We start from the raw sequence: 230,686 nt of genomic DNA, 5'->3' as shown, positions 1-230,686 counted from the left end.
CGCCACATGCAGGCCCATGGCGCGGGCGTACTGTACGGCCACATGGCCCAGGCCGCCGATACCGGAGATGGCCACCCACTGGCCGGGGCGCGCGCCGGTGACCTTGAGGCCTTTATAGACCGTGACACCCGCGCAGAGGATCGGCGCGATCTCGGCGAAGCCGACGTTCTTCGGCAGCACGCCCACGTAGTTGGGGTCGGCGAGCACGTACTCGGCATAGCCGCCGTTCACCGAGTAGCCGGTGTTCTGCTGGCCCTCGCAGAGGGTTTCCCAGCCGGTCAGGCAGTGTTCGCAGCAGCCGCAGGCGGTGTACAGCCAGGGCACGCCGACGCGGTCGCCTTCCTTGACCCGGGTGACCCCGGCGCCCACCGCCGCCACGTAGCCGACGCCTTCGTGGCCGGGGATGAAGGGCAGGGCGGGCTTCACCGGCCAGTCGCCCTCGGCGGCGTGCAGGTCGGTGTGGCAGACGCCCGAGGCTTCGATTTTCACCAGGATCTGGCCGGTGCCGGGCAGCGGCACCTTCACCTCTTCGATCCGCAGCGGTTCGCCGAAGGCATGGACGACGGCGGCTTTCATGGTCTGGTTCATGGCATGCACCTCCTGAAAAAGGAGCCTGGAGTGTGCACCCGTACGCTCGCCCGACCCTTGCTCCAGGGCAATTTCCGGGCGCCTTGGCAAGCCGCTGGACGGACGGTAGGCAAGGCCGGGCTTTGCGTTATACTGCGCGGCCTTCGGCCGGCAGCGCACGCCGGCCCACATCGCAGACAAGCCACGCCATATGCGTGGCTTGTTGGTTTTTCGACTCTTGATGAGGCACGACGATGAGCGCACTGGTAGGCGTGATCATGGGCTCCAAATCCGATTGGAGCACCCTCAGCCACACCGCCGAGATGCTGGAAAAGCTGGGCATCCCCTTCGAGGTGAAGGTGGTTTCCGCGCACCGCACTCCGGACCTGCTGTTCCAGTACGCCGATGAGGCCGAGGCCCGTGGCATCCAGGTGATCATCGCCGGTGCCGGCGGCGCCGCCCACCTGCCGGGCATGTGCGCGGCCAAGACCCACCTGCCGGTGCTCGGCGTGCCGGTGCAGTCGTCCATGCTCTCGGGCGTCGACTCGCTGCTCTCCATCGTGCAGATGCCGGCGGGCATCCCGGTCGCCACCCTGGCCATCGGTAAGGCCGGTGCGGTGAATGCCGCCCTGCTGGCTGCCAGCATCCTCGGCCACCAGCACCCGCAGTACCACGCGGCGCTGAAGGCCTTCCGCGACGAGCAGACCCGCTCGGTGCTCGACAACCCGGACCCGCGTGAGGCCTGACAGATGAAGATCGGCGTGATCGGCGGCGGCCAGCTCGGCCGCATGATGGCCCTGGCGGGCACCCCGCTGGGCATGGACTTCGCCTTCCTCGACCCGGCCCCGGACGCGTGCGCCCAGGCCCTTGGTGAACACATCCGCGCCGACTACGGCGACCAGGACCACCTGCGCCAGCTGGCCGATGAAGTGGACCTGGTGACCTTCGAGTTCGAGAGCGTGCCGGCCGAGACCGTGGCCTTCCTCTCCCAGTTCGTGCCGGTCTATCCCTCGGCCGACGCCCTGCGCATCGCCCGTGACCGCTGGTTCGAGAAGTCGATGTTCAAGGAGCTGGGCATCCCCACCCCCGAGTTCGCCGACATCCAGTCCCAGGCCGACCTGGACGCCGCCGTGGCCGCCATCGGCCTGCCGGCGGTGATGAAGACCCGCACCCTGGGCTATGACGGCAAGGGCCAGAAGGTCCTGCGCAAGCCCGAGGACGTGACCGGCGCCTTCGCCGAGCTGGGCAGCGTGCCCTGCATCCTCGAAGGCTTCGTGCCCTTCACCGGCGAAGTGTCCCTGGTGGCGGTGCGTGCCCGTGACGGCGAGACGCGCTTCTACCCGCTGGTGCACAACACCCACGACAACGGCATCCTGCGCCTGTCCATCGCCAGCACCGACCATCCGCTGCAGGCCCTGGCCGAGGATTACGTCGGTCGCGTGCTGCAGAAGCTGGACTACGTCGGCGTGCTGGCCTTCGAGTTCTTCGAGGTGGACGGCGGCCTGAAGGCCAACGAAATCGCCCCGCGCGTGCACAACTCCGGGCACTGGACCATCGAAGGCGCCGAGTGCAGCCAGTTCGAGAACCACCTGCGTGCCGTCGCCGGCCTGCCCCTGGGCTCCACCGCCAAGCTGGGGGAGAGCGCCATGCTCAACTTCATCGGCGAAGTGCCGGCCGTGGACCAGGTGATCGCCGTCGCCGACTGTCACCTGCACCATTACGGCAAGGCGTTCAAGGCCGGGCGCAAGGTCGGCCATGCCACCCTGCGCTGCGCTGATCGCGCCACCCTCGATCGGCAGATCGCCGCGGTCGAGGCACTGATCGCCGGCTGAACCCCTGCCGCTGCGCTCAGTCTGAAAAAGGGCGTGTCCACGGACACGCCCTTTTTTCATTCAGGAGTAAATGCCATGGGGCTCATCGGAACCATCTTCATCGGCCTGATCGTCGGTCTGGTCGCGCGCTTCCTCAAACCCGGCGACGACAGCATGGGCTGGATCTGGACCATCCTGCTGGGCATTGGCGGCTCCGTCGCCGCGACCTATGGCGGTCAGGCCCTGGGCATCTACCAGGCTGGCGAAGGCGCGGGCTTCATCGGTGCGGTGGTGGGCGCCATCGTGCTGCTGGTGATCTACGGCCTGATCAAGAAGAACGACTGAGGGCTGGGAACCGGAAGCGGGCGCCGCAGCGGCAACGCAGTCAGTTTTTCAACAGCCTGCTAGTCTTGGCGCCTGTTTCTTTACGTGAGTCCTCTTCGATGCGCCGTGCCCTGCTTCTCTCCCTGCTGCTGTGCAGCACCCTGGTCCATGCCCGGCTGGACATGCCGGAAACCGATTGGCTGGAATTGATGCCCGCCGAGGACCGCAAGGCCCTGGAGGAGATGCCGGAAATCAGCCACGACACCCCGGAAGCGGACGGTACCTTCAACAACAAGGGCGGCCTCAAGCAGCAGGACAAGGACCTGCCGGCGGTGATGTATTCGGCGAAGACGGTGGCCAAGCTCAATGGCCAGAAGATCCGCATCGGCGGCTACCCGGTACCGCTGGAGACCGACGCCAAGGGGCGCGGCACGCTGTTCTTCCTGGTTCCCTACCCGGGCGCCTGCATCCACGTACCGCCGCCGCCGCCGAACCAGATCGTGCTGGTGCGCTACCCCAAGGGCATCGCCCTCGACGATATCTACACCCCGCTCTGGGTCACCGGCACCCTCAAGGTGGAGCAGGTCAGCAACGACCTGGCCGATGCCGCCTACGCGCTGGATGCGGGCGAGGTGCGGGTCGTGGAGGATGAGGACATCCAGTAAGGCGGCGTTCGGGCGGCGCGCCCCGCCAATGCCGAGTCGCGGCATCGCAATGTGCCGCGTTTGGCTCCGCCTGGTGGAGGTAGAAAGCGACCTCCACCCTACACAGCGGTCATGTCCGAGCCTAGGTAGGGGCGACTTTAGTCGCCAAGCGCTTCGCTCCACAGGCTGACGCCCATGCTGTGGCGGGCGCCCGGTTGCAGCAGCAGGCTGTCGTCGAGCACCCGGGCGGTTTCGATGCAGAGCATGCGCTGCCAGGCGTCGTCGGCGAACTGGGAGAGGCGGGCGGCCTTGTCGATCCAGGGGTTCCACACCACCGCCGAGGCCGAGTCGCTGGCTTCGATCAGCACCCGGCGGCGCCAGGCGTCATCGCGGATGGCCAGGCGTGCCGGGGTGCCGAGGTAGATGCGGTCGGTCTCGCCGCCGAAGGTCACCTCGCCCACCTGCTGGCGGCGTTCCCAGCCTTCCAGGGTTTCGATGTAGTCGCAGCCGTCCAGGCCTTCCACCCGCACCTGGCGGATGTCGCTGACGGCGAAGTAGCTGTGCAGCGCCTGGCTCAGGGCCAGGGGCGCGTCACCGCGATTGCGGGTTTCCAGGGTCAGTTGCAGGCGCTGGCCCAGGCGGATTTCCAGGCGCAGCTCGGCGTCGCCCTTCCAGCCGGGCAGTGGTGTGCGACGGCTGTCCCAGGACAGCACCAGGCGTGCCATGCCATCCAGGGCTTCCACCCCTTCCAGTTCCCAGTCGAGGCTGCGTACGCCGCCATGGGCCGGCGCTGCGCCATCGCCCTGGTAGTGGGCCTGGATCGCCTCGGGGTTGCGCTGCAGGTCACCGAACCAGGGCCAGCACACCGGCACGCCGCCGCGCACCGATTGGCCGCGCTGGAAGGCCGCCTGCTCGCTGAGCCAGATCAGCGGCTCCTCGCCGTTGCGCTGGTAGCTGAGCACCTGGGCGCCCTGCTGTGCCACCAGCAGTTCCGCATCGGCGGTGCGCAGGCGCCAGCAGGGCAGTTGATCCATGTCGATCCGCTCGATCTGCGGAACCTTGCTTTCGCTGTTCATCCGGGTGCTCCTGGGCCTTTTGCTGCTTGCCGTCTGCATTGGGCAGGGGCGGGCCGGCGGGGTTCCCCCGAAACCGGCGAATGCATGAAGCGTACAAGGGGGAGGGGGCGTTCGCGCGAGCGCTCGCCCCTCGGGACGGGGCTCAGCCGCGGCGCGGCGGAACCGGGCGGGTGCGACCGCTGCCGTCGATGGCGACGAAGACGAAGACCGCTTCGGTGACCTTGCGCCATTCGCTGGAGAGCGGGTCGTCGCTCCATACCTCGACCAGCATCTGGATCGAGCTGCGGCCGATTTCCAGTGCCTGGGTATAGAAGGAGAGCTGGGCGCCCACGGCGACCGGGACGAGGAACGCCATGCGGTCGATGGCGACGGTGGCGACGCGGCCCCCGGCGACCTTGTTGGCCATGGCGGTGCCGGCGAGGTCCATCTGCGAGACCAGCCAGCCGCCGTAGATGTCGCCGAAGCCGTTGGTTTCGCGGGGAAGTGCGGTGATCTGCAAGGCCAGGTCGCCTTGGGGAGTCAGGTTTTCTTCTTCTTCGATCTCGATCATGCCTGGGGTGCCTCTGCCCCTGTGCTGCTTTGGATGGCGTCTATGGACGGGGAAGGGCAAGGTGCCCTGCAAAATTCCCCCTGCGCCCGCCGACCCACTGCATGTCGCCCGCGCGCAACAGCGCGCAGTATATAGCTCGCCGCGACGGGCGACGACCGCCGGGTTTCGCTTTTGACCACCCATACGTCAGAGATTGTGTGCGCTCGGCGGCTTTTTGCTATTTTGCGGACCGACCCGCCGCCAACGCAGCGGCGGGGCACGCCCTGCCTGCACTGACAAGAGATCACCCATGTCCACCGTTCTCGCCTCCGAGGCTCCCGCGCGGCCACTGACCCGCAGCGACTACAAGACCCTGTCCCTGTCCGCCCTGGGCGGCGCCCTCGAGTTCTACGACTTCATCATCTTCGTGTTCTTCGCGGCGGTGGTGGGCAAGCTGTTCTTCCCCGCCGAGATGCCCGAATGGCTGCGCCAGATGCAGACCTTCGGCATCTTCGCGGCCGGTTACCTGGCGCGGCCCCTGGGCGGCATCGTCATGGCGCACTTCGGCGACCTGCTGGGGCGCAAGCGCATGTTCACCCTGAGCATCTTCCTGATGGCGGTGCCGACGCTGATCATGGGCCTGCTGCCCACCTACGAGCAGATCGGCATCCTGGCGCCCTTGGCCCTGCTGCTGCTGCGGGTGATCCAGGGCGCGGCCATCGGTGGCGAGGTGCCCGGCGCCTGGGTGTTCGTCGCCGAGCACGTGCCGGAGCGGTACATCGGCTACGCCTGCGGCACCCTGACCTCGGGCCTGACCTTCGGCATCCTGCTGGGTTCGCTGATGGCGACCTTGATCAACAGCATCTATACCCCGGCCGAGGTGCAGGACTGGGCCTGGCGCATCCCCTTCCTGGTGGGCGGCGTGTTCGGCCTGTTCTCCGTCTACCTGCGCCGCTGGCTGCACGAGACGCCGGTGTTCGCCGAGCTGCAGCAGCGCAAGGCACTGGCCGAGGAGGTGCCGCTCAAGGCGGTGCTGCGCGAGCACCGGGGCGCCATCGCCATCAGCATGCTGCTGACCTGGGTGCTGTCGGCCGGCATCGTGGTCGTCATCCTGATGACTCCCACCGTGCTGCAGACCGTGTACGGCTTCGCGGCGGCCACGGCGCTCAAGGCCAACAGCCTGGCCATCGTCTGCCTGACGGTCGGCTGCATCGCTTCGGGCGCCATCGCCGACCGCTTCGGCGCGGGCCGTACCTTCCTGGTCGGTGGGCTGCTGCTGGCAGCCAGCTCCTGGACCTTCTACACCAGCCTCCAGGCGCACCCGGACTGGCTGTTCCCGCTCTACGCGCTGACCGGTCTGTTCGTCGGCACCATCGGTGCCGTGCCCTATGTGATGGTCAAGGCCTTCCCGCCGGTGGTGCGTTTCTCCGGCCTGTCGTTCTCCTACAACCTGGCCTACGCCATCTTCGGCGGCCTGACGCCGATGATCGTCTCGCTGCTGATGAAGTGGGACCCGCTGGGCCCGGCTTACTACGTGGCGGCCCTGTGCGGGTTGGCGGTGTTCATTGGTCTGTACCTGATCGGCAAGAAGCGCTGATCGGCTCCATCCCAGTGGGGAGCTCCGCAGTGATGGGTTTCGCGGAGCTCTACCCATCCTACGGTGCTTTTGCTCACTTGACGGTCGAGGTCACGCGCCAGACCTTGTTGCCGACGTCGTCGGTCACCAGCAGGGCGCCGCGGGCGTCGAGCATCACGTCCACCGGGCGGCCCAGGGCGTTGCCGTCCTCGTCGAGGAAGCCGGTGAGCACGTCCACCGGTTCGCCATTGGGCTTGCCGCCCTTGAAGGGCACGAAGATCACCTTGTAGCCGCTGTGCGGCTTGCGGTTCCACGAGCCGTGCTGGCCGACGAATAGGCCGTTCTGGAAGTCCGGCAGGGCGCCGCCCTTGCCGAAGGCGATGCCGAGGGACGCGGTGTGCGGGCCCAGGGCGTAGTCGGGCACCAGGGCCTTGGCGACCATGTCCGGGTTGGCCGGCTGCACGCGCTCGTCGACGTGCTGGCCGTAGTAGCTCCAGGGCCAGCCGTAGAAGCCGCCGTCCTTCACCGAGGTGATGTAGTCGGGCACCAGGTCGCTGCCGATCTCGTCGCGTTCGTTCACCGCCGTCCACAGCGTGCCGGTCTCGGGCTCCCAGGCCAGGCCGTTGGGGTTGCGCAGGCCGCTGGCGAACAGGCGCTTGCTGCCGCTGGCGCGGTCCACTTCCCAGATCGCCGCGCGACCTTCTTCCATCTCCAGGCCGTTCTCGCCGACGTTGCTGTTGGAGCCGACGGTGACATACAGCTTGCTACCGTCGCGGCTGGCGATGACGTTCTTGGTCCAGTGGTGGTTGATGCCTGCCGGCAGGTCGGTGACCTTCTGCGGCGTGGCCTCGATGCGCGTCTGGCCTTCCTCGTAGGGCACGCGCACCAGGGCGTCGGCGTTGGCGATATAGAAGTCGCCACCCACCAGGGCCATGCCGAAGGGCGAGTGGAGGTTCTCCAGGAAGGGCGTCTTCAGGTCGGCCACGCCGTCGCCGTCGGTGTCGCGCAGCAGGGTGATGCGGTCGGCGCTGGGGGTGCGGGCGCCGGCCTTCTCCATGACCTTGCCGGCGATCCAGCCCTTGAGGCTGAAGCCTTCGCCGGACGCCGGGGCGTTGCTCTCGGCCACCAGCACATCGCCGTTGGGCAGCAGGTAGAGCCAGCGCGGGTGGTCCAGACCAGTGGCGAAGGCCTTCACCTCGGTACCGGCGGTGGCGGTTGGCTGGCCGTCTTCGGCCCAGCCCTTGGCCGGGGCGACGTTCACCGTGGGCAGCAGGGTCTTGTTCGGCGGCGGCAGCGTCGGGTTGGCGCCGGTGCCGTCGCTCACCTCCAGGCTGGCCTTGTCGCCGCAGGCCGAGCAGGCGGCGACGAGGACCGCCAGGGGCATCAGTCGTAGGGGGTGCATGGGCGTTCTCCTGAGGGGTGCGGGCTCATTCAAGCAGAGTTGGACAGCCATGATGGCCATTCATCCAATTGTCATATTCGGTTCATAGAGTGTTCATACGGCCTGCAGATACTGGCCCCCGATTCATCCAACCCGATCCTTTGCTAGGAGCAAGGCATGAAACTGAAGCGTTTGATGGCGGCCCTGACTTTCGTCGCCGCCGGCGTTGCGACCGCCAGCGCGGTTGCCGCTGTCGACCCGTCCATCCCGTCCTACACCAAGACCACTGGCGTATCCGGCAACCTCTCCAGCGTTGGTTCGGACACCCTGGCCAACCTGATGACTCTGTGGGCTGAAGCCTACAAGCGTGAATACCCGAACGTGAACATCCAGATCCAGGCCGCCGGTTCTTCCACCGCGCCGCCGGCTCTGACCGAAGGCACCGCCAACCTGGGCCCGATGAGCCGCAAGATGAAGGACGTCGAGCTGCAGGCCTTCGAACAGAAGTACGGCTACAAGCCGACCGCTGTTCCGGTTGCCGTCGACGCCCTGGCGATCTTCGTGCACAAGGACAACCCCATCAAAGGCCTGACCATGCAGCAGGTTGACGCCATCTTCTCCGCCAACCGCCTGTGCGGTGGCAAGAGCGACGTCAAGACCTGGGGCGACCTGGGCGTGACCGGTGACCTGGCTGCCAAGCCGGTTCAGCTGTTCGGCCGTAACTCGGTATCCGGCACCTACGGCTACTTCAAGGAAGAAGCCCTGTGCAAAGGCGACTTCAAGGCCAACGTCAACGAGCAGCCGGGTTCGGCTTCCGTCGTCCAGTCCATCAGCCAGTCCCTCAACGGCATCGGCTACTCGGGCATCGGCTACAAGACTTCCAGCGTGAAGACCGTAGCCCTGGCCAAGAAAGAAGGCGGCGAGTTCGTTGAAGACAACGAGCAGAACGCCCTGAACGGCACCTACCCGCTGTCCCGCTTCCTCTACGTTTACGTCAACAAGGCCCCGAACAAGCCTCTGGCCCCGCTGGAAGCCGAGTTCGTGAAGCTGGTCCTGTCGCAACAAGGCCAGCAGGTCGTGGTGAAGGATGGCTACATCCCGCTGCCGGCCAAGGTCGCTGAAAAAGCACTGAAGGATCTGGGCCTGTAATCCAGGACAGATGAAGGGGGCGGTCGCTTAGCAGACCGCCCCGCAAGGACGCGACGATGGCGGGAGACCCCCGCCATGGAGGCCCGCCCCCGGCACCATGCCCAGGGTGGGCCTCGTTGCGTCACCTCGCTGTAATCTTTCTGTCATACGAAGGCTTTAGGGTGTGCCCATGAATGATCTGGCCAGTTCCCCCATGACCTCGACGAATCCCCCCGCGCGCATCGATTTCAACACGCCGGCGCTGCAGCGCAAGCGCCGCATCCGTGCGTTGAAAGATAACCTGACCCGCTGGTACGTACTGGTGGGCGGCCTGGCCGTTCTCGCGGCCATTACCCTGATCTTCTTCTACCTCGCCTACGTGGTGCTGCCCCTGTTCCAGGGTGCCGAGCTGACCGCGAAGAAGGTGCAGAGCCCTGCCTGGCTCCAGCAGGACGCCGGCAAGCCGCTGCTGCTGACCATCGAGGAGCAGAACCAGGTCGGCATGCGTGTTTCCGACAAGGGTGAAGCGGTCTTCTTCTCCACCAAGGACGGCGCCGAACTCAAGCGCAGCCAACTGCCCCTGCCGGCTGGCGTCAGCGTCGCCTCCATCGGCCAGGACCAGCCCGGCAGCCCGCTGGTGGCCCTGGGCCTGAGCAACGGCCAGGTGCTGCTGTTCAAGCACAGCTACGTGGTGACCTACCCGGACAACAAACGGGTGATCACCCCGCAGATCGACTTCCCCTACGGCGACAAGCCCCTGGTACTGAACCAGGCCGGCGGCGCCCTGGAGCATGTGGCGGTCAGCCACAACGACGAGACCCTTTTGCTGGCCGGTTCCACCGGTAACCAGCTGCACGTGCAGGAGCTGGTCAGCGAAGAGAACATGATGACCGGCGAGACCACCGTCGAGCAGAACGCCATCGACCTGCCGCAGATGACCGAGCCGATCAAGGCGATCTACGTCGACCCGCGCCTGCAATGGCTTTACGTGGTCAACGGCCGCGCCCAGGTAGACGTCTTCAGCCTGCACGAGAAGAGCCTCAACGGCCGTTACAAGCTGTTCGAGGAAGGCGATCGCGAAGTCTCCGCCAGCGGCCTGCTGCTGGGCGGCATCTCGCTGATGATCGGTGACTCCAAGGGCGACGTGAGCCAGTGGTTCATGGTCCGTGGTGCCGACGGCGAAGCCCGGCTGACCCACATCCGCAGCTTCCAGCTGGGCAAGGCACCGGTGGTGCAGATCGCCCCCGAAGAGCGCCGCAAGGGCTTCCTGGCTCTGGATGCCAGCGGCAAGCTCGGCGTCTTCCACAGCACCGCCGAGCGCACCCTGCTGATCGAACAGGTCACCGACGGCGCCGGCCTGATGGCCTTCTCGCCCCGCGCCAACCGCGTGATAGTCGAGGAGGGCGGCCAGCTGCTGCCCTTCAGCCTGCGCAACCCGCACCCGGAAGTCTCCTGGAGCGCGCTGTGGGGCAAGGTCTGGTACGAAAGCTACGACGCACCCAAATACGTCTGGCAATCCACCGCCGCCAACACTGATTTCGAACCCAAGCTGAGCCTGGCACCGCTGACCTTCGGCACCCTCAAGGCCGCCTTCTACGCCATGCTGCTGGCCGCTCCGCTGGCCATCGCCGCCGCCATCTACACCGCGTACTTCATGGCCCCGACCATGCGTCGCAAGGTGAAGCCGGTGATCGAGCTGATGGAAGCGCTGCCGACGGTGATCCTCGGCTTCTTCGCCGGCCTGTTCCTGGCGCCCTACGTCGAAGGCCACCTGCCGGGCATCTTCAGCCTGCTGTTGCTGACGCCGATCGGCATCCTGCTCGCCGGCTTCCTCTGGAGCCGCCTGCCGGAGTCGATCCGCCTGCGCGTGCCGGACGGTTTCGAAGCGGCGATCCTGATCCCCGTGGTGCTGCTGGTGGGCTGGTTCGCCCTGGGTATGAGCCCGCTGCTGGAAGCCTGGTTCTTCGGTGGCGACATGCGCCTGTGGATCAGCAATGACCTGGGCATCACCTACGACCAGCGCAACGCCCTGATCGTCGGCCTGGCCATGGGCTTCGCGGTGATCCCGAACATCTTCTCCATCGCCGAAGACGCGATCTTCAGCGTGCCGCGAAGCCTCACCTACGGTTCCCTGGCCCTGGGCGCCACGCCCTGGCAGACCCTGACCCGCGTAGTGATCCTCACCGCCAGCCCGGGCATCTTCTCGGCGCTGATGATCGGCCTCGGCCGTGCAGTGGGCGAGACCATGATCGTGCTGATGGCCACCGGCAACACCCCGGTGATGGAAGTGAACATCTTCGAAGGCATGCGCACCCTGGCAGCCAACGTCGCGGTGGAAATGCCGGAGTCCGAAGTGGGTGGCTCGCACTACCGCGTGCTGTTCCTCGCGGCCCTGGTGCTACTGATGTTCACCTTCGTGATGAACACCCTGGCAGAGCTGATCCGTCAGCGCCTGCGCAAGAAATACGCCTCGCTTTAAGGTGGAGAATTCCGTGAAACAGGTTTCCCTCAAATACTGGTTCAAGAGCGGCGCGCCAGGTGTGTGGATGAGCGGTGGCGCCGTGTCCATCGCCGTCATCATGACCATCGGCCTGCTGTCGGTGATCGCCGTACGCGGTCTCGGCCACTTCTGGCCGGCCGACCTGATCGAAGCCCAGTACAGCGTGCCGGGCCAGGCGCCCAAGGCGCTGATCGGCGAAGCGGTGCAGATCGAGGAAGTGTCCCGCGCGCGCCTCAAGGGTGCCGGCCTGCCGGTGCCCGAAGAAGGCCCCGAGTTCATGACCCGCGAGCTGCTCAAGGTGGGCAACCGCGAGGTCTACGGCAGCGACTTCACCTGGGTGGTGGGCGAATGGTTGCAAGACCAGAAGAAGCCCGCCGAGTTGATCGCCATGGAGCGCCGCGAGTGGGGCAACTTCTACGGCCGCCTGGTGAGCGTCAAGGAGAACGGCCAGGTCGTCGCCGAGGGCGAGGCCGCCATGGCCGAGCTGCAGAAGCGCCTGAAGCGTGTCGATGACCTCTACGCCCAGCTCTACAAGCTGGAGAAGAAGGACATCGGCGCCATCAACCATGGCCTCGAACGCCTGCGCCTGGATGGCCGCAAGTTGGAGCTGGACGGCAAGCTGGACGCCGCCGCCCAGGCCGACCTGGCTGCCGCGCGTGCCGAGCTGGACGCCCGCTACAAGGGCCTCGAAGCCCAGTTGGGCGGCTTGCACGAAGCCTTCAACCGCGACAGCGTGGTGGTTCGCGAAGCCGGTGGCCAGGAGCAGGAAATCACCCTAGGCAAGATCGTGCATGCCTACCAGCCCAACGCCATGGGTGTGTTCCAGAAGATCGGCTTCTACTTCGCCAAGCTGTGGGAGTTCCTGGCGGACGACCCCCGTGAGGCCAACACCGAAGGCGGTATCTTCCCGGCCATCTTCGGCACCGTGATGATGACCCTGATCATGGCCGTGATCGTCACCCCCTTCGGTGTGGTGGCGGCCATCTACCTGCGCGAATACGCCAAGCAGGGCGTGCTCACCCGCATCATCCGCATCGCCGTGAACAACCTGGCCGGTGTGCCGGCCATCGTCTACGGCGTGTTCGGCCTGGGCTTCTTCGTCTACGTGCTGGGTGGTTCCATCGACCGCCTGTTCTTCCCTGAAGCCGCCCCGGCGCCGACCTTCGGCACCCCGGGCCTGCTCTGGGCCTCGCTGACCCTGGCCATCCTCGCGGTGCCGGTGGTGATCGTGGCCACCGAGGAAGGCCTGGCGCGGATTCCCCGCGCGGTACGCGAGGGCTCCCTGGCCCTGGGCGCGACCAAGGCCGAGACCCTGTGGAAGATTGTCCTGCCGATGGCCAGCCCGGCCATGATGACCGGCCTGATCCTCGCCGTGGCCCGCGCCGCCGGTGAAGTGGCGCCGCTGATGCTGGTGGGCGTGGTCAAGCTGGCCCCGAGCCTGCCGGTGGATGGCAACTACCCCTACCTGCACCTCGACCAGAAGATCATGCACCTGGGCTTCCACATCTACGACGTCGGCTTCCAGAGCCCCAACGTAGAGGCCGCCCGCCCGCTGGTGTACGCCACCGCGCTGCTGCTGGTGCTGGTGATCGCGCTGCTGAACCTCTCGGCCGTCGCCATCCGCAACCACCTGCGCGAGAAGTACAAGGCGCTGGACAACTGAGTTAGCCCCGAGCGGCGTGCCACACGCCGCTCCGCTTGAAACTTGAAGCTTGTAGCCAGGCGCTACGAACGGAGTGAAATCATGCAACACGAAAGCCATAGCCACGGCGTCAACATTTCCGCCCTCGGCCGCAGCAAGCAGAGCCTGAGCCTGGCCGAGGAAACCGTTGCCCTCGAAGTGCCCGGCCTCAACCTGTACTACGGCGAGAAGCAGGCCCTGTACGACGTGCAGATGAACATCCCGAAACAGCGCGTGACCGCCTTCATCGGGCCGTCCGGCTGCGGCAAGTCCACGCTGCTGCGCTGCTTCAACCGCATGAACGACCTGGTGGATGGCTGCCGCGTCGATGGCGAGATCCGCCTCGACGGCAACAACATCTACCGCAAGGGCGAGGAAGTGGCCGAGCTGCGCCGCCGCGTCGGCATGGTGTTCCAGAAGCCCAACCCCTTCCCCAAGAGCATCTACGAGAACGTCGTCTACGGCCTGCGCATCCAGGGCATCAACAAGAAGCGCGTGCTCGACGAAGCCGTTGAATGGGCCCTCAAGGGCGCGGCGCTGTGGGAGGAGGTCAAGGACCGCCTGCACGAATCCGCCCTCGGCCTCTCCGGCGGCCAGCAGCAGCGTCTGGTCATCGCCCGCACCATCGCGGTCGAACCCGAAGTGCTGCTGCTCGACGAACCCTGCTCGGCCCTGGACCCGATCTCCACCCTCAAGGTGGAAGAGCTGATCTACGAGCTGAAGAGCAAGTACACCATCGTCATCGTCACCCACAACATGCAGCAGGCCGCGCGCGTCTCCGACTACACGGCGTTCATGTACATGGGCAAGCTGATCGAATTCGGCGATACCGATACCCTGTTCACCAACCCGGCCAAGAAGCAGACCGAGGACTACATCACCGGTCGCTATGGCTAGTCGCACAGGCGCCAGCTTGAAGCGGGAAGCTTGAAGCTGGAGGTTGTAAGACGGGCACCGATTAACAGGCTTCAAGCTTCTGGCTTCAAGCTTCCAGCTTTCGCGGAGCGAACATGATCGACAAAGACAGCCTCACCCATCACATCTCCCAGCAGTTCAACGCCGAACTGGAGGACGTGCGCAGCCACCTCCTGGCGATGGGCGGCCTGGTGGAGAAACAGGTCAACGACGCCGTCACCGCGCTGATCGACGCCGATTCGGGCCTGGCCCAGCAGGTGCGCGAGATCGACGACCAGATCAACCAGATGGAGCGCAACATCGACGAGGAGTGCGTACGCATCCTCGCCCGTCGCCAGCCGGCGGCCTCCGACCTGCGCCTGATCATCAGCATCTCCAAGTCGGTGATCGACCTGGAGCGCATCGGCGACGAGTCCTCGAAGATCGCCCGCCGCGCCATCCAGCTCTGCGAAGAAGGCGTGTCGCCGCGCGGCTACGTCGAAGTCCGCCACATCGGCGACCAGGTGCGTCGCATGGTGCAGGAGTCGCTGGACGCCTTCGCCCGCTTCGATGCCGACCTGGCCCTGTCCGTGGCCCAGTACGACAAGACCATCGACCGCGAGTACAAGACCGCCCTGCGCGAGCTGGTCACCTACATGATGGAAGACCCGCGCGCCATCAGCCGCGTGCTCAACATCATCTGGGCCCTGCGTTCCCTGGAGCGCATCGGCGACCACGCACGCAACATCGCCGAGCTGGTGATCTACCTGGTGCGCGGTACCGACGTCCGCCACATGGGCCTGGCGCGCATGCAGGAAGAAGTGAAGGGCACTGCCAACAAGGGTGGCGACACCCCCGCCAGCTGATCCGCCCCGCTTCAGGAAAACGCCCGGCCATGCCGGGCGTTTTCGTGGGTGGCTCCAACCACCCTCCTCACCTTCTCCATCCCCACCGTAGGAGCGAGCTCTGCTCGCGAAGCGTCGCCCGCTCGGTGGCGCCCCATGCCTCACCTTTGTGGGCGCGGATTCATTTGAACGTGGGCAGCCAAGCCTTTGGGACGGTGGTCATGAATCATCGACTCTGCCTGTGGCGATTCGAACTGAGCACTCGACAGGATGAATGCGTGTTGTAGGGTGCATCACCGACGGGGGCCCAACCACAGCTCATTGGCACGGCCTCGCGTAGGGTGGAGTGCGCGACGTGTTCGTGCTCCGCGAGCCTCACGAAACCCGTGCCTTTCAATGCCCCGGCACCATCCCGGAAACCACCTTTCACCCGAAAGGGTGCGCGATGTCGCATTCAGTTTGGCAAAGCGCTATCAGCCGAGGCTATGCTTACGCCCGTTCTCTGAGGAGTGGTCGATGAGCAAGGTGACAGTGCTGGTAGTGGACGATGCGTCCTTCATTCGCGATCTGGTGAAGAAGGGGCTGCGCGATCACTTCCCCGGCATCCAGATCGAAGAAGCGATCAACGGGCGCAAGGCCCAGCAGATGCTGGCGCGTTCGGCCGTCGACCTGATCCTCTGCGATTGGGAGATGCCGGAGATGTCCGGCCTCGAGCTGCTCACCTGGTGCCGCTCCCAGGACACGCTGAAGACCACGCCCTTCGTCATGGTCACCAGCCGTGGCGACAAGGAGAACGTGGTGCAGGCCATCCAGGCCGGCGTCTCCGACTACATCGGCAAGCCCTTCTCCAACGACCAGCTGGTGACCAAGGTGAAGAAGCAGCTGGCCCGCGCCGGCAAGCTCGAAGCCCTGGCCGCCGGCGCGCCGCCGAAGATGCTCAGCAGCGGCGGCTTCGCCAATGATTCCCTGGCCGCCCTCACCGGCGGCAAGGCCGAGGTGGTCAAGCCCGCCGCGGCACCCAAGGCTGCTGCCAAGCCGGCTGCACCGACCCCGTCGGCCAAGGCCGCCGGCCAGGCGCCAGGTGGTCGTGGCCAGGCGCAGCTGCGCCTGCCCAGCGGCGTGCTCTCCTGCGTGATCAAGACCATCAGCCTCAAGGACGCCCATCTGGTGGTGAAGCGCGGCGAGCCGCTGCCCCAGGTGCTGGAAAGCGCCGTGCTCGACCTGGAGCAGGGCGAAGGCGGCGAGGTGGCGCGCCTCAACGGCTACCTGCACTCGGTGGCGGCCCTGGAGCCCAAGCCCGATAGCGAATGGCTGCAACTGACCTTCCGCTTCGTCGACCGCGACCCGCAGAAGCTCGACTACCTCTCGCGCCTGATCGCCCGTGGCTCGGCGCAGAAACATTTCGTACCCGGCGCCTGAGCCAACCCCGTCACAGCCCGACGGCCGGCGCCTCGCGTGGTGCCGGCGGCGCTGCTAGGCTTGCCAGCTCCGGGATACCCATAACCACTAGATCCATGCAGTCATGCTAGGGCGCATTCTTCTTCTCTGCGGTTCGCTGGCGGCAGCCCTGCCGGCGTGCGCGCTGACCATCTACAAGTACACCGATGCCAACGGCGTGGTCACCTACACCGACAAGGCCGTCGCGGGCGCGCAGGTGTTCGTTTTCCGTGATCGCATGGTCGAGCGCCTGGACCTCTCGGTGAAGCTGGAAACCCAGAAGCACGATGCCGGCGAAACCCTGCTGGTGCGCAACGACCTCTACGCGCCGGTGGAAGTGGAGCTGAGCCTGAGCAACGTCAGCAACGCCGTGGGCGCGCCGGACAAGCCCATCCGCTGGGTGCTGCCACCGCGCAGCAAGATCCGCCTCGCCACCCTGGCCCCGGCCGACTCCAGCAAGGCCATGCGCTACAAGCCGCGCCTGCGCTACGCCCTGGGTGACCCGCGGCAGCAGCCTTCGCTCTACAACTACCCGCTGCCCTGGCTCGGTGGCCCGTTCCGCCTCACCCAGGGTGCCAACGGCCAGTACAGCCACTTCACCCCCAAGGGCCGTTACGCCCAGGACGTGGCCATGCCCGAAGGCACGCCCATCGTCGCCGCCCGCCCGGGCATGGTGGTGAAGATCGAAAACCAGCAGAGCGGCCGGGGCAACAACCCCTCCGGCAACTTCGTGCGCATCCTCCACAACGACGGCACCATGGGCGTCTACCTGCACCTGATGCGTGGCTCGGTGAAGGTCCAGGAAGGCCAGCGCGTGGCCATCGGCGAGCAGATCGGCCGTTCCGGCAACACCGGCAACAGTACCGGCCCGCACCTGCACTTCGTCATCCAGCGCAACGTCGGCCTGGCGCTGGAATCCATCCCCTTCAAGTTCGCCCAGCCGGTGGACAGCCTGCCCAACTTCGCCGTCGGCGGCGACGACTAGCGCGCGAAATAGCGCCCCGGCGTCACCCCGAAGTGACGCCGGAACATGGCGATGAACGCACTGACATTGTCATAGCCCAGCTCCAGCGCCACCCGCGTCACCGCATCGCCCGCCGCCAGGCGCTCCAGGGCCCGCAGCAGGCGTGCGCGCTGGCGCCACTGGCCGAAGGCGAAGCCCGTCTCCTCGACGAAGCGCCGGGCCAGGGTCCGGGACGAGACCCCCGCCCACTGCGCCCAGGCCTCCAGGCTGCGGTTGTCCGCCAGCTCATCGGCCAGTGCCTGGCAGATGCGCCGCAGGCGCGGGTCCGTCGGCAGAGGCAGGCCGAAGGGTTCTTCCGGCAGGCCCAGCAGCTCGTCGAGGATCACCCCGGCGATACGCAGCTGCCGTTCATCCAGCGGCCCCTCGCCCCAGTCCGTCGCACGCCGCACCGCCTCCCGCAGCAGGCCCGAGGTGGCGATGATCCGGGGCGCCTGCGGCAGTGCCCGGCACACCTGCGGCGCCACATAGACGCTCCAGCCATCGAAGGGCCCGTGGGAACGCAGGGCATGCTCGCAACCCGGCGGCACCCACACCGCATGGGTGGCCGGCACCACCCAATGGCTGTCGGCCGCCGTCACCGACAGCAGGCCCTGCCCGGCGCCGAGCAGCTGGCCACGGGCGTGGGAGTGGAGGGCGGTCTGGCGTTCGAGGGGGCTGTGCTGCCACACCGCGACCAGCAGCGGGCCGCCATCGGCCTGGGCGAGGGAGGGTGAAACCAGGGGCTGCGACATTGGCAATTTCACGTTATCGATCGGCATGGATAAGGCAGTTTAGCCAAATCCCCGGCCGCAAAATGGGCCCTCATCCACAGGAGGACACCGCCATGCGTGCCGAAGACCTGCTTCCCGACCATCTCGACCACCGTGACTTCAACGGCACCCGCGTGCGCAAGGGCACAGTGGGCGCCTTTCTGATCAACGCCCGGTGCTGGTGCGACCCGGCCACCCCGGCGCAGCAGCGCGCCGCTGCCGAACGGGAGGTGCTGGCCGCCCTGCCGGCGCTGCAGGCGCTGGGGCTGTTCGAGCTGCTGCAGGTGCGCGACCCGGCCCTGCGGGCTTTGTGCGGGCAATCATGAGTCGTGCATGACGGGGATTGCGCAGCGGCGCGGATCGGCCTAGGATTCGCGCCTTCTTCTCCCCTCAACCGACAGCAAAAGGAGGTCCATCATGCAAACACTGATCACCCTTTGCAGGTCGCGCCTGGCTTAAATCGCTTCTTCCGTCCTTCTTCGCGACGGTTCCGCACTGCCCGACCCAGACCTGCCAAATCCAAGCATTTTTCGTTTCAACCCATTTGGATTGGACTATGGGCACTTGCATTCGCAATTTGTCCGACGGCATCACCCTGATCGCCGCGGACGACACCTGGATCGAAGGAAAAGCGATCCAGCAACTTGAAACCACCGCCCGCCTGCCGGGCATGCAACGGGTGGCCGGCATGCCGGACCTGCACCCGGGGCGCGGCTACCCGGTGGGCGCCGCGTTCTTCTCCAGCGGCCGCTTCTACCCAGCGCTGGTGGGCAACGACATCGGCTGCGGCATGGCCTTCTGGCGCACCGACATTCCGGTCGCCAAGCTGCACCTCGACAAGCTGGAGAAGCGCCTGGGCTCCCTCGACGCACCGCTGGACGACAGCTGGCAGGAGGCGATCGCCGCCTTCGGCCTGCCGCCCTGCGGGCACGAGCGCTCCCTGGGCACCATCGGCGGCGGCAACCACTTCGCCGAGCTGCAGCAGCTCGACGAAGCCTATGACGACGAGGCCCTGGTGGCCCTGGGCGTCGATCGCAAGCACCTGCTCCTGCTGGTGCACAGCGGCTCCCGTGGCCTGGGCGAAGCCATCCTGCGCGAGCAGGTGGACCGCTTCAGCCACGCCGGCCTGGAAGCCGGCAGCGCCGAGGCCGAGCACTACCTGGCCCGCCACGACGGCGCCCTGCGCTTCGCCGAGGCCAACCGGCAACTGATCGCCCGACGCATGCTGGAACGCCTGCGTGCCGACGGCGAGCAACTGCTGGACGTGAACCACAACCTCGTCTCCGCCGCGACCATCGGCGGCGTCGGCGGCTGGCTGCACCGCAAGGGCGCCACGCCGGCGGACCAGGGCGTGATGGTCATCCCCGGCTCCCGGGGCGACTACAGCTACCTGGTGGCACCGGTGGCCGACGAGCGCAGCCTGCTCTCGCTGGCCCACGGCGCCGGGCGCAAATGGATGCGCAGCGAGTGCAAGGACCGCCTCGCCAAGCGCTACAGCATGGAACAACTGGAACGCACCGCCCTGGGTAGCCGGGTGATCTGCGCCGACCGCGCGCTGATCTACGAGGAAGCGCCGGAAGCCTACAAGGCCATCGACTCGGTGGTCGGCGCCCTGCGCGAGGCCGGCCTGGTGCGGGTGCTGGCGCGGCTCAAGCCGGTGCTCACCTACAAGACCAAGGGAGGCTGCTGCTGATGATCCTCCTGCAACTCTCGGCGGCCCAGGGGCCGGACGAATGCGCCCTGGCGGTGGCCAAGGCGCTGCACCGGCTGCTGGACGAAGCCGCCATGCTGGATGTGCAGGCCCAGGTGCTGGAGCGGGAGGAGGGCGCCCGTCGCGGCACGCTCGCCTCCGTGCTGCTGGCCCTGGACGGCGCGCGTGCGGACGAGCTGGCCGGGCACTGGGAAGGCTCCCTGCAATGGACCTGCCCCAGCCCCTACCGGCCCAACCACGGGCGCAAGAACTGGTTCTTCGGCGGTGCGCGGTTCGCCGCGCCACCGGCCAGCCTGGAAGGTGAGATCCGCTTCGAAGCCCTGCGCTCCTCGGGCCCGGGCGGCCAGCACGTCAACACCACCGACTCGGCGGTGCGCGCCACCCACCTGGCCAGCGGCATCAGCGTCAAGGTGCAGAGCGAGCGCAGCCAGCACGCCAACAAGCGCCTGGCCACGCTGCTCATCGGCCAGCGCCTGGCACAACGCGCCGAACAGGCCGACGACGCCCTGCGCGCCGAGCGGCGCCTGTTCCACCACCGCGTGGAGCGGGGCAACCCGGTGCGTTGCTTCCGAGGCGAGCGCTTCGAGCCGGTGTGAGCCGGCTTTCACCCACCCACAAAAAAACGGGGCCATTCGGCCCCGTTCTTCATTTCAGCTGGCGATGACGCCCGGGCTTATTCCCCGGGGATGTCCTTGCGCAGCTTGACCGGGTCTTCCTTGCGCTTGCGCGCGGTGCGCATGCGGATGTTCAGGGCTTCCACGGCCAGGGAGAAGGCCATGGCGAAGTAGACGTAGCCCTTCGGCACGTGGACTTCGAACGACTCGGCGATGAGCACGGTACCGACCACCACGAGGAACGACAGGGCCAGCATCTTCAGGCTCGGGTGCATGTCGATGAAGTCGCTGATGGTGCCGGCGGCGGCCATCATCACCAGCACGGCGACGACGATGGCGGCGACCATCACCGGCACGTGGGAAACCATGCCCACGGCGGTGATCACCGAGTCCAGGGAGAACACGATGTCGATGATGGCGATCTGGATGATGGTGCCGATGAAGTTGCGCGCGGCGCCACCGGCCTGCGGCTGCTCGGTTTCATCCTCGCCTTCGAGGCTGTGGTACATCTCGGTGCTGCTCTTCCACAACAGGAACAGGCCACCGAAGAACAGGATCAGGTCGCGCCCCGAGATGCCCTGGTCGAAGACGTGGAACAGGTCGGCGGTGAGCCGCATGATCCAAGTGATCGACAGCAGCAGCAGGATGCGTGTGACCATCGCCAGCGCCAGGCCGAAGAAGCGGGTGCGCGCCTGCATGTGCGGCGGCATGCGGCCCACGAGGATGGCGATCATGATGATGTTGTCGATGCCCAGGACGATCTCCAGGGCAGTCAGGGTGAAGAAGGCGACCCAGATTTCCGGGCTGGTCAGCCATTCCATGATGCGGTTTCCTCGTGCGTTGCTGCGTTCAGGGGGTTGGAGCACGACGAAGCCGGAATCTGCGCGAGGGCATTTCCGGCTTCGGCGAGGGCGCGTCGCCTGCGGTTCAGTGTGTACCGAACAGCGGGAACACGCCGAGTGATAGTGCGGCGAGCAGGATACACAGACAGATCATCACCGCCCACTTCAATGTGAAGCGCTGGTGGTCGCCGAATTCGATCTTCGCCAGACCCACCAGCAGGTAGGTGGAGGGCACCAGCGGACTGAGCAGGTGCACCGGCTGGCCTACGATGGAGGCCCGCGCCATCTCCACCGGGCTGATGCCGTAATGGCCCGCCGCTTCGGTGAGAACCGGCAACACGCCGTAATAAAAAGCGTCGTTGGACATGAAGAAGGTGAAGGGCATGCTCACCAGCGCGGTGATCACCGCCATGTACGGCCCGAGGGACGGCGGGATCACCGCCAGCAGGCTCTTGGACATCGCCTCCACCATGCCGGTGCCGGAGAGGATGCCGGTGAAGATGCCCGCGGCGAAGATCAGCCCCACCACCGCCAGCACGTTGCCGGCATGGGCCGCGACGCGCTCCTTCTGCTGCTGCAGACAGGGGTAGTTGATGATCATGGCGATGCTGAAGGCGATCATGAACAGCACCGGCAGCGGCAGCAGGCCGGCGATCAGCGTCACCATCAGCGTGGCCGTCAGCGCCGCATTCACCCACAGCAGTTTCGGCCGGCGCGCTTCCGGGTACTGGGAAACGCTGATCTCGTCGTGGCTGATCTGTTCGTCCGGCAGTTGCAGCACGCCGAGGCGGGCCCGCTCACGCTTGCCATAGACCCAGGCCAGGGCGAACAGCGCTACGGCGCCGGCGACCATGGCCGGGATCATCGGCACGAAGATGTCCGACGGGTCCACGTGCAGGGCGCTGGCGGCGCGGGCGGTGGGGCCGCCCCAGGGGGTCATGTTCATGATGCCGCCGGCGAGGATGATCAGCCCCGCCATGATCAGCGGGCTCATGCCCAGGCGGCTGTAGAGCGGCAGCAGGGCGGCCACGCAGATCATGTAGGTGGTGGCGCCGTCACCGTCGAGGGAGACGATCAGCGCCAGGGCGGCGGTGCCCACCGAGACCTTCAGCGGGTCGCCCTTGACCACCCGCAGGATGGCGCGCACGGCGGGGTCGAACAGCCCGGAGTCGATCATCAGGGCGAAGTAGAGGATGGCGAACATCAGCATCACGCCGGTGGGGGCGAGCTTGCCGATGCCCTCCAGCATCATCGGGCCGATGCCGGCCGCGAAGCCGCTGAGCAGGGCGAAGACGATGGGGACGATGATCAGCGCGATCAGCGCGGACAGGCGCTTGGTCATGATCAGGTACATGAAGGTCATGACCATGGCGAAGCCAAGGAAGGTCAGCATGGGAATCTCCGGACGAGGGGCGACGAGGGCGGGGCGGGTTCAGCGCGCGGGTCGGGTACGGAGAGGAGGCGGAACGAGGCCGTGAAGGCGGCAGGAGCGGAACATGGCAATCACCCATCTTGTTGTTGTCGGGGTTGCCGGGCGGAGCGGATGCAGCGCCCGGCGGCCGGTCTTTGCCGGCAGTGGGGCGATGCTAAGGGGCGAAGCTTTCAGCCAGCTTTCGCAGCGAACGGGTGGTGAACGTGCGGCGAATTCCGGACGGGCGGCGCTCAGAGCGGGTGGGCGAGTATCGCCTCGGCCAATTCCTGGTCGCTGTACCGGGCCAGCTCCTCGCGCTGGCGCAGCACCTGCAGCGCACCTTCCAGCTGGGCGCCACGGATGGCCCCGTCACTGGCGAGAAAGCTCGCCGCATCGTCACGCGCCAGGGCCAGCTTGGGCTCGCCGCCACCCATGGAGCGCACGCTCAGGGTGGTGGTGAAGAAGGGCGACAGCGTGAGGATCGCCCCATAGGTCGAACCCAGCAGAAGCGGGTCCTCCTGCTCGATGTCCGCCAGCACCGGCTGGACCGCAAGGCAGGGCAGCAGCCCCAGGAGCCAGCGGGCCCTCATGCCAGGGCCTGCAGCAGGGCCAGCACCAGCAGCAGGGTCGCCCCGGACAGCAGCGTCTGCAGGGTGATGATCCCTGCCATCAGGTGGCCGTCGCCGCCCAGCTGGCGGGTCAGCACATAGGCGGTGGGCGCCGTGGGCAGGGCGAAGAACAGCACCAGGATGCTGCTCTCCATCGCCGGCAGGCCGAGCAGGTGCGCCACGGCGAAGGCCAGGGCGGGCATGGCCAGCAGGCGGATCGCGCAGTTCCAGCCCAGGGCCGGCAGCTCGCCGCTCAGCTCGCGGGGTTGCAGGGCCGCGCCGACGCAGAGCAGGCCCAGGGGCAGGCTGGCCACCGCGAACAGGTTGAGCAGGCGGTCGATGCCGCCACCCAGGCCGAGGCCGGCGAGGTTGTAGGCGGCGCCGGCGAGGCAGGCGAGGATCAGCGGGTTCCTGGCGATCGGCAGCAGCAGGCCCTTGGCGCTGACGCCGCGCTCGGCGGTGAGCGACCACACCGACAGCAGGTTCACCGTGGGCACCATCAACGCCAGCATCAGCGCGGCGATGGCCAGGCCCTCCTTGCCGAACAGGCTGCCGATGGCCGCCAGCCCCAAGTAGGTGTTGAAGCGCAGCACGCCCTGGGTGATGGCGCCGAAGCGCGCCGCCGGCCAGCCCAGCACCCGCTTGGCCAGCAGCAAGGCCACCCAGGCAATGCCCAGGCCCAGCAGCACCGCCAGGGCCAGGCGCGGCAGCGCGGGGTTGTCCAGCGGCGCCGTGGCCAGGCTGCTGAACAGCAGGGCGGGGAAGAGGATGAAGTAGTTGAGGCGTTCGGCGGCAGGCCAGAAGGCATCCCCGGGGAAGCCCTTCAGGCGCAGCACGTAGCCGCCGACTATCAGGGCGAACAGGGGCCAGAGGGCCTCTAGCAATGGGATCACAGCGACGTCCGGTGGTCCGGTTGGAGAGGCGGCCATCTTGTGCAAGGCGGCGCCCGTGCGCAAGCCGACCATTGGCCGAGGTGCATTTCAGCGTCTAGGTTTTCTCACTGCACAGGAGGATGTACCCATGACCCAGGTCCATATGGGCGGCTGCCATTGCGGGCGGCTGCGCTACCGCTTCGACGCCCCGCTCACCGATATCGCCCACTGCCATTGCTCGGACTGCCGGCGCACCAGCGGCGGCATCGTCACCACCTGGATCACCGTGCCCCTGGCGTCCTTCACCTGGACCCGTGGCGAACCAGCGGAATACCACTCCTCCCCCGGCTGCTCGCGGTACTTCTGCAGCGGCTGTGGCTGCCTGCTCGGCCTCTTCACCCAGCAGGCCCCGGACACCATGGATGTGACCACCGCGACGATGGACGACGTGGCCCAGGCCCTGCCGGACCGGCACATCTGGGTGCGCAGCCGCCTGCCCTGGCTGCACCTGGACCCGAGCCTGCCGGAGGAGCAGGAGGAGACCCTGTAGCCGGCCCATGCCGCCCCTGTGGCTAAACAATGGGATCACAGAACAGTCGGGCTGAGCGGATACAAAGCCGCCGTAGACGCTTTGCGCTCGGTGGGAAGTCCCTCATCGCATTCACCATCGCGGTGATGGGTATCGCTTCGCTCAACCCATCCTACGGTGCTGCCATCCGTCACGGCAGCGCCTGCGTAGGGCGGGTGAAACCCGCGAAGGTTCTGTGTGCGGGACGCCGGGTTGCACCCGACCTACGGGGCTCATGCCACGGCGTGGCGGCAATACGTAGGGTGGGTAGAGCGCAGCGAAACCCACTCGGCCTGCGCCTTGATCGTAGATCGGGTGGGCTTCAGCCCACCGGTGGGGCCGGGCGTGGGGCAAGGCCGTCAGGGCAATTCGATGCCGCCGGTGTCCTTGTGCAGCTGGCGCAGGTGGGCACTGAGCTGGTCGAGGTTGAGTTGCACGGCGTCCAGCTCGGCGAGGATGCGCGGGTCGATGAGCTGGTGCAGCTCGCGGTCGAGATCATCGGTGAGGCCACGCAGCTTCAGCTGGCGGCTGCTGCTCTCGGCTTCCAGGCGCTGCCATTCGCTGGTCTGGGGCAGGCCGTAGCCACCTTCGAGCATGTCCGCCGGGCGGCTGAGGAAGCCGCTGTTGGCGAGGATCTGCTCCAGGGTGCCGCCGGCCTTGGAGAACTCGGCGTTGCCGAGCGTCTCGCGGCTGTCGAGGTAGCGCCGCTTGAGCTCGTCCTGGGCCAGCAGCATCTGCTTGCGCATGGCGGCCTGCTCCAGCAGCAGCAGGGCGGCGCTGGCGCGCAGGTCGGCGTTGGCGATCCAGGGGCGGCGCTGGTCGCCGGGCAGGTCGAGCCAGGTTTCCACGTCGGCTTGCGGCAGCTTCAGGCGCTCGCGGGCAATGCTGAACATGGCCTGGTAGCGGTCGCGGAAGGAGTCGAAGCGGTAGCCCAGACGCAGGGCTTCCCTGGGGTCGCGCAGCGGTTCCGGGTCGGCCACGCCGCGCCCTTCCAGCAGGGCCAGCAGGCCGTTGGGCATGATGCTGTCGAGGTCGCTCAGGCGCGGGTCGTCGGTGCCGCTGCGTAGCAGCTTGAGGGTTTCCACCGCGCAGTTGTTGGAGAGGAACCAGTAGTCGCCGTCGTAGCTCCAGTGCATCTCGGCGGCGCGCTCCACCAGTTGCTGCACCTGCTCGCGGTCGAGCTTGAGCGGCACCGAGGCGAGGCTGCGCATTTCCACCTTGGTGTATTCGTCGATCACCTGGGACAGCGGCAGCACGAACAGGCGCGAGGGGTAGGCGCCGGTGAGGCCGTCCCAGCTGGAAAGCTGCACGTCGCCGACGAAGGCGCGGTAGGACAGCACCAGGTGCTGGTCGAGGTCGAGGCGGCAGTCGGGTCCACGGGGCCGGCCGGGGGCGCAGATGACCAGGCGCAGCATGCTGTGGCCCCAGCGGCTGACCCAGTTGTCGTTGGCCTCGGCGAACAGGTAATCCACCTCATAGACCCGCTCGGGGTCGAGGCGGCCCAGGGGCTGGCGGCCGAAGTCGCGCCCGGCGTTGAGGTAGGCCAGGTCCTTGCCGCACTCGGCCTGCTGCGCCGGGGCCCAGCCGAAGTGCTGGCGCAGGTAGCGGTACAGCGCCGGGCGGCGGCAGGCGAAGGCGGGGTCGAGGAGGAAGTACTCCATGTTCACCGCGACGAATTCGCGCGGGTTGCTCAGTTCGTAGAAGACCCCCGGGCTGCGCGCGGCCTGGTGGTTCCTCCGCTTCGCGTGCGCCCCGGCGACCGACCTGTTGCGGCCAGCCGGCGAGGTCGAGCAGGCGCGGGTCGTCGCTGAGGCTGAAGCGGCGCGCCACCTGTCCCCGGCATTCGCCACGCTGGCCCACCAGGCCGGTGCTGCTGGCCGCCAGGCCGCAGCGGAACTGCTGGCTGCGCTCGGCCGCGGTGCGCCAGCGGGCGCGGTCATAGAGGTGGGTGAGTTCGTGGAGCACGGTGGCCAGCAGTTCGCGGCGCACGGTGCCGTGGGGGCGGTTGGTTTTCTCGGTGGCGGCGCTGCCATCGGCCAGGGCCGGCAGCAGGGCGCGGTTGAGGTCGAGGGCGTCGATACGGGTGGCGCGGCCGTAGGCGTTGTCGGGCAGGTCATCGGCCCAGGTGACCTCGACGCGGCGGTCGAGGCGCTGGATGAAGCTCGGCGGCAGGGCGGCGAGGGCTTCATCCAGCAACTGTTGGCTGGCCTGGCGCTGGGGCGCGCTCAGGCCGTCACTGTTCAGGTCCAGTCGCAGGTCGGCCCGAACTGTTGCGCTCGCCACTATCCCCGCGAGGCAAAGCCAGCGCAGGACAGTGGGCAGGCGTGCGCTCAAGTTGGCGATCAGAGGGCGAGGATGGCCTGGGCCAGGGCTTCGTCGCTGGCGTCGCGGGCCTCCGGCAGGCGCTCGCGCAGGGTGCTGAAGGCGGCTTCCAGCTGCACGCCACGGATGTTGCCGGAGCTGGCGACGAAACTGGCGGCGTCGTCACGGGCCTCGCGGACCACCTTCATGTCGCGGACCGAGGTGGTGGTGTCGGAGGTGAAGTCGATGCTGCGGCCGAAGGCGCGGACGATGATATTGCTGGTGGCAACCAGGGTCTGTGCCTGGACGGCGCCGGCAACGAGGGTGAGGGCGGTGGCGGCGGCAATCAGCGTGCGACGCATGGGGTCTCTCCGAAGGTGAAAACTGTACGGGTCATTGGACGAAAAACCCCGGGCGCAGTTCCAACCGAGCGAAGCGGCGCAAAGGGCTGCCGGGCCAGGGGCGCGGCGGGCGCCAAGGCTAGCGGAATGCGGGGTTCAGGGCCAGGGGCCGGCAGGCGCAGGGCGCGCCTGCCGGGAGGGGCGTCACAGGGCGAGGATGGCTTCGGCCAGTTGCAGGTCGCTGGCCAGCAGCTGCGGCTGGGCGCTGCGGATGTGCACGAGGGCGGCTTCGAGGCGTGCGCCACGGATGTCGCCGGAGCTGGCGACGAAGCTGGCGGCGTCGTCGCGGGCGGCCAGCACGAGCTTGTCGTCACGCAGGGAGGACGTGACATCCGAGGTGGCATCCATGGTGGCGCCGACGGCACCGACCACGGCATCAGTGGTGACCACGAAGCTGGTGGCCGAGGCGCTGGTGGCCAGGGCCAGCAGGGTGGCCGCGCCAAGCAGGCGGGAAAGGGACATGGGGATAACTCCTGTACGGGACGAAGGGCACCGCACGCGCGGCGCCCCATGGCGTGAAGCCTAGCGAAGCGGCAGGGGCCCTTCCAGTACTGGCGAAAAGCCCCCGTGCCCGACGGCTTGCTTGCCTAGCGCCAGAAGGGCTTGTCCAGTTCCTGGCTGCGGTCGCACTCGCTGAGCCCGATATCCGCCAACTGTTGTGCGTTCAACTGTGCCAGTTGATGGCGGGTGCGCAGGTTGCGCTGCCACTCGGCGATGCGGGCGAACAGGCGGATGGCCAGCGGGGTGCGCTGCCGGGGGGAGTCGGCGGGGGCAGGGGAAACGAAGCTGCGTTCCATGGCGGTCTTCCTTCCCGCTCCAGGGCGGGTTCGGGTTATGGGAGACCATATTGGCGTGCGGGTGCGCCGCGCGGCAGAGACAGCAAGGCGCAATTGTATTGGGTCAGTGGTTGCGGGGCGGCAACTGTATCGGCCTTATTGCGTCGGGCTGTTCCGTTCGCTTTTCGCGGCCCTGAAAAAACGAAACCCGCCGGCAATACCTCTGCGGCGGGTTCTGTCAGGTGTTGCAGTGCGGCTGGCGCCGCTTCGGGCTTAGCGCCAGAAGGGCTTGTTCAGCTCCAGTTCGCGCTGCGCCTCGCTGATGCCGGCGTCGGCCAGCAGGCGGGAGTCGAGCATCGCGAGCTGATGGCGGCTGGAGATACGACGTTGCCACATCAGCAGGGTGGAGATGACGCGCAGCGGCCAGGCGGCTTTGACGGTCGATTCGGTGTTGAAGATCAGGTCGGAACTGAGGGTACGTTCCATGGTGGCGCTTCCTTCCCGCTTGTGGCGGGGCTAGAGGGGTTTGTCTGGTGCCTATTTTCTGTCCAGAACAAACGACCCTGTAGTCACAGCTGATTGAAATTGTACGGGTAGTACTGAGCAAGCTAACTAACTGTGCTGGCAATATTTCGGTCAGCTGTAATGGTGTCCCGTTGAAACCCTCGGCAAAAGACTAGAAACCGCAGTTTTAACTGCCGAAGTGAACTTCGGCAGGGTTTGTCAGCAGTACAGTTGGCTTTTCACCGCAAGCTGTTTTTTGACCTGTATGTCAGTAAAAAGCCTGCTGTACCGGTGCTCAGCTGGCGAGCATGCGCCCGGTTTCTTCCAGGTTGATGTGCCAGCCCATGGCTTCGCGCAGCAGGTGGGGGGTGTGGCCGCCCTTGGCGCAGGCGCGCTCGAAGTAGTCCCCCAGCGCGGCGCGGAAATCAGGGTGCACACAGTTGTCGATGATCACCCGGGCGCGCTCGCGGGGCGCCAGGCCGCGCAGGTCGGCCAGGCCCTGTTCGGTGACGAGGATGTCGACGTCGTGCTCGGTGTGGTCCACGTGGCTGACCATGGGCACCACGCTGGAGATGGCGCCGCCCTTGGCGATGGACTTGGTGACGAAGATCGCCAGGTGGGCGTTGCGGGCGAAGTCCCCCGAGCCGCCGATCCCGTTCATCATCTTCGTGCCGCCGACGTGGGTGGAGTTGACGTTGCCGTAGAGGTCGAACTCCAGGGCAGTGTTGATGCCGATGATGCCCAGGCGGCGCACCACTTCGGGGTGGTTGGATATCTCCTGCGGGCGCAGCACGAGCTTGTCCTTGTAGCGCTCGAGGTTGCCGAAGACGTCGGCGTTGCGGCGCGCGGAGAGGGTGATGGAGCTGCCGGAGGCGAAGCTGAGCTTGCCGGCGTCGATCAGGTCGAAGGTGGAGTCCTGCAGCACCTCGGAGTACATGCTGAGGTCCTGGAAGGGTGAGTCGATCAGCCCGCACATCACGGCGTTGGCGATGCTGCCGATGCCGGCCTGCAGGGGCGCCAGGCTGTTGGACAGGCGCCCGGCCTCGACCTCGCGTCCGAAGAAGGCGATCAGGTGGTCGGCGATGGCCTGGGTTTCGGCATCCGGCGGCAGCACGGTGGAGAGCGAGTCGGGCTGCTCGGTGAAGACGATGGCGGCGATCTTCTCCGGCGGGATTGGGATGGCCGTGGCGCCGATGCGGTCGTCCACGCGGGTCAGCGGGATCGGCGTGCGGGTCGGCCGGTAGGTGGGGATATAGATGTCGTGCAGGCCTTCGAGGTTGGTGTCGTGGGCCAGGTTGATTTCGACGATCACCCGCTTGGCGAAGATGGCGAAGCTGGCCGAGTTGCCCACCGAGGTGGTGGGCACGATGTGGCCTTCCTCGGTGATGGCCACGGCTTCGATCACGGCGATGTCGGGCAGCTTGAGCTGGTGGTTGCGCAACTGCTCGACGGTTTCCGACAGGTGCTGGTCGATGAACATGACGCTGCCGTCGTTGATCGCCTTGCGCAGGGTGCTGTCCACCTGGAAGGGCATGCGCCGGGCCAGCACCCCGGCTTCGGTGAGCTGCTTGTCGAGGTCGTTGCCCAGGCTCGCCCCGGTCATCAGGGTGATCTGCAGCGGCTGCTGCTTGGCGCGCTCGGCCAGCGCGCGCGGCACGGCCTTGGCCTCGCCGGCGCGGGTGAAGCCGCTCATGCCGATGGTCATGCCGTCTTCGATGAGGGATGCGGCATCGGCCGCACTCATTACCTTGCCCAGCAGCGAGGGCAGGCGTACGCGATCAGGGTGCATGGGGGAACCTCGGGCAACGGGGGAGACGAGCCGCGCAGTCTAGGGGCTCCGGGGGCCGGCGCCTTCTATACCAAGGTCGAAGAGCGCGCGCATGAATGGAGGGTACGAAAGGAGGTAGGAGCGAATTCATTCGCGATTCGGCACGGCTTGGCGATGGGTTTCGCTTCGCTCTACCCATCCTACGGTGTGGTCTCTTGCTCCTTGGGGCTCATAAAAGAAAACCCCGGCGCGTGGCCGGGGTTTTCGGTGGTGCGGGGCAGGGGTCAGTCCACCGCCTTGACCATGTCTTCGATGACTTTCTTGGCGTCGCCGAAGACCATCATGGTCTTGTCGAGGTAGAACAGTTCGTTGTCCAGGCCGGCGTAGCCGCTGGCCATCGAGCGCTTGTTGACGATCACTGTCTTGGCTTTGTAGGCCTCGAGGATCGGCATGCCGGCGATCGGCGACTTCGGATCGTTCTTCGCAGCCGGGTTGACCACGTCGTTGGCGCCGAGCACCAGAACCACGTCGGCCTGGCCGAACTCGGAGTTGATGTCTTCCATCTCGAACACCTGCTCGTAAGGCACTTCGGCCTCGGCCAGCAGGACGTTCATGTGGCCCGGCATACGGCCGGCAACCGGGTGGATCGCGTACTTCACGGTCACGCCGCGGTGGGTCAGCTTCTCGGCCAGTTCCATCAGCGCGTGCTGGGCACGGGCCACCGCCAGGCCGTAGCCGGGGACGATGATGACGGTGTCGGCGTTGGTCAGCAGGAAGGCGGCGTCGTCGCTCGAACCGGATTTCACCGGGCGGGCTTCCTGGGCGCCAGCCGGGCCGGCCGCTTCTGCCGCACCGCCGAAACCACCGAGGATGACGTTGAAGAACGAGCGGTTCATCGCTTTGCACATGATGTACGAGAGGATGGCACCGGACGAACCCACCAGCGAGCCGGCGATGATCAGCATCGAGTTGTTCAGCGAGAAGCCGATACCGGCCGCCGCCCAGCCCGAGTAGCTGTTGAGCATCGACACCACGACCGGCATGTCGGCACCGCCGATCGGGATGATGATCAGTACGCCGATGACGAAGGACAGGGCCACCAGCAGGGCGAAGGCACGGATGTCACCGGTGAGGGTGAAGTACAGGCCCAGGCCGATGATGGCCAGGCCGACCACCAGGTTGACCAGGTGCTGGCCCTTGAACTGGACCGGTGCGCCCTGGAACAGGCGGAACTTGTACTTGCCCGAGAGCTTGCCGAAGGCGATCACCGAGCCGGAGAAGGTGATGGCACCGATGGCTGCACCGAGGAACAGCTCCAGGCGGTTACCGGCCGGGATCGCATCACCCAGGGCGGCAACGATGCCCAGGGATTGCGGCTCGATGACGGCGGCGATGGCGATGAACACGGCGGCCAGGCCGATCATGCTGTGCATGAAGGCGACCAGCTCCGGCATCTTGGTCATTTCAACGCGCTTGGCCATGATCGAGCCGGCGGTGCCGCCGACCAGCAGGCCGACGATGACGTAGCCGATGCCCTGGGTGGCGAGCTCGGCGCCCAGCTTCCAGATCAGGCCGATGGTGGTGAGCACGGCGATGGCCATGCCGATCATGCCGAACAGGTTGCCGCGACGGGACGTGGTCGGGTGCGACAGGCCTTTCAGTGCCTGGATGAAGCACACCGAGGCGACGAGGTAGAGAACAGTGATCAGGTTCATGCTCATGGTCAGTGCTTCTCCGCCGACGCCTTGGGCGCTTTCTTCTTGAACATTTCCAGCATGCGTCGGGTAACCAGGAAGCCACCGAAGACGTTGACCGCGGCCAGGGCCACGGCCAGGGTGCCCATTGCCTTGCCCAGCGGGGTGACGGTGAGGGCGGCAGCCAGCATGGCGCCGACGATCACGATCGCCGAGATGGCGTTGGTCACGGCCATCAGCGGGGTGTGCAGGGCGGGGGTGACGTTCCAGACCACGTGGTAGCCGACGTAGATCGCCAGCACGAAGATGATCAGGTTGTAGATGCCGTCAGAAATCATATCCATGTCCGCTGCCCCTTAGCCGTTGGTGCGGACGACTTGCCCGTCGCGGCACATCAGGCACGCGGCGACGATGTCGTCTTCGAGGTTGACGTGGAACTGGCCGCCTTGTCGAGGACCAGCTTGAGGAAGTCCAGCAGGTTGCGCGCATAGAGGGCCGAAGCGTCCGCCGGCACCAGGGCCGCGAGGTTGCTGTAGCCGACGATGGTGACGCCGTGCTTGACCACGACCTGCTCGGCCTCGGTCAGCGGGCAGTTGCCGCCTTGTGCCGCTGCCAGGTCGATGACCACGGAGCCCGGCTTCATTTCGGCGACGGTCGCCTCGTGCAGCAGGGTCGGTGCCTTGCGGCCCGGGATCAGTGCGGTGGTGATGACGATGTCGGCCTGCTTGGCGCGCTCGTGCACCGCCTTGGCCTGGCGTTCCATCCAGGAGGCCGGCATCGGGCGGGCGTAACCGCCAACGCCCTGGGCGCATTCGCGCTCTTCGTCGGTCTCGAAGGGAACGTCGACGAACTTGGCGCCGAGGGATTCGATCTGCTCTTTCACTGCGGGGCGTACGTCGGACGCCTCGATCACCGCACCCAGGCGCTTGGCCGTGGCGATGGCCTGCAGGCCGGCGACGCCGGCACCGAGGATGAGGATGCGCGCGGCCTTAACGGTACCGGCGGCGGTCATCAGCATCGGCATGAAGCGCGGGTAGTGGTGCGCGGCCAGCAGTACGGACTTGTAGCCGGCGATGTTGGCCTGGGACGACAGCACGTCGAGGCTCTGGGCGCGGGAGGTGCGCGGCGCCGCTTCGAGGGCGAAGGCGGTGATGCCGCGGGCATTCATGCGCGCGATGGTCTCGTTGCTGAACGGGTTGAGCATGCCGACCAGCACGGTGCCGGCCTTCATGAGGGCCAGTTCGGCGTCGGACGGGGCCACGACCTTCAGCACCAGGTCGGCGCCGAAGGCGGCGGCGTCGCTGCCGATGGTGGCGCCGACGGCTTCATAGGCCGCGTCGGTGATGCTGGCGCTGACGCCGGCACCGCTCTGGACGGTGACCTGATGGCCTTGGCCGATCAGTTTCTTGATGGTCTCGGGAGTCGCGGCTACCCGCGTTTCACCGGCCAGGGTTTCGAGAGGAACACCGATGTGCACGTAAATTCTCCTGCGTGATCGTTGTGATTGACCAGCGCACTACGTTGGCGCTCTGGCGGGGGCGGATCAGCACAAAACCGCTGGTGCACAGGGTGTGAACCGGCGGGCGCGGCATTTTGCAGGCGAACCGCGAGTGCTTCAAGGAGTTCTGAAGCTAAACGCGGCAGTAACTACAAGTCACCAATTGACCGGTGAAACGGCCATTTGATTCAAAGCACCGCCCGGACTGGCTGCGAAGCCTATCCGGAGGCCCTGTGGGCGGGAAATGACATCCCTGACATGAATGGCTGTCCATCAGGCCATGCCGGACCCACTGGGGAGGCCGCGACATCCTGCCGTTATTGGCGGCGCGACTGTTAGTCAGCGTTTTTTATAGTTGCCATAAGTGTCTGGAAAACGGGGCTTCTGTAGCTTTGATGAATATTTGACTACAGGGTCAAATATTCTCGAAAGGCCCATTCCAGAGGGGTATGTACAGGTAGGGCGGGTGCGCCCTGTGGTGGATTGTCGCGGGTGGGCCTCAAACCAGCAGGCCGAGGCTCTTGGCGCGCATCACCGCCTGGGTGCGGCGCTTCACGCCGAGCTTGCTGTTGATCTTCTTGGTGTGGGTTTTCACCGTGTTCACCGAGATGAACAGGTAGCTGCCGATCTCCTGGTTGGAGAAGCCTTCGGCGAGCAGTTGCAGCACCGAGCGTTCGCGCTGGCTGAGCAGGTTGCTGTTGTCGGTCTCGCCCGCCACGCCGGGGCGCCCGGTGGGGCTGCCGGCGGCCGGCCATTCCTGCAGCAGGCCCTGCATGCCGAGGCTCGCGGCCTGTTGTCGGGAATCGCGCTCCAGGTTGGCGGAGTCTTCGAGACCGAGCCAGCGCGCCGCTTCGGCCAGGGCCAGGCCCACTTCACAGGCCAGCGGCCGGAACTGGAGGAATTCGCAGCGCTGCAGCAGCGGGCGCAGCATGGCCTCGGCCTGTTCGGCGCGACCTTCCGCGAGGTGTACACGGGCCAGCAGGAGCAGGTTGCGCAGCGGCAGGGTGGGGTAGTCCAGCGGTGGCATCCAGGGGCTTTCGCCTTCGAAGTAGCGCTGGATGCGCAGGCCCACGGGTTCGACGCGATCCCAGCGTTGCTGGCGGCCGAGCACGCGCATGCTCTGCAGGCTGAGCACGCCGTTGAAGGACAGCCGCCAGACCTGGCGGCAATGCATCTCCCGCTCGGCATCGCGCAGGTGGACGAAGGCCTGGTCGAACTCGCCGCGCCGCGAGCAGAGCTCGGCCAGCCCGAGGTAGCCGTGCAGGGCGAAGGGGTCGGCGCATTCCAGGGCTTGTGCCAGGCCGATGCGCAGCTCGGCTTCGCCTTCGTCGAGGCGGCCGTGGATGAGGTGCAGCTCGCCCTGGATCAGGTGCAGGCGGCCGAGCAGCAGGCCATCCACCGCCTTGCGCTGGCCGATCAGGGCGAAACTCCGGGTCACCAGCCCCTGGGCGCGGGCGAATTCGCCGCGCAGCAGCAGCAGGCGCGTGCGGTCGAGGTTGATCAGGGTTTCGAACAGCAGGCTGCCCTGGCGGCGGGCGATTTCCAGGGCGTCGTGCAGGCACACCGGGGCGAGGTCGGGTTGGCCGCTGGCCATGGCGATGCGGGCGAGGGCGGAGTGGCACAGCAGGATGGGCATCCAGTCCCGTTCGGGCAGGTGCTCCAGGGCTTGCTGGCAGTGCAGGGTGGCGTCCTGCCCGGGGCGGCCGCGCAGGGCGCCGAGCACGCCGTGCAGGGCCTGCCAGTTGGCCAGCAGCTTGCGGTTGCGGCGGGCGTCGGCCTGGGGCAGGAAGCGGCCGAGCTTGTGGATGCAGTCCTCGGCTTCGTCCAGGCGCCAGGCCAGCAGCAGGGCCCAGGCGTTGAGGGTGAGCAGGCGCGGCGTGCTTTCCAGCAGCAGGGCGGGGAGGCGGCCGCGCCAGGCCAGCAGGTGGGCGAGGTGCTGTTCGCCGGTGAGCCATTCCTGGCCCAGGTGCTCCAGGTAGTTGGCGGCGACTTCCGGTTGCCCGGCGCAGAGCGCTTGCTCGATGGCGTCTTCCACCTGGCCGGCGGCGATGAATACCCGGCAGGCGGCCAGGTGCAGGTGCGCGGCGGCGGTGGCGGAGATGCGGTTGCGCAGGACCTTGGCCACGGCCGGGAGTACCCGGTACCAGTGACCGTCGTCGTCCAGCGGCATGAAGAAGGCCTGGCGGGCGAGCAGGCGCGAGAACAGGTCGGCGCCGTCGCTTTCTTCCCACAGCTGGCGGCACAGGTCGGCGGAGACCTTGGGCAGGTGGACCAGGGCGAACAGGCAGCGGGCTCTCTTCCTCACCCAGGCGGGCGAGGAGTTCGTGGTCGAGGTATTCCTTGAGCCAGCAGTGGGTGGTGGCTGCCGCGTTGCCGGCGTGGGGGTGGTTGCGGCTGGACAGTTGCAGGCGGGTGCCGGCGCACCAGCCTTCGCTTTCTTCCCAGAGCTCCTGGCGCTGGGCTTCGCTGGCCTGGGGGGCGAGCTGGTCGACCAGGCGCTCCAGTTCGTCACGGGTGAGGGCGAGCTGGGTGGCGTCGAGCTCCTGCAGCTCGCCGGCCAGCAACAGCCGCGGCAGGTTCCAGTCCGGCCGCTGGCGGGCGCTGACCAGCAGCTGCAGGTTGGGCAGGGCGCGGGCGAGGAGCTGGTCGATGCAGGCGTCGAGCTCGGCGGGCGGCTGGCTGGGGTAGTCGTCGAGCACCAGCCAGAGGGGCTGGTTGCCGCCGTCCAGCAGTTGCAGCAGGGCCAGTGGCGCGGGTTGGTCGGGCACCGGGCGCTGCAGGGCGGTGGCGATCTGCGCGACCAGTTGTTGGGGTTGCAGCGCCTGGCCGGCGAGGTTGAGCCAGAGCACCTGGCCCGGGTCACGCAGGCCCAGCAGCAGTTCGCTGAACAGCACGCTTTTACCGAAGCCGGCCGGGGCGCAGAGCAGGCGCAGGCGGCTCTGTTCGGCGAGCAGGCGTTCGGTGAGCCGGTGGCGCGGCACGTGGGCCGGCGGCAGGCGCGGGATGCTGGGGTGGGGGGCGCGAACGGACGGAACGCCGGAGCTGCTGCGGGGCATGGCGGTTCTCGCGGATGTTGTTGTTATGGGATGAACCGTGGTCATTGAGACTAGACCCAAGGCGGCCACAGTTGAAGCGCTATGGCCGGGAATGATTGTGCGCCATAACGCAACCCCGGAACGCACGCGCCCCGGACAGGCCGGGGCGCGTTTGCAGCGGTTGGAGCGTGGGTTGGATCAGCGGATGCCGGCGTTGCGCAGGGCGGCCGGGGTGTAGTCGGCGCCGCTGGCCTTGAAGCCGAATTCGGTGCCGTGTTTCTCCTCGTTCTTCAGGCCCAGAGCGATGTAGCGGCCGGCGATGATGTCGTACAGGGCTTCCAGGGTGTAGCCGGAGACCTGCTGGCCGTAGTGGTACTCGGCGTGGCCTTCGCCGACGCGCCAGAGCTGGCCGCGACCGTCGTAGTGATCCACCAGGGCGACCTGCCAGCTGTCTTCATCGATGTACATGTGGCGCTTGGCGTAGATGTGGCGTTCGCCGGATTTCAGCGTGGCCTCGACTTCCCAGACGCGGTGCAGCTCGTAGCGGGTCAGGTCCTGGTTGATGTGGCCGGCCTGGACGATGTCCTTGTACTTGAGCGAGGTGGAGTCGAGCTTGTAGCTGTTGTAGGGGATGTACATCTCCTTCTTGCCGATGAGCTTCCAGTCGTAGCGGTCGGGCGCGCCGGAGAACATGTCGAAGTTGTCGGCGGTGCGCATGCCGTCGGCGGCGGTGCCGGGGCCGTCATAGGCGACCTGGGGCGCGCGGCGCACGCGGCGCTGGCCGGCGTTGTAGATCCACGCCAGGCGCGGCTCCTTGACCTGGTCGATGGTCTCGTGGACGAGCAGCACGTTGCCCGCCAGGCGCGAGGGCGCGAGGACCCGCTGCTTGAAGTAGAGGAGGATGTTGGCGGCCTTGTCCTGGTCGAGGTCGGTCATGTCGCCGGGGAAGGCGACTTCGTCCTGGAACTGCACCGGGGAGAAGGAGCCGTTGGTTTGCGGGGTGACCTGCACCACCAGGCGCCGGGCGTTGCCGCCGCGGTAGCGGGTGATGTGGTTCCACAGCACCTGGACGCCGTCCTTGGGAATGGGGAAGGCGTAGTAGTGGCTGGCGGCGAAGTTGGAGAGGCCGTTGCCGCCATCCACCGGCTGGGTGTTGACCGCGCTCTGCTTGGCGGCGGCGTAGATGGCCTCTGGCGCGGCGGCGGTGCGGTGGGTGGTGTAGACCGGGATCTTGTAGGTCTCGGGGTAGCGCTTGAACATCGCCAGTTGGCCTTCGGAGAGCTTGTCCTTGTACTGCGCGGCGTTGGCGGCGGTGATGGTGAAGAGCGGCTTCTCGCTGGCGAAGGGGTCGGCGAGGAAGCCATTGGCGTCGATCGGCGCGGCGTTCCTGGGCAGGCCACCGGTCCACTCGGGGATGCTGCCGTCAGCGTTGCCGGCCTTCTCGGCGCCCAGCGGGGTGAGGCTGGTGCCGAGCTTGGCCGCTTCGTCGGGCGATACCGCGGCCATCACGGTGGCGGCCAGCAGGCTGAGGGCCAGCACACCGCCTTGCAGGATTCTTGTGGTTCTCATTGTGCGAGTCCTATGCGGTCGTTGATCAGAAGTTCAGGCCGAAACTGAGGGCGATGAAGTCGCGGTCAGTGGTGGTGTTGTAGTGGCCGCCGAAGAAGTCGGTGTAGCTGAGGCTGGCGGTGTAGGTGTTCTGGTATTCGGCGTTGAGGCCGAGGCTGATGGCCTTGCTGCCTTCGTTGAAGTTGGGGCCGTAGCCGTCGACGTCATGGGACCAGGCGACGCTGGGGGTTAGGTTGATGCCGGCGAAGACGTTGCTGTAGTCCAGGGCGGCGCGGGCGCGGTAGCCCCAGGAGCTGCTGGTGTAGAAGCCCTTGTCGTTGCACTCGCGTTGCGCCGGGCTGGTGGCGGTGAGCGCCAGGCAGGTGGCTGCCGAGGAGAGCTGGCCGGGGCCGTAGATCGGGTCGCGGCCGTAGCGCAGCTCGCCCATGTCGTCGTCGAGGCCGCCGATGTGGTTGTAACCGACCTCGGCCACCAGGGTGAGGCGGCTGGCGCCCATGACCTGGTCGACGAACTGGGTGGCGGTGACCTGGGCCTGGGTGACGGGCTTGCGCTCGTAGCCGTGGAGGATGGCGCCGGCGGTGTTGCTGCCGTGGCCGCTTTCGAAGATCGGCGAGGAGGGCACGGCCAGGGCGGCGAAGGACAGGTCGGTGCTGTTGAGCTGCAGCGGCATGTTGGGGCGGAAGCTCAGCTCACCGGCGACCGAGGTGCCTTCGATGTTGGTCTGGAAGCTGACGCCGTAGAGGCGGATGTCCTCGGGGTATTCGATGAAGTAGCGGGCGCCCGGGGCGCCGGGGATCACTGCCAGGCTCGGGGTGGTGGTGCGGATGGTGCTGAAGATCGGGCCACGGCTGTGGTAGTTCATCGCATAGGCGCCGAACTCGGTGTCGTTGAACTCCGGGACGAACCAGCGCATGGCGACGCCGAACTGGCCGCTGTCGCGGGCGTCCTTGTCGCCGGCGCGGGGGATGTAGAGGGTGGCGCCGGTGTTGGGCGAGACGCCGGGCGGCAGGTCCGGGCCGTTGACGATCAGGCGGTCGGCGCAGCCATCGGCGACCACGTCGGCGGTGGAGAAGAAGGTGCCGCAGTTGTCGGCTACCGTCTGGTCCCATTCCAGCTGGTAGAAGGCTTCCAGCGAGAGGCTGTCGGTCAGGCTCTGGGACAGGTAGATCATGTTGACCGGGATGAGGCCTTCCTTGATCTCGGCGCCGGGACGGCGGAAGGCGGCGGCGTCGATGGGGTTGATGCTGTTGATCGAGTTGCCGATGAAGGTGCTCTCGCCCCAGCTGACCACCTGCTTGCCCACGCGCACGCTGCCGGGCAGGTCGCCCAGGTTGTAGTTGTGGTAGATGAAGGCGTCGAGGATCTGCGCGCCGGAGGATTTGGCGCCCTCTTTGCGGTTGTGGTCGTCGATGTCGTAGAACTCGCGGTGCTCGTCCTTCAGCTCGAAGTCGTACCAGTACTTGCCGCGGATGAAGACGCCGGTGTCGCCGTACTTCAGCTCGAGGTCGTGGATGCCCTTGAAGATCTTCGAGAAGGTTTCGCCCTTCTTGAAGTTCAGGCGGCCGTCATCGGAGGTGCGCGACAGCGCTTCGCCCCCGCTGGCGACGGAGATGAATTCCGGGTCCGGCGCGCGGGTGCCCCAGCTCGCGCCGACGGACAGCGACGAGTCGAACTGCGCTTCTATTTCCCCGATGTTGAAGGTGATGGCGAAGGCGGGGGCGGTGCACCCCAGTGCCACGGCGGCGGCCAGCGCGTGCGGCCGGAAGATTCCGCGCATTGTTCTTGTTGTCATGCGGCTCTCCAGTGAAGGATGAAGGAGGCCTCATGCTAATCAGCCGAAAGTCTGCCCATAACTGCCTGAACGGGCGATTTCGCCTATCACCCGGGTGGGTGATGCCATCGCCCAGGCGGGGCTTTGCGGGGGCTTTTCAGGGTGCGGGCGCCGGCGTGGGATGACCTGGCGGGGGGCGCTGCTACTTTGCGTGACAGTGCCGGGGGCTGGCGTCTCAGTCCTGCCCGGCCTGCTGGCGATAGAGGCGCGCGGCTTCCACCAGCCAGTCGCGGAAGGCGCCGAGGGCGGCGGACTCGACCTTGCGCTCGGGGATGATCAGGTAATAGGCCTTGTCGCTGCGGAAGCTGTGGTCCAGGGCGGTGACCAGGCTGCCGTCGGCCAGCTCGCGCTGGATCAGGAAGGGCGGGATGAGGGCGATGCCCATCTCGTGGGTGGCCGCCTGGGCGAGCATGGAGAACAGTTCGTAGCGCGGGCCGCTCATGTCGCGGGCGACGTTGAGGCCGAGGGAGCCGAACCATTGGCGCCACGCATAGGGGCGGGTGGTTTGCTGCAGCAGCGGCAGCCGGGCGATCTCGCTGGCGCTGAGCCGCTCGCGGTCCTCCAGCAGGCGCGGGCTGCATACCGGCACCGAGAGTTCGTGCATGAGGAAGTGGGATTCGGTGCCGGACCAGTCGGCGTCGCCGAAGTAGAGCGCGGCGTCGAAGGCGGTGTCGGCGAAGAGGAAGGGGCGGGTACGGTTGGTGAGGTTGACCGTCACTTCCGGGTGAAGGCGCTGGAAGTCGGCCAGCCGGGGGACCAGCCACTGGGTGCCGAAGGTGGGCACCACGGCCAGCTCGATGGCCATGGCGCCCTGCTGGCCCATCACGGCGAGGGTGTCGCGTTCCACGGCATCCAGCTGGGTGGCGATGCGCCGGGAGTAGGCGAGGCCGGCTTCGGTGAGCTTCACGCCACGGCGCGAGCGGCGGAACAGCTCCAGGCCGAGGAATTCTTCCAGCCCGCCGATCTGCCGGCAGACCGCGCTCTGGGTGAGGGCCAGTTCTTCGGCGGCCTTGGTGAAGCTTTGGTGCCGCGCGGCGGACTCGAAGGCGATCAGGGCGCTGGTGCTGGGGATCTTGCGACGCATGCTGTACCTCTGCCTCACAATTGAGCGGCTTAAATGGCGGTCATGGCGGTTTCGGAGTGAGAAATTAGCACAAGAGGGTGCGAAATCCTCGTTTGCCCCTCTCGCCCAGCACTGTCTAGGATGAATGCATACGACAAGACGGGCGCGACCCGTTCCGCATCCACCGCTTACCGAGGATTCCTCCATGGCTGCCAAAGCTGCTTTCAACTGGATCGACCCGCTGATGCTGGACCAGCAACTGACGGAAGAAGAGCGCATGGTGCGCGACAGCGCCGAGCAGTTCGCCCAGGACAAGCTGGCCCCCCGCGTGCTGGAAGCCTTCCGTCATGAGAAAACCGACGCGGCGATCTTCCGCGAGATGGGTGATGTCGGCCTGCTGGGCGCGACCATCCCGGAGGCGTACGGCGGCAGCGGCCTGAACTACGTGTGCTACGGCCTGATCGCCCGCGAGGTGGAGCGTGTCGATTCCGGCTACCGCTCGATGATGAGCGTGCAGTCGTCCCTGGTGATGGTGCCGATCAACGAGTTTGGCAGCGAGGCGCAGAAGCAGAAGTACCTGCCCAAGCTGGCCAGCGGCGAGTGGATCGGCTGCTTCGGCCTGACCGAGCCGAACCACGGTTCCGACCCGGGTTCGATGATCACCCGTGCGCGCAAGGTGGACGGTGGCTATCGCCTCAGCGGCAGCAAGATGTGGATCACCAACAGCCCGATCGCCGATGTCTTCGTGGTCTGGGGCAAGGACGACGCCGGCGATATCCGTGGCTTCGTGCTGGAGAAGGGCTGGGAAGGCCTGAGCGCTCCGGCCATCCACGGCAAGGTGGGCCTGCGGGCGTCCATCACCGGTGAGATCGTGATGGATAACGTGTTCGTACCGGAAGAGAACATCTTCCCCGAGGTGCGTGGCCTGAAGGGGCCGTTCACCTGCCTGAACTCCGCTCGCTATGGCATCTCCTGGGGTGCCCTGGGCGCTGCCGAGTTCTGCTGGCACACCGCGCGCCAATATGTGCTGGACCGCCACCAGTTCGGCCGCCCGCTGGCCGCCAACCAGCTGATCCAGAAGAAGCTGGCCGATATGCAGACCGAGATCACCCTGGCCCTGCAGGGTTGCCTGCGCCTGGGTCGTATGAAGGACGAGGGCACCGCCGCCGTGGAGATCACCTCCATCATGAAGCGCAACAGCTGCGGCAAGGCGCTGGACATCGCCCGCCTGGCCCGCGACATGCTGGGTGGCAACGGCATCTCCGACGAGTTCGGCATTGCCCGTCACCTGGTGAACCTGGAAGTGGTGAACACCTACGAGGGCACCCATGACGTGCACGCGCTGATCCTCGGTCGCGCGCAGACCGGCATCCAGGCGTTCTTCTGATCCATGGCCTGCCACTCCTTCTATATATAGAGGGAGTGGTGCCTGCCTCTACTTCCTCCTTCAGGTGATTCCATGGCCGGTGCCCTTTCGCATATCCGCGTGCTCGATCTCTCCCGCGTACTGGCTGGCCCCTGGGCCGGGCAGATACTCGCCGACCTGGGCGCCGAGGTGATCAAGGTGGAACGGCCGGGCGCGGGGGATGACACCCGTTCCTGGGGGCCGCCCTACCTGAAGGACGCCGATGGCCGGGATACCAGCGAGGCGGCTTACTTCCTCTCCGCCAACCGCAACAAGCAATCGGTGACCATCGACTTCACCCAGGCCGAAGGGCAGGCGCTGGTGCGCAAGCTGGCGGCGGAGTCGGACATCCTCATCGAGAACTTCAAGGTGGGTGGGCTGGCCGCTTATGGGCTGGACTATGAATCGCTGAAGGCGATCAATCTGCGCCTCATCTATTGCTCCATCACCGGCTTCGGCCAGTTCGGGCCTTACGCCAAGCGTGCGGGCTACGACTTCATGATCCAGGGGCTCGGCGGGCTGATGAGCCTGACCGGGCGCTCGGATGTGGAGGAGGGTGCCGGGCCGGTGAAAGTGGGGGTGGCGCTGACCGATATCCTCACCGGGCTGTATTCCTCTGTCGCCATCCTCGCTGCATTGACCGCACGGGAGACGACCGGGCGTGGTCAGCACATCGACATGGCGTTGTTGGACGTGCAGGTAGCCTGCCTGGCCAACCAGGCGATGAACTTCCTCACCACGGGCAATGCGCCGCGTCGGTTGGGGAATGCGCACCCCAATATCGTCCCGTATCAGGACTTCCCCACCGCAGACGGGGATTTCATCCTCACCGTTGGCAACGATGGGCAGTTCCGCAAGTTCTGCGAGGTAGCCGGCCACCGGGAGTGGGCTGACGACTCGCGTTTTTCTTCCAACAAGGCGCGGGTGGCGAACCGGGCCGAGCTGATTCCGCTGATCCGCCAGGCCACTGTGTTCAAGACCACGGCCGAATGGGTGGTGGCGCTGGAGGAGGTTGGCGTGCCCTGTGGGCCGATCAACGACCTGGCGGCAGTGTTCGAGGATCCGCAGGTGCTGGCCCGTGGCTTGAAGGTGGAGCTGCCGCACGCGCTGTCGGGGCTGGTTGCCCAGGTGGCGAGCCCGCTGCGGTTGTCCGACACCCCTGTGGAATACCGCCTCGCGCCGCCGCGCTTGGGCGAACACACTGATGAAGTGCTCGCGCGGGTACTGGGGCTGGACGGCGGCGCTATCGCTACGCTGCGCGACAAGCAGGTTATCTGACCCTTCCTATATAGAGAGGGAAAGGGTGATTCCTGACCGTTTGAACAAAAGATTCAGCTTTTTTCAAAATGGGGGTTTACACCCATCCTCGCTCATGTAGAATGCGCGCCTCGCTGAAGCGGAACGCTCCGCTGAAGCGAGTAAGTTGTTGAAACGAAAAGAAATTTTCAAAAAACAACTTGACGCGGTGTCGGGGTGATGTAGAATACGCCCCTCGCTGAAGAAGACGAAGTCAACTGAAGCGCTAAGTTGTTGAGTAGAAAGAAAAAAATTCTTCGAAAAACAGCTTGACAGATAGAAAGGCTGCTGTAGAATGCGCGGCCTCGGTTGAGACGAAAGACTTAATCGAAATTGCTCTTTAACAATTTGAATCAAGCAATTCGTGTGGGTGCTTGTGATGTAAGACTGGTAGTCGACTGATTATCAGCAACACAAGTAACACTCGTGAATTCGAGAGTTTATTTGCGATTGCTGAGCCAGGTTTAGGGTTTTCTCAAAACCCAAGCAGTATTGAACTGAAGAGTTTGATCATGGCTCAGATTGAACGCTGGCGGCAGGCCTAACACATGCAAGTCGAGCGGATGAGTGGAGCTTGCTCCATGATTCAGCGGCGGACGGGTGAGTAATGCCTAGGAATCTGCCTGGTAGTGGGGGACAACGTTTCGAAAGGAACGCTAATACCGCATACGTCCTACGGGAGAAAGCAGGGGACCTTCGGGCCTTGCGCTATCAGATGAGCCTAGGTCGGATTAGCTAGTTGGTGAGGTAAAGGCTCACCAAGGCGACGATCCGTAACTGGTCTGAGAGGATGATCAGTCACACTGGAACTGAGACACGGTCCAGACTCCTACGGGAGGCAGCAGTGGGGAATATTGGACAATGGGCGAAAGCCTGATCCAGCCATGCCGCGTGTGTGAAGAAGGTCTTCGGATTGTAAAGCACTTTAAGTTGGGAGGAAGGGCAGTAAGTTAATACCTTGCTGTTTTGACGTTACCGACAGAATAAGCACCGGCTAACTTCGTGCCAGCAGCCGCGGTAATACGAAGGGTGCAAGCGTTAATCGGAATTACTGGGCGTAAAGCGCGCGTAGGTGGTTCAGCAAGTTGGATGTGAAAGCCCCGGGCTCAACCTGGGAACTGCATCCAAAACTACTGAGCTAGAGTACGGTAGAGGGTGGTGGAATTTCCTGTGTAGCGGTGAAATGCGTAGATATAGGAAGGAACACCAGTGGCGAAGGCGACCACCTGGACTGATACTGACACTGAGGTGCGAAAGCGTGGGGAGCAAACAGGATTAGATACCCTGGTAGTCCACGCCGTAAACGATGTCGACTAGCCGTTGGGATCCTTGAGATCTTAGTGGCGAAGCTAACGCGATAAGTCGACCGCCTGGGGAGTACGGCCGCAAGGTTAAAACTCAAATGAATTGACGGGGGCCCGCACAAGCGGTGGAGCATGTGGTTTAATTCGAAGCAACGCGAAGAACCTTACCTGGCCTTGACATGCTGAGAACTTTCCAGAGATGGATTGGTGCCTTCGGGAACTCAGACACAGGTGCTGCATGGCTGTCGTCAGCTCGTGTCGTGAGATGTTGGGTTAAGTCCCGTAACGAGCGCAACCCTTGTCCTTAGTTACCAGCACGTTATGGTGGGCACTCTAAGGAGACTGCCGGTGACAAACCGGAGGAAGGTGGGGATGACGTCAAGTCATCATGGCCCTTACGGCCAGGGCTACACACGTGCTACAATGGTCGGTACAAAGGGTTGCCAAACCGCGAGGTGGAGCTAATCCCATAAAACCGATCGTAGTCCGGATCGCAGTCTGCAACTCGACTGCGTGAAGTCGGAATCGCTAGTAATCGTGAATCAGAATGTCACGGTGAATACGTTCCCGGGCCTTGTACACACCGCCCGTCACACCATGGGAGTGGGTTGCTCCAGAAGTAGCTAGTCTAACCGCAAGGGGGACGGTTACCACGGAGTGATTCATGACTGGGGTGAAGTCGTAACAAGGTAGCCGTAGGGGAACCTGCGGCTGGATCACCTCCTTAATCGAAGACATCAGCTTCTTCATAAGCTCCCACACGAATTGCTTGATTCACTTGCGAAAAGCGATTGGGTTGTTAGACCCGAGAGTAAGACGATTGGGTCTGTAGCTCAGTTGGTTAGAGCGCACCCCTGATAAGGGTGAGGTCGGCAGTTCGAATCTGCCCAGACCCACCAATTGTCATGGGCGTGGCAGGTCTTCGAGGGGCCATAGCTCAGCTGGGAGAGCGCCTGCTTTGCACGCAGGAGGTCAGGAGTTCGATCCTCCTTGGCTCCACCATCCACTCTGATAATCGCTGAAAGCTCAGAAATGAGTGCCTTGAGAATGGCATTGATTTCTGGTCTTTGCGCCAGAACTGTTCTTTAAAAATTTGGGTATGTGATAGAAGTAGACTGAATAATCTCTTTCACTGGTGATTATTCAAGTCAAGGTAAAATTTGCGAGTTCAAGCGCGAATTTTCGGCGAATGTCGTCTTCACGTTAGAGACAATAACCAGATTGCTTGGGGTTATATGGTCAAGTGAAGAAGCGCATACGGTGGATGCCTTGGCAGTCAGAGGCGATGAAAGACGTGGTAGCCTGCGATAAGCTTCGGGGAGTCGGCAAACAGACTTTGATCCGGAGATCTCTGAATGGGGGAACCCAGCCATCATAAGATGGTTATCTTGTACTGAATACATAGGTGCAAGAGGCGAACCAGGGGAACTGAAACATCTAAGTACCCTGAGGAAAAGAAATCAACCGAGATTCCCTTAGTAGTGGCGAGCGAACGGGGACTAGCCCTTAAGTGGCTTTGAGATTAGCGGAACGCTCTGGAAAGTGCGGCCATAGTGGGTGATAGCCCTGTACGCGAAAATCTCTTAGTCATGAAATCGAGTAGGACGGGGCACGAGAAACCTTGTCTGAATATGGGGGGACCATCCTCCAAGGCTAAATACTACTGACTGACCGATAGTGAACCAGTACCGTGAGGGAAAGGCGAAAAGAACCCCGGAGAGGGGAGTGAAATAGAACCTGAAACCGTATGCGTACAAGCAGTGGGAGCCCACTTTGTTGGGTGACTGCGTACCTTTTGTATAATGGGTCAGCGACTTATTTTCAGTGGCGAGCTTAACCGAATAGGGGAGGCGTAGCGAAAGCGAGTCTTAATAGGGCGTCTAGTCGCTGGGAATAGACCCGAAACCGGGCGATCTATCCATGGGCAGGTTGAAGGTTAGGTAACACTGACTGGAGGACCGAACCGACTACCGTTGAAAAGTTAGCGGATGACCTGTGGATCGGAGTGAAAGGCTAATCAAGCTCGGAGATAGCTGGTTCTCCTCGAAAGCTATTTAGGTAGCGCCTCATGTATCACTGTAGGGGGTAGAGCACTGTTTCGGCTAGGGGGTCATCCCGACTTACCAAACCGATGCAAACTCCGAATACCTACAAGTGCCGAGCATGGGAGACACACGGCGGGTGCTAACGTCCGTCGTGAAAAGGGAAACAACCCAGACCGTCAGCTAAGGTCCCAAAGTTATGGTTAAGTGGGAAACGATGTGGGAAGGCTTAGACAGCTAGGAGGTTGGCTTAGAAGCAGCCACCCTTTAAAGAAAGCGTAATAGCTCACTAGTCGAGTCGGCCTGCGCGGAAGATGTAACGGGGCTCAAACCATACACCGAAGCTACGGGTATCACGTAAGTGATGCGGTAGAGGAGCGTTCTGTAAGCCTGTGAAGGTGAGTTGAGAAGCTTGCTGGAGGTATCAGAAGTGCGAATGCTGACATGAGTAACGACAATGCGAGTGAAAAACTCGCACGCCGAAAGACCAAGGGTTCCTGCGCAACGTTAATCGACGCAGGGTTAGTCGGTCCCTAAGGCGAGGCTGAAGAGCGTAGTCGATGGGAAACAGGTTAATATTCCTGTACTTCTAGTTACTGCGATGGAGGGACGGAGAAGGCTAGGCCAGCTTGGCGTTGGTTGTCCAAGTTTAAGGTGGTAGGCAGAGTGCTTAGGTAAATCCGGGCGCTTAATGCCGAGAACTGATGACGAGTCGTCTTTTAGACGATGAAGTGGTTGATGCCATGCTTCCAGGAAAAGCTTCTAAGCTTCAGGTAACTAGGAACCGTACCCCAAACCGACACAGGTGGTTGGGTAGAGAATACCAAGGCGCTTGAGAGAACTCGGGTGAAGGAACTAGGCAAAATGGCACCGTAACTTCGGGAGAAGGTGCGCCGGTGAGGGTGAAGGACTTGCTCCGTAAGCCCATGCCGGTCGAAGATACCAGGCCGCTGCGACTGTTTATTAAAAACACAGCACTCTGCAAACACGAAAGTGGACGTATAGGGTGTGACGCCTGCCCGGTGCCGGAAGGTTAATTGATGGGGTTAGCGCAAGCGAAGCTCTTGATCGAAGCCCCGGTAAACGGCGGCCGTAACTATAACGGTCCTAAGGTAGCGAAATTCCTTGTCGGGTAAGTTCCGACCTGCACGAATGGCGTAACGATGGCGGCGCTGTCTCCACCCGAGACTCAGTGAAATTGAAATCGCTGTGAAGATGCAGTGTATCCGCGGCTAGACGGAAAGACCCCGTGAACCTTTACTGTAGCTTTGCACTGGACTTTGAGCCTGCTTGTGTAGGATAGGTGGGAGGCTTTGAAGCGTGGACGCCAGTCTGCGTGGAGCCATCCTTGAAATACCACCCTGGCATGCTTGAGGTTCTAACTCTGGTCCGTTATCCGGATCGAGGACAGTGTATGGTGGGCAGTTTGACTGGGGCGGTCTCCTCCTAAAGAGTAACGGAGGAGTACGAAGGTGCGCTCAGACCGGTCGGAAATCGGTCGTAGAGTATAAAGGCAAAAGCGCGCTTGACTGCGAGACAGACACGTCGAGCAGGTACGAAAGTAGGTCTTAGTGATCCGGTGGTTCTGTATGGAAGGGCCATCGCTCAACGGATAAAAGGTACTCCGGGGATAACAGGCTGATACCGCCCAAGAGTTCATATCGACGGCGGTGTTTGGCACCTCGATGTCGGCTCATCACATCCTGGGGCTGAAGCCGGTCCCAAGGGTATGGCTGTTCGCCATTTAAAGTGGTACGCGAGCTGGGTTTAGAACGTCGTGAGACAGTTCGGTCCCTATCTGCCGTGGACGTTTGAGATTTGAGAGGGGCTGCTCCTAGTACGAGAGGACCGGAGTGGACGAACCTCTGGTGTTCCGGTTGTCACGCCAGTGGCATTGCCGGGTAGCTACGTTCGGAAGAGATAACCGCTGAAAGCATCTAAGCGGGAAACTCGCCTCAAGATGAGATCTCACTGGAGCCTTGAGCTCCCTAAAGGGCCGTCGAAGACTACGACGTTGATAGGTTGGGTGTGTAAGCGCTGTGAGGCGTTGAGCTAACCAATACTAATTGCCCGTGAGGCTTGACCATATAACACCCAAACAATCTGACGATTGTTGTTATAAGGTGAAGTCGACTTAGCCGAAAATTGGCGAGAACTTGCAAAGCCTTATCACATACCCATTCGGGGTCGCGTCTCAGACGATACCCCAACCGAATTGCTTGACGACCATAGAGCGTTGGAACCACCTGATCCCATCCCGAACTCAGTAGTGAAACGATGCATCGCCGATGGTAGTGTGGAGTTTCTCCATGTGAGAGTAGGTCATCGTCAAGCACCTATACCAAACCCCCGATCTTCGCAAGAAGGTCGGGGGTTTGACTTTGCGCGGCAGAAAAGTTGGTGCGGCGATATAAAGCCCTGACAGCGCGGACGGCCCAAGAATGGAGGCCAAGGTGCAATAGCACGGCTTGCCAGGGCGACTTGTAGGGGCGACTTTAGTCGCCAAGCAGCCCGAAGGGCTGCCATGCCTATGAGCCTGGCTGCAGCCGATCCCGTTATGTCCGCTGAGTCGAAGAGCCCCCGGAATGAAGTCCGGGCTACATCCGGTCTACGCCCGACTACACAGGCGATGCAATCGACAGGATCTGCACACAACAAAAAGGCCACCCAAGGGTGGCCTTTTGTATTTGCGCAGGAGAAGAGTCAGTCGCCGCGGTACTCGCAGCCACTGGTGCAAGTCTCATGGATGCGTATGCGGCTGAGCTCGGGAAGCAATGGCTTGAGCTGCTGCCAGATCCACTTGGCGAGCACTTCGCTGGTGGGGTTCTCCAGGCCGGGGATGTCATGCCTTGGCTGCCGGCGCGCCCAGGTCCAGGCTCGGTTCCCATGCGCTTGCGCGAAGCCCTTATACCCCTGCCGGCACCCCGGCATGCCGAAGAGCCTCAACGGCTGCCCAACAAAAAGCCACCCGCAGGTGGCTTTATGAACCGTCAATCCCTGCTACTGCGGCGGTAGTGGTACGGATTTGATCTTCAGCTCCTTCTCCGCGCTGTTGACGCGTTCCGGCAGCGTGGGCACTCCCTTGGCGATGTCCTGGTCGGCGTAGCGCAGCTGGCGTTCCCGGATGAAGTTGTACTTGCCTTCAGTCAGTTGGTCAGCGTGTTCGAAGTCGTTGATGATGGTGGGCTTGATGAACACCATCAGGTTCTTCTTGCTCACTTCCTTGCGGTCACTGCGGAACAGTTGGCCAATGATGGGGATCTTGCCGAGGAAGGGCACCTTGTCGCCCGAGTCCCGTACCTCATCCGAGATGAGCCCGCCCAACACCAGGGTCATGTTGTCCTTGATCAGTACCCGCGTTTCCACCGAGCGCTTGTTGGTCACGATGTCGGCCGCGCTGGTGTCGTTGGTGACGCTGGAGATCTCCTGGTAGACGTTCAGGGTCACCGAGTCTCCCTCGTTGATCTGCGGCTTGATCTTCAGGGTGATACCCACGTCCTGGCGCTCGATGGTCTGGAACGGGTTGGTGGACGGGTTCGAAGCGCTGGTCGAGCTCCCGGTAACGAAGGGCACGTTCTGGCCGACCACGATCTTGCCTTCCTCGTTGTCGAGGGTGACCAGGTTGGGCGTCGACAGGATGTTCATCGAGTCATCGGTGGACAGCGTGCGGATCAGCGCCCTCAGCGAACCGTTGCTGTAGAAGCCCAGGCTCAGCCCGGCATCCAGCTTGGGAGGCGTGCCACCGGGGAAGGTATCGACCGTATTGCCCTTGAGCGAAGACTTGAAGCCGCCGTAGAAACCGTCACCGCCGATGGCGCCATCCGAGGTCTTCCACTGCACGCCCAGTTCGTTGACCTTGCTGTCCGAGACCTCGACTATCACCGCCTCCACCAGCACCTGCGCTCGGCGGATGTCCAGCCGCTGCACCACGCCTTCCACGGTCTTCATGATCGCCGGCGGCGCACTGATCACCAGGGCATTGGTGGTGTCGTTGGCCTGGATGGAAATCTCCGCCCCGCTGATGCCCACATCCTTGTCCTGCTTCTGCAGGCTGGTGGCCACGTTCTGCAGGATCTGCGCGACTTCCGAAGCCTTCAGGTAATGCAGGTAGATCACCTGGGTGTCGCGGATGATGTTCCCCGGGCGATCCAGGTTGGCGAGTACATCGCGCAACTGCTGGCGTTTGCTCGGGTCACCTGAGATCAGGATGCTGTTGGTGCGCTCGTCCACCGAGACGCTCATCTTGCTCGAACCCTCGGCGCCGCCACCCTGGGGCACCAAGGTACCGAGCATGCTGGACAGCTCCTTGGCATTGGCGAACTTCAGCGGGATCACATCGATCTCGAACTGGCCGGCGCGGTCGATCTCCGAGATCAGCTTCAGCAGCTGGCTGATGTTCGACGCCCGGTCGGAAATGATCAGCGCATTGCTATCGGGGTACGCCGCCAGGTGCCCCACCTGCGGCACCATCGGCCGCAGGATGTTCACCAACTGCGTCGCCGGCACGTGCTGCGTGCGGATCACCCGCACCACCTGCTGGTCATCGTTCAGCTTGTCGTCGTCCACCAGCGGCACGCCGCTCTGCTTGGCGTTCGCGTCGGGAATCACCTTCACCGCGCTGTCCGACTCGATGGCGGAGAAGCCGTGTACCTGCAGCACCGAGAGAAACACCCGGTAGGCCTCTTCCGGCTTCATCGACTCGTTGGAAATGACCGTCACCTTGCCGGTCACCCGTGGGTCGATGATGAAGTTCTTGCCGGTCGTCTTGGCGATCCACTCGATGAAGGAGCGGATGTTGGTGTCCTGCATGTTGATCTTCACATCGCTGGACGCCGCAGGCGCCTCGGCCGCTACCGGTTTTTCATCGGCGTGGGCAAGGGTGAAGGGGAAGAGCAGGCACAGGCTGAGCAATAGGCACGACGGGGCTCTGGTGGACACTTCCATTACTCGACTACTTGTTCTGCGCGAGTTTGCGCTGAATGTATTGCTGATAAGCGGTGGGCACACCCTGGCTCGCAGGTACCGGCTCCGCCACGGCGGGCAGCGAGCTGGCCAGGGTGTCGGTCACCGGTTCGATGTTCTGGGCAACGGGCATGGGCGTCGGGCTTTCCGGCGCGGGACTGGCCCCTGGTATATCGCCATAGCCGCGGAAGGTGATCTGTTCCAGCTTGCCGTTGCGCTTCAGCGTGATCCGGTGGCTCTCGATGCGCTGCACGGCAATGCCGGGGCGGACTTCCTCCCCGGGCTTGAGAATGAGGGTGCGATCGCCGTCTTCCAGGATCGCCGTGCTCTGTTCGGCCGGGACCACGAAGAAAATCGCCGAAACCTGCAGGTCCAGGTTGCTTTCAGGCAGCTTCTCCAGCGCCTCGGCGGCCACGGATTCGGCATCGGCGCTGGAGCCGAACAAACCGAGCAGGCCTTTGCCGAGTTGCGTCGGGCCATCCTGCGGGCCGGGCTCGTTCGCCTCGGTGGGCGCGAGTACTGGCGGTTGCAGGGCCGCTCGAAGCTGCAGGCCTTGCCACACGAGGGCGGCGAGCACGAAGAGGAAACACAGGGAGAGCGCCGACAGCTTGACTGAGCGAATGCCCGCGAGCCGGGTCAGCGTGTGGAGGATGGTGGCCATGGACTCTTCCCTGTAATGGCGCGGCAATACTATCGGTTGCTCAAACAGGTGCAAAGCCGGGTCAGGACGGGTGGTGGCACATGATGGCGTTCTTTGATGTCGATCACGTTCCCCACCGTTTATGCCCGTTCGGCATTTGTATCTGTCTTGAAATAAGATTTTTCCGTGTATAGCATTCTGCCATTGGAAAGGCTAAGGCTATCGACGTCCTACGCCTTTATAAGCAAAGTAAATGGAACTTTCCCCAAGATGCTGCAAGGATGCCGCCATACAGGGTTTCGCCGGGTGCTCGCTGCGCTTATCGCGCTAGCAGCCCCTGAAGCCTTTGCATCCGAAATAGACATCCGCACCGCCTCCGCCCTCGGTTCCTCCGGCAACGCCGCCGACTACGTTCTCTCCATCGACGACTGCCGCGACCTCGCTGAAGTCAGCGTGTCCGCCACCGGCAAGCGCTTCCTGCCTACCGACGCCGCCCGCGACATCGATTCCAGCGTCGCCTGCTCGTTCAGCTTCCGCCTCGAAGGCACCGACGTCCTGCAGCCCGCCGTCAAGGTGGTTTTCGCCGATGGCCGCATCCAGGACTACAGCGAAACCTTCCAGCAGGAAAACGTCGCCCCGCAGCTGGAACTCGCCCAGCTGGCCATCGAAAACCAGGACGGCAACCAATACCTGGTCGCCAGCTTCGACGCCCAGGACGACATCGACCTCAGCTACCTCAGCCTCTCCCTCACCGGCCTGCGCGCGTCCGATCTGCGCGCCGCCGGCGGCGTGGTCAGCCAGGCCGAGCGCCGCGCCTTCCTGCGCATGCCCGAAGCGCTCCGCGTCTTCCCCAAGGTGGATGGCCAGCAGCGCTACACCCTGCGCCAGCGCCTGGATGCTCCCCTCAGCGCCGAGGAAGTGGCGCGTAACGCCCTGGTCATGGTCCAGGCCGTCGCCGTCGATGCCTCCGGCAACCAGAGCAGCTTCTCCGACATCCGCTTCATCGGCGACAGCGTCGAAGAAGCCGCCCGCTCCATCGCCGTGCACCCCGACCGCCTGGTGTTCAGCGATGCCCTGCAGTCGGCCCGCCTGATTCCCGAGGTCGATTTCGAATTCCGCGGGCCGACCCCCCTGGCTGGCCTGGGCAACGGCATCAGCTACCGCTCTTCCAATCCGGACGCGGTCTGGGTCAGCGCCGAAGGCGTTGTCTATCCATTACAAGAGACCGCCGCCGAGGCGGTCTTTGTTTATGTGAGCTACCCCGGCCTGCCGGAAGTCAGCCTGCCGGTGAAGGTCGACTACAGCCGCCGCCTCACCGCCTTGCGCTTCGAAGGCCAGGCCGCCGGCCAGCCGCTGATCCTGCCGCGCCTCAACGACTACCAATCGCTGCCGGCGCTGCTGGCGGTCTTCGACGATGGCAGTGAATCGCCCCTGGCCGACAGCCTCGTCGTAGAGCTGCAACTGCCCAACGGCAGCGAAGGCATCCTCGACAGCAACGACCAGCTGCAACTGCGCGCCCGGGCCCAGGTGCCCGAGCAGAGCCCCATGCAGCTGCATGCCCGCCTGCAGCGTTACCCGGATATCGGTGTCGACCTGCCGGTCGCCGCCCAGGACGCCGCGCCCACGGTGGACCTGCAACCCGAAGCCAGCATCGCCGTCGGCTCGGTACTGGAGCTGCAGGCCAGCGCCAGCGACGACGTCGGGGTGAAGAGCGTGGAATTCTGGCTCGACGGCAGCATGGTCGGCCGTCGGCTGTCCCCGCCCTACGCCCTCAGCCTGCCCATCGAGCAGGAACTGGAAGGCCGCACCCTGCGCGTACGCGCCGTCGCCTTCGATGAAACCGGCAAAAGCCAGAGCAGCCCCGAGCGCGCGGTGCAGGTCGTGGCCAAGAGCAATCCCAAGGCCCCCGACTTCATCTTCGAATCCCCGGTGGATGCCCAGCGCGTGGTGGAGAACAGCCCGCTGCGCGCCGCCATCAGCGTCAACCTGGGCGTGCTCCCGGACGTGGAATACCAGAGCGGCATCAGCCAGGTCGAATACTTCCTCGACGGCCGCAAGGTCGGCGAAACCCGCTTCCCCATCTTCGAGCAGCGCCCGCTGGAGAGTGACCCGAAGCAGAAGCAGCTGTTCGAGGTCTGGCAGGTCACGCTGCAGGTTCCCGAGATCGCCCTGCGGGAAACCAGCATGGCGCTCTCCGCCCGCGTGCACGCGCAGAACGGCGCCGTGGTCGACGCCCCGGCCCGCCTGCTGCGGGTGCTGGAAAACCAGCGGCCCACCTCCCGCATCACCCAGCCCGCGGCCGGCAGCATCGCCACCGTGGGCCAGACCATCAGCGTCACGGTCGAAGCCACCGACGACACCCTCGAAGGCGGCACCGACATCTTCCTGCTGGTGAATGGCGAAGAAGTGCAGTCCTACCGTCACCAGGACCGCGACTACGACGGCTCCAAGCTCGGCCTGCGCAGCACCAGCCACAGCTTCCAGCTGCCGATCAAGCAGGACTGGCTCGGCCGCACCCTCGAACTGCGCGCCCGCGTGGTCGACCTGCACCAGCAATCCAACCTGTCCGAGCCCCTGATCCTCCCGGTCAAGGGCGACCAGGCCCCCACCGTCGCCCTCAGCCACCCGGTGGAAGGCGCGCACCTGGTCTCCGGCCAGCCAGTCGAGCTGCGGGCCAACGCCACCGACGACCTCGGCCTGCGCCAGGTCGACTTCTACGTCAACGGCAAGCTGGTGGGCACCGACCTCAAGGCGCCCTTCGCGGTGATCTACCCGGCACCGGCCGGCGTCGACAAGGAAACCCCGCTGACGATCCACGCCGAGGTCACCGACAGCGCCGGCCAACTGGCCCGCAGCGCCCCGGTCAACGTCACCCTGGGCAAGGACGAGGAAGACCCGGTCATCAACCTGGCGTCCCCCTCCATCACCGTCAGCGATGCCGGCGACGACCTCGCCCCGGTGGTGGAAGACAGCACCTTCGTGCTCAAGGTCACCGGCTACGACAACGTTGGTGTCGAGCGCCTGGACCTCTACGGCGTCGCCAAGAAGGAAGGCGTCGGCTTCTACCTCACCGGCAACCCCAGCGACCACCTGAGCAGCGCCGACGGCAGCCTCTCGGTGCAAGCCATTCCCGGTGCCCTCAAGGCCTTCTCCACCCTCAAGGTGGTCGCCGCGCCCAAGTTCAAGCACCTCGACGGCGTGCGCTACGACCGCTACCCGATCCGCGCCGTGGCCACCGACGGTGCCGGCAATGACAGCGAAGTGAAGGTGCTGATCGGCATCGCCGACGACACCAAACCCGAAGTCCGCGCCCTCAACCCGGTGCAGAGCCGGGTCTACAGCAAGGACAGCCTGCAGGTGGACGTGGTCGCCCACGACGACCGCGCCGTGCACGCCCTCGAAGCCAGCCTCTGGGCCGAAGGCGGCAGCGCCCCGCTCTGGCACAAGCGCCTCGACCAGCAGGGCGGCCTCAACATCGGCCCGGACACCGTCAACCGCCTGGTGGTGGACCTCAAGCCCCTCAACCTGGGTAACCAGGACCGCGCCCTGCGCCTGAAGGTCGCCGCCATCGACGACGGCGGCCAGCAGGGCGACGACCGCGAACTGCCCGTGCAGGTCATGGCCGACACCCTCGGCCCGCGCCTGGCCGTGGTCTCCCCGATCCAGGGCGCGCCGCTCTATGCCGGCAACCGCATCCAGGTCCGCCTGCGTGGCGTCGACGACACCCGCCTGGTGACCTTCAGCGCCCACAGCGGCACCAAGGAGCTGTACGCCAAGACCTTCGGCGAGAAACAACAGGTCGCCAGCTTCGAAGACAGCTTCCAGATGGACGTGCCCTCGGACCAGCAAGAGCTGGTGATCGAGCTGCGTGGTACCGACCAGTACGACAACGCCGCCCAGCCCACCCTCTGGCGCTTCCCCATCAGCAAGGACCTGCCGCCGACGATCAGCGTCCGCGCCCCGGCTCCCGGTTCGCGCCTCTACGAAGGTGAAGCCTTCACCGCCCAGGCCCTGGTCACCGACGACCGCGAAGTGAACCGCGTCGAATTCATCCTGCGCCAGGGCGGCCAGGTGCAGGTGCTCAAGACCGTCACCGGCGCTGACATAGCCAAATCCAAGGAAGGCTACGTCGGTGCTGCCCTGCGCGTGCCCAACAAGGCCGGTGCCGATACCGATATCGCGGTGCGCGCCTACGACAGCGCCAACCAGGTCAGCGAAGCCTCGCTGGAACTGGAAATCATCGACGACACCGAGCCCCCGACCCTGCAGCTGAGCAAGCCGGAAGGCGACTTCAGCCTGCCCCCGGGCACCAGCTTCCAGATCCAGGGCAGTGCCGGCGACAACCAGTACGTCGACAGCCTCGACCCGGTGCTGATCGACCCGGACACCCACGAAGAACACGCCATCGCCTGGGAACTGTTCAGCCGCAAGGACCGCGTCGAAACCGTCAAGGTGCCCAACCCCGGCACCCTCGGCGCCATCCTCGTGGGCCAGCGCTTCTACGCCGATTTCGACGGCCGCCTGCGCCTCACCCCCGAGCTCGCCCGCCGTTACGCCGGCAAGGTGCTGCAGCTGGTGCTGCGTGCCCGTGACCGGGGCATCAACGAAACCCGTTCCCCGGCCATCAACATCAAGGTCCTCGGCGACGAGACCGGCCCGCAGATCAACATCCAGTCGCCCATCGAGCGCCTCTTCGAGCGGCAGAAGACCAAGCTGAAGATCAGCCTGCAGGACGACACCGCCGTCGCCTCCTACGAAGTGCGCCTGCTGGACGACCAGGGCCGCGACGATCTGCTGACCAAGGCCGAAGGCCTCAGCCTGCCGCAGGTCGAGGTGCCCGCGAACGGCGCCACCGTCGAGCTCGACATCGAACGCTACCGTCCCCAGGCCGAGCCCATCGGCCTCACCCTGGTGGTCAAGGCCAAGGACCTGCTCAGCAACGAAAGCCAGGTCACCCGCCGCCTGCTGGTCCAGCGCGACATGGCGCCGCTGCTCAGCTGGAAGGACAGCACCCCCTCCGCCCAGCAGCAGCGCGGCATGCCCCTGCGCGGCAGCCTGCTGGTGCAGGACGACTTCAATGATGGCGTGCCGGAAAGCACCGCCCGCTACCTGTTGCTGGCCAGCTCCCTGCGTGACCTCGGCGGCGCCCGTGATGTGCGCGGCCTGACCCAGGTCGAGCCCATCAACAAGCAGAACAGCCCGCTGATCAGCATCGCCTACCCCGAAGCCCAGGGCTGGCAGGGCAACCTGCTGCTCAACGAAAAACCCTTCCTGCAGGTCAAGGACGGTCGCCTGATCGTCGCCGGCAGCGACCAGTTCTACCAGCCGCGCCTGCTCAAGGTGGGCGACCAGACCAGCACCTGGCAGCTGGAAACCTACTCCCGCAGTCTCTGCCAGGTACGCCCGGCCCTGCGTGACGTACAGGCCACCAACGGCCTGCTCGACCTCACCGCCCTGGGCGGCCCCGACGCCACCCGCCTGGTGCTGCGCCCCCGTAGCGGCGCGCCGGCCTTCATCCGCGAGCTGCAGTTCACCCAACTGGAAACCGCCCTGGCGGATGTCAGCACCGACGGCGGCACCCGTGTACCGGGTCGCTACGCCCTCAACCTGCTGCTCCAGGACGGCCTCGACGGCAACGCCCAGACCGCCTTCCTGCAACTGGGTGGCAGCGCCTCCCAGAACCATGCGGAAGACCGCTACAACCTGCTCCTGCCGGTGCCCGCCGAGGTGCAAAGCAACAGCCTCAGCCTGATCGGCCACGCCACCGACCGTCTCTCCCACGAGCGTGGCGACCTGGTGCTCGGCACCCTGCTGCAACAGCCCCTGCGGGTCGACGAGCAGGCGCCCCAGTCGCGCATCGTCAGCCCGGTGGCCGGCAGCGTCGTGGTGCCCATGCAGCAGCTGGACCTGAAGACCACCTTCGGTGACGACAGCCTGGGCCTGAAGAGCCTGCGCCTGCTGGAAAACCGTGGCCGTACCGTCCACGACCTCGGCGTCATCCTCGGCCAGACCGGCCTGCAACTGCCCTACCAGGTGCCCCGCGAATTCTCCAGCGGCGAGCTCGAGCTCACCCTGGTGGCCGAGGACTGGAGCGGCCGCACCACCGAGCACAGCCTGCGCTACCCCCTGGCGGCCAACGAAAAGCCCCAGCTCAGCCTCACCGGCTTCAACTCCTACTGGGTCGACGGCAAGTACGAAAAAGCCCTCACCGACCCGGCGCGCATCAACTACGGCGAGTTCTGGGTGCGCACCCAGGAACGCTTCCGCCTCGACACCGACCTGCGCGACGACGCCGGCCTCGCCGCCTACCGCGTGCTGCGTCTGAAGCGCGACGGCAGCATCGCCGCCGTGGTCTACGAACGCGGCTTCCAGGTCAACTGCCCCACCGCACCACCGCTGCAGGCGCTCGACCAGGCCGAGATCCTCTTCGACCAGACCGAACCCACCGAATACCGCATCGAACTGACCGACACCTACGGTCATGTCAGTGACCGCACCATCCTGGTCCACCCGCTGACCAACATGGTCCCCGAGGTACGCATCACCGCCCCGGGTGACACCCAGGAAATCGCCGCCGGCACCTTCCGCATCCGCGTGGGCCTGGTGGCCGCCGACGACCGCAAGATCACCGCCAGCCGCCTCAAGGTCTTCGCCAATGGCGTGCCGCTGCCGGTGATCGCCGCCGCCGACGGCGCCGCCGGTGGCGACAAGGTGGTGGAAGCCGCCTTCGCCAGCATCCACGACAGCATCCATGGCCGCTACGACAAGTCCATGGCCGACGACTTCGGCCGCAAGGACAGCCCCTACGCGATGCAGCGCACCTTCGTGCTGGAAGTGCCCCAGGGCCTGATCCGCTACAACGAAGACCTCAAGCTCACCGCCCAGATCGAAGACTCCGACGGTGCGGTCGGGCTCTACGAACGCACGATCAAGGTGATGGCCGATACCATCAGCCCGAAACTGCTGTTCAAGCGTCCCACCCTCGGCTTCGGCGCCATCGAAGACAGCGACTTCACCCTGGTCTATCAGGCCTTCGACAACGTCAAGGTCAACCGCCTGGTGCTGTCCCGCGGTTACTCGGTGCGCGTCCGTGGCGAAGCCCAGGACCGCGAGCAACCCTTCACAGTGGTGCGCACCATCGACGGCATTCCTTCCGAGGACTACGAGCCGGTCACCACGGTCGACATCGACACCCCCGAATACAGCCAGCTGATCCACGTCGATCGCCTGGCCGAGATCGTCCGCGCCTTCGGCCTGACCAGCGACCAGATCGAGCGGGTCAGCGTGCGTGTGCGCCTGGAAGGCTTCGACGCCGCCAACAACGCGGTGCTCACCAACAGCTACCCGATCAACATCGACGCCCGCCCGGTGATCGACGTCGTCGAGCCGGTGCCCGGCGCCAAGGTGGTGGAAGGCAACCCGCTGTACGTCAACGCCAAGGCCTTCGACGACGTCGGCGTCGAGTACGTGCACCTGCGCGCCACCTACGGCAACGGCCAGGCGCCCTACGAGATCCGCCTGCGCCAGTCGCCCTACAACTTCTCCGTGCCGATGCCGGCCTTCGACCCGGACAACCCCCAGGCCAACCAGGTGCAGCTCAGCCTGGAAGCGGTGGACACCTACGGCGTCGCCCACGGTGACCTGGACGCCCACCGCGCCGAAGAACACCTGACGGTGGAAGTCACCCGTGACCAGCTGCCCAGCGTGGTAGTCGGCGCGCCGCTGAACAACAGCGAGACCACCGAAGGCCAGCTGCTGCTGGTGGAAATCAACGCCGTGGACGACGTCGGCATCGACCGCGTGGTGCTCAACATCGGTGGCCTCAAGGGCGGCGACCGCAGCCTCACCGACATGGTCTTCCCCTACGAATTCCTCATCGAAGTGCCCTATGGCCAGGCCGGTACCGACCTCAGCCTCACCGCCAGCGCCCTGGAGCGCCGCGCCGACGGCAAGGGCCGCAACGTCACCACGCCGCAAGCCGTGCGGGTGCGCGTACTGAAGGACGACAAGGCACCGCAGCTGCTGGTCAAGCTGCCGGTGGCCACCGGCGCCAGCATCGCCGAGAAACGCAACCTGCCGTACCAGCTCGAAGTCAGCGACAACGTCAGGGTCGGCTCCGTGAGCCTGGGCCTCTATGTCGACCGCAACGGCGACGGCACCTTCGCCCCCGAAGAGCGCGTCTCCGACCGCCTGCTGCTCACCGGCCCCTTCATCGGCAGCCTGCCGGTGGCCAGCATCGCCGACTACCTCGGGCGCACCGAAACGCTGCCCGAGTCCCTCGCCATGCAGCTGCAGATCACCGCCCGTGACCCTGCCGGCAACGAAGCCAAGGAAATCATCCCGGTCAACCTGCTGCGCAACCAGCCGCCGGAGATCAACGCCATCAAGCTGCTGGATGCCCGCGGCTTCGCCATGGGCGAGGTCACCGAGCTGACCGAAGGCCGCGGCGTGGTGGTCCAGGTCCAGGCCAGCGACCCCGAAGTCGGCGTCGACAGCGCCGCGCTCTACTACGCCATCGGCCCGGCCGGCTCGGCGCCCAAGTACCAGGCCCTGGGCGAAGACTCCGCCGCGCCCTACCAATTCCAGTTCAAGGTGCCCACCGGCCGCGTCGACCAGGTGCTGCGCTTCCGCGCCAAGGCCCGTGACCTCGATGGCTACGAATCCGCCATGGTCGACCTGCCCGGCAGCATCCTGATCAAGGCCGACAAGCCGCCGCAGGCGCGCATCGTCAAGCCCGACAACGACAACTCGGTGGTGATCGACGGCCAGGACCTGGAAGTCTTCGTCGAAGCCTTCGACGACCTCGGCCCCGAAGGCATCGACCACGTCACCTTCTACGTCAACGGCGTACCGGTCACCACCACCGAGCAGAGCTACGGCCAGCAGGTCGGCAGCCACGCCCAGGACCACGTCTACCGCGCGCGCCTCGCCGCACCGGCGGGCGTCCAGGGCTTCACCGTCCAGGCCATCGCCTACGACACGCTGGGCCAGGCGGGTGAAACCCAGGTGGTCCGCGTCGGCAAGCTGGAAGACACCGTCGTGCCGCGCCTAGGCGTGCTCTACCCGATCGACAAGGACGTACTGACCATGGGCGAAAGCCTGCGGGCGGTGGTGTCCATCGAAGACATGGGTGGCGCCATCCAGAGCGTCAGCATGCTCTGGCGCCGCGAATACCAGAACGACGCCGGCGAATGGAAGGTGGCGGACGAATACCCGCTGTCGCTGTTCCGCGATGACCAGCGCCAGCCGGGCGACACCACGCCGGTCAGCGACCCCGACAAGCACTACTTCATCTACTGGGCCGACATCAGCCAGGGCAACGTGCTGCGCCGTACCGGCCTGCGCAACGAGCGCCTGCACGTGCTCACCAAGGTGGTCACGCCGAACCACACCGTCACCCGCGACACCTACCACGAAGTGGGCTGGCCGCTGAGCGAGCGCCGCTTCATCGCGCCCCAGGCCGGTGCCCAGGCGTCCGCCAAGGGTGTGCACTACACCGCCATCGACCAGTACCGTGCCCTCGACCGCACCGGCGCGATGATCGCCGCCTGGGCCAGCGTCGACCCGCTGCGCGTCGAACAGGGCCTCGGCCTGCTGAGCAAGGAAGACGCCCTGCGCGGCCTCGCCGAACCTCGCACCGGCATTTTCATCATGGACGCCGTGGACGAAACCCAGGGCAACCAGAAGGGCGACTACTTCGCCTACTCGCCGCTGCTCAACGGCGCCGCCGAGATCTTCACCGGCACCATCGGCGAGCTGGTCACCGACGAGAACATCGTCCTCGCCGGCAAGTCCGGCGTCACCGCCCCGGGCAGCTGCCAGTCGAACGCCCTGGGCTGTCAGTTCGTCAACCAGTTCAGCGAAGAGATCCGCAAGGACTGGCACGGCGGCGACACCCCGAGCGAAGGCACCGGCGCCCTCTACCTGGACAACAAGGCCGGCGAGCTGCTGCTGTTCGGCCAGCGCAACGGTGACGGCCAGTTCGGCCTGCCCTACCTGAAGATGGGCCGCGTCGACATGCCCTACCCGGATGTCTACGGCCTCACCCGCAGCGGCAACCTGGCCCTGGTGGCCAACGGCGCCGGCGGCGTGCAGGTCATCGACATCACCAACATGACCGCGCCCTACCACGTCGGCTACATCAAGCCCAACGGCTTCGCCCGTGACGTCAAGGTACGTGGCCACTACGCCTACATCGCCGCCTCCGAAGAAGGCGTGGTGGTGGCCGACCTGAGCACCCCGGCCATGCCCCAGGTGGCGCGCATCGACACCCTCGGCGTCGCCAACCGCCTGCACCTGGTGGGCAACCAGCTCTACGTCACCGACATGGCCGGCAGCGGCGACAGCGCCCGCCTGACCCGCATCGACATCAGCGAGCCCGACCAGCCACGCCTGGTCCAGGTGGTGGAGATCAAGCCGCACCGTCCCGACCAGGCCGCCGACGGCCTCTACGACGTGCACGTCTCCGGCAACCTGGCCTACGTCACCGAGCTGCTCTCCGACCAGGAAGACAAGCCCACCCAGAGCCTGGTGCAGATCCTCGACCTGGCCCGCATCGGTGAAAGCGGCCTGGACGCCAGCGTCCCGGTCATGGTCCAGCGCAACGCCACCACCGACAACTTCGCCATCCGTGGCGTGACCCTCGCCCGTGGCGCCATCCAGGTCGCCGCCGGCAAGGGCGGCATCGGCCGCATCGACCTGCCGGCCCTCACCGTGCTGCAGCACAACCCGCAGGTGGGCGAGAGCGACGTCAGCACCCAGCTGCCGGCCATGCTCATCGAGCTGTCGGCGGTGCTGCCGGAGCAGACCCGCCTGGCCGACTTCGTCCAGGTGCTCGAAGGCGATGCCCAGATCGGCCGCGACGTCACCGGCCTGTTCGACCTGTCCTTCGCCGCCCGTGGCACCGACACCACCAAGCGCCGCATCCAGCTCACCCGCAAGGACGGCCAGAGCCTGCAGCCGCGCCAGCGCTACTACGTGCGCATCAAGCAGGGCCTGGCGCCCATCACCGGCCAACCGCTGGCGTCCGACTACGTCTTCAGCTTCAGCACCGCGCCGGCCGACGCCGCCTACCCGGACATCCAGAGCATCTGCACCCGCGAAAGCGCCGAGCGCAGTGCCTGCGTCAACGTCGGCGACGTGCGCGGCGGTACCGAACTCATCGTCCGTGGCCTCAACTTCGGCGACCAGCCGCGCCTGCTGGTGGGTGGCGAACCGCTGGTGATCGAGCGCCGCGTGGTGGATGCCGCCAGCGGCGTGATCAGCCTCTACGCCCGCACCGTGCCCAACTACCCGGGCCCGGCGGCGGTCAGCCTGTACACCGAAGCCGGCCTCTCCGACACCGTGCTCGGCGGCTTCGTGTTCGTCGACGAACTGTCCATCTCGCACCTGGCCCCGGCCGTGGTGCGCGTGGCCCAGAGCGGCAAGAACGACCGCGTCGACCTGGTTGGCAAGGGCTTCCACAGCGGCCTCCGGCTCACCGCGTACAAGAGCGGCGAGCCGAACCCCGAGAAGAAGGTCATCAAGGTCGGCTCCGACGACCTGCGCCTCTACAGCGCGGAACGCATGAGCCTGCTGGTGCCGGACTTCCGCGACGAAAACGGCAATGGCTACCGCGGCTTCGTCGACCTCGAGCTGGACGACGACCTGGGCCGCCACTATGTCCAGCGCAACGCCCTGTTCTACGGTCGCCTGGAGCTGAACCGCAGCCTCGAAAGCGAGAAGCCGATGACCGCCGAGGACATCGACAAGCGCCTGGAAACCCTGGAGAAGGGCGGCATCACCGACTACGTGCCGGACCCGCTCAAGCTGCCGCCGGGTCAGATCGTCGACCTCGCCGTCGACAGCCAGCTGCACCTGTTCTACGTGCTCGGCCGTGGCGAACTGGGCAAGGGCTCGCCTGGACCCAGCCAGGTGTTCAGCCGCGAGCAGCTCGAGCACTACTACGCCCCGGGCTGGATCAGCCTGGTGAAATACGACCCGGCCAAGGTCGGCGAAGCCTCGCCGCGCCATGGCCTGGGCTACTACAACCTGCCCCAGGACATGAAGCCCAGCGCCATGGCCCTGGCCGACAAGCAGCTGTATGTGGTGGGTCGCGGCTACGACTTCCCCTACATCGACACCGAATACGAAAGCCGCAGCGTGCTGCTGGTCTACGACCGCGAAATCCGCGACCCCGACGACCTCACCGAACAGCCCCCGGGCAAGGACCGCGGCATCCGCTACAGCCTGCCGCTGCCCTTCACCCAGGCCGTGCCGGAGAAGGTCGTCGCCCACCAGGGGCTGCTGCTGATCGCCACCACCGGCGAAGGCATCGCCGTGGTCAGCGTCGCCGACCCGCTGCGTCCCACCGTGGTCCGCCGCATCACCCAGGCCAGCATCGACGGTCGCGCCCAGACCCTGAGCAATGTCCAGGACATCGCCGTCATCGGCGACAGCCTGCACGTGGTCAACGGCACCAGCCGCGTGGTCTTCGACCTGTCGCGTCCGTCCCTGCCGCAGCTGGGCGAATCCCGCGTGGGCGGCTACATCGGCCTCACCGCCGACGGCAGCCGCTTCGTCACCGGCAACGGCCTCAACCTCTACGACGCCAGCCGCCCGGCCTTCATCCGCGAGCAGGGTCGCTACCTCTCCAGCGGCTTCAGCGTGCCGGGCGAAAGCCGTGGCATCGCCGCCCAGGCCACCGCCGGCCTCAACCTGACCTACACCGGCAGCGACGACCTCGCCTCCTGCGAGAAGGGCCTGCAGGCCTACCTGGGCTTCTACGACTTCAGCCGCACCGCGGAAATCGGCCTGCTGGACGCCCTCAGCCTGCCTTATTGCGTACGCCCCGCCGATTATCAGTACGAATACGACGGCCTGCTGAAGAAGCCCTGGCGCACCCAGCCGCTGGTCATCACCGACCAGGGCATCGCCGGCTTCGCACTGCGCGCCGACGCCACGGCTGGCAGAGTCTCCCACCTCGGCCTGGTGGACCTGCTGACCCTGGAACTGGTGGGCTCCACGCCCCGCGACCAGGCCGACGGCGTGCCCCTGGACAGCCCCCTGGAGCTGCGCTTCACCCGCTCCCTCGCCGCCATGAGCGACGAGCAGCTGCGCCAGTTCCTGGTGCTGCAGCGCGACGCCCAGGGCGACCAGCCGGCCACCCGCCTGCCCTTCGCCCTGCAGCGCAGCGCCGACCCGCGCACCCTCACCCTGGTCCCCGAGCAGGCGCTGCTGGCCAATGCCAGCCACCAGCTGATCCTCAAGGGCGATTTGGCCAGCCGCCGCAGCCGTGGCCTGATGGAACACGCCATCCACTTCCGCAGCGGCCTGGCCGGCGGTGCCCAGGTGGCCATCCTCGACAGCCGGCCGTCGATGCTCGACGTCGGCGGTGGCGAGATCACCGTGCACCTGTCCGGCGTCACCGGCCAGCCGCAGTTCACCGTCTCCGGCCAGACCGCCACCGGCACCCTCGCCGAATCCCTGCCCGACGGCAGCGCCCGTTACCGCGTCCAGGCGCCGGCCAGCCTGCCCGGCCCGGCCAGCCTGCAAGTGGTCGCCGGCAACGGCAGCAAGGCCACCCGCGTCGGCGCCGTGCAATTCGTCGAGCCGCTGCTGCTGCGCTCGCTGTCCCCGGCCCAGGGCTCCCTCAACGGCGGCACCCGCGTGCTGATCAAGGGCCAGGGCTTCCGCAGCGAACTGGGCGCCATGACCGTCAGCTTCGGCGACATCCTCGCCGAGCAGTTCAAGGTGCTCGACGGCGAAACCCTGGAAGTCATCACCCCGCCCGGCCCCATCGGCACGGTGGATGTGCGCGTGCGCCTGGCCAACGGTCAGCAGGGCACCCTGGCGCAGTCCTTCACCTTCCAGCAGCCGCCGCAGTCGCAGATCCGCGACAAGGGCCGCGTCTACGACCTGGCGCTGGACCCCAGCGGCAGCTACCTGTTCTCCGCCCAGGGCAGCAACGGCGTGCTGGTCTACGACCTCAACGCCGGCAACTACACCGCCGACCCGCAGAAGCCGCTGAACCCGGACGACCTGCTGCGCCTGATCGACCGCAACCGCGATGGCCGCGACGACCGCGTCATCTCCTCCATCAGCCTGCCGTCCGGCTACATCGCCGTGGGCGTCGAACCCTACTTCGAGCGCGGCTCCGACCGCGTCTACGTCACCGCCGTGCACCTGGCCGGCGGCAAGCCCGACGCCGCGCAACTGTTCACCGTGGCCTTCGACAGCCTCGACCCCTCGCGCACCACCCTGATCGGCTCCCTGGAGCTGCCCTCCAGCGCAGTGCGCGGCCTGCGGGTGCGCAACGCCCGCGTGCTGCTGGCCATGGGCGAGGAAGGCCTGGGCGTGGTCGACGCCTTCCTGCCGAACAAGACCTACCTGGTGGAAAGCCTGGCCAGCGACCCGCGCCTGCCGATGCTCGACGTCGCCACCCGTGACGCCGCCGCCGGCGAGAGCGGCCTGCTGGTCACCGTGGGCGGCGCCTTCGACTTCCCCAGCAACCGCCTGCTGAGCAAGGAAGAAAACGGCAGCGGCGGCTTCCAGGTCTACGGCCAGAGCAGCGGCCAGGGCCTGCAGCGCCTCGGCCACCTCGACCTGCCGGGCACCCGCGTGGTGCTGCAGGGCCGCTATGCCTACGTGGCCGCCGGCGCCAGCGGCGTCGCCGTGGTCGACCTGCAGGACCCGAACCGTCCCCAGGTGGTCGCCCGCGTCAACGACATCGGCTACGTCTACGACCTGGACTACAACGGCAACACCCTCTATGTGGCCCGTGGCGACAAGGGCGTGCTCAGCATCGACGTCACCGACCCGCTGCGCCCGCAGCCCAGCCGCAGCATGCAAGCCCCCGAGGGCGGCAGCGTGGAAAGCGTGGTGGCCAGCGAATACGCCGCCCACGCCGGTGGTGTCGACGCCAAGGGCAGCGTGCTGCAGGTGGTGCCGGACGTGGTGCTCAAGCTGCACACCGTCGACCCGCGCAACGGCATCCTCGACCGCCAGGTCGACGGCAGCCTGCAGGTCATCGCCCGCTTCAACAAGGCCATCGACCTCTACCCGTCGAACGCCGCCCTGTTCAGCCTGCTCGGGCCCCAGGGCGAGACCCTGCCGGCCACCGTGCAGATCCTCAACAACGACGCCCGCCTGACCCTGGCCGCCAGCGTCGCCGACACCCTCAAGGCCGGCGACCGCCTCACCCTGCTGGCCAAGGCCGGCATCGCCTCGGTCAAGCCGTTGTCCGCCACCGACATCGTGGTGCTCCAGCGCCTGGCCCAGGACCAGCGCGTCGGCCTCACCTACCGCGGCGCCCGCGACGACACCCTGAGCCTGGAAGCCGTGGTGCCGCGCCGTATCGCCCAGAACACCACCAGCCTGATCACCGTCAGCGCCCGCGGCATCCCGGCCAACCTGGCCCAGGTGCGCCTCTTCGCCGGTGACCGCGCCCTGCAGATCGAAGGCGTCACCCGCGACAGCGACACCGCCCCGGCCGTGCTCAAGGTCAGCGTCCCGGCCATGCCGCGTCCCGGCCAGTACAACCTGACCCTGTCCGTGCTGCGCGACGGGCTCTGGCAGCAGGCCGTGCTGGAAGGCGCGCTGCTGGTGGATGCGCCGATCCGCTTCGACGCCCTGGCGCCACTCTGGGGCCCGATCACCGGCGACACCACCGTCACCATCAGCGGTGATGGCTTCGAGCCGGGCAACAGCGTCATGGACGGCCTCAAGGTGCGCTTCGGCGGCCTGCCGGTGGGCCGCGTCCAGGTGCTGTCCACCAGCCGCATGCGCGTCACCACGCCCCGTGGCGCCCCGGGCAAGGTGGAAGTGCTGGGCGAAGACCGCTACGGCAACCAGGCGCGCCTCAACGGCGAACGCAGCTTCGGCTACGGCCTGCGCAAGCTGGCGGAACTGCACCCCTCGCTGATCTTCCCGAGCGACCTGTGGATCGACCGCGACACCGGCGTCGCCATCAGCAACGGCGGCCTCATGGTCGAGGGCTACGGCGCGCAGAAACTCGTTTCCGGCGGTTGGCTGCCGGAGACCTACCGCGCCGCCACCTTCTCCGTGCAGGACGCCTCCAAGCCCCTGCTCGTGGGCGGCTCGCCGGCCCTGCCCAGCGACACCCAGCGCCTGTCCCTCAAGAGCCAGGCCATGGCCATCAACAAGCGCCTGTCGGACGGCTTCCTCGCCAGTGGCGAAATGGAGCCCACCGAGGAAGAGCAGCAGGTCCTCAATCGCCAGGCCGCCCAGGACTTCACCATCGGCCTCGATTCCCTGCAGATCGCCCCGACCCGTGAATGGGAAGAAAACACCTGGCGCAAACGCCTCTACGTGGCCAGCGGCAACGGCGGCGTGGCACGCCTCAACCTGGACGAGCAGAACGGCCTGCAGGTGATCCAGGAAGAGAAACTCGACGGCCTCGTCAGCCGCCTGGTCAAGCAGGGTGACGGCCTGTTCGCCGCCACCGCCTCGGTGGATGTCGACCCGCCGAACAGCGACACCTGCGCCTTCAAGATCGGCGGCTCCAGCGGCCTCGGTCTGGCGGCACTGAACTATCAGGATGGCGAAGACCCGGTACGGGTCGCCGCGCCGGACGGCCTGAAAGGCGCCGGCCTGCTCAAGCTCGACAACGGCTGGCTGCTCAGCGGCGGCCTGGTGCAGGGCGCCAAATGGGTCAACTGCCCGGGCTGGGATGAATCCCTGGCCAAGGCCGTCGACATGGACAAGGGCGAGATCCGCAGCCTCAACCTGTTCGACCCGAGCCAGACCCGCACCTACAGCTTCACCGCCAACCCGCAGGACGTGCTGGTCTACGGGCGCTACCTGGTGGTCGCCGTCGGCGGCCGCGGCATCGAAATCATCAACCGCGACGAGCCGGAAGAGCGCGTCCTGTTCAGCCTCGACAAGCAACTGCAAGCCGTCGCCGGCCGTGGCGTCTCGCTGCGCATGGCCGGCAACCTGCTGTTCGTCTCGGCGGAAAGCGGCGTGGTGGTGCTGGACCTGGCCCAGCCCCTGCAGCCCCGTGTGGTCTCCGCCGGTAACCAGGAGCGCATCGAAGCCCTGGACCTCTTCAACAACCGCCTGGTGGCCGGCTCCGGCAAGCAGGGCCTGACCGTGCTGGAACTGCCCGGCGCCCTGGTGCTCGATGCCAGCGTCGCCCAGGGTGGCGTGATCCCGGCCAGCGAACAGGCCCTGAGCCTCAGCTTCAACGAACCGGTGACCCTGGAATCCCTGCGTGCCCCGGGCGCCCTGCGCCTGCTGGACATCAGTAACGGCGAGCAGGTGCTGGCAGCCCCGAGCATCGAGGCCGTGGGCGGCGATGGCCGCTCCGCGACCCGCGTCACCCTGCGCTTCACCCCCACTGCCGGCGCCACCCTGCGCCTGCAACTGAGCGACGCCCGCAACCTGCGTGGCAGCGGCCTGTGGGCGCCCTACCAGGTGGACTTCAAGGTCGCCGCCGCCGGTGCCACCCAGCCGCGCATCCGCAACCTGGAGAACGCCCGCTTCCACCGTGGCGCCCAGGACCGCGTGGTGATCAACGGCAGCGGCTTCTCCAGCACCGTCAAAGGCTACGTCAACCAATACCCGGTGGCCCTGCAATGGGTCAGCGCCGAGCGCCTGGAAATCGCCCCGAACGCCCTCGACATGCTGCCCCTCGGCCCGGGCCAGTGGCACCTGCGCCTGGACGACGGCGGCCTGCGCGAGGACTACCTGGGTGCCCTGGTGATCGGTGCCGAGCATGCGCTGAACCAGGTCAAATACCGCGTCAGCCCGGACTCCGCGAGCAAGACCGGCGGCACCCTGGTCAGCATCGACGCCTCCGCCGACGTGCTGCTGCCGGGCACCCGCGTGGTCCTGCGTGCCCGCCACGGCGCCACCGAGATCTACACCGGCCGCAGCCCCATCGTCGAAGAGCCCGGCCGCGCCGCCATCGACCTGCAGGACAACGTCGAGACCCAGCGCGCCTTCACATTCATCCTCCCGGGCGTCATCGACCCGGATATCTACGACGTCTTCCTGCGCATCCCCAGCGGCGCCAGCACCCGCGAAATCAAGGTGGGCTCGCTGTCCTACACCCTGCCGCAGGGCCTGGGCATCGTGCTGCCGAACTACCCGCCGATGCAGATCGGTGCTGCCCAGGTGGTGGGCGACACCCTGTTCGTCGGCGTCAAGGCGGGCTCCGCGCCCACCAGCTCCAACCGCTTCCTGATGCCGGCCGGCCTGGAGATCTACGACATCGGGCTGTGGGAACGGCCGATCCGCCTGTCCCAGTTGCGCCTCGACCAGCCGGTGCTGGGCCTGGAGACCCTGGGCAGCCTGGTGTACCTGGCCAACGACCGCGACGGCGTGCGCGTGGTGGACATCAACGACCTCGGCCGCCCGCTGCTGGTCTCCAGCCTGACCCTGCCCAACCACCGCGCCCTCGACCTGGCCGTGGACAGCGAGCGCGGCGCCCTGGCCGTAGCCGCCGCCAACGACCTGGGCACCGGCTATGTGCGCTTCCTGCCCCTGGGCCGCAACGAACTGGGCGCCCAGGCGCCGCTGCCGAGCATTCCCTTCGACGGCAGCCTGCGCGCCGACCTGCTGGGTGCACCGGTGGACCTGCAATGGCTCAACGGCCAGCTGTACGTGCTGTTCCTGCGCGACAAGCAGCTGCACCTCGCCACCTTCAAGGACTTCGGCGACAAGCTCGACTACCGCGTCCAGGCCATCGAGCGCGGCACCGTCACCGGCGACTCCATCAGCGCCACCCTCAGCCGTCCGACCCTGCAGGTCCAGCAGGGCCTGATCAGCGTCGGCACCGGCGACACCTACCTGCTGCTGGAAGCCAACGCCCAGGGCCAGTACGAAACCATCTACTGGCAGAACCAGAAGACCGGTGGCGAACTGCTCGGCGTCGGCGGGCAGGTCATGCAGGGCAACGGCAAGGGCGTGCAGATCAACACCTCGCCCTACCTCGCCGTCGCCTCCGCCACCCCAGGCAACGGCGCCGTGCTGGGCAGCGGCGAATCGGTACTGATCGCCTTCAACAACCTGATCAACACCGACCCGGCGCACCTGGGCCAGGTCATCCGCGTGCTGGGCGAGGGCGGCCAGCCGCTGCCGGCCGGTGCCTTCGAGATGACCGGCACCAACACCCTGCGTGGCGGCCAGGTGCAGATCGCCTTCAAGGGCGACTACCAGGGCGCGCTGCGCATCGAAGTGAGCACCGCGCTCACCGACCTGGCCGGCCACGCCCTGCGTCAGGCCTTCGTGCTGCAACTGGAGCGCCTCACCGGCATCCGTCCGCAGATCACCCAGGTCCAGCGTGAAGTCGCCGGTGTCGCCGGCCTGCATTACTTCCACGCCGCCGGTGGCGAAGTCGCCGTGATCAAGGGCAGCGGTTTCGGCATCGCCGCCGACCAGCTCGCCGTGTGGCTGGGCGAAACCCGCCTGCAGCCCCAGCAAGTGCTGGAAGTCACCGACACCCAACTGCGCGTCGACGTACCGGATCTGCAACTGGCCGGCATCAGCGCCAGCCTGGCGGTCAAGGTCGAGCGCATCGACCAGCGCCTGTCCTACCTGCGCCAGGGCGCCATGACCGTGCTGCCGCAGATCGAGATCGACGACCTGCAGCCGCAGACCGGCCCGCCCCAGGGCGGCAACCTGGTCACCCTGCACGGCCGTGGCTTCAACCACTACATGCAGGTGCGCTTCGCCGGCGCCCTGGCCGGCGACCTGAAGATCCTCAGCAGCAACCGCGCCGAAGTCCGCGCCCCCGCCGGCAGCTTCGGCAAGGCCAAGGTCAGCGCCATCAGCCAGCTGTTCCCGGGTGAGCAGAGCGACTCGCCGGTGGACTACTTCTACACCGGCATCCCCACCGGCTCGGTCAACCTGCCGGCCGAAATGGCCAGCCCGGTTTCCGCCATCGCCCGCCTCGACGGCGCCGAGAGCCAGCTGCTCTACGCCGTCACCGGCGGCAGTTTCGACAAGCTCGACAGCCAGGGCCGCGTCGCCACCCTGACCAGCAACGCCGCGCGCCTGCTGGTGGCCGACATCAGCGACCCGGTGCACCCGGTGATCGTCCCCCGTGAATTCGCCGGCCAGACCAAGTCCTACCACTACGAAGCCGCCAACGGCCTGTCGCCCCGTGGCTTCGTCGACCTGACCATCAACGATCGCCAGCTGTTCGCCGCCGGCGGCCGCAAGCTGCTGCAATTCGACCTGACCCTGCCGGCCGCGCCGGAGAAGCTCGCCGAACTGGAAATGGCCGGCGAGATCAATGCCCTGGCCAGCCGCGCCGACCTGCTCTACGTCGGCTACAAGGACGGCGTGCGCCAGTACCGCATCGGCCAGGACCTCAAGCTCACCGACCTCGGCCTGATCAGCGTGCAGCAACTGGGCGGCGTGCCCGGTCGCCTGCGCCTGGCCGGCTCCAGCCTCTGGGCCACCCTGCCGCAGCAGCGCCAGCTGGTGGAAGTGGAACTGGCCAGCGGCGAATTCCGCGTGGTGCGCCGCGTCGCCACCCGCGACCAGGCCGGCAACCCCTTCGTCCCCGAAGACCTGCTGGTGGCGCCCGAGCGCCTGCTGGTCTCCAGTGGCAAGAACGCCACCGTGCAGCTGTTCAACCTGGACCGCAGCGACGACGCCACCCCGGTGGCCGACCTCAAGCTCACCTACCTGGTCAGCCGTGGCGACCTGTTCGCCGGCCAACTGCAACTGGCCGGGCAGACCCTCTACGTGGCCGGCGGCCAGGGCGACGTGCAGCTGTTCGATATCTCGCCGTGGCTCAACGGCGACGCCCGCGCCAGCATCGGCCTGCGCGACTACTTCAGCGTGCTCGGCAACGTCAACAGCCTGTCCCTGGGCAGCCAGGCCCTGTATGCCGGCAGCGCCTTCGTCTACCTGGACGGCGTGCCCGCCGAGAACCCGCTGCCCAGCCTGGATTCCGCCAACTACCTGGGCGGCAGCCTCAACACCCTGGCCTACCAGAACCTCGCGATCCTCTCCCAGCAGCCGCTGCCCTCCGGCCGCCTGCCGCGCGACGGCGCCATCGAAGTGCAATTCAACCGCCTGCTGGACAACGCCCAGCTGCGCGACCAGGGCACCCAGCTGGTGCAGCTGCTGCTCAGCGGCACCCCGGTTCCGGCCCAGGTGGCCCAGGTCGGCGTCGGCCGCCTGGTGATCCGCCCGGCGGCGCTGCAGGCCGGCAAGCAATACCAGGTCCAGCTGGGCGCCGCCCTGCGTGACCAGCAAGGCCGCACCCTGGGCCACGACTACCGCTTCGGCTTCATCGCCGACGACCAGCAACAGCCGGCGCTCGACAGCGTCTCGCCGCGCCAGGCCAGCTGGCGTGGCGGTGCCGAAGTCACCCTGCGCGGTCGCAACTTCGCCGAAGCCCTGGACATCGAAGTGGGTGGCCAGCGCGTGCCGGCGGCGGACGTGCTCTACCGCGACGACAACCAGCTGCGCTTCCGCGTCCCGGGCCTGGTGGCCTCGCCGGACCGCAACCTGCCGGTGGGCCTGCGCCTGAAACAGGGCGGCCAGGAAGTCTTCCTGGGCGCCGCGCTGACCTATGTCGCCGACCCGCGCATCGACCAGACCGGCCTCTACGACCGCCTGACCGGCACCCTCAACGTCCAGGCCAAGCGCTTCATCTACAACGCCGGCGAGATCGTCGGCCTGCAAGGCCGTGGTTTCGGCGAGTCCACCGTGGTCCGGGTCAACGGTCGCCAGATCGCCAGCACCCGCCTCGAGCGCGCCGACCTCATCAGCTTCGCCGTGCCGGAGAACAGCCTCGGCCAACTGCTGGTGGAAGTGAGCAACCAGGGCTTCGCTGGCGACCTTTCCAGCGACGCCAGCCTGCGCATCGAACTGCCGGCCCGCCGCCAGCTGCAAAGCGTCCAGCAGTTCCGCCGCCAGGGCGACCTGCTGCTCACCGGCAGCAGCCGCGACGTGCAGCTCTACAGCCTGCGCGATGGCAGCACCCCGCAACTGCTGGCCAAGTGGCAGGTCGCCGCCAACGTGGTGGACCTGGCCCTGGGCGACCGCTACGCCGCCGTGCTGGGCGACAAGACCCGCCTGCAGGTCTACGACCTGGCCAACCTCTATTCGCCCCAGGCGCTGCCGGCCCTGGCCAACAGCCGCCAGGTCCAGTACGACAAGGTGCGCATTGCCGGTGACCTGCTGCTGGTCAAGGCCGGCAACCGGGTATTCCATGGCCAGGTCCAGGGTCCGGAGCTCAAGGAGCTGACCCTCGGCAGTGGCACGCTGGTGGACCTGGCGCTGGATAGCCGCGCCCTCTACCTGCTCTACGGCGACCGCCTGGAAGTGCGCAACGTCCGTGACCCGGCCCAGTTACTGGCCACCCAGGTGCATGGCCTGGCCGGCGCCAAGTCCCTGTGGCTCGACGGCTCGCGTCTCTACCTGCAAGGCACCTCCGGGCTGCAGGTGCTGCAACGCGCCGCCCTGCTGCGTGGCCGTGGCGAGCCGGTGCTGGGCGAGCTGGAAATCCCCGCACGCATCACCAAGCTCGCCAGCCAGGGCGAACTGCTGGCCTGGCTGGACAACGGCCGCCTGCAGGTCCTTGACCTCGACCTGGACGACCAGCGCCGCCTGGTGGCCCGTGAAGTGGCCGCGATCACCGTCGCCAGCGATACCGTGGGCTCCCTGGGGCAGCTGGAGCTGCACGGCGACCTGCTGGAATGGAGCAACGGCGGCAACTACTTCAACGCCAGCGTGCCGATGAACAACGCCTGGGGCCTGGCCCCGGAAAGCCTGGCCGCCGCCGACGAGCCGCTGGGCCTGCGTCTAGCCGGTGCCGAATACGCCTGGCGCGAGGCGCGCCTGGCGCTGTCCTCGGCCAGCGGCGACAGCATCGCCAGCGAATCCCAGCTGCTGGGCCGCGAACTGCGCGCCCTGGTGCAGCAGCCGAGCTTCCAGCCGGCCGGCCTCTACCGCCTGCAACTGAGCCAGGCGCCGTTGGACTGGCTGCAAGGCGCCGAGGTGCACATCGACCTGCCGTGGCTGGTGGATGCCGTGGACTTCTTCGGCGCCGCTCAGGTCCGCCTGGACAGCCTGCAACCCAACCGCAGCATCAGCGGCGTGCCGCGCGACTACGTGCTGCAGGGTCGCCAGCTGCAACTGATCGACGAACTCCAGGTCGGTGACCGCGTACTCGGCCGCAGCCAGCTGCGCGCCAACGCCGCCGGCGACCAGCTGAGCTTCCGCCTGCAGATGGACCAGGCCGGCCTCTACAGCCTGCAGGCCCGCTACGGCGACGAACGCGCCACCCTGCCCACCGCCCTGGCCGTGGTCACCCCGCTGGCCATCGACGCGGTGCAGTCCGCCCATGCCGCCGGCCAGGTGGTCAGCGACGCCGGTGGCACCCAGGTGCACATCGCCGCCCAGGGCCTGTCCGAAGGCCTCAGCCTGCATTGGTACCCGGCCGGCCAGGGCATCCAGCCCACGACCAGCAACCGCGTGGCCTTCACCCTGGCCGACGACGGTCTGAACTTCGTCACCCCGGCCAGCCAGCCGGGCTGGCAGTACCAGGTTTCGGTCCTCCGCGAATCCAGTGGCGAGCGCGTCGACAGCGCCCCGGCCCAATGGCTCACCGCCGTGGACGACAGCGCCCCGAGCGTGCGCCTGATCGCCGCCCTCGGCGCGTCCCAGCCGCTGGTGCTGGAAGCCGATGAACCGCTGCAGGTGCAGGGCGTCAGCATCACCAAGGTGTTCAAGGACTACGACACCCACGCCCAGCCGAGCGAAGACGTCAGCGCGCGCTTCCAGCCGCTCATCACCCAGGGCAACCGCCTGGAGTTGCGCCTGCGCGCCGACGCCCAGCTGGAGGCCAACGCCCTCTACCAGGTCGCCCTCACCGGCATCCGCGACGCCGCCGGCAACACCGCCCGCGACAACGCGCTGATCAAGGCCGGCGCCTACAACGGCGTGTTCCAGGCCGAAGACCGCCTGGCCCCGCGCTACGACTCGCTGCAGATCAAGCTGCAGGACGGCCGCGCGCTGAGTCCGGCGGTACGCCTGAAAACCGGCAGCCGCTACGGCTTCCTGGTCAGCGCCCAGGACAACCTGCTGGCCGCCGACAAGATCGCCTTCGCCTATCGCCTGTCCGCCGATGGCGGCCAGACCTGGAAGACCGACTGGGTACCGGTGCAGAAGGGCGAGTTCAGCCTCGACCTCAACGGCGAGTACCAGGGCTTCAGCCTGCTGCTGCGCGCCAGTGACGGCCGCAACAGCATCGACCGCCGCTTCGACGCCGAGATCAGCGCCCCGGACCTGACCCTGGCTTCCTTCAGCACCGCGCCCACGCCGGTGGAAGAGAGCACCCCGGCCGAGCTGCGCTTCGCCATCAGCGGCGACCTGGACCTGGTACGCAGCACCGAAGTGCGCCTGCTGGACGGCCGCTACCAGGCCGCCAGCTTCGACCGCGCCAGCGGCCTGGCCAGCCTGAGCCTGCCGCATCCGCGTCTGCGTGACCTGCCGGGCGCGCCGACCACGGCCACCCCGATCACTGCCGAACTGCGCGTGGGCTTCGGCCTGGCCGGCCAGGAAAGCTACCGCTACTTCCCGGTGGGCTACGACCTGCAGCCGGATCGCACCCCGCCGCAGCTGTCCATCATCGCCCCGCTGGACGGCGAGTTCGTGCCCCGTGGCGAGATCACCGAGATCATCCTGCGCAGCTACGACCGCTACGGCATCGACCGTGTCGAAGCCTGCGTCGACAGCCACAGCGCCGATCCCTTCGTCGACGCCCAGGCCTGCCAGCGCCTGGCCGACCCGAGCCGCCTGCGCCTGCCGATCGCTGCCGACGCCACCCAGCCGATCCGCGTGGTGGCTCGTGCCATCGACCTCAACGGCCTGGCCAGTGCGCCGGCCAGCGTCACCCTGCAGCCCTACGACAGCCGCAGCGGCGCGCCGGAGCTGAGCTTCCTGGTTCCGGCCGACGGTCTCGACGTCCAGGCCGGCGAAACCATCCCGGTGCGGGTGCGCATGCGCAAACTGGAACAGGCCACCCTGAACCTGGATATCGCCGGCAACCCGCAACATGCCGGCAACCCGGCAGCCCGTACCCTGACCCGCGCCGCCGACGGCGACGAGGTGGTGGAACTGGCCGTGCCCATGCCCCAGGTCGCCGCCGATGGCGTGCTGGTGCTGCGCCTCGAAGCCACCTGGCAGGGCCAGACCCTGCGCAGCCAGCGCATCCTCAACCTGCATGCCGACAACGGCATCGACCAGGACGTGGGCCTGCTGCTGCAACCGGCCAGCACCCTGCTGGCGGGCACCCAGTTGTGGATCGACGCACCGCCGCCGGCCGGCATGAACGACTTCAGCCGCGACTCGACCCTCGACCTGTTCGACCCGGCCGATGCCGGCAGCGCCGCCGCGCGCCTGGCCTTCAGCGACCAGCGCCAGGTCTGGAGCAGCCTCACCCAGGGTGCAGGCCTGCGCCTGGCCGCCACCCTGCGTGACCGTTCCGGCCACGAGAAGGCACTGGAACGCAGCCTGACCAAGCTGGGCTACCTGCAAGCCGAAAGCCGTCGCGAAGCCATCGAGACCGGCTACCAGGCCAGCCACCTGACCCGCCTGCCGGGCCTGGCGGACGGCGCTGCCTGGGCCGAAAACGCCCAGCGCGACGGCTACCGCATCCGCACCCTCGGTGGCCAGGTGGAAAGCCGTGACAGCGGCCGCATTCGCCAGCTGGCCTTCACCGGCACCGGCCTGGTGGCCCAGGTCCGCCGCGAGGGCCAGGACTACCTGCGCTTCTGGCGCTGGCAGGGCGACGCCTGGCTGGCCGCCGTGGAACAACCCATCGCCGGCACCCTGCTGGGTGGCAGTGGCGACCTGCTGTTCGTCCGCCATGGCCAGCAACTGGGCGGCTACGCCGTCGACGGCGGCGCCATGGCCGAGCTGGTGGGCCTGAGCCTCGCCGACGAAATCCGCCAGGTGCAGCTGGATGGCCAGCGCCTGCTGGTGCTGACCGACAAGGGCCTGGAATGGCTGCAGCTGGATGACAGCCGCCTGCCGCAACTGGTGCGCCGTGCCAGCCTGGCCCTGCCGGGCCGCCTGGGCTTCGCCCTCGACGGCGAGCGCCTGGTGACTTGGACCGCCACTGAAGCCACCCGCTTCAAGCCGCTGCTGGATGCCGATGGCTGGCGCCTGGGCGATGCCACCGTGCTGGCCGTGGACGGCCAGGTGCAACGTGCCCGCTTCGACGGCGAGCTGGCCTGGCTGCGGGTCAGCAGCGACCTGCACGGCGACAGCTGGCAGGCCTGGCGTGACGGCGAGCGCCTGGGTGCCCTGGCGGGCGAACGCCAGGACCTGGCCTTCACCGCTGGCCGCCTGGTGTCCCTGCAACTGCGCGACGGCGTGCAGCAACTGGTGGTCGAACCGCTGAAAGTGGCTGCCGCACCGGCCGTCACCCTGGCCGCCAAGGCCGTGCGCCTGCCCTTCGGCGTGCTGGTGGGTGGCCTGCCTGCCGCGGCCGAAGCCGCCCTCGGCCAGGCCGACCTGAGCCTGCGTGATGGCGCCGACAAGCCCCTGGCCGCCCAGGCCTTCTGGTACCAGGGCGAACTGGACACCTACCTCGGCGAGGCCTTCCCCCAAGGCCGCGCCTGGCTGCTGGCCAACCCGCCGGCCACCCTGCGCCTGGTGCTGCAGGACCACGCCGGTGAGCAGAGCCTGGACCTGGCCGTACCCGCCGCCACCGTGGCCGCCGCCGACCTCGTGCCCGACCAGGGCGCGGTGCTCGTCGCCGGTGCCCGCCTGCCCCTGGCCGCCGCGTTTGCTGCCGGCAGCGAAGGCGCGGGCGCCAGCCTGACCCGTGAAGGCCAGGCGCAACCCGCCGTCAACGGCCTGCGCCAGCGCTTCAGCTGGATCGGCCTGCCGGCCAGCGGCGAAGCCCGCTACGGCTGGCAGGACGCCGCCGGTGCCCGCGATATCGGCCTGTTCACCAAGGCCAACCAATCCACCAGCGCCATCACCCTGAGCGGCGCCGGCAACAACCAGGTGTTCGCCGAAGGCTCCAGCCTGTCCCTGGCCTACCAGGTGGGCGACGTCCCGGCCTGGGTGGAGCTCGAACTGCTGAGCTTCAACGGCCAGTCCGTGCAGCGCATCCTCGACGCCGGCCAGCAGGGCCGCTTCAGCCTGCGCCTGCCCCAGGTGGCCGTACAGGAAAGCTATGTACTGCGCGCCCGCGCCTATTTCGCCGGTGACTTCCACTACAGCGAACAGCAACTGAACCTGCGCGTCGCGCCGGCCCAGCAACTGCCCCAGCCGCAACTCGCCGGCCTGCCGAGCCTGCTGTATGCGGGCAGCCGCGTGGACCTGAGCCTCAACGGCGTGGACGCCGCGCGCTTCCGCATGAGCCTGGAAGCCCTGGACCAGAACGACCGCCTGCTGGCCAGCGGCGCCGGCAGCCTCGGCCTGCGCCTGCCGGCGGGCATCCGCGAACTGCGGGTGCGCGCCCTGATCGACGACGAACTGGGCAACCGCCAGGAGCAGCGCTGGAGCGCGCCGGTGGTGGACGCCTGGAACCTGCAAAGCGAAAGCGCGCGCCTGCCCTTCGACCTGATGCTGCCCCAGGTGGGCGGCTACTGGCTGGCACGCGGCGCCGAACTGCATGACGCCCAGGGCCTGCGCCAGCGCCTCGACGGCCCCATCGCCGCCATGGACAACCTGCAGCGCTACCTGCTGCTGAGCATCAAGGGCTTCGGCCTGACCCTGCTGGACCCGCAGGACGGTCTGCGCAGCGCCGGCAGCCTGGCCGTGGCCGCGCCCCTCAACCACCTGGCGGTGCAGGGCGAGCGCGTCCTCGGCGCCAGCGGTCGCGACCTCTATTGGTTCGACGCCCTGGGCAGCCAGCTCAAGGCCAGCGGCACCCAGACCCTGGGCGCCGAGGTCCGCCAGCTGCTGGCCCGCAACGACGGCTTCCTGGTGCTCACCGCCGGCCAGGTCCTGCGCCTGTCCAGCAGCGGCCAGGTCATCGCCAGCTTCAGCGGCGAGAACCTGCTGGCCATGGCTCGCAGCGGCGACCAGCTGCAGGTGTCGGACGCCGCCGGCCGCCTGTGGCGCCTGGATGCCGCCCTGAAAGGCACCTCCGTACAGCTAGGTGCTGCCGCCAAGCGCCTGTTCGCCCTGCCGGGCCAATTGCTCGCACTGGCCGACGGCCGCCTGCAACTGATCGACCTGGCCACCCGCCAGCGCATCGCCGACTGGAGCCTGGGCAATGCGCCCGTGGCCGCGGCCCAATGGACCGGCGGCCGCCTCTGGCTGGGCGGCAGCGAAGGCCTGGTGCTGCGTCCGCAGGCCGGTAGCGCCGGCTTCCACCTGCTGCACGACAGCCGCAGCCTGGCCACCCCGACCCGTGGCAGCGTGGAAGACCTGGGCCTGCGTGATGGCCAGGTGCTGGTCGCCGCCGACAACTTCGGTGCCCAGCTGCTGCGTCAGGACGACGCCGGCAGCTGGCAGTCCACCCTCTACCCGAGCCAGGCCTTCACCCAGGCCGCCAGCCAGGTGGCCAGCGCCGGTGACCTGTGGTTCCTCGCCCAGGATCAGCAACAGCAAGTGGTGGCGCTGTCGCGCTCCAGCCTGGCGGCCCAGACCGTCTTCGCCCAGACCCCGGTGAACGACCTGGCCATCGCCCGTGGCCAACTGCTGGTGGCCAGCGGCGGCAGCCTGCAGATCGCCCCCCTGGACAACCTGACCAACCCGGCCAGCCGCCGCAGCCTGCTGGTCAACGCCCAGGAAAGCCTGCGCCAGCTGTCGGCCCACGGCAGCCGTGTGGTCGCCCTCAGCGAGAGTGGCCGCGTATTCCTGGTGGACCTGCGCAGCGACGCCCGCCAGCCGGTCAGCGAACTGAGCGCCCAGCTGGGTGGCGAAGTCCGTCAACTGGCCTTCACCGGCGACGCGCTGTTCTACATCTCCGCCGAGCGTGCCTGGCGTTACGACCTGCGCAGCGGCCAGCGCAGCGAACTGCTGGCCGGCGCCAGCGCCAGCCAGCTGTACCTGGGTGGCAACCTGCTGTGGATCGAACAACCCCAGGCCCAGGGCGTGCGCCTGCTGGCCCTGGACCCTGCCAGCGGCCAGGCCATGGCCAACGGCGAGTTGCTGCTCGCCCAGCGCATCAGTGCCCTGGCCGTGGAAAACAACCGCCTGGCCGTCGGCCTCGGCAGCCAGGGCGTGCTGGTCTACGAGCTGCCCTATGGCCTGGGCGCCAGCACCACCTCGCTGCTCGAGCCCCTGGCCGGCAGCCACCTGCAGGCGGCCCAGGCATTGGCCCTCGGCCTGGCCGAGGACGGCCTGCGCGGCGTCGAATTCAGCATCAACGGCCAACCGGCCGGCACCCTCGGCCAGGGCCTTGGCGCGACCCAGCTGCGCCTGCCCGCCAGCCTGCCGGGTGGCCAGTCCATGGAACTGGGCCTGCGCCTGGAAGACGCCTATGGCGTGATCCGCCAGGGCACTGCCCGCGACCTGTTCCTGGAGCCGGGCGACGGCGTGGCCAACCCCTTCAGCATCGCCCTGGTGGCCGACGAACATTCCTGGCTGCCCCTGCCGCTGACCGTCAGCGCCCAGGTGAGCGGTAGCCAGCAGCCCCTGGCCCAGGTGGAATTCCTGGTCGCCGCCGGCAGCAACGGACCCTGGCAGCGCGTCGCCCTGCGCAGCGCCCAGCCCTACCAGGCCAGCCTGGCCCTGGACAGCAGCTTCAGCGGCCAGTACCTCAAGGCCCGCGCGGTGGACGTGTTCGGCAACAGCGCCGAATCGGCGGCCAAGCGCTTCTACCGTCACCAGGACACCAAAGCCCCCACCGTGAGCCTCGGCTACCAGGGCAGCGCGGTGTTCAAGGACAACAACCGTGCCGTGCGCGGCTATCCCTTCACCGTCACCGCACAGATGGCGGACGAGGAGGGCGCCCTCGACAAGGCCACGCTGATGCGCAACGGCCAGGTGGTGGCGGTGGCCTTCGGCCAGAACCAGCTGAGCTACCAGGACGCCGCCACCAGCCTTGGCGAGCAGGTCTACAACGTCGAGGTGCGTGACCGCGCCGGCAACGTCAGCAGCGCCGATCTGCGCGTCACCGTCATCGACGACGCCTTCCCCGAGGTCACCACCCTGAACCTGCCGGCCGAGGTGATCGAACGCGGTCGCTTCGACGTCCAGCTGGCCGCTCGCGACGACGTCGGCCTGAAGGGCGTCGACCTGCTGTGGAACGGCTTCACCGATCACTACGATGTCAGCGGCACCACCCTGAACCGCAGCTTCAGCGTCCAGGACCGCCGCACCGAGCGCGTCGCCAGCAGCGTCAACCAGCCGTTCAAGGTGCGCCTGACCGACAGCCGCGGCCAGGTCAGCGAGTCCCCGGCGCAGAACCTGCGCGTGGTCCGCGACCGCGCGCCGGATGCCACCGCCCTGCAGCTGAGCCTGCCGGCCCGTGGCGTCTACGGTGGCCTGGTCACCCTGCAACTGAACAACCTCAACGCCCTGGACGACACCGGCGGTCTGGGCCTGCGCGTGCTGCAGCTGGTGGGCAGCGAGCGCAAGGAACTGTTCAGTTGCCTGCGCGAGGACAGCGGCAACTTCCGTTGCGGCAATGGCGCCTACTGGAACGGCCACAGCCGTGACCTGCGCATGCCCGAGGCCGCGCTGCCGGGCGACGCCTTCCGCGTGCAGGTGGAACTCACCGACCGCATCGGCCAGCAGACCCTCAGCCGCGAATACGCCGTGGCCCTGACCCAGTCGCCGAACCAGCTGCGCTTCAAGGCCGTGCAGGGCAGCGACAACCCCGACCAGGCGCGGGTGCAGGAACGTCCGATCTACCGCGTGCAGGTGCTCGACGCCGCCGCGCGCCCGGTGCCGGAGCAGCCGGTGCAATGGCGTCTGCGTCGCCTGGCCGACGGTTATGTGGAAAACCTCGGCACCAGCACCAGCGACAGCGGCGGCTACGCCAGCCTGACCTTCAACGCCGACCGCAGCCTGGGCGACTACCTGCTGTGGGCGGACCTGCCGCAATTCACCCAGGTGGCCCGCGCCGAGAAGGCCCTCGGCCTGCTCGCCGGCCCGACCCGCAACCTGCTGCTCAGCTACCTGCCGCCGGTGGCGGCGGGCGAGACCCTGACCCTGGACATCCAGTCCCAGGACCTGGTGCTCAACCCGGTCACCGACGACCAGAGCAGCCTGCTGGTGGTGACCCTGCCGGCCGCCGACTACCACGCCCAGCCCGGCGCCGGCATCCAGATCGGCAGCACCACCCTCAACGGCCAGACCGTGGAGCGGGTGCAGGTGACCGTGAAGGACGGCCGTGCGCGGCTGAACCTGCAGGTTGGCCAGAAAGCCGGCCAGTTCAGCCTGCCGCTGTCGAGCAATGGCAACAGCATCCGCTACACCTACGACGCCCGCGGCAACGTCAACTGCTGCTACAGCAACCTCGACCTCACCGTGCTGCCGGCCGTGGCCAGCCACCTGCGCCTGCTCAACGACCAGGGCCGGGTGCAGGACGACGGCGCGGTGCTCACCCGTGGCATCAAGCAGGACGTGCGCCTGCAACTGATGCTGCAGGACCGCTTCGGCAACCCCATCACCCAGGTCGACGGCAAGCCCGCCAACCTGGCGGTCAACGTCCAGGCCAGCGGCTCCGCCCTGGTGGACGGCAAGGCCGGTGGTGCCACCGTGCAGCTGAACGCCGGGCTGGGCTGGATGGCCATCAGCGACGAGACCTTCGAAGAAGTCACCGTCAGCCTGGCCGGCCCGGTGCAGGCCCTGCCGAACCTGGACCTGACCAGCCGCTTCCGCATCAGCTTCACCGTGCAGCCGCCGGAGGTCGTCCGTGGCCTGATCGAGGCCCGCCAGGGCACTGCGCTGCGCGCCTACTTCGACTTCGACGAGCCGGTGCGCCTGGCCAGCGGCGATGCCCTGAAGTTCTTCGAAGGCAACGCGGCCCGTGGCGGCAGCGCCACCCTCAGCAGCGACGGTCGCACCCTGACCTTCGACGCGCAGCCCGCCCTGGCCCTGGGCCGCTGCTACCGCTACGACACCACCGGCTCCGGCCTGCGTGGCGTCGCCCGCGACGACCAGGTCCGCGAGCAGGGCGCCGAGCTGTGCGCGCCCCATGCGCTGTTCAGCGTCGCCGGGCCGCTCAAGGTCCTGGCCGGCCAGAGCATCCAGATCCCGCTGACCCTGGCCGACAACATCAGCTGGTACAACGTCGCCAACGGCCGCGCCGAGCTGGCTGGCACCAGCCAGGGCTTCAATTGGTACTACAGTCCGACCCGCACCCTCACCGTTCCGGCCCTCTTCGGTGCGGCCAATGATCCGATCGCCGACGGCGCCTTGCTGCCCCTGACCCTGAGCGGCACCCTGCCGGGCACGCCGGTCAAGCCGGTGGTGCTGGGCAACGCCCTGAAACTGCAGGTCTTCGACCCGGTCGGCGACTTCGACGGCGACGGCTTGAGCAACAAGCTGGAAATGGAAACCCAGGGCCTCGACCCGGCGCTGCGCGACTCCGACGGCAACGGCATCGACGACGGCGCCGAGGACCTCGACGGCGACGGCCTGAGCAACCTGGAAGAAGCCGCCCTGGGCACCAAGCTGCGGGTGGCCGACACCGACGGCGACGGCCTCTCCGACGGCGCCGAAGTTCGCACCCACCACACCGACCCGCTGAAGGTCGACACCGACGAAGACGGCCTGTCCGACGGTGCCGAGGTCAGCAACATCCCGGCGTCCTCGCCGCTGAAGAAAGACACCGACGGCGACGGCATCCCCGACCCGCTCGAACTGCAGATGGGCCTGAACCCCAGCGACCCGGCCGACGGCCAGGCCGACAAGGACAACGACGGCCTGAGCAACGCCCGTGAGGCGCAGCTGGGCACCCTGATCAACAACCCGGACAGCGACGGTGACACCCTGCTGGACGGCGTCGAAGTGGACCAGAAGGGCACCGACCCGCTGAAGGCCGACACCGACGGCGACGGCCTGCGCGACGACGAGGACGCCGAGCCGCTGGTCAAGGACACCCAGGCGCCCCGCGTGGGCCTGGACAATCCGAAGGTCGGCCAGACCCTGATCAAGGGCCTGCGCATGACCCTGGTGCCGACCCTGCAGGACAACGGCCGGGTCACCAAGGTGGCGTTCCGCCTCAACGGTGCCCAGATCGCGCTGGTCAACGCCGCGCCCTTCACCTACAGCCTGAACCTGCCGAGCGACGCCGACAGCCTGCGCCTGGAAATCATCGCCACCGACACCAACAACAACGTCGGCAGCAGTGGCGAACACAGCTTCGCCCTGGTGCAGGACCCGCTGACCACCGTGATCGGCCGCGTGCTCGACAGCAACGGCCAGCCGGTGGTGGGCGCCCAGCTCGACGTCGGCGGCCAGACCGCGGTCAGCGGCGGCGACGGCAGCTTCGTCATCACCCGCGTGCCGGTGGCTCCGGGCGTGGTCTCGGTCATCGCCAGCGGCCTGCTGGGCAACCAGGCGGTGACCGCCGTCTCCGCACCCACCGACCCGGTCTGGGGCGGCACCACGGACGTCGGCACCATCACCTTGCAGCAGCCGAAGGTGCGGGTGGGCTACTTCAACGCCCGCTTCAACGCCGGCCAGCCCTCGCAGCGGCTGATCATCGAGCGTGCCGGCTACGAGCCGGTGCAGGTGAGCAACCTGGCCAGCTTCGACCTGTCGCAAGTCGACATGCTGATGGTGGACAGCTCGCGGGACTACTACGGCAACAGCAACTACTCCAGCAACCGCGCCAAGGTCTTCGCCTTCGTCCAGAACGGCGGCACGCTGCTGTTCAGCGAGAACTACAACACCAGCTCCAATGCCGTGCTGGCGGATGTGCCCGGCCAGCCTGCGGAGTCGGTGTGGACGGGCAGCTCGATCCGCCTGACGCCGGTGCTGCGCTGGTCCGATGCCAGTGAAAGCCGCGTCGGTTCCTGGTGGCCCTATCGCAACACCAACTATTCCGGCCACGCCTACATGCCGATGGACAAGCTGGCGCCCGGTACCGCACCGCTGATGTTCACCGGCACCCGTGCGGAAAAACGCGTGGTCGCCATCCGCTACGCCTATGGCGCCGGCCAGGTCTATTTCGGCTTCACCCCGACCGAGTCGGGCCGCCCGGGCGACAACGACCCGCTGTTCACCCTCTACCACCCGGGCATCCTGGTGATGATGCACGAGCTGACCCTCAAGGACAGCGACAACGACGGCCTCAAGGACGTCTACGAATACGCCAACGGCACCAGCGCCTTCATCGCCGACCGCGATGGCGACGGCCTGTTGGACGGCTTCGAGGTCAAGTACGGCTTCAACCCGCTGGTGGCGGGCGAGCAGGATCTGGACAGCGATGGCGATGGCCTGAGCAACCTGCGCGAGCAGGAACTGGGCACCCACCCGCGTCAGGTCGACAGCGACGAGGACGGGCTGACCGATGGCGCCGAGGTCAACCAGCACAACAGCGACCCGCTGAGCGAGGACGGCGACTACGACCGTGTGCTCGACGCCCAGGAAGTCCAGTACAAGGCCAACCCGCGCAAGGCCGACAGCGACGACGACGGCATCCCGGACTACGAAGAGATCAACAATTACGGCACCCGCCCGGACCTGGCGGACACCGATGGCGACGGCCTCTCCGACTTCATCGAGCTGAAGGGCCCCTACGCCGACATCCTCAACCCGCGCAACGCCCAGGACGCCGGCCAGGACTATGACAATGACGGCCTGAGCAACAAACAGGAGCTGCTGGAAACCCTCACCAATCCGAAGGTGGCGGACACCGACGGCGATGGCCTGTCCGATGGCGTGGAAGTGGCCCGTGGCCTGAACCCGCTGGACGCGGACATGGACAAGGACGGCCTGCTCGACGGCGAAGACAGCGCGCCCACCGAGAAGGACACCCAGGCGCCGACCGTGAGTCTGGTCTCCCCGGCGGCCGGCGCCAGCCTGGCCCACGGCCAGCAACTGCGCCTGCGTGCCGACGCCAGCGACGATGGCCGCGTGGCCAGCGTGACCTTCTATGTCAACGGCGTGGCCGTGGCCACCTACGACCGCGCGCCCTACCAGCATGTGATCCGCGTGCCGGTCGTAGGCGCGCAACTGGATATCGAAGCCAGCGCCCGCGACACCAACGGCAACGAAAGCCGCAGCGGCGTGCGCCGCCTGAGCCTGGTGGACGACGCCGGCACCCAGGTCACCGGCCGCGTGCTCGACGCCAACGGCCAAACCGTGGAAGGCGCCCAGGTGACCCTGGTCGACGGCTACGAGGCCGCGCGCATCAAGCCGGTCTCCTACACCCTGGACCAGGGTACGGGCTGTGGCACCTATTGCTACGGCGATGACCGAGGCCGCCAACTGATCGATGGCCAGCTGGGGACAGCCGGTTTCGTGGCTGACCTGGGGATGGGCAAGGCCTACGAGTGGCTGGGCTGGACCGCTCGCACCATGAATATCGATTTCGACTTCGGTCGGGCGGTCAACCTCACCGATGTCAAAGTCGGGTCGACCCAGGACACTCTCAGCAACGTCGTATTGCCATCCTTCGATGTCCTGCAGAAGGTCGGCAACGAGTGGGTCGCTGTCGGCACGCTGAACACCGCGCCAAACAATGCCAACAACCGCGACCAGGAATCCCGCGAGGCTCATGCCCAACTGACCCTGTCCGGTATGAGCATCAACAGCCGCTACGTGCGTATCAGCTTCCGTGCCAATGGGCCGTGGTCGTTCGTTGACGAAGTGGCCTTCAGCAATGGCACCGGCCCGATGCCGTCCTCGGCCACCGTGACCAGCGACAGCCAGGGCCGCTTCACCCTGTCCGCCTCCACCCTGGCCCTGGAGCCGCGGGTCAAGGCCGAGGCACGCTTCGGCAATCAGCTGGTCTCCGCCACCAGCGAGGTGTTCGAACTGGCCCGTGGCGGCAGCTCGGATATTGGCGACCTGGTGCTGGCCGCCCATGGCCGCACGGCATTCGAGCCGATCGAAGAGCGCCATGTGGCTGCTGCCGAGGAGAGCACCTCGTATAACCGCGAGGTGAACAACAACGTTCGTTGGGACTTCAACAGCTACGGCGCCATCGACAACGGTACCTACTTCAACAACTGGACCTTCAGCGGCGCCCAGTACCTCGTCGTCAATGGCACCAACTACAACAGCAACACCTATCGCACCCGTATGGATGGCCGCGAGCTGATCTATCCGGCCAAGCAGCTCGGCAATGTCATGGTCAGCCGCAAGGTTTATGTGCCGGCGAACCAGAACTACGCCCGCTTCATCAACGTGCTGGAGAACCCCAGCGACCAGCCGGTGACCGTGCCCTTCTATGTGTACGGCAACTTCTACGCGACCCGCCCCGTGGTACAGACTTCGTCCGGTGACGCCGGCTTCGACCCGGAAGACAGCTACCTGCTGACCGACGACGTGGCCCCAGACAGTGGCCTGTACGCTGCCGGCGTGGTCATCGGAGGCACGGATGCGCCCCTGCGCCCGGTTTCCACCTGGCTCAGCGGCAACCAGTACCGTGCCAACTACCAGGTCACCCTGGCGCCGCGCAGCCGTCAGGTGCTGGTGCAGTACCTGGTGCAGGATGCCAGCCGCGAACGTGCGCGCAGCACCCTGGAGCAACTGGCCAATAGCGATGTCCAGGAACCGAACCTGACCCTCGAAGAGCAGCGCGGCATCGTCAACTGGACCACCCAGGCGGACAGCGATGGCGACGGCCTGGCCGATGCCCTCGAATACCTGCTGGGCCTCGACCCGCTCAAGGCCGACAGCGACGGTGACGGCCTGCGTGACGGTTTCGAGCAGCGCTATGGTTTCGCGGCCAAGCTCGCCAACGGCGAAGCGGTCGAAGACACCGACGGCGACGGCCTGAACAACCTGCAGGAGCAGGACGCCGGCAGCCACCCGCGCGTGGCCGATACCGACGGCGACGGGCTCACCGACGGTGCCGAGGTGCTGGTGCATCATTCCAGCCCGCTGACCCGCGACACCGACCTGGATCGCGTCCTCGATGCCGATGAAGTCGCGCGTGGCACCCGTCCGGACCTGGCCGACACCGATGGCGACGGCCTCAGCGACTACGCAGAGATCAACAACCACGGCACCGATCCGCTCAAGGCGGACAGCGACGACGACGGCCTGCCCGACAAGTACGAAGTGGACAACAACCTGCTCAACGTCGGCGCCCAGGACGACACCGACGGCGACGGCCTGAGCAACCTGGCCGAGTTCCAGGCCGGCACCTCGCCGCGCAACATCGACACCGACGGCGACGAGCTGCTGGACGGCTGGGAAGTGCTGGGCACGCCGCCGAGCGACCCGCTCAAGGCCGACGGCGACAACGGCGGCCGCCGCGACATCAACGAACGCTTCGTCGATGGCACCGATCCCAAGGTGGCCGGCGACGATCGTCCGAACATCAATGGCTATCGCACCGCCAAGGACGAGAACAACCGCGACTGGAACTTCTATTACGGTGGCGAGCTGCGCTCGACCACGGGCGCTGCGGTGGACTCGGGCTACTGGGCCAACCTGCTGTTCATCAACGGCACCCGCTATGGCTACTCCTACAACCATGCCACCAGCAGCGCCAACGGTCGCGAGTACCACTACGAAGGGCGCCGCATGGACAACCTGGTGGTCAGCCGCCGCGTGCTGGTGCCCAGCGTGGGTGGTGCCTATGCCCGCTACCTGGAGATCCTCGACAACCCGAGCGGCACCGAGCAGGTGGTCACCCTGCGCCTGCAGTCCTACTACGGTGCCAACGACGCCCAGACCGCCATCGTCACCAGCAGTGGCGACGACCAGCTGACCACCGCCGACGACTACCTGGCGCTGCGTGACACCGCCACGCCGACCCGTCCGGTGCTGCTGCAGGTGCTGGGCGGTAACGCCAACCGTCGCCAGGGCACCAGCCTGGTCAGCCGCAACGGCCGTCAATGGCTGGCGGAGTACCAGGTGCGCATCCCGGCGGGCGAACGCCGCGTGGTCATGCACTTCTCCACCCTGGAAGGCTCGGCCGATGCCGCCATGCAGACCGGCGCCCGCCTGCGCAGCCTCAAGGGCCTGGGCCTGGACAACCTCGACCCGACCCTGGCCGGCAAGGTGGTGAACTTCTTCGCCTTCTACGACCAGGACGAAGACGGCCTGAGCGACGCCGACGAAGCACGCCTGGGCACCGACCCGGCCAACCCGGACAGCGACCATGACGGCATCCCGGACGGCAAGGACAGCGAGCCGCTGGTGCCTGACGCCACCGCGCCCAACGTCACCTTCCAGCCCCTGGAACCGGCCCGTCGCTACGGCGGCCAGCCGCTGGACGTGACCGCGCTGATCAGCGACAACGGCCTGGTGGCCAAGGTCGAGCTGCTGCAGGACGGCCTGCTGCGCGAGACCCGCACCAGCGGCGGCACCCAGACCTTCACCGTGATTCTGCCGAACCAGGACAGCACCCTGCTGCAGGTCCGTGCCACCGACAGCAACGGCAACGTACGCACCGCGGACCTGACCGTGGCCGTCGCCACCGTGCCCGAGCTGGAGGTTTCCGGCCGCGTGCAGGATGTGCTGGGCAAAGGCATCGCCGGCGCCCTGGTACGGGTGAAAGGCATCGAGACCACCACCGACGCCCAGGGCCACTACCAGCTCCAGGTGCTGACCACCGACACGGCGCTGAAGGTCCAGGCCACCGCGCTGTTCGGCAAGCAACCCATGTTCGCCCAGGTGCTGGCGCAGGTGCCGGTGGACTCGGAAGACGTTCGCGTCGAACCGCTGGTGCTCAAGGCCCTGCCTCGCCAGGTCCGTGACCCCATCACCGACGCGGAGCTGAGCTACGAGGGCAACGTCGGGTTCGCCTACAACCTCAACAACGGCTACCGCTGGGATATCCAGGGCAACGGGACGATCAACGACGGCACCAGCGACGCCTATGACGGCGGCCAGTACCTGACGGTGAACGAGCAGGGCTTCCCCTCCATCAGCACGGGCCTGCTGCGCCTGGCCGGCCGCGAAGTGACGCTGCCTGCGCAGGCCATGGGCAACGGCGTACTCAAGGTCAGCCGCAGCATCTACGTACCGGAGAGCGGCAGCTACGCGCGCTTCATCGAGCGCATCGAGAACACCGGCGACCAGGAACTGACCATCCCGGTGCGGATCAACGGCAACCTCGGCTCCGATGGCTCCACCTACACCATCGCTACGTCCAGCGGCGACCAGGCCTTCACCACGGCCGACAACTGGCTGCTGACCGACGACGGCAGCAATGGCGGTGGCGACCCGGCCGTGGGCCTGCTGTTCAGCAGCGCCAGTGCCAAGGTGCGCCCGACCTTCGTGATGCGCAGTGGCGACGATTACGCGGTGACGTACAACCTGACGCTCAAGCCCCATAGCCGCCAGGTGCTGATGCACTACGCCGTGCAGAACTACAGCCGTGCCGAAGCCGAGCGTGTGCTGCGTGAACTGGCGTCGGCCACCTTCGAAGACGTCGGCGTGACCCAGGAAGAGGTCCAGGACCTGGTCAACCTCAGCGACCTGGTGGACTCCGACAACGATGGCCTGCCGGACGCCGACGAGATTCCGCTGGGCCTCGACCCGGAAAACCCGGACGTCGATGGCGACGGCATCCCCGATGGTCGCGACCCCGAGCCGAGCGTGCCCGACACCCAGGCGCCCAGCGTGAGCATCGCCCACAGCGAAGGCCCGTTCTACCCGGGCGACCCGATCACCCTGACCTTCGACGTGCAGGACGCCGGCATCGTCGGTGAAGTCGAGCTGCTCATGGACGGCGAGCAGCAGGCCGTGTTCAACGGCGTCGGCCAGCACCAGCAGCAGCTGACCCTGCCGGGCGAGGGCACCGTGCGCTTCGAGGTTCGTGCCACCGACAGCAACCACAACGTTGGTCGCCAGACCCTGGAGCTTGACGTGGTGGCAGTGCCGCCGAGCAGCATCGCCGGTCGCGTGGTCAACGAACTGGGCGTGCCCCTGGCGGATGTCCAGGTCAGCCTCAGTCGCAACCAGGATCAGGGCGGCGAAGTCCCGGCGTTCATGGCGCGCCTGCTGGGCGACTCCAGCACCGTGACCACGGGTGCCGATGGTCGCTTCCTCTTCGAGGACCTGAACCGCCGCGAGAATGCGCAGTGGCTGATCAAGCTCGACAAGGACGTGCTGGGTTACCCGGTGCACGCCGAACAGGCCGTGCAGCTGAACATCGACGGGCCCTACGACGCCGGTGATGTGATGCTGGGTGGCGAGGACAACTACGTCGAGCCCCTGAGCGGCGACCTCGGCCAGCGTTACGACGACCCCAACACCCAGCTCGACCTGCAGTTGCCCGCTGACTTCGCCTTCGCCGACAAGGCGCTGACGATCCGTGTGCATGACCAGCAGGTGGAGATCGGCGGCAGCAACGGCATCCAGGACATTCCGCTGCAGCGCCTGGTGGAGAACGACCAGGGCAGCCAGGCCTTCCACCTGGCCACGCTGCCGGACCGCCTGGTCCTCACCTGGACCGACTGGGGTCGCGAGGGCGTGAGCAGCGACGAACTAGTAGACGTACAGACCGTGATCCACCGTGACGGCCGCATCGAAAACCGTTACTACAAGCTGCCGCTCAATGGCTGGCATTGCGGCCTGCAGACCCGTACCCGCTTCGCCCATGGCGAGTGGTACGGCGCCGTGGATTCGCAGAACCTGCCGAGTGTGAATGGCCGTCTGGTCTACCCGGACTACGCCATCCAGCAGAGCGGCTACTGCAACTTCGACCTGCATGGCTACACCGTCACCTACGTGCCCACGGCCGAAGGCAACTACCGAATGGACGTCGACCGCCTGCCGGGCCATGTGGACACCGACGGCGACGGCCTGTCGGACATCCGCGAGACGCTGCTGGGCACCCGTACCGATGCGGTGGACAGCGATGGCGACGGTCTCGACGACCGCTTCGAGCTGAACTACGGCCCGGCGCCGCTGGAAGCCAATCCGGAAGCGGCCGGCGAAGACTGGGACGAAGATGGCCTGAGCAACCTGGAAGAGCAGGAGCACGGCTCCGACCCGTACAGCTCCGACACCGACGGTGAGGGCCTGTCGGATGCCGACGAGGTGCGCCTGCACCACACCGACCCGACCCGTGCGGACACTGATGGCGACTGGCTGAACGACCGCGAAGAGCTGGAGAACAACGCCGACCCGCTGAAGGCGGATACCGACGGCGATGGACTCAACGACTACCAGGAAGTGCGCCAGTACGGCACCCGCCCGGACAAGCGCGACAGCGACGATGACGGCATGGAGGACCCCTTCGAGGTCGAGTACGGCATGGACGGCACCAGCCCGGATGGCGACGAGGACGGCGACGGCCTGAGCAATATCGAGGAATTCCGCCAGGGCACTCACCCGCGCCTGCTGGACGGCGACGGTGACGGCCTGCCCGACAAGCTGGAGTTGGAGCTGGGCCTGTCGCCGAACAAATTCGACAGCGATGGCGGCGGCCGTGGCGACGGTGACGAGCTGTTCGCGGACGGCACCGACCCCGAGAACCGTGCCGACGACCGCCTCCCGCTGGGCCAGGGCGATTCCCCCTCCATGCAGATGGAGGCCGGCCTGAGCCTGTTCGTCGAGCAGAATGGCCGCGTGCACATCCAGCGTACCGATGGGTCCGGCAACATCGGCGTGGACTATGCCTTGGAGCTCGAGGGCCTCGGCAACTCGCAGGCGGGGGTGGCGGCGCGAGTGCAAGCCGCACCGCTGCAGCCCCAGCTCTATAGCCGCATGGGTGACGAGCCGATCTGGCGCTCCCCGCTGAAGGCGGTGGACGCGGGCCTGCTGGTCAGCCGCGAATACTACGCACCGGCCACAGGGCGCGGGTTCCTGCGGGTGCTGGACCGTTACTACAACGTCAGCGGCCAGGCCCGGACCATCAGCCCCATCCTCAATTCGCGTCCACTCTATTGGGGGCAGGGCAACCTGCAGCAGACCTCCAGCGGCGACGACCAACTCACCGCCGACGACAGCTGGCTGAGCCTGCGCAAGCGGACTTATGGAGAGCAGGGCGACGTACCGGGCCCGATTTCCACCGTGCATGTCTTCGCTGACCAGGCGGGTCGCGCCTCGCTCAACAGTGACGAGCTATTCAGCGATGCCTACTACAGCTGGCGCATCGGCTATCGCTTCGAGATACCCGCCAACGAGCACCGCGTGGTGATGTCGTTCCTGGCCCTGGAAAACGCCGAAGCCGGCGCTCAGGACATGGCCAGTGTGCTTCAGGGGCTGGGCGAGAACGCACTCAAGGGCATCCCCGCCGCCGATCGCGAGCGCCTCGTCAACTTCACGCCCTGCCGCGACGACGACCTGGACCTGCTGTGCAACGCCGCTGAAGCCCAGCACGGCTCCAGCGACAGCAACTCGGACAGCGATGGCGACGGTTTCAACGATGCCCTGGAAGTGCAGGTGGGCAGCGACCCGAGCGACCCCGCGTCCCTGCCGGAATTCGAGGTCTACGGGCTGGAAGATGCCGATGGCATGGAAACCAGCCGCGTGCTGAAACAGTCCGGCTTCACCGGGCCTATGACGACGGCCGGTGACCTCAATGGCTGGTATGTAAGCCTGGACGTCAAGAACACTGGCGAACTCTGGGCGGCGACTTCTGGCTCTGCGGATGGATTCGGCTACGACACTTACGCACTGCCCTCTCTCATGCGACAGGAAGACGGCGCCTGGGTGAGCCGTGACGGGCAGTTCCTAGACGATGCGCAGGGCAATAACACTGATTTCCTCATGGCAGAAACCATAGAAAGTGAAGATGGCACTCCCCAAGATGCGCTCGTGCTACGACAGCTGCGACGCAACCAGTGGGGTGACAGCGAAGAGCAGAGAATCGCTCGGCTGCCCAAAGATCTTCGGTGCGGCGCCGGCCTGGCCCACTGGCAGGGCGAGCCTCTATTGCTGAACGGCTGCAAGTTGAGCCGCCTGGATGCGAAGAGCGATTGGGTGACCCTGGCCGAGCTTACCTTCGGCGATGGCTTCGGCAGCGAGCCCGTGGTCCTCTCCATGGACGACATGCCCCAGGCCGGCGGCGCCATGCTGCTGGTGGAAGATGAAGTGGACGGTAATGTGCGTCGCAGCCTCGGCTTCGTCGACTTGAAGACCGGGCAGGTGAAACGCCTGGGTGACGTACCGATCGGCGTGAAAGCGATCTCGGTGAAGTTCCGCGGCTTCCAGAACCAGCCGAAATGGCCAATTGATATCGTTCCTAGCTGATTTGTGAGTCGAGTCACACCCCTGTTTGTGGCCGACCTGTATATCGCACCCGCGATAAAAGGAATTTGACCTTATTAAGGTGGTGATCCATGAAGCAGTTCCCACGCCTCGCCTTGGCGTCCTCGATCCTGGCCCTGCTCCTGGCGGGCTGTGATTCCTCCAGCGATTCCATCGCCGAGGTGAACGGCAAGCCCGTCACCCAGGCGCAGTTCGACGCCTTCCTCAAGTTCAAGCGGGTTCCGGCGCAGAACGCCGAATGGGTCAGCCGCGAGCTGGACGAGTACCTGGAGCGCGAAGGCCTGGCCGGCCAGATCGAAGCCCAGGGCCTGCTCCCCGCCGAGCAGGTGGAGACCGAGGTGGCCGAGTTCCGCAAGCAGATGCTGATCAGCCGCTACTTCGAGGAGTTCCTCCGCGAGCGGGTGACCGACGAAGCGGTGCGCAACTTCTACGCCATCAACCCCGACCAGTTCCAGGCGCGCAAGGTGCACGTCGCCCATATCCTCCTGCGCACTAACCCCGGCATGAGCGAGAACGAGCGCCAGGCCCTGCTGAGCAAGGCCCAGGAAGTGCAGTCGCGGATCAACGCCGGCGAGGACTTCACCGCGCTGGCCGCCACCTTCTCCGAGGACCAGCTGTCCGCCAAGCAGGGCGGTGACCTTGGCTGGCTGCAGGAAGGCGCCATCGACCCGGCGTTCAGCGGCAAGGTATTCGCCATGAAGCCTGGCGAGCTGTCCGAGCCCGTGGTCACTCCCTTCGGCTTCCACGTGATCAAGGTGATCGAAGGGCCGCAGGTGGTGAAGCAGCCGTTCGAAGCGGTCAGTGGCGACATCCGCTATCGCCTGCGCCAGGAGGCCAAGCAGGCCGAACTGGAGCGCCTGGCCAAGGCGGCGAAGATCGATCGCAAGACGCCCCCGGCCCCTGCCGAGGGCACTGCCGCCAAGGAAGGCGAAGACCGTGCCGCGGGTTGAGTGGACGCTGGGTTGCCTGCTGGCGGCGCTGCTGCTGGCCGGCTGCCGTGACGACGACGGTGCCGAGGCCCTGGCGCAGGTACCGGTCGAGCCGTCGGCGACCCTGGTCACGGTGGACGAAAGCCCTATCACCCGGGCCCAGCTGGAGCTGACCGTCGAGCGCACCCTGGGCGAGTCGGCACCGCTGTTCGCCAACGACGAAGTGGAACGCAAGATCCTCGACAGCCTGGTGGCCAGCCGCGCCATGGCCCTGCTCGCCGAGCGCGAACTGGATGCCGGCGAGCGCGCCCAGCTGGACCTCAAGGCCCAGGCCTACCGCGAAGAACTGCTGGTGCGCCACTACCTGGAGCAGCACGCCACGCCGGAGCCGGTGACCAGCGAGCAGGTGGCCGACTACTACCAGCGCCACCCCGAGGAATTCGGCGGCGGCGTGGAAAAGAGCTTCGAAATCATCACCAGCGACCAGGAGCTGGATGAAACCCAGCGCGCCGAACTCATCGCACTGCTCAGCGGTGCCGAGGTGCAGGGCAACGACTGGCAGAAGCGGGTGGCCGCCTGGCGCGCCGCCGGCAAGCCGCTGGAATACCGCAGCAACCGCATCAAGCCCGAACTGCTGGAGCAGCCCCTGCGCAGCCTGGTGGAACCCACCGCGGCAGGCAGCATCGCGCCGCTCTATGTGGACGGCCAGATGTTGCTGGTGCGGGTAACGGCCGAGGAGCGCCTGCCGGCCAGGCCTTTGTCGGAAGTGAGTGGCGAGATACGCGAGAAACTGGCGCCGCAGGCCCTCAAACAGGCGGTGAAAAGCCTGAGTGAAGAGGCGACGCGCCAGGTGAAGGTGCAATACAGCTCGCGCTAGATGAGCCGATTGCGAAGAGCCGGCCGATAGGTGCCGGCATAGGGAAACGGCAGGGCAGCCTGTACAACAGTGGACGGACGAACTATGGGGATGCTGGGGGGGCAGGGCAAGCGGTGCCAGCTGCTGGCGGGGCTGGCATGGCTCCTTTTGACCAGTGGCGGCCTGGCGCAGGCGGCCGAGTCCTGTCGCGCCCTGTTCACCGGTGGCCTGCAGACCCATGGCGCCGGCGGCGTCGTCTTCCAGTGGGGCGGCACGCTGCAAGGCAACCCTAGCCAATTGATCGACACCCCCCGCGTACAGAACCCCTGGGGCGCCCCCAGCTGCGGCAGCCGCGACTGCCAGGCCAGCGGCCTGGAGGCCGCCGGCTTCGCCGGCCTGACCCTGCCCGCCATCAAGGGCGAGCATGACCTCAACCTGGGCTATCTCGGCGTGGGCGAAGCGGGCGGCGGCGAACTCAACCGCTACCGCACCGTCAACGTCGACGCCGGCGGCACCCTGACCTTCAACGCCCGCCACCAGGCCTACTACATCCAGCGCCTGAGCATCGGTTATGGCGCCAAGGTCACCCTGGCCCCCGGCCGCTACTGGATCGGCCAGCTGGACATGGCCTCCAATAGCCAGCTGCTGGTCGCCGGCGGCAACGCCCGGATCATGCTCGGCTCATCGCTGAACCTGCCCTACCAGGCCAGCGTCAACGGCGAGGGCAGTGCCGAAGCGTTGCAACTCTTCGTTCGCGGCAACCTGAACCTGGAGTCGTCCGCCACCGTCGGCGCCCTGGCCTATGTGGAAGGGGATTTCCGTGGGGCCTTCGCCTCGCGCCTGCGCGGCGGCCTCAACGCCCGCAACGCCGTGGTGGACACCGCCGCGCGCATCGAAACGCGCATGGACGCCATCGCCACCCTGGGCTGGAACACCCAATGCAGCGAGCGCCGCGACCTGGATGGCGACGGCGTGCTCGACCTGTTCGATGAGGATACCGACGGCGACGGCTACGACGACGAAGCCGAGCGCCTGGCGGGCAGCGACCCGCGCAATGGTCAGAGCGTGCCCCAGGTGACGCCGCCCACCACCCAGCCGAGCCAGTGCACCGCGGCCTTCGCCAAGGGCCTGCAAAGCCATACCGCTGGCGGCCGCATCAGCTTCGGGCTCAACGCCCAGCTGCGTGATGGCGTTTCCGCCTACCTGCCGGCGAGCCGGGTCGACAGCAGCTTCGCTTCCCTGGCCCGCAGCTGCGGCACCCAGGATTGCCAGCCCAGCTACACGCCTGCCCCCGTGCCACAACTGCCGGCCTTCCTCAAGACCGGCTCCAGCTTCAACCAGGACCTGGGCTACGGCGCCACGCAGGTGATGGACGGCAGCCGCACCGAGTGGCGCCGGCTGAATGTCGCCGGCATGGCCACGGCACGCTTCACCAAGCCGGGCGCGTATCGCCTGCGGGAACTGGAAGTGGGCTACCGCGGCACCCTAGAGCTGTCCGCCGGTGACTACTGGATCGAGAAACTCACCCTGGCCAGCGAGGCGCGCATCGTCCCGCGCGGTGCCGGCACCGTGCGTCTGCACGTGGCACAGAACCTCGAACTGCCTTGGCAGGCCCGTCTCAATGCCGAGGCCTCCGGCCAGGCCCGTGATCCCTCGCAGCTGGTGGTGCTGGCCGAAGGCAACGTCGTGCTGGGCTCCAACACCACGGTGGCCGGCTTCGTCTACGCCCGTGGCAACCTGACCCAGCAGTACGCCTCCCAGCTCACCGGTGGCGCCGTGGCGGCGAACCTGAGCCTGGAAACCCAGGCCCAGGCGCGCCAGGATCTGGCCGCGCTGGGCAAGGTCGATTTCGGCCTGCTCTGCGACCTGGATGGCGACGGCATCGGTGACAACCTCGACCCGGACCGCGACGGCGACGGCATCTCCAACGATTACGAGATCCAACTCGGCTACAACCCGGACGACAAGAACAGCACCCCGCCGGACATGGACAAGGACGGCATCCCGGACGCCCTGGACGACGACCGCGATGGCGACGGCGTACCCAATGCCCAGGACGCCTTCCCGGACGATCCCAAGGAAAGCAGCGACCTCGACGGTGACCAGATCGGCGACAACGCCGACACCGATCGCGATGGCGATGGTGTGTCCAACGACATCGAAATCCAGCTGGGCTTCGACCCCAACGACAAGAACAGCACACCGCCGGACCTGGACAAGGACGGCATTCCGGATGCCCTGGACGATGACCGCGATGGTGACGGCGTGCCCAACGCCCAGGACGCCTTCCCGGACGATCCCAAGGAAAGCAGCGACCTCGACGGCGACAAGATCGGCGATAACGCCGACCTGGATCGCGATGGCGACGGCATCTCCAACGACTACGAAACCCAACTGGGCTTCGACCCCAACGACAAGAACAGCACCCCGCCGGATATGGACCGCGACGGCATCCCCGACGCGCTGGATTACGACCGCGATGGCGACGGTGTAGAGAACGACAAGGACGCCTTCCCGGACGACCCCACGGAAAGCAGCGACCTCGATGGCGACAAGATCGGCGACAACGCCGATACCGACCGCGACGGTGACGGTGTTGCCAACGACATCGAAATCCAGCTCGGCTTCGACCCCAACGACAAGAACAGCACGCCGCCGGACCTGGACAAGGACGGCATTCCGGATGCGCTGGACGACGACCGTGACGGTGACGGTGTGCCCAACGCCCAGGACGCCTTCCCGGATGACCCGGCTGAAAGCAGCGACCTCGACGGCGACAAGATCGGCGACAACGCCGATACCGACCGCGACGGCGACGGCATCTCCAACGACTACGAAACCCAGCTCGGCTTCGACCCCAATGACAAGACCAGCACCCCGCCGGACCTGGACAAGGACGGCATCCCGGATGCGCTGGACGACGATCGCGATGGCGACGGTGTGCCCAATGCCCAGGACGTGTTCCCGGATGACCCGGCTGAAAGCAGCGACCTCGATGGCGACAAGATCGGCGACAACGCCGATACCGACCGCGATGGCGACGGCATCTCCAACGACTACGAAACCCAGTTGGGCTTCGACCCCAATGACAAGACCAGCACGCCGCCGGACCTGGACAAGGACGGCATCCCGGATGCGCTGGACGATGACCGCGACGGCGACGGCGTACCCAATGCCCAGGACGCCTTCCCGGATGACCCGGCTGAAAGCAGCGACCTCGACGGCGACAAGATCGGTGACAACGCGGACACCGACCGCGATGGCGACGGCATTTCCAACGACTACGAAACCCAGTTGGGCTTCGACCCCAACGACAAGACCAGCACCCCGCCGGACCTGGACAAGGACGGCATCCCGGATGCCCTGGACGACGACCGCGACGGCGATGGTGTGCCCAACGCCCAGGACGTGTTCCCGGACGACCCCACCGAGAGCAGCGACCTCGACGGCGACAAGATCGGTGACAACGCGGACACCGACCGCGACGGTGATGGCATCTCCAACGACTACGAAACCCAACTGGGCTTCGACCCCAATGACAAGACCAGCACGCCGCCGGATATGGACAAGGACGGCATCCCCGACGCCCTGGACAACGACCGTGATGGCGATGGTGTTCTGAACCCTGACGACGCCTTCCCGGACGATCCCACCGAGAGCAGTGACCTCGACGGCGACAAGATCGGCGACAACGCCGACACCGACCGCGATGGCGACGGCATTGCCAACGACATTGAAATCCAGCTCGGCTTCGACCCGAACGACAAGAACAGCACCCCGCCGGACCTCGATAAGGACGGCATCCCGGATGCGCTGGACGATGACCGCGACGGCGACGGTGTGCCCAACGCCCAGGACGCCTTCCCGGATGATCCCACCGAGAGCAGCGACCTCGACGGCGACAAGATCGGCGACAACGCCGACCCGGATCGCGACGGCGACGGCATTGCCAACGACATCGAAATCCAGCTCGGCTTCGACCCGAACGACAAGAACAGCACGCCGTCGGACCTGGATAAGGACGGCATCCCGGATGCGCTGGACGACGACCGTGATGGCGACGGCGTACCCAACGCCCAGGATGCCTTCCCGGACGATCCCACCGAGAGCAGCGACCTGGACGGCGACAAGATCGGCGACAACGCCGACCTGGATCGCGATGGCGACGGCATCTCCAACGACTACGAAACGCAGTTGGGCTTCGACCCCAACGACAAGACCAGCACGCCGCCGGACCTGGACAAGGACGGCATCCCGGATGCCCTGGACGACGACCGCGACGGCGACGGCGTGCCCAACGCCCAGGACGTCTTCCCGGACGACCCCACCGAGAGCAGCGACCTCGACGGCGACAAGATCGGCGACAACGCCGATACCGACCGCGATGGCGACGGCATCTCCAACGACTACGAAACCCAGCTTGGCTTCGATCCCAATGACAAGACCAGCGCGCCGCCGGACCTGGACAAGGACGGCATCCCGGATGCGCTGGACGACGACCGTGACGGCGACGGCGTGCCCAACGCCCAGGACGCGTTCCCGGACGACTCCACGGAAAGCAGCGACCTCGACGGCGACAAGATCGGCGACAACGCCGACACCGACCGCGACGGCGACGGCATCTCCAACGACTACGAAACCCAGCTCGGCTTCGATCCCAATGACAAGACCAGCACGCCGCCGGACCTGGACAAGGACGGCATCCCGGATGCGCTGGACGACGACCGTGACGGCGACGGCGTGCCCAATGCCCAGGACGCGTTCCCGGATGACCCCACCGAGAGCAGCGACCTCGACGGCGACAAGATCGGCGACAACTCGGACCCGGATCGCGACGGCGATGGCGTCAGCAACGACGACGAAGTGGCCGCCGGCACCAATCCGAACGACCCCACCAGCTTCCCGGACCGCCAGCCGCCGGTCGTGGCCATCGAGGGCCCTGAGGTCATCAGCGTCAACGAAGACAGCGTCACCCTGCGCGGCAGCGCCAATGACAGCGGCTCCGGCATGGCGCGGCTGGAGTTCACCTCCGACCGCTTCCCCGGCACCCGCTTCGCCGTGACCCTGCAAGGCAGCCAGTGGACCGCTAGCGTACCGGTGCTGGAAGGCACCAACCGGCTGACCCTGACCGCCTTCGACAAGGCCGGCAACCAGGCGAGCCTGGCGCGCACGGTGGAGCGCCAGCCGCTGGCCAGCGACATCGCCCTGACTGTGGACTACCCGCTGCCGGGCGCCACGGTGAAGGACGCCAACCTGGTGGTGCGCGGCCAACTGCGCAGCGACAAGGCCGCCCAGCGCATGGAAGTCCTGGTCAACGGCGTGCCGGCCAGCCTGTCGGCCACCGGCCAGGTCACGCTGTTCGGCTTCCAGTCCACGCCCATCACCCTGCAGTCGGGCTCCAACACCCTGACCATCCAGGCCTGGGTGGACCAGCGCAGCATCCAGCGCAGCCTGGTGGTGACTTACCAGCCGCCCCAGGCCAGCTTCAAGCCGCCGCGCTTCGACAACCTCTCGCCCGCCAATGGCAGCCTGCTGCCGGGCAACGGCTTCATGCTCGCCGGCCAGGTGTTCGCCGAGGCCGGCCTGGAGCGCATCAGCGTCGGCGGCCGCAACCTGGCCCTGCGCGAGCCGGGCGTCCAGCTGCATGACCTGAAAGAGGCACTGAACGTACCGGTGGGGCAGAGCAGCTACTCTGTCGAACTGCTGGCCCGCGACCGCAGCGGCCAGGAGACCCGCCAGACCCTCAGCTGGACGCTGGACCAGGTGCCGCCGCAGATCACCCTCGACCAGCCCCTGGTGGAGCTGCCGGCGAAGAACCGCGTCAGCGAGCAGCCCTATCCCCTCAAGGGCACCCTGCGCGAAACCAACCTGTCGAGCTTCCAGATCAACGGCAACGACGTGACCCTGGAGCCCGGTGCCCAGGCCGGCGAGTTCCGCTTCGCCAGCCGCATCGCGCTGCCCATCGGCCAGCCGGTGAGCGTGACCCTGGAAGCCCGCGACCAGGCCGGTAACCAGCTGCGCCACGAGTACAGCCTGGAGCTCTCGGCCCAGGCGGCCATCAGCTGGGTCATCCCCACGGAGGGCACCGAACTGCTCAACCTGGGCGAACCGGTCTCCCTGCAGGTGGCGGCGCGCATCGAGGACCTCAGCGGCTTGCTGGCGCCTCGGGCCATGCTGCTGGCGGCCAATGGCGACCTGATCGCCGATGCCCCGCTGACCGGCGACACCACGCTGAAGAGCGCCACGCTGCAGATCCCGCCGCAGAGCGGCCAGTACCAGCTGCTGGCGGTTCTCCAGGGCGCAAATGGCCAAGTGGTGGCGCAGAGTGCGCGGACCATCACCCTGGTCACCCCGCAGCAGGTGCCGGTGGCCCTGGAGCGCGTCGAGCCGGCGAACAACGCCCGTTTCGTCGAGCCCAACGGCTTCATCAGCCTCTACTTCAACCAGGCCATCGACCTCGCCAAGCTGGAGCTCGATGTCCACCAGACTGCCCACGGCATGTCCTACGTCGACCTCGACGGCCTGGGCACCAGTGCGCTCAAGGCCCAGGGCTACCAACTGGTGCGGGTGGACTTCGACCATCAGAACGTGGTCGGCGCCCTCTCCGAGCTGCCGGGCAGCCAGGTGATCGCCTTCTATCCGGAGAAGGACCTGGCCTATGACGCCGAGGTATCGGTGGAAGTGCGCTACGACGGCCAGGAACTGGAACGCCTGCGCTACCGCACCCGTGCACTGCCGACCTTCATCTCCGGCGTGGTGCTGGATCAGCTGCAGGAGCCTGTGGCCAACATCGAAGTGCGCCTGGAGGAGCTGAACCGCAGCGTGCGCACCAACCGCGACGGCGCCTTCAACTTCGGCTTCGGCGACACCGCCGAGCAGACCATCCCCGGTGGCCAGTACCGGCTGCTGCTCAACCCGGGCTCGGGCAACCGTGGCTACGGCGCCGACAGCCGCGCTGTCACCGTCCAGGGCGGCCAGCGCAACGACTTCGGCCAGATGCAGCTGGCGCAGCTCAACACCACGCTGCCCTATGTGCCAGTGAAGGGCGGCAGCCAGCTGAGCCTGCTGGAGGGCGAGCTCAAGCTCGACCTCAGTGGCGCGCGCCTGCAGTTCCCCGATGGCCGCCAGGAGGGTGACCTGCACGCGCAGATGCTGCAGTTCAGCGAGCTGCCGTACCCGGTCGAACCGCTGGCGATGCCCTACTGGATGTATGCGCTGCAACCCGCCGGGGTCAGCGTCCAGGGCTCCATCGGCGTCGACCTCGCCGCCCTGCGCCTGGGCAACACCCTCGACTACCTGCCGCCGGACGGCTCCTACGTGGTGATGGTGGGCCTGGATCGCCAGGCCGCGAGCATCGTTCCGGTGGGCGTCGGCCTGATCGGCAACGGCCGCATCCGCAGCCAGGGTGTGCTGGCCCAGGACAACCTCGACCTCTTCGGCTTCGCCCTGGCCGGCCTCGAAGCGCAACCCGCGCTCAAGGCCTATGCCAACGGCGAGCTCAACCTGCGCCAGCTGCAGGCCGAACTCTATCGCTTGAATAAAGGCCGCTGAGGCGGCCAAGGGAATCTCTGACAGATGGATATGTTGGTCATGCCTTCCGTATCGAAACGCCGCAGTCGCGCATGGCTGGGCTTGGCTCTGGGTGCAATGCTGGCCGGTTGGGCGGCGACGGCCCAGGCGTTCTTTAGCCTGGGGTTGATTCCTGGTATCTACGTCCCGCAGACCTATTACAAGTTTGGTGCTGTCTACACTCGCGCTATTGTGCTCAGCCCCAACGGCAAGCCCATCTGGGTGGAGTACGGCAGCGACGGCAAGGAAGCTCGCGAAATAGGCGAAGCCACCGGCCCGCTGGAGCAGGCCCAGGTGATGTCCGGCGATATCTATCGCGCCTACCTGCAGCGCCTCAAGGATGCCCGTGAGCGTTATCCAAAGAGCGAAGTGATGACGGCCGCCACCTACCGGGGCACGGCCTTCAAGACGGTGGACGGCAAGACCATCGACAAGCCCAACCTGAGCCCCAGCAGCCTGACCGTACTGGTGCGCGGCGAGAAGGAACGCTTCAGTACCAAGGGCGATGAACTGCTGCTGCTGCAGATGCCCATCGACAGCAATGTCACCCCGTCCTCCAGCAGCAAGGCCCTGCTGCTATCGAAGGAGGGGCAGATCCTCCACCAGGGCACCAACAGCATCGGCTTCCGCGCCGGCTTCTTCGGCAAGGACGGCAAGGTCGACGACAAGAACACCCGCGACCGCGACGCCAAGATCTACGGCCCGTTACCGGGTGTGGGCGTCACCCTGGGCAGCCATGTCACCGGCGGCTATGCCCTGACGGATGACGACGGCAAGTACAAGATGAACTACTTCCTGCCGCCTTGCCCCGGGTTCTTCTTCGAATACACCACCCCGGCCTACCTGGAGCTCTACTACAAGCGCTTCAACCCCCGGGGCAGCTCCAACATGCCCTACTACCTGACCCGGCCGGACTACGACACCTGCAACGGCATGGGCTTGTGGAGCCTGGACGCGGCGATGATCGTGCTGACCGCCGCGACGCCCATGAAACAGGCCATGGATTTCCCCATCGACCTGATGGTGCTGGACGGTTCCGCGCAGTTCGGCGAGGGCGTGAAGCTTGGCGACAAGACCGCTTACAGCGACAAGACCGGAAAGCGCGACCACTATCTGCAGGAAAAATACGACTTCGACGGCGACGAGAAGCCGGACTGGGTAGTACCTGGCAAGAAGGTGACCAAGGAGATTGAAGGCAAGCAGAAAGAGGTCTTCGTCAAGACTCCCTTAGAGGAGGCGGAGCTGCAAGGCGTCTATCTGTCTAGTCGTTTCGATGCGGTACCGGCGAATACGGAGGAAACAGGGCCCGACTTCACACGTTTGATCGATGTCGCTCCCGATATGGAGAACCGTGGCCTGCTGGAAAGCATCAGCAAGGACGACCTGAAGGACACGGATATCTACGTGTTCCGCGAATCCAACGGCCAGCTCGTGGCCGAGCGGCGCGGGCTGCACGAGGACGAGCTGTACAAGAACTACTCGGGTGTCGACGAGAAGTCCGGCAGCTTCCGCTACACCATCCAGCTGCGCGGCTCGAAGGAAAATTACCTCGCAATGTCCGGCCGTACCGGCGAAGCGGCCTTCAGCAAATGGCAAAGCGCCGGCGGCTTCAAGGAAGAGTTCCAGAAGCGCGCGGCCAACCACCTCAAGGCCGGCGAGACGGTACGCATCATCGCCATTAACCGTCCTACCGGTTATATCGGTAGCGTCAAGGTCAAGCTCGAGTCCGCTGTGGCCAGCGGCAATCTGCTGAACTTCGCCGATCAGCGCATCGAGCTGGCGCCGCCGAACCTCAAGGTCTGGGCTGAACGCAAGAACAAGATCGAAAAGGGCATGACCAAGGGCGAGCTGAAGAAGCAGCTCATCGGCAACGAAGGGGCCGCCCTTGGTAACGATGTCAGCATCGCCATCTACACGGATTGGCGCGATGCTGACGGTGCAGCGCTGCCGGAAGAGCTGGCTGACTATGGTTACACCGGTCGTTTGGCGAAGATCGTAGCTGCTAACCAGCTCGCTCCAGTGGGGGCGAATAGTCTTTCTCAGTTCAAGATCAAGCCTGGTCAACAAGTACAGGTGATTCAACTACCAGAAAAAGTTCTGGCCAAACAGCATCTGTACTTGCAAGTGACTGGTCAGCCACAGAGCCGTAATCCGGATTTTTCTTCGAAGGGGGCGGCGAATGGCATTCTTAAATATCGCCCTACACGTTATGTGCCAGTTCGTGTCCCCCTATTTGATGAAGAGTCCAGTGAACTAGCACGACAAGCCTATCGTAAGGCGGATAAAGAACGTCCCGAGTTAAAGCTTAAGGCGCCACAACCCATTTACACATGGAAGTATAGGCCTGAGCTGCAGTTCAGTTTGTACGATCTGAATGTAAAGGCAATTCGTCGAGAAGCGATTGCTGGCCAGACTGAACTCTTGGGTATGGACACACCCTCTATTTCACCTTCTGATAGAAAATTATCGATCATCTTCGATTTCATTAAATCTGAATTTTCTGAGCTAGGGTTATGGTCGGGTGAGAAAAAATTCATTTTCGATCTGGGTGGGCGTGAAGTTGCTGTCAATTTTGGTAAGAGTGGGGAGGTGTCATTTGATGATCTTTCATTTATTTCTGGGCTGGATGTAGATGACTATTTGAGCTTGCGCTTACTCTCAAATAATGATGCGGGAAATATACTATGGGAATGGTCGGTTAATTCGACACTAGATTTGTATCCTGGTAGCTACACAGTGTCCGCAGCGAGTTCTGAGAAAGAGTTGGTGGGCATAGCATTCCTTACCGAAAAAGAGATGGATGAAGGTAAGGATTTGAAGTTTCAATGGGTTGCCTCGAATGGCGGGAAATTTGATGCGGCAGTTACCAAATCAAGCTCTGGACTTGCCAGCAATAAGCTTCGAACCAGTCACAAGGCAGGTGATCGTTATGATGTCACTCTGCGAGTGATCGAGTCTGACTACCCAAATATCGAAGTTGGCTCTGAAAGGAAGTTTGGGCCCTATATCGTCGAGCCGGCTGAGCCTGCTCGAATAGAAATAACCACCAGTAAGCAAAGGGTGCTTGCAAGTGGTGTGGATACCGTAAGAGTCACGGCAAAAATTTGGGACGAGTACGGAAACCCGGTGAGGGATGGTACAAACGTCAACTGGTTGGTTGGTTATAGTGGCGAGCTCTCGGAAGATCAGCCGCTCACAGTCGGAGGGCAGGTCACTGCAGTATATACGGCCGGAACTGAAGTGACGCCTACTGATATACGTGTATTTGCCGGTGCTGCGGAGGCAATGGCCACTATCCAAAAAGAAGAGTTTAAATACTCAGTGGCGCAGTCCAATCCGGTAATTGATTACGATTCGGGGCAAAGCTCAACCATCACAGTCACCGCTACACGGGCCCCAGAAAAACCGGTGCCAATCTATTGGAATACTACAAGAGGCAATATTTCTGGCTCAACTGAGCTTTCCGGGACGACTGCCAGTGCCGTGGTACATGCCGCTCCTGAGCCAGGTGAAGGCGATGTAACGGTTTCGCTTGCTGGCCTCAATAAAACACTCACCGTTCTACACAAGAAGCAGGAAGGTAGCTTCGGGGTTGTGCTTGAGCAACCAACATTATCAGCCGGCAACTCGGCGGTGGTTGAGCAGCTTTATGGTGGTACCACGTCCTATCAACTGCCTCAGAGCACCAAAGGGACAGTATATGGGCCGGCTAATGCTGAAGTCATGGTTATGGCTGGTAGCTTCTATGCACCCAATACGAGAGATATCCTTCATCTTTCAATGGTCGAGATTGAAAATAGTGATGTCGGTGGAGTGCAAAAGAAGGTCATACGCTCTATTGATGGAAAGTATCAGGCAGTGCTTAATTCGGTCGATGCCGATATAGATGAAAGCCAGTCTTATACTATGCCTGGGGCCAGCTTGCGGCTTGGTAGCGGAAGCTTCTCTATTCCGAGTTCTCCTGAATTAGAAGCGAGCAATAATTTCTTCTTCAATATCCGCTTTCGTCCCGGAGCAGCCCTAGCCGGCAGCTCAGATGAAATAATTTTGGGGGAAAAAGCCACATCCAGTGGCAATGCTGCATTCTCGATGAAACTCAGGCCTGAAGAGGGGGGGTACCGACTAGTCGCTGAGGTAGCTACTCTTGGCAGGAAGTACCAAATAGCTTCTGCAAATTTAGTTACAGCAGAACAATGGACTCTAGCTGGAATTCGGTACTCGGCAGGGACGCTGCAGCTGGATGTCAACGGTGAAACACAGTCAATAACTGCTAACGGCGCCGTAGTTGCGCAGGGAGTAGGTGGGGGCTTCACATTTGGTAAGGGGTTTATTGGCCATTTAGACGATATCAAGTATGGCGATGAATCAGCAGGTGCAGGTACAAGTCGAGTTATTGAATTCGCTAATGGAGAGACAAGTCAGCGTATCAAACTGGATCAAAATGGCATTGGCCATATCTCGATAAAATTAGCCAGTAGTTTCAATGCCCAATTCATGCGGGTCGGACTTTCGGTGGTCGAGGTTTCGGATAGCGGGACGGCAAGCTTACCTCGAAAAGACCTGCGAGTGATGAATGATTTTGCTAGCCGTCTTTCTGGCTTAGCGACTGACGCAGCATTTGCAGACTCAATTGATAGAGTTAATAGGCATGAAAGTGGGGTTGCCGTCGTTGAACCCTCGGTTTTTGCACAAACGATCGATTATCTAAAAAGCAACGGTGGGCAGGTATACGACTTTGTAGTGGGAGCTGGGAAATTACTCTATCAAGTAAGCGGCCTGTCAGATGCTTATACCATTGGTCATGCCATTTACTTGGCGTTTAATGGCCGTTGGGATGAAGTCGATAAAATGGAGCTTGTGTTTTCTGTCGTAAGTTTATCACTCACAATTATTACCGTGGCGTTGACAGGTGGTGCTGGTGCTGCAGGGATTGGCCCATTGCGGGCAAGTCTGGCCTTTTTGAAAGCGTTGCTAAAAGAGATGGTCATGGACCCTGTTGTTTTGTTAAAAGCAGGGGGGACGCTGTTTAAGCATACTGCGCGAATTATGGTGGACTTCTTTAGTGGCCCTGGTGGCAGGGCGAAGGTTATGGCGGAGTTGAAAGAGGTACAGTTGGCATTGGGTGAAATGTTGAGCAGTACAGGGAAGAAACTCATCCAGCTTTTCATGACCACCGTACGTAGTGTTCGCGATCTGAAGAGTTTCCTGCGGCTTTTAGCGACTTCGAGAAAGCTCAAAGAAATTCAGTGCCCCATTGCTATGCTGGATGCGGATAGGGAACGCAGGTTAATTGCCAGGATTACCTCGCCTCTCACGCTACTGCTGGGCGGCGGGGTAGCTGAAGCAGCACCGCCAGTTAGTGCCTTGTGTGGAAGTAGGTTAATTGACAAGCTTGCTGAAGCGAAAGTGTCAATAGCCAATGAAGAGATTGCTTCACGGTATTTTGATGATATAACACAAATTATTGATAATCTTGTTAACACCAAAGGGATTTTGTCTATATCAGAGTCCAGTCTTTTAGCTATAAAAGAGCTAAGCGCTGCTGGGCATGGAGGCGCAATTAAAAATATTTTGGAAGCTATGAGGGATGGCCGTTTGAAGCCCCACTCGAAAGGCGCAAATGCTATCGATAATATGAGTGAGGCTGCGGTTATTTCAGGGAAGGTAGAGGATTTTTCTAATTTTGATTACTTGGTTGATTTGATGAAGTACTCCAGGGATGTTTTGGTGAAAGCAAATCCAGCGACTGCGGATAAAGAGCTGGCTGCTATGCTTAAACATTTTAATCCTGTGGGCGCCAATCAGCTAATTACCGCTTTCCAGTACAAGCGACTTGTTGGCGAAATGTATGCGTTGAAAAGTATAGAGAAGCTACATGAAGGTAAAAATCTAACGCTCGTGAAGATTAATGACCGAATTGCTGATAGTGAATTTGGTAGGAATGGTAAAGAAGGCGTAGATAGCTTATTCCGCTCGGCAGATGGCAAATTTGAAGTACTCGGTGAGACAAAGAACGCTAGTAAGTCGGCTGATTCTGCGGAATTTGTTTCTCGTCTGGATAATCAGTTTGTGAAGCATCTGCAAGAGAATTTCCTGAAGCGGATAGGCCCGGAGGCCAAAGCAGGTGATTGCAATTGGAAGGGCGGGGTTACACCGTTCCTTCAATATGTAATGCTGGGGAGCTTCATTAAGAGTCAGGCAGATGTTGATAATATTAAGAGTCGGTTTCAAAAAATACTGGCAGGTGATAAAAGCCTTTCGCCACTTTCAAAGTGTTTGGGAGTTAAAGGAAACAGTGTTGGCGACCTTGATAAGGTTCTAGGTATTCATTGGGATCCTGTATTTGTTGAGAATTTTATCAACTAATTTCGGTGCGGATAGTGAGCGAATTTAAAGTGTTGAGCAAAGATCTGTTGGTGTTCGGTGGTAAAAAAAATATCAGTGAGAAGGTGGTTACACCGGGGTACTACGTTATCGCTCAGACATTTTCTGCAGATGAAGATAGTGTTTATGCTGCGATTCTTTATGAGCGGACAAGTTCATTTGTCAGTGCTCTGGATGCCTCAACTGGTGCTATGAAGTGGGTGGTTGAGGACCAAAGTGATGGCAGTCGCTGGGTCTATCTGGCTAGCCACATATTGGCTGGGCCGCTTCTTATTGATAAAAGCAGCGGTATTGTCTGCTTTGATCTTCGAACTATTCCAGAGTTCGATGAGCCAAGCTGGCCCTATGCTATTGAAGTTGAGGGCAATAGAGTTCTAATCGAGCTCTCGGAATCAGATTCGCCGGGCTTGTATATTTCACTGAGTCTGGTGGATTTTACCTATGAAATCCTAGATTTAGGAATACAATTCGCACGTCATCATGACGGAAAAATATACGGCTGGAAAATTGCGGATGATATTTCCAAGTTTTATCGCTTAGGGGATGCGGGTGGGCTTCCTGAGCTCATATGCTCTATCCAAGAGCCAATTGATTATCTAGTTCCCAAATTTACCGGGAATTTTGCAGTCTATAAAAACCGGGACAGTACTTTTTTTTCTTGTATTGACCTAACTGGCTCGTCTTGCAAACGAGTGCCCTATCCTACGGAAGGAGGGGCAGTCACGGCGTATAGTGGTACCCTTTTTATCGTTCGTAGAGGGCTATGGAAGCTGAATATCAATGAAGGCTCGGTTTCTGGTCCGTTCTTGCCTGAGATCGTTGAATGGTATTTGTCTTTCGATGACGGGAAATTTTACTCAGTTGAGCAGCGCGGCCAAGTGGAAGAAAAGTACTATGTGTGTATGCGCAACGTGGAGGATCTAGAACTATTATGGGAGAGGGAGTTGGCACTTCCTGGGAATGGGGTTTTCTTGGGAGGGCAAGGTATTTACGTAGAGCCGATGGGTAATAGCGGCGGAATCCAGTTTTTCAAATATTCTGCTTGATGTTATTTTGCTGGTTTGATCTGGTGTGAGATTTGAATGGCAGCGTATTCTGGTGTGATTTCTGAAAATTTTAAACATACTGGCTGGCTTTTTTTTTCGCGACGTCAGATTTTGGTGGCTGCATTTATCGCTTCGCTGCCTGCCGGCTTCTTTCTGATTGCCCTTAATTATCTTTCTGCAAGGCGGATTGGATTGTTTTTGCTTTTTCTTGCCGCTGCATGCTGTTCCAGTCTTGGGATAATAGTCGCATTTATTGTTGTTCCACCATCGCCAATAGATAAGTTGATTCCTTTGGTTTCTGTTTTGTTGATGCTGATTATATCAAGGTGGCTTTTGGCTTTTGAAGGGATATTTCGCAGTTGGCTCAGTTCAGTGCTTCTGTCACTGTTTGTTCTTGCTGCGCAATTTGTATTGGCAAGTAAGATGCTCCCTTACTTAGTGGCTTGAAGTTTGGGTTGTTTTTAGTGACTTGCCTGATAAATACGTGTATAGGGTTTTTGTTTACGCCTAGGGCTAATTAGAGTTGCTGTATTTTTGTGCGGTTTGGAAAATTTTGTTTTTCTCAAAAACTTCCAGGTCGCTCATTGAACTGCGTGGATAGGATGTATGAAGCGAAGGCAACACGGCACCGTGACACATAGTTGATTCGATTTATAATAATGCTGGTCTGACGCCAGTAGTGATGTAGTTAAGCTACAAGAGCGGTCGTGTAGTTCGAGTGGAGTCACTCGATGATGCAAGGCAAAGCGCGCGCTCCGCTCATGTGCTCAATACAAGGAGCAGGCAATTTTGCTGGTTGTGCAATTTTCTTCGTTAACAATGCATATGCTGGGCACCCCGCTAAATGAGTCGGACACCTCCGGGGGGGATGTTGCAAATATCTTAAGCCGGTGGGCCCAAGTGTTGTTCAGCATGTCGTAAGTGTCTTTAAGTTATCGATTTCACATTCCTCATCTTTCTGGCCATTCCCGGGCCCCCCACCTGTGATTTAATTGCACCGTGCCATCGCTCCCCGTCCGGGTCGCGATGGCGCTCAAGGCTTTAGCAGGCCGGGACCCCGCCTGCTGTCCGTCGGCCTCCAACGCAATGGATTCTGCGATGCCCAGTGCCAGCCCTCTCGATTCCGTCGACTCCCCTGCCGAGGCCGTCAGCCTGCGTCGGTTGCCGTTCGCCTATGCCAAGCGCCACGGCGTGCTGGTCCAGCTCGGGGTGGATGGGGCGCGGCTGGTGTATCGGCCGGGCACGGCCCTGGCGGCGGTGGGGGAGGCGTTGCGTTTCGTCGGGCGGCCCCTGGCGTTCCAGGAGTTGGACGCGGCGACCTTCGATGCCGCGCTGAGCCTGGCCTACCAGCATGATTCCTCGGCCGCCATGCAGATGGTGGAGGGCCTGGGCGATGAGCTCGACCTCGCCAGCCTGGCCGAACGGGTGCCGGAGACCGAGGACCTGATGGAGCAGGAGGACGATGCGCCGATCATCCGCCTGATCAACGCCATCCTCGGCGAGGCCATCAAGGAGAACGCTTCCGACATTCATGTCGAGACCTTCGAGAAGCGCCTCGTGGTGCGCTTCCGCATCGACGGCATCCTCCGCGAGATGGTGCAGCCCCGGCGTGAGCTGGCGGCGCTGCTGGTTTCGCGGATCAAGGTCATGGCCAAGCTGGATATCGCCGAAAAGCGCGTGCCCCAGGACGGCCGCATTTCCCTGCGTGTGGCGGGGCGTGAAGTGGACATCCGCGTCTCCACGCTGCCGTCGGCCAACGGCGAGCGCGTGGTGCTGCGCCTGCTGGACAAGCAGGCCGGCCGCCTGACCCTGCAGCACCTGGGCATGAGCGCGCGCGACCGCTCGCAGATGGAGGAGACCGTGCGCAAGCCCCACGGCATCCTGCTGGTCACCGGCCCCACCGGCTCGGGCAAGACCACCACCCTCTACGCCAGCCTGGTGACGCTGAACAACGGCACCCGCAACATCCTCACGGTGGAAGACCCCATCGAGTACAACCTCGAAGGCATCGGCCAGACCCAGGTCAACGCCAAGGTCGACATGACCTTCGCCCGCGGCCTGCGCGCCATCCTGCGCCAGGACCCGGACGTGGTGATGGTCGGCGAGATCCGTGACCGCGAGACCGCCGAGATCGCCGTGCAGGCGTCGCTCACCGGTCACCTGGTGCTTTCCACCCTGCACACCAACAGTGCCATCGGCGCCATCACCCGCCTGGTGGACATGGGCGTCGAACCCTTCCTGCTGTCGTCCTCCTTGCTCGGCGTGCTCGCCCAGCGCCTGGTGCGCGTGCTCTGCTCCCACTGCAAGGAGCCCTACCAGGCGGACGCCGCCGAGTGCGACGTGCTGGGGCTCGACCCGGCGCAGCCGCCGACGCTTCACCGCGCGCGGGGCTGCGCCGAATGCAACCAGTCCGGCTACCGCAGCCGCACCGGCATCTACGAACTGGTGGTCTTCGACGACCACATGCGCACCCTGGTCCACAACGGCGCCTCCGAACAGGAGATGACCCGCCACGCCCGCACCAGCGGCCCCAGCATTCGCGATGACGGCCGGCGCAAGATCCTCGAAGGCGTGACCACGGTGGAAGAAGTGCTGCGCGTGACCCGGGAAGAATAAATGGCTGCCTTCGAATACATCGCCCTGGACAGCCGGGGCCAGCAGAAGAAGGGCGTGATGGAGGGCGACAGCGCCCGCCAGGTGCGCCAGCTGCTGCGTGACCGCCAGCTCGCCCCGCTGGACGTGAAGCCCACCCGTACCCGCCAGGAGTCGGTGGGCAGCCGCTGGAGTTTCCAGCGCGGGCTCTCGGCCATGGAACTGGCCCTGCTCACCCGGCAGATGGCCACCCTGGTGCAGGCCGCCATGCCCATCGAAGAGGCGCTCGGCGCCGTCGCTGCGCAAAGCGAGAGCGGCCGGGTCAAGGCCATGATGCTGGCGGTGCGCTCCAAGGTGCTGGAAGGCCACAGCCTGGCCGGTGCCCTCAAGGAATTCCCCAGTGCCTTTCCCGACCTGTACCGCGCCACAGTCGCGGCGGGGGAGCACGCCGGCCACCTCGGCCCGGTGCTGGAGCAACTGGCCGACTACACCGAGCAACGCCAGCAATCGCGGCAGAAGGTCCAGCTCGCGCTGCTCTACCCGGTGATCCTGATGTGCGCCTCCCTCGGCATCGTCGGCTTCCTGCTGGGCTACGTGGTGCCCGACGTGGTCAAGGTCTTCGTCAACACCGGGCAGGAGCTACCGGCTCTGACCCGTGGCCTGATCGCCACCAGCGAGGTGGTCAAGCATTGGGGCTGGCTGATCCTGCTGCTGGCGGTGGCCGGCATCAGCGCGCTCAAGGCGTCGCTGCGCAGGGACGCTGCGCGCCTGCGCTTCCACATCATCCTGCTGCGCATCCCGCTGGTGGGGCGTCTGGTGCGGGCTACCGACACCGCGCGTTTCGCTTCCACCCTGGCGATTCTCGCCCGCAGCGGCGTACCCCTGGTGGAGGCGCTGGGCATCGCCGCCCAGGTGGTGGCCAACCGAGCCATCCGCGCCAAGGTGGAAGTGGCGGCGCAGAAGGTGCGCGAAGGCAGCAGCCTGACCCGCGCCCTGGAGCAGAGCGGCGAGTTCCCCGCGATGATGCTGCACATGATCGCCAGCGGCGAAAAATCCGGTGAACTGGACCAGATGATGGCCCGCACCGCGCGTAACCAGGAGAACGACCTGGCCGCCCGCATCGCCATGCTGGTGGGGCTGTTCGAGCCCTTCATGCTGGTGTTCATGGGCGCGGTGGTGCTGGTCATCGTCCTCGCCATCCTCCTGCCGATCCTTTCTCTCAACCAGCTCGTGGGGTAACCGCGTGAAATCAGGCCGTACGCAAGCAGGCTTCACCCTGATCGAAATCATGGTGGTGGTGGTCATCCTCGGCATCCTCGCCGCGCTGGTGGTGCCCCAGGTGATGAACCGCCCGGACCAGGCCAAGGTCACGGTCGCCAAGGGCGACATCAAGGCCATCGGCGCCGCGCTGGACATGTACAAGCTCGACAACTTCGCCTACCCCAGCACCCAACAGGGCCTGGAAGCGCTGGTGAAGAAGCCCAGCGGCAACCCGCAGCCGAAGAACTGGAACAAGGACGGCTACCTCAAGCGCCTGCCGGTCGACGCCTGGGGCAACCCCTACCAGTACCTGGCCCCCGGCACCAAGGGCGCCTACGACCTGTACTCCTTCGGCGCCGACGGCAAGGAAGGTGGCACCGACGCCGATGCCGATATCGGTAACTGGGAAAACTGATGGAGCGCGGGCGCGGCTTCACCCTGATCGAGCTGCTGGTGGTCCTGGTGATCATCGGCTGCCTGGTCAGCGTGGCCGTGCTCGCCAACGGCAATGCCAGCAGCGGCCGCGAGCTGCGTGACGAGGCCGAGCGCCTGGCGGCGACCATCGCCATCCTCGCCGACGAAGCGGTGCTGGACGGCCGCGAATACGGCCTGCTGGTGACGGCCGAAAGCTACCGGGTGCTGGCCTACGACAACGCCTCCGGCACCTGGGCCGATGACGCCACCCGCCCGGAACGCCGCCCGGCCGCCTGGATGCGCCTGAGCCTGGAGCTGGAAGGGGAGGCCCTCAAGCTGCCCGAGCCCAAGGTGAAGGAAGAAAGCCGCCCCGGCCTGGCCAAGGACGAGCCGGAGAAGGACAAACGCAAGGAAAAGCCCGTGCCCCAGGTGCTGATCCTCTCCAGCGGCGAGCTCACGCCCTTCAGCCTGCGCCTGGAAGAGCGCCGCGCCGATGGCAACGCCTACGCCCTGGCCAGCGATGGCTACCAGTTGCCCAGCGCCGAGCAGGCCAAGGAGCGATGAGCATGCGCCGCGCCCGTGGCTTCACCTTGCTGGAGGTGCTGGTGGCCCTGGCCATCTTCGCCACGGTCGCCGCCTCGGTGCTGACCGCCGCCAGCCGCAGCCTGATCGTCGCCGGGCAACTGGAAGACAAGACCCTGGCCGGCTGGATCGCCGACAACCGCGTCACCGAACTGCAGATCAAGCAGCCCACCCCGGGTGAAGGCCGCGAGGACAAGGTGCTGGAATACGGCGGCCGCCAGTGGGAAACCCACAGCGAGATCGAAGCCACCAGCGACAAGGGCCTGCGCCGCGTCACCGTCTGGGTGGCGCCCAAGCCCGAGCGCGGCGCCAGCGCGCCGATCAAGGAGCGCTCGGTGTTCAGCCTCACCGGCTTCCTGGCGGTGCGTGGATGAGCCGGCAGCGCGGCTTCACCCTGCTGGAAGTGATGATCGCCATCGGCATCTTCGCCCTGCTCGGCCTCGGCACCTACCGCATGCTGGAAACGGTGATGAAGGCCGACGAGGTGACCCGCGAGCATGAGAAATCCCTGCGCGAACTGGGCCGTGCCTTCGCCTCCATCGACCGTGACCTGGGCCAGGCACTGCCGCGCGTGGTGCGCGACGCCTACGGCGACGAACGCGGTGCCCTGGTCGGCGAGCTGGGTGCCACCGACGGCACCGCCGCCCTCGAATTCAGCCGCGCCGGCTGGCGCAACCCGCTGGGCAGCACCCGCTCGCAGTTGCAGCGGGTACGCTGGCGCCTGGCCGGCTCGACCCTGGAGCGCGTGTACTGGTCCGTGCTCGACCAGGCGGTGGACAGCCCGCCCCGGGTGCAGAAGGTGCTCGAAGGCGTCAGCTCGGTGGAACTGCGCTACCTCGACGACAAGGGCCAGTGGCAGGAGCAGTGGCCGCCGAGCCTGGGCGACTCCGACCCGGCCAAGGCCCGTGGGCGCCTGCCGGTGGCGGTCGAGCTCAAGCTGGAGCACCGCCACTACGGCGGGCTGACCCGGCTCTACCGGCTGCCGGAGATGGGCGTCGAAGAACAGCCCAGCGAAGGCGGCACCACGCCCGACGACGACAAGAAGCCAACCCCCGAGCCCGAACCCAAGCCCGACGCTGGCAAGGAGAAGGGCGCATGACCCGCCAGCGGGGCGTCGCCCTGGTCACCGTGCTGCTGGTGGTCTCCATCGTCACCGTCATCTGCGCGGGGCTCATCCTCCGCCAGCAGCTGTCGATCCGTGGCGCCGCCAACCGCATCGCCATCCAGCAGGCCTGGCACTACGCCCTGGGCGGCGAGGCCCTGGGCCAGTCGGTGCTGCTGCGCGACCTGAAGAAACCGGGCAGCGACCCGCGTGCACCCATCGACCACCCCCTGGATGACTGGGCCCGCCCGCTGCCGGTATTCCCCATCGACCAGGGCGAGATCGGCGTGCACATCGAAGACCTGGCCGGGCGCTTCAACCTCAACAGCCTGGTGCAGGGCGACAAGGTGGACAAGCTCTCCGTCGAGCGCTTCAACCGCCTGCTGCTGCGCCTGAAGATCGAGAAGCCCTACGCCGACCGCCTGGTGGACTGGCTGGACAAGGACCAGGAGCCCAGCGGCGAATACGGCGCCGAAGACAACCAGTACCTGCTGGCCCAACCCCCTTACCGCACCGCCGGCCGCGAGCTGCAGGACGTCTCCGAACTGCGCCTGCTGCTGGACATGAGCGAGGAGGATTACCGCCTGCTCGCCCCCTGGGTCTCCACGCTGCCGGCCAAGGTGCCGCTCAACGTCAACACCGCCAGCCCCATGGTGCTCTCCTGCCTCGCCGACAACCTCGACCCGGGCGCCGCCCAATCGCTGGTCAGCGGGCGCGGGCGTGAAGGCTACCCGGACATCCGCGCCTTCCTCGACCAACCGGCCATGGCCGGCACCGGCGTGCGCGCGGCGGGGCTGGGGGTGGGCAGCGCCTATTTCCAGGTGCGCAGCGAAGTGCGCCTGGGGGAGCGCAAGGTGGTATTGCTCAGCACCCTGCAACGCGACCCGAAAGGCGTGGTCCGCGTGCTCAAGCGTGATCTCGGGCAGCCGGGCTACCTGGCCCAGGCGCCCCTCGAACCACAGGAAGAATGACCATGGATTGCCTATTCATCCCGCCCGTCGGCGGGGCGGTCCTCGGCCCCGCCTGCCAGGTGCACTGGCAGGAAGCGACCGGTGAGGGCCGCAGCCTGCCGCTAGCCGAATGCGCCGCGCTGCTCCAGGGGCGGCCGGTGGCACTGGTGCTGCCCATGGAAATGGCCAGTGCCTTCGTGGTGGGCCTGCCGACGCAGAAGGCGCGGCTGATGCACCAGGCGCTGCCCTATGCGGTGGAGGAAATGCTCGCCGAGGACGTCGAGCTGTTCCACCTGGCCCTGGGCGCCCAGTTGGCCGATGGCCGCTACCCGGTGCTGGTGCTGCGCCGCGCTCAATTGACCGGGTGGCTGGAAGAGCTGGAAGACTTCGGCATCAAGGTTGCCGCCATCCATATGGACGCCGACCTGCTGCCCCGTGATGGCGAGCAGCTGCTGGTGATCGGCGAGCGGGCGCTGCTGGGCGGGGCCTGCGACACCCGCCTGGCCTTCCCCCTGGCCCACTGGCCATCCCTCGGTGCCCTGTGCGCCCCCGAGACCCAGCCACGGGAAGAGGCCGAGCCCTACCGCTTGCTGGCTGCCGGCCGTGCAGGCGCCATCGACCTGGCCCAGGGCGAGTTCGCCCCGCGCACCGAAAGCCGCGCCTGGGCGGCCTGGCGCCCCCTCGCGGCCCTCGCTGGCGTCAGCGTGGTGCTGTTCCTGGCCTTCAACCTGGTGCAGGCCTGGCTGCTGGAGCGCAGTGGCGATGCCTATGTCGAATCCAGCCACGCCCTCTATCGCCAGCTGTTCCCCGAGGACAAACGCATCGTCAACCTCAAGGCCCAGTTCGCCGAGCACCTGAGCCAGGGCACCCGCGCGCAGGGGGGCTTCATCAGCCTGCTGGACCAGGCCTCCAGCGCCATAGCCGAAGCCCAGGCGGCGCTGACGGTGACCAACGTCGACTACAGCCAGACCCGTGGCGACCTGGCGTTGCAGGTCCGTGCCAAGGATTTCGCCGACCTGGAGAAGCTGCGCAAGCGCCTGGTCAAGGCCGGCCTCAGCGTGCAGCTGGGTTCGGCCAGCCGTGAAGAAGGGGGCGTGACCGCCCGCGTGGTACTGGGAGGTGGCGCATGAACGCCCTGACGGACATCCGCACGCGCCTGCGCGAAGGGCTGGAGCAATCCCCCCTGTGGCAGCGCTGGCAGCACCTGCCGCCGCGTGATCGCCTGGCCCTGCAGCTGCTGGGCGGTTTCCTCGCCCTGGCGCTGTTCTACCTGGCGGTCTGGTCGCCGGTGGCCGCCCGTGTCGAGCGTGCCCGCGCCTACCAGCAACAGCAGCAGGCGCTGTTCACCTACATCCAGGCCAACGCCGGCCAGGCCCGCCGCCAGGCTGCCAGCGCCCAGGTGGAGCTGGCCCCCGAGCAGCTCCAGGGCCTGGTCACCAGCACCGCGCAGAAGCAGGGGCTGACCCTGGAGCGCTTCGACAACGAAGGCAACGGCGGCCTGCTGGTCACCCTGACCCAGGCCTCGTTCGAGTCGATGCTGAAGTGGTTGGCCGAGCTGGATAAACGCGGCGTGACCCTCACTGAAGCCAGCCTCGACAAGGTGGCCACCGGCAAGGTCGACGCGCGGCTCACGCTGATGGTGGCGGGGCAGGGTGGTTGAGGGTAGTGGTTGTCATGCACAGCGGCTCGGTTACGGCCGCCTGAACCTGTTCGTCATCGTTAGCTCGCTGCGAATCCCTTTGATTAAGATGCTGCTTCTGTCCGGCATGCGAGGTCGGTGGGTTTCTGACGCGGAGTTGCTGCTGTGAACCAGAGGATTCACAGCAATCTTTGAGTTCGAGGAACAGGAGATCGTCAAATGAGCGTGGAGCGCGACCTGAGCTATCTGCAGTCCCTATTGCGGGAGCTATGTGCGCTGCCGCAGGAAACCGAGTGGGTAGAGTTCAAGCAGAACAACGACGATGTGCCGCTGATTGGCGAATACATTTCAGCGCTGGCCAATGCCGCCGCCCTGCTTGGCAAGGAGTACGGCTACCTGCTTTGGGGGATCGACGACGCCAGCCATGCCGTGATCGGTACTGCCTTCAGGCCTTCCACCGCGCGCTACAAGCAACAGGAACTGGAAAGCTGGCTGCTGCAGAAGACCGCTCCGAAGATCCACTTCCGCTTCTTCGAATTCACGGCCCTCGAGGGCATGCCGGTTGTGATCCTGGAAGTCCAGGCTGCCCGCCATACGCCGGTCCAGTTCGACGGGGTCGAATATATCCGCGTTGGTTCTTACAAGAAGAAGCTGCGCGAGTTTCCAGAAAAGGAGCGGGCGCTCTGGCGCGTCTTCGACCGCGTACCCTTCGAGCAGCAAGCGGCCCTGCAAAACCTTGATGTCGACCAGGTGCTCAAATTGCTCAACTATTCCGCCTACTTCGATCTCACACTTCAGCCCTTACCCGAAGGCCGAGAAGCGATACTCGCCGCTCTGGCCGCCGATCGCATGATCCAGCGCAGCGACAGTGGGCAATGGCATATCAGCAACCTGGGCGCGATCCTATTCGCCAAGCGCTTGCAGGATTTCCCCGTTCTGGGGCGCAAGGCAGTGCGGCTGATTCATTACAAGGGCAACGGCAAGCTGGAGACGTTGCGCGAGCTGCCCGGCAACAAGGGCTATGCCCTGGGGTTCGAGGGCTTGATCGATACCCTGAAAGCACTGCTGCCGGCCAACGAGGAAATCGGCAAGGCATTCCGCCAAGAGGTTCCGATGTACCCGGAGCTGGCCCTGCGAGAGTTAGTGGCCAACGCCATCATTCACCAGGATTTCAACCTCAGCGGCACCGGACCTATGATCGAATTGTTCGAGCAGCGTCTGGAAATAACCAATCCCGGCGTGCCGCTGGTCGATCCGCAGCGCTTTCTCGACAGCCCGCCGCGCAGCCGCAACGAGGGGCTGGCCTCCTTCATGCGCCGTATCGGCATATGCGAGGAGCGTGGCAGTGGCATCGACAAGGTGGTGGCGCAGACCGAGTTGTACCAGTTGCCGGCTCCGATTTTCGAGCAGACAGAGGAGCACACCCGCGTGGTGCTCTTCGCCCATCAGGACTACCGCAACATGGGCCAAGAAGATCGTATTCGTGCCTGTTACCAGCACTGCTGCTTGAAGTATGTGAACCGCGAGCCGATGAACAACACCTCGCTACGCTTGCGCTTCCAGATCGACGAGGGCAATAGCGCCATGGTCAGTCGTGTCATCAAGCAGACCATCGAGGCCGGGCTGATCCGCCTCTATGATCCTGCAGCCAACCGCAGGACATATCGCTATGTACCTTGGTGGGCCTGAGTTCATTTGACGGTCATTTGACTGGGCGGGCGTTATCCCGCCTTCCAAGACATAGCCTCAGCCTATTTTGGGGCCTGGCACTGCGTTATTCATTTGGCGGTCATTTGACTGAGCGCGTTAGCGCAGTCGATGTGTAAAAGAACCCTGCCCCATCCCTAGCCGAGGTCATGCCATTCAGTTCCCCGCCGACACCCCACGGTCGATGGCCATGTCGGCGCCCGTTATCGAGGCGGCTGCCGGCTGGCAGAGGAAGTAGGCCAGCTCGGCCACTTCGGCCGGTTGTATGAAGCGCGCGTCGGCGCCTTGCGGGTACTTGGCCAGCAGTTCGCGGTAGTAGCCCTGTGGGTCGCCGTTGCCGTAGCGCTGCGCCTGGAACTTCAGCATCGGCGTCTCGATGTCGCCCGGTGAAATCGCATTGCAGCGCACGCCATCGGGCGCGAGGTCCAGCGCCAGGGTCTTGGTCAGCAGCGTGACGCCGCCCTTGCTCGCGCAGTAGGCGGCCGCGTTGCGGTTGCCCTGGCGGCCGGCGTCGCTGGAGATGTTGACGATGCAGCCCCGGCTCTGGCGCAGCGGTGGGATGGCGGCCGCGCACATGAAGAAGGTGCCCTTCAGGTTGACGTCCAGGACCAGGTCGAAATCCTCTTCCGAGCAGGCTTCGACCGGCCCTTCGCGCCACACCCCGGCGGCATTGATGAGGGCGTCCAGCCTGCCACCGGCCGCCAGCGCCGCTGCGACGATTTCCTGGCAGGCCCCCGGCCGGCGGATGTCCCTGGCCAGGTGGCCGGCCAGGGGCTGGGTGGCGGCCAGCTCGGCCAGCGAGGGCGTGTCCTGGTCGGTGGCGAATACCTGCCAGCCGCCCTGGAGGAAGCGTTCGACGAGTGCGCGGCCAACGCCGCCCGCAGCGCCGGTGACGAGAACGAGAGGGGTCATGGGGAATCTCCGTTGTCGGGCTCAGGGCGCCTTGTTTTCGATCAGGCAGTTGCCGCCGTCGACCACCAGCACTTCGCCGGTGATGTAGCTGGCCTCGGGCGAGGCGAGGAAGGCCACGGCCGCGGCGATCTCCTCGGGGCGGCCGGCCCGGCCGATGGGGACGAACTGCGCCGCGTGCTGCTCTTCGGGCGTGCTCGAACCGGTGGCGATCCACCCCGGGGCTACCGAGTTGACGGTGATGCCCTCCCGGGCGACCTCCAGCGCCAGCCCCATGTTCATCCCCAGCATCCCGGCCTTGGCCGCGCTGTAGGCGGCCTCGCCCGGGTTGCTGCCCCGGGTTCCGGTGGTGGAGCTGATGTTGACGATGCGGCCGTAGCGACGGGAGCGCATGCCCGGCAGCACGCCCCGGGTCAGCAGGAAGGCGGTGGTGAGGTTTCGCGCAAGCGACAGGTTCCACATCTCCAGGCTCATGTCCGCCACCTCGGCGAAGGGTTCCGGGCTGCCCTGCATCGCCATGCCGGCGTTGTTCACCAGGATGTCGATACGCCCCCACTGCGCCTGCGCCCAGGTGAGCAGCGCGTGCACGGCGGCTTCGTCGGTGAGGTCCGCGGCCTGGCCGTGCGCGTCGAAGCCCTCCGCGCGCAACTCGGTCACCCGGTCGGCGATGCGCGCGCTGCTGGCGGTGACGATCAGCTTCGCGCCGGCACGCCCCAGGCGGCGTGCGATGGCCATGCCGATCCCCGATTCGCTGCCGGCGCCGCTGACCAGGGCCACCTGGCCCATCATTGCTGGTTCCATGATTCTTTCCTCCGGGGCTGTATTGCGCTGGAGGCTAGAAGTGTTTTGCTGATAGAAAAAGACAACCGTTATCAGCAGAACTGACAACACCATGGCCTTTAGCAGCGAATCCCTGAAAGTCTTCCTCGCCGTGCTGGATGCCGGCTCGTTCTCGGCGGCCGCCAGGGCCCTGGGGCGCGTGCCGTCGGCGGTGAATATGGCGATTTCCCAGCTGGAGGCCGAGCTGGACCTGGAGCTGTTCGACCGCTCCTCCCGCCGCGCGCTGCCGACGGCTGCGGCCCGGGCCCTGGAGCCCCAGGCGCGGCAGGCGGCGGGCCAGCTCAACCTGCTGGACGCGCACGCCCTGCAGCTGCATGCCGGGCTCGAGCCGCGCCTGGTGCTGGCCATGGCGCCGGAGCTGCAGAGCGGCGCCTGGAGCCAGCCGCTGTCGACGCTGGCGCGTGAGTTCCCGACGCTGGAGATCGAGGTGCGCTCCGCTGCCCAGGCCGATGCCACGCGCATGCTGCATGACGGCAGCGTGCAGCTGGCCCTGGTGTTCGAACGCCCGGGGATCGATGAGCGCGAGGCCTTCGTCGAGGCGGGAAGCCAGTTGCTGGCCGCCGTCGCGGCGCCCGGTTACAGCCAGGCGGCGCTGAGCGAATCCCGCCTGGCCGAGCTCCGGCAGATCGTCGTCGCGCTTGGCGACCCCAAGGCTTCGGATCCGCAGATCGTGCTGTCCCACAGGGTCTGGCTGACCGACAGCTACCTGGCCACGCTGGGCCTGGTGCAGGCGGGCATCGGCTGGGCCTACCTGCCCCAGCCGCTGGTGCAGCCGCTGATCGCATCCGGTGCGCTGGAGCACGTCGCCTTCGCCGACATGGCCAACCAGATGCGCCTGTGGGTGGATGCGGTGTGGCTGAAGAAGCGCCCGCTCGGGCTGGCGGCCAGGCGCTACCTCGAACTGCTGCGCGAGCAGACCCGCACCGAACCGGGCCGCGCGTGAGCCGCCGCAATGCGCGCGCCGAACGGCGGAAACGAAAAAGCCCGCGCGAGGCGGGCTTTCCGGGGTGCCGCGACCGTCATGGGACGGTCGGGACATCGATCTGGCGCATCCGGCGGGATTCGAACCCACGACCCCTGCCTTCGGAGGGCAGTACTCTATCCAGCTGAGCTACGGATGCTTGAAGAGGCGCGCAATGATACCTGTATGGGCTGCCAGCGTCCACGCTGGCACGAATGTTCGTGATTTCGAACGAAAATGACGCTCGTGCTCGATTCTGCACAGTAAAACACGCAAATATTTCCAGTTTTCGTCTGTTTTATCGAACAGCCTATTGCCCTTTGACCCCTCTCGCCCTAGGATTCGTTTGAGATTTCAAACGCCCCTTGCAAACGCCAAGTCAGGCCGTTCCAATCGAATCCCCCTCCTGGCCAATCCTGTGTTGGCTGAACAAAAACAACGTGCCCCCGGCTCCTTGTAACCGGTGTGAAGGAGACAGCGATGCAATTGAAAGATGCCACCCTGTTCCGCCAGAAAGCCTACATCGACGGCGCCTGGCTGGACGCTGACAGCGGCCAGACCATCAAGGTCAACAACCCGGCCACTGGGGAGATTCTCGGTACCGTGCCGAAGATGGGCGCCGCCGAGACCCGCCGTGCCATCGAGGCGGCCGACAAGGCCCTGCCGGCCTGGCGTGCGCTGACCGCCAAGGAACGCGCCAACAAGCTGCGCCGCTGGTACGAGCTGATGATCGAGAACCAGGACGACCTCGGTCGCCTGATGACGCTCGAACAAGGCAAGCCGCTGGCCGAAGCCAAGGGCGAGATCGCCTACGCCGCCTCCTTCATCGAATGGTTCGCCGAAGAAGCCAAGCGCATCTATGGCGACGTCATTCCCGGCCACCAGCCGGACAAGCGCCTGATCGTCATCAAGCAGCCCATCGGCGTGACCGCGGCCATCACCCCGTGGAACTTCCCCGCTGCGATGATCACCCGCAAGGCCGGCCCGGCCCTGGCCGCCGGCTGCACCATGGTGCTCAAGCCTGCCTCGCAGACCCCGTATTCCGCCCTGGCCCTGGCCGAGCTGGCCGAGCGCGCCGGCATTCCGAAAGGCGTGTTCAGCGTGGTGACCGGCAGCGCCGGCGAAGTGGGCAGCGAGCTGACCAGCAACCCCATCGTGCGCAAGCTGTCCTTCACCGGCTCCACCGAGATCGGTCGCCAGCTGATGGCCGAATGCGCCCAGGACATCAAGAAGGTGTCCCTGGAGCTGGGCGGCAACGCCCCCTTCATCGTCTTCGATGACGCCGACTTGGACGCGGCCGTCGACGGCGCGCTGATCTCCAAGTACCGCAACAACGGCCAGACCTGCGTCTGCGCCAACCGCCTGTACGTGCAGGACGGCGTGTACGACGCCTTCGTCGAGAAGCTGAAAGTGGCCGTGGCCAAGCTGAAGATCGGCAACGGCCTGGAAGACGGCATCACCACCGGCCCGCTGATCGACGAGAAGGCCGTGGCCAAGGTCCAGGAGCACATCCAGGACGCGGTGAGCAAAGGCGCCAAGGTCGTGTCCGGCGGCAAGCCCCACGCCCTGGGCGGCACCTTCTTCGAGCCGACCATCCTGGTCGACGTACCGAAGACCGCCGCCGTGGCCAAGGAAGAAACCTTCGGCCCGCTGGCCCCGCTGTTCCGTTTCAAGGACGAGGCCGAAGTCATCGCCATGTCCAACGACACCGAGTTCGGCCTGGCATCCTACTTCTACGCCCGTGACCTGGGCCGCGTGTTCCGCGTGGCCGAGGCCCTGGAGTACGGCATGGTGGGTATCAACACCGGCCTGATCTCCAATGAAGTGGCGCCCTTCGGCGGCATCAAGGCCTCGGGCCTGGGTCGCGAAGGCTCCAAATACGGCATCGAGGACTACCTGGAGATCAAGTATCTCTGCCTCGGCGGTATCTGAATCTGATGTAAAGACGGGGCAAGGCGCGAAAGAGCGCGCGGCGCCCCAGCGGTACCACATGAACCACGTCGAGCCTCCGACAGGCCTGCGCAGTCGATCATCGAATGCTGCGCTGCAACCTGCCGGGGGCATTCATCCTTGAAGCTGCGCCGCCCGATGAGCGGCCGTGAGGAAACCATGAGCAAGACCAACGAATCCATCCTGCAACGCCGTGCCGCCGCCGTCCCCCGTGGCGTGGGCCAGATCCACCCGGTCGTCGCCGAGCGCGCCGAGAATGCCACCGTCTGGGACGTGGAAGGCCGCGAGTACATCGACTTCGCCGGCGGTATCGCCGTGCTGAACACCGGCCACCTGCATCCGAAAGTGGTCGCCGCCGTTCAGGAGCAGCTGACCAAGCTGTCCCACACCTGCTTCCAGGTGCTGGCCTACGAGCCCTACATCGAGCTCTGCGAAGAGATCGCCAAGCGCGTACCGGGTGACTTCGCCAAGAAGACCCTGCTGGTCACCTCCGGCTCCGAAGCCGTCGAGAACGCCGTGAAGATCGCCCGTGCCGCCACCGGCCGCGCCGGCGTGATCGCCTTCACCGGCGCCTACCACGGCCGCACCATGATGACCCTGTCGCTGACCGGCAAGGTGGTTCCGTACTCCGCCGGTATGGGCCTGATGCCCGGTGGCGTGTTCCGCGCCCTGGCCCCGTGCGAGCTGCACGGCGTGAGCGAAGACGACTCCATCGCCAGCATCGAGCGCATCTTCAAGAACGACGCCCAGCCCCAGGACATCGCCGCGATCATCATCGAGCCGGTGCAGGGTGAAGGCGGCTTCTACGTCAACTCCAAGCCCTTCATGCAGCGCCTGCGCGCCCTGTGCGACCAGCACGGCATCCTGCTGATCGCTGACGAAGTGCAGACCGGCGCTGGCCGTACCGGCACCTTCTTCGCCACCGAGCAGTTGGGCGTGATCCCGGACCTGACCACCTTCGCCAAGTCCGTTGGCGGCGGCTTCCCCATCTCCGGCGTGTGCGGCAAGGCCGAGATCATGGACGCCATCGCTCCCGGCGGCCTGGGCGGCACCTATGCCGGCAGCCCGATCGCCTGCGCCGCGGCCCTGGCCGTGCTCAAGGTCTTCGACGAAGAGAAACTGCTGGAGCGCAGCCAGGCCGTGGGCGAACGCCTGAAGGCCGGCCTGCGTGACATCGCTGCCAAGCACAAGGTCATCGGCGACGTCCGCGGCCTCGGCTCCATGGTCGCCATCGAGCTGTTCGAAGGCGGCGACGAGAGCAAGCCGGCCGCCGAGCTGGTCGGCAAGATCGTTGCCAAGGCGCGCGACAAGGGCCTGATCCTGCTGTCCTGCGGCACCTACTACAACGTCATCCGCTTCCTGATGCCGGTCACCATCCCTGATGCACAGCTCGACAAAGGCCTGGCCATTGTCGCCGAGTGCTTCGACGAACTCGCCTGAGGCTCACCAGCCAGGCGTATTTGAGGCCCGCTTCGGCGGGTCTTTTTTTGCCCTGGATCAAGGCCTACACCTCGCGGTGTTCAATACCCTCAAAAGGCCACTATCCAGCCCGTGAGGCGCCGTTTAGACTGCGCGCTCACTTTTTTGCCAACTCCATCGCATTCCCGGCTTCCAGGCCACGCCCCTGGATCGCGCTGCCCTTCGAGGTTCACATGCCCGCCCACGCCAAGGTCCCGGAAATCCTGATTGCCGAGGCCGACCCCTGGACGGCGGACCTGCTCGCGCAACTGGTGCTGGATGTACGTGGCGATGCCAGCGTGGTGCGCGTGCCCGATACCCAGGCCGCCCTGGCCCGCTGCAAGCGGCGCCTGCCCGACCTGGTGATCGCCGACGGCGAGTTGCAGGGCGGCGGCGGCCTGGAACTGCTGCGCCAGCTCAGGCGCCACCCGCGTACGCCGGTGCTGCCCTTCATCCTCATCAGCGAGAAGGTCGATGCCAGCAGCGTGCGCGCGGCACTGCCCCTGGCGCCCGCCGCCTACCTGGGCAAGCCCTTCAATGCCGAGGGCCTGCGCCAGCGCCTGGGCAGCCTGCTGCCGGGGGCGAACAAGGCGCACAGCGCGGTCGCTTCGCTGCTGGTCAGCACCCTCAAGGAATACCTCGACAGCGTGCGCGAGGAAGGGCAGGGCGCGCCCTTGCTCAGCGATGTGCGCGACGCCGTCAGCCAGTGCCTGCAGGCCAGCGATGTCGACCTGCGCGACCTCGACGACGTCTTCTCCCGTGACCCGCAGATCACCGCCAAGCTGATCGCCGCTGCCAACAGCGCGGCCCATCACCTCGGCGTGCCCTGCCAGACCCTCGGCCAGGCGCTGCACCGCCTGGGCGTCACCCGGGTGCTCAACCTGGTGCTGGGCATGGCCCTGGAGCGCAACGCCCACCTGCATGACCCGCGCCTGGCCGAATTGGCCGAGATCGCCTGGAAATCGTCCCAGCGCAGCGCCGAGCTGGGCTACTGGATGGCCAGCGAACTCGATCTCGATGCCGAGCTCTGCTACACCGCCGGCCTGCTGCACAACATGGGTGAACTGGCCCTGCTGCGCAGCCTGCAGGATTGGCAGGACGCCGGTGGCGGGCTGAGCGACGAGGAATTGCTGGAAACCCTGCGCAAGCGCGCCGCCAGCTTCGGCTCCGCGCTGCGCATCCGCTGGCGCCTGCCCTTCGGCCTGCGCGAGCTGGTGGCGGCCTTCTACGGCCTGGGTACTGGGGTCTTCTCCCGTGAAGCGCTGGCGATGAACCTCTGCGCCAGCCTGCTGCGCCTGCCCGTGGGGCAGGACGTGGGCGAACTGCTGGAAGAGCGCGCCGCACGCCTGCTGCGTCTCGACCCCGACCTGCTGCGGCGCCTGCCGGCGCGACTGCTGCAGGCCTGAGGCTCAGCCCAGGGCTTCCTCGATGAAGTCCAGGCGGTCCTGGCCGAAGAACATATCGCTGCCGACGAAGCAGGTCGGTGCCCCGAACACGCCACGTTTGACCGCCTCTTCGGTGGCCGCCTTCAGTGCGTCCTTCACCGTCGGGTCGCCCACCAGCGCCAGCAGCGCCTGGGGATCGAAACCGGCTTCCACCAGGGTCGCCCCGAGGATCGCCGGGTCGCCCAGGTTGCGCCGCTCCTGCCACATCGCCTTGAACATCGCCTCCAGGTAGGCCTCGAAGCGCTCCGGCTGGTGCAGCTGCACACCGATGGCGCCGCGCATCAGCGTCAGGGTGTTGATGGGGAAGTGCGGGTTGAACACCAGCGGCACGCCATAGCGCTTCGCATGGCGGTCCAGGTCGATCATCGAGTAGCGGCCCTTCACCGGCACCGCATTGGGCGAGGCATTGCCCGTGGCCTGGAACACCCCGCCCAGCAGCATCGGCCGGTACACCAGGGTCGCGCCCTTGCGGGCACAGAGGGCAGGTAGCTGGGTCCAGGCCAGGTAACTGGCCGGGCTGCCCAGATCGAAGAAGAATTCGACGCTCTTGGTCATGGTTTTTCTCGTTCTTGTCAGCGAATTCGTGAGACCGCGCGAGCGACGTTCAGGCTAGGCGGCGAGCCCGGGTGAAAGCGGAGTTGGCTTCTGCCAATGAGCATTTCGCACGGGATCGCCAACAACGCCTGGGCGCCGCGCAGCCGGTCGGCTGCACACCTACCAGCGTTCCATCCAGGGGCGTAGATCCAGCTCAAACGTCCAGGCATCTCGCGGCTGGCTATGCAGGAACCAGTAGTTCTCGGCAATGTGCTCCGGATCGAGGATGCCGTCCTGCTCCTTGCGGGCGTAGATGTCGGGGAAGGTGTCGCGGATGAAGTCGGTGTCGATGGCGCCGTCCACCACCACGTGGGCGACGTGGATGTTCCGTGGCCCCAGCTCGCGCGCCATGCTCTGCGCCAGGGCGCGGATGCCGTGCTTGGCGCCGGCGAAGGCGGCGAAGTTGGCCGCGCCGCGCAGGCCCGCCGTGGCACCGGTGAAGAGGAGGGTGCCGCGCCCACGGGTGACCATGCGCCGCGCCACCGCCTGGCCGGTGAGGAAGCCGGAGAAGCAGGCCATCTCCCAGATCTTGAAATACTTGCGCGCGGTCTCGTCGAGGATGCTGCAGGGCACGTTGGCGCCGATGTTGAAGACGAAGGCCTCGATCGGGCCGATCTCGCGCTCGATCTGCTCCACCAGCGCGGTCACGTCCTCTTCCTTGCGCGCGTCGGAGGCAAAGCCGTGGGCCTGGCCGCCTTCGGCGCGGATGCTGTCCACCAGGGGTTGCAGTTTGTCCGCGCTGCGCCGGGTCACGCAGGCGATATAACCCTCGCGGGCGAAACGCCGGGCAATGGCGCCGCCGGTGGCATCACCGGCGCCGATCACGAGCACCACCTTGTTGTTGTTCGATTCGGTATTCATGGCAGTCACCTTTAACTAAACGGTCGTTAGCTGAACGGACGTTATGCTACAGTCCAACCCGCGTCAAGCAGTGCGTTTTATGGAGGTCGACATGCGCTATTCCCCCACCCACAAGGAAGAAACCCGGCAGAAACTGCTGGAGAGCAGCGGCTCGATCGCCAAGGCCGGCGGCTTCTCCAGCACCGGCGTAGATGCCCTGATGAAGGCCATCGGCCTCACCGGTGGCGCCTTCTACAGCCACTTCCCGTCGAAGGACGACCTGTTCACCGCCATCGTCGAGCGCGAGCTGTCGCGCAGCCTGATCGGCCAGGTCGCCCAGGGCGAAGGCTTCGACCAGGCACGCCTGCAGCGTTGCCTCGAGCACTACCTGAGCATGGCCCATGTTCACAACGCCGAAGGCGGCTGCGCGATTCCCGCCCTGGGCGCGGAGATCGCCCGCGCCGACCTGCCGGTGCGCGAGACCGCCGAGCACTGGATGCTGCAACTGCAGCAGGCCTGGGCCGAGATACTCGAAGACGGCGAGCTGGCCTGGGCGGTGATCTCCCAGTGCGTCGGCGCCCTGGTGATCGCGCGCATGCTCGCCAGCGAATCGCGCCAGGAAGAGGTGCTCAGTGCCGGTCGCACCTTGTTGATGCAAGCGCTGGAGCGGCGCGGCTAGAGTTATCCACAGCCGCCCGTCCTCGGAGAACCCATGCGCGCGTCCCTGTTCACCTGCCTGCTGTTGGCCCCTTCGGTATTCGCCGGCGACCTGCACCAGGCCTCCCGCGCCACGCTGCTGGAGGACGCGCGCTTCACCCGTGAGGCGGTGCTCGACCGCATCCAGCAGCTGCGTTTCTCCTTCCGTGAGGGCGAACCCGAAGACGGGCAGCAGCCTTACTGGGCGCGCACCTACGCCAGCCACGGCTCCGCCGACGGGCCGGGTGCGGCGCCGAGCCGCGAGCGGACTGTTTCCGGCATCGCCCTGGGCAGTGAACGCTGGGTGGGCGACTGGGTGCTGGGCGCCACGGCCGGGCTGTCCCGCACGGAACTGGAGGCCGGCAGCGACGATGCGCGCCTCGACGGCTACCAGCTCGGCGCCTACCTCGGCACCAAGTTCTACAACCAGATCGGCTTCAAGACCGGCCTGCTGCTGGACAGCCACCGGGTGGACGGCCACGCGTCTGCCGCCGATGCCCGGGGCGGGCAGCTGTTCGGCGAGCTGAGCTATTCGCTGGATTACCGCGATTTCAGCCTCGAAGGCTTCAGCGAACTCGCCTGGCTGCGCCAGGACAATGAGCGCCAGGCTGATGTGGCGTCACAACGGGACGAGCTGCTGCAGGCCACCTTCGGCCTGCGCGGCACCACCGCCTGGACCCTCGGCCCCGACCAGCGCCTGGTGGCGCGGGTGATCCCGGCCTGGCGGCGCAACAGCGGCGATCGCCGGCTCGGGGATGAAGACGGCGCCGGCGAGGCGCAGCTCGCCCGCGACGTCATCCACCTCGGCCTGATGCTCGACTGGCAGCTGGACCAGGCCCTGAGCCTGGGCCTGGCCTACGAGGGCGACTGGGCCACCGAGTCGCGGGACAACGGTCTGGCCCTGCGCATGAGCCTGAAGTACTGAGGCCGCGCCTCAGATTTCCTGCATCTCGAAATCCATCTTGCCCACGCCGCAGTCGGGGCAGATCCAGTCCTCGGGCACATCGGCCCAGGGGGTGCCGGCGGCGATGCCCTCGTCGGGCCAGCCCTTGGCTTCGTCATAGATCAGGCCACAGACCACACAGATCCAGGTTTTCATGCCGGTACCTCTTGTTCTTCACGGTTGAGCGGATTGTCCGCGGCGCGACGCCCGCCGGGCCGTGGTGGCCGGGGCGCTGTCGTGGGCGGAATGGCGGCGATAGTAGGCGCAGAAGGGCCGCCAGGCGGCCCATCTTAGGTTTGGGGTTACGGGGCAGGCGTCAGGCGGTCTGTGCGCGCTCGGCCACCGGCTGCTGCGGCGCCTGCCAGCGGTTGGCGCGGGCGAAGGTGCCGATGTCGTTGAAGCGCACGCCCATCTCGCGCATCACCTTGTGTGCCACCGGCGCGGTCATCTGGCGGATGTAGAAGGGCTCCTTGACCACGAAGTGGTGGATCGCGTGGGTGCTGCCGAAGTTGAAGCAGAACGCCTGCAACGGCCACAGCCACCAGGGGTTGAGCACCTGGGTCTGCTGGATCACGTTGCCCGGCTCCACGTCGCCGTAGTAGTGCATGTTGGAGCTGACGAAGTGCAGGCAGAAGGTGCGCAGCACGTTGGGGCCCACCAGCACCACCACCGCGATATCCACGCCCTGCATCACCGCCAGGGTGGTGTCCGACCAGGCCACCGGCGCGCCCAGCAGCGCACTCACGCCGTTGATGGCATGGAAGCCGAGGAAGACGTACCAGGTGCCCCAGTTCATCAGCGCCAGCGGTGCGTAGACCTTCAGCGTGCGCACCAGGATGGACTTCCTGTGCGCCCAGCTCCTGGCACGGAGCATGCGGATCAGCGAGGACATCACGTTGTCGCCCACCATCAGCAGCCGGGCGAGGCCCCAGGGCTCGCCGTTGGTGATGGCGCGCTCCTCCATGTCGGCCTCGGTGCCGGAGACCTTGTGGTGGTTCAGGTGCAGGTGGCGGCGCACCCACGGGTTGATGGTGCTCGGCCGTGCCAGCCACACCAGCGCCATCATCAGGTTGTGCGCCACCTTCTGCTTGCGGAAGTACATGCTGTGAATAAGGTCGTGCTCCAGCTCGTGGGTCAGCGACGCGAGGAAGGCGTTGACCAGCAGGCACGCCCACCAGGCGATCGTGCCGTTCAGGTAGAGCGCCGCCGAGCCAACCATGCCGGCGAGGGCGAAGGCGAGGATGCTGGCGCCGAGCAGGTCCTGGCGGTTGAGGATCGGGTAGCGCTGGCGCAGCTCTGCGCCGTGGGCCATCACCACTTCACGAATATGGGCTGATCGCTGTTGATCATTCAGCTTTGCGGGGCTTGCGGTGGTCGGGGACATGCTTACATCCTCTTGCTCGTCGTGAGCCCACTCTGCCGAGGCGGTGCGCGCCACGCCTGACCCTGAACGCCAACCTGTTGACCGGATACGCCAACCTGCATGAGCGACGAGCCCTCCACCCTCGCCAGCTGGACCCGAGCCCTGCGCAAGCAGCTGGATGCGCTCGGCCTCGACAGCGACGGCCTCTGCCGCCAGGCCGGCCTCGACCCGGCGTTGATGGACGACCCCAACGCGCGCTACCCGCTCTCCGCCACCACGCGCCTGTGGCAGTTGGCGGTCATGGCCAGCGGTGACCCGGCGCTGGGCCTGAAGATTTCCGGCTACCTCAGCCCCACCACCTTCCACGCCCTGGGCTACGCGCTGGTGGCCAGCGCCACCCTGCGGGAGATCTTCGAACGCATCGAGCGCTACCACCAGGTGGTCAGCGATGCCCTGGCCCTGCAGCTGACCCTGCACGGCGAGCGCTATGAGTTCCGCCTGCGTGTGCCTGAGGAGGGCCCCGCACCGGCCCCCGAGGCCGTAGACGCCTTCGCCGCCATCTACGTGCGCACCTGCCGCAACCGCCTGGGCCGCGACTACGCGCCGTTGGCCGTGCACCTGCGCCGCCCGCAGCCGGCCGACCCCGCGCCCTGGCACCAGGTGTTCCGCTGCCCGCTGCACTTCGGCGCCCCGGAAGACCTGATCGAATTCGCCCGCGCGGATTTCGAACGCCGCCTGGAAGACGCCAACCCCGAGCTGGCCGAGCACAACGAAACGGTGCTCAAGCGCACCCTGGAGCAGCTGCAGGTGCCCACCTGGGCGCGCAAGGTGCGCGCCTGCCTGGAGGCCCAGCTGCCCAATGGCGAACCCTCGGCCGAGCGCATCGCCCAGTCCCTGCACCTGAGCCTGCGCAGCCTGCAGCGCCACCTGGCGGAAGAGGGCAGCAGCTACGAGCAACTGCTCGGCGACACCCGCCAGGCCCTGGCCCTGGTGCACATGCGCGACCCGCGCTGCTCCATCAGCGAGATCGCCTACCTGCTCGGGTTTGCCGACACCAGCAGCTTCAGCCGCGCCTTCAAGCGCTGGACCGGCCAGGCGCCGAGCCAGTACCGCGAAAGCCTGGGGCGTTGAACCTTCACGGAAGGCATCTGTGCTCCAGGGGCCTTTTGCCTGCGTGGCAGAACTGGCCAGTCGCCAGCCGAACGGCCAGAATCCCTCCACTACAAGAACCACCCGAGAAGCCCATGCGTCCTGCCTACGCTCGCCATCCCTATGCCGTCGCGCTCCACACCCTGGGCCTGGCCCTGCTGATGCTGGTCTACACGCGCTGGCAGGTGCCGCCCGCCTGGAGCATCCCGGCCTACCTGTTGTTGGCGCTGTGGCCCTGGCTGGGGCCCTGGAAAGTGCCGGAGGAACCGCGTGACGAGCCGCTGGAGGACCAGGCCCCGCGCCTGGCGGAACTGGCGGTGCAGGCCGACCGCCACGCCGCCGAACGCCTGCGCCTGGAAGTCGTCGCCAGCCAGCTCGACAGCCTGTTGCGCCAGCGCCTGGAGGAGGGCGCCAGCTGGCTGCAGCGCCATGACGCCGGCGTCGCCCCGCCGGATCTCGATCGCCTCGAACAGCTCGCCGCACAGTTGCAGCAGGCCGGTGCCGAAGGCCGCGCCGACCTGGACAAGGCGCGCCAGGCCTTCGCCGCGCTGCTCGCCGAGAGCGGCACCGGCCGCGAGCGCGTCCAGGCCCTGGCCGAGCGCAGCGGCGAGATCCAGAAGGTCGCCCAGAGCATCCAGTCCATCGCCAGCCAGACCAACCTGCTGGCGCTAAACGCTGCCATCGAGGCCGCCCGCGCCGGTGATGCCGGGCGTGGCTTCGCCGTGGTGGCGGACGAGGTGCGCAACCTCGCCGCGCGTACCGCCGGTGCCACCGAGGAAGTCGGGCGCATGGCCGAAGACATCCAGCAGCAGACCGCCGCCGCCGTCGCCCACCTGGCCGGGCAGGATGCCGGGCTGGCCGCAGGCGTGGCCGCGCTGGAGCCCCTGGGCGATCGGATGGCCGGCCTGGACGGGCAGGGTGCGCAGTTGCGCGAGGCGCTGGCGCCCTTGCCGGATCACTGGGCGCTGCAGCACGAGAACCAGCAGGCCTGGCGCCAGGAGATGGCGCGCCTCGAGGCCCAGCTGGAAGAAGCGGCGGCGCTGGGCCGTCAGCTCGCCGAGGCCCTGCGCGGGCCGTCCTGAGCCGCTACAGCCGCGCCGCCTTGCGCAGGCCGGCGAGGTCGAGGATCTCGATCCCGCCATAGTTCAGGTGCACCACGCCCTGGGCCTCCAGCTCCTTGAGGATCTGGTTGGTGGTCTGCCGCGACACCGCCAGCATCAACGCCAACTGCTCCTGGGCCAGGTGGATGACCCGGCGCTGGCCGCTCGTCTCGCCATAGCCCTCGGCGATCATCAGCAACCGCCGCGCCAGGCGTTGCGGCGCCGGCAAGAGGCTCATTTCCTCCAGCGCGATGAAGGCCAGGCGCAGCTTCTGGCTCATCAGCAGGGCGAGCTCGCGCCACCAGGCCGGCTCCGCCTCCAGCATCTTCTGCAGCGCGGCCTGGGGCACGTTGAGCAATTGCGTCGGCCCCTCGGCGAAGGCGTCATGGGTGCGCGGCTGGCCATCGAACAGGCAGATCTCGCCGAACCAGTGCGGCGGCTCCTCCAGGATCAGCAGCGCCTCCTTGCCGTTTTCCGCACTCACGCCGATGCGCACCGCGCCCTCGAGCACGGCATACAGCCCGCAGGGCGGGTCGCCCCGGCGGAACAGGCATTCGCCGGGGGCCAGGCTCAGCGGGCGCGCCTGGTCCACCAGGGCCTCCTGCAGGGACGCGGGCAGGCCGGCGAACCAGTGGCCGGTGAGCAGTTGGGAACGGCAGTCGGAAAGTTCGGGCATCGGGCGATGGGCTTTGTCGGCTAGCTGACAGAGGATAGGTCAGGACAGGCGCCATTATCGGCGCAACTGCCTGCAACCTGAGGACATAACAATGAAAACCCTCGTCGATCATCTCGCCCAGTACGCCGAATACCACCGTGACCGGCGCAATATCTTCAGCCACTTCATCGGCATCCCGCTGATCGTGGTCGCCGTGGCGGTGCTGCTGTCGCGCCCCGGCCTGGTCGCCGCCGGCCTGTGGATATCTCCGGCCGCCCTGGTGGCGCTGGCCTCCGCCGTCTTCTACTTCCGCCTCGACCTGCGCTTCGGCCTGGTGATGACCGCGCTGCTCTGGCTCAGCCTCTGGGTCGGCACCACGCTGGCCGTGCAATCCACCGCCCTGTGGCTCAGCGCCGGCCTCGGCCTGTTCGTGGTGGGCTGGGTGATCCAGTTCGTCGGCCACTACTACGAAGGCCGCAAGCCCGCCTTCGTCGACGACCTGATGGGCCTGGTGGTCGGCCCGCTGTTCGTGGTCGCCGAGCTGGGCTTCATGCTCGGCATGCGCAAGGAGCTGGAGCAGGCCATCGAACACCGCGCCGGCCCGACCTGCATCCGCGAGAAGAAAGCCACCGCCTGAAGTAATGCGCGGTTGGATCGCTTCCCCTGTGGGAGCGGCTTCAGCCGCGAAAGGCTCACCGCCGGCTCTCGGCTCCGAGTGGCCGGCAGCTCCATCGCGAATGAATTCGCTCACGGGAGAGGGGTGAGGCTTCGGTGTATGGGGCGAGTCCGCCTGGTGGATAAAAGAGCGTTATCCACCCTACCGAGCGGGGTAGCTCGTGCCGGCATGATGCGCCAGGCGCTGTAGGGTGGACCCCGCTTCACCGGTCCACCGCTGCGGTGTTGGGCCTGGCTCCGCCCTGTGGATAACCCTCGCTACCCCCTTTTCTCAGCCGCCCTTGGTCAGCAACTGCGCACTCATCGAGCGCGCGTGGCGGTCGACCATCATCGGTGCATAGGGCCGGCCGGAGGCGCTGACCAGGGTGTTGCTCTGGCTGTTCATATCGCTGAGGGCGGTCTTGAGGAAGCTCCAGCGGGTCTTCAGCTTGCCCACCGCCGGGTCGTTCTTGTCCATCGGCTGCAGCTGCGCATCGATGGCCGGCAGCAGGGTGCGTTCGTCCTGGCCGATATAGGTGTCGTTGCTTTCCCGGGCGATCTCGAAGGTGCCGATGTAGGCGCGGCTGAGGTATTGCACCGCCAGGTACTCCACCTTGGCCGGCAGCTCGCCATTGGCGGTGTTGCCGGGAGTGGAGCGGGCGGCGATGAGCAGTTCACGCAGGGATTTGGCCAGTTCCTGGGGGAAGCGCCAGGGCACGTCGTCCTCGTTGTGGCCGTAGGAAACACCCTGCTGCAACTGGGTAACAAGGGCGCGGTACTTCTGCCGGAACCCGTCGCTGGGCTGCGGCACGCTCTGGAACGCGGCCTCCAGCGCCTTGATGTCGGCGTCGAAGCGGGTCTTGTGGGTTTCCTGGAAACCTTCGCCGCGATACAGCAGCAGGCTGCTGGTGGCGCGACAGGCGTGAATCTGTACCTGGTCGATGGGCGCGAGCTCGGCGGCGAGGGCCATCCCGGCCCCGACCAGGCTGAGCAGCAATCCGATAAAAGTGCGTGCTAGAGCGTCTGAAAGCATCCCGGCGTGCTCCTTTTGTTGTTGTTGTGAGCAGACAAAGCGATGAGGTGTGTGGGCACCAATCGGTGCGCGCCCAGCCTACTGCGCCGGGGGCTGGAGGGTATTACCCGAAAGAGTGATTTATGACCACCGGGCGACAAATCATCCCATCCGGAGGATCTGCCGCAGCCGCTCGGCGCTTTCCGGGTCGGCGGGGAACAGGGTCTCCAGGGCCAGCTCGGACAGGGTCACGTCCACCGGGGTGCCGAACACCGTGATGGTGCTGATGAAGCTGATCACCCCCAGGGGCGTATCCAGCTGCAGGGGCACCAGCACGCCGTCGGTGGGCAGGGGGGCGGTCGCGGGCGGTGCCGGGTAGGCGGCCAGTTCGTCGTAGAGGGCCTGCAGCTCTGCATCGCCGCTCACCTCGATGTCGTGCAGCAGCCGCTCCAGCAGGTGGGCGCGCCACTGGCCGAAGTTGACGATGCGCGGTGCCAGGCCCTCCGGGTGCAGGGTCAGGCGCAGCACGTTGAGCGGCGGGGCGAGCAGGGCTGGGGACGCGCCGGCGATCAGCGCCATCACCGCGCCGTTGGCCGCCAGCAGGTTCCACTGGCGGTCGATGGCCAGCGCCGGGTTCGGCTCGTGGGCCTTGAGCAGCTGCTCGATGGCCTGGCGCGCACCGGCCAGGGCCGGGTCGTCCAGGGTGCGCTGGGGGAACAGCGGCGCATAGCCGGCGGCGGCCAGCAGGCGGTTGCGTTCGCGCAGGGGAATGTCCAGCTGCTCGGCCAGGTGCAGGAGCATCTCGCGGCTGGGCTGGGCGCGCCCGGTTTCGACGAAGCTCAGGTGGCGCGTGGAAATCTCCGCGTCGCAGGCGAGGTCGAGCTGGCTGAGTCGGCGCCGCTGGCGCCATTGGCGCAACAGGGCGCCGACGGGATGGGTGGGTGCGTTCATGGCAGCGACGATAGTCGAGCCGGTGAGGCACGGCCATTACCTGGCAGGTAATCGACGCGATTCTCCGCTCGATGAATCCTGGCGACCAGGCACCGGCAACCGCCGGGCCGCTCATACCCAGGAGATTCGCCATGACCACCGTGCAACCCTCCCCCCTGCTGCGCCGCGCCCTGCAACTCGATGCCCTGGTCAGCGGCGGCGCCGGCCTGCTGATGACCCTGGGCGCCGGCCCGCTGTCGTCCCTGCTGGCGCTGCCCGCCGCGCTGCTCATCGGTGCCGGCCTGTCGATGCTGCCCTGGTGCGCCGTGCTGCTGTGGCTGGCCCGCCGCGAAACCCTGGACCGCCGCGCAGTGTGGGCGGTGATCGCGGTCAACGCCGTCTGGGTGGTGGACAGCCTCCTGCTGCTGGTCAGCGGCTGGGTGCAGCCGACCCTGCTGGGCCAGACCTTCGTGATCGCCCAGGCGCTGGCGGTGGTTCTGTTCGCCGAACTGCAGTTCTTCGGGCTCAAGCGCTCCACCGAAGCGGTCTGTGGATAACTCGGACATCCTGCCTTTTTCGCGAATGAACTCGCTCCCACCAGAGGGCGGGGTCGTGTATGGGTGGACGTCGCTCTTTACGTCCACCGCGATGCCGGGCCGGGTGGAGATGTGTCGGGCTGGCAGGGCGGGGCCGTAGGTTGGTGCCGAGCTTGCGAGGCCCAACGGTGCCAGGGTCCGGTCCGTTGCGTTGGGCCTCATGCTTCGGCCCAACCTACATTCCTGCGTTCCGCGCCCATGAAAAAGCCCCTCGGATGAGGGGCTTTGTCGTTGCGTCGCGACGATCAGCCGTGGGCGACGGGCTGCCAGGCCTTGGGCTTGAAGTACAGGGTCTCGCCACGGGCGAGGCCGACCAGGCTGTCGTGGTCCTTGACCACTTCGGCTTCGATCAGCTCGTCCTGGCCATCCACCTTCAGGGTCACCCGGGTGATGGCGCCGAGGGGGCGGATGTCGCGGACTTCGGCGGCCTGGTGCTCGTCCTCGGCCTCCTTGGACAGCGAGACTTCGTGGGGGCGGAACAGCACGTGGCGGTCATCGCCCAGCTGCAGGCGGTTGGAGTCGCCGAGGAAGTGGTAGACGAAGGGGCTCGCCGGCTTCTCGTAGACCTCGCCCGGGGAGCCGATCTGCTCGATCACGCCCTTGTTCATGACCACGATGCGGTCGGCCACTTCCATGGCTTCTTCCTGGTCGTGGGTGACGAACACGGAGGTCAGGTTGATCTCCTCGTGCAGGCGCGCCAGCCAGCGGCGCAGCTCCTTGCGCACCTTGGCGTCGAGGGCGCCGAAGGGTTCGTCCAGCAGCAGGATCTTCGGCTTCACCGCCAGAGCGCGGGCCAGGGCGATGCGCTGGCGCTGGCCGCCGGAGAGCTGCTCTGGGTAGCGGTCGGAAAGCCAGTCCAGCTGCACCATGTTGAGCAGCTCGTGGACCTTCTCGGCGATCTCCGGCTCGCTGGGGCGTTCGCCCTTGGGCTTCATGCGCAGGCCGAAGGCGACGTTGTCGAACACGCTCATGTGGCGGAACAGGGCGTAGTGCTGGAACACGAAGCCGACGTTGCGATCGCGCACGTCGTGCTGGGATACGTCCTCGCCGTGGAACACGATGTTGCCGGCGTCCGGGGTCTCCAGGCCGGCGATGATGCGCAGCAGGGTGGTCTTGCCGCAGCCGGACGGACCGAGCAGGGCCACCAGCTCGCCGCTGTGAATATCCAGGTTGATGTCGTTGAGCGCCTTGAAGGCGTTGAAGTTCTTGCTGACGTTACGGATTTCGATGCTCATGACTCACTCCTCATCAGCGCTGGATTTAAGACGGGACAAACGGGCCTCGCTCCACTGCTTGAGCAGCAGGATGACCAGCGCGAGGATCAGCAACAGGCTGGCGACGCTGAAGGCAGCGACGTGGTTGTACTCGTTGTAGAGAATCTCGACGTGCAGCGGCAGGGTGTTGGTGACGCCGCGGATGTGGCCGGAAACCACCGACACCGCGCCGAACTCGCCCATGGCGCGCGCGGTGCACAGCACCACGCCGTAGATCAGGCCCCATTTGATGTTGGGCAGGGTCACGTGCCAGAACATCTGCCAGCCGTTGGCGCCGAGCAGGCGCGCGGCCTCTTCTTCCTGGGTGCCCTGTTCCTGCATCAGCGGGATCAGCTCACGGGCGACGAAGGGCACGGTGACGAAGACGGTGGCCAGGACGATGCCGGGCAGGGCGAAGACGATCTGGATATCGCGGTCCGACAGCCACTCGCCGAAGTAGCCCTGGGCGCCGAACAGCAGCACGTAGATCAGGCCGGCGATCACCGGCGAGACCGAGAAGGGCAGGTCGATCAGGGTGACCAGGATGCTCTTGCCGCGGAACTCGAACTTGCTCACGCACCAGGCGGCGGCGACGCCGAACACCAGGTTCAGCGGCACCGAGATGGCCACGGCTATCACCGTCAGCTTCAGTGCGGCGAGGGCATCGGGCTCGAAGATGGCGGCGAAGAAGGTGCCGAAGCCCTGCTTCAGCGCCTCGCTGAGCACGATGTACAGCGGCAGCAGCAGGAAGATGCCGAACACCAGCCAGGCGCCGGCGATCAGCGCGCGCCGGCCCCACAGGTTGCCACGGCGGGCAGCGTTGGCGGAGGTGGCGGCGGTCAGGGTTGCACTACTCATGACGTGGGCCTCCTCAAGGGGTTTCGATGCGGCGCTGCAGCAGGTTGATCAGCAGCAGCAGGATGAAGGAGACCACCAGCATCAGCACGCCGATGGCGGTGGCGCCGGTGTAGTCGTACTGGTCCAGCTTGACCATGATCAGCAGCGGCAGGATCTCGGTCTTCATCGGCATGTTGCCGGCGATGAAGATCACCGAGCCGTACTCGCCCACGCCGCGGGCGAAGGCCAGGGCGAAGCCGGTCAGCCAGGCGGGCAGCAGCGCCGGCAGGAGGATGTGGCGGAACACCTGCAGCGGCTTGGCGCCCAGGCAGGCGGCGGCCTCTTCCACCTCGCGGGGGATGTCGGCCAGCACCGGCTGCACCGTGCGCACCACGAAGGGCAGGGTGACGAAGGTCAGCGCCAGGGTGATGCCCAGCGGGGTGTAGGCGATCTTGAAGCCCAGGTCGGTGGCGAACTGGCCCACCAGGCCGGCCGGCGCGTACAGCGCGGTGAGCGCGATACCGGCCACGGCGGTGGGCAGGGCGAAGGGCAGGTCGATCATCGCGTCGATGATCTTGCGGCCGGGGAAGTCGTAGCGCACCAGGACCCACGCCAGCAGCGTGCCGATCAGGCCGTTGAGCACGGCGGCGGCGAGCGCGGTGCCGAAGCTGAGCTTGAGTGCGGCGAGTACGCGGGGTGCGCTGATGATGTTCCAGAACTGCACCCAGGTGAGGTCGAAGGTCTTGAGGAACATGGCGCCCAGGGGAATCAGCACCAACAGGCTGAGATACACCAGGGTGTACCCCAGAGTCAGCCCGAAGCCGGGTATGACCGGGGAGATACGTCGAGACATCATCTGTCCTTTTTCTGCGTTGGAACGCTCAAGCCCGCCACCGGAATATCACCGGCCCGGGCACGGCAAAGGGAAGCTCGCGCTTCCCCTTGTCCGGGCGGGGCCTGCGCCCCACCCATTTTCTTGCAGCTTGCAGCTTGCAGCTTGCAGCTTGCAGCTTGCAGCTTCGGCTTATTGCGCCTGGTAGATCTGGTCGAAGATGCCGCCGTCGTTGAAGAACTTCGGTTGCGCTTCCTTCCAGCCGTTGAAGTCCTTGTCGACGGTCACCAGGTCCAGTTTCGGGAACTGCTTGGCGAACTCGGCGGCGACCTTCTCGTCACGGGGGCGGTAGAAGTTCTTCGCGGCGATGCGCTGGCCTTCCTCGCTGTACAGGTACTGCAGGTAGGCTTCGGCGACCTTGCGGGTGCCCTTCTTGTCGACGTTCTTGTCGACCACTGAAACCGGCGGCTCGGCGAGGATCGACAGGCTCGGCGCAACGATTTCGAAGTTCTCGCCGCCCTGTTCCTTGAGGGCCAGGAAGGCCTCATTTTCCCAGGCCAGCAGCACGTCGCCAATGTTGTTGTTGACGAAGGTGATGGTCGAACCGCGGGCGCCAGTGTCGAGAACCGGAACCTGCTTGTACAGCGCCTGTACGTATTCCTGTGCCTTGGCGTCGCTGCCGTACTGCTTCTTGGCCCAGGCCCAGGCGGCCAGGAAGTTCCAGCGGGCGCCGCCGGAGGTCTTCGGGTTCGGGGTGATGACTTCCACACCGGCCTTGGTCAGGTCGCCCCAGTCCTTGATGCCCTTGGGGTTGCCCTTGCGCACCAGGAACACGATGGTCGAGGTGTAGGGGGTGCTGTTCTGCGGCAGGCGGGTCTGCCAGTTTTCCGGGATCAGCTTGCCGAGTTTCTGCAGCTCGTCGATGTCGCCGGCCAGGGCCAGGGTCACCACGTCGGCCTTGAGGCCATCGATCACCGCGCGCGCCTGCTTGCCGGAACCGCCGTGGGATTGCTGGACCTTGAGGTCTTCACCGCCCTGGGCCTTCCAGTGATTGATGAAGGCGGCGTTGTACTCCTGGTACAGCTCGCGGGTCGGGTCGTAGGAAACGTTGAGCAGTTCGGTGGCGGCGGCGACCGGGCTGGCGACCAGGGTGGTGAGCAGGGCGCTGGCCAGGGTGGCCAGGGCGAAGCGGCGAATCGACATGGATGAAGCTCCTGAATTCTGAGTTTTTATGCTGTTGGCTAGGTTGTCTTTCAGGCGCGGCGGGCGTTCACGGTGCACGTCGCGGTCGACTCGGTTCGCGTATCGGGTTGACCCCTCCGGCGACTCGGTCGGGTGTTCGGGTCAGCTGTTCTTGCCGGCGGGCGGTTGCAGGCGGAATTTTTCCTTGCGCTCGATCTGCACCACCTGGCCGTTGTGCACGGTGATCTCGACGGCACCGAAACGCAGGCCGTGCAGGGCACTCTGGATTTCACGCAGGATGCTGGCTTCGTCCTGGCCTTCGAGGCTGCGGAGTGTTGCGCTCATGGTCATGCTCCTTGGATGGGATGCCCGCGTCGGTGAACAGGGGGTTCGCGTGGCTTGGGCGCATCTTAATCAGGGCATGAATATTCTTAAAAATACTGTTTAAGAATTTTTATATAACCAATGGTTAGATTGAGCCGGATCGCTCGGCGCCCTGCTGGCCAGAGGTCCGCCCGCTCCGGGCGGAGTGACGCGCGGCGGGCGTTGGCCCACCGGAGAGAAGGGGTCAGAGCAGGCTGATCTGTTGCGGGGTGGCGCCGCCCGAGGGGGAAAGCTGCCAGGCTTCCTCGAGCTGCTGGGCCGGCTGCGGGCGGCTGAACAGGTAGCCCTGGCCATGGTCGCAACCCAGGCCACGGAGGAAGTCGGCCTGGCGCTGGTGCTCGATGCCTTCGGCCAGCACCTCCAGGCCCAGGCTGTGGCCCAGCGCGGTAACGGCCTTGGCGATGGCGATGTCGTCGCGGTCGTCGGGCAGGTTCTGCACGAAGCTCTGGTCGATCTTCAGCTTGTGCACCGGCAGGCGCTTGAGGCGCTGCAGGGACGAATAGCCGGTGCCGAAATCGTCGATGGCCAGGCGCACGCCGAGCTTGCACAGGCGGTCGAGCAGCTCCAGGGCGGTGTCCGGGTCCTCCATCACCGCGCTCTCGGTGATCTCCAGCTCCAGGCGCCCCGGCTCCAGGCCGGTGTCGGCAAGCACGCGGGCGACGCGGGTGTCCAGTTCGCCACGGCTGAACAGCCGGCAGGACACGTTCACCGCGATGAACGACAGCTGCAGGCCGCGCTCGGTCCAGTCGCGCATCTGCCGGCAGGCACGCTCCAGAACCCAGGCGTCGATGGCGCCGATCAGGCCGCTTTCCTCGGCCACCGGCAGGAACTCCGCCGGCGGCACCAGGCCGCGCTGCGGGTGCTGCCAGCGCACCAGGGTCTCGACGCCGATCAGGTGGCCATCGGCCAGGTCGTGGATGGGCTGGAACACCAGGCGCAGCTCGTCCTGCTCCAGGCCCTGGCGCAGCGCGGTGACCAGCTCGACGCGCTGGCGCGCCTGCTCGGTCAGCTCCTGGCTATAGAAGGCAAAGGTCTCGCGGCCCACGCTCTTGGCCTTGAACAGTGCCGAGTCGGCGTTGCGCAGCACCTGCTCGACGTTCTCGGCATCCCCCGGAAACAGGCTGATGCCCAGGCTGGCGCTGATGAACAGGTTCTGCTCGGCCAGGTGGAAGGGCGCGGCCAGGCATTGCTGGATGCGCCCGGCGAGGTCCGCCGCCTGTTCCGGGCCGGAGCCCTCGCAGAGCAGGCCGAACTCGTCGCCGCCCAGGCGCGCCAGGGTCATGCCGCCGGTCATCAGGGTGGCCAGGCGCTCGCCCACCGCCTTGAGCAGCAGGTCGCCGTGGTTGTGGCCGAGGCTTTCGTTGATGTGCTTGAAGTGGTCGAGGTCCAGCAGGATCACCGTGCCCTCGCTGCCTTCCCGGCGGGCGCGCTCCAGGGCGTGCTCGACGCGCTCGGTGAATAGCAGGCGGTTGGGCAGGTTGGTCAGCGGGTCGTGGTGGGCCAGGTAGTCCAGCTCGTTCTGCGAGCGCTTGATGGCGCTGACGTCGGAGAACACCGCCACGTAATGGGTCAGCAGGCCGTCTTCGTCGTGGATGGCGCGGATGTTCTGCCACAGCGGGTACACCTCGCCGTTGTGCCGGCGGTTCCACACCTCGCCGCTCCAGGCATGGCGGTTCTTCAGGGCGTTCCACATCGACTGGTAGAAGGCCTCGTCGTGGCGGCCGGACTTGAACAGCACCGGGGTCTGCCCCAGCACCTCGCTCTCCTCGAAGCCGGTGATGCGGGCGAAGGCACGGTTGACGTGGACGATGCGCTGCTCGGCATCGGTGACCAGCACCCCTTCCTGGGTGGCGTCGAACACCGCGGCGGCCTGGCGCAGGCTGCTCTCCTGCTCGCGGCGGGCCTGCAGGTAGGCGCGCAGGCGGCGCATGTGCAGGCACACCAGCAGGTACAGCAGGCCGCTGGTGACCGCCACGAAGAGCAGCCCCTTGGCCGACTGCAGCAGCTCCAGGCGGCTGCCATCGGGGCTCAGCAAGGGCAGCAGATGGTCGCTGAAGAGTATCCAGGCGCTGGCGAGGAGGAAGTAGGGCAGCACCAGTTTCACGGCGCTGAGCTTGGGTTTCATAGGTGAGTCGAGGCCATGCCAGATGTGATCGGTTTCGCATTATAGATGAATGGAGATTCATCTCTTTCTTATCTAAAGAACAGGATGGTTTTCTCACAATTCATGGGGATAATGCCGGTGTTTGTCCGACAACCTCGCCCTTCCTTCCCCCGAGGCTACGCACTCCATGTGGTACAACGGTTTTCTCGATCTGTCGGTGTGGCAACTGGTGGCAGCCACCCTGGTGATGACGCATATCACCATCGTCGGCGTCACGGTCTACCTGCACCGCTATTCCGCCCATCGCTCCCTGGAACTGCACCCGGCGCTGAAGCACTTCTTCCGCTTCTGGCTGTGGCTGACCACCGCGATGAACACCCGCGAATGGACCGCGATCCACCGTAAGCACCACGCCAAGTGCGAAACCGTCGACGACCCGCACAGCCCGGTGATCAAGGGCCTGGGCACCGTCCTGCGCCGCGGCGCCGAGTTGTACCGCGAGGAGGCCGAAAACGAAGAGACCCTGCGCATCTACGGCAAGAACTGCCCGGATGACTGGCTCGAACGCAATGTCTACTCCCGCTACCCCCTGGGTGGCGTGTTCCTGATGGCGGCCATCGACCTCGCCCTGTTCGGCGTCGCCGGCATCACCATCTGGGCGGTGCAGATGATGTGGATCCCGGTCTGGGCCGCCGGCGTCATCAACGGCCTCGGCCACGCCGTCGGCTACCGCAACTTCGAATGCCGCGACGCCGCCACCAACCTGGTGCCCTGGGGCATCCTCATCGGTGGCGAAGAGCTGCACAACAACCACCACACCTACCCGAACTCGGCCAAGCTGTCGGTGAAGAAGTGGGAATTCGACCTGGGCTGGGCCTGGATCAAGCTGTTCAGCTTCCTGCGCCTGGCCAAGGTGCAGCGCGTGGCGCCCATCGCCCACCGCGTGGAAGGCAAGGGCAGCCTGGACATGGACACCGCCATGGCCATCCTCAACAACCGGTTCCAGATCATGGCGCAGTACCGCAAGCTGGTGATCGCGCCCCTGGTGAAGCAGGAACTGGCCAAGGCCGACGAGTCGGTGCGCCACCTGTTCCGCCGCGCCAAGCGCCTGCTGTCCCGCGAGACCAGCCTGCTGGACGAACGCCACCATGCGCGCATCGCCGCCATGCTGGAGCAGAGCCAGGCGCTGAAGGTGATCTACGAGAAGCGCCTCGCCCTGCAGCACATCTGGGTCAAGACCAGCGCCAACGGCCACGACATGCTCGAAGCCATGAAGCAATGGGTGCACGAGGCTGAGGCCAGCGGCATCCAGTCGCTGCGCGACTTCGCCGAGCAGCTCAAGACCTACTCGCTGCGCCCGGCCGCCACGGCCTGATCGCAACGACCCCGAAGAAGGCCGGCCATTGCCGGCCTTTTTCATGGGCGTGTCCCGCAGGTTGGTGCCGAGCCCGCGAGGGCCAACGATGCGTGCCCGCCCCTTCGCGAATGAATTCGCTTCTCCGGGAGAGGGGCGAGGTGTTGGTGTGTGGGGCGAGTCCGCTTGGTGGATAGAAGAGCGCTATCCACCCTACCCAGCGGGGAAGTCCGTGCGGGCACGAGCTGCCAGGCGATGTAGGGTGGACCCCGCTTCACCGGTCCACCGCTGCGGGGTTGGGCCCCTGCCATCTGTAGAAGCGGCTTCAGCCGCGAAAGACTCACCGCCGTCCCCCTGCTGCGTGTGGCTGGACACTCCATCGCGAATGAATTCGCTCCTACCCTCCCACTCCCACCTGCACCGCCCACACACGCCTGGTTCTGAAACGCGGCCAAAAAAAACCGCCCGGGGGAGGGCGGCTGGAACAAGACGTCGAAAGGAGCAATCACATCGACGTCAGGAGGTAAGGAGGAGGTGGAGCGGGTCGATCAGCTGTCCTGGCCGGACTCGGCCTTGCGCTCGGTGCCTTGCTTGGCGATGGCCTGCTGTTGGGCGGCGTCCTGGGCGCGCTGCTCATACTGCGCATTTCGCGCAACAAAGGCGGACGACTCTTCGGCGAAGGAGAACTGGGTGAAGGACAGGGCGAAAGCGGTGAAAGCGGCAGTAACAAAGAGATTGCGTTGCATAGCGTGATCCTCGGCGGGATGCATCTGGAAACCGAGGCCATCTTAGGGGCCGGGCCGGCGGCGAAAAACCACGGCCCAGGTGAATCACAATTGCTTCTAGCGCAACAATTGTGTGCGCACGGCCCAGTGGCGCGGGTCGTCCAGCACGGCGTCGTCCTGGGCGAACAGCGGCGGCAGCTCGGCCTTGAGGAAGTCCACCCAGGTCCTGATCTTGGCGTCGAGGAAGCGCCGTGACGGGTAGATCGCATAGATGTTGCGCTCGCGCAGGCGATGTTCCGGCAGCAGGCGCAACAGCGTGCCGTCGCGCAGCGGCTGGCAGGCGACGAAGGAGGGCAGCAGGCAGAAGCCCATGCCCGCCTGGGCGGCGCGGGCCAGGGACTCGGCGACGTTGACCTGGAAGGCCTCCGCCGGCAGCACGTCGAACTCGCCATCCGTGCCCTGCAGCACCCAGTTGTCCTGGTAGAGCGGGTCCAGCAGGCGCAGGTAGCGGTGATGGCGCAGGTCCGCCGGGCCCTTGGGTACGCCGTGCTTCTCCAGGTAGCCCGGTGATGCGCAGACCACGCTGTACATCTGCCCCAGGGACTGCGCCACCATCTGCGAATCCGGCAGTTCGCGGGCGAAGGTCAGCACCACGTCCTGGCCGTCCTCCAGCGGGTCGGGGTTGCGCTGCGACAGGGTCAGGTCGACCACCACCTCCGGGTACAGCTCGGTGTAGCGCGCCACCAGGCCGGTGAGGTGCTGCAGGCCGAGCCCGGTCATGGTGTGCACCCGCAGCCGGCCGCTGGGCTTGAGGTGTGCGCCACGCGCCTCGGCAGCGGCCTGGTCCACTTCGTTGAGGATGGAGCGGCTGCGCTGCAGGTAGCGCTCGCCCACCTCGGTCAGTGCCAGGCGCCGGGTGGTGCGGTGCAGCAGGCGTGCCTGCAACTGCTGCTCCAATTCGGAAACCAGCCGCGAGACCTGCGCGGTGGAGAGGTCCAGCGCCTGCGCCGCTGCGGTGAAGCTGCCGGTCTCGATGACGCGAACGAACACACGCATGCTGTTCAGGGTGTCCATTGTTACTCCTCGCGCAAGGCTGATTCTCGAAGGGCGCTGATTATCCAGGAAACGCCGGTAAATATACTGCCAGCCCTGAGCTGTTTGCCGTTTTACCGGATCACCGCCCATCGCCCCGTCCGCGGGCACCGCGGCAACACCGGTCCGCCCTGTACTTCCGAGGTATCCATGACCCCCGATCAAAGGTTCGCCCGCCGGGTGCGGAGCGCCATTGCGGCCTTCGTGCTGCTGTTCGTCTACTTCCTCGCGGCCGACCTGTGGATGCCCATCACCCCCCAAGCCCAGCTGACGCGCCCGGTGCTGCGCCTGGCGCCCCGGGTCAGCGGCCAGGTGCTGGACATCGTCGTCGGCAACAACGCCCATGTGCAGGCCGGGCAGCTGCTGTTCCGCCTCGACCCCGAGCCCTTCCGCCTTGCCGTCAACGCCGCCGAGCTGGCCCTGGAGCAGGCCGCCCAGGACAACGCCGAGCTCGATGCCAGCCTCGCCGCCGCCCGTGCCGACAAGCTCGCCGCCGATGCCTCGGCCCAGGAGCTGGCGCGCGAGACCGAACGCCTCGGCAAGCTGGTGGCCAGCCAGCACGTCTCCCGCCAGCTGTTCGAGCAGACCCAATCCCAGCGTGCCGCCGCCAGCGCCAAGGTGGCCGCCGCCAGTGCGCGCATCCACCAGCTGGCCGCCGAGCGCGGTGCGGCGGGCGACGACAACCTGCGCCTGCGCCAGGCCCGCAATGCCCTCGACCAGGCCCGCCTGCAACTGCAGTACAGCGAAGTCCGCGCCGAGCGCGCCGGCACCCTGAGCAACCTGCAACTGTCCCCCGGCGCTTTCGTCGCCGCCGGCAGCCCGGTGGCCGCGCTGGTGGCCGATGAGGCCGACGTCAGTGCCGACTTCCGCGAGAAGGCCCTGCGCTACGTGGGCCTGGGCGATGGCGCCAGCGTGGTGTTCGACGCCCTGCCCGGGCGCATCTTCGCGGCGCGGGTCAGCGCCATCGACGCCGGCGTCAAGGAAGGCCAGCTGGACGCCAACGGCGACCTCGCCGCCCCCGCCACTTCCGATCGCTGGGTGCGCGACGCCCAGCGCCAGCGCCTGCACGTGCTGCTGGAGGCGCCCCCGGAAGCGCCCCTGCCCAGCGGCGCCAAGGCCACGGTGCAGCTCTACCCCCACGAATCGCCCCTGGCCACCTTCTTCGGCCGGGTGCAGATCCGCCTCATCAGCCTGCTGCACTACATCTACTGATGACGCGCCCGGCCCTCAGCGAGAACGGCCTGCGCCAGTGCCTGCGCCTGGCCTGCGGCGGCACCCTCGGCCTGTTCGTGTGCAAGCTGATGGGCTGGGACAACGGCTCGTTCTTCTGCGTCTACCCCATGCTGCTGCTGGGCCTGGTGCCCACCATCAACGCCCATGTGATCCGCCAGTTCCTCGCCCAGGCGGTGCTGGTGAGCCTGGAGACGCTGGTCATCTACGGCCTGTTCGGCGACCGCCCGATGCTCATCGTGCCCCTGGTCTTCGCCGCCTTCCTCTGGCGCTTCAGCCTCATGGCGCGCGGCCCGCTGTTCATGTTCGGCGCCCTGGGCTGCGTGTTCCTCTCCATGCAGCTGCACTTCGCCAGCTACCCCGAAACCCACCTCTACGACCTGGTGGCCAGCAATCTGGTGGCCGCCTGCCTCACGGTGCTGATCGCCTGGCTGATGTTCTTCCTCTTCCCCGATGCCGAGCCCCGCGAGCCGCGCACTCCGCCGGCCAAGGACCTGCCCAGCCAGCGCCACGAAGCGCTGCTCGGCGCCTGCATCGCCACCCTGTCGTTCATCCTCTTCCAGACCTTCGACCTGAAGGATTCGCTTTCCGCGCAGATCGCCTCGATCCTGGTGCTCTTCCCCATGCACTGGAACGGCATCCGCTTCGCCGGGCGCATCCGCGCCCTCGGCACCATGCTCGGCTGCCTCATCGGGCTGGTGCTGCAACTGCTGCTCTACGACCACTACGACGTGCTACCGCTCGTCGCCTCGCTGTACTGGATAGCGGCGTTTTTCTGTGCCCGAGTGCACGTATTGGAGGGGGCGCAGGGAATCGGCTTCGGCGCGCTGACAACTTTGGCGATTGTTTTCGGTCAATACCTGACGCCGAGTCACGACATGATGTTCAGCCTGGCCTATCGGCTCAGTTCGGTTTGCGTTGCGGTCTTCATCACCCTGCTTGCGGTGTTCGTTCTGCACCGCCTGTTCAACCGTTTTGCAGCCATTCGTCACCAGAGTCATGCCTGACCGCGGCCACCCATGCCCGCCGCTTCGTTGTGGGCGTAACGTGACCCGAATACGCGAAGGCAGGCTATGGGCCGGATGGAAAACTTCGAGGAAACCCCCAGCGAGCTGGAAAAGCTGACCCTGGCACTGCTGCACAGCCGTGGCGAGGTGGAACGCCTGCGCGAACGCGAACTGCTGTTCAACAGCCTGCTGGGCAGCGTCAACGCCGTGCTCTGGGCGTTCGACTGGGACGCGCAGAAGATCATCTACGTCAGCCCCCACTACGAGCGCATGTTCGGCCGCCCGGCCGAGCTGCTGATGGTGGACTTCAACGAGTGGCGCAACTGCATCTACCCCGACGACGTCGAGTACGCCGCGCGTAGCCTTGCCGAGGTGCTCACCAAGGGCGCGGTGGAAGTGCGCGAGTACCGCATCATCCGTGGTGACGGCCAGGTGCGCTGGCTCAGCGACAAATGCTTCGTCAGCCGCCAGGGCCAGGCCGGGCAGAGCACCCTGGTGGTGGGCATCGCCGAGGACATCACCGAGAAGAAGACCCTGGAGGCCGAGCTGCAACGCCTGGCCACCACCGACGTGCTGACCGGCACCAGCAACCGCCGGCACTTCTTCGAATGCGCCCAGCGCGAATTCGATGTGGCCGAGCGCTACGAACGGCCCCTGGCCTTCCTGCTGCTGGATATCGATGACTTCAAGAAGATCAACGACACCTACGGCCACCAGGTGGGTGATCTGGTGCTGCAGCGCATCGCCCAGTGCGGCGCCGGCGCCCTGCGCCGGGTCGACCATTTCGGGCGCATTGGCGGCGAGGAATTCGCCGCGGTATTCCCCGGCTGCGACCCGGCCCAGGCCCTGCAGGTCGCCGAGCGCCTGGAGCGCGAAGTGCAGCGCCTGTCGTTCAGCGCCGCCGGCCAGATCTTCAGCGTCACTCTCAGCCAGGGCCTGACCACCCTGCGCCCCGGCGACACCCTGGAACACCTCTACGCCCGCGCCGATGAAGCCATGTACACCGCCAAGCGCAGCGGCAAGAACCGCATCGTCCCGGTCTAGCTGCCCCGGTTGCACGCTGCACCGTAGGTTGGTGCCGAGCGTAGCGAGGCCCAACGCAGCGGCCTGCAACCTCGCCGTGTTGGGCGGCCTTCCGTAGGGTGGGCTTCAGCCCACCGCAGGTGGTTCACCGGAGCCTTGGGGCAAGGGCGAGCCGAGGTGCAACGCCGCTCCCCTTTCGCGAATGAATTCGCTCCCACAAGAACGCTCTGCTGTTGCCCCTATGGCTGGAACGGCGATTCGCTGAGGATCACCCCGGTCTCGTCCACATAGCGCTGCCACGCCTCGATCAGCCCGGCCAGGGCTTCCGGCCGTTCCTGGGCCAGGTCGTGGATTTCCCCCGGGTCCTTTTCCAGGTCATAGAGCTGCCAGGTTTCCGGGCCCACCGGCGCGGGGAGGTATACGGCCTTGAGGTGACCTTGGCGGATGGCGCGCATGCCGAACAGCTCCCAGCCGGTGACCGTTTTCTCGTCATGCACCTGGGGCGTCTCGCCCGAGAGGTAGCCCAGCCAGGAGCGCCCGCGCACCGGTGCCACCTCGCGGCCCTGCCAGCGGGTGCCCGGGTGGCGCACGCCGGCCAGGTCCAGCACCGTGGGGGTGATGTCCATCACCGTGGAAAATACCGGGCTGACCTGCTTCTGCCGCTGCAGCTGTGGATAACGCACCAGGGCCGGCACGCGGATGCCGCCCTCGGTGGTGAAGGCCTTGTACAGGCGCGACGGCGCGGTGGCCGCCTGGGCCCAGCGCGGCCCGTACCAGACATAGGAGTTGGCGCGTCCGATGTTCTCCAGGCTGTTGTCGTAGTGCTGGTCGAGGAAGCTCTTCAGGTTCGGGCCGAACTTGGGGAAGGCCTCCAGCAGCGCGCCCTCGGCACCGTTGTCGGACATGAAGAGAATGAAGGTGTCGTCCTCCAGCCCCTGCTGGCGCAGGTAGTCCAGCACCCGGCCGATGTTCCAGTCCATGCGCTCCACCATGGCTGCGTAGACCTCCATGGTCCGCGCCGACACCTGGCGCTCCTCGTCGCTCAGCGCCTCCCACTCGGCGCTGATGGCGCGCACCGGGTGCGCCTCCACGTCCTGCGCCACCAGGCCCAGGGCCTTGAGCTTCTCCAGGCGTTCCAGGCGCAGCGCCTCGGGGCCGGCGTCGTAGCGGCCGCGGTAGTTATCCACAACCTCGGCGGGCGCCTGCAGCGGCCAGTGCGGGGCGGAGAAGGGCAGGTAGGCGAAGAAGGGGCGGCTCTGGTCGCGCTCCTTGAGGTACTGGATCAGCTTGTCGCCGAAGGCGTCGGAGGAATAGAAGCCCTCCGGGAGCTGGTCGATGAAGCGGTCGTCCTCGACGTACAGCGCCGGCGTCGCCTTGAGGATGCCCGGCGTGCTGGCGTCGTAGGGCGGCTCGTAGCCGTAGTGGTTGGCCGCACCCGGCAGCAGCGAAAAGGAGCGCTCGAAGCCCCGCGCATGGGGCGCGCGCTCGGCGGTCAGGCCCAGGTGCCACTTGCCGGACATCAGCGTCTGGTAGCCGGCCTCGCGCAGCGCCACCACGCGGTCGTTGAGGTAACCCTCGTAGCCCGGCTTGCCGATCAGCTCCGGGGTCAGCGCCTCGGCCATGGTGCCGATGCCGGCGATATGGTGGTCGGTGCCGGTGAGCAGCATCGAACGGGTCGGCGAGCAGGTGGGCGCGGTGTGGAAATCGGTCAGGCGCAGGCCGTCGAAGGCCAGGCGGTCCAGGTTCGGCGTGGCGATCTCACCGCCGAAGGCACCGAGGTCGGAAAAACCCAGGTCGTCGGCGACTATCACCAGGAAGTTGGGGCGTTTGCTCATCCAGCGTTCTCCAAAGGGTCTACAGGGCGATGAATTCGAGGGGCAGGTCGGCGACGCGCGGCGGCACCGGCGGCTGGTAGTCACCCTCGCCGGTCAGCTGGTGCAGCAGGGCTTCGCGCACCCGGTGGAAGTCGTGGCCGGTGCGCTGGCGCGGGCGCGGCAGGTCGATGTCCACCACCTGCTTGATGCGCCCCGGGCGTGGCGCCATCACCACCACGCGGTCGGCCAGGTAGATGGCTTCCTCGGCGTCGTGGGTGACCAGGAGGGTGGTGATGCGCTGGCGCTTGCGGATGGCCAGCAGCTCGTCCTGCATCTGCTGGCGGGTGAGGGCGTCGAGGGCGCCGAAGGGCTCGTCCAGCAGCAGGATGCGCGGGCTCGCCACCAGGCCCCGGGCGATGGCCACGCGCTGGGCCATGCCGCCGGACAGCTGGTGCGGGTAGGCGCTCTCGAAGCCGCTCAATCCCACCAGCTGCACGAACTGGTGGATGCGCCGGGCGCGCTCGCCCTGCTCGATGGGTTCGTTGACCAGGCCCAGGCCGATGTTCTGGCTGACCGTCAGCCAGGGGAACAGGCGGTGCTCCTGGAACACGATGCCGCGTTCGCCGCCGATGCCGCGCACCGGCTTGCCGTCCACTTCGATGCGGCCGCTGAAGTCGGTATCCAGCCCCACCAGCAGGCGCAGCAGGGTGGACTTGCCGCAGCCGCTGGAGCCGACGATGGCGATGAACTCGCCCTCCTCGACATCCAGGCTGAAGTCCTCGATGGCCTGGAAGGGCTGGCCGTCCACCTGGAACACCTTGCCGACCCCGGCGAAGCTCAGGGTGGGCGGCGCGGAAACGGGCTGGTTGGCCGCTTCGGCGGCACTGCGGTTGAAGGCGTTCATGCGGTTCTCCAACGCGTGGCGCGGGTTTCGATGCGTTGTCCGAGAGTGCCCAGCAGGGCGCCGACCAGGCCCACCAGCAGCATGGCCGCCATCACCTGGTCCATGCGGAACAGCTGCTGCGCGCCGAGCATGTAGCTGGCGATGCCGCCGTCCGAGGGCATGAAGTATTCGGCGCCGATGGTGCCCAGCCAGGCGTAGATCAGCGACAGGCGCAGGCCGGCGAAGATGGCCGGCGCGGCGCCCGGCAGCACCAGCAGGCGCAGGCGCTTGCCCAGGCCCAGGCGCAGCACCTGCGCGGCTTCGCCCAGTTGCGGCGAAAGCCCGGCGACGCCGCGCTGGGTGGCGATGAACAGGGGGAAGAAGGCTGCCAGGCTGACGAAGGCCAGCTTGGCCGCCTCGCCCAGGCCGAACCAGGCGGTGAGCAGCGGCACCCAGGCGAAGATCGCCACCTGGCGCAGGGCCGAAAGGCCCGGCCCGGCCAGGCGCTCGGCCAGGGTGGAAAGCCCCAGCAGCAAGCCCAGCAGCAGGCCGGAGGCGCCGCCGATCAGCAGCCCGAGCAGGGCCCGTTGCAGGCTGGCGGCCATGGCCGTGGGCAGGCTGCCGTCGGCCAGGCCCAGCTGCAGGCTGCGCAGCACGTCCAGCGGCGAGGCGAGGATATTGGCGTCGACCCAGCCGAAGCCGGCGGTGGCCTGCCACAGCACGACGATGGCCAGGGGCAGCAGCCCGGCCTGCACACGTTGCCAGCCCTGCAGCCGCGGGCCCCGGGGTTGCTGGCCGGTGGCCGGGTGGGGCCAGAACAGCAGCAGGGCGTCGAGACGGTTGATGCCGCGATCCATCAGCGCGCCCACCAGGCCGATCACCAGGATGCAGACGAACACCAGGTCGAGCATGAACAGCTGGCGGCCCCAGACCATCAGGTAGCCGATGCCCTCGCTGGAGGCCAGCAGCTCCACCGCCAGCAGCGAGGTCCAGCCGGTGGCCAGGGCCAGGCGCAGCCCGGCCATGAAGGCGGGCAGGGCGCCGGGCAGCACCAGGCGCCAGAACAGCAGGTGCGGCGGCAGGCGCAGCACCGCGGCGGCTTCGCGCAGGCGCGGTTGGGCATCACGCACGCCCACCAGCACGTGCAGGGTTACCGGCACCACCACCGCCTTGATCAGCACCACCAGCTTGAGGGTTTCGCCGATGCCGAAGAACAGCATGAACAGCGGGATCCAGGCCAGGGTGGGAATCTGCGCCAGGGCCACGAAGGTCGGGTAGACCAGCGCCTCGGCCCGCCGCGAAAGCCCCAGCCAGCTGCCCAGCAGCACGCCACCGGTGACACCGGCGAGCAGCCCCCAGAGCAGGCGCTGCAGACTTATCCACAGGTGGCCCCAGAGCTCGCCGGAGCCGAACTCCAGGGCGCTCTGCCAGACCACCGCCGGTGCCGGGAGGATCTGCTCGGACATCCACAGCCGCTCCGAGGCCACCCACCAGAGCAGGAACAGGCCGAGGGGCAGCAGCCAGGGCAGGGCCCAGGCGAAGCCGTGCAGGCTCGGGGTCGGCAACGTGAAGCGGGGGGCCGGCTGGAGGGCGGGCAGCGTCTGGATCTTGCTCATCGGGTCTCCCGGCGCTTGGGCTCTAATGTTATTTCCGTATGGAATATAAAATTCGGATATCCATTTATTTATGGATAAGAGCGTCATTTGTGGGGGAGGGCCGGGGCAGCGGCAAATGCCTTTGTTGAATATTTTTTATGCATTCCCTGCATAGCGGCCCACAGGGCGCGGCTCGCCTGATTTATGCATTCGGGTTATCAAAAAATGAATTTTTATTATTTTATTGCCGATAGCCCCTGTGCCTATCTAGCCGCCACATGACCCCCAGCGCAGGAGCGCCTCCCATGAAAACCCTGATCAACAGCGTCCTCGGGCTGTTCGCCCCAACCGTGCTGGCGGGCGTGCTCGGTGCCGCCCCGCTGCTGGCCCAGGCCGCCGAGGCGCCGAAGGAAATCCGCATCGCCGTGCCCGACCTCAGTGCCGGCAGCCAGCACAGCGGCGGGGGCGTGGTGGACGTGCTGCGCAGCCGGAACATCCTCGAACAGGAGTTCGCCAAGGACGGCATCAAGGTCCAGTGGCTGTTCTTCAAGGGCGCGGGCCCGGTGGTCAACGAGGCCCTCGCCAACGGCCAGGTGGACTTCGCCTACCTGGGCGACCTGGCCGCCATCATCGGCAAGGCCAGCGGCCTGGATACCCGGCTGCTCAGCGCCACCGCGCGCGGGGTGAAAAGCTACCTGGGCGTGGTGCCCGGCTCGGGCATCAAGACCCTGGAAGACCTCAAGGGCAAGCGCGTCGCGGTGTTCCGCGGCACTGCCAACCAGCTGTCCTTCGCCAACGCCCTGGCCAGCCGCGGCCTCTCCGAACGCGACTTCAAGGTGATCAACCTCGACTTCAACGCCGCCAACGCGGCCCTGGCGGCCAAGCAGGTGGATGCCTCCTGGGGCCTGGCCGGGCTGATCGCCCTGCGCGACAAGGGCCTCGCCGAACTGCCCCTGAGCACCCGCGACCTGGACGGCGCCGGCAGCACCCAGGCAGTGCTGGTGGGCACCGGCGCCTTCGTCCGCGACTACCCGGAAGTGACGGCACGGCTGATCAAGGCCCAGCAGCAGGCGGTGCAATGGCTGCGCGACGATGAGAACAAGCAGGCCTACGTCGAACTGGTGTCCAGCCTGGCCAGCTACCCGGTGGGCATCCTCGGCACCGACCTCAAGGATGAAAGCTTCAACACCCTCTTCGACCCGCAGCTGGATGCCGACTTCCTCGCCCGCCTGCAGAAGGGCGTCGACTTCGCCGCCGAACAACGGCTGATCCGCAAACCGTTCAAGGTGGCCGACTGGAACGAACCGCGCTTCCTCGATGCCGCCTTGAAGGAACCGGTGCAGGCATCGCGTTAAGGCCGCCCAATACAGGGTGCCGGCCCTGTTCGCGAATGAATTGGCTCTGTCTGCGTTAAGTGTTTCTAGAAGATTTTTGTCCAGCTGATTGCCGAGTTTTGTTGGTACTTCTGGTTTCGCCCACCCGGGCGAGTCCCTTTTAACAATCGCCTTAAAAGGAACCAAAAGGGCTTGCCCCATCATCCGGCCCCGGCTTCGCCGGGGTTCCCTCACTCCATCGTTGCTCTGGGGGCCGGCGCGATGGGCCATCCATGGCCTGGCGCGCCTCTCGCGGCATCCATGCCGCTCGTCCCCCGGCGCAACGACTGCGTTCGGCCTCCTGGAGGGGCGTTGGCGGCTGCTCCAACTTTCTTCGCTCGAACCCTCACATTGATGTGCGCAGTAACCCAGCGCACGTTCGTAGGATGGCGTAGAGCGAAGCGAAACCCATGCGGTGGAGGTGGCACGAATCCTTGGGCGCCCGGAAAGCACGGTGCTTGAGCGCTTGCATTAAAACCACAACAGCTAACGCACACAGAGCCAATGAATTCGCTCCCACGAAAACCTCGACCGCTGCGGGGTGGACGTCGCTCTTCACGTCCACCTGCGGAGCTTCCGGCAACTCCGTGCCTCGTAGGTTGGCGCCGAGCGCAGCGAGGCCCAACACAACGGTGCCGAACCCTTTCGCGAATGAATTTGCTCCCACGAAAAGCCCGACCGCTGCGTAGGGGGGACGTCGCTCTTTACGTCCACCAGCGGAGTGTCCGACAGCCCCCGTGGTGGACCGATAAAGCGTGGTCCACCCACATCCCTTGATGGACCGAGGTCCGGCGGGCGGACTTAGGCACTGCGCCGCGCTTCTTCCGCTTCGATTCCGTCCAGCTCGACGATGAGCTCGATCAGCGCCCGCGCGGCGGGGGAGAGGCGGTAGCCGGTGCGGGTGACGATGCCGCAGCGGGCGGAGAGGCTTTCCAGGTTCTCCGGCAGGTTGCGGAAGCTCAGCAGCGCCAGCTCACCGCTCTCCAGCAGCGGTGCCAGGGTCTCCAGCATGCCCACGCCCACGGCGTCGGTCTGGCGCACCACCTGCACCAGCGCCGGCACGTGCTCGCACTCCAGGTTGAGGTCGAAATCCGCCTTGCCGCTGAAGCCTGCCAGCAGCTTGCGGATGCCCGCCGGCAGCCGGGTGGCGGCCAGCGGGTAGTCGAACATGTCGTTGGTGGAGAGGCTTTCCTTGGCCAGCAGCGGGTGCCCCCGGCGGCAGAAGAAGCGGCCGTTGCGCGGGGTCAGTTCGCGGGTCTGGAAGTTCGGGTCGATCTCGAACTGACGGATGTCGGCGATGAAGAACTCGATCTCGTCCCGGGCCAGCAGGCGTCCCAGGGTTTCCCAGTTGTTCACCTCGAAGCGGGTGGTGATGCGCGGGTGGCGGCTGATGAAGGCGGCCAGGGCGTCGGGCACCAGCTTGGCCGCCGGTGCCGGCCCGCAGCCGAAGTGCAGCTCGCCGGCATCGAGCTTGGTCATCTGGTTGATTTCGCGGGTCAGGTTGCTCGCGCCCTGCACCAGGCGCAAGGCGTGCTGCAGCACCACCTGGCCTTCCGGCGTGGGGCGCAGGTCCTTGTTGCCACGGTCCACCAGCTGGCAGCCGAAGGCCTGCTCCAGGCCCTGGATGCTGCGGCTGAACGCCGGCTGGGTAATGCCCATGGCATCGGCCGCACGGACGAAACTGCGGTGTTCCACCAGGGCGATGAAGTAACGGAGTTGGCGCAGATCCATCATGCTTTACCGGCATCGAAAATATAGGTCGAAGGCATTTGCCCGCGTATGGGTGCTGGTTTTAAATGCAGGCTCTTATTCCGTCAACGAAGCTTGTTTAGATAAATAAGATTAAAAAGGAATAAGTATATGGCCCAGCCCGAAGGGGGATACCCGATGACCACGCCAGCCCGACTTCCCGTCTCCGCCATGACCCGGCTTCTCGCGCCGCTCATGCGCCGCTGTCGCTGACAGCCGAACCCTGAGCCCGGTGGCCCTGCGCGCCACCTGACGCTCCCCCGAACCCACGCCGCCCCGACCGTCGCCCTGCGTGCGATGCGGGCCCGCTCTGCCCGGAAAAAGCCGGGCCCCGAACAAGGACCGCCCCATGAGCCACCGCCGTACCGCTTTCCCCTCGTCCCTCGCCAGGCCGCTCGCGCTGCAGCGCCTGGCCGCCGTGGACTATGCACTGACCCTGCTGCTGGCCCTGGGCGCGGGGAGCGCCTGGGCCGCCGACAACGGCACCGAGCAGCAAGTGGACAAGGATGTCGCCCTGCAGAAGGTCACCGTCACCGCCCGCCGCCGCGAGGAAGACGTGCAGGACGTGCCCACGCCCATCACCACCCTCAGCGGCGCCACCCTGGAAACCCAGCGCGTGTACAAGGTGCAGGACCTGCAGCAGGTGCTGCCCAGCGTCAACGTCGCCTTCATCCACGCGCGCCAGTCCAGCGTCGCGGTGCGCGGCATCGGCAACAACCCGGCCAGCGATGGCCTCGAAGGCAGCGCCGGGGTCTACCTGGACAACGTCTACCTCGGCCGCCCGGGCATGGCGGTGTTCGACCTGCTGGACATCGAGCAGCTGGAACTGCTGCGTGGCCCCCAGGGCACCCTGTTCGGCAAGAACACCACCGCCGGCGTGCTCAACATCAGCACCCGCGCACCCATCTTCAGCCCCGAGCGCACGGTGGAGGTCTCCGGTGGCCAGGACGGTTACTTCCAGGCCAAGGGCACGGTCAACGGCGCCCTCAGCGAAACCCTCGCCGCGCGCCTGTCGGCCTACCGCACCCGCGACGACGGCTTCATCAAGAACATCCACAACGGCGATGACCTCAACGGCGGCGAGCGCCAGGGCGTGCGCGGGCAGTTCCTCTTCGAGCCCAACGAGGACTTCAGCCTGCGCTGGATCAACGACTACAACGAGGAGGATTCCAGCACCGGCACCATGGTCGTCTACGGCGCGCCGGCGCGTTACTGGCAGCGCGCGGCCCTGGTGGGCGCATCACCGGTGCGCGACCCGGACGACAGGAAGGTCAACATCGACGGCCGCCAGAGCGTCAGCGTGCACCAGGGCGGCAGCTCGGTGGAGGCCAACTGGAACCTCGCCGGCGGCTACACGCTCACCTCCATCAGCGCCTACCGCTACTGGCACTTCACCCCGGCCAACGACGAGAGCCTCAACGTGCCGGCGCTGCTCAACACCGGGGTGGAGGTGCACGACCGCCAGTTCTCCCAGGAGATCCGCCTGGCCTCGCCCACCGGCGGCGCCTTCGACTACGTGGTCGGTGCCTACGTGTTCAACCAGAACCTGGGCAACAAGACCTTCACCGACTACGGCTCACAAGCCGACCTGTTCCTGCTCGGCGCCAATCTGGGCGCCATCAACAACGTCAGTACCAAGGCCAACGGCAAGATCGAGACCGACAGCTACGCGCTGTTCGCCCAGGGCACCTGGCACCTCACCGACCGCCTCGACTTCACTGCCGGCCTGCGCGGCACCTACGAAGAGAAGGACGCCAACATCAAGCGCTTCGCCCCCGTGGGCGGTGCTGCCGTCACCGGCCAGGCCGCCGCCATCCGCGCAGCGCAACTGGGCGCCTATGACTCGGGCGACCTCAGCCTGCACAACGCCGCGCCGTCCTTCCTGCTGAGCCTGGCCTACAGGTTCGACGAGGATTTGCTGGGCTACGCCTCCCTGGCCCATGGCGAGAAATCCGGCGGGGTGAACCTGGCGGTGGGCTCGGCCCCGGTGGCCGGCGCCGACTCGCTGCTGGTCGGGCCGGAGCGCGCCAACGACGCCGAACTGGGCTTCAAGAGCACGCTGCTCGACCGTCGCCTGCTGCTCAACGCCAACCTGTTCTGGACCGGCATCCACGGCTACCAGGCCACCACCCTGTACCAGGCGCCGGGCTCCACCAACGTCGTGCAGGTGCTGGCCAACGCCGGCAGCGTGCGCTCGCGCGGCCTGGAGTTCGAAGCCACCGCACTGCCCGTGCGCGGCCTCACCCTGAACGTCAACGGCTCCTACAACGACGTCACCTACCTCAGCTTCAAGGACGCCCCGTGCCCCGGCGAGGTGAGCACCGCCCCCGGCGCCCCGGCCACCTGCGACCTCACCGGCGAGCGCGTGGTCGGCGCCTCGAAATGGATCGCCAACCTCAGCGGCGAATACAAATGGCAGCTGGAGAACCGCATCGAGCCCTACCTCACCGCCAGCTATTCGTACCGCTCCGAGGCCGAAGGCACCCTGGACAACTCCGACCTCTCGAAGATCGACGGCTACGGCCTGGTCAACCTCTCGGCCGGCGTGCGCCGTGACTTGGGCGACGGCCAGGTGGACGCCTCCATCTGGGTGCGCAACGCCACCGACACCGACTACTACCTCAGCGCCTTCGCCTACCTGAACGGCGCCTACACGGCCTCGGTGGGCGCCCCGCGCACCGCCGGCGTCTCCCTGCGCTACGACTTCTGACCCCCAGCAGCACCCACCCAACGCGAGGACCGCACCATGAGCAACGCAGCACTGGCCACCCAGCAGACCGAGCTTCAGCTGGACATCCACCCCATCGCCGGGCGCATCGGCGCCGAAATCCGCGGCGTGACCCTCTCCGGCGACCTGGACGCCGCCACGGTCGAGGCCATCCAGGCCGCCCTGGTCCAACACAAGGTCGTGTTCTTCCGCGGCCAGACCCTCCTCGACGACCAGGGCCAGGAAGCCTTCGCCAAGCTTCTCGGCGACCCCATCGCCCACCCCACCGTGCCGGTGCGCGAAGGCACCCGCTACCTGCTCCAGCTCGACGGCGCCGAAGGCCAGCGGGCCAACTCCTGGCACACCGACGTGACCTTCGTCGACGCCTACCCCAAGGCCTCGATCCTGCGCAGCGTGGTGGCCCCGGCCGCCGGCGGCGACACCGTCTGGGCCAACACCGCCAGCGCCTACGCCGACCTGCCCGAGCCGCTGCGCGCGCTGGCCGACACGCTCTGGGCCGTGCACAGCAACGAGTACGACTACGCCGGCGTGCGCCCCAGCGTGTCCGTGGAGAAGCTCGAGGAATACCGCAAGGTGTTCGCCTCCACCGTCTACGAGACCGAGCACCCGGTGGTGCGCGTGCACCCCATCAGCGGCGAGCGCAGCCTGCTGCTGGGGCACTTCGTCAAACGCATCAAGGGCCTCTCCCAGGCCGATTCGGCGCACATCTTCGCCGTGCTGCAAAGCCACGTGACGCGCCTGGAGAACACCGTGCGCTGGCGCTGGCAGCAGGGCGACGTGGCCATCTGGGACAACCGCTCCACCCAGCACTACGCCGTGGACGACTACGACACCCAGCCGCGCATCGTGCGCCGCGTGACCCTGGCTGGCGAAGTGCCGGTGGGCATCGACGGCCAGCTCAGCCGCACCACGCGGAAGGGCTGAAGGCCAACTTCCGAATGCCCGGGGCGCGGCCACCCGCCGCGCCCCGTTGACCGAACACCCCGAATCAGGAGAGCCACCATGACCCTGGCCGCCCAGCGCCACGACGAGCCCGCCCCATCGACCCACCCCGAGCAGCCCTTCACCATCACCCCGCTGGCCGCGCCCCTGGGCGCGGTGGTCAGCGGCTTTGACGCCACCCGCATCACCCCCGAGCAGGTGCTGGCCCTCAAGCAGGCCCAGCGTGAGCATCACATCCTGGTGTTCCGCGACCAGCACCTGGACGACGCCCAGTACCTGGCCTTCGCCACCCACTTCGGCGCGGTGTTCCAGCCGCCGGCGGACATCCCGGTGCTGTCCTCCGGTGCCGACGGCAAGGCGCCGGAGATCGTCAAGGTGGCCAACACCGAGGATGGCGAGCTGGGCAACACCGCCATTCCCGCCCACGTCGACCACCACTGGACGCCGACGCCGTCCTCCGGCTCCTTCCTCTACGCGCTGGAGGTGCCCTCCAAGGGCGGCGAGACCCGCTTCACCAACCTGGCCCTGGCCTACAGCGCGCTGGATGAGGCCACCCGCCGTGAGATCGACCCGCTGCGGCTGATCAACTACAACCCCTTCATCCGCCTCAAGAGCGGCGGCTACAACGGCGGCTTCGTCACCTACCGCACCCCGGACATCCCCGCCATCCAGGGCACCGAGCACCCGCTGGTGCGTACCCACCCGGAAAGCGGCAAGCGCCTGCTGTTCCTCGGCGTGCACACCGAAGTGGAAATCCCCGGCGCCGACCCGGAATACGGCAAGGCGCTGATCGGCCGGCTGCGCGAGCACCTGGAGAACCCGCGCTTCCACTACGCCCATGCCTGGCAGCCGGGTGACATCGTCTGGTGGGACAACCAGGCCGTCCTCCACGCCCGCAACGGCTTCCCCGCCACCGAAAAGCGCCGCATGAAGCGCATCAGCCTCAGCGGCAGCCGTCCCTTCTGATCCACCGCCCCGTGGGAGCGAATTCATTCGCGAACAGGGCCGGCACCGTCGCGTTGTAAGGGCACACGGTATCCCGAGCGTAGGGTGGACCCCGCTTTATCGGTCCACCAACGGGGGCTGCCGGCAGCTCCGCTGGTGGACGTGAAGAGCGACGTCCACCCTACGCACCGGCCGAGCTTTTGGTGGAGCGAATTCATTCGCGAACAGGGCCGGCACCGTCGCGTTGTAAGGGCACACGGAATCCCGAGCGTAGGGTGGACCCCGCTTTATCGGTCCACCAATGGGGTCGCCGGCAGTGAGCGGCGGCTGCATGTTCCGAGGTCTGATTGCTCCCCCTTCTTGGGAGCCAAAAGCAAAGCCTCGCTCTAAGAACGTGGATGTTACGCGCGAAGAAATCGACGCCGCTGTGTTGGGCCTCGCTACGCTCGGCGCCAACCTAAGGGTTTGTGCGCAGCACCGCCTCGATCCCGCCGCTTTCAATGCCTTGCGGGCATATTTTCAATGCCTTCCAAGCATCACGATTTATAAATTCTTATTTATCAATCAGTTAGAAATTTATATTCCTTAAAGTAATTAATGAATCGTTAAAAATTACTTTAAGAGATAAGCCCAAAAACCAATCATCTCTCCGTGGCCGACCGCTCTGGGACGGCCCTCATGCAGCCCCGGAGGCTGCAACCCGTTCAATGTCCGGTGCACAGGCCGGACTTTTTTATCCAGGAGTCTTGCCGATGGGCAATGTCCTCAAAGCCGACAGCGCAGGCAACGTGCTGTGGCGTGAAGTACGCAGCCCCGGTGAGGTGCTCGACCTCGGTGTGCCGTTGCGGCATGCCCTGGGGCTCGGGCGCTTCCAGCGACCGGGCTCGCGTGTACTGGGGCGCCGCGAAGCGGTGCTGCTCGGCGTGTTCGCCCTGGTGCTGCACACCGGCGTTCTCTACTGGGCGAGCCAGAAGTCCACGCCGCCGCTGCCGGAAGTGCCGCCGCAGATTCCGCCCATGACCATCGAATTCACCACCCCGGCACCGCCCGTGGTGGAGCCGCCACCGCCGGAGCCGCCGCCGCCCGTGATCGAGCCGCCACCACCGGTGGTGGAGGAACTGGCCGTCAAGCCGCCGCCGCCCAAACCGGTGCCCAAGCCCAAGCCGCAACCCCCGAAGCCGGTGCCCAAGCCCGCGCCGAAATCGATCGAGCCGCCGCCGCCCGCACCGCCCAAGGCCGAAGCCCCGCCCGCGCCCCCGGCTCCGCCCGCGCCGGCACCGGTCACGCCGCCGTCGGCCAACGCCGGCTACCTGCGCAACCCTGCGCCGGACTACCCCTCCTTCGCCCAGCGGCGCGGTTGGGAAGGCACGGTGCTGCTGCGGGTGCATGTACTGGCCAGCGGCTTGCCCAGCGAGATCCAGATCCAGAAAACCAGTGGGCGCGACCTGCTGGACGAAGCGGCGGTCAAGGCCGTCAAGCGTTGGACCTTCGTGCCCTCCAAGCGCGGCGACCAGGCGCTGGATGGCTGGGTCAGCGTCCCGATCGACTTCAAATTGAACTGAACACAGACCGAATTCACGCGTTAGCGCAACACAGAGGATTGCCCCATGGACTTGCTTACCAACCCCTTCGCATCGGTCGAACACGTGGTCATCTGGCTGCTGATCGGCTTCTCGGTCATCACCTGGGGCCTGGCCCTGGTCAAGGCCATCCAGTTCGCCCGCCTCAAGCACCAGGACCGCAAGTTCCAGAAGCTGTTCTGGAGCGCCACCAGCCTCGACAGCGCCGCTGACCTGGTCCAGGGCAACAACGGCGCCGCCGCCCACGTGGCCCAGGCCGGCTTCGCCGCGATCCAGGTGATCGACGGCAGCCAGCCGGGCGACCTGAGCCAGGCGATCAACCACCAGGACCGCCTCGAACGCGCCCTGCGCCAGCAGATCCAGCGTGAGCGCCGCTCCCTGGAGTCCGGCCTGGCGGTGGTCGCCTCCATCGGCTCCACCTCGCCCTTCATCGGCCTGTTCGGCACCGTGTGGGGGATCATGGAAGCACTCAAGGGCATCAGCCTGGCCGGCTCCGCCAGCCTGGAAACCGTGGCCGGCCCCATCGGCGCGGCCCTGGTCGCCACCGGCGTCGGCATCGCCGTCGCGGTGCCCGCGGTGCTGGTCTACAACTACTTCCTGCGCAGCCTCAAGCTCACCGCTGCGGACCTCGACGACTTCGCCCACGACTTCTACAGCCTGGCCCAGAAGAGTGCCTTCAAGGTCATCGTCTCCCCGAGCGCCGGCAAGCACGGCGCCGCGCAGAAAGTGAAGGAGGCGTCCTGACATGGCCTTCTCCACACAGGACAGCGACGAGGTTCTTTCCGAGATCAACGTCACCCCGCTGGTGGACGTGATGCTGGTGCTGCTGGTGGTGTTCATCGTCACCGCGCCCCTGCTCACCAACGCCATCCCGATCAACCTGCCGAAGACCGAAGCGGTCGCCCCGCCGGACCAGAAGGACCCGCTGGTGGTGAGCATCGACGGTGAAGGCAAGCTGTTCATCAACAAGGACGAGATCCAGCCCGACCTGCTGCAAAGCAATCTGGAGGCCGCCAAGGCCAAGGACCCGGAGCTGCGCGTGCAGCTGCAGGCGGACGACAAGGTCGACTACGGCGCGGTGGCCAAGGCCATGGCCTCCATCGAGCGCGCCGGGATCACCAAGCTGGCGGTGATCACCGCCCGCTGAGCGCTTTGGCCGCCTCCCTTCAGGCAGGGGGGAGGTGGCCTTTTTATCCCACGGCCTTCGTGCCTCACGAAAGCCTGCAACGCCCGCCTGGGCTGGCCCGGACTGCATGCAGCAGCTCCGGGTTTTTTGTGTGCCTATGGGGGCGGCAGCCCGCTGCGGTCCCCATCTGCCCAATCGATAACGGTTGAGTTCCTACAGCACTCCCCGCCGGCTTCAGACCGTTCACGGCCCCTCTCGGACTTTTCCTCTTTCGCCGCCTTGTGGTTATCGGCCTAGATAACCGCCGGCCCGCCAGCATGGCGATCGCCCCCGAAGCAACGTGCATCCGAAGCAGCCGCTTCTGCCGTTGCTCCCCCTGCAAGCAAGCAACGAGTACGAAATGGAATTCACCCCCTTCGATCGAACCGACGGCCCGCAAAACCGCCTGGCCGTGGCCACGAATTCCTGCTCGACAGCGCTCATCTGAACTCCCCCCGGGGAAACACCTGGAGTAGTCATGGCATCGAACAGTTTCCAAAACGAAGTACCCAAGGCACGGGTCAACATCAAGCTCGACCTGCACACCGGCGGCGCACAGAAGAAGGTGGAGCTGCCGCTCAAGCTGATGCTGCTGGGCGACTACAGCAACGGCCGTGAAGCGCGCCCGCTGTCGGAGCGGAGCAAGGTCAACATCAACCGCAACAACTTCGACAGCGTGCTCGCCGACTTCGCCCCCCGCCTGAAGCTGGCGGTGGAAAACACCCTGGCCGATGACGATTCGGAAACCTCGGTCGAGCTGGCCTTCCAGCGTATGAAGGACTTCGAGCCCGAGCAGGTGGCTCGCCAGATACCCCAACTGCGCGCGCTGCTCGCCATGCGCAATCTGCTGCGCGACCTCAAGTCGAACCTGCTCGACAACGCCACGTTCCGCCAGGAGCTGGAACGCATCCTCAAGGACGACGCCCTCAGCGACGAATTGCGCACGGAGCTCGCCGCGCTCGCTCCGCAAGACGCCTCTTAACGCATCCGCATAACCACAGGAAGGTCCCCATGTCCGTAGAACACACCTCCACGGCCCCTCGAGGTGCTGCTGCATTCGAGGAAAACCAGGGCGTCTATGCGGCGCTGTTCAGCAAGATCAACCTCAGCCCCATCAGCGAGCTGAGTGGCCTGGACGCATTCCAGAACAACGAGGCGCTATCCGAAGCCTCGGCTGACGAGCGCGTCACGGCAGCGGTCAGCGTCTTTCTCGATCTGCTCAAGCAGTCCTCGCAGAAGGTCGAGCGCCTGGACAAGACGCTGCTCGACGAACACATCGCCTCCCTCGATGCGCAGATCAGTCGCCAGCTCGACGCGGTCATGCACCACGAGGATTTCCAACGCGTGGAATCCACCTGGCGCGGTGTGAAGTCGCTGATCGATCAGACGGACTTCCGCCAGAACGTCCGTATCGAACTGCTCGACATCAGCAAGGACCACCTGGTGCAGGACTTCGAGGATGCACCGGAAATCGCCCAGAGCGGCCTCTACGTCCACACCTACACCCAGGAATACGACACCCCCGGCGGCGAGCCGATCGCGGCCGCCATCTCCAACTACGAGTTCGATGCCAGCCCCCAGGACATCGCCCTGCTGCGCAATCTCTCCAAGGTCGCCGCAGCGGCGCACATGCCCTTCATCGGTGCCGTCGGGCCGGCCTTCTTCGGCAAGGAGTCGATGGAAGAAGTCGCCGCCATCAAGGACATCGGCAACTACTTCGACCGGGCCGAATACATCAAGTGGAAGTCCTTCCGCGACAGCGACGACTCCCGCTATATCGGCCTCACCCTGCCGCGCGTCCTCGGGCGCCTGCCCTATGGCCCGGACACCATCCCCGTACGCAACTTCAACTACGTGGAAAAGGTGAAGGGCCCTGATCACAACCGGTACCTGTGGACCAACGCCTCGTTCGCCTTCGCTGCCAACATGGTGAAGAGCTTCATCAGCAACGGCTGGTGCGTGCAGATCCGTGGCCCGCAGTCGGGTGGCGCGGTGACCGACCTGCCGATCCACCTCTATGACCTGGGCACCGGCAACCAGGTGAAGATCCCGTCGGAGGTGATGATCCCGGAGACGCGTGAGTTCGAGTTCGCCAACCTCGGCTTCATCCCCCTGTCGTACTACAAGAACCGCGACTACGCCTGCTTCTTCTCCGCCAACTCGGCGCAGAAGCCGGCGCTGTACGACACCGCCGACGCCACCGCCAACAGCCGCATCAACGCGCGCCTGCCGTACATCTTCCTGCTGTCGCGCATCGCCCATTACCTGAAGCTGATCCAGCGGGAAAACATCGGCACCACCAAGGACCGGCGCCTGCTGGAACTGGAGCTCAACAAGTGGATCGGCGGACTCGTCACCGAGATGACCGACCCCAGCGACGACCTGCAGGCATCGCATCCGCTGCGCGAGGCGAAGGTGCTGGTCGAGGACATCGACGACAACCCCGGCTTCTTCCGCGTCAAGTTGTACGCGGTGCCGCACTTCCAGGTGGAGGGCATGGACATCAACCTGTCGCTGGTCTCGCAGATGCCCAAGGCCAAGGCCTGACGCATTGGCCAGGGAAACGACGCCATGAACATCGACCGCCCCCTCTGGGCTGCGGGGACGCTTCTGTCCCCGCAGCAGTTCCAGCAACAGGCCCGCTGGGAAGCCTGGACCAACGAGCGCATCGCCCGGCTCGCCCTCGTTCATCCCTGGGGCGTACTGGCAGCCGACTTCGATGCCGATGCCCTGAGGATGGGCCGGCTCAAGGCATCGCGGCTTCACGTGCGCATGCCGGACGGCACGCTGATCGATACCGACCGCGCCGATCACCTGCCGCCGGCGCTTGAGCTGTCCCGCGTCCTGGCCGACGACATCCGCAGCGCCACCCTGCTGCTGGCATTGCCGCTGGAACAGGGCAATGGCAACAACTGTGTGCTCGATGGCCAGCGTGAAGACCGGCCCACCCGCTACCGCCAGAACTGGCAGGCGGTGCAGGACCTCTATGGCGATGAGCGCCAGTCCATCAGCGTCATGGAGCACCAGCTCAGCCTGCGCCTGGCCAGCGACGACAACGGCGACTACCTGACCTGCCCGGTGGTGCGCCTGCTGCGCGATACCCAGGGAACCTGGGCCGTGGATGCCGGCTACGTACCGCCATTGCTGAGCCTCGACGCCCATGCGGGCCTGCTGGTGCAGCTGGACAACCTGTTCATCCAGCTGTCCGCCAAGCGCCAGCGCCTGATGGCCATGCGCCGTGAAAGCAACCAGCGCATGGCCGATTTCGCGGTGGCGGACGTCTCGCTGTTCTGGCTGCTCAATGCGCTCAACACCTACCAGCCGATCCTCGCCGACCTCAGGGCTCATCCTGCGCGTCATCCCGAGCAGGTCTACCTGGAGCTGGCGAAGCTCGCCGGCAGCCTGTCGACCTTTTCGCTGGAGCACGACATCGACCAGGTGCCGGCCTACCGGCACGAGCAGCTGGGGCGGGTCCTGCCGCCGCTGATGAGCATGATCTCGACGCTGCTCGAAGCCAGTCTGCCGTCGCGCGTCATCGCCCTGGAGCTGGAGGAGAGCGGGGCGAACCGCTGGAAGGTTTCGCTCCACGACCCCAGGCTGCGCGAGCCGGACGGCGCCGACTTCTACCTTTCCGTCCGCTCGCGACTCTCCGCCGCGCAGCTGCAGAGCCAGTTTCCCCACCTGTGCAAGGTGGGGACCCCGGATGACGTCGACCACCTGGTCAACGCGGCGCTGGACGGCATCCCGCTGCAACCGCTCAACCATGTCCCCGCCGCGATCCCGTTGCGCCTGGAGAACCAGTATTTCGCGCTGGATCTCGGGCATCCCAAGGGGCGGGCCATGCTCGCCGCCGGTGTGTGCGCCTTCTATGTTCCCGCCACGCTGATCGACGCCCGGCTCGAACTGTTCGCGGTACTGCGCTCATGAGCCTGCACAGCGAGGTACGCGTTAACGCCCCGGCCTCCATCGACGCACTGCTGCAGGACAGCTACCTGCTGGTAGTGACCCTGCGCGAGGGGCGCTCGGCCCACCATGGGCGTGACTTGTGGAGGCGCTGCATCCAGCAGGTCGAAGCGCTACGCCACGAACTCGAGGCGCGGGGGATGAGCCAGCGGAGCATCGACTGCATCAGCTACGCCCAATGCGCGTTGCTGGATGAAACCGTGCTCGCGTTCGCCCGGGACGATGATCACGCCGACTGGGCCGGTGAGCCGTTGCAGGTGAAGTTCTTCAACCGTCACCAGGCGGGTCATTTCCTCTACGAGGACATGCACGAGGTCCTGCGCGAGCCCTCGCCCGACCCCCAGGTCCTGACGGCGTACCACCGCGTCCTGCTGCTGGGATTCAAAGGGCGCTACGAGCTGCATGATCCGGAGCGCGATGGCCTGGTGAACGCGCTGGAGGAGCGGGTCCCGCCCTTGGCCATAGGCGGCGACCTGAGCCTCGGCACGGGCGTCGAGCGCGGCGATGCGGTGAAGCGCTGGCTGCGCGGCCCGGCGATGCAGGTGCTCGCGATGGCCGTGCTGGTCGCCGGGACCTGGTGGGGGCTCGACCAGTACCTCGGTCGTCTCGTCGCCTCGTTGCTGCCCGGTGCGGTGTGAAGGGCGCGCGATGAGCAGGATGCTGATGCGCGGGCTCTGTGCGTGGGCGGCTCTGCTGGCCCTGGCGCTGCTGTTCGTCTTTCCGATCGCGGGCGGCGTGCGACTCATGGGCGCGACGCTCGTCCTGGGGGCTCTCCTGCTGGCCTGGCGCTGGGCAGGCCAGCAGGGGCTGACGCTCGACGCCGGACTGCAGTTGCCCGCTGCGGGCTTCCAGCAGCCGGTGGTGCTGGTTTGTGGCGATGGGCAGAGGGGGCTGTTCGATGAGCCCGATGCCGCGGGGCCCCGCTGGAGGATGACGACACAGGGCTGCTACCTGCCTGTGGATAACCTGGAACACCTGCCACTGATGGTCCGCACCATCCTGGCTCAGCGGCCCCACTGGGGCGGGCAGCTCGGCGTGCTCCTGGTCATCGATCCAGGCGAGCATCGCGATGCAGCCGAGCTGGAGGGCAAGCTCCGGGCGTTCCGCCATCAACTCGTCCAGGCCCGCCGGCAAGCGGTGCTGCCGCTGCTCCAGGTCAGCTACCTGCAAGGCGACCGGGGCCAGACGCCCTGGTTCTGCTGGGCGGCCAATGGGTCGCAACCCGATGTGCTGGAGGCGGGCGCCTGCATCGCCTTCGCTGAATGGCAGAGGCTCGGGGGTGACCCGGTGCTTTCGGCATCGCGCCTGCGCACCGGCGTCCTGCTGGGCGCGGTAGCCGGTTGGTTGCGCCAGCATGTACAGGCCTCCCTCGTCGGCCGGGGCGGCAATGACTCGGCAGCCACGGCCGTGGCCTGCGGCGTCATGCTGGTGCCGACCCTGCCTGGCCGCGTCGCCGGGAATCTCTGGCAGCAATGGGTGCGTGACCGGACGACGCTGGAAGAGGCGACCGAGCCTGCGCACGAGACCTCGTCACTCCTGCCCCTTCCGGACGCGCTGCTCCCGCTCCTGCCGACGCGTGTGAGTCCCACGCCGCTGCGCCGTGCCTGGCTGGCATCGCTCTGGCTATCCGCTCTGGCTGTGGTCTCGGCCCTGGCCGGTTCCGCCTGGCACAACCGCGAACTGGTGCGCCAGGTCAGCGAGGACCTGCATCGTTACCTGGCCATCCCCCACGCCCAGCACCGTGACCAGCCCGAGTTCGAACTGCGTGAAGCAGCCATGGCGGTCTTGCGCTCCGATGCAGCGCGCCTGGATGGCTACTACCGCCAGGGTGAGCCGCTCTGGCTGGGGTTGGGCCTGTACCAGGGGGAGCGCCTGAGGGACGAATTGCTGGCCGTCATCACCGGTTACCGGAGGCCCCACGATGCACCCACGGAGGTGCCGCGGATGCCCGAGCCGGTGCGGCTGGACAGCCTGTCGCTGTTCGCCGTGGGCAGCGCCACGCTCAAGCCCGAGTCGACCAGGCTCCTGATCAACGCGCTGGTCGACGTCAAGGCCAGGCCCGGCTGGCTGATCGTCATTGCCGGGCATACCGATGCCAGTGGTGATGCCGACCGGAACCTCCAGCTGTCCCGTGATCGTGCCGGGGCGGTGCGTGACTGGATGCAGCGGATGGGGGACATCCCCGACAGCTGTTTTGCCGTACAGGGCTTCGGTGCCGGTCAGCCGATCGCCAGCAATGACACCGAAATCGGGCGCGCCGCCAACCGGCGCGTCGATATCCGCCTGGTGCCGGAGGTGGGGGCCTGCGTGTCGCCCACCGCCGCACGGGGTGGCAAGGACCAGCCGCACTCCGCGGCTGTCAACCTCTGAGAAGGAGCTTCACATGGCAATTCCCGTTTATCTCTGGCTGCAGGACGATGGCGGAGCCGACATCAAGGGGTCGGTGGACGTGCAGAAGCGCGAAGGCAGCATCGAGGTCATCGCGCAGGATCACAGCCTCTACATCCCCACCGACAACAACACCGGCAAGCTGACCGGCACCCGGGTCCACACCCCGTTCCTGTTCACCAAGGAGATCGATGCCTCCAGCCCCTACCTGTACAAGGCGGTGACCACCGGCCAGACCCTCAAGAGCGCCGAATTCAAGTGGTACCGCATCGACGATGCCGGCCAGGAAGTCGAGTACTTCATCACCAAGCTGGAGAACGTCAAGGTCGTGAAGGTCGCGCCGAAGATGCACGACGTGAAGGACCCGTCCAAGGAGAAGCACAACCACCTGGAGCAGGTCGAGTTGCGCTACGAGAAGATCACCTGGACCTACAAGGACGGCAACATCATCCATGCCGACTCCTGGAACGAACGTCAGAGCGCCTGACCTCGGGATGGTCGGCGGGGCACAAAGCTCCGCCGACCCTTCGCGAACCATTCCGACGCACAAGCGCCACGCACTTCGTACAAGGACGCATCGCCATGGCCCAGAACTCCGCCAGCCTGCTTCGTCGCCTCAACCCCTATTGCGCCCGGGCCTTGAGTGCCGCCGCCTCGCTCTGCCAGAGCCGCGCCCACGCCCAGGTCACCCCCGAGCACTGGCTGCTCAAGCTGCTGGAGCAGGGGGAGGGCGACCTCACCCTGCTCGCGCGGCGCTATGGCTGGGAACTCGATGCGCTCTGGCAGGGACTGCTCGCCTATCTGGACAGCCTGCCCCGCAGCGTGCGCGAGCGACCCCAGCTCAGTGCCGAGCTGCAGCAGTTGATCAAGAACGCCTGGCTGCGGGCCTCCCTGGACGACGACAACGACCGGCTGCGTTCCCTGCACCTGCTCGGCGCCCTGCTGGAAACGCCCAGCCTGTTGCGTTGCGAGACCGCCTGGCCGCTGCTGAGCCTCAGCGAAGCCCAGTTGCAACGCCTGTTGCCCTTGCTGGACCGACATTCGGAAGAGCGCCCGGATGTGCAGCGTGAAGCCCGCCTCGACGAAGCCGAGCCCGGTCAGGTCGCCCTGCCTTCCAGCCCACCTGCGGGCTCCGCAGCCGACCCGTCCCTGGCCTTGCTCGACCGGTTCACCCAGGACCTGACGGCGCAGGCCCGTGAGGGGCGTATCGATCCCGTGTTCGGCCGTGATGACGAGATCCGCCAGGTCGTCGACATCCTCAGTCGGCGACGCAAGAACAACCCCATCCTCGTGGGCGATCCGGGGGTCGGCAAGACCGCCCTGGTCGAGGGCCTGGCCCTGCGTATCGCCGAGGGCGAAGTACCCGACAGCCTGAAACCCGTGAGCGTGCGGACCCTCGACCTGGGGCTGTTGCAGGCCGGTGCCGGAGTCAGGGGGGAGTTCGAGCAGCGCCTGAAGCAGATCATCGACGCGGTCCAGCAAGCGGAGCCGCCCATCCTGCTGTTCATCGACGAGGCCCATACCCTGATCGGTGCCGGCAACCAGGCCGGCGGCGCGGATGCCGCCAACCTGCTCAAGCCCGCCCTGGCCCGGGGCGAGCTGCGTACCATCGCCGCCACCACCTGGAGCGAATACAAGCAGTACTTCGAGCGAGACGCGGCGCTGGAGCGGCGCTTCCAGATGGTCAAGGTCGACGAGCCGGACGACACCGGCGCCTGCCTCATGTTGCGGGGCCTCAAGGCCCGCTACGCCAGCCATCACGGTGTGCATATCGAGGATGCCGCGGTACGCGCAGCCGTCAGCCTGTCACGGCGCTACATGACCGGGCGCCAGCTGCCCGACAAGGCCGTCGACCTGCTGGATACCGCCAGTGCCCGCGTGCGCATGAGCCTCGATTGCGAGCCCCAGGCACTGCTCGGCATCAAGGCCCGGCAGGTCGCCCTGGAGCTGGAGCGGCAAGCCCTGGAGGCGGATGGCCTGCTGGGCGCAAAGGCACCCGCCCGGCGGCTGGACGAGCTCGCCGAACAGCACGCCGGATTGGCACGACGCCATGCGGAGCTGGAGCGGCAATACCGTCACGAACTCGACCTGAGCCAGCAGCTCCTGGCGGCTCGCCAGGAGGAGCCACGGCAGGCGGAACGCTGCACCGAGCTGCAGCGGCGTCTCGAGCAGGCGCAGGGTGACCAGCCGCTGCTGTCCCTGGATGTCACCGCGCGCAACGTCGCCGAGGTGGTCGCCGACTGGACCGGCGTCCCACTGGGCAGCCTGCTCAAGGATGAGCAGGCCAGCCTGCTGGAACTGGAGCATCAACTCGGTCGCCGGGTCATCGGCCAGGATCATGCCCTCGGCGCGCTGGCCCAGCGGTTGCGAGCCGCACGGACAGGCCTGACCGGTGACCAGGCGCCCCAGGGCGTGTTCCTGCTGGTGGGCACCAGCGGCGTCGGCAAGACCGAGACTGCACTGGCACTGGCCGACAGCCTGTATGGCGGCGAGAAATCGCTGATCACGCTCAACCTCTCCGAGTACCAGGAGGCCCACACCGTCAGCCAGCTCAAGGGCTCTCCGCCGGGCTATGTCGGCTACGGCCAGGGTGGCGTGCTGACCGAAGCGGTGCGCCAACGGCCCTACAGCGTGGTGCTGCTCGATGAAGTGGAGAAAGCCCACCCGGACGTGCTCAACCTGTTCTACCAGGTCTTCGACCGTGGCTTCATGCGGGACGGTGAGGGGCGCGAAATCGACTTCCGCAACACCGTCATCCTGATGACGTCCAACCTGGGGAGCGACCTGTTGCAGGCGTGCCTGCAGGTGCAGCCGGATGCCACCGACGGCGTGCTCCAGGAACTGCTGCGCCCGGTGCTGCGCGATCACTTCCAGCCCGCGCTGCTGGCCCGCTTCCAGACGCTGATCTATCGCCCGCTGCCGGCAGATGCACTCAGACGCATCGTCGATCTCAAGCTCGAACAGGTCTCACGCCGCCTGCAACGCCACTACGGCCTGGGCTGCCAGGTCGACGACGCCCTGAGCGAGGCCCTCGTCGCCGCCTGCCTGCTGCCGGATACCGGTGCCCGCAACATCGACAGCCTGCTCAACCAGCAGATCCTGCCGGTGCTCAGCCAGCAGCTCCTCCGGCGCCAGGCCACCCGGCAACACGCCCGCAGCGTCATCCTCGGCCATGACGAGGATGAAGGCGTCACCCTGCAGTTCATCGACCGGCAGGACCACATGCATCCGGTCATCGAGGAGGCTTGAGCATGCTTGCCGAACTCCGCCATTTCTTCGACCACAGCCGCCACCGCCTGCAGGTGGGCGAACTCGACGTCGGGCTCGACGTCCTCGCCTTCGTCGGGGACGAGACGCTCAGCCAGCCCTTCACCTACCAGGTCGAGTTCACCTCGTCCCAGCGCGACCTCCCCTCCAGGCGCATCGTCGGGCAGCCCGCCAGCTTCAGCCTCTTCGCGCCCCCCGCACCGGTGCCCTTCGCCGGCCTGGGCGCGCCGCCGGCCCAGCCGCTGCGCACCCTGCACGGCGTGGTCACGGGCTTCCGGCGGATCTCCGGCTCCAACGACGAGGCCCGCTACGAAATCACCCTGCAGCCGCGCCTGACCCTGCTCGGGCGGGGCCGGCAATACCGCATCTACCAGCACCTCTCGGTGCCCGAGATCGTCGAGCAGATCCTGCGCAGCGACCGCCACCGCTGGGCCGGGCAGGACTTCTTCTTCGACCTCAGGCGCGACTACCCCAAGCGCGAGCAGGTCATGCAATACGACGAGAGCGACCTGGCCTTCATCCAGCGCCTGCTGGCCGAGGTCGGCATCTGGTACCGCTTCACCGCCGACGAGCGCCTGGGCATCGATGTCGTCGAGTTCCACGATGACCAGCGCAACTACCGGTTCGGCGTCCAGCTGCCCTACCGCCCGCCGTCCGGCACCGTCAGCAGCGGCCAGGACGCCGTCTGGGACCTGCAGACGAGCCACGGTGTGGTGGAAAGGAACCTGCGCATCCGCGCCTACACCCCGCGTGACGCAACGGCCTACCTCGACGGCGACCTCGACCAGACCCGGGGCGACCCGACCACCTACGGCGAGGCCTATCACTACGGCGAGCCCTACATCGAGCTGGACGACCCCGGCTCCCGCGACGAAGGCCTGAAAAGCGAAAGCGGCTACTTCTATGCCCGCCTCGCCCACGAACGCTACCTCAACGACCAGACCCGCCTCGACGGCCGCACCAGCAGCGCCACCCTGGCACCTGGGCAGGTGCTGAAGATCGAGGGCGGCGCGCCCGAGGCCTTCACCCCTGGCGCCGTCATCACCCGCCTGGTCACCGTCGCCGCCCGTGATCGCAGCTTCGAAGCCCGCTTCGAGGCCATCCCCTACAGCGAAAGCGTGTGCTTTCGCCCGCCGCTGCTGCCGCGCCCCGTGATCGCCGGCACCATCCCGGCCCGCGTCACCAGCGCGCAGGCCGACGACCTCTACAGCCACATCGATCTGGAGGGCCGCTACAAGGTCAGCTTCCTCTTCGACCAGGACACCTGGCCCGCCGGCCAGGAAAGCATGTGGCTGCGCCTGGCACGCGCCTATGCCGGGGATACCCACGGCCTGCACCTGCCGCTGATCCAGGGCACCGAGGTGGGCATCGCCTTCGAGCGCGGCGACCCGGACCGGGGCTTCATCGCCTTCGCCCTGCACGACAGCCGGCACCCCGACCTCGTCACCCTGAAGAACTACAAGCGCAACGTCCTGCGCACCCCGTCCAACAACAAGCTGCGCCTGGACGACACCCGTGGCCAGGAACACATCAAGCTCAGCACCGAGCACAGCGGCAAGAGCCAGCTCAACCTCGGCCACCTGGTGGATGGGCAGCGGCAGAAACGCGGCGAAGGCTTCGAGCTGCGCACCGACGGCTGGGGCGTCATGCGGGCGGGGAAGGGGCTGTACATCAGTGCCGATGAGCAGCCGCGTGCCCAGGGGCAGGTGCTGGCCATGCAGGACACGCTCGCCCGCCTGCAACGCGCCGGTGAGGAGATGCAGACGCTTTCCAAGGATGCCCAGGTCGCCAACGCCGAGCCGGCCGATGTGCAGGCGCAGCTCGACCTGCTCAGGCAGGACCTGGAGCAGCTCAAGTCCGCCGTCCTGCTGCTCAGTGCACCCAAGGGCATCGCGCTCAGCAGTGGCCACCACCTGCAACTGGCCGCCGAAGGCAACCTCATCGCCAATGCGGGCAGGGACGCCGCCTTGAGCGTGGTGCGGCGGCTGTTCATCGGCGTGGGGGAGGGCGTCAGCCTGTTCGTGCGCAAGCTCGGCCTGAAGCTCATCGCCAACCAGGGCGCGGTGCAGATCCAGGCGCAGAACGACCGCCTGGAACTGCTGGCCCGCCAGGGGCTGGAGATCACCAGCACCGAGGATGAAATCCACATCACCGCCAAGAAGAGGATCGTCCTCAACGGTGGGGGCAGCTACATCACTCTGGCACCGAGCGAAGTCGAGTTGGGTAGCGGCGAATTCATTATCAAGGCACGAGTGAACCGACAAGGGAGCGCCTCGCAGCTTCCATCTATGCCGGCCGTACCGCCACTGCTGGAGTCCGAAGCCGCGCGGCAGGATGACACTGCGTTTTCCGGTTAACGCCCTCTCAGGAGCAAGGAGCATCTATGGATACCAGGAGCTTGGTTCAGCAAATCATGGATAAGACCAACACTTGGCTGGGAGAGCAGCTCCGGCCAAGTGCTCGCGAGTCGGAGTCGCCGGCACCATGCCGACCACTGACCAACTATTGGGTAACTGACCCAGGCAGTGCTCATCTGGCTCCCATTCAGAAATGGAGCCACCCCTTTGGTTCTCGCGCCGACGAGCTACAGCAACTGGTACAGCAAGCCAATGCTGAACGCGGCTATTACCCATTGGGGCGGAATGGATACTGGCACCTGGGTGTGCATTTCGATTGCGGCACAGCCGGGACGCTGGACCAGACATATGTGCGTTGCCTGGCTGATGGCGAGGTAGTGGCCTATCGCATAGATACCCGATCCCCCTCCACCTCGTACCAACTTGATGGAGAACCGGTGGAGCGAGTCTTCTCGCGAAACTTTGTCTTGGTACGGCATCGGCTGCAGGCACCGGAAATCTTCGGTGCCGATGACACCCCACCCAGCCTGACTTTTTTCAGTCTTTACATGCACTTGCAGGACTGGAAAGCCTATGCTGAATCGCCGGAGTCACCACGACCTGGCTTCTGGTCCTTGGCTGCTCGTTACCAGGTCAAGCCCAATGTCGGCGATACCCATGTGGGTAGCCCCGGTGAGATGGGGTTACGAATCAGGAACCAAGCGACCCAAGGCCGGGTGATCGGCCTGCTGCCACAGGGTATTGCCGTGACCATCAGTGGTCAGGGTGAGTTCCGTGAGTGGATCGATAGCCCAGGTCCTGCGGCGTTGCAGAACCCCGATGGGGGCCTGCGCGGCTATGTTGCCTTCAGCAACCTACGGCTGAATGCAGCTGGCAGCTACCAAGTGCATCTGAGTCAGGACAACAGCACGCTCAACGTCAGGTCTGAACCGAACGCCAACTCAGAAGTGCTCTTCAAGTTGCCGCAAGGTACCGAAGTAACCATCAGTGGAGAGGGGCAGTTCCGCAAGCTTGAGCGGGTAAACCAGTATCTTCACTACGCATCACTGATACGCGAACTTGAGCCTGAGGCTCTAGACCAGATACTGGTTCTGGACAAGCCGATTTCTATTCGGGCGGGCGAGCTCATTGGCCATCTCGGTGATTATCAGGATCTAGAAGATAAAGAGCCTCAGAAGCAACTGCACTTGGAGGTTTTCAGTCATGAAGATGTTGAAACCTTTATCGACGTCAGCCGTGCTTGGGCGAAGCAGCTGCCAGCCAACTCAAGGACTTGGCTGACGCTACCCCAAGGCACATCAGTGGTGCCGCATCAGGAGCACTTCAGCGTTGCTAGCCCTCCGATCGCTGGAGTAGATACTCCGATCAGCGGCGCTGATCTGCACTTGCCGAAACATAGACTCGATGTCTTGGGCGCCGAAAAGACTATTCGTATTCCCGCAAGAAATGGTGAGGGCGGTTGCACTTGGTATCGCCTTGATGACCTTCTTCATGACGTCGACGGTGTGTTGCTCAACGGGTGGGTTCGGGTTGCTGACAATGATGCCCAATGGCACAGCCCATGGGATTGGAGTGGCTATGCGGCCATTCTCAATGGCGACAGTCTGGAAAGCTGCCAAGCCTATTCATTGAAAGTGCAAGGTATTTTGCCCAGTGAGAAAGATCGTGCGCGAGCCGCACGATTGGCCGATCTATCAGACCGGGGTCCTATTCGAAGCCGCTTGTTCGATTTGATCGCCCGAGGTGCTGACCATAGTGACGTTATGAGTGCCGAGAAATTGCAGCGGGCCCTGCGCCTGCCGCTAAAAGCACAATCTGTTTCCCGTCTGGCGATATATAGCGAAAGCGACTGGCGCTGGACATCGGGGAAGTGGGATGTTCTAGATGATTTATATGGTCACCGAAGTTCGGCTCCGCATAAAAAATGGTTGGCTGAGAAAGAGCGAATTGAGAAATTGAGTTGGTGGCAAGAGGTCGCACCGAGTCTGGCTCTGCCGGCTGATGGACAGGTTTGGTATCTGCACCCAATAGGAATGATTGGAAGCTTTGGTGGTTTAGATTTTTCATTCACTTTGGAAGTTATGCGCAAGCTCTATCCTACACTTGGCGTAGAGCGATATGAAGACCTGCAGAATATTGCCGAAGAGCTCAATTCTCAACTTGTTTTCTATAAATTAGACACTCATCTTAGGCGTGCTCATTTTTTTGCGCAGATTCTGCAAGAGACAGGGTTATCCTTAATCATGGAAGAAGACCTAACTTATAGAGTGAGCGCTTTAATAAGCAAGTTTAGCTACTTCAGGTCTAATCCTGATGAGGCTAATGTGCATGGTTTTGTTGTTTTGCAGGGAAAAATTAAAGCCAACGGTGTGGCTATGGGAATAGATGATTTCAAAGCAATTGCGAATGGCGCTTATGGAGGGCGGGAGGACCTAGGTAATAGAGGTTTTTCAAGTGGGGATGGCTGGAAATACAGAGGGCGTGGCCTTAAACATTTAACGGGTCGATACAATTATCAGCGATTCACCGAGTGGCACCAAAAGAATAGTGCGCTATGGCCAAGCGACGACCTGGACTTCATTGAGTCTCCAGATTTTTTGATGAGCGCGAAATATGCTGCTCGTTCAGCAGCATATTTTTGGCTGGACAAGAAGTTATATGAAAGAGCAGATAAAGGTGCGGCGCCATTTGTAGTTGACTTGATTACGGATGTTGTCAATAGAGATACAGACAGTAGGTCGCGTAGGAAGCAGAATTTCAATCAGTTGTGGGTTGAAGAGATTCTGAAATGAAAATTTTTAAGAGAGAGTTGGCAGTTTGTCTGCTGCTCTGCTGTCTTGCAGGGTATGGTGGGGCGGAGAATCACGCAAGTCTTTCTTTGTGCGGTGATGACGAAATGGTTTATATAAGTTGCTCCATAAAGGCGCGAGGTGATATGGGTTTTGTGGGTGATGTTGCCTCTATATGTGCAAAAGGGAATGGTGGTCCAGATGCGGGGTATGTGCAATATCGATACGGCAAGTCTATGCGGGATATAGAAATCACATACCCATCAGAGAGAGTTCCCCCGAGGGGTATATTCAAGATTTATTCGGTTGCGAATATGGTTGGGAGAAATTCTTATTCTGCGGTGGAGTTGCTGCAGTTTAAGGTGGGTAAATACATTTACTCATTTGAGGGGGGCGGTATTGCTGGGTACAGGTTGGTTGTTAGAAAAGGCGTGGATGAGGTGTTTAATGAACGCTGTGATGAGCCTGGGCACGCTTATATAAGCGATCAAGCTTATGAGGGGATTGAGGCAGAGGTGTTTGATTGATGCTGCCAATGACGCTGGGGTTTTATATGGATAGGGTGTCACATGCACTGATTGTGGCTTTATTTTTATGGTTTGGGGGGTGAGAAGATAAACGCATCCTCAATGTGTTTGGGTGATGAAGCCCTGCAATTTTCATTTAAGGTCGCTGATACAGATAGATTTTTTCTCTACGCGAGGGAAGTGGTGAAGGGTGTTTAGTTTGTCGTTTTGGTAGGTGGAAATATTGAGGAGCGTATCCAGAAAGGCTGGGTAGTGAGTCTTGGAGAGGTTTTTATTTCTCAGGCTATTCACGATGTGGAGGTAGGGCAAACGATGCAATGGGTGACTACTCCTTGTCCTTCAGTCGGAATGAGGCTAATTGCACTCTACGCCAAGAGTGGAGGTTGGTTGAAGATAAGTATGAAATTGGAGTTGTACTTGGGTCTGGATGGATGAGAAGGCTTTTAAGTGGCGCCAAGGAATAGCAAGTTGGTTCCCTTATGAGGTTAGATGGGAAGCTATGTTGAAAAATAGGTGGTGGGGAGTTTTTGAACGGAGAGTTTGTGGATTGGGCAATGCGTCAATTGGTTGTGTGAGTATTTTTGTTGGGTTGCACTTCCCTGTTGCTTAGAAGGTCTTAAGGGGCGTTTGGCGGTTGTCTTGTTAGCGCTATATCGTGAAGTTACTCACCGGCCGCGAATTAAACTAAGTAGGTAAAAATGAGTGGGGTCATTCGCTTAGGCGATAAAAACACCGGCGGTGGAGCCGTTCTGGCGGGCTCTGCTGAGCTGATCTGCAATGGTACCGGCGTCGCCAGAGTCGGCGATCCGGTGAGCTGCCCGATTCCAGGACATGGCCCAAATGTGATTGTGGAGGGCAATCCGAATTTCTGCGATTCGGGTTTTCCGGTTGCCTTCCATGGGCATCGGTGCGCTTGCGGTTGCTCGCTCTTGTCGTCTCTACCAGATGTAAAGGCTATCTGATCATGGTAGTCAGATTGGATGAGATGCCCGCTCCAGTTCCGCAACCTGCGCTACCGCGCCTCCGGGTGTGGCTCGGGCTGCTGCTTATTTGTGTTGCGCTGGGGGGGGGCTGGTTCTTTGGCTGGCTGAAAGCTCAATGGCAGAAGAGCCTGGACGCTTTTGGTGGGCTTCCCTCGGTTTACCTCTTCTAGTTTGGTGTGGGCTGGGGGCACTTCGGATTCTGGTGTTCACCTTGCAGAAAGGGGCTGCCGATGGATGGAATGCCGCTCGCGAGGAAGATCGACTGAGCAAGGTTGGTCAGGGGCGACGTTCGCAGCAGGTGCTGGGTGTCAGCCTACATACTGCTCTTCGCGATGAGCAAGCGGAGGACATGCGTGCGCTGCAGTTGATGGCCTTGCAAGGCAAGGTCAGTGCTTTACGTGCACAGGCGTCGTGGCAAGGCCAGAGCTCGGTGCGCCATAGTCGTTTGCCGATGGGGGAGTTGGAACGATCTGTAGATGCGCTGCAGCGGCTGTTGTCACAGGTCTTCGCTGATATGTCTCAGGTTTTGACGTCATTTCCGCCCGATCTTCCCTTGGCTTTGCATCTCGACATCAATACCAGCCTATCGGACAAGACAGTCGTGGAGGCCTGGAGGCAGGCGTGGGCTGGGGCTGGTATTCGGCGAGCACTGCAGCCGACAGAGGGTAACGGATTAGCAGTGATTGACCAGTGGTTGGATCATCGCGCCAACGATCAGGCGTTATTGATGATCATCGCTTTTCAAATAGCGCCAGAGGCGGTTGAAGAGTCGACCGAGGCCGTGGTGGGCATGCTGCTCGGTAGTGCCCCGTCGCGAGCCGCTCATCCTCATATCTACTTGCATCGTCCTGAACAGGAGCGTGAACCCTCGACCGATGGATTGGTTAGCTCCATCCGTCAGGCTCTGAGCTGGGCTCAGATTGGGGCTGACTCTCTCGATGGAGTCTGGCTGTCGGGCATTGATCATCAACGCCAGGCTGATGTTTGGACGTCACTGGCGCGATTGGGTATTCCAGCTACCCCCCAAAAGGGCCAACACAATCTCGACACCATCCTCGGGAGCAGTGGCAGGACGGCACCTTGGCTAGCGATTGCGGCAGCTGCCCAGGCGGTTCAGCTGCAAGGCCGTCCGCAGCTGACCCTTTGTGGGGATGGCACAGGTTCACCAGAGCTTTGGTGTACTGCGATTCGACCGATTGCTGTGGATCTTCAGGGATAGATGTTCATGAAACTGCTGTGGATGAAAGTGTTGCTTTGGGGTGTCGTGTTCGCAGGCATTGGATTGCTTTTGTTGCTCTGGTGGAAGCCGCACCTCCTGGGGATCAGCGCTGGTAGTGCCGCGCAAAGCATCTGGCTTTGGATTACAGCCGCTGTCACCTTGCTGGTGCTTCTCGCCGAGCTGAGTTATCGCGTGGCAGGCTGGCATCTTGGACATTCGTTGTATCGCTTGGATCATGCCAGCGAGGCCCAATCGGGACCTCAAGCATCTGATGTTCTTGGTGTGAACGAGGAGGAAGCTCGTCAACACCTGCGCCAGAACCTCGGCCTTTTCTGGCACCGCCGCGCCCGCCTGCTCCTGGTGATCGGCGAGCCGGACGAAGTCACGGCCATCGCTCCCGGCCTGGCCGGTGCGCAATGGCTGGAAGGCGAGGGTGTCGTCCTGCTCTGGGGCGGTGCGGCCGAGGAGGCCGCTGGCGATGCGCGTCTCGAACGGTGGCGCCGGCTCCGTCCGCGTCGGCCCGTGGATGGCATCGTCTGGGCGCTCAGCGCGCAGCAGGGGGCCGATGCGGACTACCTGGCCCGCTACCAGCGCCAGTTGCGGGATATCGCCAGGCGGCTGCGCTGGCAGGCGCCGGTGCACCTCTGGGAGGTCGGCCGCAGCGAGTGGGAGCAACCGGCCACCGAGGCCGCTGTGGGCTGCACGCTGGCGCCTCGCGCCGGGCCGGCGCAGCTGGAAGGCCGTCTGGGGCAGTTGCTCGAGCCGCTGCGTGAGCAAGGGCTCGCCCGGATGCAGGCCGACAACCGCCATGACTTTCTCCTGCGTCTCGCCCAGGGCCTGCGGGACGAAGGCATCACCCGCTGGCGACGGAGCTGGGAGCACTTGCAGCGCAGCCACGGGGTGATGCCGCGCGGGCTCTGGTTCAGCCTCGCGATGCCGGGCGCCGGAGGCACTGCGGTGCATCATTGGCTGCCGCCCCCGGCCTGGCGAGGCGTGCTGGCGGACCGGCACGGCGGCCGGCCCTACGGGTGGCCCTGGTGGCGCACCGCGACCGCCGTTGCGCTCGGCCTCGTCGCCTTCTGGGGGCTGGGCACGCTGCTCTCCTTCGCCGGCAACCGCGTCCAGATCGCCGAGATGCAGGCCGTCCTGGCCACCCTGGACCAGCCCCGGGAAGGCGACGAGCAACTGCTTGCCCTCAACGCGCTGGTCCATGAGCTCGACCGCCTCGACCAACGCGCCAGGCACGGCGTGCCCTGGTACCAGCGCTTCGGCCTGAGCCAGAACGACGGCCTGCTCGCCGCGCTCTGGCCCCGCTACGAGGCGGCCAACAACCGGCTGGTCCGCGACCCGGCAGCGGCCGGCCTCGAGCGCCAGCTGCGCGGGCTGCTCGGCCTGGCGCCGGGCAGCGCTGAGCGCGTCACCCGGGCCCGGGAGGCCTACGAGCCGCTCAAGGCCTACCTGATGATGGCCCGGCCGGAGAATGTCGATGCGTCATTCCTCGGCAAGGCGCTGGCGGCCGCCGAGCCTGCCCGCATGGGCATCGGCGAGGGCACATGGCAGGGCATCGCGCCGAACCTCTGGCGCTTCTACGCCGCGCAGCTGGAGGCGCACCCCGGCTGGCGCATCACCACCGACCCGGCCCTGGTCGCCCGGGCCCGCCAGCTGCTGATCAGCCAGCTCGGCCAGCGCAACGGCGAGGCGGCCCTCTACCGGCAGGTGCTCGACGCCGTCGCCAACCAGTACCCGGCCATGGGGCTGCAGCAGATGGTCGGCGATACCGACGCCCAGCCGCTGTTCTCCACCGCCGCCGAGGTGCCGGGTGTATTCACCCGCCAGGCCTGGGAAGGCGGGGTACGCAAGGCCATCGACGAGATCGCCGCCGCGCGCCGCGAGGAGATCGACTGGGTACTCAGCGATGACCGCAGCCAGATCGACGCCGCGCTGACCCCCGAGGCCCTGCGCGAAAGCCTGACCGCACGCTACTTCCAGGACTACGGCCGGGCCTGGCTGGACATGCTCAACAGCTTGCGCTGGCAGGAGGCCGGCAGCCTCGCCGATGTGGTCGACCAGCTCACCCTGATGACCGATGTGCGCCAGTCGCCGTTCATCGCGCTGGTCAATACCCTGTCCTACCAGGGGCGTGCCGGCACCCGTGGCCAGGCCCTGGGCGAGTCGCTGCTGCAGTCCGCGCAGAACCTCATGGGGCCGGACAAGGCCCCGGCCATCGAGCCGTTGGCGGCGCTGCCGAAAGGGCCGCTGGAAGAACGCTTCGGCCCGCTGCTGGCGTTGCTCGGCAAGGGCGCCGAGCCCTCGCGCAACGACGACAACCTCAGCCTGCACGCCTTCCTCACCCGCGTGACCCGGGTGCGCCTGACGCTGCAGCAGGTGAGCGCCGCCCAGGACCCCCAGGCGATGATCCAGGCCCTGGCGCAAACCGTGTTCCAGGGGCGCAGCGTCGACCTCACCGACACCCAGTCCTATGGCAGCCTGATCGCCGCCAGCCTCGGCAGCGAATGGGCCGGCTTTGGCCGGGCACTGTTCGTCCAGCCGCTGGACCAGGCCTGGCAGCGCATCCTGCAACCTTCCGCTGCCGGGCTCAATGACCACTGGCAGCGCGCCATCGTCGGGCCCTGGAACAGCGCCTTCGCCGGCCGCTACCCCTTCGCCGCGAGCGCCAGCGACGCATCGCTGCCCATGCTCGGGCAGATGATCCGCGCCGACAGCGGGCACATCGACCGCTTCCTCACCCGCCAGCTGGGTGGCGTGCTGCGCAAGGACGGCAATCGCTGGGTGCCCGAAAGCACCCTGGGCCAGGGGCTGCGCCTCGATCCCGCGTTCCTCGCGGCGGTCAATCGGCTCGCCGAACTGGCCGACGTGCTCTACACCGACGGCGGCATGGGCATCGCCTTCGAGCTGCGGGCCAAGCCGGTACGCGACCTCGTGCAGACCACCCTGACCCTCGATGGGCATCGCCTGACGTACTTCAACCAGCGGGAACGCTGGCAACGGTTCGACTGGCCCAGCGCGAGCGATCACCCCGGCGCGCGCCTGAGCTGGACCCACGCCAGGAGCGGAGAGCGGCTGCTTGGCGACTACGCCGGCACCTGGGGCCTGATCCGGTTGCTGGAGCGGGCCCGGGTCACTCCGCTGGATGACAGCGAAACCCGCTATCGCCTGGTGCTGGAGGCCCCCGATGGCCTGGGGCTGACCTGGCACCTGCGCACCGACCTGGGCGCGGGCCCCCTGGCGCTGCTGCAACTGCGCGGCTTCAGCCTGCCGGCGCGGATCTTCCTCGAACCCGGCGGCGCCTCGCGCCAGCTGGCGCATTACGGAGAGCAGCCATGAGCCTGTCCGCCCTTATCGCCAGTTGCCTGGGCGCGCGTGACGCGCTGGAGCTGGCCCGTCGCGAGGCCCCCGGTTGGGAAGCCTGGCTGCAGCCGGTCGGCCCGTCGTCTGCGGTGGGGGACGACCCGGGCTACGACGACGACTTCCAGCACATGCGCGAGGAGGTCAACAAGCTATCCGGCGCGGATACCGAGCGGGTCGCGCAGTTGGCGGAAGCGCTGATCAAGCGGCGCTGCAAGGACCTGAGGGTGGCGACCTACTACCTCTGGGCGCGCATGCAGATGGATGGCGAGGCGGGGCTCGCCGATGGGCTGAGCCTGCTGGCCGTGCTGCTCGAACGCTTCGGCGACGACATCCTGCCGAGCCGGCCGAACAGCCGGCGCATGGCGCTGGAGTGGCTGGCCAGCGGCAAGGTGCTGGATGGGCTGTCGCTCTACCCCGAGGTGGTGAAGGTCGAGGCGGAGCGGACGGTCGCCGCGCTGGCCTGGCTGAACCGGACCCTGGAAACCTGGCCGGTGGAACAGCGGCCGTCGCTGGGAGCGCTCTATACCGCGCTGACCAACCGCCTGGCGCAATCCGGCGGGGTGGACGCCCTGGTGCCGCAGAACAGCGCGGCCCACGAAGCAGGCCGGCAGGGCGCCACGCCATCGCTCACCGCCATCCGCTCCGGCCGCGACCTGCTCGATGGCGGGCGCGTCCTGGCCGGCTACCTGCGCGAGCAGCCGCTGGGCTGGTTGGCGGCGCACCGGCTGATGAAGAGCCTGCGCTGGGACACGGTGCACCAGTTGCCGCCCGCAGAGGGCAGCGGCACGACCCGGCTGGCGCCGCCGCGCAGCGAGTACCGGGCCCAGCTGAAACGGCTGCACCTGCAGCAGAGCTGGAGCGAGCTGCTCGATCAGGTCGAGCGCATCTACGCCGAAGGGGTGAACCACTTCTGGCTCGACCTGCAGTGGTACCTCTGCCAGGCGCTGAGCCGGCAGGCGCCGCCCGAGGATGGCTGGGCCGATATCGTCAAGCGCGACCTGGGCATGCTCCTCGACCGCCTGCCGGGCCTGGAGTCCCTGCGCTGGAACGATGGCTCGCCATTCGCCGACGAGGTCACGCGCAACTGGATCGCCCAGCACGTGAGCGGCAACCAGTCGCCGCAATGGCTGCCGGCGCCGGCGACGCCCGATCCGGTGGATGTCGACATCCTCGCCCTGGAGGCCAAGGCGCTGGTCCAGGCCGACAGCGAAGGGGTGGAGGCGGCCATCGCCTGGCTCGGAACGCAGCCCGGCGCGCAGAGCGGGCGACAGCGCTGGCTGCTGCGCCTGCTGATGGCCCGGGTCGCCGAACAGTGCGGCAAGACCGACCTGGCCATCCACCTGCTGGCGGAGCTGAAGGTCACGGCCAGGCGCCAGGCCCTGGAGCAATGGGAGCCCGGCCTGAGCTTCGAGGTGCAGGCGCGCCTGCTCAAGCTGCTGCGCCTGAAATCCCAACGCACCGATGTGGACAAGCCCGCGCTGGGGCGTCGCAAGGAGGCGCTGCTGGCCGATCTGGTCAGCATCGATCCGGTGCGCGCCGCGGTGTTGTGTCGCTGAGCATTGATCAAGACAGGAAGCATGCTTGTGGATATGGAAAACCGGACGCTGCGCTATTTCGACGCGGAAATGCGTTACCTGCGCGAGGCCGGCCAGGAGTTCGCCGAAGCCTTCCCCGACCGGGCGGCGCACCTGAGCCTCGACCGCCCGGGCGCGCGCGACCCCTACGTCGAACGCCTCTTCGAAGGCTTCGCCTTCCTCATGGGCCGCCTGCGCGAGAAGCTCGACGACGACCTCCCGGAGCTGACCGAAGGGCTGGTCAGCCTGCTCTGGCCGCACTACCTGCGGACGATTCCCTCGTTGTCGATCCTCGAACTGACGCCCAACCTGCAGCAGATGAAGCGCAGCGAGTGCGTCGAACGGGGGTTGGAGGTGCTGTCCCAACCAGTGGGAGCCCAGCGGACCCGCTGCCGCTACACCACCACCCAGGACATCGCCCTGCAGCCCCTGGCGGTTGAGTCGTTGCGGCTGGCCTACCAGCCGGATGGCCGTTCGCTGTTGCGCCTGCGTCTTGCCTGCGGCCCCCTGGCCGAGTGGTCGCAGGTGGACCTGAGCGCTCTGCCGCTGTACCTGAACGCCGAGGCTCCCCTGGCCAGCGCCCTGCACCTGGCGCTGACCCGGCAGGTGCATGCCCTCTACGTGCGCCTGCCCCGGATTGCCGAGCGCATGCCCCTGCAGGGGCATTTCGCCGCCCGGGGGTTCGCCGAGGAGGATCGGCTCTGGCCCAAGGGCGACAGCGCGTTCAGTGGCTACCAGCTGCTGCTGGAGTATTTCGGCTTTCGCGAGAAATTCATGTTCGTCACCCTGCATGGCCTGGAACGGCTGAGCCTGCCCGAGGGGGTGCCCTGGCTGGAGCTGGAGGTGGTGCTCGCCGAGGGCTGGCCCCACGATTTCGAACCGCGCGCCGAGCACGTCCGCCTGCACGCCGTGCCGGTGATCAACCTGTTCACCCTGGAGGCCGACCCCCTGCGCCTGGACCCGCTGCAGAGCGATTACCTGCTGCGGCCCATGCGCCTGCAGGACGGGCATACGGAAATCTATTCAGTGGACCAGGTCACCGCCTCGAAGAACGCCGAACGCGAGGACTACGTCCCGTTCACCAGCTTCCGGCACAAGGGCGGAATGCTGCGTGACGACGCCCCGGAGCGCTATTTCCATACCCGCCTCAAGCGCGCGGCGAACGGCCTGCACGACACCTGGCTGATTCTCGGCGGCGAGGGGTTCGACGTCGATCGCCTGGTGGCCGGCGAAAGCCTGTCGCTGCGCCTCACCGGCACCAACGGCCAACTGCCGCGCAAGGCCTTGCAGAGCACCTTGCTCGACACGCTGGTGCAGTCCACCCAGACCGGCCTGCGGGTGCGCAACCTGTGTGCGCCGACGCTGCCCTGCTACCCGCCCAGCCGCGACCGCTTCCACTGGCGGGTGCTCAGCCACCTGGGCTCGAACTTCCTGCCCATGCTGGGCAGCGCCGAAGTGCTGCGCGGCACCCTGGCGCTCTACGACTGGACCGGCAACGAGCTGAACCGGCGTCGCCTGGAGGCCATCGTCGATGTGCGCCACCACCTGATCCAGCGCTTCGAGCGGGGCTTTTTGCTGCGTGGCGTGGACATCGAAGTCACGCTGGACGCCAACGGCTTCTGCGGTGAAGGGGACATCAGCCTGTTCGGCGAGATGCTCAGCCGCTTCTTCGCCCTGTACGCCGACATCCACCTGTTCAACCAGCTGACGCTGATCCTGCAACCCACCGGGAAGTGCCTGAGATGGAACGAGAACCACAGCCAGCGCATGCCCGGCTGAACGCCAGCGGCCTGTTGCGGGCCCTGGAAGGACGGGTTGCCGAAGCGGACCTCTACCGGTTCTGCCAACTGCTGGAGCGGGCGCTGCCGGGGCAGCCGCCCCTGGGCAGCACCGAGCGCCCCTCGGATGACCCGGTGCGCTTTCGTCCCGACCCCGGCATGGGCTTCCCGGCAGGCGAACTGAAGGCCATCGAGTTCGCTGACGAGCCGGACCGGATGCCGGCCACCGTGCGCACGCGGCTGCTGGGGCTCTATGGCGTGGACTCGCCGTTGCCGACCACCTACCTGGACGACATCGCCCAGCGCCGCGAAGGGCACGAGGCGCTGGAAGCCTTCCTCGATATCTTCAATCACCGGATCTTCACCCAGCTCTATCGCATCTGGCGCAAGTACTCGTACCCGGCGACCTTCGAGCCCGGTGGGGCCGACCCGACGTCCCAGTGCCTGCTGGGTCTCATCGGCCTGGGAATCCCCGGCACCGCCGAGCATGTCGCGACGCCGATCTCGCGCTTTCTCGCGCTGCTCAGCGTCATGCGCCTGCCCACCCGCAACGCCGAAGGCATCGCCGCGCTGGTGAAGCTGCTGGCCCCCGAAACCCGCGCCCGCGTCACGCTGCACTGTCCGCTACGGGTGGTGCTGGCACGGCCGGCGGGGCTGTCGGCGGCCGAGCCGGTGGGCCTGTCGCAGGGCACCCCGCTGGGGCGTGTCGGCCATGACGCCAACAGCCAGCTGCACCTGTCGCTGTTCACCGAAGACCCGCGGGAAGTGCAGGGCTGGCTACCGGGCGCCCACCTGCACAGCGACCTCCTGGTGCTGCTGCAGGTCTACCTCGGCTGGCGCTGCACGGCACGGCTCGAACTCTCCCTGCCGACACGCTGCCTGCCACGGCCGGTGCTGGGCGAGACGACCCTGCTGCTCGGCATGACCGGGCTGCTGGGCCAGGGCGGCGAACGGAGCGACCTTCTCCCCGGGACCGTGACCATCCCGCTTGGGCGCTATCGGGGCCTTCGCAACAATCCGCAGGAAAGAGAGACACAGCATGTCGCGTACCGTTTTTAGGCCTTTGCTGCCGGCCCTGCTGGCCGCGCTGATGGGGGGGTGTGGCCTGTACCAGAGCGTCGGCGACAGTTCGGCGGAGCTCGCCAGGTCGATCTTCTACAAGCAGGTGAAGACCCTGCACCTGGACTTCAGCGCGCGCCCCGCGATCAACACCGACCCGCGCGACATGTCCGGGCTGTCCGTGCCGACCCTGGTGCGCATCTACGCGCTGCGTGACGCCCAGGCGTTCAGGCGGGCGACCTACGACCACCTGCTGGACGACAGCCAAGAGCGGCTCGGTGCCGACCTGCTCGACGAACGCACCCTGGTGATCAACCCCGGAGAAGGCGCGCAGCTCAGCGTGCCGCTGGATGAAGCCACCCAGGTCATCGCCGTGGTCGCGCTGTTCCGCCAGCCGGACACCCGCAGCGGCTCCTGGCGCCTGGAACTCACCCGCGACGACCTGGACCCGGACCAGCCACGGGTGATCGAGCTCGGCGACAACCGCCTGGCCCTGCGTCCACTGCCCGAGGCCTGACCCGTGACCGAGCACACGCCATCGCTCTACGAAACGCTGCTGCAGAACTTCACCGGTGAACTGGATCTGCATCGGGTACGCGAGGAGGACCGGCTCATCCTCTCGGTGCTGGACAACCTCCAGCGCATCCTCGACAGCCGCGCCGGTTCGCTCAGCCACCTGCCGGACTACGGGCTGCCGGACATGGGTCAGGTACTGCAGGGGCTGCCGGCTGCCGCCCACGGCCTGATCGGCGCCCTGACCCACACCCTGCTCGAGTACGAGCCGCGGCTGGCGGAGCTGAGCGTCCGCTTGCTGCCCCAGTCACGGCCCGGGCAACTGGAGTACAGCCTCGAGGTGCGGCTCAAGAGCGGGGAGCAGGCGACGTTCGGCACCACGCTGGCGCCGGAGGGCAGGGTGCTGGTCCGCCACCTTCGGCAGCAGAACTATCTGTAGACAGGATTCGATCCGGGAGAGAACACCATGAATGGACTCGTTGGCAGGGCGCAGAACGAACTGCATCAACACGGCGACCTTGCGGCGCTCTACGAGGAACTGGCCAAGCTGCACCACCCCGCTTGCCCGGATGTCGACTGGCGCAAGGTCGAGCAGTGGTGCCGGGAGCTGCTCCGCGACAATGGCAGTGACCTGCAGATCGCCGCCTTCCTGGCCCTCGCGCTGGCCCAGCGCTACGGGCTGCCCGGCGTGGCCGAGGGCATGACCTTGCTGAACCAGCTGCTGGCGGGGGCGTGGGATCGCCTGTGGCCGCGCAACGCGACGGAGCGCATGGACATCCTCGCCTGGCTGTTCACGCAGTGGCAGCCGCTGCTGCGCGGGCTCGATATCGGCAAGAGGGATGCCTCCCTCATCCGCACCCTGGAAGCGGACCTCGCCTGCCTGCAGGAGGTGCTTGGCCGGCAGCGGCTGCCCGCGATGACGGCGCTGCGGGCCCTGAACCAGCAGGTATCGGCACTGGCTGCGCGGTTGCAGGACGATGCTTCGCCGCTCCCGGGCCATCCCCGCGAACGCGGGAGCGCAGCCCCGAAGCAGCCCATGAGGCTGTTCATCTCGATGCCGGAGCATGGCGGGGTCGCGCCGGTCGTGTACCTGGAGCGTCGCCCCGGCAAGCGTGCGCTCCGGGTCGCGCTGGTGCTGCTGCTGGGCCTGGTCGCGCTGGTGCCGCTGGGGGTGCTGGGCTGGCAGCACTGGCAGCGCATGCAGGAGCAGGCGCGCATCGCCACCGAGCCCATTCGCCTGGACAGCCTGCAGCTGTTCGACTCCGGCAGTGCCCGGTTGAAGCCGGACTCGACCAAGGTGCTGATCAACGCCCTGGCCAACGTCAGGGCACAACCGGGCTGGTTGATCGTCATCACCGGGCATACCGACGCCACCGGCGACGAGCTGCGCAACCTCGCCCTGGCGCAGGCCCGGGCCGCAGCGGTCCGTGACTGGATGAAGAACATGGGGGACGTGGCCGACGACTGCTTCGCCGTGCGCGGCCAGGGCTCGGGGCAACCCATCGCCGACAACGCCACCGAGGCCGGACGCGCGGCCAACCGCCGTGTCGATATCAGCCTGGTACCGGAACCGGGCGCCTGCCAGGCTCCTCGTTGAGGTCGTTGCCAGCGCTCTCCGGCCGGGTCATTACGGGGGCCGGAGGCGTACGGTCGTCGCTTCGCTGTTAATTGTTATTTGATAAGCATTATCATCCGCGCTCTCTTCCTCGAAGCCTGCGCCGCTCCATGCCCGATACCTCCTCACCGGCCGACCTGCCGCCGGATGCGCCCGCACCCGGCGATCCGTCGCGGCGCGAGGATCTGTTGCGCGTGTTCCTCGCCCAGCGGGAGCGGATAGAGGCGCTGGTCAGCCGGCGCGTCGGCTGTCGCGCCACGGCGGCGGACCTGGTCCAGGACCTGTTCCTGCGCTTCTGGCGCCGCCCGGCGGCACCGGTGGAGGACCTCGCCACCTACCTGTTGCGCAGTGCCCACAACCTGGCCATCGACCACATGCGCAGCGAAGGCGCGCGCACCCGCAACGAGGCCGGCCTGCTGCTCGAACAGGACGAGGCGCCGCCCCCGGAAGCGGCGCTGGAGGCCGGCAACGACCTGCGTCACGTTGAAGCGGCCTTGCGCTCGCTGCCGGAGCGCACACGCCAGATCTTCCTGCTCAACCGCATCCACGGCAGCACCTATGGCGACATCGCGCGCGCCATGGGGCTTTCCCAGTCCGCCGTGGAAAAACATATGATGCGTGCCTTGGAAGCCTGCAAGGCCAGCCTGCAGGACAGGCCGGCCACCATCTCGCCGGGGAGCGCGAAACCATGAGTCTCGATCAGCAGCGGCCCGTCGCCGCCACCAGCAGCCAGCATGCCGTCGAGCAGGCGGCCTGGCTGTGGATCGGACGCATGCAGGGGCGGCCTTCGCCGGCCCAGCGCGAGGCCTTCGAGCGCTGGCTCTATGCCGATGTCACCCATATCGAGGCCTACGCCCAGGCCCAGGAGCTGTGGCGCCGTACCTGGCCCGCGGCCAATGCCATCGCCGCCGAGGAAGACGCGCGCCTGCGCCAGTACCTGGAGCGCATGGCCGTGCCGCCTGCTCGTGGGCGGCGCTGGGGCGCCCTGCTGGCGATGGCCGCGAGCCTGGCGCTGGTGGTCTGGGGCGGCGGCTGGAAACCCGTCGACTGGCTGCAGGACCTGGGCGCCGACTATGTGTCCGCGCCCGGTGAGGTGCGCACGCTGGAACTGGCCGACGGCTCGGTGATCACCCTGGATGCCGACAGCGCGGTGAGCGTCGAGCTGCGCGCTGACGAGCGCCATGTCGAACTGCGTCGCGGCGCGGCCTTCTTCCAGGTCAGCCATGGCGAGGTGCCGTTCGTGGTCTACGCCGCCGGTGGCGAAGCCCGGGTGCTCGGCACCCGCTTCGGCGTGCGGCTGCGCCACGGCGGCGCGCGGGTCACGGTGGAGCAGGGCAGGGTGGGCGTCACCGCCGCGCCCGGCCAGCCCCAGGACGTGCTCGCCGCCAACCAGCAGCTGGTCTATGGCGAAGGCAAGGCCGGTGAAACCTGGACGGTGGACGCCCAGGCGCAGCTGTCCTGGCGGGAAGGGCGGCTGACTTTCTACAAGACGCCCCTGGCCGATGTGCTGGCTGAGCTGGCGCGCTACTACCCGGGGCGCATCGTCCTGCTGGATGACGAACTGGCTGCGCGGCGCATCAGCGGCAGCTTCCCCAGCAACGACCCCCACGCCATCCTCGACTCCCTGCGCGCCGTGGTCGGTTTCCGCCAGCACGAGGTGCTGGGCCGGTTGATCGTGTTGCGCTAGCTGTTCGGCACATGTCTGTAGGGGCGAATTCATTGGCTCTGTCTGCGTTAGCTGTTGTGGTTTTAATGCAAGCGCTCAAGCACGGCTATTTCCGGGCACCCAAGGGTTCGTGCCCCCCCCTACCGCATGGGTTTCGCTTCGCTCTACGCCATCCTACGAAAGCCGCCGTTACGTGCACGTTGGGTTGGTGCGCACATCAATGTGTGGATTTGAGCGAAGAAAGTTGGAGCAGCCGCCAACGCCCCTCCAGGAGGCCGAACGCAGTCGTTGCGCCGGCCCCCAGACGACGCTTGCGGGGAACGCACTTCAGTGCGGCCCGAAGGGCGAGCGTAGCGAGTAACGGCGATGGAGTGAGGGAACCCCGGCGAAGCCGGGGCCGGATGATGGGGCAAGCCCTTTTGGTTTCTTTTGGGTGGTTCGGCACCCCGACGACTGCCAAAAGAGACTCGCCCGGGTGGGCGAAACCAGAAACATCACCAGAACTCGGCAATCAGCTGGGCTCAAATCCTCTAGCAACACTTAACGCAGACAGAGCCAATTCATTCGCCCAGCAGGCCGAAGGCCTGCCACACGGAGCCCTGCGGGGCAGCTGTGCTGCCCTTGGCGAATGAATTCGCCCCTACACAAGCTGCTGCCCGGCAGGTGGTTTTATTTTTTTCAAAATTATTTTCAATTTCAGGTGAGGTATCCGCTCGCGGGCTCCGTGTAGGAGGTGGAATGCGATTTATTCGCAAAGAAACCCATCAGCCAGGGGGCAGGTCATACCCATGAAGTACAGGACATCGCGGTTGCAGGGCGGCGCATTCAAGCGCCTCGGTCTGGTTTCGGCATTGCTCGCCCTCGGCCACGTGGGCGTGCTGCCGCTGGCCCATGCCGCCGATGCCGAGGCGCCCGCCGCCGCGCTGGCCAGCGTGCATGAGTTCGCCATCGCCGCGCAGCCGCTGCCCCAGGCCCTGGCCGCCTTCACCCGCGTCACCGGGCTGGCGCTGGTCTACACCGAGGATGCCGCCTACCAGGTCCAGGCGCCGGCGGTGAACGGCCGCATGAGTGCCGAGCAGGCCCTGGCGCAGCTGCTGGCCGGCAGCGGGCTGGGTTATGCACAGGTCAACCCCGGCACCCTCACCCTGGTGCCCCGCGCCAACGACGGTGCGCTGAACCTCGATGCGGTGAACATCAACTCCCGCCAGCTGGCCGCCACCAGTTACCAGCCGCCGCCCACCACGCGCCTGATGCGCTCGGAAACGCCGCTGCTGGAAATCCCCCAGGCGGTGGCCGTGGTGCCCCAGCAGGCGCTGCTCGACCAGCAGCCACAGAACCTCGACGACGCCCTGGCCAACGTCAGCGGCATCACCCAGGCCAACACCCTCGGCAGCACCCTGGATGCGGTGATGAAGCGCGGCTTCGGCGACAACCGCGACGGCTCGATCCTGCGCGACGGCATGCGCACCATCCAGGGCCGCAACCTCACCGCCACCGCCGAGCGGGTGGAAGTGCTCAAGGGCCCGTCCTCGATGCTCTACGGCATCCTCGACCCGGGCGGCGTGATCAATGTGGTCAGCAAGAAGCCGCTGCTGGAGGACTACCGCGCCATCACCGGACGCGCCTCCACCTATGGCGATGGCAAGAACGGCAGCGGCGGCACCCTCGACGTCACCGGCCCCCTGGGGGATTCCGGCCTGGCCTACCGGGTGATCGCCGACTACGACGACGCCGACTATTGGCGCAACTTCGGCCACAACCGCGACAAGACCTTCGCCCCCTCCTTCGCCTGGTACGGCGAAGACACCACGGTGAACCTCAGCTTCGAGCACCGCGAGTACTCGGTGCCCTTCGACCGCGGCACGGTCTTCATCAACGGCAAGCCCCTGGCAGTGCCGGCCACCCGCCGCCTGGACGAGCCCTATAACGTCACCGAGGGCCACTCGGACTTGATGATCCTCGACCTCGAACACCAGTTGAACGAGGACTGGAAAGCCCACTTCGCCTACAGCTACAACCGCGACACCTACGACGACTACCAGGCGCGGGTGCAAAGCCAGAATGCCAACGGCACGCTGAGGCGTCGCCTGGATGGCACCCGGGGCGCGGTGAGCACCGAGCATTTCGCCACCTTCGACCTGGACGGCAAGGTGCAACTGGCCGGCATGCAGCACGACCTGCTGATGGGCGTGGACCACGAGTACCGCAAGTTCTACCGTGAGGACCTGATCCGCCAGACCACCAGTCTCAGCTTCAACCCCTGGAACCCGGTCTATGGCCAGGTGCCAGTGCCCACCACGGTGGCCGCCGGCGACAGCGACCAGACCGATCGCGTGGTGAGCCAATCCGCCTTCTTCCAGGACTCGGTGCACCTCAACGAGCAGTGGATCTTCATCGCCGGTGCTCGCTACCAGCTCTACGACCAGCTCGCCGGTCGCGGCCGTCCGTTCACCAAGAACACCGATATCGACGGTCAGCTCTGGGTGCCCCGGGTCGGCCTGGTCTACAAGATGACCGACGAGCTGTCCCTCTACGGCGGCTACACCGAGTCCTTTAAACCGAACTCCACCATTGCGCCGCTGAGCGGGACCGGATCGGTGAACGCGATGGCTCCGGAGGAGGGCAAGAGCTGGGAGATCGGCGCCAAGCTGGATATGCCGGGCCGCATCACCGGCACCCTGGCGCTGTTCGATATCGTCAAGGAGAACGTCGCCGTGACCGAACTCGATGGCTCCAACCGAGCAGTGGGTGAAGTCCGCTCACGTGGCATTGAGCTGGATGTCACCGGCCAGGTCACCGACAACCTCAGCCTGATCGGCACCTTCGCCCTGCTGGACGCGGAGCTGACCAAGGACCCGCTCTACAAGGGCAACGAACTGCAGAACGTTGCCAAGCGCAGTGGCTCGCTGTCGGCGGTCTATGACTTCGGCCAGGTGTTCGAGGGTGATCGTTTGCGTGCTGGCTTTGGTGGTCGCTACATCGGCTCCCGTGAGGGCGATGTCGCCAACAGCTTCAACCTGCCTCACTACGCAGTAGCCGACGCCTTCGCCGCCTACGAGACGCCCTTGGGTAACGACAAGCGTCTCAAGCTGCAGCTGAACCTGAAGAACATCTTCGACAAGACCTACTACAGCTCCTCGGTGAACCAGTGGAACGTCTCCATCGGTGACCCGCGCCTGGTGCAGCTCTCCAGCACCCTGGAGTTCTAAGTCCCGATCCGCCCCGCACGGTGGACCGGTGAAGCGGGGTCCACCGGCATCACACCGAGCACGGTGCATGACCGTAGGTTGGCGCCGAGCGCAGCGAGGCCCAACACAACGATCCCGAACCCTCTGCACAAGCAGTTGAAGGCCTGCGGGTGGACGTCGCTCTTCACGTCCACCAGCGGAGTACCGATCGACCTCGCCGCATGCAAGGTGCTGTGAAAAGGCGGGAGCGCGTTGCACTCCATCGCGGATGAATCCGCTCCCACAACAAGAGCCCCGGTCGACCCCGCATGGTGGACCGATGAAGCGGGGTCCACCCTGCATCCGGCATCGCACCGCAAAGGATCGTTAACCTCGCCGTAACGATCCGTCCCCGGGCTTGATTGATGACCCACCGGTCGCGCTCCTAAGGTTCGCTCCACGACAGCGGAACCCGTGGAGCATCCAATGACAACGACAATCTCCCCACCGCCGCAATGGTCGCGTCGGCGTGCGGAAAAGCAGCGTCGCCTCGACCAGGTGCGATCCCTCGCCGACGGCGTGGTGCTGCCCAGCGAGCGCATCGTCGCCGCCCTGGAGGCGCTGATCGCCCCCGGTGACCGGGTGGTGCTCGAAGGCAACAACCAGAAGCAGGCGGACTTCCTCTCCCGCTCCCTGGCCAAGGCCGACCCCGGGCGCCTGCACGACCTGCACATGATCATGCCCAGCGTCAGCCGCGCCGAGCACCTGGACCTGTTCGAACGCGGCATCGCCCGCAAGCTCGACTTCTCCTTCGCCGGCCCGCAGAGCCTGCGCATCAGCCAGCTGCTGGAAGACGGCCTGCTGGAAGTCGGTGCCATCCACACCTACATCGAGCTGTACTCGCGCCTGCTGGTGGACCTGATCCCCAACGTCGCGCTGGTGGCCGGCTTCATGGCCGACCGCCACGGCAACATCTACACCGGCCCCAGCACCGAAGACACCCCCGCCCTGGTGGAGCCCACGGCCTTCTCCGACGGCATCGTCATCGTCCAGGTCAACGAGCTGGTGGACGACGTCGGCGACCTGCCGCGTGTGGACATCCCCGCCTCCTGGGTCGACTTCGTGGTGGTGGCCGACAAGCCCTTCTACATCGAGCCGCTGTTCACCCGCGACCCGCGCCACATCAAGCCGGTGCACGTGCTGATGGCGATGATGGCGATCCGCGGCATCTACGAGAAGCACAAGGTCCAGTCGCTCAACCACGGCATCGGCTTCAACACCGCCGCCATCGAACTGATCCTGCCCACCTACGGCGAATCCCTGGGGCTGAAGGGCAAGATCTGCCGCAACTGGACGCTCAACCCGCACCCGACGCTGATCCCCGCCATCGAGACCGGCTGGGTGGAAAGCGTGCACTGCTTCGGCACCGAGCTGGGCATGGAGGGCTACATCGCCCAGCGTCCGGACGTGTTCTTCACCGGCCGCGACGGCTCCATGCGCTCCAACCGCATGATGTGCCAGCTGGCCGGGCAGTACGCGGTGGACCTGTTCATCGGCGCCACCCTGCAGGTGGATGGCGACGGCCATTCCTCCACCGTCACCCGGGGCCGCCTGGCGGGCTTCGGCGGCGCGCCGAACATGGGCCACGACCCGCGTGGCCGCCGCCATTCCACCCCGGCCTGGCTGGACATGCGCCCTGAGCCCGAGGCCCTGCTGGCGCGGGGCAAGAAGCTGGTGGTGCAGATGGTCGAGACCTTCCAGGAGGGCGGCAAACCCACCTTCGTCGAGACCCTGGACGCGGTCGATGTGGCGAAGAAGAGCGGCATGCCCCTGGCGCCGATCATGATCTACGGCGACGACGTCACCCACCTGCTCACCGAGGAAGGCATCGCCTACCTGTACAAGGCGCGCACGGTGGAAGAGCGTCGCGCCATGATCGCCGCCGTCGCCGGGGTCACCGCCATCGGCCTGCGCCACGACCCCAAGGACACCGAGCGCATGCGCCGCGAAGGGCTGATCGCCCTGCCCGAGGACCTTGGTATCCGCCGCACCGATGCGACCCGCGAACTGCTCGCCGCCAAGAGCATCGCCGAGCTGGTGGACTGGTCCGGCGGCCTCTACACCCCCCCGGCCAAGTTCAGGAGCTGGTGATGAGCGCACTGATCGCGAAAAGTACCGGGCTGCCCCTGGCCGAGTGGCTGGCGGACCAGGCCGTCGATGCGCTGATCGACGAAGCCGACCTCTCGCCCAAGCCTGCGCTGGTGGACCGGCGTGGCAGCGGCGCCCACAGCGACCTGCACCTGGGCCTGATGCACGCCTCGGCGCTGTCGCTGTGGCCGGCCTTCAAGGCCATGGCCGAGGCGGCGGTGGCGTTCGGCGACGTTGGCCAGCCGCTGCGCGAGGCACTGGGCCGCATCGGCCGCGAAGGCGAGGCCGCCATGCTCGCCGTCACCGGCGGGGTCAACACCCATCGCGGTGCCATCTGGGCCCTCGGCCTGCTGGTGGCCGCCGTCGCGTTGGAGCCGGCCAAGGCCGAAGCCGCAGGCATCACCACCCGTGCCGCGCGCATCGCCCTGATCGATGACCGCGCCGCGCCGCAGCAGGACAGCCACGGCAGTCGTGTCGCCCAGCGCTACGGCGCCCGGGGCGCGCGGGAGGAGGCCCAGCTGGGCTTCCCCGCCGTGCGCTTGCACGGCCTGCCGCAGCTGCAGCGCAGCCGCGCCCACGGCAGCGGCGAGCAGAACGCCCGGCTCGATGCGCTGCTGGCGATCATGGCCGAGCTGGCCGACACCTGCGTGCTCTGGCGCGCCGGCCCCGAAGGGCTCGCCGCCATGCAGCGGGGCGCCCGCGCGGTGCTCGACGCCGGGGGCTGCGCCAGCCTCGACGGGCGTCGCCGGCTGCGCGAACTGGAAACCCGTTTGCTGGGGCTCAATGCCTCGCCGGGCGGCGCGGCCGATCTGCTCGCCGCCTGTTTGTTCATCGACCGAGTCGGGAGCTGACCATGGAAACCCTGTCTTTCGAATTCCCCGCCGGGCAACCCGCCTTTGGCCGCGCGCTGGTGGGCTGCGTCGGCTCCGGCGACCTGGAAGTGCTGCTGGAGCCCGGCCTCGCCGGCAAATTGTCGATCCAGGTGGTGACCTCGGTGAACGGCAGCGAAGCCCGCTGGCGGCACCTGTTCGAGCGCATGTTCGCCGGCCAGTCGCTGCCGGCCCTGTGCATCGACATCCACGATTTCGGCGCTACCCCCGGCGTGGTGCGCCTGCGCCTGGAGCAGGCCCTGGAGGAGGTGACCCATGACTGACAACGCACGCCTGCTGGCCACCCGCAGCTTCGTCGAACTGGGCGCCCGCCAGCGCGCCCGCGAATTGCTCGACCCGGGCTCGTTCCGCGAGCTGGTGGGGCCCTTCGAGCGGCTGGTCTCCCCCTGGTTGCCGCGCCAGGGCATCGTGCCCCAGGCCGACGACGGCGTGGTGGTGGCCAAGGGCAGCATCAATGGCCTGCCGGCGGTGATCGCCGCCATCGAGGGCGCCTTCCAGGGCGGCAGCATGGGCGAGGTGGGCGGTGCCAAGATCGCCGGCCTGCTGGAGCTGGCCGCCGAGGACAACCGCAAGGGCATTCCCACCTGCGCCGTGCTGCTGCTGGAAACCGGCGGCGTGCGCCTGCAGGAGGCCAACCTGGGCCTGGCGGCCATCGCCGAGATCCAGGCCGCCATCGTCGAGCTGCGCCAGTACCAGCCGGTGGTCGGCCTGGTGGCCGGGCCGGTGGGCTGCTTCGGTGGCATGTCCATCGCCGCCGGGCTGTGCAGCCACCTGCTGGTGACCCGCGAAGCGCGCCTGGGCCTCAACGGCCCGCAGGTGATCGAGCAGGAAGCCGGCATCGAGGAATACGACTCCCGCGACCGGCCCTTCATCTGGAGTCTTACCGGTGGCGAGCAGCGCATGGCCAGCGAGCTGGTGGATGGCTATGTCGCCGACGATATCGACGCCATCCGTGAAGCCCTCGGCGGCCTGCTGGCCAGCGACGAGCCGCCGCTGCCCCGCAGCCGCCGGCATGCCTGGTTCCTCGAACGCCTGGCGCGCCTGGGCGATGACTGCGCACAACTGGACGCCGCCGCCGTGCGCGCCCTCTACACGGGAGAACCGCAATGAGCCGTGGAATGCAGTGGCTGCACGCCCTGGCAGGCGACAGCGAACAAGCTGGCTATCCGGCTTCGGTGAAGGTCATCGATGGCGAGGTGGGCAGCCTCGCGGCGCGCTTCATCGCCGTGGTGGCGGATGCCGCCAACCCCTTCCCCCGCGCCCGCAACGGCGAGGTGGGGCTGCTGGAAGGCTGGGGCCTGGCCAAGGCCGTGGATGACGCCATCGAAGCCGACGCTGGGCGCGGCACCAAGCGCGTGCTGGTGGCGGTGGTGGACGTACCCAGCCAGGCCTACGGTCGCCGCGAGGAGGCCCTGGGCATCCACCAGGCCCTGGCCGGCGCGGTGGACGCCTATGCCCGCGCCCGTCTCGCCGGGCACCCGGTGATCGGCCTGTTGGTGGGCAAGGCCATGTCCGGCGCCTTCCTCGCTCATGGCTACCAGGCCCAGCGCCTGATCGCCCTGGACGACGCCGGGGTGATGGTCCACGCCATGGGCAAGGCCGCCGCCGCGCGCATCACCCTGCGCAGCGTCGACGATCTCGAAGCCCTCGCCGCGACCATCCCGCCCATGGCTTACGACCTCGACAACTACGCCTCCCTCGGCCTGCTCTGGGAGCGCCTGGCTGTGGATAACGTCGAGCAGCCCGCTGCCGCCGATGTCGCCCGGGTGCGCGATTGCCTGGTGCGGGCGGTGGCGGATATCGGCACCACCACCGACCTGCGCGGGCGACTCGGCGCCGAGAACCGCGCGGCCTCGGCGAAGGTGCGGGCGATGCTGCGGGCGCAGTGGTAAGGCCCTCGCACAGGAGCGGACCATGAAGGCCAATCATCCTCACGATCTTCTCTGGGGCCTCGCCCCGGAGCAGCTGCCCGCCGAGGCCCCGGCCTGGGCGCGGCAGGTGCTCGCCGCCGGCCAGCCGGTGGTGGTGCGCCGCGCCCTGTGCGAGCCGGGTCGGGTCGCCGTGGGTGTGCGTGGCGCCAGCCGCGAACAGCGCTTCGCCACGCTGATGCCCCTTGCCGCCGTCCAGCGCTGCATCAGCCCGGAACAGCTGCGCCCGCGTACAGCCGGGCATTGGCCGGCGCTGCGCGCGCTGGTGGAGGTTGCCCCCGTGCTGGAGGCCACCGGCCTCGCCTGGGGCCCCACCGGCGGCGTCGGGTTCGAGCTGGCCACCGGCGTGCCGGTGCTGCATGGCGAAAGCGACCTCGACCTGCTGCTGCGCACTCCCGAACCCTTCGAACGCCAGCGTGCCCGTGAGCTGCTGGCGCTGCTCGAACGCGCCCGCTGCCGCATCGACCTGCAACTGGCAACCCCGTTCGGCGCCATCGCCCTGCGCGAATGGGCCGGCGATTCCCGCCGCGTACTGCTCAAGTGCGCAGAGGGCGCGCGCCTTGTGGATAACCCCTGGCAGGCCCTGGAGCACGTGGCGTGAGCAGCCTCTTCGCCTTCCCCGGCCAGGGCGCGCAGCAGGTGGGCATGCTCCACCAGCTGCCACTCGAAGCACGTGCCTGCCTGGACGAGGCCAGCGCAGCGCTGGGCGAAGACGTGCTGGCGCTGGACTCGGCCGAGGCGCTGCAAGGCACCCGCGCCGTGCAGCTGTGCCTGCTGATCACCGGCGTTGCCTGCGCCCGCCTGCTGCTGAAGGAAAGCCCGGCGCCGGATTACGTGGCCGGCCTGTCCATCGGCGCCTACGGGGCGGCGGTGGTCGCCGGTGCCCTGGAATTCGCCGATGCCCTGCGCCTGGTGGCCCTGCGCGGCGAGCTGATGCAGCAGGCTTATCCACAGGGCTTCGGCATGACCGCCATCGGCGGGCTCGACCTGGGCACCCTCGAACGCCTGATCGCGGAGGCCGAAGGCCCGGTGTTCCTGGCCAATATCAACGCCGACAACCAGCAGGTGATCGCCGGCAGCGACGCCGCCATGGCCGCCGTCGCCGCGCGCGCCCGCGGCCTGGGCGCCGGCCTGGCGAAGCGCCTCGCGGTCAGCGTGCCGTCCCATTGCGCGCTGCTGGAAGCACCGGCCCGCGAGCTGGCTGCGGCCTTTGCCGAAGTACAGGTGCATCGCCCGCAGCTCGGCTACCTCAGCGGCACCACGGCGCGGCCGATCCACGACCCCGAGCGCCTGCGCGACGACCTCGCCTTCAACATGTGCCGCGTCGTCGACTGGCACGGCACCCTGCGCAACGCCTACGAACGCGTCGTGCGCCTGCACATCGAACTGCCCCCCGGTGCCGTGCTCAGCGGCCTGGCGCGGCGCGTATTCGACCAAGGTACGGTGATCGCTTTCCAGGGCACCCGCCGCGATACGCTGGACGCCCTGCTGCGTCGGGAGGTAGGTCGAACGCCCTGACCCCCCCGCGCGTTTCGAAGCACAAGAACAACAACTTCGACAGAACCGAGGACAACAACAATGATCATCTACGGTGTCGCCTTTCTCGCCCTGTGCACCCTGGCAGGCCTCCTCATCGGAGAGCTGCTGGGCAAACTGCTCGGTGTCCCCGCCAACGTCGGCGGCGTGGGCATCGCCATGCTGCTGCTGATCTTCATCGGCAGCTACCTCAACAAACGCGGCCTGATGAGCGCCAAGTCCGAACAGGGCGTGGAGTTCTGGAGCGCGGTCTACATCCCCATCGTGGTCGCCATGGCCGCCCAGCAGAACGTGCTCGGCGCGCTCTCCGGCGGGCCGATGGCGATCCTCGCCGGCGTCGCTGCGGTGGTGCTGGGTTTCGCCATGGTTCCGGTGCTGGACAGGCTCGGACAAAAGAAGCCCTCGGCGGCCCCCGCTGAGCCCCTGACCCAAGCGCAACGGTGACCGCCATGTACGAATCCATGTTGAAAGTGATCAACGGCTACGGGCTGATCAGCGGCTTCGCGGTGATCGGCGTGACCATGTGGCTGTCCTACTGGCTCTCCGACAAGCTCACCCGTGGGCGCCTGCACGGCTCGGCCATCGCCATCTTCCTCGGCTTGGTGCTGTCCTATGTGGGTGGCGTGGTCACCGGTGGGCAGAAGGGCCTGGTGGACATCTCCCTGCTGTCGGGCATCGGCCTGCTGGGGGGCGCCATGCTGCGCGACTTCGCCATCGTCGCCACGGCCTTCGGGGTGAACATCGAGGAGCTCAAGCGCGCTGGTGTTTCCGGGGTGATCTCGCTGTTCGTCGGCATCGGCACTTCCTTCGTCGCCGGTGTCGGCGTGGCCCTGGCCTTCGGCTACACGGACGTGGTCAGCCTCACCACCATCGGCGCCGGGGCGGTCACCTACATAGTCGGGCCGGTCACCGGTGCGGCCATCGGTGCCAGCTCCGAGGTGATGGCGCTGTCCATCGCCGCCGGCCTGGTGAAGGCCATCCTGGTGATGGTGGCGACGCCCTTCGTGGCGCCGCTGATCGGCCTCAACAACCCGCGCACCGCAGTGATCTTCGGCGGCCTGATGGGCACTTCCAGCGGCGTGGCCGGCGGCCTGGCGGCCACCGACCCGAAGCTGGTGCCCTATGGCTGCCTGACCGCCGCCTTCTACACCGCGCTGGGCTGTTTGATGGGCCCGTCGGTGCTGTTCTTCGCCATGCGTGGGCTGATGGGCTGAAGCCTTGTCCTACAAGCGGCGCTGGGGTCGGGCGCCGCTTTGGTTTAGCATCCCGCGTCTTTCGGGGTGCGGCGGCCCGCTGGAGCACCGCGCCGTTTTCCTCTCGCCCAGCCTGGTTGCCTCCGATGCCTTCATTGCGTGCCTGCCTGCTCATTCCCCTGCTGCTTCTACCCGCCATCGCCCAGGCCGCCGAGGTCGACGGCGCCAGCCTGAGCCTGCTCTGGGCGCTGCCGTTCGCCGGCATCCTGCTGAGCATCGCGCTGCTGCCGATCATCGCCAGTGACTTCTGGCACCACCATTTCGGCAAGATCACTGCCGGCTGGACGCTGCTGTTCCTGGTGCCCTTCGTCGCCAGCTTCGGCGCCCACGCGACGCTGGCCATGGGCGTGCACGTGCTGTTCGGCGAGTACCTGCCCTTCATCGTGCTGCTGCTGGCGCTGTTCACCATCTCCGGCGGCATCCTGGTGCAGGGCAACCTGCACGGCTCGGCCGGGCTCAACACCCGGCTGCTGGCCCTGGGCACGCTGCTGGCCTCGGTGATGGGCACCACAGGCGCGGCCATGCTGCTGATCCGCCCGCTGCTGCGCGCCAACGACAACCGCCGGCACAACGCCCATGTGGTGGTGTTCTTCATCTTCCTGGTGGCCAACGTCGGGGGCGGTCTAACACCCCTGGGCGACCCGCCGCTGTTCCTCGGCTTCCTCAAGGGCGTGGACTTCTTCTGGACCCTGAAGCACATGGCCGTACCGGTGCTGGCCATGGCGCTGCCGTTGCTGGCGATCTTCTACGTGATCGATCGCTACCTCTTCAGCCGCGAAGACGAACTGGCTCCCGCCGACCCCACCCCCGATGCGCCGCTTTATGTGCATGGGCAGTTCAACTTCCTGCTGCTGGCCGGCGTGGTCGGTGCGGTGCTGCTCTCGGGGGTGTGGAAGCCGGGCATCGGTTTCGACCTGCTGGGCACCCGTGTGGAACTGCAGAACCTGGTACGCGACGGCCTGCTGCTGGCCCTGGCGGGGCTGTCGCTGTGGCTGACCCCGCGCTGGGCACGCAAGGGCAACGAATTCAACTGGGGGCCGATAGTCGAGGTGGCCAAGCTGTTCGCCGGCATCTTCATCACCCTCACCCCGCTGATCGCCATCCTTCGCGCCGGCCGCGACGGGCACCTGGCAGCGGTGGTCGCCGCCGTTACCGGTGCCGATGGCCAACCGCTGGACACCATGTATTTCTGGATGACCGGGGTGCTGTCCAGCTTCCTCGACAACGCACCCACCTACCTGGTGTTCTTCAACCTCGCCTCCGGCGACGCTCAGGTGATGATGGAGCAGTTGCCACAGACCCTGCTGGCGATCTCCATGAGCTCGGTGTTCATGGGCGCCATGACCTACGTCGGCAACGCGCCGAACTTCATGGTCAAGGCCATCGCCGAGCAGCGCGGCGTGAAGATGCCGAGCTTCTTCGGCTACCTGCTCTGGTCCTGCGCCGTGCTGCTGCCGCTGCTGGCGGTGCTGCAGTGGGTGATGCTCTAAGGGGGCGCTCGGCGTTCCTGGGCTGAAGCCCGGGCTACGTCTCTGGCGCCGCCTTCAACCCCCGCGCGCCAGGCTGTACATCCGGCATTCGGCGAGCAGCGCCAGCAGGTTCGGGTCGCGCTCCTTGGCCTTGAGGAAGACCACGCCTATGTGCTGCTGCAGGCGGTAGCGCGCCTGCAGCGGGATGAGCTTCACGCGGTTCTCGTACACCGCGGCGATGCGCCCCGGCAGCAGGGCGTAGCCCACCCCGGAGCTGACCATGCTGAGCAGGGTGAAGATGTCGTTCACCTGCATCGCCACCTTCGGCTCGAAGCCCGCCTGCTGGAACACCCGGCCGCCGTCGCGGTGGGTGGCGAAGCCCTGGGTCAGGGTGATGAAGGTGGAGTCGGCCAGGTCCGCCAGGTCCACCTCGGGCTGGCCGGCGAAGGGCGAGTCGGTGGGCACGGCGAGGAAGATGTCGTCGGAGAACAGCGGCAGCTGCTCGCAATCGCCATCGCTCACGCCCTCGTCGAGGGACACCAGAATGGCGTCCAGCTCCATGTTCTTCAGCTTGTAGAAAAGATCGACGTTGGAGCCGAGGATCAGGTCGATGTTCAGCTCGCTGCGCCGCAGCTTCAGGCCCATGATCAACTGCGGCACCGTCTTCACCGTCAGCGAATAGAGCGAGCCGAGCTTGAAGCGCTCGGCCGAGAAGCCTGCCGCTTCACGGGTCAGGCGCACCGTCTCGAGCACGTCCTGCACCAGCTTCTGCGCACGCTCCTCCAGCACGAAGGCGCTCTCCAGCGGTGTCAGGTTGCGCCCCTCGTGCTTGAACAGCGGGCAGCGCAGGGCGCTCTCCAGGGAGTGGATGGCGCGGTGCACGCTGACGTTGCTGGTGTTCAGCTCGGCCGCTGCGCGGGAGAGGTTGCCGCTACGCATGAAGGCGAGAAAGGTCTGCAGCTTCTTCAGGGTGAGTTCGTCGTCGATCTGCATGGCACCGCGTCCCGGTCCGGGTGATTGAGCGAAGCCCTCATCCTACAAGTTCGCGCCCGCGAACCCGATGGGACCTTTAGTGAATAAGCTAATAATGCATAAGTAAATAAATTCTTATTCCTTAACAGATATATGGGCAGCCCCTAGACTCCTCCTCGTCGAAACATTGCAAGGAGGGCTCGCCATGCGCAGCCAGGCCATTCGTTACCTGATCCTGCCGGGATGGCAGGGCTCGCCAGACGAGCATTGGCAGAGCCATTGGCAACGCACCCTGCCCAACGCCAGCCGCGTCGAGCAGGCCGATTGGGACCTGCCCGAGCGGGACGCCTGGGTCGCGGCGCTGGAGCGCGCCATCGATGCCGAGCGCACGCCGGTGATCCTCATCGCCCACAGCCTCGGTTGCGTCACCGTCGCCCACTGGGCCCGGCAGGCCGACCCGGACGTGCTGCGCCGGGTACGCGGTGCACTGCTGGTGGCGCCGGCCGACGTCGAGCGCCCCGGCTGCCCCGAACCGCTGCAGGGCTTCGCCCCGATTCCCCGGGCCTCGCTGCCGTTCCCCACGCTGCTGGTGGGCTCGGACAACGACCACGCCGCCAGCACCCCGCGTGCGCTGGAGTTGGCGCGCCAGTGGGGCGCCGAGCCGGCCATCCTCGCCGGTGCCGGGCATATCAACGTGAAGTCCGGCCACCATCTCTGGGAGCAGGGGTTCGCCTACCTCTACCGGCTGCAGGGTCGCATCGAGCAACTGACCCGCAAGCGCGCCTGAGCACCTGCCCAGGATCGGCTGCGCGCCGGAACAACGGCGTTGAAAACTTGCCCATTTGCAGCTCGTGAACTTCGCGCCCTCAGCTGTTTTCGCCTTGTTCTTCTCCAGCTCGCTCGATCCCGAACAGGTTCATTTTTCAATGTGACGCCAGGGCCCGCTGCTTCGCAGCCAGGGCCCGGCGGGAGATTTCGTTCATGACCCAGGAACATACCGGCCAGCCCCTGCTGAGCTTCGCCGATGCCGACCGCAGCCCCCTGAGCATCCGCGCCCGCGCGCTGGTGTTCGTCGACGCCCGCTCGCGGCGCCTGCGCGAGGAGGTTGAGCAACTGGCACCGGCCGCTGTGCCGGTGCTGATCCAGGGCGAGACCGGCACCGGCAAGGAGTTGCTGGCGCGGCAGATCCACAAGGGCAGCGAACGCCCGGGGCTGTTCGTGGCGGTGAGCTGCAGCGCCATCAGCAAGGTCTACGCCGAGGCCGAACTCTTCGGCCACGCCCCGGGTGCCCATGCGGGCTCGGCCAGCAGCCGCGCCGGCTGGTTCGGCTCGGCCAACGGCGGCACCCTCTACCTCGACGAGATCGGCGACCTGCCGCTGCCCCTGCAGGCCAAGCTGCTGGCGGCCCTGGAAAGCCGCGAGGTGGCCCGCGTCGGCGCTGCCCAGCCGACCCCGGTGGACGCCCGCCTGGTGGCCGCCACCAGCATCGACCTGGCCAAGGCGGTGGCCGCCGGCAAGTTCAACGAGCGCCTGTACCAGTACCTGGATGAAGGCCGCGTCGAGCTGCCGCCGCTGCGCGAGCGCCCGGACGACATCCTGCCCCTGGCCGAATACTTCCTCGGCATCTACGCCCAGCGCCTGGACCTGCCGCTGCCCTTGATCAGCACCGCCGCCCAGGCCGCGCTGGAGAGCTACCCCTGGCCGGGCAACACCCGCGAGCTGGAGAACAGCGTGCACTTCGCGCTGCTGGTGAGCGACGGCGACGAGGTGCTGCCGCAGCACCTCAACCTGCCGCCCGCGCCGAGTTATGCACAGCTCGCGCTGCAGCTGCGCCAGCTGGCCGCCAACGATGTGGATAACCTGCGGCAGCTGTTCGCCGAGGTGCTGGCGGGGTAAAGCGGTGGATCGACACCCCGGAGGCAGGCCCTAGCCGTGCAGGTGGAACAGCTTGTGCACGATGCGCCAGCGGTCGTCGATCTTCAGCAGCGAGAGGTAATCGGTGAAGTCCAGGCCGGCGTAGACGTCGGTGACCTTGGCCAGGGCGGTGTCGCCGGTGAGGTCCAGGGACCCCAGACGCCACACCGGCGCTTCGCCCTCGGCCACCACCGGGCCCCTGGCCTGCAGGCCGGCGATGAAGGCTTCCGGCGAGAGCCACTGCAGGTCCGGGCCGAAGTGCCCGACGATGCGGCTGTCGGGGTGGAAGGCGCTGCGCAACAGCGTCGCGTCCGCCCGCACCATGCCTTCCACGTAATCCCGTACCACCGCCTCGATGGCCTGGCGTTCCGCTTCCATGTCCGTGCTCCTGTCGCGTGGGAAAGGCCAGAGCCTAGCCCGCCCGGACCGATACCGCAGCTCCCGATGTTCCGTACCGCGAACCCTCCCAACCGCCATAACGCCCATCGCCCCGATGCGCGGCGCGGCTCGGGGCTGGCCGGTGGATCGGAGACGCGCGACCCACCCTACGGGCGCTTCATCTCACGGGGCCTGGGTCAATGGATCTGCCCGGCCGCCTGGAGGCGCTCGCGGGTGGCGCGCAGGCGCGGCAGGGGCAGGCATACCAGCAGGGTGGCGACCAGCACGCCCACGCCCATCAGCGGCAGGTTGGCCAGGCCCATCCCGGTGCTCAGCCACAGGCCGCCGACGAAGGCGCCGCTGGCGTTGCCGAGGTTGAAGGCCGCGTGGCTGAGGGTGGCGGCGAGGCTGGCGGATTCGCCGGCCTGTTCCACCAGCAGCAGTTGCAGCGGCGAGGAGATGGCGAAGCTCGCCACGCCCCAGAGGAACAGGCAGGCCAGGGCCAGCACCGGCACCTGGGCGAAGACGAACAGGCCCAGCAGGCACAGGGTGCTCACCGCGAAGGCGCCAGGCAGGGCGAAGCGGAAGCCCTTGTCCGCCAGGCGGCCGCCCAGCAGGTTGCCGAGGGTCAGGCCGATGCCGAACAACAGCAGGGCGAAGTTGGCGTGCTCGGGGCTGAAGCCGGAAACATCACGCAGCAGCGGGCTGATGTAGGTGAACACGCCGAACAGCGCCACCGACGACAGGCTGCACACCCCCAGCGCATGCAGCACCGGCCGGCGGAAGATGCCGTCCCAGGCACCGGCGGCGCTGGGTTGTGGCTTGGCGGTGGCCGGCAGCCAGAGGAACTGCGCCAGCAGGGTGAGGAAGCCCAGGCCCGCCACCACCATGAAGGTCACCCGCCAGCTGGTGGCCTGGCCCAGCCAGGCGCCGGCCGGCACCCCGAGGACGTTGGCGATGGTCAGCCCGCTGAGCACCAGCGCCATGGCCGAGGCACGGCGATGGGGCGGTGCCAGTTCGGCGGCCAGCAGGGTGGCGCAGCCGAAGAAGCCGGCGTGGCTGAAGGCGGTGAACATGCGCGCGGCCATCAGCCATTCGTAGTTCGGTGCCAGGGCGCAGCCGAGGTTGCCCAGGGCGTAGGCGCCCATCAGCCAGAGCAGGGCCTGGCGGCGCGGCAGGCGGCCCAGCAGCGGGCCGAGCAGGGGCGCGCCGATGACCACGCCCATGGCATAGGCGCTGACCAGCAGGCCGGCGTCGGAGAGGCTCACGGAGAGGTCCTGGGCCACTTCGGGCAGCAGGCCCATGATGATGAATTCGCTGCTGCCGACGACGAAGCCGCCAAGGGCCAGTGCCAGCAGCGGCAGGGAGAGGAGGGTGCCTGGATTCATGGTGTTTCCGGTGGTGGGGCGTTTTGCGAGGGGCGCGGATTCTACGCGCTTTCCCTTGCAATGACCTGACAGTCGAGCAGGTTCAGGCGTTCCAACTCGCCCTCCAGCGGCAGCACCCCGAGGGCCTGTAGCACGCGGGTGGCGGCGCGCTCGCCGATCTCCAGGGCCGGCGGGCGGATGGTGGTCAGGCTGGGCAGCAGCATCTCGGCGAAGGGGTAGTCGCCGAAGCCCATCACCGCGCAATCCCCCGGCAGGTCCAGGCCCGCCCGTTGCGCGGCGAGCAGGCCACCGGCGGCGAGGTTGTCGTTGGCGAAGATGATCGCGTCCGGCTGCGGCGAGCGCTTCATCAGCGCCTCCATGGCCTGCTTGCCGGCCTCGAAGGGCGCCAGGCCGCTGCTGGGCACGAAAACCCAGGGCTCGAGGTCGGCCTCGCGCAGGGTGTCGGCATAACCGTCGCGGCGGTCCAGGGCGCTGAAGTCGCCGGCGGCGCTGTTCTGCACGAAGGCGATGCGCCGGTGGCCCTTGTCCAGCAGGTAGCGGGTGGCGGCGACGCCCACGTCGCGATGGAGGAAACCCACCTGCATGGGCGCGCGCTCGGGCTGGTAGTCCCAGACCTCGACCACCGGGATGTCCGCCTCGGCGAGCATCTTCTCGGTGCCGGGGCTATGGAAGTGGCTGGTCACCACCAGGGCCGCCGGCGACCAGCCGAGGAAGGCGCGCACGGCGCTCTCTTCCTGTTCCTCGGAGAAGTAGCTGGAGGCCAGCAGCAGCTGGTAGCCGTGGCGCGCCAGGGTGTCGCTGAAGCCCTGGATGGTGTTGGCGAAGATCGGCCCCGAGATGTTGGGGATGACCATGCCGACGATGCGCCCGCGCGCCGAGGCGAGCCCGCCGGCCACTAGGTTGGGCACGTAGCCCAGCTCGGCCACCGCCGCTTCGATGCGCCCGCGCAGCTCCTCGGAGACCTGCTCCGGCTGGTTGAAGTAGCGCGACACGGTAATGGCGGAAACGCCGACGCGCTCGGCCACGGCGCTGAGGGTGACGCGTCCTGCGCCTCGGCGCTTGCGGGGGCTGCTCATGAATTGTTCATCCTGAAAGGCATATAAAAGTAATTTTTAATTATTTGACGATCTATTAGCGTCGCTCTGATACTGGCGATGTTAGCGCTAACAAATACCGGCTGTCTGCCTTTTTGCTGCCACTCGCACGAGCGAGACCAGACCGCGACAGCCCACAAGGAGCCTGCAAGCAGCAGGCGCGTCTGGTCTCCGCAGGGCAGTGAAACGAGCATGAGCATCCATAACCATCCGGCCGCACCGCGCGGTCTTCGCAACACCCACGGCGGGCGCCGCAGCCCGCTGGCCATCGGCATCCTCCTGGCGGCGCTGGGGAGCGCCGCCGGGGCCGCCGAGAAAACCACCGGCGCCACCGAGGACGGCCAGAAGGCCGCGCCGACCCTGAACACCGTGACCGTCACCGCCACCCGCCGCGAAGAGACGCTGCAGAAGGTGCCGGTGGCCGTCTCGGTGGTGGAGGGCGAGCAGCTGGAGCGCGACAACCGCAACGGCGTCTCCAGCATCGTCAGCCAGGTGCCGACCCTGAACTTCCGCGCCGGCGCCTCGAACAAGGACACCTCGCTGTTCATCCGCGGCGTGGGCACCATCTCCACCTCGCCGGGCGTCGAGCCCACCGTCGCCACCGTGGTCGACGGCGTGGTCTACGGCCGTCCCGGCCAGGCCACCCTGGACCTGCTCGACCTGGAGCGCATCGAAGTGCTGCGCGGCCCCCAGGGCACCCTGTTCGGCAAGAACGCCTCGGCCGGCGTGCTCAACATCGTCAGCAAGGAGGCGCCGGAAGAGACCCACGGCTACGTCGACTACTCGCACTTCGGCGGCGGCAACGAGAACCGCCTGCGCTTCGGCATCGGCGGGCGCCTCAGTGACAGCCTCAAGGGCTCGCTGACCACCTTGCTGGGTGGCTACGACGGCAATGTCGAGAACGTGCACAACGGCCATGACGTCAACGGCTACGACCACAAGGGCGCGCGCGGCAAGCTGGAGTTCGAGCCCAACGAGGACTTCCGCTTCACCCTGATCGCCGACTACATGAAGAGCCGCGACGACATCGCCGCCGGCCCCATCACCAAGGTCACCAACGCCGGTTTCGCCAGCGCCCTGCTACCGGTCACCGCCGACAGCGATTCGCGCAAGCTGAACAACGACCAGCGCACCTATGTCGACGACGTCAACCAGGGCCTGTCCGGCCAGTTCGACTGGCAGCTGGGCGACTACACCCTGACCTCCATCAGCGCCTGGCGCGGCTGGGAGAACACCCAGTTCCAGGACGGCGACCGCCTGGCGACCCTGCCGGTGGCGGCCTCCCACGACAAGGGCGAGGTGGATTACAACCAGTACTCCCAGGAGCTGCGCCTGGCCTCGCCCAAGGGCGAGTTCCTCGAATACGTCGCCGGTGCCTACGTCATGCACAGCAAGGCGGAGGAAACCTATCGCCGCCTGTCCATCACCGGTTCGGTGCCCAACACCGGTCGCGCCGACTACAGCGTGACCGGCGACAGCTACTCGCTGTTCGGCGAGAGCACCCTGAACTTCACCCAGGACCTGCGCGGCATCTTCGGCCTGCGCTGGACCCACGACGCGCTGGAATACGACCACCGCCGGGTTTCCACCTCGCCCACCGCCGTGGCCGGCGTGCAGCCTTCCACCGCCAGCAGCGGCTCGGTGGACGAGGACGGCTGGTCCGGCCGCATCGGCCTGCAGTACGACCTCAGCGACGCCGTCACCGCCTACGCCACCTACTCCCGTGGCTACAAGGGGCCGGCCTACAACGTGTTCTTCAACATGCAGCCCCGTGACACCGGCGCGCTCAAGCCGGAGACCTCCGACTCCTACGAACTGGGCCTCAAGGCCAGCGCCCTGGACGGCCGCGCCACCGCCAACCTGGCGGTGTTCCACACCGACTACGACGACTACCAGGCCAACTTCCCCGACCTGGTCGCCGGTACCGTGGTCACCCGCCTGATCAACGCCGGCGCGGTGAAGACCCAGGGCGTCGAGCTGGACTACGCCTTCCAGGCCACCCGCCAGCTCAAGCTCTCCGGCGCGGTTGCCTACACCAAGGCGCGCATCGACAGCTTCCAGTGCCCGCCGGGCGCCGCCTCCAGCTGCAACGTCGACGGCTCGCCGCTGCCCTTCAGCCCGGACTGGAAGAGCTACGTGCGCGCCGACTACGTGATCCCGCTGGACAACGGCCTGGATATCGAACTGGCCACCGACTACAGCTGGCAGGACAAGGTGCAGTACAGCCTCGACCAGAACCCCGACACCATCCAGGGCGCCTACGGCATCTGGAACGCCAGCATCGCCCTTGCCGACTACAACCAGGGCTGGCGCGTCGCGCTGCTCGGCAAGAACCTCGCCGACAAGTCCTATTCGCCGCTGCTCGCCACCGGTACCGGCTACGTCTACCGCGTGGTGCCGCGCGATGACGAGCGCTACTTCGGCGTGCAGCTGCGCAAGGACTTCTGACCCCAAACCGCCTTGTGTGAACGGACTGCCGAGGCTCGCCCAGACGGGCCCGGCAGGACCTCCACGACATCACCAGGGAAAACCGACATGACCGCATCGCAACGCACACTCAGACTGGGCGCATTCCTCATGGCCACCGGGCACCACGTCGCCGCCTGGCGCCACCCGGACGTGCCCGCCGACACCCTCGATTTCGCCCAGTACAAGCACCTGGCGCGCATCGCCGAGGCGGCGAAGTTCGACGCCCTGTTCGTCGCCGACAGCGTCGCCGCGCCCACCGGCGAAATCGCCACCCAGATGGCCCGTTCCACCTACTTCGAACCGCTGACCCTGCTCAGCGCCCTGGCCGCCGTCACCGAACGCATCGGCCTGGTGAGCACCGTCACCACCAGCTACAACGAGCCGTACCACGTGGCGCGCAAGTTCGCCTCGCTGGACCATATCTCCGGGGGCCGTTCGGGCTGGAACCTGGTGACCTCCGACGCCGCCGCCGAGGCGCTCAACTTCAACCGCGACGCCCACCTGGGCCACGCCGAGCGCTACGCCCGCGCCCGGGAATTCCACCAGGTGGTCACCGGCCTGTGGGACAGCTGGGAAGACGATGCCTTCCTCCGCGACAAGGCCAGCGGCCAGTACTACGACCCGGCCAAGCTGCACGTGCTCGACCATCAGGGCGAGCATTTCCGCGTACAGGGCCCGCTCAACGTCGCCCGCTCGCCCCAGGGCCGGCCGGTGGTGGTGCAGGCCGGCTCCTCGGAGACCGGTCGCGAACTGGCCGCCGAGACCGCCGACGTGGTGTTCACCGCGCAAACCTCCCTGGCCAAGGCCCAGGCCTTCTACGCCGACCTCAAGGGGCGCCTGGCGAAGTTCGGTCGCCACGAGGACGACCTGAAGATCATGCCCGGCGCCTTCGTTGTGGTCGGTGCCAGCGAGGCCGAGGCGAAGGAGAGGCTCGAGCAGTTCCAAGAGCTCGTGGACCCCCGCGTCGGCGTCGCCCTGCTGGGTCGCATGCTCGGCAACTTCGACCTCTCCGAATACGCGCTGGACGGCCCGTTGCCCGAGCTGCCGCTGACCCAGGACGGCCAGCAGAGCCGGCAGAAGCTGCTCACCGAACTCGCCGGGCAGGAGAACCTCACCCTGGCCCAACTGGGCCGGCGCATCGCCGGGGGGCGTGGCCACCACAGCCTGATCGGCACCCCGGCGCAGATCGCCGACGAGCTGCAGGCCTGGTTCGAAGGGCGCGGCGCCGATGGCTTCAACGTGCTGGTGCCGCACCTGCCCGCCGGGCTCGAGGACTTCGCCACCCAGGTGGTGCCCGAGCTGCAGCGCCGCGGCCTGTTCCGCACCGAGTACGAGGGCAGCACCCTGCGTGAGCACCTCGGCCTGGCGCGGCCGGCGAATCGCTTCGCACGCCCTGCGTGAACAGTCACCGGGGCCCGCACACGCGTGGCCCCGCCAACCTCAAGTGAGACCCCTATGACCTATATCGCCGCCCCCGACCGCTACGAACGCATCCCCTATCGCCGCGTCGGCCGCAGCGGGCTGGTGCTGCCGGCCCTGTCCCTGGGCCTGTGGCACAACTTCGGCGACGCCACGCCCATCGACACCCAGCGCGCGCTGTTGCGCACCGCCTTCGACCTGGGCATCACCCACTTCGACCTGGCCAACAACTACGGGCCGCCCTATGGCAGCGCCGAGATCAATTTCGGTCGCCTGCTGCAGGAAGATTTCCGCGCCCACCGCGACGAGCTGGTGATCTCCACCAAGGCCGGCTGGGACATGTGGCCCGGCCCCTACGGCCAGGGTGGCAGCTCGCGCAAATACCTGCTCTCCAGCCTCGACCAGAGCCTGGCGCGCCTGGGCCTGGACTATGTGGATATCTTCTACTCCCACCGCTTCGACCCGGACACGCCCCTGGAGGAAACCGCCGGCGCCCTGGCCAGCGCGGTGCAGCAGGGCAAGGCGCTGTACGTGGGCATTTCCTCCTACTCGGCGGGCAAGACCCGCGAGCTCGCCGCGCTGCTGCGCGAATGGAAGGTGCCGCTGCTGATCCACCAGCCGGCCTACAACCTGCTCAACCGCTGGGTGGAGAAGGACCTGCTGGCCACCACCGAGGAACTCGGCACCGGCGTCATCGTCTTCACCCCGCTGGCCCAAGGGCTGCTCACCGGCAAGTACCTCGGCGGCGTGCCGGAGGATGCGCGGGTCAACCGCCCCGGCGGCGCCTCGCTGCGCCCGGAGCACCTGTCCGAGGCCAACATCGCCCGGGTGCGTGCGCTCAACGAGATCGCCCAGCGCCGTGGCCAGAGCCTGGCCCAGTTGGCCCTGGCCTGGACCCTGCGCGACGCGCGGGTGACCTCGGCACTGATCGGCGCCAGCCGCCCGGAGCAGATCGTCGAGAACGTCGCCGCCCTCGACAACCTCGCCTTCAGCGCCGAGGAGTTGGCGGAGATCGATCGCCACGCCGTGGAAGGCGGCATCAACCTCTGGGAAAAACCCTCCACCGACTGGCAGGACTGACCATGCAACGACTTCGACTGGGCGCCGCGTTGCTGGCGCTGCTGGCCCTGGCACAAGGCGCCCTGGCCGACCCCGCGACCCTGCGCATCGGTTACCAGAAAGGCTCCGCCAGCCTGGTGCTGGCCAAGGAGCACGGCCTGCTGGAGCAGCGTTTTCCCGGCACCCGCGTGCAATGGATCGAGTTCCCCGCCGGCCCGCAGATGCTCGAGGCGCTCAATGTCGGCAGCCTGGATGTGGGCTCCACCGGCGACATCCCGCCGATCTTCGCCCAGGCCGCTGGCGCCGACCTGCTCTACGTCGGCGCCGAGCCGCCCAAGCCCCAGGCCGAGGTGATCCTGGTGCCCGAGGGCAGCCCGATCCACTCGGTGGCCGAGCTCAAGGGGCGCAAGGTGGCGTTCCAGAAAGGCTCCAGCGCCCACAACCTGCTGCTGCGGGCGCTCAAGGCGGCGGGCCTGTCCATGGCCGATATCCAGCCGCTGTTCCTCACCCCGGCCGACGCCCGTGCCGCCTTCGAGCAGGGCAGCGTGGATGCCTGGGCGATCTGGGACCCCTTCTACTCGGCGATGGAGCTGGAAGGCCACGCGCGCCTGCTGGCCAACGGCGAGGGGCTGGGGCTGACCGGGCCCTTCTACCTGGCCGCGCGCGATTACGCCGAGGGCGACCCGGCCTTCATCCACGCGCTGCTGGACGAACTCACCAGCGCCGAAGCCCTGACCCGCGACGACCGCGAGGCGAGCATCGCCCTGCTGGCGAAGTTCATGGGCCTGGCCCCGGCGGTGATCGAACGCAGCTTCCAGCACCGCCCGGCCTCGCCCATCGGCCCAGTCACCGACGAAATCGCCGCCGCCCAGCAGCGCACCGCCGACCTGTTTCTGGAGAACCGGTTGTTACCCAGGCGGGTGGATATCGGCCGCGCGGTGTGGCGGCCGTAGGGGGGCGAGGTCTGTGATGGGTTTCGCTGCGCTCTACACCATCCTACGGGTGGTTACGGATTGCCGGTGGCTGATCGGTGTGTAGGGTGGATGACGCTCTTTTCATCCACCAAGCGATGCCGCAGGGAACGGGCTTTCTGGTGGGAGCGAATTCATTCGCGAAAGGCCCGAAGGGCCGCTTTTTCCTGCCAGCACGGTGCCGTGAAAAGGCGGGAGCGCGTTGCGCTCCATCGCGAATGAATTCGCTCCCACAGGGTTTCGCCTGCGAAGGTGAGAATCACCCCACCAGGAACTTGGCGAGGAATTGCCGGGTGCGTTCTTCCTTCGGGGCGCTGAACAGGGTCTTGGCGTCGCCCTGTTCGACGATCACGCCCTTGTCGATGAAGATCGCGCGGTTGGCCACGTCGCGGGCGAAGCTCATCTCGTGGGTGACGATGACCATGGTGCGCTTCTCCTCGGCCAGGCCGCGAATGGTCGCCAGCACCTCGCCCACCAGCTCGGGGTCGAGGGCGGAGGTGGGTTCGTCGAAGAGGATCACGTCGGGCTCCATGGCCAGGGCGCGGGCGATGGCCACCCGTTGCTGCTGGCCGCCGGAGAGGCGCTTGGGGTAGGCGTCTTCCTTGCCCGCCAGGCCGACCTTGGCCAGCAGGGCGCGGGCCCGTTCGGTGGCGCGCTCGCGGGGTTCCTTCTTCACCACCACCGGGCCTTCGGTGATGTTCTCCAGCGCGGTGCGGTGGGGGAACAGGTTGAAGTTCTGGAACACGAAGCCCACGTGCTGGCGCAGCCGGCGGATCAGCGCCTGCTGGGGCTTCAGCGGCTTGCTGGCGTCGATCTCGATGTCACCTACGCGGATGCTGCCGCCGCTGGGTTCTTCCAGCAGGTTGAGGCAGCGCAGCAGGGTGGTCTTGCCCGAGCCGCTGGGGCCGATGATGGCCACCACCTCGCCCGGCTCGATGGTCAGGTCGATGCCCTTGAGCACCACCTGCTCCTTGAAGGACTTGGTCAGGTTACGGACGGTGATCATCAGGTGTCCTGTTCATGGCGGTTGACCCGCGCTTCGAGGCGGCTCTGGAAGTGCGACAGCACGCTGGCGAGTACCCAGTAGATCAGCGCGGCGGCCAGGTACATGGTGAAGATCTCGAAGGTGCGCGCGGTGATCAGCTGCGCCTGGCGGAACAGCTCCGGCACCTGGATGGTGGCGGCCAGCGCGGTGTCCTTGACCAGGGAGATGAAGCTGTTGCCCAGCGGCGGCAGGGCGGTGCGCGCGGCCTGCGGGAGGATGGCGCGGACCAGCGCCTGGCTGCGGCTCATGCCGATGCTGGCGGCGGCTTCCCACTGCCCGCGATCGATGGAGGCGATGGCGGCGCGGAGGATCTCCGAGGTGTAGGCGGCCATGTTCAGCGAGAAGCCGATCAGTGCGGCGGGCAGCGGGTCGAGCTGGATGCCCAGCTGCGGCAGGCCGTAATAGATCATGAACAGCTGGACCAGCAGCGGGGTGCCGCGGAAGAACGATACGTAGATGCGCGAGGCCCAGCGCAGGGGGGCGAAGCCGTAGAGGCGGGCGAGCGCGAGGAGGAAGCCCAGCAGCAGTCCGAAGAACATGCCGCCGAGGCTCAGTACCACCGTGTAGACCGCACCCTTGAGAAGGAAGGGGGCGGAGTCCAGCGCCAGTTGCAGGCTGGTTTCTATCATTGGGTCACGTCAGCCTTGAACCATTTCTCGGAGATCGCCTTGAGGGTGCCGTCGGCCTTCAGCTTGGCGATGGCCTTGTCGATGGCGGCGAGCAGTTCCGGGTCACCCTTGCGCAGGGCGATGCCGGACTCCTGGCGGGAGAAGGGTGCGCCGGCCACGGCCAGGCGGCCACCGGTCTTCTCGACCATTTCGAAGGCGGCCAGGCGGTCCACCAGGATGGCGTCGATGCGGCCGACGTTGAGGTCCTGGAACTTGGTGGGGTCGTCGTCGTAGGTGCGGATATCGGCCTTCGGCGCGTTTTCCTTCAGCCACTGCTCGTAGTTGGTGCCCAGGCCGACACCGACCTTCTTGCCGGCGAGGTCGGCGGCGCTCTTGATGCTGTCTTCGTTGCCCTTGCGCACCAGCGCCTGGATGCCGGAGACGGTGTAGGGGGTGGAGAAGTCGTACTTCTTCTTGCGCTCGTCGGAGATGGTCACCTGGTTGATCACCAGGTCCAGGCGCTTGGATTCCAGGGCGGCGAGGATGCCGTCCCACTTGCTCGGCTGGAAGTCGACCTTCACGCCCAGCTCCTTGGCCAGGGCTTCGGCGAACTCGACTTCGAAGCCGGTGAGCTTGCCGCTCTCGTCCTGGAAGTTGAAGGGCGGGTAGGTGCCTTCCAGGCCGACCTTGACCGAGCCCTTGTCCTTGATCTGCTGCAGCAGTTCACCGGCCACGGCGCTGTTGCCGATGAAGCTGGCGCCGAGGGCCAGGCCCAGGGTGCCGATGAGGAATTGACGACGCAGGGTTGCGAATTTCATGGGTGAGCCTCACGAGACAGGTGGCGAAAGTGTGGCAATTCTGGGGATGTCGCTTTATTCAATAAAATAATAATAAGTTTGGATTGTCGGCATTGTGGGAATAAGCAGCACTCAGGCTCCCATCCCTTGCGCAGGGTGGTAGGCGAACAGCGCGGGCGAGCCGCCGGTGTGCAGGAAGTTCACCGGGCCATTCCCCTCGAAGGCGCCGTTTTCCAGGCCATCGAGCAGACCGGCGAAGGCCTTGCCAGTGTAGACGGGATCGAGCAGCAGCCCTTCGCTGGAGGCGACCTGGCGGATGGCGGCGAGGGTGCCGGCATTGGGCTCGCCGTAGCGCGGGGCGAAGTACTGGTCCCACAGCTCCACGCGCAGGGCCGCGGGCAGCGGAGCGCCCAGCAGGTCGGCGGTGCGTTGCAGCAGGCCTTCCACCTTGGGCCGCTGGGTGGCATCGGGGCGCGACACCGTGACGCCCACCACCCGGGTGCCGGGCAGGGCGTGTTCCAGGGCCAGGGCGAGGCCGGCGTGGGTGCCGGCGCTGCCGGAGGCCAGCACCACGGCGGCGCCCTGCAGGCCGGCCGCCTTGATCTGTTCGGCCAGCTCCAGGCCGGCGCGCACGTAGCCCAGGGCACCCAGGGCGTTGGAGCCACCGATGGGCACCACGTAGGGGGTACGGCCAGCGGCGCGCAGGCGCTCGGCGGCCTCGGCCAGCAGCTGGTCGGCGGTGTCGAGGTTGGGCACCAGTTGCACCTCGGTGCCGAACAGGTCCAGCAGCAGGCGGTTGCCGTTCTCCAGGTAGTTGCGGTCGGCGGTGCCGATGGGGTTTTCCAGCAGGGCCACGCAGCCCAGGCCCAGGCGCGCGGCGAGGGCGGCGGTCTGGCGCACGTGGTTGGACTGGATGGCGCCGGCGGTGACCAGCACGTCCGCGCCCTGGGCCAACGCATCCTGGGCCAGGTATTCGAGCTTGCGCACCTTGTTGCCGCCGAGGGCGAAGGGGGTGATGTCGTCGCGCTTGACCCAGATGTCGCGGCCGACCCGGCGCGAGAGGTGTTCGAGCTTCTCCAGCGGGGTGGGCGCGGTGACCAGTTCGAGGCGGGGGAAGCGGGCGAGGGCGGCGGCGATCATGGCGGGACTTCGTGTTACGGGGGATGGGGCAACACTCTAGTGAGCGACGGCTTTGAGAGCAATTCTCAGAGGCGACATCCAGTGCGTGCGCAGGCGACCGGCTGGCTCTGATGAAGCCTGTTTTTATGGAATATGAAAATAATAAAACGGTATTTGTTGGTTATAAGAATTCACCGTAGTGTCGCTTCCAACCCGGCTACACCCAGACCGGGAAACCGACACATCGCTCGCGGCTGATGATCCAGCCGGAGCCTGCCAACACCAAGGACCACCATGAAGAAGACCCTGCTCCTCACCGCCCTGGCCGCCGCCCTTTCCGCCTCCCTGGCCAGCGCCGCCGAGAAACTCACCGTCGCCGCCACCCCGGTGCCCCATGCCGAGATCCTCGAACTGATCAAGCCGCAGCTGGCGAAGGAAGGCGTGGATCTGGAAGTGAAGGTCTTCACCGATTACGTGCAGCCCAACCTGCAGGTGGACCAGAAGCACCTGGACGCCAATTACTTCCAGACCAAGCCCTACCTGGACAACTTCAACAGCGGCAAGGGCACCCACCTGGTTATCGTCAAGGGCGTGCACGTCGAGCCCTTCGGCGGTTACTCCAGCAAGTACAAATCCCTGAAGGAACTGCCGGACGGCGCCACCATCGCCATCCCCAACGAAGGCAGCAACAGCGGCCGTGCCCTGCTCCTGCTGCAGAAATCCGGCCTGCTGAAACTCAAGGACCCGAGCAACGCCCTGGCGACCCCGAAGGACATCGCCGAGAACCCGCACAACTTCAAGTTCAAGGAACTGGAAGCGGCCCTGCTGCCGCGCGTGCTGGACCAGGTCGACCTGGCCCTGATCAACACCAACTACGCGCTGGAAGCCAAGCTCAACCCGTCCAAGGACGCGCTGGTGCTGGAAGACCGCACCTCGCCCTACGTGAACTACCTGGTCGCCCGCCCGGACAACAAGGACAGCGACGCCATCCAGAAACTCTCCGCCGCGCTGACCAGCCCGGAAGTCAAAGCCTTCATCGAGAAGAAGTACTCCGGCGCGGTAGTCCCGGCCTTCTGATCGACCCCAGAGCCACGATGGTGTGGGCACCGCCTGTGCCCACGCCTCTCCTCACGCCGACGAGTCTCGACTATCGTCGGCGTTCTTTTTTGTGGTGGGCGACAGGCCTGTGGGAGCGGATTCATCCGCGAATGCGTGCCGCAGGCGCGCCCTGCAAGGCCTGGGACCGCTGCGCGGTCCTTGGCGAATGAATTCGCCCCTACATCCGCACGACTCCTCGGAGGCACCCATGCCCGAATCCAAACCCGGCCTTTCCACCCGCGCGGTGCACAGCGGCAACGACGTCGACCGCAAGATAGTCACCCGGCCCAAGAGCCTGCCGATCTACGAATCCTCGGTGTTCGTCTACGACAACCTGGAGCAGGTGGACGACTTCCTCGCCGGCAATCCCGACAACTACATGTACACGCGCATCGCCAACCCCAACCAGGCGGCCCTGGAGCACCTGGTGCGGGACCTGGAAGGCGGCGAGGCGGCGCTGTTCTCCGCCTCCGGCATGGCCGCGGTGAGCGCCGCGCTGCTGGGCCGGTTGAGTGCCGGTGACCACCTGATCGCCAGCCGCGAGCTGTACGGCACCACCCAGAGCCTGATCGAGAAGGAGCTGGCGCGCTTCGGCATCAGCGCCACCCTGGTGGAGATCAACGACCTGGCGGCGGTGGAAGCGGCCATCACCCCGGCGACGCGGATCATCTACACCGAGACCGCGTCCAACCCGCTGGTGCGGGTCAGCGACATCCCCGCCCTGGCCAGGCTGGCCAAGGCGCGCGGGCTGAAGCTGCTGGTGGACAATACCTTCCTCTCGCCGGCGCTCTACAACCCCCTGGCCGCCGGCGCCGACCTGGTGCTGCACAGCACCACCAAGTACCTCAACGGCCACAGCGACGCCACGGGCGGCATCCTCGTCGGCGACGCCGAATGGGTCGCCCAGGCGCGGCGCTTCCAGATCAACGCCGGCGGCAGCGCCAGCCCCTTCGAGGCCTGGCTGACCTTCCGTGGCGCCAAGACCCTGGCCCTGCGCATGCAGGCCCACTCGGCCAACGCCCAGGCCCTGGCCGAAGCGCTGGAGGCCCACCCCAAGGTGGCGCGGGTGTTCTACCCGGGCCTGCCCTCGCACCCGGACTTCGAACTGGCCCGCCGGCTGTTCCCCAAAGGTGCCTCGGGCATGCTCGCCTTCACCCTCAAGGGCGGCCTGGCGGAGGTGGACGGCCTGATCCGCGCCCTGCGCAACACCGCTTTCGCGCCATCCCTGGCCGGCGTCGCCAGCAGCATCACCCACCCCGGCAAGACCAGCCACCGCGCCCTCTCCCAGGACGCCCTGGCCGAGCTGGACATCCACGACGGCACCATCCGGGTGTCGGTGGGCATCGAGGATGCGGCGGACATAGTCGCCGACTTCGTACAGGCGCTGGACAGCCTCTGACGAGGCGCGGAACGCTGAACCTGTAGGGGCGAATTCATTCGCCCCGGGCGGCACAGCCGCCCCTTGGGAGCCAGGCAGGGCAGGCCTTCGGCCTGCTTGGCGACTGAAGTCGCCCCTACAAAACCCGTTCGTGCCGGCTTCTATTCTTATTCGATAACGGTATTTACGCTGCGGCTCTTATGCTCGCTATCCTCGCGCCATAACTTGTTATAACAAGTCAGGATCGCGAGCGAACGACATGGCCGAACTGCTTCCCCTTTCCCCGGTGCCCCTCTACAGCCAGCTCAAGGAGCTGCTGCGCGGGCGCATCCTCGATGGCACCTATCCACCCCACAGCCGCATGCCCTCGGAAAGCGAGCTGGGCAAGGTCTTCGACGTCAGCCGCATCACCGTGCGCCAGGCGCTGGGCGACCTGCAGAAGGAAGGGCTGATCTTCAAGATCCACGGCAAGGGCACCTTCGTCGCCAAGCCCAAGGCCTTCCAGAACGTCTCCACCCTGCAGGGCCTGGCCGAGTCCATGACCCAGATGGGCTACGAGGTGCTCAACCGCCTGCGCAGCTTCAAGCAGGTGCCGGCCAGCGCGCTGGTGGCCGAGCGGCTGCAGGTGGAGGAGGGCAGCCCGGTGATCGAGATCAAGCGCGTGCGCCTGATCAACCGCGAGCCGGTGTCCCTGGAACTCACCTGGCTGCCCCTGGCGGTGGGCGAGAAGCTGGAGAAGGCCGACCTGGTCACCCGCGACATCTTCCTCATCCTCGAGAACGACTGCGGCATCCCCCTGGGCCACGCCGACCTGGCCATCGACGCCGTGCTCGCCGACAGCGACCTGACCCAGGCCCTGGACGTGGAGGAGGGCTCGCCGATCATGCGCATCGAGCGCCTGACCCACACCGCCGACGGCGCGCCGCTGGACTTCGAACACCTCTACTACCGCGGCGATGCCTTCCAGTACCGCCTGCGCATCGACCGCCAGAAGGGAGCACAGGCATGAACACCCTGGAGCAGGAATACGACATCGTCGTCATCGGCGGCGGCACCGCCGGCCCCATGGCCGCGATCAAGGCCAAGGAGAAGAACCGCGAGCTGCGCGTGCTGCTGGTGGACAAGGCCAACGTCAAGCGCAGCGGCGCCATCAGCATGGGCATGGACGGCCTGAACAACGCCATCATCCCCGGCCACGCGACGCCCGAGCAGTACACCAAGGAAATCACCGTGGCCAACGACGGCATCGTCAACCAGGCCGCCGTCTACGCCTACGCTACCCACAGCTTCGCGACCATCGAGCAGCTGGACCGCTGGGGGGTGAAGTTCGAGAAGGACGAGACCGGCGACTACGCGGTGAAGAAGGTCCACCACATGGGCGCCTACGTGCTGCCGATGCCCGAGGGCCACGACATCAAGAAGGTGCTCTACCGCCAGCTCAAGCGTGCGCGGGTGAACATCACCAACCGCCTGGTCACCACCCGCGTGCTGCTGGACGAGGCGGGTGCCGCCTGCGGCGTGCTCGGCTTCGACTGCCGCAGCGGCGACTTCCAGGTGATCCGCGCCAAGGCGGTGATCCTCGCCTGCGGCGCCGCCGGGCGCCTGGGCCTGCCGTCCTCGGGCTACCTGATGGGCACCTACGAGAACCCCACCAACGCCGGCGACGGCTACGCCATGGCCTACCACGCCGGGGCGGAACTGGCGAACCTCGAGTGCTTCCAGATCAACCCACTGATCAAGGACTACAACGGCCCCGCCTGTGCCTACGTCACCGGCCCCCTGGGCGGCTACACGGCCAACAACAAGGGTGAACGCTTCATCGAGTGCGACTACTGGAGCGGCCAGATGATGTGGGAGTTCCACCAGGAGCTCGAAGGCGGCAACGGCCCGGTGTTCCTCAAGCTGGACCACCTGGCCGAGGAAACCATCCAGACCATCGAGGAGATCCTCCACAGCAACGAGCGCCCCAGTCGTGGCCAGTTCCACGCCGGCCGGGGCACCGACTACCGCCAGCAGATGGTGGAGATGCACATCTCCGAGATCGGCTTCTGCTCCGGCCACTCCGCCTCGGGCGTGTGGGTCAACGAGAAGGCCGAGACCTCGGTGAAGGGCCTCTACGCCGCCGGCGACATGGCCGCCGTGCCGCACAACTACATGCTCGGCGCCTTCACCTACGGCTGGTTCGCCGGCATCAACGCCGCCGACTACGTGGCCGGGCGTGATTTCGCCGCCGTCGACCCGGCCCAGGTGGAGCGCGAGCGCGAGCGGGTCTACGCACCGCTTAACCGCGAGCACGGCCTGCCGCCGGCCCAGGTGGAGTACAAGCTGCGGCGCATGGTCAACGACTACCTGCAGCCGCCCAAGGTGACCAGGAAGATGGAGATCGGCCTGACCCGCTTCGCCGAGATCGAACGCGACCTCGGGCAGATGAAGGCCAACAACCCCCACGAGCTGATGCGTGCCATGGAAGTCAGCGTGATCCGCGA

The 230,686-nt window shown here is 66.2% G+C and carries 150 protein-coding genes, 3 tRNA genes, 3 rRNA genes and 4 pseudogenes (2 of these 160 cut by a window edge); 105 read left to right on the top strand and 55 right to left on the bottom strand.

Translation table 11 applies throughout. The features are described from left to right. Positions 1–588 carry the 5' portion of an alcohol dehydrogenase AdhP gene (gene adhP / locus ACXI0U_RS23240; protein ID WP_479550887.1) on the bottom strand. The gene continues 435 nt to the left of window position 1, outside the view, so 588 of the gene's 1,023 nt are visible here — the first part of the coding sequence; the start codon lies at positions 586–588; its stop codon lies beyond the left edge, outside the window. Positions 589–821: 233 nt separating this feature from the next. Between adhP and purE the strand changes: the two genes are divergently transcribed. From purE to ACXI0U_RS23220, 4 genes are all read left to right on the top strand, one after another. After that, positions 822–1,313 (top strand): 5-(carboxyamino)imidazole ribonucleotide mutase, encoded by a 492-nt coding sequence (gene purE, locus ACXI0U_RS23235; protein ID WP_021220952.1) that lies wholly within the window; start codon positions 822–824, stop codon positions 1,311–1,313. A gap of 3 nt (positions 1,314–1,316) precedes the next feature. Next, a complete protein-coding gene (locus tag ACXI0U_RS23230; RefSeq protein WP_316924314.1) occupies positions 1,317–2,399 on the top strand; it encodes a 5-(carboxyamino)imidazole ribonucleotide synthase in 1,083 nt (360 codons plus the stop codon). Between the two features lie 75 nt (positions 2,400–2,474). After that, the gene (locus ACXI0U_RS23225; RefSeq protein WP_271659442.1) at positions 2,475–2,723 is read left to right on the top strand and encodes a GlsB/YeaQ/YmgE family stress response membrane protein; all 249 of its coding nucleotides are present in this window, start codon (positions 2,475–2,477) and stop codon (positions 2,721–2,723) included. A gap of 98 nt (positions 2,724–2,821) precedes the next feature. Then, complete coding sequence (locus tag ACXI0U_RS23220; RefSeq protein WP_374979385.1) at positions 2,822–3,367, top strand: DUF3299 domain-containing protein; 546 nt, start codon at positions 2,822–2,824, stop codon at positions 3,365–3,367. Between the two features lie 137 nt (positions 3,368–3,504). On the opposite strand, the gene ACXI0U_RS23215 is transcribed toward ACXI0U_RS23220, so the two are convergent. Next, entirely contained in the window at positions 3,505–4,422 is a 918-nt protein-coding gene (locus tag ACXI0U_RS23215; RefSeq protein ID WP_374979384.1) for a D-hexose-6-phosphate mutarotase, read from the bottom strand. A 142-nt stretch (positions 4,423–4,564) separates the two neighbouring features. Then, positions 4,565–4,972, bottom strand: a complete 408-nt coding sequence (locus ACXI0U_RS23210; RefSeq protein ID WP_021222325.1) for an acyl-CoA thioesterase — start codon at positions 4,970–4,972, stop codon at positions 4,565–4,567. A 289-nt stretch (positions 4,973–5,261) separates the two neighbouring features. On the opposite strand from ACXI0U_RS23210, the gene ACXI0U_RS23205 reads away from it, so the two are divergent. Beyond that, a complete protein-coding gene (locus ACXI0U_RS23205) occupies positions 5,262–6,548 on the top strand; it encodes an MFS transporter (RefSeq protein WP_431482999.1) in 1,287 nt (428 codons plus the stop codon). A 73-nt stretch (positions 6,549–6,621) separates the two neighbouring features. Here the strand turns inward: ACXI0U_RS23205 and ACXI0U_RS23200 are convergent, their stop codons facing one another. Further along, positions 6,622–7,929 carry a PQQ-dependent sugar dehydrogenase gene (locus ACXI0U_RS23200; RefSeq protein WP_431482998.1) on the bottom strand — a complete coding sequence of 436 codons (1,308 nt, stop codon included), beginning with the start codon at positions 7,927–7,929 and terminating at the stop codon, positions 6,622–6,624. Between the two features lie 156 nt (positions 7,930–8,085). On the opposite strand from ACXI0U_RS23200, the gene ACXI0U_RS23195 reads away from it, so the two are divergent. The 7 genes from ACXI0U_RS23195 (at position 8,086) to ACXI0U_RS23165 (ending at position 17,378) form a co-directional block, all read left to right on the top strand. Then, entirely contained in the window at positions 8,086–9,057 is a 972-nt protein-coding gene (locus ACXI0U_RS23195) for a phosphate ABC transporter substrate-binding protein PstS (RefSeq protein WP_021222322.1), read from the top strand. Between the two features lie 169 nt (positions 9,058–9,226). Continuing rightward, entirely contained in the window at positions 9,227–11,515 is a 2,289-nt protein-coding gene (locus ACXI0U_RS23190; RefSeq protein ID WP_374979382.1) for an ABC transporter permease subunit, read from the top strand. Positions 11,516–11,582: 67 nt separating this feature from the next. After that, positions 11,583–13,199: a phosphate ABC transporter permease PstA gene (pstA, locus tag ACXI0U_RS23185; protein WP_021222320.1), complete on the top strand. Its 1,617-nt coding sequence runs from the start codon at positions 11,583–11,585 to the stop codon at positions 13,197–13,199. Between the two features lie 81 nt (positions 13,200–13,280). Then, positions 13,281–14,114 (top strand): phosphate ABC transporter ATP-binding protein PstB, encoded by an 834-nt coding sequence (gene pstB / locus ACXI0U_RS23180; RefSeq protein ID WP_021222319.1) that lies wholly within the window; start codon positions 13,281–13,283, stop codon positions 14,112–14,114. A gap of 113 nt (positions 14,115–14,227) precedes the next feature. Continuing rightward, entirely contained in the window at positions 14,228–14,977 is a 750-nt protein-coding gene (gene phoU, locus ACXI0U_RS23175) for a phosphate signaling complex protein PhoU (RefSeq protein WP_184491991.1), read from the top strand. Positions 14,978–15,472: 495 nt separating this feature from the next. After that, a complete protein-coding gene (locus tag ACXI0U_RS23170) occupies positions 15,473–16,375 on the top strand; it encodes a response regulator (RefSeq protein ID WP_021222317.1) in 903 nt (300 codons plus the stop codon). Positions 16,376–16,478: 103 nt separating this feature from the next. Further along, the gene (locus tag ACXI0U_RS23165) at positions 16,479–17,378 is read left to right on the top strand and encodes a peptidoglycan DD-metalloendopeptidase family protein (RefSeq protein WP_043243052.1); all 900 of its coding nucleotides are present in this window, start codon (positions 16,479–16,481) and stop codon (positions 17,376–17,378) included. Here ACXI0U_RS23165 and ACXI0U_RS23160 read toward each other — a convergent pair. Beyond that, entirely contained in the window at positions 17,375–18,148 is a 774-nt protein-coding gene (locus ACXI0U_RS23160) for an AraC family transcriptional regulator (RefSeq protein ID WP_479550886.1), read from the bottom strand. The genes ACXI0U_RS23165 and ACXI0U_RS23160 overlap by 4 nt on opposite strands. Before the next feature lie 92 nt (positions 18,149–18,240). Between ACXI0U_RS23160 and ACXI0U_RS23155 the strand changes: the two genes are divergently transcribed. The 3 genes from ACXI0U_RS23155 to prfH all read left to right on the top strand — a co-directional run bounded on the left by ACXI0U_RS23155 (position 18,241) and on the right by prfH (position 20,473). After that, on the top strand, positions 18,241–18,492 hold the full coding sequence (locus tag ACXI0U_RS23155) for a hypothetical protein (RefSeq protein WP_021222314.1): 252 nt from the start codon (positions 18,241–18,243) through the stop codon (positions 18,490–18,492). 230 nt (positions 18,493–18,722) lie between these two features. Beyond that, complete coding sequence (locus tag ACXI0U_RS23150) at positions 18,723–19,859, top strand: RNA ligase RtcB family protein (protein WP_431482994.1); 1,137 nt, start codon at positions 18,723–18,725, stop codon at positions 19,857–19,859. Further along, positions 19,859–20,473, top strand: coding sequence for a peptide chain release factor H (gene prfH, locus ACXI0U_RS23145; RefSeq protein WP_374979377.1), 615 nt, complete (start codon positions 19,859–19,861; stop codon positions 20,471–20,473). The genes ACXI0U_RS23150 and prfH overlap by 1 nt, the downstream gene beginning before the upstream one ends. 77 nt (positions 20,474–20,550) lie before the next feature. Here prfH and ACXI0U_RS23140 read toward each other — a convergent pair whose 3' ends face one another. The 4 genes from ACXI0U_RS23140 to ACXI0U_RS23125 form a co-directional block, all read right to left on the bottom strand. Further along, positions 20,551–21,312 carry a TerC family protein gene (locus ACXI0U_RS23140; protein ID WP_431482993.1) on the bottom strand — a complete coding sequence of 254 codons (762 nt, stop codon included), beginning with the start codon at positions 21,310–21,312 and terminating at the stop codon, positions 20,551–20,553. Between the two features lie 106 nt (positions 21,313–21,418). Beyond that, positions 21,419–22,726: a CitMHS family transporter gene (locus ACXI0U_RS23135; RefSeq protein WP_431482992.1), complete on the bottom strand. Its 1,308-nt coding sequence runs from the start codon at positions 22,724–22,726 to the stop codon at positions 21,419–21,421. 269 nt (positions 22,727–22,995) lie between these two features. Beyond that, positions 22,996–23,334: a DUF2388 domain-containing protein gene (locus ACXI0U_RS23130; RefSeq protein WP_431482991.1), complete on the bottom strand. Its 339-nt coding sequence runs from the start codon at positions 23,332–23,334 to the stop codon at positions 22,996–22,998. Continuing rightward, the gene (locus ACXI0U_RS23125) at positions 23,331–24,281 is read right to left on the bottom strand and encodes an AEC family transporter (protein WP_431483536.1); all 951 of its coding nucleotides are present in this window, start codon (positions 24,279–24,281) and stop codon (positions 23,331–23,333) included. Before ACXI0U_RS23125 ends, ACXI0U_RS23130 begins: the two co-directional genes overlap by 4 nt. Before the next feature lie 91 nt (positions 24,282–24,372). On the opposite strand from ACXI0U_RS23125, the gene ACXI0U_RS23120 reads away from it, so the two are divergent. After that, positions 24,373–24,774, top strand: coding sequence for a GFA family protein (locus ACXI0U_RS23120; protein WP_431482990.1), 402 nt, complete (start codon positions 24,373–24,375; stop codon positions 24,772–24,774). A gap of 377 nt (positions 24,775–25,151) precedes the next feature. Here the strand turns inward: ACXI0U_RS23120 and ACXI0U_RS23115 are convergent. The 10 genes and pseudogenes from ACXI0U_RS23115 to ACXI0U_RS23070 form a co-directional block, all read right to left on the bottom strand. Further along, a pseudogene (locus ACXI0U_RS23115) lies at positions 25,152–27,114 on the bottom strand (DUF7844 domain-containing protein). 20 nt (positions 27,115–27,134) lie between these two features. Further along, complete coding sequence (locus ACXI0U_RS23110) at positions 27,135–27,455, bottom strand: DUF2388 domain-containing protein (RefSeq protein WP_021222305.1); 321 nt, start codon at positions 27,453–27,455, stop codon at positions 27,135–27,137. 183 nt (positions 27,456–27,638) lie between these two features. After that, entirely contained in the window at positions 27,639–27,956 is a 318-nt protein-coding gene (locus ACXI0U_RS23105) for a DUF2388 domain-containing protein (RefSeq protein WP_021222304.1), read from the bottom strand. Positions 27,957–28,081: 125 nt separating this feature from the next. Beyond that, positions 28,082–28,291: a DUF1127 domain-containing protein gene (locus ACXI0U_RS23100; protein ID WP_021222303.1), complete on the bottom strand. Its 210-nt coding sequence runs from the start codon at positions 28,289–28,291 to the stop codon at positions 28,082–28,084. Between the two features lie 252 nt (positions 28,292–28,543). After that, complete coding sequence (locus ACXI0U_RS23095; protein ID WP_021222302.1) at positions 28,544–28,756, bottom strand: DUF1127 domain-containing protein; 213 nt, start codon at positions 28,754–28,756, stop codon at positions 28,544–28,546. A gap of 313 nt (positions 28,757–29,069) precedes the next feature. Continuing rightward, entirely contained in the window at positions 29,070–30,563 is a 1,494-nt protein-coding gene (locus ACXI0U_RS23090) for an acetyl-CoA hydrolase/transferase family protein (RefSeq protein WP_431482989.1), read from the bottom strand. 263 nt (positions 30,564–30,826) lie between these two features. Next, positions 30,827–32,263: an NAD(P)(+) transhydrogenase (Re/Si-specific) subunit beta gene (locus ACXI0U_RS23085; protein WP_043243046.1), complete on the bottom strand. Its 1,437-nt coding sequence runs from the start codon at positions 32,261–32,263 to the stop codon at positions 30,827–30,829. Between the two features lie 2 nt (positions 32,264–32,265). Then, on the bottom strand, positions 32,266–32,580 hold the full coding sequence (locus tag ACXI0U_RS23080) for an NAD(P) transhydrogenase subunit alpha part 2 (RefSeq protein WP_021217425.1): 315 nt from the start codon (positions 32,578–32,580) through the stop codon (positions 32,266–32,268). Positions 32,581–32,592: 12 nt separating this feature from the next. Beyond that, positions 32,593–33,713, bottom strand: a pseudogene (locus tag ACXI0U_RS23075) (Re/Si-specific NAD(P)(+) transhydrogenase subunit alpha). A gap of 520 nt (positions 33,714–34,233) precedes the next feature. After that, complete coding sequence (locus ACXI0U_RS23070; RefSeq protein ID WP_479550885.1) at positions 34,234–36,039, bottom strand: LuxR C-terminal-related transcriptional regulator; 1,806 nt, start codon at positions 36,037–36,039, stop codon at positions 34,234–34,236. Between the two features lie 19 nt (positions 36,040–36,058). On the opposite strand from ACXI0U_RS23070, the gene ACXI0U_RS23065 reads away from it, so the two are divergent. After that, positions 36,059–36,838, top strand: a complete 780-nt coding sequence (locus ACXI0U_RS23065) for a hypothetical protein (RefSeq protein WP_479550884.1) — start codon at positions 36,059–36,061, stop codon at positions 36,836–36,838. A 129-nt stretch (positions 36,839–36,967) separates the two neighbouring features. Here the strand turns inward: ACXI0U_RS23065 and ACXI0U_RS23060 are convergent, their stop codons facing one another. From ACXI0U_RS23060 to ACXI0U_RS23050, 3 genes are all read right to left on the bottom strand, one after another. Next, positions 36,968–38,338 (bottom strand): DUF1329 domain-containing protein, encoded by a 1,371-nt coding sequence (locus ACXI0U_RS23060; protein WP_031287008.1) that lies wholly within the window; start codon positions 38,336–38,338, stop codon positions 36,968–36,970. A 25-nt stretch (positions 38,339–38,363) separates the two neighbouring features. Further along, a complete protein-coding gene (locus ACXI0U_RS23055; RefSeq protein ID WP_479550883.1) occupies positions 38,364–40,130 on the bottom strand; it encodes a DUF1302 domain-containing protein in 1,767 nt (588 codons plus the stop codon). Between the two features lie 214 nt (positions 40,131–40,344). Further along, the gene (locus tag ACXI0U_RS23050) at positions 40,345–41,253 is read right to left on the bottom strand and encodes a LysR family transcriptional regulator (protein WP_184491976.1); all 909 of its coding nucleotides are present in this window, start codon (positions 41,251–41,253) and stop codon (positions 40,345–40,347) included. Positions 41,254–41,437: 184 nt separating this feature from the next. On the opposite strand from ACXI0U_RS23050, the gene ACXI0U_RS23045 reads away from it, so the two are divergent. The 7 genes from ACXI0U_RS23045 (at position 41,438) to rrf (ending at position 49,613) form a co-directional block, all read left to right on the top strand. After that, a complete protein-coding gene (locus tag ACXI0U_RS23045) occupies positions 41,438–42,619 on the top strand; it encodes an acyl-CoA dehydrogenase (RefSeq protein ID WP_021217419.1) in 1,182 nt (393 codons plus the stop codon). A 72-nt stretch (positions 42,620–42,691) separates the two neighbouring features. Continuing rightward, positions 42,692–43,915: a CaiB/BaiF CoA transferase family protein gene (locus tag ACXI0U_RS23040; RefSeq protein ID WP_431482985.1), complete on the top strand. Its 1,224-nt coding sequence runs from the start codon at positions 42,692–42,694 to the stop codon at positions 43,913–43,915. Between the two features lie 512 nt (positions 43,916–44,427). Further along, a 16S ribosomal RNA gene (locus ACXI0U_RS23035) occupies positions 44,428–45,964 on the top strand. A 95-nt stretch (positions 45,965–46,059) separates the two neighbouring features. Then, positions 46,060–46,136 (top strand) — tRNA-Ile (locus tag ACXI0U_RS23030). Between the two features lie 27 nt (positions 46,137–46,163). Then, a tRNA-Ala gene (locus tag ACXI0U_RS23025) sits at positions 46,164–46,239 on the top strand. 235 nt (positions 46,240–46,474) lie between these two features. Next, positions 46,475–49,366 (top strand): 23S ribosomal RNA (locus tag ACXI0U_RS23020). 131 nt (positions 49,367–49,497) lie between these two features. After that, a 5S ribosomal RNA gene (rrf, locus tag ACXI0U_RS23015) occupies positions 49,498–49,613 on the top strand. Together the 16S, 23S and 5S rRNA genes with 2 tRNA genes alongside form the textbook arrangement of a ribosomal RNA operon. A 369-nt stretch (positions 49,614–49,982) precedes the next feature. Here the strand turns inward: rrf and ACXI0U_RS23010 are convergent. The 3 genes and pseudogenes from ACXI0U_RS23010 to ACXI0U_RS23000 all read right to left on the bottom strand — a co-directional run. After that, positions 49,983–50,126 (bottom strand): annotated as a pseudogene (locus ACXI0U_RS23010) (6-pyruvoyl trahydropterin synthase family protein); the annotation flags it as partial. Between the two features lie 153 nt (positions 50,127–50,279). Next, positions 50,280–52,217, bottom strand: a complete 1,938-nt coding sequence (gspD, locus tag ACXI0U_RS23005) for a type II secretion system secretin GspD (protein WP_158480972.1) — start codon at positions 52,215–52,217, stop codon at positions 50,280–50,282. Positions 52,218–52,230: 13 nt separating this feature from the next. Then, positions 52,231–52,902 (bottom strand): type II secretion system protein N, encoded by a 672-nt coding sequence (locus tag ACXI0U_RS23000; protein ID WP_479550882.1) that lies wholly within the window; start codon positions 52,900–52,902, stop codon positions 52,231–52,233. A gap of 285 nt (positions 52,903–53,187) precedes the next feature. Between ACXI0U_RS23000 and ACXI0U_RS22995 the strand changes: the two genes are divergently transcribed. The 17 genes from ACXI0U_RS22995 to ACXI0U_RS22915 all read left to right on the top strand — a co-directional run bounded on the left by ACXI0U_RS22995 (position 53,188) and on the right by ACXI0U_RS22915 (position 123,123). Continuing rightward, positions 53,188–96,093, top strand: coding sequence for an Ig-like domain-containing protein (locus ACXI0U_RS22995; RefSeq protein WP_479550881.1), 42,906 nt, complete (start codon positions 53,188–53,190; stop codon positions 96,091–96,093). 89 nt (positions 96,094–96,182) lie between these two features. After that, complete coding sequence (locus ACXI0U_RS22990; RefSeq protein ID WP_479550880.1) at positions 96,183–97,061, top strand: peptidylprolyl isomerase; 879 nt, start codon at positions 96,183–96,185, stop codon at positions 97,059–97,061. Beyond that, positions 97,048–97,917, top strand: coding sequence for a peptidyl-prolyl cis-trans isomerase (locus ACXI0U_RS22985; RefSeq protein WP_374979369.1), 870 nt, complete (start codon positions 97,048–97,050; stop codon positions 97,915–97,917). The genes ACXI0U_RS22990 and ACXI0U_RS22985 overlap by 14 nt, the downstream gene beginning before the upstream one ends. A 147-nt stretch (positions 97,918–98,064) precedes the next feature. Further along, the gene (locus tag ACXI0U_RS22980; RefSeq protein ID WP_479550879.1) at positions 98,065–105,447 is read left to right on the top strand and encodes a hypothetical protein; all 7,383 of its coding nucleotides are present in this window, start codon (positions 98,065–98,067) and stop codon (positions 105,445–105,447) included. 24 nt (positions 105,448–105,471) lie between these two features. Next, positions 105,472–111,831: a hypothetical protein gene (locus ACXI0U_RS22975; protein WP_479550878.1), complete on the top strand. Its 6,360-nt coding sequence runs from the start codon at positions 105,472–105,474 to the stop codon at positions 111,829–111,831. Between the two features lie 14 nt (positions 111,832–111,845). Continuing rightward, positions 111,846–112,895, top strand: a complete 1,050-nt coding sequence (locus ACXI0U_RS22970) for a hypothetical protein (protein ID WP_479550877.1) — start codon at positions 111,846–111,848, stop codon at positions 112,893–112,895. A 36-nt stretch (positions 112,896–112,931) separates the two neighbouring features. Then, positions 112,932–113,342, top strand: a complete 411-nt coding sequence (locus tag ACXI0U_RS22965) for a hypothetical protein (protein ID WP_479550876.1) — start codon at positions 112,932–112,934, stop codon at positions 113,340–113,342. 651 nt (positions 113,343–113,993) lie between these two features. Next, on the top strand, positions 113,994–115,511 hold the full coding sequence (gene gspE / locus ACXI0U_RS22960; RefSeq protein ID WP_184491881.1) for a type II secretion system ATPase GspE: 1,518 nt from the start codon (positions 113,994–113,996) through the stop codon (positions 115,509–115,511). Next, positions 115,512–116,726, top strand: a complete 1,215-nt coding sequence (gene xcpS / locus ACXI0U_RS22955; RefSeq protein ID WP_265170099.1) for a GspF family T2SS innner membrane protein variant XcpS — start codon at positions 115,512–115,514, stop codon at positions 116,724–116,726. Between the two features lie 4 nt (positions 116,727–116,730). Next, positions 116,731–117,162, top strand: coding sequence for a type II secretion system major pseudopilin GspG (gene gspG / locus ACXI0U_RS22950; protein ID WP_031288110.1), 432 nt, complete (start codon positions 116,731–116,733; stop codon positions 117,160–117,162). Further along, positions 117,159–117,725, top strand: a complete 567-nt coding sequence (gspH, locus tag ACXI0U_RS22945) for a type II secretion system minor pseudopilin GspH (protein ID WP_037021909.1) — start codon at positions 117,159–117,161, stop codon at positions 117,723–117,725. Before gspG ends, gspH begins: the two co-directional genes overlap by 4 nt. Before the next feature lie 2 nt (positions 117,726–117,727). Continuing rightward, entirely contained in the window at positions 117,728–118,117 is a 390-nt protein-coding gene (gene gspI / locus ACXI0U_RS22940) for a type II secretion system minor pseudopilin GspI (protein WP_148304336.1), read from the top strand. Continuing rightward, positions 118,114–118,842 carry a type II secretion system minor pseudopilin GspJ gene (gene gspJ, locus ACXI0U_RS22935; protein ID WP_265170097.1) on the top strand — a complete coding sequence of 243 codons (729 nt, stop codon included), beginning with the start codon at positions 118,114–118,116 and terminating at the stop codon, positions 118,840–118,842. The genes gspI and gspJ overlap by 4 nt, the downstream gene beginning before the upstream one ends. Continuing rightward, positions 118,839–119,816, top strand: coding sequence for a type II secretion system minor pseudopilin GspK (gspK, locus tag ACXI0U_RS22930; RefSeq protein ID WP_479550875.1), 978 nt, complete (start codon positions 118,839–118,841; stop codon positions 119,814–119,816). The genes gspJ and gspK overlap by 4 nt, the downstream gene beginning before the upstream one ends. A gap of 2 nt (positions 119,817–119,818) precedes the next feature. After that, positions 119,819–120,925, top strand: coding sequence for a type II secretion system protein GspL (gspL, locus tag ACXI0U_RS22925; protein ID WP_479550874.1), 1,107 nt, complete (start codon positions 119,819–119,821; stop codon positions 120,923–120,925). Then, positions 120,922–121,455 (top strand): type II secretion system protein M, encoded by a 534-nt coding sequence (locus tag ACXI0U_RS22920; RefSeq protein ID WP_021220448.1) that lies wholly within the window; start codon positions 120,922–120,924, stop codon positions 121,453–121,455. The genes gspL and ACXI0U_RS22920 overlap by 4 nt, the downstream gene beginning before the upstream one ends. A gap of 198 nt (positions 121,456–121,653) precedes the next feature. Next, on the top strand, positions 121,654–123,123 hold the full coding sequence (locus ACXI0U_RS22915; RefSeq protein WP_316924477.1) for an ATP-binding protein: 1,470 nt from the start codon (positions 121,654–121,656) through the stop codon (positions 123,121–123,123). 174 nt (positions 123,124–123,297) lie between these two features. On the opposite strand, the gene ACXI0U_RS22910 is transcribed toward ACXI0U_RS22915, so the two are convergent. Next, positions 123,298–124,053, bottom strand: a complete 756-nt coding sequence (locus ACXI0U_RS22910) for an SDR family NAD(P)-dependent oxidoreductase (protein WP_479550873.1) — start codon at positions 124,051–124,053, stop codon at positions 123,298–123,300. A 21-nt stretch (positions 124,054–124,074) separates the two neighbouring features. After that, positions 124,075–124,851, bottom strand: coding sequence for an SDR family NAD(P)-dependent oxidoreductase (locus ACXI0U_RS22905; RefSeq protein WP_479550872.1), 777 nt, complete (start codon positions 124,849–124,851; stop codon positions 124,075–124,077). 91 nt (positions 124,852–124,942) lie between these two features. On the opposite strand from ACXI0U_RS22905, the gene ACXI0U_RS22900 reads away from it, so the two are divergent. Next, the gene (locus ACXI0U_RS22900; protein ID WP_479550871.1) at positions 124,943–125,833 is read left to right on the top strand and encodes a LysR family transcriptional regulator; all 891 of its coding nucleotides are present in this window, start codon (positions 124,943–124,945) and stop codon (positions 125,831–125,833) included. Positions 125,834–125,934: 101 nt separating this feature from the next. Here ACXI0U_RS22900 and ACXI0U_RS22895 read toward each other — a convergent pair. Further along, a tRNA-Arg gene (locus ACXI0U_RS22895) sits at positions 125,935–126,011 on the bottom strand. Positions 126,012–126,331: 320 nt separating this feature from the next. Here ACXI0U_RS22895 and gabD point away from each other — a divergent pair. The 3 genes from gabD to ACXI0U_RS22880 all read left to right on the top strand — a co-directional run bounded on the left by gabD (position 126,332) and on the right by ACXI0U_RS22880 (position 130,665). Further along, a complete protein-coding gene (gene gabD, locus ACXI0U_RS22890; protein WP_021220453.1) occupies positions 126,332–127,783 on the top strand; it encodes an NADP-dependent succinate-semialdehyde dehydrogenase in 1,452 nt (483 codons plus the stop codon). Between the two features lie 177 nt (positions 127,784–127,960). Then, the gene (gene gabT / locus ACXI0U_RS22885) at positions 127,961–129,241 is read left to right on the top strand and encodes a 4-aminobutyrate--2-oxoglutarate transaminase (RefSeq protein WP_271659414.1); all 1,281 of its coding nucleotides are present in this window, start codon (positions 127,961–127,963) and stop codon (positions 129,239–129,241) included. A gap of 212 nt (positions 129,242–129,453) precedes the next feature. Further along, positions 129,454–130,665, top strand: a complete 1,212-nt coding sequence (locus ACXI0U_RS22880) for an HDOD domain-containing protein (protein ID WP_021220455.1) — start codon at positions 129,454–129,456, stop codon at positions 130,663–130,665. 3 nt (positions 130,666–130,668) lie between these two features. Here ACXI0U_RS22880 and ACXI0U_RS22875 read toward each other — a convergent pair whose 3' ends face one another. Further along, positions 130,669–131,259: a 2-hydroxychromene-2-carboxylate isomerase gene (locus ACXI0U_RS22875; RefSeq protein ID WP_479550870.1), complete on the bottom strand. Its 591-nt coding sequence runs from the start codon at positions 131,257–131,259 to the stop codon at positions 130,669–130,671. A 159-nt stretch (positions 131,260–131,418) separates the two neighbouring features. Continuing rightward, on the bottom strand, positions 131,419–132,159 hold the full coding sequence (locus ACXI0U_RS22870; RefSeq protein ID WP_021220457.1) for an SDR family oxidoreductase: 741 nt from the start codon (positions 132,157–132,159) through the stop codon (positions 131,419–131,421). A 91-nt stretch (positions 132,160–132,250) separates the two neighbouring features. Here ACXI0U_RS22870 and ACXI0U_RS22865 point away from each other — a divergent pair, with 91 nt between their 5' ends. Next, positions 132,251–132,817: a TetR/AcrR family transcriptional regulator gene (locus ACXI0U_RS22865; protein ID WP_021220458.1), complete on the top strand. Its 567-nt coding sequence runs from the start codon at positions 132,251–132,253 to the stop codon at positions 132,815–132,817. A gap of 33 nt (positions 132,818–132,850) precedes the next feature. Continuing rightward, positions 132,851–133,759 (top strand): autotransporter outer membrane beta-barrel domain-containing protein, encoded by a 909-nt coding sequence (locus tag ACXI0U_RS22860; protein WP_021220459.1) that lies wholly within the window; start codon positions 132,851–132,853, stop codon positions 133,757–133,759. Between the two features lie 9 nt (positions 133,760–133,768). On the opposite strand, the gene ACXI0U_RS22855 is transcribed toward ACXI0U_RS22860, so the two are convergent. Next, on the bottom strand, positions 133,769–133,933 hold the full coding sequence (locus ACXI0U_RS22855; RefSeq protein ID WP_021220460.1) for a rubredoxin: 165 nt from the start codon (positions 133,931–133,933) through the stop codon (positions 133,769–133,771). A 160-nt stretch (positions 133,934–134,093) separates the two neighbouring features. Next, complete coding sequence (locus ACXI0U_RS22850) at positions 134,094–135,161, bottom strand: fatty acid desaturase (RefSeq protein WP_479550869.1); 1,068 nt, start codon at positions 135,159–135,161, stop codon at positions 134,094–134,096. Between the two features lie 99 nt (positions 135,162–135,260). Between ACXI0U_RS22850 and ACXI0U_RS22845 the strand changes: the two genes are divergently transcribed. Both ACXI0U_RS22845 and ACXI0U_RS22840 read left to right on the top strand, forming a co-directional pair. Then, a complete protein-coding gene (locus ACXI0U_RS22845; RefSeq protein WP_479550868.1) occupies positions 135,261–136,271 on the top strand; it encodes an AraC family transcriptional regulator in 1,011 nt (336 codons plus the stop codon). A gap of 650 nt (positions 136,272–136,921) precedes the next feature. Then, positions 136,922–137,371 (top strand): annotated as a pseudogene (locus tag ACXI0U_RS22840) (methyl-accepting chemotaxis protein); the annotation flags it as partial. Positions 137,372–137,375: 4 nt separating this feature from the next. Here ACXI0U_RS22840 and ACXI0U_RS22835 read toward each other — a convergent pair. Beyond that, the gene (locus ACXI0U_RS22835; protein WP_479550867.1) at positions 137,376–138,065 is read right to left on the bottom strand and encodes a Crp/Fnr family transcriptional regulator; all 690 of its coding nucleotides are present in this window, start codon (positions 138,063–138,065) and stop codon (positions 137,376–137,378) included. A gap of 91 nt (positions 138,066–138,156) precedes the next feature. Between ACXI0U_RS22835 and ACXI0U_RS22830 the strand changes: the two genes are divergently transcribed. Continuing rightward, positions 138,157–138,681 carry an Mpo1 family 2-hydroxy fatty acid dioxygenase gene (locus ACXI0U_RS22830; protein ID WP_479550866.1) on the top strand — a complete coding sequence of 175 codons (525 nt, stop codon included), beginning with the start codon at positions 138,157–138,159 and terminating at the stop codon, positions 138,679–138,681. A gap of 309 nt (positions 138,682–138,990) precedes the next feature. Here ACXI0U_RS22830 and ACXI0U_RS22825 read toward each other — a convergent pair whose 3' ends face one another. Both ACXI0U_RS22825 and ACXI0U_RS22820 read right to left on the bottom strand, forming a co-directional pair. After that, entirely contained in the window at positions 138,991–139,731 is a 741-nt protein-coding gene (locus ACXI0U_RS22825) for a hypothetical protein (RefSeq protein WP_374979359.1), read from the bottom strand. A gap of 141 nt (positions 139,732–139,872) precedes the next feature. After that, a complete protein-coding gene (locus ACXI0U_RS22820) occupies positions 139,873–140,661 on the bottom strand; it encodes an MmyB family transcriptional regulator (protein ID WP_316924464.1) in 789 nt (262 codons plus the stop codon). A 131-nt stretch (positions 140,662–140,792) separates the two neighbouring features. Here ACXI0U_RS22820 and ACXI0U_RS22815 point away from each other — a divergent pair, with 131 nt between their 5' ends. Next, complete coding sequence (locus ACXI0U_RS22815; RefSeq protein WP_316924463.1) at positions 140,793–141,197, top strand: hypothetical protein; 405 nt, start codon at positions 140,793–140,795, stop codon at positions 141,195–141,197. 284 nt (positions 141,198–141,481) lie between these two features. Here ACXI0U_RS22815 and ACXI0U_RS22810 read toward each other — a convergent pair whose 3' ends face one another. From ACXI0U_RS22810 to dibA, 6 genes are all read right to left on the bottom strand, one after another. Then, a complete protein-coding gene (locus ACXI0U_RS22810; protein WP_021217928.1) occupies positions 141,482–142,471 on the bottom strand; it encodes a sulfate/molybdate ABC transporter ATP-binding protein in 990 nt (329 codons plus the stop codon). Between the two features lie 3 nt (positions 142,472–142,474). Then, a complete protein-coding gene (gene cysW, locus ACXI0U_RS22805; RefSeq protein ID WP_431482957.1) occupies positions 142,475–143,347 on the bottom strand; it encodes a sulfate ABC transporter permease subunit CysW in 873 nt (290 codons plus the stop codon). 13 nt (positions 143,348–143,360) lie between these two features. After that, complete coding sequence (gene cysT, locus ACXI0U_RS22800; protein WP_021217926.1) at positions 143,361–144,179, bottom strand: sulfate ABC transporter permease subunit CysT; 819 nt, start codon at positions 144,177–144,179, stop codon at positions 143,361–143,363. 171 nt (positions 144,180–144,350) lie between these two features. Beyond that, positions 144,351–145,361 carry a sulfate ABC transporter substrate-binding protein gene (locus tag ACXI0U_RS22795; RefSeq protein WP_479550865.1) on the bottom strand — a complete coding sequence of 337 codons (1,011 nt, stop codon included), beginning with the start codon at positions 145,359–145,361 and terminating at the stop codon, positions 144,351–144,353. A 141-nt stretch (positions 145,362–145,502) separates the two neighbouring features. Next, positions 145,503–145,685, bottom strand: a complete 183-nt coding sequence (gene oscA / locus ACXI0U_RS22790; RefSeq protein WP_021217924.1) for a sulfur starvation response protein OscA — start codon at positions 145,683–145,685, stop codon at positions 145,503–145,505. A 223-nt stretch (positions 145,686–145,908) separates the two neighbouring features. Next, positions 145,909–147,849 (bottom strand): phosphodiesterase DibA, encoded by a 1,941-nt coding sequence (dibA, locus tag ACXI0U_RS22785; protein WP_479550864.1) that lies wholly within the window; start codon positions 147,847–147,849, stop codon positions 145,909–145,911. Positions 147,850–148,015: 166 nt separating this feature from the next. Between dibA and desA the strand changes: the two genes are divergently transcribed. Next, positions 148,016–149,203: a delta-9 fatty acid desaturase DesA gene (gene desA / locus ACXI0U_RS22780; protein WP_021217922.1), complete on the top strand. Its 1,188-nt coding sequence runs from the start codon at positions 148,016–148,018 to the stop codon at positions 149,201–149,203. Positions 149,204–149,730: 527 nt separating this feature from the next. Here the strand turns inward: desA and ACXI0U_RS22775 are convergent. Together ACXI0U_RS22775 and ACXI0U_RS22770 are read right to left on the bottom strand one after the other, a co-directional pair. Next, positions 149,731–149,928: a hypothetical protein gene (locus ACXI0U_RS22775; RefSeq protein WP_021217921.1), complete on the bottom strand. Its 198-nt coding sequence runs from the start codon at positions 149,926–149,928 to the stop codon at positions 149,731–149,733. 96 nt (positions 149,929–150,024) lie between these two features. Continuing rightward, positions 150,025–150,981, bottom strand: a complete 957-nt coding sequence (locus tag ACXI0U_RS22770; RefSeq protein WP_021217920.1) for a LysR family transcriptional regulator — start codon at positions 150,979–150,981, stop codon at positions 150,025–150,027. Between the two features lie 168 nt (positions 150,982–151,149). On the opposite strand from ACXI0U_RS22770, the gene ACXI0U_RS22765 reads away from it, so the two are divergent. The 3 genes from ACXI0U_RS22765 to ACXI0U_RS22755 all read left to right on the top strand — a co-directional run bounded on the left by ACXI0U_RS22765 (position 151,150) and on the right by ACXI0U_RS22755 (position 154,280). Then, positions 151,150–152,211: an HlyD family secretion protein gene (locus tag ACXI0U_RS22765; RefSeq protein ID WP_374979353.1), complete on the top strand. Its 1,062-nt coding sequence runs from the start codon at positions 151,150–151,152 to the stop codon at positions 152,209–152,211. Then, positions 152,211–153,236, top strand: coding sequence for a DUF2955 domain-containing protein (locus ACXI0U_RS22760; protein WP_479550863.1), 1,026 nt, complete (start codon positions 152,211–152,213; stop codon positions 153,234–153,236). The genes ACXI0U_RS22765 and ACXI0U_RS22760 overlap by 1 nt, the downstream gene beginning before the upstream one ends. Positions 153,237–153,311: 75 nt before the next feature. Further along, positions 153,312–154,280 (top strand): GGDEF domain-containing protein, encoded by a 969-nt coding sequence (locus ACXI0U_RS22755; protein WP_031287200.1) that lies wholly within the window; start codon positions 153,312–153,314, stop codon positions 154,278–154,280. A gap of 218 nt (positions 154,281–154,498) precedes the next feature. Here ACXI0U_RS22755 and ACXI0U_RS22750 read toward each other — a convergent pair whose 3' ends face one another. The 3 genes from ACXI0U_RS22750 to ACXI0U_RS22740 are packed head-to-tail and all read right to left on the bottom strand — an operon-like array spanning position 154,499 to position 158,572. Then, complete coding sequence (locus ACXI0U_RS22750; protein ID WP_479550862.1) at positions 154,499–156,094, bottom strand: arylsulfatase; 1,596 nt, start codon at positions 156,092–156,094, stop codon at positions 154,499–154,501. 19 nt (positions 156,095–156,113) lie between these two features. Then, complete coding sequence (locus ACXI0U_RS22745) at positions 156,114–156,977, bottom strand: ABC transporter ATP-binding protein (protein ID WP_374979351.1); 864 nt, start codon at positions 156,975–156,977, stop codon at positions 156,114–156,116. Further along, complete coding sequence (locus ACXI0U_RS22740) at positions 156,974–158,572, bottom strand: ABC transporter permease (RefSeq protein WP_479550861.1); 1,599 nt, start codon at positions 158,570–158,572, stop codon at positions 156,974–156,976. The genes ACXI0U_RS22745 and ACXI0U_RS22740 overlap by 4 nt, the downstream gene beginning before the upstream one ends. 284 nt (positions 158,573–158,856) lie before the next feature. Between ACXI0U_RS22740 and ACXI0U_RS22735 the strand changes: the two genes are divergently transcribed. Next, complete coding sequence (locus ACXI0U_RS22735; RefSeq protein WP_374979349.1) at positions 158,857–159,906, top strand: ABC transporter substrate-binding protein; 1,050 nt, start codon at positions 158,857–158,859, stop codon at positions 159,904–159,906. Positions 159,907–160,725: 819 nt separating this feature from the next. On the opposite strand, the gene ACXI0U_RS22730 is transcribed toward ACXI0U_RS22735, so the two are convergent. Continuing rightward, on the bottom strand, positions 160,726–161,655 hold the full coding sequence (locus tag ACXI0U_RS22730) for a LysR family transcriptional regulator (protein ID WP_271659395.1): 930 nt from the start codon (positions 161,653–161,655) through the stop codon (positions 160,726–160,728). A gap of 367 nt (positions 161,656–162,022) precedes the next feature. Here ACXI0U_RS22730 and ACXI0U_RS22725 point away from each other — a divergent pair, with 367 nt between their 5' ends. The 39 genes from ACXI0U_RS22725 (at position 162,023) to ACXI0U_RS22535 (ending at position 210,512) form a co-directional block, all read left to right on the top strand. Next, a complete protein-coding gene (locus tag ACXI0U_RS22725; RefSeq protein WP_479550860.1) occupies positions 162,023–164,383 on the top strand; it encodes a TonB-dependent receptor in 2,361 nt (786 codons plus the stop codon). 36 nt (positions 164,384–164,419) lie between these two features. Beyond that, the gene (locus tag ACXI0U_RS22720; RefSeq protein WP_479550859.1) at positions 164,420–165,325 is read left to right on the top strand and encodes a TauD/TfdA dioxygenase family protein; all 906 of its coding nucleotides are present in this window, start codon (positions 164,420–164,422) and stop codon (positions 165,323–165,325) included. A 78-nt stretch (positions 165,326–165,403) separates the two neighbouring features. Then, positions 165,404–166,309: a TauD/TfdA dioxygenase family protein gene (locus tag ACXI0U_RS22715; RefSeq protein WP_479550858.1), complete on the top strand. Its 906-nt coding sequence runs from the start codon at positions 165,404–165,406 to the stop codon at positions 166,307–166,309. 310 nt (positions 166,310–166,619) lie between these two features. Beyond that, the gene (locus tag ACXI0U_RS22710; RefSeq protein ID WP_479550857.1) at positions 166,620–166,877 is read left to right on the top strand and encodes a hypothetical protein; all 258 of its coding nucleotides are present in this window, start codon (positions 166,620–166,622) and stop codon (positions 166,875–166,877) included. A gap of 163 nt (positions 166,878–167,040) precedes the next feature. Next, on the top strand, positions 167,041–167,850 hold the full coding sequence (locus ACXI0U_RS22705; RefSeq protein WP_479550856.1) for an energy transducer TonB: 810 nt from the start codon (positions 167,041–167,043) through the stop codon (positions 167,848–167,850). A gap of 45 nt (positions 167,851–167,895) precedes the next feature. Then, a complete protein-coding gene (locus ACXI0U_RS22700) occupies positions 167,896–168,612 on the top strand; it encodes a MotA/TolQ/ExbB proton channel family protein (protein ID WP_021217907.1) in 717 nt (238 codons plus the stop codon). A 1-nt stretch (position 168,613) separates the two neighbouring features. Next, positions 168,614–169,015 (top strand): ExbD/TolR family protein, encoded by a 402-nt coding sequence (locus tag ACXI0U_RS22695; protein WP_263402462.1) that lies wholly within the window; start codon positions 168,614–168,616, stop codon positions 169,013–169,015. Positions 169,016–169,511: 496 nt separating this feature from the next. Continuing rightward, positions 169,512–170,015 carry a type VI secretion system contractile sheath small subunit gene (tssB, locus tag ACXI0U_RS22690; RefSeq protein ID WP_374979343.1) on the top strand — a complete coding sequence of 168 codons (504 nt, stop codon included), beginning with the start codon at positions 169,512–169,514 and terminating at the stop codon, positions 170,013–170,015. A 29-nt stretch (positions 170,016–170,044) separates the two neighbouring features. Next, positions 170,045–171,580 (top strand): type VI secretion system contractile sheath large subunit, encoded by a 1,536-nt coding sequence (tssC, locus tag ACXI0U_RS22685; protein WP_479550855.1) that lies wholly within the window; start codon positions 170,045–170,047, stop codon positions 171,578–171,580. A 24-nt stretch (positions 171,581–171,604) separates the two neighbouring features. Further along, positions 171,605–172,960, top strand: coding sequence for a type VI secretion system baseplate subunit TssK (tssK, locus tag ACXI0U_RS22680; RefSeq protein ID WP_479550854.1), 1,356 nt, complete (start codon positions 171,605–171,607; stop codon positions 172,958–172,960). Further along, a complete protein-coding gene (gene tssL / locus ACXI0U_RS22675) occupies positions 172,957–173,634 on the top strand; it encodes a type VI secretion system protein TssL, short form (protein WP_431482943.1) in 678 nt (225 codons plus the stop codon). Before tssK ends, tssL begins: the two co-directional genes overlap by 4 nt. A 10-nt stretch (positions 173,635–173,644) precedes the next feature. Then, positions 173,645–175,366 (top strand): OmpA family protein, encoded by a 1,722-nt coding sequence (locus ACXI0U_RS22670; protein ID WP_431482942.1) that lies wholly within the window; start codon positions 173,645–173,647, stop codon positions 175,364–175,366. A 13-nt stretch (positions 175,367–175,379) separates the two neighbouring features. Continuing rightward, positions 175,380–175,871 carry an Hcp family type VI secretion system effector gene (locus ACXI0U_RS22665; protein WP_111264615.1) on the top strand — a complete coding sequence of 164 codons (492 nt, stop codon included), beginning with the start codon at positions 175,380–175,382 and terminating at the stop codon, positions 175,869–175,871. A gap of 95 nt (positions 175,872–175,966) precedes the next feature. Next, a complete protein-coding gene (gene tssH, locus ACXI0U_RS22660; RefSeq protein WP_431482941.1) occupies positions 175,967–178,633 on the top strand; it encodes a type VI secretion system ATPase TssH in 2,667 nt (888 codons plus the stop codon). A 2-nt stretch (positions 178,634–178,635) separates the two neighbouring features. Next, positions 178,636–181,008 (top strand): type VI secretion system Vgr family protein, encoded by a 2,373-nt coding sequence (locus ACXI0U_RS22655; protein ID WP_479550853.1) that lies wholly within the window; start codon positions 178,636–178,638, stop codon positions 181,006–181,008. A 26-nt stretch (positions 181,009–181,034) separates the two neighbouring features. Beyond that, a complete protein-coding gene (locus tag ACXI0U_RS22650; protein ID WP_431482939.1) occupies positions 181,035–183,800 on the top strand; it encodes a hypothetical protein in 2,766 nt (921 codons plus the stop codon). Next, positions 183,797–184,324, top strand: coding sequence for a hypothetical protein (locus tag ACXI0U_RS22645; RefSeq protein ID WP_431482938.1), 528 nt, complete (start codon positions 183,797–183,799; stop codon positions 184,322–184,324). Before ACXI0U_RS22650 ends, ACXI0U_RS22645 begins: the two co-directional genes overlap by 4 nt. A 698-nt stretch (positions 184,325–185,022) precedes the next feature. Next, entirely contained in the window at positions 185,023–185,286 is a 264-nt protein-coding gene (locus ACXI0U_RS22640; RefSeq protein WP_431482937.1) for a PAAR domain-containing protein, read from the top strand. Between the two features lie 223 nt (positions 185,287–185,509). Next, entirely contained in the window at positions 185,510–186,526 is a 1,017-nt protein-coding gene (locus ACXI0U_RS22635; protein ID WP_479550852.1) for a hypothetical protein, read from the top strand. 6 nt (positions 186,527–186,532) lie between these two features. Next, complete coding sequence (locus ACXI0U_RS22630) at positions 186,533–189,871, top strand: ImcF-related family protein (protein ID WP_479550851.1); 3,339 nt, start codon at positions 186,533–186,535, stop codon at positions 189,869–189,871. Next, positions 189,868–191,451, top strand: a complete 1,584-nt coding sequence (gene tssA, locus ACXI0U_RS22625) for a type VI secretion system protein TssA (RefSeq protein WP_479550850.1) — start codon at positions 189,868–189,870, stop codon at positions 191,449–191,451. The genes ACXI0U_RS22630 and tssA overlap by 4 nt, the downstream gene beginning before the upstream one ends. A gap of 33 nt (positions 191,452–191,484) precedes the next feature. Beyond that, positions 191,485–193,248: a type VI secretion system baseplate subunit TssF gene (tssF, locus tag ACXI0U_RS22620; protein ID WP_431483534.1), complete on the top strand. Its 1,764-nt coding sequence runs from the start codon at positions 191,485–191,487 to the stop codon at positions 193,246–193,248. Further along, positions 193,212–194,306, top strand: a complete 1,095-nt coding sequence (gene tssG, locus ACXI0U_RS22615; RefSeq protein ID WP_431482933.1) for a type VI secretion system baseplate subunit TssG — start codon at positions 193,212–193,214, stop codon at positions 194,304–194,306. The genes tssF and tssG overlap by 37 nt, the downstream gene beginning before the upstream one ends. Further along, a complete protein-coding gene (gene tssJ / locus ACXI0U_RS22610) occupies positions 194,287–194,823 on the top strand; it encodes a type VI secretion system lipoprotein TssJ (RefSeq protein WP_236204416.1) in 537 nt (178 codons plus the stop codon). Before tssG ends, tssJ begins: the two co-directional genes overlap by 20 nt. 3 nt (positions 194,824–194,826) lie before the next feature. Then, a complete protein-coding gene (gene tssE / locus ACXI0U_RS22605; RefSeq protein WP_111262996.1) occupies positions 194,827–195,258 on the top strand; it encodes a type VI secretion system baseplate subunit TssE in 432 nt (143 codons plus the stop codon). A 27-nt stretch (positions 195,259–195,285) separates the two neighbouring features. Next, positions 195,286–196,416, top strand: coding sequence for a type VI secretion system ImpA family N-terminal domain-containing protein (locus tag ACXI0U_RS22600; RefSeq protein WP_479550849.1), 1,131 nt, complete (start codon positions 195,286–195,288; stop codon positions 196,414–196,416). A gap of 128 nt (positions 196,417–196,544) precedes the next feature. Then, complete coding sequence (locus tag ACXI0U_RS22595) at positions 196,545–197,126, top strand: RNA polymerase sigma factor (protein ID WP_479550848.1); 582 nt, start codon at positions 196,545–196,547, stop codon at positions 197,124–197,126. Further along, positions 197,123–198,121, top strand: coding sequence for a FecR family protein (locus ACXI0U_RS22590; RefSeq protein WP_021217903.1), 999 nt, complete (start codon positions 197,123–197,125; stop codon positions 198,119–198,121). Before ACXI0U_RS22595 ends, ACXI0U_RS22590 begins: the two co-directional genes overlap by 4 nt. 767 nt (positions 198,122–198,888) lie before the next feature. Further along, positions 198,889–201,309: a TonB-dependent siderophore receptor gene (locus ACXI0U_RS22585; protein ID WP_479550847.1), complete on the top strand. Its 2,421-nt coding sequence runs from the start codon at positions 198,889–198,891 to the stop codon at positions 201,307–201,309. A 444-nt stretch (positions 201,310–201,753) separates the two neighbouring features. Next, on the top strand, positions 201,754–203,418 hold the full coding sequence (gene mdcA, locus ACXI0U_RS22580; protein WP_184489815.1) for a malonate decarboxylase subunit alpha: 1,665 nt from the start codon (positions 201,754–201,756) through the stop codon (positions 203,416–203,418). Beyond that, the gene (locus ACXI0U_RS22575; RefSeq protein WP_479550846.1) at positions 203,418–204,266 is read left to right on the top strand and encodes a triphosphoribosyl-dephospho-CoA synthase; all 849 of its coding nucleotides are present in this window, start codon (positions 203,418–203,420) and stop codon (positions 204,264–204,266) included. The genes mdcA and ACXI0U_RS22575 overlap by 1 nt, the downstream gene beginning before the upstream one ends. Before the next feature lie 2 nt (positions 204,267–204,268). Beyond that, entirely contained in the window at positions 204,269–204,568 is a 300-nt protein-coding gene (locus tag ACXI0U_RS22570) for a malonate decarboxylase subunit delta (RefSeq protein ID WP_111263021.1), read from the top strand. Next, entirely contained in the window at positions 204,561–205,415 is an 855-nt protein-coding gene (locus ACXI0U_RS22565) for a biotin-independent malonate decarboxylase subunit beta (protein WP_184489813.1), read from the top strand. The genes ACXI0U_RS22570 and ACXI0U_RS22565 overlap by 8 nt, the downstream gene beginning before the upstream one ends. Next, positions 205,412–206,197 carry a biotin-independent malonate decarboxylase subunit gamma gene (mdcE, locus tag ACXI0U_RS22560; protein ID WP_479550845.1) on the top strand — a complete coding sequence of 262 codons (786 nt, stop codon included), beginning with the start codon at positions 205,412–205,414 and terminating at the stop codon, positions 206,195–206,197. Before ACXI0U_RS22565 ends, mdcE begins: the two co-directional genes overlap by 4 nt. A gap of 22 nt (positions 206,198–206,219) precedes the next feature. Next, entirely contained in the window at positions 206,220–206,834 is a 615-nt protein-coding gene (locus tag ACXI0U_RS22555) for a malonate decarboxylase holo-ACP synthase (RefSeq protein ID WP_479550844.1), read from the top strand. Further along, positions 206,831–207,751: a malonate decarboxylase subunit epsilon gene (mdcH, locus tag ACXI0U_RS22550; protein WP_479550843.1), complete on the top strand. Its 921-nt coding sequence runs from the start codon at positions 206,831–206,833 to the stop codon at positions 207,749–207,751. The genes ACXI0U_RS22555 and mdcH overlap by 4 nt, the downstream gene beginning before the upstream one ends. A gap of 60 nt (positions 207,752–207,811) precedes the next feature. Further along, positions 207,812–208,213 carry a malonate transporter subunit MadL gene (gene madL, locus ACXI0U_RS22545; protein ID WP_043246646.1) on the top strand — a complete coding sequence of 134 codons (402 nt, stop codon included), beginning with the start codon at positions 207,812–207,814 and terminating at the stop codon, positions 208,211–208,213. Positions 208,214–208,218: 5 nt separating this feature from the next. Then, positions 208,219–208,983 carry a malonate transporter subunit MadM gene (gene madM / locus ACXI0U_RS22540; RefSeq protein ID WP_021217719.1) on the top strand — a complete coding sequence of 255 codons (765 nt, stop codon included), beginning with the start codon at positions 208,219–208,221 and terminating at the stop codon, positions 208,981–208,983. Between the two features lie 125 nt (positions 208,984–209,108). Further along, positions 209,109–210,512 (top strand): sodium:proton antiporter, encoded by a 1,404-nt coding sequence (locus tag ACXI0U_RS22535; protein WP_031287138.1) that lies wholly within the window; start codon positions 209,109–209,111, stop codon positions 210,510–210,512. Positions 210,513–210,566: 54 nt separating this feature from the next. On the opposite strand, the gene ACXI0U_RS22530 is transcribed toward ACXI0U_RS22535, so the two are convergent. Then, positions 210,567–211,484 carry a LysR family transcriptional regulator gene (locus ACXI0U_RS22530; protein WP_021221766.1) on the bottom strand — a complete coding sequence of 306 codons (918 nt, stop codon included), beginning with the start codon at positions 211,482–211,484 and terminating at the stop codon, positions 210,567–210,569. Between the two features lie 184 nt (positions 211,485–211,668). Between ACXI0U_RS22530 and ACXI0U_RS22525 the strand changes: the two genes are divergently transcribed. Beyond that, positions 211,669–212,250: an RBBP9/YdeN family alpha/beta hydrolase gene (locus ACXI0U_RS22525; protein WP_316924444.1), complete on the top strand. Its 582-nt coding sequence runs from the start codon at positions 211,669–211,671 to the stop codon at positions 212,248–212,250. A 194-nt stretch (positions 212,251–212,444) separates the two neighbouring features. Continuing rightward, positions 212,445–213,359, top strand: coding sequence for a sigma 54-interacting transcriptional regulator (locus ACXI0U_RS22520; RefSeq protein ID WP_479550842.1), 915 nt, complete (start codon positions 212,445–212,447; stop codon positions 213,357–213,359). Between the two features lie 30 nt (positions 213,360–213,389). Here ACXI0U_RS22520 and ACXI0U_RS22515 read toward each other — a convergent pair whose 3' ends face one another. The 3 genes from ACXI0U_RS22515 to ACXI0U_RS22505 form a co-directional block, all read right to left on the bottom strand. Then, positions 213,390–213,755 (bottom strand): nuclear transport factor 2 family protein, encoded by a 366-nt coding sequence (locus ACXI0U_RS22515; RefSeq protein WP_479550841.1) that lies wholly within the window; start codon positions 213,753–213,755, stop codon positions 213,390–213,392. Between the two features lie 197 nt (positions 213,756–213,952). Next, entirely contained in the window at positions 213,953–215,143 is a 1,191-nt protein-coding gene (locus ACXI0U_RS22510) for an MFS transporter (RefSeq protein WP_479550840.1), read from the bottom strand. A 41-nt stretch (positions 215,144–215,184) separates the two neighbouring features. Then, complete coding sequence (locus ACXI0U_RS22505) at positions 215,185–216,219, bottom strand: LacI family DNA-binding transcriptional regulator (protein ID WP_479550839.1); 1,035 nt, start codon at positions 216,217–216,219, stop codon at positions 215,185–215,187. Between the two features lie 216 nt (positions 216,220–216,435). On the opposite strand from ACXI0U_RS22505, the gene ACXI0U_RS22500 reads away from it, so the two are divergent. The 4 genes from ACXI0U_RS22500 to ACXI0U_RS22485 all read left to right on the top strand — a co-directional run bounded on the left by ACXI0U_RS22500 (position 216,436) and on the right by ACXI0U_RS22485 (position 222,137). After that, positions 216,436–218,685, top strand: a complete 2,250-nt coding sequence (locus ACXI0U_RS22500) for a TonB-dependent receptor (RefSeq protein ID WP_479551113.1) — start codon at positions 216,436–216,438, stop codon at positions 218,683–218,685. Between the two features lie 87 nt (positions 218,686–218,772). Further along, positions 218,773–220,107 (top strand): LLM class flavin-dependent oxidoreductase, encoded by a 1,335-nt coding sequence (locus ACXI0U_RS22495; protein ID WP_479550838.1) that lies wholly within the window; start codon positions 218,773–218,775, stop codon positions 220,105–220,107. A gap of 54 nt (positions 220,108–220,161) precedes the next feature. After that, positions 220,162–221,205 carry an L-glyceraldehyde 3-phosphate reductase gene (mgrA, locus tag ACXI0U_RS22490; protein WP_479550837.1) on the top strand — a complete coding sequence of 348 codons (1,044 nt, stop codon included), beginning with the start codon at positions 220,162–220,164 and terminating at the stop codon, positions 221,203–221,205. Between the two features lie 2 nt (positions 221,206–221,207). Next, entirely contained in the window at positions 221,208–222,137 is a 930-nt protein-coding gene (locus tag ACXI0U_RS22485; RefSeq protein ID WP_479550836.1) for an aliphatic sulfonate ABC transporter substrate-binding protein, read from the top strand. A gap of 277 nt (positions 222,138–222,414) precedes the next feature. Here the strand turns inward: ACXI0U_RS22485 and tcyN are convergent, their stop codons facing one another. The 4 genes from tcyN to ACXI0U_RS22465 all read right to left on the bottom strand — a co-directional run bounded on the left by tcyN (position 222,415) and on the right by ACXI0U_RS22465 (position 225,745). After that, complete coding sequence (gene tcyN, locus ACXI0U_RS22480) at positions 222,415–223,161, bottom strand: L-cystine ABC transporter ATP-binding protein TcyN (RefSeq protein ID WP_021221756.1); 747 nt, start codon at positions 223,159–223,161, stop codon at positions 222,415–222,417. Further along, entirely contained in the window at positions 223,161–223,829 is a 669-nt protein-coding gene (tcyL, locus tag ACXI0U_RS22475) for a cystine ABC transporter permease (protein WP_021221755.1), read from the bottom strand. The genes tcyN and tcyL overlap by 1 nt, the downstream gene beginning before the upstream one ends. After that, positions 223,826–224,626, bottom strand: coding sequence for a cystine ABC transporter substrate-binding protein (gene tcyJ, locus ACXI0U_RS22470; protein WP_021221754.1), 801 nt, complete (start codon positions 224,624–224,626; stop codon positions 223,826–223,828). The genes tcyL and tcyJ overlap by 4 nt, the downstream gene beginning before the upstream one ends. A 111-nt stretch (positions 224,627–224,737) precedes the next feature. Next, positions 224,738–225,745: a D-cysteine desulfhydrase gene (locus ACXI0U_RS22465; RefSeq protein ID WP_479550835.1), complete on the bottom strand. Its 1,008-nt coding sequence runs from the start codon at positions 225,743–225,745 to the stop codon at positions 224,738–224,740. 273 nt (positions 225,746–226,018) lie between these two features. Between ACXI0U_RS22465 and ACXI0U_RS22460 the strand changes: the two genes are divergently transcribed. The 4 genes from ACXI0U_RS22460 to ACXI0U_RS22445 form a co-directional block, all read left to right on the top strand. After that, positions 226,019–226,801: a MetQ/NlpA family ABC transporter substrate-binding protein gene (locus ACXI0U_RS22460; protein ID WP_021221752.1), complete on the top strand. Its 783-nt coding sequence runs from the start codon at positions 226,019–226,021 to the stop codon at positions 226,799–226,801. Between the two features lie 229 nt (positions 226,802–227,030). Continuing rightward, complete coding sequence (locus ACXI0U_RS22455; protein ID WP_479550834.1) at positions 227,031–228,221, top strand: trans-sulfuration enzyme family protein; 1,191 nt, start codon at positions 227,031–227,033, stop codon at positions 228,219–228,221. A gap of 238 nt (positions 228,222–228,459) precedes the next feature. Next, positions 228,460–229,209, top strand: a complete 750-nt coding sequence (locus tag ACXI0U_RS22450) for a GntR family transcriptional regulator (RefSeq protein WP_479550833.1) — start codon at positions 228,460–228,462, stop codon at positions 229,207–229,209. Continuing rightward, positions 229,206–230,686: the 5' portion of a fumarate reductase/succinate dehydrogenase flavoprotein subunit gene (locus ACXI0U_RS22445; RefSeq protein ID WP_043240355.1), read on the top strand. 244 nt of this gene lie beyond the right edge of the window; the window shows 1,481 of its 1,725 coding nt (coding positions 1–1,481); its start codon is at positions 229,206–229,208; the stop codon falls past the right edge of the window. The genes ACXI0U_RS22450 and ACXI0U_RS22445 overlap by 4 nt, the downstream gene beginning before the upstream one ends.

This window comes from Pseudomonas sp. C9D1 (assembly GCF_056491235.1).
Note: the sequence above shows the minus strand (reverse complement) of the source record. Positions and strands in the feature narration are given on the sequence as shown.

Excerpts from the sequence above, each read along its gene's own strand:
- purE (WP_021220952.1), top strand. The coding sequence starts at position 822 with ATGAGCGCACTGGTAGGCGTGATCATGGGCTCCAAATCCGATTGGAGC.
- ACXI0U_RS23230 (WP_316924314.1), top strand. The coding sequence starts at position 1,317 with ATGAAGATCGGCGTGATCGGCGGCGGCCAGCTCGGCCGCATGATGGCC.
- ACXI0U_RS23225 (WP_271659442.1), top strand. The coding sequence starts at position 2,475 with ATGGGGCTCATCGGAACCATCTTCATCGGCCTGATCGTCGGTCTGGTC.
- ACXI0U_RS23220 (WP_374979385.1), top strand. The coding sequence starts at position 2,822 with ATGCGCCGTGCCCTGCTTCTCTCCCTGCTGCTGTGCAGCACCCTGGTC.
- ACXI0U_RS23215 (WP_374979384.1), bottom strand. The coding sequence starts at position 4,422 with ATGAACAGCGAAAGCAAGGTTCCGCAGATCGAGCGGATCGACATGGAT.
- ACXI0U_RS23210 (WP_021222325.1), bottom strand. The coding sequence starts at position 4,972 with ATGATCGAGATCGAAGAAGAAGAAAACCTGACTCCCCAAGGCGACCTG.
- ACXI0U_RS23205 (WP_431482999.1), top strand. The coding sequence starts at position 5,262 with ATGTCCACCGTTCTCGCCTCCGAGGCTCCCGCGCGGCCACTGACCCGC.
- ACXI0U_RS23200 (WP_431482998.1), bottom strand. The coding sequence starts at position 7,929 with ATGCACCCCCTACGACTGATGCCCCTGGCGGTCCTCGTCGCCGCCTGC.
- ACXI0U_RS23195 (WP_021222322.1), top strand. The coding sequence starts at position 8,086 with ATGAAACTGAAGCGTTTGATGGCGGCCCTGACTTTCGTCGCCGCCGGC.
- ACXI0U_RS23190 (WP_374979382.1), top strand. The coding sequence starts at position 9,227 with ATGAATGATCTGGCCAGTTCCCCCATGACCTCGACGAATCCCCCCGCG.
- pstA (WP_021222320.1), top strand. The coding sequence starts at position 11,583 with ATGAGCGGTGGCGCCGTGTCCATCGCCGTCATCATGACCATCGGCCTG.
- pstB (WP_021222319.1), top strand. The coding sequence starts at position 13,281 with ATGCAACACGAAAGCCATAGCCACGGCGTCAACATTTCCGCCCTCGGC.
- phoU (WP_184491991.1), top strand. The coding sequence starts at position 14,228 with ATGATCGACAAAGACAGCCTCACCCATCACATCTCCCAGCAGTTCAAC.
- ACXI0U_RS23170 (WP_021222317.1), top strand. The coding sequence starts at position 15,473 with ATGAGCAAGGTGACAGTGCTGGTAGTGGACGATGCGTCCTTCATTCGC.
- ACXI0U_RS23165 (WP_043243052.1), top strand. The coding sequence starts at position 16,479 with ATGCTAGGGCGCATTCTTCTTCTCTGCGGTTCGCTGGCGGCAGCCCTG.
- ACXI0U_RS23160 (WP_479550886.1), bottom strand. The coding sequence starts at position 18,148 with ATGTCGCAGCCCCTGGTTTCACCCTCCCTCGCCCAGGCCGATGGCGGC.
- ACXI0U_RS23155 (WP_021222314.1), top strand. The coding sequence starts at position 18,241 with ATGCGTGCCGAAGACCTGCTTCCCGACCATCTCGACCACCGTGACTTC.
- ACXI0U_RS23150 (WP_431482994.1), top strand. The coding sequence starts at position 18,723 with ATGGGCACTTGCATTCGCAATTTGTCCGACGGCATCACCCTGATCGCC.
- prfH (WP_374979377.1), top strand. The coding sequence starts at position 19,859 with ATGATCCTCCTGCAACTCTCGGCGGCCCAGGGGCCGGACGAATGCGCC.
- ACXI0U_RS23140 (WP_431482993.1), bottom strand. The coding sequence starts at position 21,312 with ATGGAATGGCTGACCAGCCCGGAAATCTGGGTCGCCTTCTTCACCCTG.
- ACXI0U_RS23135 (WP_431482992.1), bottom strand. The coding sequence starts at position 22,726 with ATGCTGACCTTCCTTGGCTTCGCCATGGTCATGACCTTCATGTACCTG.
- ACXI0U_RS23130 (WP_431482991.1), bottom strand. The coding sequence starts at position 23,334 with ATGAGGGCCCGCTGGCTCCTGGGGCTGCTGCCCTGCCTTGCGGTCCAG.
- ACXI0U_RS23125 (WP_431483536.1), bottom strand. The coding sequence starts at position 24,281 with ATGGCCGCCTCTCCAACCGGACCACCGGACGTCGCTGTGATCCCATTG.
- ACXI0U_RS23120 (WP_431482990.1), top strand. The coding sequence starts at position 24,373 with ATGACCCAGGTCCATATGGGCGGCTGCCATTGCGGGCGGCTGCGCTAC.
- ACXI0U_RS23110 (WP_021222305.1), bottom strand. The coding sequence starts at position 27,455 with ATGCGTCGCACGCTGATTGCCGCCGCCACCGCCCTCACCCTCGTTGCC.
- ACXI0U_RS23105 (WP_021222304.1), bottom strand. The coding sequence starts at position 27,956 with ATGTCCCTTTCCCGCCTGCTTGGCGCGGCCACCCTGCTGGCCCTGGCC.
- ACXI0U_RS23100 (WP_021222303.1), bottom strand. The coding sequence starts at position 28,291 with ATGGAACGCAGCTTCGTTTCCCCTGCCCCCGCCGACTCCCCCCGGCAG.
- ACXI0U_RS23095 (WP_021222302.1), bottom strand. The coding sequence starts at position 28,756 with ATGGAACGTACCCTCAGTTCCGACCTGATCTTCAACACCGAATCGACC.
- ACXI0U_RS23090 (WP_431482989.1), bottom strand. The coding sequence starts at position 30,563 with ATGCACCCTGATCGCGTACGCCTGCCCTCGCTGCTGGGCAAGGTAATG.
- ACXI0U_RS23085 (WP_043243046.1), bottom strand. The coding sequence starts at position 32,263 with ATGAGCATGAACCTGATCACTGTTCTCTACCTCGTCGCCTCGGTGTGC.
- ACXI0U_RS23080 (WP_021217425.1), bottom strand. The coding sequence starts at position 32,580 with ATGGATATGATTTCTGACGGCATCTACAACCTGATCATCTTCGTGCTG.
- ACXI0U_RS23060 (WP_031287008.1), bottom strand. The coding sequence starts at position 38,338 with ATGAGAACCACAAGAATCCTGCAAGGCGGTGTGCTGGCCCTCAGCCTG.
- ACXI0U_RS23055 (WP_479550883.1), bottom strand. The coding sequence starts at position 40,130 with ATGACAACAAGAACAATGCGCGGAATCTTCCGGCCGCACGCGCTGGCC.
- ACXI0U_RS23050 (WP_184491976.1), bottom strand. The coding sequence starts at position 41,253 with ATGCGTCGCAAGATCCCCAGCACCAGCGCCCTGATCGCCTTCGAGTCC.
- ACXI0U_RS23045 (WP_021217419.1), top strand. The coding sequence starts at position 41,438 with ATGGCTGCCAAAGCTGCTTTCAACTGGATCGACCCGCTGATGCTGGAC.
- ACXI0U_RS23040 (WP_431482985.1), top strand. The coding sequence starts at position 42,692 with ATGGCCGGTGCCCTTTCGCATATCCGCGTGCTCGATCTCTCCCGCGTA.
- ACXI0U_RS23000 (WP_479550882.1), bottom strand. The coding sequence starts at position 52,902 with ATGGCCACCATCCTCCACACGCTGACCCGGCTCGCGGGCATTCGCTCA.
- ACXI0U_RS22990 (WP_479550880.1), top strand. The coding sequence starts at position 96,183 with ATGAAGCAGTTCCCACGCCTCGCCTTGGCGTCCTCGATCCTGGCCCTG.
- ACXI0U_RS22975 (WP_479550878.1), top strand. The coding sequence starts at position 105,472 with ATGGATATGTTGGTCATGCCTTCCGTATCGAAACGCCGCAGTCGCGCA.
- ACXI0U_RS22965 (WP_479550876.1), top strand. The coding sequence starts at position 112,932 with ATGGCAGCGTATTCTGGTGTGATTTCTGAAAATTTTAAACATACTGGC.
- gspE (WP_184491881.1), top strand. The coding sequence starts at position 113,994 with ATGCCCAGTGCCAGCCCTCTCGATTCCGTCGACTCCCCTGCCGAGGCC.
- xcpS (WP_265170099.1), top strand. The coding sequence starts at position 115,512 with ATGGCTGCCTTCGAATACATCGCCCTGGACAGCCGGGGCCAGCAGAAG.
- gspI (WP_148304336.1), top strand. The coding sequence starts at position 117,728 with ATGCGCCGCGCCCGTGGCTTCACCTTGCTGGAGGTGCTGGTGGCCCTG.
- gspJ (WP_265170097.1), top strand. The coding sequence starts at position 118,114 with ATGAGCCGGCAGCGCGGCTTCACCCTGCTGGAAGTGATGATCGCCATC.
- gspK (WP_479550875.1), top strand. The coding sequence starts at position 118,839 with ATGACCCGCCAGCGGGGCGTCGCCCTGGTCACCGTGCTGCTGGTGGTC.
- gspL (WP_479550874.1), top strand. The coding sequence starts at position 119,819 with ATGGATTGCCTATTCATCCCGCCCGTCGGCGGGGCGGTCCTCGGCCCC.
- ACXI0U_RS22920 (WP_021220448.1), top strand. The coding sequence starts at position 120,922 with ATGAACGCCCTGACGGACATCCGCACGCGCCTGCGCGAAGGGCTGGAG.
- ACXI0U_RS22915 (WP_316924477.1), top strand. The coding sequence starts at position 121,654 with ATGAGCGTGGAGCGCGACCTGAGCTATCTGCAGTCCCTATTGCGGGAG.
- ACXI0U_RS22910 (WP_479550873.1), bottom strand. The coding sequence starts at position 124,053 with ATGACCCCTCTCGTTCTCGTCACCGGCGCTGCGGGCGGCGTTGGCCGC.
- ACXI0U_RS22905 (WP_479550872.1), bottom strand. The coding sequence starts at position 124,851 with ATGGAACCAGCAATGATGGGCCAGGTGGCCCTGGTCAGCGGCGCCGGC.
- ACXI0U_RS22900 (WP_479550871.1), top strand. The coding sequence starts at position 124,943 with ATGGCCTTTAGCAGCGAATCCCTGAAAGTCTTCCTCGCCGTGCTGGAT.
- gabD (WP_021220453.1), top strand. The coding sequence starts at position 126,332 with ATGCAATTGAAAGATGCCACCCTGTTCCGCCAGAAAGCCTACATCGAC.
- gabT (WP_271659414.1), top strand. The coding sequence starts at position 127,961 with ATGAGCAAGACCAACGAATCCATCCTGCAACGCCGTGCCGCCGCCGTC.
- ACXI0U_RS22880 (WP_021220455.1), top strand. The coding sequence starts at position 129,454 with ATGCCCGCCCACGCCAAGGTCCCGGAAATCCTGATTGCCGAGGCCGAC.
- ACXI0U_RS22875 (WP_479550870.1), bottom strand. The coding sequence starts at position 131,259 with ATGACCAAGAGCGTCGAATTCTTCTTCGATCTGGGCAGCCCGGCCAGT.
- ACXI0U_RS22870 (WP_021220457.1), bottom strand. The coding sequence starts at position 132,159 with ATGAATACCGAATCGAACAACAACAAGGTGGTGCTCGTGATCGGCGCC.
- ACXI0U_RS22865 (WP_021220458.1), top strand. The coding sequence starts at position 132,251 with ATGCGCTATTCCCCCACCCACAAGGAAGAAACCCGGCAGAAACTGCTG.
- ACXI0U_RS22860 (WP_021220459.1), top strand. The coding sequence starts at position 132,851 with ATGCGCGCGTCCCTGTTCACCTGCCTGCTGTTGGCCCCTTCGGTATTC.
- ACXI0U_RS22855 (WP_021220460.1), bottom strand. The coding sequence starts at position 133,933 with ATGAAAACCTGGATCTGTGTGGTCTGTGGCCTGATCTATGACGAAGCC.
- ACXI0U_RS22850 (WP_479550869.1), bottom strand. The coding sequence starts at position 135,161 with ATGTCCCCGACCACCGCAAGCCCCGCAAAGCTGAATGATCAACAGCGA.
- ACXI0U_RS22845 (WP_479550868.1), top strand. The coding sequence starts at position 135,261 with ATGAGCGACGAGCCCTCCACCCTCGCCAGCTGGACCCGAGCCCTGCGC.
- ACXI0U_RS22835 (WP_479550867.1), bottom strand. The coding sequence starts at position 138,065 with ATGCCCGAACTTTCCGACTGCCGTTCCCAACTGCTCACCGGCCACTGG.
- ACXI0U_RS22830 (WP_479550866.1), top strand. The coding sequence starts at position 138,157 with ATGAAAACCCTCGTCGATCATCTCGCCCAGTACGCCGAATACCACCGT.
- ACXI0U_RS22825 (WP_374979359.1), bottom strand. The coding sequence starts at position 139,731 with ATGCTTTCAGACGCTCTAGCACGCACTTTTATCGGATTGCTGCTCAGC.
- ACXI0U_RS22820 (WP_316924464.1), bottom strand. The coding sequence starts at position 140,661 with ATGAACGCACCCACCCATCCCGTCGGCGCCCTGTTGCGCCAATGGCGC.
- ACXI0U_RS22815 (WP_316924463.1), top strand. The coding sequence starts at position 140,793 with ATGACCACCGTGCAACCCTCCCCCCTGCTGCGCCGCGCCCTGCAACTC.
- ACXI0U_RS22810 (WP_021217928.1), bottom strand. The coding sequence starts at position 142,471 with ATGAGCATCGAAATCCGTAACGTCAGCAAGAACTTCAACGCCTTCAAG.
- cysW (WP_431482957.1), bottom strand. The coding sequence starts at position 143,347 with ATGAGTAGTGCAACCCTGACCGCCGCCACCTCCGCCAACGCTGCCCGC.
- cysT (WP_021217926.1), bottom strand. The coding sequence starts at position 144,179 with ATGTCTCGACGTATCTCCCCGGTCATACCCGGCTTCGGGCTGACTCTG.
- ACXI0U_RS22795 (WP_479550865.1), bottom strand. The coding sequence starts at position 145,361 with ATGTCGATTCGCCGCTTCGCCCTGGCCACCCTGGCCAGCGCCCTGCTC.
- oscA (WP_021217924.1), bottom strand. The coding sequence starts at position 145,685 with ATGAGCGCAACACTCCGCAGCCTCGAAGGCCAGGACGAAGCCAGCATC.
- dibA (WP_479550864.1), bottom strand. The coding sequence starts at position 147,849 with ATGAAACCCAAGCTCAGCGCCGTGAAACTGGTGCTGCCCTACTTCCTC.
- desA (WP_021217922.1), top strand. The coding sequence starts at position 148,016 with ATGTGGTACAACGGTTTTCTCGATCTGTCGGTGTGGCAACTGGTGGCA.
- ACXI0U_RS22775 (WP_021217921.1), bottom strand. The coding sequence starts at position 149,928 with ATGCAACGCAATCTCTTTGTTACTGCCGCTTTCACCGCTTTCGCCCTG.
- ACXI0U_RS22770 (WP_021217920.1), bottom strand. The coding sequence starts at position 150,981 with ATGGACACCCTGAACAGCATGCGTGTGTTCGTTCGCGTCATCGAGACC.
- ACXI0U_RS22765 (WP_374979353.1), top strand. The coding sequence starts at position 151,150 with ATGACCCCCGATCAAAGGTTCGCCCGCCGGGTGCGGAGCGCCATTGCG.
- ACXI0U_RS22760 (WP_479550863.1), top strand. The coding sequence starts at position 152,211 with ATGACGCGCCCGGCCCTCAGCGAGAACGGCCTGCGCCAGTGCCTGCGC.
- ACXI0U_RS22755 (WP_031287200.1), top strand. The coding sequence starts at position 153,312 with ATGGAAAACTTCGAGGAAACCCCCAGCGAGCTGGAAAAGCTGACCCTG.
- ACXI0U_RS22750 (WP_479550862.1), bottom strand. The coding sequence starts at position 156,094 with ATGAGCAAACGCCCCAACTTCCTGGTGATAGTCGCCGACGACCTGGGT.
- ACXI0U_RS22745 (WP_374979351.1), bottom strand. The coding sequence starts at position 156,977 with ATGAACGCCTTCAACCGCAGTGCCGCCGAAGCGGCCAACCAGCCCGTT.
- ACXI0U_RS22740 (WP_479550861.1), bottom strand. The coding sequence starts at position 158,572 with ATGAGCAAGATCCAGACGCTGCCCGCCCTCCAGCCGGCCCCCCGCTTC.
- ACXI0U_RS22735 (WP_374979349.1), top strand. The coding sequence starts at position 158,857 with ATGAAAACCCTGATCAACAGCGTCCTCGGGCTGTTCGCCCCAACCGTG.
- ACXI0U_RS22730 (WP_271659395.1), bottom strand. The coding sequence starts at position 161,655 with ATGGATCTGCGCCAACTCCGTTACTTCATCGCCCTGGTGGAACACCGC.
- ACXI0U_RS22725 (WP_479550860.1), top strand. The coding sequence starts at position 162,023 with ATGAGCCACCGCCGTACCGCTTTCCCCTCGTCCCTCGCCAGGCCGCTC.
- ACXI0U_RS22720 (WP_479550859.1), top strand. The coding sequence starts at position 164,420 with ATGAGCAACGCAGCACTGGCCACCCAGCAGACCGAGCTTCAGCTGGAC.
- ACXI0U_RS22715 (WP_479550858.1), top strand. The coding sequence starts at position 165,404 with ATGACCCTGGCCGCCCAGCGCCACGACGAGCCCGCCCCATCGACCCAC.
- ACXI0U_RS22710 (WP_479550857.1), top strand. The coding sequence starts at position 166,620 with ATGTTCCGAGGTCTGATTGCTCCCCCTTCTTGGGAGCCAAAAGCAAAG.
- ACXI0U_RS22705 (WP_479550856.1), top strand. The coding sequence starts at position 167,041 with ATGGGCAATGTCCTCAAAGCCGACAGCGCAGGCAACGTGCTGTGGCGT.
- ACXI0U_RS22700 (WP_021217907.1), top strand. The coding sequence starts at position 167,896 with ATGGACTTGCTTACCAACCCCTTCGCATCGGTCGAACACGTGGTCATC.
- ACXI0U_RS22695 (WP_263402462.1), top strand. The coding sequence starts at position 168,614 with ATGGCCTTCTCCACACAGGACAGCGACGAGGTTCTTTCCGAGATCAAC.
- tssB (WP_374979343.1), top strand. The coding sequence starts at position 169,512 with ATGGCATCGAACAGTTTCCAAAACGAAGTACCCAAGGCACGGGTCAAC.
- tssC (WP_479550855.1), top strand. The coding sequence starts at position 170,045 with ATGTCCGTAGAACACACCTCCACGGCCCCTCGAGGTGCTGCTGCATTC.
- tssK (WP_479550854.1), top strand. The coding sequence starts at position 171,605 with ATGAACATCGACCGCCCCCTCTGGGCTGCGGGGACGCTTCTGTCCCCG.
- tssL (WP_431482943.1), top strand. The coding sequence starts at position 172,957 with ATGAGCCTGCACAGCGAGGTACGCGTTAACGCCCCGGCCTCCATCGAC.
- ACXI0U_RS22670 (WP_431482942.1), top strand. The coding sequence starts at position 173,645 with ATGAGCAGGATGCTGATGCGCGGGCTCTGTGCGTGGGCGGCTCTGCTG.
- ACXI0U_RS22665 (WP_111264615.1), top strand. The coding sequence starts at position 175,380 with ATGGCAATTCCCGTTTATCTCTGGCTGCAGGACGATGGCGGAGCCGAC.
- tssH (WP_431482941.1), top strand. The coding sequence starts at position 175,967 with ATGGCCCAGAACTCCGCCAGCCTGCTTCGTCGCCTCAACCCCTATTGC.
- ACXI0U_RS22655 (WP_479550853.1), top strand. The coding sequence starts at position 178,636 with ATGCTTGCCGAACTCCGCCATTTCTTCGACCACAGCCGCCACCGCCTG.
- ACXI0U_RS22650 (WP_431482939.1), top strand. The coding sequence starts at position 181,035 with ATGGATACCAGGAGCTTGGTTCAGCAAATCATGGATAAGACCAACACT.
- ACXI0U_RS22645 (WP_431482938.1), top strand. The coding sequence starts at position 183,797 with ATGAAAATTTTTAAGAGAGAGTTGGCAGTTTGTCTGCTGCTCTGCTGT.
- ACXI0U_RS22640 (WP_431482937.1), top strand. The coding sequence starts at position 185,023 with ATGAGTGGGGTCATTCGCTTAGGCGATAAAAACACCGGCGGTGGAGCC.
- ACXI0U_RS22630 (WP_479550851.1), top strand. The coding sequence starts at position 186,533 with ATGAAACTGCTGTGGATGAAAGTGTTGCTTTGGGGTGTCGTGTTCGCA.
- tssA (WP_479550850.1), top strand. The coding sequence starts at position 189,868 with ATGAGCCTGTCCGCCCTTATCGCCAGTTGCCTGGGCGCGCGTGACGCG.
- tssF (WP_431483534.1), top strand. The coding sequence starts at position 191,485 with ATGGAAAACCGGACGCTGCGCTATTTCGACGCGGAAATGCGTTACCTG.
- tssG (WP_431482933.1), top strand. The coding sequence starts at position 193,212 with ATGGAACGAGAACCACAGCCAGCGCATGCCCGGCTGAACGCCAGCGGC.
- tssJ (WP_236204416.1), top strand. The coding sequence starts at position 194,287 with ATGTCGCGTACCGTTTTTAGGCCTTTGCTGCCGGCCCTGCTGGCCGCG.
- ACXI0U_RS22600 (WP_479550849.1), top strand. The coding sequence starts at position 195,286 with ATGAATGGACTCGTTGGCAGGGCGCAGAACGAACTGCATCAACACGGC.
- ACXI0U_RS22595 (WP_479550848.1), top strand. The coding sequence starts at position 196,545 with ATGCCCGATACCTCCTCACCGGCCGACCTGCCGCCGGATGCGCCCGCA.
- ACXI0U_RS22590 (WP_021217903.1), top strand. The coding sequence starts at position 197,123 with ATGAGTCTCGATCAGCAGCGGCCCGTCGCCGCCACCAGCAGCCAGCAT.
- ACXI0U_RS22585 (WP_479550847.1), top strand. The coding sequence starts at position 198,889 with ATGAAGTACAGGACATCGCGGTTGCAGGGCGGCGCATTCAAGCGCCTC.
- mdcA (WP_184489815.1), top strand. The coding sequence starts at position 201,754 with ATGACAACGACAATCTCCCCACCGCCGCAATGGTCGCGTCGGCGTGCG.
- ACXI0U_RS22575 (WP_479550846.1), top strand. The coding sequence starts at position 203,418 with ATGAGCGCACTGATCGCGAAAAGTACCGGGCTGCCCCTGGCCGAGTGG.
- ACXI0U_RS22570 (WP_111263021.1), top strand. The coding sequence starts at position 204,269 with ATGGAAACCCTGTCTTTCGAATTCCCCGCCGGGCAACCCGCCTTTGGC.
- ACXI0U_RS22565 (WP_184489813.1), top strand. The coding sequence starts at position 204,561 with ATGACTGACAACGCACGCCTGCTGGCCACCCGCAGCTTCGTCGAACTG.
- mdcE (WP_479550845.1), top strand. The coding sequence starts at position 205,412 with ATGAGCCGTGGAATGCAGTGGCTGCACGCCCTGGCAGGCGACAGCGAA.
- ACXI0U_RS22555 (WP_479550844.1), top strand. The coding sequence starts at position 206,220 with ATGAAGGCCAATCATCCTCACGATCTTCTCTGGGGCCTCGCCCCGGAG.
- madL (WP_043246646.1), top strand. The coding sequence starts at position 207,812 with ATGATCATCTACGGTGTCGCCTTTCTCGCCCTGTGCACCCTGGCAGGC.
- madM (WP_021217719.1), top strand. The coding sequence starts at position 208,219 with ATGTACGAATCCATGTTGAAAGTGATCAACGGCTACGGGCTGATCAGC.
- ACXI0U_RS22535 (WP_031287138.1), top strand. The coding sequence starts at position 209,109 with ATGCCTTCATTGCGTGCCTGCCTGCTCATTCCCCTGCTGCTTCTACCC.
- ACXI0U_RS22530 (WP_021221766.1), bottom strand. The coding sequence starts at position 211,484 with ATGCAGATCGACGACGAACTCACCCTGAAGAAGCTGCAGACCTTTCTC.
- ACXI0U_RS22525 (WP_316924444.1), top strand. The coding sequence starts at position 211,669 with ATGCGCAGCCAGGCCATTCGTTACCTGATCCTGCCGGGATGGCAGGGC.
- ACXI0U_RS22520 (WP_479550842.1), top strand. The coding sequence starts at position 212,445 with ATGACCCAGGAACATACCGGCCAGCCCCTGCTGAGCTTCGCCGATGCC.
- ACXI0U_RS22515 (WP_479550841.1), bottom strand. The coding sequence starts at position 213,755 with ATGGAAGCGGAACGCCAGGCCATCGAGGCGGTGGTACGGGATTACGTG.
- ACXI0U_RS22510 (WP_479550840.1), bottom strand. The coding sequence starts at position 215,143 with ATGAATCCAGGCACCCTCCTCTCCCTGCCGCTGCTGGCACTGGCCCTT.
- ACXI0U_RS22505 (WP_479550839.1), bottom strand. The coding sequence starts at position 216,219 with ATGAGCAGCCCCCGCAAGCGCCGAGGCGCAGGACGCGTCACCCTCAGC.
- ACXI0U_RS22495 (WP_479550838.1), top strand. The coding sequence starts at position 218,773 with ATGACCGCATCGCAACGCACACTCAGACTGGGCGCATTCCTCATGGCC.
- mgrA (WP_479550837.1), top strand. The coding sequence starts at position 220,162 with ATGACCTATATCGCCGCCCCCGACCGCTACGAACGCATCCCCTATCGC.
- ACXI0U_RS22485 (WP_479550836.1), top strand. The coding sequence starts at position 221,208 with ATGCAACGACTTCGACTGGGCGCCGCGTTGCTGGCGCTGCTGGCCCTG.
- tcyN (WP_021221756.1), bottom strand. The coding sequence starts at position 223,161 with ATGATCACCGTCCGTAACCTGACCAAGTCCTTCAAGGAGCAGGTGGTG.
- tcyL (WP_021221755.1), bottom strand. The coding sequence starts at position 223,829 with ATGATAGAAACCAGCCTGCAACTGGCGCTGGACTCCGCCCCCTTCCTT.
- tcyJ (WP_021221754.1), bottom strand. The coding sequence starts at position 224,626 with ATGAAATTCGCAACCCTGCGTCGTCAATTCCTCATCGGCACCCTGGGC.
- ACXI0U_RS22465 (WP_479550835.1), bottom strand. The coding sequence starts at position 225,745 with ATGATCGCCGCCGCCCTCGCCCGCTTCCCCCGCCTCGAACTGGTCACC.
- ACXI0U_RS22460 (WP_021221752.1), top strand. The coding sequence starts at position 226,019 with ATGAAGAAGACCCTGCTCCTCACCGCCCTGGCCGCCGCCCTTTCCGCC.
- ACXI0U_RS22455 (WP_479550834.1), top strand. The coding sequence starts at position 227,031 with ATGCCCGAATCCAAACCCGGCCTTTCCACCCGCGCGGTGCACAGCGGC.
- ACXI0U_RS22450 (WP_479550833.1), top strand. The coding sequence starts at position 228,460 with ATGGCCGAACTGCTTCCCCTTTCCCCGGTGCCCCTCTACAGCCAGCTC.